Source organism: Microbispora bryophytorum, assembly GCF_043197435.1.
Classification (GTDB): domain Bacteria; phylum Actinomycetota; class Actinomycetes; order Streptosporangiales; family Streptosporangiaceae; genus Microbispora; species Microbispora bryophytorum.
Genome location: NZ_JBICTF010000004.1, coordinates 222,488 through 449,389 on the forward strand (window position 1 = coordinate 222,488; position 226,902 = coordinate 449,389).

At 71.5% G+C, this 226,902-nt stretch carries 207 protein-coding genes and 1 pseudogene (2 of these 208 only partly in view); 137 read left to right on the top strand and 71 right to left on the bottom strand.

Translation table 11 applies throughout. The features are described 5' to 3' along the window. The 39 genes from rplL to rpsD form a co-directional block, all read left to right on the top strand. Window positions 1-312, top strand: partial view of a 50S ribosomal protein L7/L12 gene (gene rplL, locus ACGFIB_RS14590; protein ID WP_142574489.1) — the 3' portion only. It extends 84 nt beyond the left edge of the window; only the last 312 of its 396 coding nucleotides appear in the window; its start codon lies beyond the left edge, outside the window; it ends in the stop codon at window positions 310-312. A gap of 350 nt (window positions 313-662) precedes the next feature. Then, a complete protein-coding gene (locus tag ACGFIB_RS14595; RefSeq protein WP_393371885.1) occupies window positions 663-1,151 on the top strand; it encodes a hypothetical protein in 489 nt (162 codons plus the stop codon). Further along, window positions 1,148-1,654 carry a hypothetical protein gene (locus ACGFIB_RS14600; RefSeq protein WP_393371888.1) on the top strand — a complete coding sequence of 169 codons (507 nt, stop codon included), beginning with the start codon at window positions 1,148-1,150 and terminating at the stop codon, window positions 1,652-1,654. Before ACGFIB_RS14595 ends, ACGFIB_RS14600 begins: the two co-directional genes overlap by 4 nt. Before the next feature lie 420 nt (window positions 1,655-2,074). Then, window positions 2,075-5,548, top strand: coding sequence for a DNA-directed RNA polymerase subunit beta (rpoB, locus tag ACGFIB_RS14605; RefSeq protein ID WP_189104892.1), 3,474 nt, complete (start codon window positions 2,075-2,077; stop codon window positions 5,546-5,548). A gap of 19 nt (window positions 5,549-5,567) precedes the next feature. After that, complete coding sequence (locus ACGFIB_RS14610; protein ID WP_142568993.1) at window positions 5,568-9,443, top strand: DNA-directed RNA polymerase subunit beta'; 3,876 nt, start codon at window positions 5,568-5,570, stop codon at window positions 9,441-9,443. 560 nt (window positions 9,444-10,003) lie between these two features. After that, window positions 10,004-10,378: a 30S ribosomal protein S12 gene (rpsL, locus tag ACGFIB_RS14615; RefSeq protein ID WP_030508316.1), complete on the top strand. Its 375-nt coding sequence runs from the start codon at window positions 10,004-10,006 to the stop codon at window positions 10,376-10,378. Window position 10,379: 1 nt separating this feature from the next. Next, window positions 10,380-10,850, top strand: coding sequence for a 30S ribosomal protein S7 (rpsG, locus tag ACGFIB_RS14620; protein ID WP_079319871.1), 471 nt, complete (start codon window positions 10,380-10,382; stop codon window positions 10,848-10,850). Window positions 10,851-10,934: 84 nt separating this feature from the next. Further along, entirely contained in the window at window positions 10,935-12,983 is a 2,049-nt protein-coding gene (fusA, locus tag ACGFIB_RS14625) for an elongation factor G (protein WP_378755110.1), read from the top strand. Between the two features lie 160 nt (window positions 12,984-13,143). Continuing rightward, the gene (gene tuf, locus ACGFIB_RS14630; RefSeq protein ID WP_142568996.1) at window positions 13,144-14,337 is read left to right on the top strand and encodes an elongation factor Tu; all 1,194 of its coding nucleotides are present in this window, start codon (window positions 13,144-13,146) and stop codon (window positions 14,335-14,337) included. A gap of 244 nt (window positions 14,338-14,581) precedes the next feature. Then, window positions 14,582-14,890, top strand: a complete 309-nt coding sequence (gene rpsJ / locus ACGFIB_RS14635; RefSeq protein ID WP_012887830.1) for a 30S ribosomal protein S10 — start codon at window positions 14,582-14,584, stop codon at window positions 14,888-14,890. Window positions 14,891-14,903: 13 nt separating this feature from the next. Further along, window positions 14,904-15,560 carry a 50S ribosomal protein L3 gene (gene rplC, locus ACGFIB_RS14640; RefSeq protein ID WP_142568998.1) on the top strand — a complete coding sequence of 219 codons (657 nt, stop codon included), beginning with the start codon at window positions 14,904-14,906 and terminating at the stop codon, window positions 15,558-15,560. Then, window positions 15,557-16,207 (top strand): 50S ribosomal protein L4, encoded by a 651-nt coding sequence (gene rplD / locus ACGFIB_RS14645; protein ID WP_142569000.1) that lies wholly within the window; start codon window positions 15,557-15,559, stop codon window positions 16,205-16,207. Before rplC ends, rplD begins: the two co-directional genes overlap by 4 nt. Then, on the top strand, window positions 16,207-16,509 hold the full coding sequence (gene rplW, locus ACGFIB_RS14650; protein WP_030508322.1) for a 50S ribosomal protein L23: 303 nt from the start codon (window positions 16,207-16,209) through the stop codon (window positions 16,507-16,509). Before rplD ends, rplW begins: the two co-directional genes overlap by 1 nt. Before the next feature lie 130 nt (window positions 16,510-16,639). Then, window positions 16,640-17,476 (top strand): 50S ribosomal protein L2, encoded by an 837-nt coding sequence (gene rplB, locus ACGFIB_RS14655; RefSeq protein ID WP_142563128.1) that lies wholly within the window; start codon window positions 16,640-16,642, stop codon window positions 17,474-17,476. Between the two features lie 11 nt (window positions 17,477-17,487). Next, window positions 17,488-17,766 carry a 30S ribosomal protein S19 gene (rpsS, locus tag ACGFIB_RS14660; protein ID WP_142569002.1) on the top strand — a complete coding sequence of 93 codons (279 nt, stop codon included), beginning with the start codon at window positions 17,488-17,490 and terminating at the stop codon, window positions 17,764-17,766. A gap of 33 nt (window positions 17,767-17,799) precedes the next feature. Further along, on the top strand, window positions 17,800-18,153 hold the full coding sequence (rplV, locus tag ACGFIB_RS14665) for a 50S ribosomal protein L22 (RefSeq protein WP_030508325.1): 354 nt from the start codon (window positions 17,800-17,802) through the stop codon (window positions 18,151-18,153). Then, window positions 18,153-19,004 (top strand): 30S ribosomal protein S3, encoded by an 852-nt coding sequence (gene rpsC / locus ACGFIB_RS14670; protein ID WP_142569004.1) that lies wholly within the window; start codon window positions 18,153-18,155, stop codon window positions 19,002-19,004. Before rplV ends, rpsC begins: the two co-directional genes overlap by 1 nt. A gap of 2 nt (window positions 19,005-19,006) precedes the next feature. Next, entirely contained in the window at window positions 19,007-19,426 is a 420-nt protein-coding gene (gene rplP, locus ACGFIB_RS14675; protein ID WP_030508327.1) for a 50S ribosomal protein L16, read from the top strand. Next, window positions 19,426-19,662: a 50S ribosomal protein L29 gene (rpmC, locus tag ACGFIB_RS14680; RefSeq protein ID WP_142569006.1), complete on the top strand. Its 237-nt coding sequence runs from the start codon at window positions 19,426-19,428 to the stop codon at window positions 19,660-19,662. The genes rplP and rpmC overlap by 1 nt, the downstream gene beginning before the upstream one ends. After that, window positions 19,655-19,954, top strand: coding sequence for a 30S ribosomal protein S17 (gene rpsQ / locus ACGFIB_RS14685; RefSeq protein WP_142569008.1), 300 nt, complete (start codon window positions 19,655-19,657; stop codon window positions 19,952-19,954). The genes rpmC and rpsQ overlap by 8 nt, the downstream gene beginning before the upstream one ends. Window positions 19,955-20,142: 188 nt before the next feature. Then, window positions 20,143-20,511: a 50S ribosomal protein L14 gene (rplN, locus tag ACGFIB_RS14690; protein WP_030508330.1), complete on the top strand. Its 369-nt coding sequence runs from the start codon at window positions 20,143-20,145 to the stop codon at window positions 20,509-20,511. 8 nt (window positions 20,512-20,519) lie between these two features. Beyond that, a complete protein-coding gene (gene rplX / locus ACGFIB_RS14695) occupies window positions 20,520-20,825 on the top strand; it encodes a 50S ribosomal protein L24 (protein WP_167748187.1) in 306 nt (101 codons plus the stop codon). Next, entirely contained in the window at window positions 20,825-21,409 is a 585-nt protein-coding gene (rplE, locus tag ACGFIB_RS14700; protein WP_191051499.1) for a 50S ribosomal protein L5, read from the top strand. The genes rplX and rplE overlap by 1 nt, the downstream gene beginning before the upstream one ends. A gap of 2 nt (window positions 21,410-21,411) precedes the next feature. Continuing rightward, the gene (locus ACGFIB_RS14705) at window positions 21,412-21,597 is read left to right on the top strand and encodes a type Z 30S ribosomal protein S14 (protein WP_030451489.1); all 186 of its coding nucleotides are present in this window, start codon (window positions 21,412-21,414) and stop codon (window positions 21,595-21,597) included. A 111-nt stretch (window positions 21,598-21,708) separates the two neighbouring features. Then, window positions 21,709-22,107, top strand: a complete 399-nt coding sequence (gene rpsH / locus ACGFIB_RS14710; RefSeq protein WP_030508333.1) for a 30S ribosomal protein S8 — start codon at window positions 21,709-21,711, stop codon at window positions 22,105-22,107. An 18-nt stretch (window positions 22,108-22,125) separates the two neighbouring features. Beyond that, window positions 22,126-22,668, top strand: coding sequence for a 50S ribosomal protein L6 (gene rplF, locus ACGFIB_RS14715; RefSeq protein WP_142569014.1), 543 nt, complete (start codon window positions 22,126-22,128; stop codon window positions 22,666-22,668). Window positions 22,669-22,670: 2 nt separating this feature from the next. Continuing rightward, window positions 22,671-23,054 (top strand): 50S ribosomal protein L18, encoded by a 384-nt coding sequence (gene rplR, locus ACGFIB_RS14720; RefSeq protein ID WP_142569016.1) that lies wholly within the window; start codon window positions 22,671-22,673, stop codon window positions 23,052-23,054. A gap of 64 nt (window positions 23,055-23,118) precedes the next feature. After that, window positions 23,119-23,751, top strand: a complete 633-nt coding sequence (gene rpsE / locus ACGFIB_RS14725; RefSeq protein ID WP_142569018.1) for a 30S ribosomal protein S5 — start codon at window positions 23,119-23,121, stop codon at window positions 23,749-23,751. A 2-nt stretch (window positions 23,752-23,753) separates the two neighbouring features. After that, on the top strand, window positions 23,754-23,936 hold the full coding sequence (rpmD, locus tag ACGFIB_RS14730; protein ID WP_142569020.1) for a 50S ribosomal protein L30: 183 nt from the start codon (window positions 23,754-23,756) through the stop codon (window positions 23,934-23,936). A 2-nt stretch (window positions 23,937-23,938) separates the two neighbouring features. After that, window positions 23,939-24,394 carry a 50S ribosomal protein L15 gene (rplO, locus tag ACGFIB_RS14735; RefSeq protein WP_142569022.1) on the top strand — a complete coding sequence of 152 codons (456 nt, stop codon included), beginning with the start codon at window positions 23,939-23,941 and terminating at the stop codon, window positions 24,392-24,394. 181 nt (window positions 24,395-24,575) lie between these two features. After that, window positions 24,576-25,883 (top strand): preprotein translocase subunit SecY, encoded by a 1,308-nt coding sequence (gene secY / locus ACGFIB_RS14740; RefSeq protein ID WP_142569023.1) that lies wholly within the window; start codon window positions 24,576-24,578, stop codon window positions 25,881-25,883. Beyond that, window positions 25,883-26,536 carry an adenylate kinase gene (locus ACGFIB_RS14745; RefSeq protein WP_142569025.1) on the top strand — a complete coding sequence of 218 codons (654 nt, stop codon included), beginning with the start codon at window positions 25,883-25,885 and terminating at the stop codon, window positions 26,534-26,536. The genes secY and ACGFIB_RS14745 overlap by 1 nt, the downstream gene beginning before the upstream one ends. A gap of 86 nt (window positions 26,537-26,622) precedes the next feature. Then, window positions 26,623-27,453 (top strand): type I methionyl aminopeptidase, encoded by an 831-nt coding sequence (map, locus tag ACGFIB_RS14750; protein WP_357238798.1) that lies wholly within the window; start codon window positions 26,623-26,625, stop codon window positions 27,451-27,453. Between the two features lie 68 nt (window positions 27,454-27,521). Next, window positions 27,522-27,971 carry a DUF1707 SHOCT-like domain-containing protein gene (locus tag ACGFIB_RS14755; RefSeq protein ID WP_357238799.1) on the top strand — a complete coding sequence of 150 codons (450 nt, stop codon included), beginning with the start codon at window positions 27,522-27,524 and terminating at the stop codon, window positions 27,969-27,971. 419 nt (window positions 27,972-28,390) lie between these two features. Further along, a complete protein-coding gene (infA, locus tag ACGFIB_RS14760; RefSeq protein WP_030508344.1) occupies window positions 28,391-28,612 on the top strand; it encodes a translation initiation factor IF-1 in 222 nt (73 codons plus the stop codon). Between the two features lie 45 nt (window positions 28,613-28,657). Continuing rightward, the gene (gene rpmJ / locus ACGFIB_RS14765) at window positions 28,658-28,771 is read left to right on the top strand and encodes a 50S ribosomal protein L36 (protein ID WP_003956441.1); all 114 of its coding nucleotides are present in this window, start codon (window positions 28,658-28,660) and stop codon (window positions 28,769-28,771) included. Between the two features lie 232 nt (window positions 28,772-29,003). Beyond that, window positions 29,004-29,384, top strand: a complete 381-nt coding sequence (rpsM, locus tag ACGFIB_RS14770; protein WP_142569032.1) for a 30S ribosomal protein S13 — start codon at window positions 29,004-29,006, stop codon at window positions 29,382-29,384. Between the two features lie 36 nt (window positions 29,385-29,420). After that, window positions 29,421-29,825, top strand: coding sequence for a 30S ribosomal protein S11 (rpsK, locus tag ACGFIB_RS14775; protein ID WP_020542285.1), 405 nt, complete (start codon window positions 29,421-29,423; stop codon window positions 29,823-29,825). A gap of 20 nt (window positions 29,826-29,845) precedes the next feature. Next, window positions 29,846-30,472 (top strand): 30S ribosomal protein S4, encoded by a 627-nt coding sequence (gene rpsD / locus ACGFIB_RS14780; RefSeq protein WP_142569034.1) that lies wholly within the window; start codon window positions 29,846-29,848, stop codon window positions 30,470-30,472. 16 nt (window positions 30,473-30,488) lie between these two features. On the opposite strand, the gene ACGFIB_RS14785 is transcribed toward rpsD, so the two are convergent. Continuing rightward, window positions 30,489-30,635: a hypothetical protein gene (locus tag ACGFIB_RS14785; protein ID WP_357238801.1), complete on the bottom strand. Its 147-nt coding sequence runs from the start codon at window positions 30,633-30,635 to the stop codon at window positions 30,489-30,491. Between ACGFIB_RS14785 and ACGFIB_RS14790 the strand changes: the two genes are divergently transcribed. The 3 genes from ACGFIB_RS14790 to truA all read left to right on the top strand — a co-directional run bounded on the left by ACGFIB_RS14790 (window position 30,628) and on the right by truA (window position 33,320). Then, window positions 30,628-31,644, top strand: coding sequence for a DNA-directed RNA polymerase subunit alpha (locus tag ACGFIB_RS14790; RefSeq protein WP_030508347.1), 1,017 nt, complete (start codon window positions 30,628-30,630; stop codon window positions 31,642-31,644). The two genes, ACGFIB_RS14785 and ACGFIB_RS14790, sit on opposite strands and share 8 nt — an antisense overlap. A 148-nt stretch (window positions 31,645-31,792) precedes the next feature. After that, on the top strand, window positions 31,793-32,335 hold the full coding sequence (gene rplQ / locus ACGFIB_RS14795; RefSeq protein ID WP_142569036.1) for a 50S ribosomal protein L17: 543 nt from the start codon (window positions 31,793-31,795) through the stop codon (window positions 32,333-32,335). Window positions 32,336-32,429: 94 nt separating this feature from the next. Next, window positions 32,430-33,320 carry a tRNA pseudouridine(38-40) synthase TruA gene (gene truA / locus ACGFIB_RS14800; RefSeq protein ID WP_393371899.1) on the top strand — a complete coding sequence of 297 codons (891 nt, stop codon included), beginning with the start codon at window positions 32,430-32,432 and terminating at the stop codon, window positions 33,318-33,320. 54 nt (window positions 33,321-33,374) lie between these two features. On the opposite strand, the gene ACGFIB_RS14805 is transcribed toward truA, so the two are convergent. Then, window positions 33,375-35,729 carry a hypothetical protein gene (locus tag ACGFIB_RS14805; RefSeq protein ID WP_393371902.1) on the bottom strand — a complete coding sequence of 785 codons (2,355 nt, stop codon included), beginning with the start codon at window positions 35,727-35,729 and terminating at the stop codon, window positions 33,375-33,377. A 267-nt stretch (window positions 35,730-35,996) separates the two neighbouring features. On the opposite strand from ACGFIB_RS14805, the gene ACGFIB_RS14810 reads away from it, so the two are divergent. Then, the gene (locus tag ACGFIB_RS14810) at window positions 35,997-36,740 is read left to right on the top strand and encodes a hypothetical protein (protein WP_393371905.1); all 744 of its coding nucleotides are present in this window, start codon (window positions 35,997-35,999) and stop codon (window positions 36,738-36,740) included. A 439-nt stretch (window positions 36,741-37,179) separates the two neighbouring features. On the opposite strand, the gene ACGFIB_RS14815 is transcribed toward ACGFIB_RS14810, so the two are convergent. Then, on the bottom strand, window positions 37,180-38,394 hold the full coding sequence (locus ACGFIB_RS14815) for a hypothetical protein (protein WP_393371907.1): 1,215 nt from the start codon (window positions 38,392-38,394) through the stop codon (window positions 37,180-37,182). Between the two features lie 41 nt (window positions 38,395-38,435). Beyond that, window positions 38,436-39,158, bottom strand: a complete 723-nt coding sequence (locus tag ACGFIB_RS14820; RefSeq protein ID WP_357259013.1) for a CAP domain-containing protein — start codon at window positions 39,156-39,158, stop codon at window positions 38,436-38,438. Between the two features lie 337 nt (window positions 39,159-39,495). On the opposite strand from ACGFIB_RS14820, the gene rplM reads away from it, so the two are divergent. The 5 genes from rplM to ACGFIB_RS14845 all read left to right on the top strand — a co-directional run bounded on the left by rplM (window position 39,496) and on the right by ACGFIB_RS14845 (window position 45,946). Further along, window positions 39,496-39,939, top strand: a complete 444-nt coding sequence (rplM, locus tag ACGFIB_RS14825; protein ID WP_142569048.1) for a 50S ribosomal protein L13 — start codon at window positions 39,496-39,498, stop codon at window positions 39,937-39,939. Window positions 39,940-39,969: 30 nt separating this feature from the next. After that, on the top strand, window positions 39,970-40,491 hold the full coding sequence (rpsI, locus tag ACGFIB_RS14830; RefSeq protein WP_142569050.1) for a 30S ribosomal protein S9: 522 nt from the start codon (window positions 39,970-39,972) through the stop codon (window positions 40,489-40,491). After that, window positions 40,491-41,876: a phosphoglucosamine mutase gene (gene glmM / locus ACGFIB_RS14835; RefSeq protein WP_357238815.1), complete on the top strand. Its 1,386-nt coding sequence runs from the start codon at window positions 40,491-40,493 to the stop codon at window positions 41,874-41,876. The genes rpsI and glmM overlap by 1 nt, the downstream gene beginning before the upstream one ends. Window positions 41,877-41,979: 103 nt before the next feature. Then, window positions 41,980-44,847, top strand: coding sequence for an AAA family ATPase (locus ACGFIB_RS14840; RefSeq protein ID WP_393371913.1), 2,868 nt, complete (start codon window positions 41,980-41,982; stop codon window positions 44,845-44,847). Window positions 44,848-45,100: 253 nt separating this feature from the next. Beyond that, on the top strand, window positions 45,101-45,946 hold the full coding sequence (locus ACGFIB_RS14845; RefSeq protein ID WP_357238819.1) for an alpha/beta hydrolase family protein: 846 nt from the start codon (window positions 45,101-45,103) through the stop codon (window positions 45,944-45,946). A 124-nt stretch (window positions 45,947-46,070) separates the two neighbouring features. Here ACGFIB_RS14845 and ACGFIB_RS14850 read toward each other — a convergent pair whose 3' ends face one another. Next, window positions 46,071-46,976, bottom strand: coding sequence for an AraC family transcriptional regulator (locus tag ACGFIB_RS14850; RefSeq protein ID WP_393371917.1), 906 nt, complete (start codon window positions 46,974-46,976; stop codon window positions 46,071-46,073). Between the two features lie 143 nt (window positions 46,977-47,119). Between ACGFIB_RS14850 and ACGFIB_RS14855 the strand changes: the two genes are divergently transcribed. Then, window positions 47,120-47,437 carry a putative quinol monooxygenase gene (locus tag ACGFIB_RS14855; protein ID WP_357238823.1) on the top strand — a complete coding sequence of 106 codons (318 nt, stop codon included), beginning with the start codon at window positions 47,120-47,122 and terminating at the stop codon, window positions 47,435-47,437. A 49-nt stretch (window positions 47,438-47,486) separates the two neighbouring features. After that, window positions 47,487-48,503: an alpha/beta hydrolase gene (locus tag ACGFIB_RS14860; protein WP_393371921.1), complete on the top strand. Its 1,017-nt coding sequence runs from the start codon at window positions 47,487-47,489 to the stop codon at window positions 48,501-48,503. On the opposite strand, the gene ACGFIB_RS14865 is transcribed toward ACGFIB_RS14860, so the two are convergent. The 6 genes from ACGFIB_RS14865 to coaA are packed head-to-tail and all read right to left on the bottom strand — an operon-like array spanning window position 48,500 to window position 53,957. Continuing rightward, window positions 48,500-49,216 carry an ABC transporter permease gene (locus tag ACGFIB_RS14865; RefSeq protein WP_393371924.1) on the bottom strand — a complete coding sequence of 239 codons (717 nt, stop codon included), beginning with the start codon at window positions 49,214-49,216 and terminating at the stop codon, window positions 48,500-48,502. The two genes, ACGFIB_RS14860 and ACGFIB_RS14865, sit on opposite strands and share 4 nt — an antisense overlap. Further along, a complete protein-coding gene (locus tag ACGFIB_RS14870; RefSeq protein ID WP_393371927.1) occupies window positions 49,213-50,166 on the bottom strand; it encodes an ABC transporter ATP-binding protein in 954 nt (317 codons plus the stop codon). The genes ACGFIB_RS14865 and ACGFIB_RS14870 overlap by 4 nt, the downstream gene beginning before the upstream one ends. Next, on the bottom strand, window positions 50,163-51,026 hold the full coding sequence (locus ACGFIB_RS14875) for an ABC transporter permease (protein ID WP_357238831.1): 864 nt from the start codon (window positions 51,024-51,026) through the stop codon (window positions 50,163-50,165). The genes ACGFIB_RS14870 and ACGFIB_RS14875 overlap by 4 nt, the downstream gene beginning before the upstream one ends. Beyond that, the gene (locus ACGFIB_RS14880; RefSeq protein WP_393371930.1) at window positions 51,023-51,949 is read right to left on the bottom strand and encodes an ABC transporter ATP-binding protein; all 927 of its coding nucleotides are present in this window, start codon (window positions 51,947-51,949) and stop codon (window positions 51,023-51,025) included. The genes ACGFIB_RS14875 and ACGFIB_RS14880 overlap by 4 nt, the downstream gene beginning before the upstream one ends. Before the next feature lie 58 nt (window positions 51,950-52,007). Beyond that, window positions 52,008-52,958: a DUF389 domain-containing protein gene (locus ACGFIB_RS14885; RefSeq protein ID WP_142569068.1), complete on the bottom strand. Its 951-nt coding sequence runs from the start codon at window positions 52,956-52,958 to the stop codon at window positions 52,008-52,010. 57 nt (window positions 52,959-53,015) lie between these two features. After that, window positions 53,016-53,957 carry a type I pantothenate kinase gene (gene coaA, locus ACGFIB_RS14890; RefSeq protein ID WP_357238836.1) on the bottom strand — a complete coding sequence of 314 codons (942 nt, stop codon included), beginning with the start codon at window positions 53,955-53,957 and terminating at the stop codon, window positions 53,016-53,018. 349 nt (window positions 53,958-54,306) lie between these two features. Between coaA and ACGFIB_RS14895 the strand changes: the two genes are divergently transcribed. Next, window positions 54,307-54,657, top strand: a complete 351-nt coding sequence (locus ACGFIB_RS14895) for a holo-ACP synthase (RefSeq protein ID WP_357259038.1) — start codon at window positions 54,307-54,309, stop codon at window positions 54,655-54,657. A gap of 56 nt (window positions 54,658-54,713) precedes the next feature. Here the strand turns inward: ACGFIB_RS14895 and ACGFIB_RS14900 are convergent, their stop codons facing one another. Further along, a complete protein-coding gene (locus ACGFIB_RS14900) occupies window positions 54,714-55,211 on the bottom strand; it encodes a MarR family winged helix-turn-helix transcriptional regulator (RefSeq protein ID WP_357259040.1) in 498 nt (165 codons plus the stop codon). Window positions 55,212-55,302: 91 nt separating this feature from the next. Here ACGFIB_RS14900 and ACGFIB_RS14905 point away from each other — a divergent pair, with 91 nt between their 5' ends. The 10 genes from ACGFIB_RS14905 (at window position 55,303) to tsaD (ending at window position 64,641) form a co-directional block, all read left to right on the top strand. Continuing rightward, window positions 55,303-56,157, top strand: a complete 855-nt coding sequence (locus tag ACGFIB_RS14905; protein WP_393371935.1) for a haloalkane dehalogenase — start codon at window positions 55,303-55,305, stop codon at window positions 56,155-56,157. Between the two features lie 198 nt (window positions 56,158-56,355). Continuing rightward, window positions 56,356-57,858 carry an NAD(P)H-hydrate dehydratase gene (locus tag ACGFIB_RS14910; RefSeq protein ID WP_393371938.1) on the top strand — a complete coding sequence of 501 codons (1,503 nt, stop codon included), beginning with the start codon at window positions 56,356-56,358 and terminating at the stop codon, window positions 57,856-57,858. Between the two features lie 90 nt (window positions 57,859-57,948). Then, window positions 57,949-59,094 carry an alanine racemase gene (gene alr, locus ACGFIB_RS14915; RefSeq protein ID WP_393371941.1) on the top strand — a complete coding sequence of 382 codons (1,146 nt, stop codon included), beginning with the start codon at window positions 57,949-57,951 and terminating at the stop codon, window positions 59,092-59,094. A 24-nt stretch (window positions 59,095-59,118) separates the two neighbouring features. Continuing rightward, a complete protein-coding gene (locus ACGFIB_RS14920; RefSeq protein WP_142569082.1) occupies window positions 59,119-60,171 on the top strand; it encodes an alpha/beta fold hydrolase in 1,053 nt (350 codons plus the stop codon). A 2-nt stretch (window positions 60,172-60,173) separates the two neighbouring features. Next, window positions 60,174-60,629, top strand: coding sequence for a tRNA (adenosine(37)-N6)-threonylcarbamoyltransferase complex ATPase subunit type 1 TsaE (tsaE, locus tag ACGFIB_RS14925; protein ID WP_357259665.1), 456 nt, complete (start codon window positions 60,174-60,176; stop codon window positions 60,627-60,629). A 308-nt stretch (window positions 60,630-60,937) separates the two neighbouring features. Next, the gene (locus ACGFIB_RS14930; protein ID WP_357238848.1) at window positions 60,938-61,576 is read left to right on the top strand and encodes a hypothetical protein; all 639 of its coding nucleotides are present in this window, start codon (window positions 60,938-60,940) and stop codon (window positions 61,574-61,576) included. A 2-nt stretch (window positions 61,577-61,578) separates the two neighbouring features. Then, window positions 61,579-62,133 (top strand): class F sortase, encoded by a 555-nt coding sequence (locus ACGFIB_RS14935; protein ID WP_393371945.1) that lies wholly within the window; start codon window positions 61,579-61,581, stop codon window positions 62,131-62,133. A gap of 145 nt (window positions 62,134-62,278) precedes the next feature. After that, window positions 62,279-63,001, top strand: a complete 723-nt coding sequence (gene tsaB / locus ACGFIB_RS14940) for a tRNA (adenosine(37)-N6)-threonylcarbamoyltransferase complex dimerization subunit type 1 TsaB (protein ID WP_142569088.1) — start codon at window positions 62,279-62,281, stop codon at window positions 62,999-63,001. Between the two features lie 49 nt (window positions 63,002-63,050). Further along, window positions 63,051-63,509 (top strand): ribosomal protein S18-alanine N-acetyltransferase, encoded by a 459-nt coding sequence (gene rimI, locus ACGFIB_RS14945; protein WP_357259668.1) that lies wholly within the window; start codon window positions 63,051-63,053, stop codon window positions 63,507-63,509. 94 nt (window positions 63,510-63,603) lie between these two features. Beyond that, entirely contained in the window at window positions 63,604-64,641 is a 1,038-nt protein-coding gene (gene tsaD, locus ACGFIB_RS14950) for a tRNA (adenosine(37)-N6)-threonylcarbamoyltransferase complex transferase subunit TsaD (RefSeq protein ID WP_142569090.1), read from the top strand. A gap of 25 nt (window positions 64,642-64,666) precedes the next feature. Here tsaD and ACGFIB_RS14955 read toward each other — a convergent pair whose 3' ends face one another. The 3 genes from ACGFIB_RS14955 to ACGFIB_RS14965 form a co-directional block, all read right to left on the bottom strand. Beyond that, on the bottom strand, window positions 64,667-65,515 hold the full coding sequence (locus ACGFIB_RS14955) for a hypothetical protein (protein WP_142569092.1): 849 nt from the start codon (window positions 65,513-65,515) through the stop codon (window positions 64,667-64,669). Between the two features lie 155 nt (window positions 65,516-65,670). Next, window positions 65,671-66,909 carry a class I SAM-dependent methyltransferase gene (locus tag ACGFIB_RS14960; RefSeq protein ID WP_393371949.1) on the bottom strand — a complete coding sequence of 413 codons (1,239 nt, stop codon included), beginning with the start codon at window positions 66,907-66,909 and terminating at the stop codon, window positions 65,671-65,673. Window positions 66,910-66,937: 28 nt separating this feature from the next. Beyond that, the gene (locus ACGFIB_RS14965; protein WP_393371952.1) at window positions 66,938-67,618 is read right to left on the bottom strand and encodes a MarR family winged helix-turn-helix transcriptional regulator; all 681 of its coding nucleotides are present in this window, start codon (window positions 67,616-67,618) and stop codon (window positions 66,938-66,940) included. 340 nt (window positions 67,619-67,958) lie between these two features. Between ACGFIB_RS14965 and groES the strand changes: the two genes are divergently transcribed. The 4 genes from groES to ACGFIB_RS14985 all read left to right on the top strand — a co-directional run bounded on the left by groES (window position 67,959) and on the right by ACGFIB_RS14985 (window position 71,118). Next, window positions 67,959-68,270 (top strand): co-chaperone GroES, encoded by a 312-nt coding sequence (groES, locus tag ACGFIB_RS14970; RefSeq protein ID WP_030508383.1) that lies wholly within the window; start codon window positions 67,959-67,961, stop codon window positions 68,268-68,270. 69 nt (window positions 68,271-68,339) lie between these two features. Continuing rightward, window positions 68,340-69,965 (top strand): chaperonin GroEL, encoded by a 1,626-nt coding sequence (gene groL, locus ACGFIB_RS14975; RefSeq protein WP_357017979.1) that lies wholly within the window; start codon window positions 68,340-68,342, stop codon window positions 69,963-69,965. A 314-nt stretch (window positions 69,966-70,279) separates the two neighbouring features. Next, window positions 70,280-70,906 carry a sigma-70 family RNA polymerase sigma factor gene (locus ACGFIB_RS14980; RefSeq protein WP_142569100.1) on the top strand — a complete coding sequence of 209 codons (627 nt, stop codon included), beginning with the start codon at window positions 70,280-70,282 and terminating at the stop codon, window positions 70,904-70,906. Further along, window positions 70,903-71,118 (top strand): anti-sigma-D factor RsdA, encoded by a 216-nt coding sequence (locus tag ACGFIB_RS14985; RefSeq protein WP_142569102.1) that lies wholly within the window; start codon window positions 70,903-70,905, stop codon window positions 71,116-71,118. Before ACGFIB_RS14980 ends, ACGFIB_RS14985 begins: the two co-directional genes overlap by 4 nt. Here the strand turns inward: ACGFIB_RS14985 and ACGFIB_RS14990 are convergent. Both ACGFIB_RS14990 and ACGFIB_RS14995 read right to left on the bottom strand, forming a co-directional pair. Next, window positions 71,079-71,456: a DUF5319 domain-containing protein gene (locus ACGFIB_RS14990; RefSeq protein ID WP_139573618.1), complete on the bottom strand. Its 378-nt coding sequence runs from the start codon at window positions 71,454-71,456 to the stop codon at window positions 71,079-71,081. The genes ACGFIB_RS14985 and ACGFIB_RS14990 overlap by 40 nt on opposite strands. A gap of 84 nt (window positions 71,457-71,540) precedes the next feature. Next, a complete protein-coding gene (locus ACGFIB_RS14995; RefSeq protein WP_393371957.1) occupies window positions 71,541-72,548 on the bottom strand; it encodes a helix-turn-helix transcriptional regulator in 1,008 nt (335 codons plus the stop codon). 600 nt (window positions 72,549-73,148) lie between these two features. On the opposite strand from ACGFIB_RS14995, the gene guaB reads away from it, so the two are divergent. Together guaB and ACGFIB_RS15005 are read left to right on the top strand one after the other, a co-directional pair. Beyond that, on the top strand, window positions 73,149-74,630 hold the full coding sequence (gene guaB / locus ACGFIB_RS15000; RefSeq protein ID WP_393371960.1) for an IMP dehydrogenase: 1,482 nt from the start codon (window positions 73,149-73,151) through the stop codon (window positions 74,628-74,630). A gap of 33 nt (window positions 74,631-74,663) precedes the next feature. After that, on the top strand, window positions 74,664-75,782 hold the full coding sequence (locus ACGFIB_RS15005) for a GuaB3 family IMP dehydrogenase-related protein (protein ID WP_357259065.1): 1,119 nt from the start codon (window positions 74,664-74,666) through the stop codon (window positions 75,780-75,782). A gap of 61 nt (window positions 75,783-75,843) precedes the next feature. Here the strand turns inward: ACGFIB_RS15005 and ACGFIB_RS15010 are convergent, their stop codons facing one another. Together ACGFIB_RS15010 and ACGFIB_RS15015 are read right to left on the bottom strand one after the other, a co-directional pair. Continuing rightward, on the bottom strand, window positions 75,844-76,506 hold the full coding sequence (locus tag ACGFIB_RS15010) for a response regulator (RefSeq protein ID WP_142569106.1): 663 nt from the start codon (window positions 76,504-76,506) through the stop codon (window positions 75,844-75,846). Further along, window positions 76,503-77,618 carry a sensor histidine kinase gene (locus ACGFIB_RS15015; RefSeq protein WP_393371965.1) on the bottom strand — a complete coding sequence of 372 codons (1,116 nt, stop codon included), beginning with the start codon at window positions 77,616-77,618 and terminating at the stop codon, window positions 76,503-76,505. The genes ACGFIB_RS15010 and ACGFIB_RS15015 overlap by 4 nt, the downstream gene beginning before the upstream one ends. 218 nt (window positions 77,619-77,836) lie before the next feature. On the opposite strand from ACGFIB_RS15015, the gene ACGFIB_RS15020 reads away from it, so the two are divergent. Continuing rightward, complete coding sequence (locus tag ACGFIB_RS15020) at window positions 77,837-78,064, top strand: DUF6223 family protein (RefSeq protein ID WP_393371967.1); 228 nt, start codon at window positions 77,837-77,839, stop codon at window positions 78,062-78,064. 47 nt (window positions 78,065-78,111) lie between these two features. Here the strand turns inward: ACGFIB_RS15020 and nagA are convergent, their stop codons facing one another. Then, on the bottom strand, window positions 78,112-79,257 hold the full coding sequence (gene nagA / locus ACGFIB_RS15025) for an N-acetylglucosamine-6-phosphate deacetylase (RefSeq protein WP_393371970.1): 1,146 nt from the start codon (window positions 79,255-79,257) through the stop codon (window positions 78,112-78,114). A 310-nt stretch (window positions 79,258-79,567) separates the two neighbouring features. On the opposite strand from nagA, the gene ACGFIB_RS15030 reads away from it, so the two are divergent. Beyond that, window positions 79,568-80,296, top strand: a complete 729-nt coding sequence (locus ACGFIB_RS15030; protein ID WP_393371972.1) for a class I SAM-dependent methyltransferase — start codon at window positions 79,568-79,570, stop codon at window positions 80,294-80,296. A gap of 271 nt (window positions 80,297-80,567) precedes the next feature. Continuing rightward, window positions 80,568-82,328 carry a glycerol-3-phosphate dehydrogenase/oxidase gene (locus tag ACGFIB_RS15035; protein ID WP_357238870.1) on the top strand — a complete coding sequence of 587 codons (1,761 nt, stop codon included), beginning with the start codon at window positions 80,568-80,570 and terminating at the stop codon, window positions 82,326-82,328. Here the strand turns inward: ACGFIB_RS15035 and ACGFIB_RS15040 are convergent. Beyond that, a complete protein-coding gene (locus ACGFIB_RS15040) occupies window positions 82,321-85,482 on the bottom strand; it encodes an aldo/keto reductase (RefSeq protein WP_393372787.1) in 3,162 nt (1,053 codons plus the stop codon). The two genes, ACGFIB_RS15035 and ACGFIB_RS15040, sit on opposite strands and share 8 nt — an antisense overlap. A gap of 11 nt (window positions 85,483-85,493) precedes the next feature. Here ACGFIB_RS15040 and ACGFIB_RS15045 point away from each other — a divergent pair, with 11 nt between their 5' ends. Both ACGFIB_RS15045 and ACGFIB_RS15050 read left to right on the top strand, forming a co-directional pair. After that, entirely contained in the window at window positions 85,494-87,050 is a 1,557-nt protein-coding gene (locus ACGFIB_RS15045; protein WP_393371976.1) for a succinic semialdehyde dehydrogenase, read from the top strand. A gap of 2 nt (window positions 87,051-87,052) precedes the next feature. Then, complete coding sequence (locus ACGFIB_RS15050) at window positions 87,053-88,807, top strand: GMC oxidoreductase (protein ID WP_393372790.1); 1,755 nt, start codon at window positions 87,053-87,055, stop codon at window positions 88,805-88,807. On the opposite strand, the gene ACGFIB_RS15055 is transcribed toward ACGFIB_RS15050, so the two are convergent. Then, window positions 88,731-90,764, bottom strand: a complete 2,034-nt coding sequence (locus tag ACGFIB_RS15055) for a HelD family protein (protein WP_393371979.1) — start codon at window positions 90,762-90,764, stop codon at window positions 88,731-88,733. The two genes, ACGFIB_RS15050 and ACGFIB_RS15055, sit on opposite strands and share 77 nt — an antisense overlap. Before the next feature lie 102 nt (window positions 90,765-90,866). Here ACGFIB_RS15055 and ACGFIB_RS15060 point away from each other — a divergent pair, with 102 nt between their 5' ends. The 4 genes from ACGFIB_RS15060 to ACGFIB_RS15075 all read left to right on the top strand — a co-directional run bounded on the left by ACGFIB_RS15060 (window position 90,867) and on the right by ACGFIB_RS15075 (window position 95,538). Continuing rightward, window positions 90,867-91,559, top strand: coding sequence for a TetR/AcrR family transcriptional regulator (locus ACGFIB_RS15060; protein WP_393371982.1), 693 nt, complete (start codon window positions 90,867-90,869; stop codon window positions 91,557-91,559). Between the two features lie 39 nt (window positions 91,560-91,598). Next, window positions 91,599-92,456, top strand: a complete 858-nt coding sequence (locus ACGFIB_RS15065; protein ID WP_393371985.1) for a class I SAM-dependent methyltransferase — start codon at window positions 91,599-91,601, stop codon at window positions 92,454-92,456. Window positions 92,457-92,615: 159 nt separating this feature from the next. After that, window positions 92,616-94,187 (top strand): glutamine-hydrolyzing GMP synthase, encoded by a 1,572-nt coding sequence (gene guaA, locus ACGFIB_RS15070; RefSeq protein WP_223867429.1) that lies wholly within the window; start codon window positions 92,616-92,618, stop codon window positions 94,185-94,187. A 130-nt stretch (window positions 94,188-94,317) separates the two neighbouring features. Beyond that, window positions 94,318-95,538, top strand: a complete 1,221-nt coding sequence (locus ACGFIB_RS15075; RefSeq protein WP_393371988.1) for an acyltransferase family protein — start codon at window positions 94,318-94,320, stop codon at window positions 95,536-95,538. Here ACGFIB_RS15075 and ACGFIB_RS15080 read toward each other — a convergent pair. Then, window positions 95,477-96,214 carry a polysaccharide deacetylase family protein gene (locus ACGFIB_RS15080; RefSeq protein ID WP_142569133.1) on the bottom strand — a complete coding sequence of 246 codons (738 nt, stop codon included), beginning with the start codon at window positions 96,212-96,214 and terminating at the stop codon, window positions 95,477-95,479. The genes ACGFIB_RS15075 and ACGFIB_RS15080 overlap by 62 nt on opposite strands. Window positions 96,215-96,433: 219 nt before the next feature. Here ACGFIB_RS15080 and ACGFIB_RS15085 point away from each other — a divergent pair, with 219 nt between their 5' ends. Genes ACGFIB_RS15085 through ACGFIB_RS15095 form a run of 3 tightly spaced genes read left to right on the top strand, consistent with a single transcriptional unit; the run spans window position 96,434 to window position 103,798 of the window. Then, window positions 96,434-98,479, top strand: a complete 2,046-nt coding sequence (locus tag ACGFIB_RS15085) for a glycosyltransferase (protein WP_393371991.1) — start codon at window positions 96,434-96,436, stop codon at window positions 98,477-98,479. Then, a complete protein-coding gene (locus ACGFIB_RS15090; RefSeq protein ID WP_393371994.1) occupies window positions 98,476-100,284 on the top strand; it encodes a glycosyltransferase in 1,809 nt (602 codons plus the stop codon). The genes ACGFIB_RS15085 and ACGFIB_RS15090 overlap by 4 nt, the downstream gene beginning before the upstream one ends. A gap of 46 nt (window positions 100,285-100,330) precedes the next feature. Next, window positions 100,331-103,798, top strand: coding sequence for a bifunctional glycosyltransferase/CDP-glycerol:glycerophosphate glycerophosphotransferase (locus ACGFIB_RS15095; protein ID WP_393371997.1), 3,468 nt, complete (start codon window positions 100,331-100,333; stop codon window positions 103,796-103,798). Window positions 103,799-103,818: 20 nt separating this feature from the next. Here the strand turns inward: ACGFIB_RS15095 and ACGFIB_RS15100 are convergent, their stop codons facing one another. After that, window positions 103,819-108,003: an NACHT and WD repeat domain-containing protein gene (locus ACGFIB_RS15100; RefSeq protein ID WP_393372000.1), complete on the bottom strand. Its 4,185-nt coding sequence runs from the start codon at window positions 108,001-108,003 to the stop codon at window positions 103,819-103,821. 75 nt (window positions 108,004-108,078) lie between these two features. Beyond that, window positions 108,079-108,522: a DUF397 domain-containing protein gene (locus ACGFIB_RS15105; RefSeq protein WP_393372003.1), complete on the bottom strand. Its 444-nt coding sequence runs from the start codon at window positions 108,520-108,522 to the stop codon at window positions 108,079-108,081. Between the two features lie 150 nt (window positions 108,523-108,672). Here ACGFIB_RS15105 and ACGFIB_RS15110 point away from each other — a divergent pair, with 150 nt between their 5' ends. Continuing rightward, a complete protein-coding gene (locus ACGFIB_RS15110) occupies window positions 108,673-111,720 on the top strand; it encodes a CDP-glycerol glycerophosphotransferase family protein (protein ID WP_393372005.1) in 3,048 nt (1,015 codons plus the stop codon). 104 nt (window positions 111,721-111,824) lie between these two features. Beyond that, window positions 111,825-113,474, top strand: a complete 1,650-nt coding sequence (locus ACGFIB_RS15115; RefSeq protein WP_393372008.1) for a hypothetical protein — start codon at window positions 111,825-111,827, stop codon at window positions 113,472-113,474. Here the strand turns inward: ACGFIB_RS15115 and ACGFIB_RS15120 are convergent. Further along, window positions 113,441-115,021, bottom strand: coding sequence for a stealth family protein (locus ACGFIB_RS15120; RefSeq protein WP_191051561.1), 1,581 nt, complete (start codon window positions 115,019-115,021; stop codon window positions 113,441-113,443). The genes ACGFIB_RS15115 and ACGFIB_RS15120 overlap by 34 nt on opposite strands. A 154-nt stretch (window positions 115,022-115,175) precedes the next feature. On the opposite strand from ACGFIB_RS15120, the gene ACGFIB_RS15125 reads away from it, so the two are divergent. Together ACGFIB_RS15125 and ACGFIB_RS15130 are read left to right on the top strand one after the other, a co-directional pair. Beyond that, window positions 115,176-116,066: a CDP-alcohol phosphatidyltransferase family protein gene (locus ACGFIB_RS15125; RefSeq protein ID WP_359876764.1), complete on the top strand. Its 891-nt coding sequence runs from the start codon at window positions 115,176-115,178 to the stop codon at window positions 116,064-116,066. Between the two features lie 122 nt (window positions 116,067-116,188). Further along, the gene (locus tag ACGFIB_RS15130) at window positions 116,189-117,229 is read left to right on the top strand and encodes a sulfotransferase family protein (RefSeq protein ID WP_142569148.1); all 1,041 of its coding nucleotides are present in this window, start codon (window positions 116,189-116,191) and stop codon (window positions 117,227-117,229) included. A gap of 52 nt (window positions 117,230-117,281) precedes the next feature. Here ACGFIB_RS15130 and ACGFIB_RS15135 read toward each other — a convergent pair whose 3' ends face one another. The 8 genes from ACGFIB_RS15135 to ACGFIB_RS15170 form a co-directional block, all read right to left on the bottom strand. After that, window positions 117,282-119,876, bottom strand: coding sequence for an FtsX-like permease family protein (locus ACGFIB_RS15135; protein WP_393372012.1), 2,595 nt, complete (start codon window positions 119,874-119,876; stop codon window positions 117,282-117,284). Next, window positions 119,873-120,556 carry an ABC transporter ATP-binding protein gene (locus ACGFIB_RS15140; protein WP_393372794.1) on the bottom strand — a complete coding sequence of 228 codons (684 nt, stop codon included), beginning with the start codon at window positions 120,554-120,556 and terminating at the stop codon, window positions 119,873-119,875. Before ACGFIB_RS15140 ends, ACGFIB_RS15135 begins: the two co-directional genes overlap by 4 nt. Window positions 120,557-120,612: 56 nt before the next feature. Beyond that, window positions 120,613-121,149 (bottom strand): PadR family transcriptional regulator, encoded by a 537-nt coding sequence (locus ACGFIB_RS15145; protein WP_393372015.1) that lies wholly within the window; start codon window positions 121,147-121,149, stop codon window positions 120,613-120,615. 85 nt (window positions 121,150-121,234) lie between these two features. Then, window positions 121,235-122,116, bottom strand: coding sequence for a pyridoxamine 5'-phosphate oxidase family protein (locus ACGFIB_RS15150; protein ID WP_393372018.1), 882 nt, complete (start codon window positions 122,114-122,116; stop codon window positions 121,235-121,237). 1 nt (window position 122,117) lies between these two features. After that, window positions 122,118-122,585 carry a VOC family protein gene (locus tag ACGFIB_RS15155; protein WP_357259131.1) on the bottom strand — a complete coding sequence of 156 codons (468 nt, stop codon included), beginning with the start codon at window positions 122,583-122,585 and terminating at the stop codon, window positions 122,118-122,120. Between the two features lie 231 nt (window positions 122,586-122,816). After that, the gene (locus tag ACGFIB_RS15160) at window positions 122,817-123,404 is read right to left on the bottom strand and encodes a CGNR zinc finger domain-containing protein (protein WP_393372022.1); all 588 of its coding nucleotides are present in this window, start codon (window positions 123,402-123,404) and stop codon (window positions 122,817-122,819) included. A gap of 57 nt (window positions 123,405-123,461) precedes the next feature. Beyond that, window positions 123,462-123,668 (bottom strand): hypothetical protein, encoded by a 207-nt coding sequence (locus tag ACGFIB_RS15165; protein WP_357018109.1) that lies wholly within the window; start codon window positions 123,666-123,668, stop codon window positions 123,462-123,464. Beyond that, window positions 123,658-125,631 carry a PspC domain-containing protein gene (locus ACGFIB_RS15170; RefSeq protein WP_393372025.1) on the bottom strand — a complete coding sequence of 658 codons (1,974 nt, stop codon included), beginning with the start codon at window positions 125,629-125,631 and terminating at the stop codon, window positions 123,658-123,660. The genes ACGFIB_RS15165 and ACGFIB_RS15170 overlap by 11 nt, the downstream gene beginning before the upstream one ends. 143 nt (window positions 125,632-125,774) lie before the next feature. Between ACGFIB_RS15170 and ACGFIB_RS15175 the strand changes: the two genes are divergently transcribed. The 4 genes from ACGFIB_RS15175 (at window position 125,775) to ACGFIB_RS15190 (ending at window position 130,047) form a co-directional block, all read left to right on the top strand. Then, a complete protein-coding gene (locus tag ACGFIB_RS15175; RefSeq protein WP_373292475.1) occupies window positions 125,775-126,953 on the top strand; it encodes an ATP-binding protein in 1,179 nt (392 codons plus the stop codon). Continuing rightward, window positions 126,950-127,588 (top strand): response regulator, encoded by a 639-nt coding sequence (locus tag ACGFIB_RS15180; protein WP_139573562.1) that lies wholly within the window; start codon window positions 126,950-126,952, stop codon window positions 127,586-127,588. Before ACGFIB_RS15175 ends, ACGFIB_RS15180 begins: the two co-directional genes overlap by 4 nt. A 56-nt stretch (window positions 127,589-127,644) precedes the next feature. Further along, window positions 127,645-129,105, top strand: coding sequence for a glutamate-cysteine ligase family protein (locus ACGFIB_RS15185; protein ID WP_142569169.1), 1,461 nt, complete (start codon window positions 127,645-127,647; stop codon window positions 129,103-129,105). Between the two features lie 105 nt (window positions 129,106-129,210). Further along, window positions 129,211-130,047, top strand: a complete 837-nt coding sequence (locus ACGFIB_RS15190) for a CPBP family intramembrane glutamic endopeptidase (protein WP_393372030.1) — start codon at window positions 129,211-129,213, stop codon at window positions 130,045-130,047. Here the strand turns inward: ACGFIB_RS15190 and ACGFIB_RS15195 are convergent. From ACGFIB_RS15195 to ACGFIB_RS15210, 4 genes are all read right to left on the bottom strand, one after another. Further along, window positions 130,011-130,922 (bottom strand): response regulator, encoded by a 912-nt coding sequence (locus tag ACGFIB_RS15195; protein WP_393372033.1) that lies wholly within the window; start codon window positions 130,920-130,922, stop codon window positions 130,011-130,013. The genes ACGFIB_RS15190 and ACGFIB_RS15195 overlap by 37 nt on opposite strands. Further along, a complete protein-coding gene (locus tag ACGFIB_RS15200) occupies window positions 130,919-132,076 on the bottom strand; it encodes a sensor histidine kinase (protein ID WP_393372036.1) in 1,158 nt (385 codons plus the stop codon). Before ACGFIB_RS15200 ends, ACGFIB_RS15195 begins: the two co-directional genes overlap by 4 nt. 9 nt (window positions 132,077-132,085) lie before the next feature. Next, window positions 132,086-132,574 (bottom strand): hypothetical protein, encoded by a 489-nt coding sequence (locus ACGFIB_RS15205; protein WP_357238920.1) that lies wholly within the window; start codon window positions 132,572-132,574, stop codon window positions 132,086-132,088. 99 nt (window positions 132,575-132,673) lie between these two features. Beyond that, entirely contained in the window at window positions 132,674-133,393 is a 720-nt protein-coding gene (locus tag ACGFIB_RS15210; RefSeq protein WP_357259680.1) for a PIG-L deacetylase family protein, read from the bottom strand. A 66-nt stretch (window positions 133,394-133,459) separates the two neighbouring features. Here ACGFIB_RS15210 and pcrA point away from each other — a divergent pair, with 66 nt between their 5' ends. Continuing rightward, on the top strand, window positions 133,460-135,733 hold the full coding sequence (gene pcrA / locus ACGFIB_RS15215; RefSeq protein WP_142569179.1) for a DNA helicase PcrA: 2,274 nt from the start codon (window positions 133,460-133,462) through the stop codon (window positions 135,731-135,733). Between the two features lie 201 nt (window positions 135,734-135,934). Here the strand turns inward: pcrA and ACGFIB_RS15220 are convergent, their stop codons facing one another. Further along, window positions 135,935-136,822 (bottom strand): hypothetical protein, encoded by an 888-nt coding sequence (locus ACGFIB_RS15220; RefSeq protein WP_357259151.1) that lies wholly within the window; start codon window positions 136,820-136,822, stop codon window positions 135,935-135,937. Between the two features lie 305 nt (window positions 136,823-137,127). On the opposite strand from ACGFIB_RS15220, the gene ACGFIB_RS15225 reads away from it, so the two are divergent. From ACGFIB_RS15225 to ACGFIB_RS15240, 4 genes are all read left to right on the top strand, one after another. Continuing rightward, window positions 137,128-137,529: a cobalamin B12-binding domain-containing protein gene (locus ACGFIB_RS15225; protein WP_142569183.1), complete on the top strand. Its 402-nt coding sequence runs from the start codon at window positions 137,128-137,130 to the stop codon at window positions 137,527-137,529. 157 nt (window positions 137,530-137,686) lie between these two features. After that, window positions 137,687-138,868 (top strand): ADP-forming succinate--CoA ligase subunit beta, encoded by a 1,182-nt coding sequence (gene sucC / locus ACGFIB_RS15230; protein WP_393372041.1) that lies wholly within the window; start codon window positions 137,687-137,689, stop codon window positions 138,866-138,868. Beyond that, entirely contained in the window at window positions 138,868-139,740 is an 873-nt protein-coding gene (gene sucD / locus ACGFIB_RS15235) for a succinate--CoA ligase subunit alpha (RefSeq protein ID WP_142569186.1), read from the top strand. Before sucC ends, sucD begins: the two co-directional genes overlap by 1 nt. 309 nt (window positions 139,741-140,049) lie before the next feature. Further along, on the top strand, window positions 140,050-141,711 hold the full coding sequence (locus tag ACGFIB_RS15240; RefSeq protein WP_393372043.1) for a cell division protein PerM: 1,662 nt from the start codon (window positions 140,050-140,052) through the stop codon (window positions 141,709-141,711). On the opposite strand, the gene ACGFIB_RS15245 is transcribed toward ACGFIB_RS15240, so the two are convergent. From ACGFIB_RS15245 to ACGFIB_RS15255, 3 genes are all read right to left on the bottom strand, one after another. Beyond that, window positions 141,690-142,112, bottom strand: coding sequence for a MerR family transcriptional regulator (locus ACGFIB_RS15245; RefSeq protein ID WP_357259154.1), 423 nt, complete (start codon window positions 142,110-142,112; stop codon window positions 141,690-141,692). The two genes, ACGFIB_RS15240 and ACGFIB_RS15245, sit on opposite strands and share 22 nt — an antisense overlap. A gap of 19 nt (window positions 142,113-142,131) precedes the next feature. After that, window positions 142,132-143,163 (bottom strand): MDR family NADP-dependent oxidoreductase, encoded by a 1,032-nt coding sequence (locus ACGFIB_RS15250; RefSeq protein ID WP_393372048.1) that lies wholly within the window; start codon window positions 143,161-143,163, stop codon window positions 142,132-142,134. A 187-nt stretch (window positions 143,164-143,350) separates the two neighbouring features. Continuing rightward, the gene (locus ACGFIB_RS15255; RefSeq protein ID WP_142569194.1) at window positions 143,351-143,755 is read right to left on the bottom strand and encodes a hypothetical protein; all 405 of its coding nucleotides are present in this window, start codon (window positions 143,753-143,755) and stop codon (window positions 143,351-143,353) included. A 167-nt stretch (window positions 143,756-143,922) separates the two neighbouring features. On the opposite strand from ACGFIB_RS15255, the gene purN reads away from it, so the two are divergent. From purN to ACGFIB_RS15275, 4 genes are all read left to right on the top strand, one after another. After that, window positions 143,923-144,579 carry a phosphoribosylglycinamide formyltransferase gene (gene purN, locus ACGFIB_RS15260; protein ID WP_142569195.1) on the top strand — a complete coding sequence of 219 codons (657 nt, stop codon included), beginning with the start codon at window positions 143,923-143,925 and terminating at the stop codon, window positions 144,577-144,579. Next, complete coding sequence (purH, locus tag ACGFIB_RS15265) at window positions 144,576-146,117, top strand: bifunctional phosphoribosylaminoimidazolecarboxamide formyltransferase/IMP cyclohydrolase (RefSeq protein WP_357238931.1); 1,542 nt, start codon at window positions 144,576-144,578, stop codon at window positions 146,115-146,117. Before purN ends, purH begins: the two co-directional genes overlap by 4 nt. Window positions 146,118-146,243: 126 nt before the next feature. Beyond that, on the top strand, window positions 146,244-146,411 hold the full coding sequence (locus ACGFIB_RS15270; protein ID WP_357238933.1) for a hypothetical protein: 168 nt from the start codon (window positions 146,244-146,246) through the stop codon (window positions 146,409-146,411). Between the two features lie 38 nt (window positions 146,412-146,449). Beyond that, window positions 146,450-147,295, top strand: a complete 846-nt coding sequence (locus ACGFIB_RS15275) for a bifunctional methylenetetrahydrofolate dehydrogenase/methenyltetrahydrofolate cyclohydrolase (protein WP_357238935.1) — start codon at window positions 146,450-146,452, stop codon at window positions 147,293-147,295. Window positions 147,296-147,654: 359 nt separating this feature from the next. Here the strand turns inward: ACGFIB_RS15275 and ACGFIB_RS15280 are convergent. Then, window positions 147,655-148,260: pseudogene (locus ACGFIB_RS15280) on the bottom strand (alpha/beta hydrolase); the annotation flags it as partial. 377 nt (window positions 148,261-148,637) lie between these two features. Here ACGFIB_RS15280 and ACGFIB_RS15285 point away from each other — a divergent pair. Then, window positions 148,638-150,470, top strand: a complete 1,833-nt coding sequence (locus ACGFIB_RS15285) for a phosphatidylglycerol lysyltransferase domain-containing protein (RefSeq protein WP_393372053.1) — start codon at window positions 148,638-148,640, stop codon at window positions 150,468-150,470. Here the strand turns inward: ACGFIB_RS15285 and ACGFIB_RS15290 are convergent. Then, window positions 150,409-151,095, bottom strand: coding sequence for a hypothetical protein (locus ACGFIB_RS15290; protein WP_393372056.1), 687 nt, complete (start codon window positions 151,093-151,095; stop codon window positions 150,409-150,411). The two genes, ACGFIB_RS15285 and ACGFIB_RS15290, sit on opposite strands and share 62 nt — an antisense overlap. 87 nt (window positions 151,096-151,182) lie before the next feature. Beyond that, the gene (locus ACGFIB_RS15295; protein ID WP_357018162.1) at window positions 151,183-151,437 is read right to left on the bottom strand and encodes a hypothetical protein; all 255 of its coding nucleotides are present in this window, start codon (window positions 151,435-151,437) and stop codon (window positions 151,183-151,185) included. 57 nt (window positions 151,438-151,494) lie between these two features. Between ACGFIB_RS15295 and ACGFIB_RS15300 the strand changes: the two genes are divergently transcribed. From ACGFIB_RS15300 to ACGFIB_RS15320, 5 genes are all read left to right on the top strand, one after another. Then, entirely contained in the window at window positions 151,495-152,865 is a 1,371-nt protein-coding gene (locus ACGFIB_RS15300; protein ID WP_393372059.1) for a hypothetical protein, read from the top strand. A gap of 119 nt (window positions 152,866-152,984) precedes the next feature. Further along, a complete protein-coding gene (locus ACGFIB_RS15305) occupies window positions 152,985-153,713 on the top strand; it encodes a hypothetical protein (protein ID WP_357259167.1) in 729 nt (242 codons plus the stop codon). Between the two features lie 6 nt (window positions 153,714-153,719). Further along, entirely contained in the window at window positions 153,720-154,289 is a 570-nt protein-coding gene (locus ACGFIB_RS15310; protein WP_393372063.1) for a hypothetical protein, read from the top strand. A gap of 136 nt (window positions 154,290-154,425) precedes the next feature. Further along, the gene (locus tag ACGFIB_RS15315) at window positions 154,426-154,860 is read left to right on the top strand and encodes a hypothetical protein (RefSeq protein WP_393372066.1); all 435 of its coding nucleotides are present in this window, start codon (window positions 154,426-154,428) and stop codon (window positions 154,858-154,860) included. Continuing rightward, window positions 154,857-155,000 (top strand): hypothetical protein, encoded by a 144-nt coding sequence (locus ACGFIB_RS15320; RefSeq protein ID WP_393372069.1) that lies wholly within the window; start codon window positions 154,857-154,859, stop codon window positions 154,998-155,000. The genes ACGFIB_RS15315 and ACGFIB_RS15320 overlap by 4 nt, the downstream gene beginning before the upstream one ends. Window positions 155,001-155,200: 200 nt before the next feature. Here ACGFIB_RS15320 and ACGFIB_RS15325 read toward each other — a convergent pair whose 3' ends face one another. After that, on the bottom strand, window positions 155,201-155,857 hold the full coding sequence (locus ACGFIB_RS15325; protein ID WP_142569215.1) for an FHA domain-containing protein: 657 nt from the start codon (window positions 155,855-155,857) through the stop codon (window positions 155,201-155,203). A 181-nt stretch (window positions 155,858-156,038) separates the two neighbouring features. Here ACGFIB_RS15325 and ACGFIB_RS15330 point away from each other — a divergent pair, with 181 nt between their 5' ends. The 4 genes from ACGFIB_RS15330 (at window position 156,039) to ACGFIB_RS15345 (ending at window position 161,171) form a co-directional block, all read left to right on the top strand. Then, the gene (locus ACGFIB_RS15330) at window positions 156,039-157,160 is read left to right on the top strand and encodes a citrate/2-methylcitrate synthase (RefSeq protein WP_191051590.1); all 1,122 of its coding nucleotides are present in this window, start codon (window positions 156,039-156,041) and stop codon (window positions 157,158-157,160) included. A gap of 46 nt (window positions 157,161-157,206) precedes the next feature. Further along, entirely contained in the window at window positions 157,207-157,491 is a 285-nt protein-coding gene (locus ACGFIB_RS15335; RefSeq protein WP_142569220.1) for a DUF3017 domain-containing protein, read from the top strand. 106 nt (window positions 157,492-157,597) lie between these two features. Then, a complete protein-coding gene (locus ACGFIB_RS15340; RefSeq protein WP_142569222.1) occupies window positions 157,598-158,815 on the top strand; it encodes an NADP-dependent isocitrate dehydrogenase in 1,218 nt (405 codons plus the stop codon). Window positions 158,816-159,011: 196 nt separating this feature from the next. Then, the gene (locus tag ACGFIB_RS15345) at window positions 159,012-161,171 is read left to right on the top strand and encodes a serine/threonine-protein kinase (RefSeq protein WP_393372072.1); all 2,160 of its coding nucleotides are present in this window, start codon (window positions 159,012-159,014) and stop codon (window positions 161,169-161,171) included. Window positions 161,172-161,192: 21 nt separating this feature from the next. On the opposite strand, the gene ACGFIB_RS15350 is transcribed toward ACGFIB_RS15345, so the two are convergent. Beyond that, window positions 161,193-161,729, bottom strand: a complete 537-nt coding sequence (locus ACGFIB_RS15350) for a PadR family transcriptional regulator (RefSeq protein ID WP_142569225.1) — start codon at window positions 161,727-161,729, stop codon at window positions 161,193-161,195. A 56-nt stretch (window positions 161,730-161,785) separates the two neighbouring features. Here ACGFIB_RS15350 and ACGFIB_RS15355 point away from each other — a divergent pair, with 56 nt between their 5' ends. Next, entirely contained in the window at window positions 161,786-163,213 is a 1,428-nt protein-coding gene (locus ACGFIB_RS15355) for an MDR family MFS transporter (RefSeq protein ID WP_393372076.1), read from the top strand. Window positions 163,214-163,442: 229 nt separating this feature from the next. Continuing rightward, on the top strand, window positions 163,443-164,207 hold the full coding sequence (locus ACGFIB_RS15360; protein WP_167748157.1) for a CARDB domain-containing protein: 765 nt from the start codon (window positions 163,443-163,445) through the stop codon (window positions 164,205-164,207). A gap of 101 nt (window positions 164,208-164,308) precedes the next feature. Here ACGFIB_RS15360 and galE read toward each other — a convergent pair whose 3' ends face one another. Continuing rightward, entirely contained in the window at window positions 164,309-165,262 is a 954-nt protein-coding gene (galE, locus tag ACGFIB_RS15365; protein ID WP_393372079.1) for a UDP-glucose 4-epimerase GalE, read from the bottom strand. 158 nt (window positions 165,263-165,420) lie between these two features. Here galE and ACGFIB_RS15370 point away from each other — a divergent pair, with 158 nt between their 5' ends. The 3 genes from ACGFIB_RS15370 to ACGFIB_RS15380 all read left to right on the top strand — a co-directional run bounded on the left by ACGFIB_RS15370 (window position 165,421) and on the right by ACGFIB_RS15380 (window position 168,872). Next, window positions 165,421-166,740 carry a hemolysin family protein gene (locus ACGFIB_RS15370; protein ID WP_357161392.1) on the top strand — a complete coding sequence of 440 codons (1,320 nt, stop codon included), beginning with the start codon at window positions 165,421-165,423 and terminating at the stop codon, window positions 166,738-166,740. A 72-nt stretch (window positions 166,741-166,812) separates the two neighbouring features. Continuing rightward, complete coding sequence (trpS, locus tag ACGFIB_RS15375) at window positions 166,813-167,829, top strand: tryptophan--tRNA ligase (protein WP_142569233.1); 1,017 nt, start codon at window positions 166,813-166,815, stop codon at window positions 167,827-167,829. An 80-nt stretch (window positions 167,830-167,909) separates the two neighbouring features. Then, entirely contained in the window at window positions 167,910-168,872 is a 963-nt protein-coding gene (locus ACGFIB_RS15380; protein WP_393372083.1) for a YihY/virulence factor BrkB family protein, read from the top strand. Between the two features lie 46 nt (window positions 168,873-168,918). Here ACGFIB_RS15380 and ACGFIB_RS15385 read toward each other — a convergent pair whose 3' ends face one another. After that, window positions 168,919-170,208: a D-alanyl-D-alanine carboxypeptidase family protein gene (locus tag ACGFIB_RS15385; RefSeq protein ID WP_393372086.1), complete on the bottom strand. Its 1,290-nt coding sequence runs from the start codon at window positions 170,206-170,208 to the stop codon at window positions 168,919-168,921. A 94-nt stretch (window positions 170,209-170,302) separates the two neighbouring features. On the opposite strand from ACGFIB_RS15385, the gene ACGFIB_RS15390 reads away from it, so the two are divergent. From ACGFIB_RS15390 to ACGFIB_RS15435, 10 genes are all read left to right on the top strand, one after another. Beyond that, window positions 170,303-170,503 (top strand): SCO4848 family membrane protein, encoded by a 201-nt coding sequence (locus ACGFIB_RS15390; RefSeq protein ID WP_079316017.1) that lies wholly within the window; start codon window positions 170,303-170,305, stop codon window positions 170,501-170,503. A 66-nt stretch (window positions 170,504-170,569) separates the two neighbouring features. Beyond that, the gene (locus ACGFIB_RS15395) at window positions 170,570-171,742 is read left to right on the top strand and encodes a glutamate--cysteine ligase (protein WP_142569237.1); all 1,173 of its coding nucleotides are present in this window, start codon (window positions 170,570-170,572) and stop codon (window positions 171,740-171,742) included. Between the two features lie 239 nt (window positions 171,743-171,981). Beyond that, window positions 171,982-173,223 carry an amidohydrolase gene (locus tag ACGFIB_RS15400; protein ID WP_189104895.1) on the top strand — a complete coding sequence of 414 codons (1,242 nt, stop codon included), beginning with the start codon at window positions 171,982-171,984 and terminating at the stop codon, window positions 173,221-173,223. A gap of 296 nt (window positions 173,224-173,519) precedes the next feature. Beyond that, on the top strand, window positions 173,520-174,560 hold the full coding sequence (locus tag ACGFIB_RS15405; protein ID WP_393372090.1) for a BMP family lipoprotein: 1,041 nt from the start codon (window positions 173,520-173,522) through the stop codon (window positions 174,558-174,560). Window positions 174,561-174,785: 225 nt separating this feature from the next. After that, a complete protein-coding gene (locus tag ACGFIB_RS15410; protein WP_142569906.1) occupies window positions 174,786-175,796 on the top strand; it encodes a BMP family lipoprotein in 1,011 nt (336 codons plus the stop codon). 101 nt (window positions 175,797-175,897) lie between these two features. Continuing rightward, window positions 175,898-177,433, top strand: a complete 1,536-nt coding sequence (locus ACGFIB_RS15415) for an ABC transporter ATP-binding protein (RefSeq protein WP_142569908.1) — start codon at window positions 175,898-175,900, stop codon at window positions 177,431-177,433. Then, window positions 177,430-178,560 carry an ABC transporter permease gene (locus tag ACGFIB_RS15420; protein WP_357238968.1) on the top strand — a complete coding sequence of 377 codons (1,131 nt, stop codon included), beginning with the start codon at window positions 177,430-177,432 and terminating at the stop codon, window positions 178,558-178,560. Before ACGFIB_RS15415 ends, ACGFIB_RS15420 begins: the two co-directional genes overlap by 4 nt. A 58-nt stretch (window positions 178,561-178,618) precedes the next feature. Then, the gene (locus ACGFIB_RS15425; protein ID WP_357238970.1) at window positions 178,619-179,890 is read left to right on the top strand and encodes an ABC transporter permease; all 1,272 of its coding nucleotides are present in this window, start codon (window positions 178,619-178,621) and stop codon (window positions 179,888-179,890) included. Beyond that, a complete protein-coding gene (locus tag ACGFIB_RS15430; protein ID WP_142569244.1) occupies window positions 179,887-180,276 on the top strand; it encodes a cytidine deaminase in 390 nt (129 codons plus the stop codon). Before ACGFIB_RS15425 ends, ACGFIB_RS15430 begins: the two co-directional genes overlap by 4 nt. Window positions 180,277-180,286: 10 nt before the next feature. Continuing rightward, a complete protein-coding gene (locus ACGFIB_RS15435) occupies window positions 180,287-181,573 on the top strand; it encodes a thymidine phosphorylase (protein WP_357238972.1) in 1,287 nt (428 codons plus the stop codon). 136 nt (window positions 181,574-181,709) lie between these two features. On the opposite strand, the gene ACGFIB_RS15440 is transcribed toward ACGFIB_RS15435, so the two are convergent. From ACGFIB_RS15440 to ACGFIB_RS15450, 3 genes are all read right to left on the bottom strand, one after another. Next, the gene (locus ACGFIB_RS15440) at window positions 181,710-182,342 is read right to left on the bottom strand and encodes a LysE family transporter (RefSeq protein ID WP_357238974.1); all 633 of its coding nucleotides are present in this window, start codon (window positions 182,340-182,342) and stop codon (window positions 181,710-181,712) included. Between the two features lie 144 nt (window positions 182,343-182,486). Further along, window positions 182,487-183,032, bottom strand: coding sequence for a helix-turn-helix domain-containing protein (locus ACGFIB_RS15445; RefSeq protein WP_357238976.1), 546 nt, complete (start codon window positions 183,030-183,032; stop codon window positions 182,487-182,489). A gap of 30 nt (window positions 183,033-183,062) precedes the next feature. Further along, on the bottom strand, window positions 183,063-184,103 hold the full coding sequence (locus tag ACGFIB_RS15450) for an ArsR/SmtB family transcription factor (protein WP_357238978.1): 1,041 nt from the start codon (window positions 184,101-184,103) through the stop codon (window positions 183,063-183,065). Here ACGFIB_RS15450 and ACGFIB_RS15455 point away from each other — a divergent pair. Together ACGFIB_RS15455 and ACGFIB_RS15460 are read left to right on the top strand one after the other, a co-directional pair. Next, a complete protein-coding gene (locus ACGFIB_RS15455; RefSeq protein WP_393372097.1) occupies window positions 184,102-185,304 on the top strand; it encodes an MFS transporter in 1,203 nt (400 codons plus the stop codon). The two genes, ACGFIB_RS15450 and ACGFIB_RS15455, sit on opposite strands and share 2 nt — an antisense overlap. Before the next feature lie 72 nt (window positions 185,305-185,376). Continuing rightward, entirely contained in the window at window positions 185,377-186,195 is an 819-nt protein-coding gene (locus ACGFIB_RS15460; protein WP_393372100.1) for a VOC family protein, read from the top strand. Between the two features lie 105 nt (window positions 186,196-186,300). Here the strand turns inward: ACGFIB_RS15460 and ACGFIB_RS15465 are convergent, their stop codons facing one another. Next, complete coding sequence (locus ACGFIB_RS15465) at window positions 186,301-186,759, bottom strand: MarR family winged helix-turn-helix transcriptional regulator (protein WP_393372103.1); 459 nt, start codon at window positions 186,757-186,759, stop codon at window positions 186,301-186,303. A gap of 103 nt (window positions 186,760-186,862) precedes the next feature. Between ACGFIB_RS15465 and ACGFIB_RS15470 the strand changes: the two genes are divergently transcribed. Beyond that, a complete protein-coding gene (locus ACGFIB_RS15470) occupies window positions 186,863-188,317 on the top strand; it encodes an MFS transporter (RefSeq protein ID WP_393372106.1) in 1,455 nt (484 codons plus the stop codon). A 140-nt stretch (window positions 188,318-188,457) separates the two neighbouring features. On the opposite strand, the gene ACGFIB_RS15475 is transcribed toward ACGFIB_RS15470, so the two are convergent. Beyond that, on the bottom strand, window positions 188,458-189,333 hold the full coding sequence (locus tag ACGFIB_RS15475; RefSeq protein ID WP_393372109.1) for a GNAT family N-acetyltransferase: 876 nt from the start codon (window positions 189,331-189,333) through the stop codon (window positions 188,458-188,460). Window positions 189,334-189,465: 132 nt separating this feature from the next. Between ACGFIB_RS15475 and ACGFIB_RS15480 the strand changes: the two genes are divergently transcribed. The 4 genes from ACGFIB_RS15480 to ACGFIB_RS15495 all read left to right on the top strand — a co-directional run bounded on the left by ACGFIB_RS15480 (window position 189,466) and on the right by ACGFIB_RS15495 (window position 193,783). Then, entirely contained in the window at window positions 189,466-189,819 is a 354-nt protein-coding gene (locus ACGFIB_RS15480) for a cupin domain-containing protein (protein ID WP_142569260.1), read from the top strand. Window positions 189,820-189,870: 51 nt separating this feature from the next. Then, a complete protein-coding gene (locus tag ACGFIB_RS15485; protein ID WP_357238990.1) occupies window positions 189,871-190,959 on the top strand; it encodes an adenosine deaminase in 1,089 nt (362 codons plus the stop codon). Then, window positions 190,956-191,537: a PH domain-containing protein gene (locus tag ACGFIB_RS15490; RefSeq protein ID WP_191051615.1), complete on the top strand. Its 582-nt coding sequence runs from the start codon at window positions 190,956-190,958 to the stop codon at window positions 191,535-191,537. Before ACGFIB_RS15485 ends, ACGFIB_RS15490 begins: the two co-directional genes overlap by 4 nt. Window positions 191,538-191,605: 68 nt before the next feature. After that, entirely contained in the window at window positions 191,606-193,783 is a 2,178-nt protein-coding gene (locus tag ACGFIB_RS15495; protein ID WP_393372114.1) for a sensor histidine kinase, read from the top strand. A 41-nt stretch (window positions 193,784-193,824) separates the two neighbouring features. On the opposite strand, the gene ACGFIB_RS15500 is transcribed toward ACGFIB_RS15495, so the two are convergent. Then, window positions 193,825-194,433, bottom strand: a complete 609-nt coding sequence (locus ACGFIB_RS15500) for a response regulator transcription factor (RefSeq protein WP_208762121.1) — start codon at window positions 194,431-194,433, stop codon at window positions 193,825-193,827. Window positions 194,434-194,531: 98 nt separating this feature from the next. On the opposite strand from ACGFIB_RS15500, the gene ACGFIB_RS15505 reads away from it, so the two are divergent. From ACGFIB_RS15505 to ACGFIB_RS15515, 3 genes are read left to right on the top strand one after another with little or no spacing between them, the layout of a single operon-like run. Then, a complete protein-coding gene (locus ACGFIB_RS15505) occupies window positions 194,532-195,266 on the top strand; it encodes an ABC transporter ATP-binding protein (protein WP_357259228.1) in 735 nt (244 codons plus the stop codon). Continuing rightward, on the top strand, window positions 195,263-197,671 hold the full coding sequence (locus ACGFIB_RS15510; RefSeq protein WP_393372118.1) for an ABC transporter permease: 2,409 nt from the start codon (window positions 195,263-195,265) through the stop codon (window positions 197,669-197,671). The genes ACGFIB_RS15505 and ACGFIB_RS15510 overlap by 4 nt, the downstream gene beginning before the upstream one ends. 43 nt (window positions 197,672-197,714) lie before the next feature. Continuing rightward, a complete protein-coding gene (locus ACGFIB_RS15515; RefSeq protein ID WP_393372121.1) occupies window positions 197,715-199,190 on the top strand; it encodes an alpha/beta hydrolase in 1,476 nt (491 codons plus the stop codon). A gap of 6 nt (window positions 199,191-199,196) precedes the next feature. On the opposite strand, the gene ACGFIB_RS15520 is transcribed toward ACGFIB_RS15515, so the two are convergent. The 3 genes from ACGFIB_RS15520 to ACGFIB_RS15530 are packed head-to-tail and all read right to left on the bottom strand — an operon-like array spanning window position 199,197 to window position 202,176. Continuing rightward, entirely contained in the window at window positions 199,197-200,849 is a 1,653-nt protein-coding gene (locus ACGFIB_RS15520; protein ID WP_393372799.1) for a phospho-sugar mutase, read from the bottom strand. 23 nt (window positions 200,850-200,872) lie between these two features. Further along, window positions 200,873-201,670 (bottom strand): purine-nucleoside phosphorylase, encoded by a 798-nt coding sequence (locus ACGFIB_RS15525; protein ID WP_373292463.1) that lies wholly within the window; start codon window positions 201,668-201,670, stop codon window positions 200,873-200,875. A gap of 53 nt (window positions 201,671-201,723) precedes the next feature. Further along, window positions 201,724-202,176, bottom strand: coding sequence for a gamma-glutamylcyclotransferase (locus ACGFIB_RS15530; protein WP_142569276.1), 453 nt, complete (start codon window positions 202,174-202,176; stop codon window positions 201,724-201,726). A 140-nt stretch (window positions 202,177-202,316) separates the two neighbouring features. On the opposite strand from ACGFIB_RS15530, the gene ACGFIB_RS15535 reads away from it, so the two are divergent. Then, a complete protein-coding gene (locus ACGFIB_RS15535) occupies window positions 202,317-203,711 on the top strand; it encodes an NAD(P)H-quinone dehydrogenase (RefSeq protein ID WP_357239004.1) in 1,395 nt (464 codons plus the stop codon). A 22-nt stretch (window positions 203,712-203,733) separates the two neighbouring features. Here ACGFIB_RS15535 and ACGFIB_RS15540 read toward each other — a convergent pair whose 3' ends face one another. Then, the gene (locus ACGFIB_RS15540; protein WP_393372125.1) at window positions 203,734-204,906 is read right to left on the bottom strand and encodes an MFS transporter; all 1,173 of its coding nucleotides are present in this window, start codon (window positions 204,904-204,906) and stop codon (window positions 203,734-203,736) included. Window positions 204,907-204,952: 46 nt separating this feature from the next. Here ACGFIB_RS15540 and ACGFIB_RS15545 point away from each other — a divergent pair, with 46 nt between their 5' ends. After that, a complete protein-coding gene (locus ACGFIB_RS15545; RefSeq protein WP_357239010.1) occupies window positions 204,953-205,981 on the top strand; it encodes an ROK family transcriptional regulator in 1,029 nt (342 codons plus the stop codon). Window positions 205,982-206,043: 62 nt separating this feature from the next. Here ACGFIB_RS15545 and ACGFIB_RS15550 read toward each other — a convergent pair whose 3' ends face one another. From ACGFIB_RS15550 to ACGFIB_RS15560, 3 genes are all read right to left on the bottom strand, one after another. Then, entirely contained in the window at window positions 206,044-207,321 is a 1,278-nt protein-coding gene (locus ACGFIB_RS15550; protein WP_393372128.1) for a pentapeptide repeat-containing protein, read from the bottom strand. 282 nt (window positions 207,322-207,603) lie between these two features. Then, the gene (locus tag ACGFIB_RS15555; protein ID WP_357259685.1) at window positions 207,604-208,986 is read right to left on the bottom strand and encodes a hypothetical protein; all 1,383 of its coding nucleotides are present in this window, start codon (window positions 208,984-208,986) and stop codon (window positions 207,604-207,606) included. Window positions 208,987-209,142: 156 nt separating this feature from the next. Then, window positions 209,143-210,906, bottom strand: coding sequence for an acetyl/propionyl/methylcrotonyl-CoA carboxylase subunit alpha (locus ACGFIB_RS15560; protein WP_357259238.1), 1,764 nt, complete (start codon window positions 210,904-210,906; stop codon window positions 209,143-209,145). A gap of 210 nt (window positions 210,907-211,116) precedes the next feature. On the opposite strand from ACGFIB_RS15560, the gene mycP reads away from it, so the two are divergent. Together mycP and ACGFIB_RS15570 are read left to right on the top strand one after the other, a co-directional pair. Next, on the top strand, window positions 211,117-212,271 hold the full coding sequence (gene mycP / locus ACGFIB_RS15565) for a type VII secretion-associated serine protease mycosin (protein ID WP_357259241.1): 1,155 nt from the start codon (window positions 211,117-211,119) through the stop codon (window positions 212,269-212,271). Between the two features lie 116 nt (window positions 212,272-212,387). Then, window positions 212,388-214,661, top strand: coding sequence for a serine/threonine protein kinase (locus ACGFIB_RS15570; RefSeq protein WP_393372132.1), 2,274 nt, complete (start codon window positions 212,388-212,390; stop codon window positions 214,659-214,661). Between the two features lie 224 nt (window positions 214,662-214,885). Here ACGFIB_RS15570 and ACGFIB_RS15575 read toward each other — a convergent pair whose 3' ends face one another. The 3 genes from ACGFIB_RS15575 to eccCa are packed head-to-tail and all read right to left on the bottom strand — an operon-like array spanning window position 214,886 to window position 220,334. Beyond that, window positions 214,886-216,031 (bottom strand): WXG100 family type VII secretion target, encoded by a 1,146-nt coding sequence (locus ACGFIB_RS15575; RefSeq protein WP_393372135.1) that lies wholly within the window; start codon window positions 216,029-216,031, stop codon window positions 214,886-214,888. Continuing rightward, a complete protein-coding gene (locus ACGFIB_RS15580; RefSeq protein ID WP_393372138.1) occupies window positions 216,028-216,333 on the bottom strand; it encodes a hypothetical protein in 306 nt (101 codons plus the stop codon). Before ACGFIB_RS15580 ends, ACGFIB_RS15575 begins: the two co-directional genes overlap by 4 nt. A 20-nt stretch (window positions 216,334-216,353) precedes the next feature. Then, entirely contained in the window at window positions 216,354-220,334 is a 3,981-nt protein-coding gene (eccCa, locus tag ACGFIB_RS15585) for a type VII secretion protein EccCa (RefSeq protein ID WP_393372141.1), read from the bottom strand. A gap of 73 nt (window positions 220,335-220,407) precedes the next feature. Here eccCa and eccD point away from each other — a divergent pair, with 73 nt between their 5' ends. Beyond that, window positions 220,408-221,901 carry a type VII secretion integral membrane protein EccD gene (eccD, locus tag ACGFIB_RS15590; RefSeq protein ID WP_357239029.1) on the top strand — a complete coding sequence of 498 codons (1,494 nt, stop codon included), beginning with the start codon at window positions 220,408-220,410 and terminating at the stop codon, window positions 221,899-221,901. A gap of 44 nt (window positions 221,902-221,945) precedes the next feature. Here eccD and ACGFIB_RS15595 read toward each other — a convergent pair whose 3' ends face one another. The 5 genes from ACGFIB_RS15595 to ACGFIB_RS15615 form a co-directional block, all read right to left on the bottom strand. Next, entirely contained in the window at window positions 221,946-222,803 is an 858-nt protein-coding gene (locus ACGFIB_RS15595) for an SDR family oxidoreductase (RefSeq protein ID WP_357239032.1), read from the bottom strand. A 181-nt stretch (window positions 222,804-222,984) separates the two neighbouring features. After that, the gene (locus ACGFIB_RS15600) at window positions 222,985-223,362 is read right to left on the bottom strand and encodes a YbaB/EbfC family nucleoid-associated protein (protein ID WP_393372803.1); all 378 of its coding nucleotides are present in this window, start codon (window positions 223,360-223,362) and stop codon (window positions 222,985-222,987) included. Between the two features lie 11 nt (window positions 223,363-223,373). After that, window positions 223,374-223,799: a YbaB/EbfC family nucleoid-associated protein gene (locus ACGFIB_RS15605; RefSeq protein WP_393372145.1), complete on the bottom strand. Its 426-nt coding sequence runs from the start codon at window positions 223,797-223,799 to the stop codon at window positions 223,374-223,376. Next, window positions 223,796-224,728: a hypothetical protein gene (locus tag ACGFIB_RS15610; RefSeq protein ID WP_393372148.1), complete on the bottom strand. Its 933-nt coding sequence runs from the start codon at window positions 224,726-224,728 to the stop codon at window positions 223,796-223,798. Before ACGFIB_RS15610 ends, ACGFIB_RS15605 begins: the two co-directional genes overlap by 4 nt. Window positions 224,729-224,738: 10 nt before the next feature. Next, on the bottom strand, window positions 224,739-225,149 hold the full coding sequence (locus ACGFIB_RS15615; RefSeq protein WP_393372150.1) for a hypothetical protein: 411 nt from the start codon (window positions 225,147-225,149) through the stop codon (window positions 224,739-224,741). A gap of 345 nt (window positions 225,150-225,494) precedes the next feature. Here ACGFIB_RS15615 and ACGFIB_RS15620 point away from each other — a divergent pair, with 345 nt between their 5' ends. Beyond that, complete coding sequence (locus ACGFIB_RS15620; RefSeq protein ID WP_357239044.1) at window positions 225,495-225,935, top strand: YbaB/EbfC family nucleoid-associated protein; 441 nt, start codon at window positions 225,495-225,497, stop codon at window positions 225,933-225,935. 48 nt (window positions 225,936-225,983) lie between these two features. Here the strand turns inward: ACGFIB_RS15620 and ACGFIB_RS15625 are convergent, their stop codons facing one another. Further along, window positions 225,984-226,902 carry the 3' portion of a WXG100 family type VII secretion target gene (locus tag ACGFIB_RS15625; protein WP_393372154.1) on the bottom strand. Its footprint extends 548 nt past the window's final position, so 919 of the gene's 1,467 nt are visible here — the last part of the coding sequence; its start codon lies off the right edge, out of view; its stop codon occupies window positions 225,984-225,986.

A 226,902-nucleotide genomic window follows, 5' to 3' on the forward strand; every position in this document is an offset into this window, starting at 1 on the left:
GAGGAGACCTTCGACGTCAAGGCCGCCGCCCCGGTCGCCGTCGCCGCCGCCCCGGCCGCCGGTGGCGCTGGTGGCGCCGCCGAGGAGGCCGAGGAGCAGGACGAGTTCGACGTCATCCTCGAGGCCGCCGGCGACAAGAAGATCCAGGTCATCAAGGAGATCCGCGCCCTGACGAGCCTGGGCCTCAAGGAGGCCAAGGACCTCGTGGACGGCGCTCCGAAGCCGGTCTTCGACGGCAAGGTCAACAAGGAGCAGGCCGAGAAGGCGAAGGCTGCCCTCGAGGGCGCCGGCGCCACGGTCTCCGTCAAGTAAGACGGCCTCGTAACACGCTTCACCGAAGGGGCGGGTCCATCCAGGTGCCGGATGGGACCGCCCCTTTCGCATGCCCGGACGCCGTACGGACTCCAGACCCTATGGGCAGGGCGGGCCCGTTGATCTATCGTGCGGAATGGGGAGTGTCCGGCAGAGGCTGTCCGCCGCGAGCGTGGAACCAGGTGGATGCGTCGAAAGGCGGCGGAGGAGCTCGTGGCCGCGGGAGGCCGCAGGCGACGGCAACACGGCGGGGCGCCGCCACGCGCAGCAGGACATGGTTCGTCGGACACGACCGCGGATCCGCGCGACGTGAACGGGCCGAGACGACCGGGTGCTCAGGAGGTGCGGGAATGCGGCGCGCGCTGACCGGCGGGCTCGTCCTCCTCGTGGCCGCCTTGTCCCTGGCGGTCTACTGGATCGCCCGGGCGCGTACGGATGCCCTCACGGCGGCGCAGGACCGCGAGATGGCCGTGCAGGCCGCCGCGGCGCACGCCGTGAGCCTCATGTCGATCGACCACCGCCGCATCGACGACGACCTCAAACGCGCCCTGGCGACCTCCACGGGCCCACAGCGGGCGCAGTACGCCGCCGGGCAGGCGGCCCTCAGGGCCGCCACGCTGAAGAACAAGGCCGTCCAGACGGGAGTCCTGCGGGCGTCCGCGCTCGCCAGCATCGACGGCGGCCGGCGCACGGCACAGGTGCTGATCGTCGGCGACGCGGTGATCCATTGGGAGGACGGCAGGAAGGCCCCTCCTGAGGAGCGCTTCTTCCGCTGGCGCATGGACGTCACGAAGGCCTCGGGCCTGTGGCTGGTCTCGCGGGCGGAGCTGGTGCAGTGAGGCGTCTGCTACGGGCGTCGGCGGCCCTCGTGGCGGCCGGGCTGGCCGTCGCCGCCTTGTGGCTGCTGCTCGATCTGCGCCGCGTCCAGGCCGCCGAGAGAGCCTCCCGGGAGGCCCTCTCGGCTGCCCGGTCCTACGCTCCGGACATGTTGTCGTACGACTACCGTACGATCGAGCGGGACATGCTGAGGGCGGGCGCACACGCCACAGGGCAACTGGCGGAGCATTACCGGACGCTCGCGAAGACGCTCGGGCCGCAGGCGCGGGAGCGGCGGACGGTGCAACACGCGGTGGTGGCCGCCGCCGGCGTGGAGTCGGCGACGCCGACCGAGGTCCGGGTGCTGCTGTTCGTGAACATGGTCACGACGCGGTCGGGCCCGGGTCAGGAGGAGCCGAAGCAGCAGGTCAGCCAGGGAAGGGCGCGCCTTGTCATGGTGACGCAGGGCGACGGCTGGCGGGCCTCCCGGCTGTCCACGCTCCTGGGTGACACGCCCGTTCCCTGAGCACGTAGCTAAATTGTTAGTAAAGACGACGTTTAGACCGTGCCGGTGGATGGGTATCCACGGCACGGTGGCGTCGATCGACGGTCAGCGTTGGGTCGTTCGCGTGACTGAGCGTTACCCGTCTCCGGTCCCGGGTAGGGACTGGATCCCCGGCGGTCGCTTGGTCCCGAGGGCGGGAAAACCCAGCGTGACGCCTGTCGGTTAGGCGAAATGTCGGCTCCCGGGCTTGACGTTTCGGCGCTGACGGGTGATGCTGCCACCAACGTGGAGCGCAGAGCGATAGCGGAGTGGACAGGTGTATGCCGATCGGCTACACTGCCCCTTTGCGCTGCCCTTTGACGACCGTCTCTCTGAGTAACTCTTAGTCCTGGTCGTCTGGCGTGCGTGTAGTCAGTCCGCGAGCCCTCGGAAGGACATCTGTTGGCAGCCTCGCGCAACGCCTCCGCCGTACCCGCCGGTCCCCGAACCGTGTCGTTCGCACGCATCGAGGAGCCGCTCGAAGTACCCGACCTTCTCGCCCTGCAGACCGAGTCCTTTGATTGGCTGCTCGGAAACGAGAAATGGAAGGGCCGGGTTGAGGCGGCTCGCCAGGCCGGGCGCAAGGACGTCCCGGCCCAGTCGGGTCTTGAAGAGATCTTCGAGGAGATCAGTCCCATCGAGGACTTCTCCGGAACCATGTCCCTGTCGTTCCGGGACCACAGGTTCGAGCCGCCCAAGTACTCAGTCGATGAGTGCAAAGACAAGGACATGACCTACTCCGCCCCGATGTTCGTCACGGCGGAGTTCATCAATAACACCACAGGTGAGATCAAGAGCCAGACGGTGTTCATGGGCGACTTCCCGCTCATGACGTCGAAGGGCACCTTCATCATCAACGGCACCGAGCGTGTCGTGGTCTCCCAGCTCGTCCGGTCGCCCGGTGTCTACTTCGACCGCAGCGTCGACAAGACCTCCGACAAGGACCTGTTCGGCTGCCGGGTGATCCCGTCGCGCGGCGCCTGGCTCGAGTTCGAGATCGACAAGCGTGACAGTGTCGGCGTGCGCATCGACCGTAAGCGCAAGCAGCCCGTGACGGTGCTGCTGAAGGCGCTCGGCTGGACCAGCGACCAGATTCTGGAGCGTTTCGGTCAGTACGAGTCGATGCGGGCGACTCTGGAGAAGGACCACACCTCTGGTCAGGACGACGCGCTGCTGGACATCTACCGCAAGCTGCGTCCGGGCGAGCCGCCGACCAAGGAGTCGGCGCAGGCGCTGCTGGAGAACCTGTACTTCAACCCGAAGCGCTACGACCTCGCCAAGGTCGGCCGTTACAAGATCAACAAGAAGCTGGGCGTCCAGGCCGACATCACCCAGGGCACGCTGACCGACGAGGACATCGTGTCCACCATCGAGTACATCGTCCGGCTGCACGCCGGTGAGGACTCGATGGGCCCGGAGGGCTCGGTGGTCGTCGAGACCGACGACATCGACCACTTCGGCAACCGCCGTCTGCGCAGCGTGGGCGAGCTGATCCAGAACCAGGTCCGGCTGGGCCTGGCCCGCATGGAGCGTGTCGTGCGCGAGCGCATGACGACGCAGGACGTCGAGGCGATCACGCCGCAGACCCTGATCAACATCCGCCCGGTCGTGGCGTCGATCAAGGAGTTCTTCGGCACCTCGCAGCTGTCGCAGTTCATGGACCAGACCAACCCGCTGGCCGGCCTGACGCACAAGCGGCGTCTGTCCGCCCTCGGCCCGGGTGGTCTGTCGCGTGAGCGGGCCGGCTTCGAGGTCCGCGACGTGCACCCGTCCCACTACGGCCGGATGTGCCCGATCGAGACGCCGGAAGGCCCGAACATCGGCCTGATCGGCTCGCTGTCCTCCTATGGGCGGGTCAACTCGTTCGGCTTCGTCGAGACGCCCTACCGCAGGGTCGTCGACGGCCGGGTCACCGAGCAGATCGACTACCTGACCGCGGACGAGGAAGACCGGCACGTCGTGGCGCAGGCCAACACCGGCCTGAACGCCGACGGCACCTTCGCCGAGACCCGCGTGCTCGCCCGCCGGAAGGGCGGCGAGTTCGAGGCGGTCCACCCGTCCGAGGTCGACTACATGGACGTGTCGCCGCGTCAGATGGTGTCGGTGGCGACGGCGATGATTCCGTTCCTGGAGCACGACGACGCCAACCGGGCGTTGATGGGTTCGAACATGCAGCGTCAGTCGGTGCCTTTGCTGAAGAGCGAGGCTCCGCTGGTGGGTACGGGGATGGAGTATCGCGCGGCGACCGATGCCGGTGATGTGATCACGGCGGAGAAGGCCGGTGTGGTGGAGGAGGTCTCGGCCGACTACATCACGGTGATGAACGACGACGGTACGCGGACGACGTATCGGGTGGCGAAGTTCAAGCGGTCGAACCAGGGCACCTGTTTCAACCAGAAGCCGATCGTGGCCGAGGGGGATCGGGTCGAGCGGGGTCAGGTCGTCGCCGACGGTCCGTGCACGGACAACGGTGAGATGGCGCTGGGCAAGAACCTGCTGGTGGCGTTCATGCCGTGGGAGGGTCACAACTACGAGGACGCGATCATCCTGTCCCAGCGTCTGGTGCAGGACGACGTGCTGTCGTCGATTCACATCGAGGAGCACGAGGTCGACGCCCGCGACACCAAGCTGGGCCCCGAGGAGATCACCCGGGACATCCCGAACGCCTCCGAGGACGCGCTGGCCGACCTGGACGAGCGGGGCATCATCCGGATCGGCGCCGAGGTCGTCACGGGCGACATCCTGGTGGGCAAGGTCACTCCCAAGGGGGAGACGGAGCTGACGCCCGAGGAGCGGCTGCTGCGTGCGATCTTCGGTGAGAAGGCGCGTGAGGTTCGTGACACCTCGCTGAAGGTGCCGCACGGTGAGTCGGGCAAGGTCATCGGGGTGCGGGTGTTCAGCCGTGAGGAGGGTGACGAGCTTCCTCCGGGTGTCAACGAGCTGGTCCGGGTGTATGTGGCGCAGAAGCGCAAGATCACCGATGGGGACAAGCTGGCCGGTCGTCACGGCAACAAGGGCGTCATCTCCAAGATCCTGCCGGTGGAGGACATGCCGTTCCTTGAGGACGGCACGCCGGTCGACATCGTCCTCAACCCGCTGGGCGTGCCCGGCCGTATGAACGTCGGTCAGGTGCTGGAGACCCACCTCGGGTGGATCGCCGCACGTGGCTGGGACGTCTCCGGGGTCGAGGAGGCCTGGGCCGAGCGCCTGCGCGACAAGGACCTGGACAGGGTCGAGCCCTGGACCAAGGTCGCCACGCCGGTGTTCGACGGCGCCAATGAGGAGGAGATCGTCGGCCTGCTCGACAGCACCCTGCTCAACCGGGACGGCTCCCGCATGGTGGGGGAGAACGGCAAGGCGCGGCTGTTCGACGGCCGCTCCGGCGAGCCGTTCCCGCACCCGATCTCGGTGGGCTACATCTACATCCTGAAGCTGCTGCACCTGGTCGACGACAAGATCCACGCTCGCTCGACCGGCCCGTACTCGATGATCACCCAGCAGCCGCTGGGTGGTAAGGCGCAGTTCGGCGGCCAGCGTTTCGGCGAGATGGAGGTGTGGGCGCTGGAGGCCTACGGCGCGGCATACGCGCTGCAGGAGCTGCTGACGATCAAGTCCGACGACGTACTGGGCCGAGTGAAGGTCTACGAGGCCATCGTCAAGGGCGAGAACATCCCCGAGGCGGGCATTCCCGAGTCCTTCAAGGTCCTCATCAAGGAGATGCAGTCGCTCTGTCTCAACGTCGAGGTCCTCTCCAGCGACGGTATGTCGATCGAGATGAGGGACACCGACGAGGACGTCTTCCGCGCGGCGGAGGAGCTCGGCATCGACCTGTCCCGGCGTCCCCACGAGGGCGCGATGACCGTCGACGAGGTCTGATTCAAAAGGGGATTATCTAGTGCTCGACGTCAACTTCTTCGACGAGCTGCGCATCGGCCTCGCGACCGCCGACGACATCAGGCAGTGGTCGCACGGCGAGGTGAAGAAGCCGGAGACCATCAACTACCGGACCCTCAAGCCGGAAAAGGACGGGCTCTTCTGCGAGAAGATCTTCGGTCCGACCCGGGACTGGGAGTGCTACTGCGGCAAGTACAAGCGCGTCCGCTTCAAGGGCATCATCTGTGAGCGCTGTGGCGTCGAAGTCACGCGCGCCAAGGTGCGCCGCGAGCGGATGGGCCACATCGAGCTGGCCGCTCCGGTCACCCACATCTGGTACTTCAAGGGCGTCCCGTCGCGCCTCGGCTACCTGCTCGACCTGGCCCCGAAGGACCTGGAGAAGGTCATCTACTTCGCGGCGTACATGATCACGCATGTCGACATCGAGATGCGTGACCGCGACCTGCCGTCGCTGGAGGCGAAGATCTCCGTCGAGCGGCAGCACATCGAGCAGCGCCGCGACGCCGACATCGAGGCTCGCCAGAAGAAGCTCGAGGCGGACCTGGCCGAGCTGGAGGCCGCCGGCGCCAAGGGCGACGTCCGCCGCAAGGTGCGCGAGGGCGCCGACCGCGAGATGCGCCAGCTCCGCGACCGGGCCCAGCGCGAGCTGGACCGGCTCGAGGAGGTCTGGAGCCGCTTCAAGAACCTCAAGGTCCAGGACCTGGAGGGCGACGAGCTGCTCTACCGCGAGATGCGCGACCGGTTCGGCCGCTACTTCCGCGGCGGCATGGGCGCCCAGGCCATCCAGGAGCGGCTGACCGGCTTCGACCTGGAGGCCGAGGCGGAGAACCTGCGGGAGACCATCCGCAGCGGCAAGGGCCAGAAGAAGGCCCGCGCGCTCAAGCGGCTCAAGGTCGTCGCGGCGTTCCTCAACACCCGCAACTCGCCGAGCGGCATGGTCCTCGACTGCATCCCGGTGATCCCGCCGGACCTGCGGCCGATGGTCCAGCTCGACGGTGGCCGCTTCGCCACCTCGGACCTGAACGATCTCTACCGCCGGGTCATCAACCGGAACAACCGCCTCAAGCGTCTGCTCGACCTCGGCGCGCCCGAGATCATCGTGAACAACGAGAAGCGGATGCTGCAGGAGGCCGTCGACGCCCTGTTCGACAACGGCCGCCGCGGCCGCCCGGTCACGGGCCCCGGCAACCGTCCGCTGAAGTCCCTCAGCGACATGCTGAAGGGCAAGCAGGGTCGTTTCCGGCAGAACCTGCTCGGCAAGCGCGTCGACTACTCCGGCCGTTCGGTCATCGTCGTCGGCCCGCAGCTCAAGCTCCACCAGTGCGGCCTGCCCAAGCAGATGGCGCTGGAGCTGTTCAAGCCGTTCGTGATGAAGCGCCTGGTCGATCTCAACCACGCGCAGAACATCAAGTCCGCCAAGCGGATGGTCGAGCGGTCCAAGCCGGTCGTGTGGGACGTGCTCGAAGAGGTCATCACCGAGCACCCGGTGCTGCTCAACCGCGCGCCCACTCTGCACCGTCTGGGCATCCAGGCCTTCGAGCCGCAGCTTGTCGAGGGCAAGGCCATCCAGATCCACCCGCTCGTCTGCACCGCGTTCAACGCGGACTTCGACGGCGACCAGATGGCGGTGCACCTGCCGCTGTCGGCCGAGGCCCAGGCCGAGGCCCGGATCCTGATGCTGTCCACCAACAACATCCTCAAGCCGGCGGACGGCAAGCCGGTGACGATGCCCACCCAGGACATGGTCATCGGTCTGTACTGGCTGACCACCCACAAGGAGGGTGGCGTCGGCGAGGGCCGGGTGTTCGCCACGGTGTCGGAGGCGCTCATGGCCTTCGACCGCCACGAGCTGGACATCCAGGCCAAGGTCCACGTGCGGCTCAAGGACGTCCCGCCGCCGCGTGGCTGGGAGGCCCCCGAGGGCTGGGAGACCGGCGACCCGATCCGGCTGGAGACCACGCTGGGCCGGTGCCTGTTCAACCAGACGCTGCCCGACAACTACCCCTTCGTGAACTACCAGGTCGGCAAGAAGCAGCTCTCGGCGATCGTCAACGAGCTGGCCGAGCGGTACCCGAAGGTGGATGTGGCCAACGCGCTCGACTCGCTGAAGGACGCCGGCTTCTACTGGGCGACCCGCGCCGGTGTCACGATCTCCATCGAGGACGTCGTGGCGCCGCCGAACAAGGCCGAGATCATGGAGTCGTACGAGAGGCGGGCCGACAAGGTCCAGCGCGAGTACGACCGCGGTCTGATCACCGACGAGGAGCGCCGTCAGGAGCTCATCGAGATCTGGACCCATGCGACGGCGGACGTCGAGACCGACATGGTCAACGCGTTCCCGGCGACCAACCCGGTCTGGATGATGGTCAACTCCGGCGCCCGCGGTAACCGCATGCAGGTCCGGCAGATCGCCGGCATCCGCGGCCTGGTGTCCAACACCAAGGGTGAGACGATCCCGCGGCCGATCAAGTCCTCCTTCCGCGAGGGCCTGTCGGTGCTGGAGTACTTCATCTCGACCCACGGCCAGCGGAAGGGTCTGGCGGACACCGCCCTGCGGACCGCCGACTCCGGTTACCTGACCCGTCGTCTGGTCGACGTCGCGCAGGACGTCATCGTGCGCGAGATCGACTGCGGCACCGACCGGGCCGTCCCGCTGCACGTCGGCGAGCGCGACCCCCAGGGCAACCTGGTCAAGGCCGAGAACGCCGAGAGCAACGTGCACGGCCGCATCCTGGCCGAGGACGTCGAGGTGGACGGCAAGCTCATCGCGTCCGCGGGCGTCGACATCAACGACGACGTGGTGACGGCGCTGGTGAACGTCGGCATCGAGACGGTCAGGACCCGCAGCACGCTCGTCTGCGAGGCCAAGATCGGTGTCTGCGCGACCTGCTACGGCCGTTCGCTGGCCACCGGCAAGCTCGTGGACGTCGGCGAGGCCGTCGGCATCATCGCGGCCCAGTCGATCGGTGAGCCCGGCACCCAGCTGACCATGCGTACCTTCCACACCGGTGGTGTGGCGGGCGCGGACATCACCCACGGTCTGCCGCGTGTCCAGGAGCTGTTCGAGGCCCGCATCCCCAAGGGTGTGGCTCCGATCAGCGAGGTCGCCGGCCGGGTCAGGATCGACGAGACCGACAAAACCCGCAAGATCGTCATCACTCCGGACGACGGCTCGGACGAGATCGCCTACCCGGTGTCGATGCGGTCGCGGCTGCTGGTCTCCGAGGGGCAGCACGTGGACGTCGGTCAGCTCCTGATCGCCGGTGCGCGTAACCCGAACGAGGTCCTTCGCATCCTCGGCCCGCGTGCCGTCCAGCTCCACCTGGTGGACGAGGTGCAGCAGGTCTACCGCTCGCAGGGTGTGTCGATCCACGATAAGCACATCGAGGTCATCGTCCGGCAGATGCTCAAGCGCGTGAACGTGCTGGAGTCCGGCGACACCGAGCTGCTGCCCGGCGAGCTGGTCGAGCGGCCGCGCTTCGAGGCGCTCAACCGGCAGACCGTGGCGGAGGGCGGCCAGCCGGCCGCCGGCCGTCCGGTCCTGATGGGCATCACCAAGGCCTCGCTGGCCACCGAGTCGTGGCTGTCGGCGGCGTCCTTCCAGGAGACGACGCGAGTCCTCACCGACGCGGCGATCCACGCCAAGTCGGACTCGCTGCTCGGCCTCAAGGAGAACGTCATCATCGGTAAGCTCATCCCGGCCGGTACGGGCATGCCCCAGTACCGCAACATCCGGGTGGAGCCGACCGAGGAGGCCAAGGCCGCGATGTACACGGTCGGCGGCTACGACGGCTCGGCCGCGGACTACACCTTCGGTTCCGGCAGCGGCGAGGCCGTCCCGCTGGAGGAGTACGACTTCGGACAGTACGGCCGTTGACAGGTCGCCGCGGTGAGCGATCGCCGCGGCGGGGACGTACGGAAGCGGCCCGGGACACCCCGTCCCGGGCCGCTTTCCGTTGTCCGCACTCCCGCGCACGCCCGCGGCGCAGGGTGGCCCGGCGTGGAAACCGTGAGAAGTCCCTCGTGGGGACGGTATGATGAGGCGCCGGGTCCTTCGGCGGTCCTGCTTGGGCCGTCGGCACAGCGACACGTCCAGACAGCGGGGCACGTCCCTCCGGGGCGTCCTCCTCTGTTTTGACGTGTTGTACCGGGGCGGGTAGGCTTAACCTCCGTGCCCGTCTGTGGGCTCGCACGCGTGCGCTTGAATGCCACTTCTCGACGAGAGGGGTGTGCGGGAGCGCCGCGAGACTCCTCCGGATCGACCGGGTCTGCTCGGGTGTGATGCGACAAGAGCGCGACACGCCCGACCGCGGGGGTCGAAGAGGATGGAAAACCAGCAGGTCATGACACCGGCAGTACCTGCAAGCCTGTGAGAGGCGGCATCGCCACCTCGATCGGGTTCCACGTATCACCGGCTAGGCACGAAACGGAGACGCGGTGCCCACCATTCAGCAGTTGGTCCGAAAGGGCCGGCAGGACAAGGTCAGCAAGACCAAGACTCCTGCCCTCAAGGGGAGCCCGCAGCGGCGCGGCGTTTGCACCCGCGTTTACACGACGACCCCCAAGAAGCCCAACTCGGCGCTGCGCAAGGTGGCCCGTGTTCGGCTCACCAACGGCATCGAGGTCACGGCTTACATCCCCGGGGTGGGCCACAACCTCCAGGAGCACTCGATGGTGCTCGTGCGTGGTGGTCGTGTGAAGGACCTGCCGGGTGTTCGCTACAAGATCATCCGTGGTTCGCTGGACACCCAGGCCGTCCGCAACCGCAAGCAGGCCCGCAGCCGTTACGGCGCTAAGAAGGAGAAGAGCTGACATGCCGCGCAAGGGTTCCCCTGGCCGCCGCCAGCTGGTCGCTGACCCGGTGCACAACTCGCCGCTGGTCACCGCGCTCATCAACAAGGTTCTCCTGGACGGCAAGCGCTCCCTCGCGCAGTCGATCGTCTACGGCGCCCTCGAGGGCTGCAAGGACAAGACCGGCAACGACCCGGTCGTCACCCTCAAGCGCGCCCTCGACAACGTCCGCCCGACGCTCGAGGTGAAGAGCCGCCGCGTCGGTGGCGCCACCTACCAGGTGCCGGTCGAGGTCAAGGCCTCGCGCAGCACCACGCTGGCGCTGCGGTGGATCGTCCAGTACTCCCGCGCGCGGCGTGAGAAGACCATGACCGAGCGGCTCATGAACGAGCTGCTCGACGCGAGCAACGGCCTCGGCGCCAGCGTCAAGCGGCGCGAGGACACGCACAAGATGGCCGAGTCCAACAAGGCCTTCGCCCACTACCGCTGGTAGTGAGCACCGACGACGAGTTAAGGACGCGAAGAAGTGGCCACCACGACCGCTCTTGACCTGGCCAAGGTCCGCAACATCGGGATCATGGCCCATATCGACGCGGGCAAGACCACGACGACTGAGCGCATCCTGTTCTACACCGGCATCAACTACAAGATCGGTGAAGTCCATGAGGGCGCTGCCACCATGGACTGGATGGAGCAGGAGCAGGAGCGCGGCATCACCATCACCTCCGCCGCGACCACCTGCAGCTGGCTTGATCACACGATCAACATCATCGACACGCCCGGACACGTGGACTTCACCATCGAGGTCGAGCGGTCGCTGCGTGTTCTCGACGGCGCGGTCGCGGTGTTCGATGGCGTCGCCGGCGTGGAGCCTCAGTCGGAGACGGTCTGGCGCCAGGCCGACCGGTACGGCGTGCCCCGCATCTGCTTCGTGAACAAGATGGACCGGGTCGGCGCGGAGTTCCACCGCTGTGTCGACATGATGATCAACCGGCTGGGCTCCACGCCGGCGGTCATCCAGCTTCCCTGGGGCGTCGAGGCCGACTTCAAGGGCGTCATCGACCTGGTGAAGATGAAGGGCCTGCTCTGGAGCGCCGAGGCGGCCAAGGGCGAGATGTACGACACCGTCGACATCCCGGCCGACCACGCCGACGCCGCTCGTGAGTGGCGCGACAAGCTCGTCGAGACGGTCGCCGAGAACGACGACGAGCTCATGGAGCTCTTCCTGGAGGGCGTCGAGCCCACCGAGGAGCAGCTCGTCGCGGCCATCCGCCGGGCGACCATCACCAGCTCGATCAACCCGGTCCTGTGCGGCACCGCCTTCAAGAACAAGGGCGTGCAGCCCCTGCTCGACGCGATCGTCGCCTACCTCCCCGCTCCCACCGACATTCCGGCCTTCAAGGGCCACGCGGTGGGCAACGAGGAGGAGGCCATCGAGCGCCACGCGGACCCGAACGAGCCCTTCGCGGCGCTGGCTTTCAAGATCATGAGCGACCCGCACCTGGGCAAGCTCACCTACATCCGCGTCTACTCCGGAACGCTCGAGACCGGCACCACTGTGGTGAACTCGGTCAAGGGCAAGAAGGAGCGGATCGGCAAGATCTACCAGATGCACGCGAACAAGCGCGAGGAGCGCCCGACCGCGATCGCTGGTCAGATCGTGGCCGTCATGGGCCTGAAGGACACCACCACCGGCGACACTCTGTCGGACCCGGTCAAGCAGGTCGTCCTCGAGTCGATGACGTTCCCCGCGCCGGTCATCAACGTCGCGATCGAGCCCAAGACCAAGGGCGACCAGGAGAAGCTGGGCACCGCGATCCAGCGGCTGGCCGAGGAGGACCCGTCCTTCCAGGTCCGCCGGGACGAGGAGACCGGACAGACGGTCATCTGGGGCATGGGTGAGCTCCACCTGGAGATCCTCGTCGACCGGATGCGCCGCGAGTTCAAGGTCGAGGCCAACGTCGGACGCCCGCAGGTCGCCTACCGCGAGACCATCCGCCGCAAGGTGGAGAAGGTCGAGTACACGCACAAGAAGCAGACCGGTGGTTCCGGCCAGTTCGCGCGCGTGATCATCAGCCTCGAGCCGCTGGGCGAGGGCAACGACGGTTACGAGTTCGAGAACAAGGTCACCGGCGGCCGCATCCCGCGGGAGTACATCCCGTCGGTGGACGCGGGCGCGCAGGAGGCCGCCGAGTTCGGTGTGCTCGCCGGCTACCCGATGGTCGGCGTCAAGGTCACGCTTCAGGACGGTGCCTTCCACGAGGTCGACTCGTCGGAAATGGCCTTCAAGATTGCCGGCTCGATGGCCTTCAAGGAGGCCGCGCGCAGGGCAGACGCCGTACTCCTCGAGCCGATGATGGCCGTCGAGGTCACCACGCCCGAGGACTACATGGGAGACGTCATCGGCGACCTGAACGGTCGTCGCGGACAGATCCAGGCAATGGACGAACGGTCCGGCGCCCGTGTGATCAAGGCGCTCGTTCCGCTCTCCGAGATGTTCGGCTACGTGGGCGACCTGCGCAGCCGCACTCAGGGGCGGGCGAGCTACAGCATGCAGTTCGACTCCTACTCGGAGGTGCCCCCGGGCATCGCCAAGGAGATCGTCGCGAAGGCTCGGGGCGAATAGTTCCGCACCACTGTGGCGGGGCGCCGATGTGATCGTCGCCCCGCTGCCGGAGGGGCTCGGGACGACTCGTTCCGCTCGGTGTACGGCGGGGGCACCTCCGCCGTGCACAGCCTGAGGTAGAAGACGCAAGTCAAGTCAGAATCTCTAAGGAGACAGACCAGTGGCCAAGGCCAAGTTCGAGCGGAACAAGCCGCACGTGAACATCGGCACCATTGGGCACATCGACCACGGCAAGACCACTCTGACCGCGGCGATCACCAAGGTGCTTCACGACCGTTTCCCGCACCTCAACGAGGCGACCCCGTTCGACAAGATCGACAAGGCGCCCGAGGAGAAGGCCCGCGGAATCACCATCTCGATCGCGCACGTCGAGTACCAGACCGAGAAGCGCCACTACGCTCACGTGGACTGCCCCGGTCACGCCGACTACGTGAAGAACATGATCACCGGTGCCGCCCAGATGGACGGCGCGATCCTGGTGGTCGCGGCGACCGACGGTCCGATGCCCCAGACGAAGGAGCACGTCCTCCTGGCCCGCCAGGTCGGCGTTCCCTACATCGTCGTGGCCCTCAACAAGGCCGACATGGTCGACGACGAGGAGATCCTGGAGCTCGTCGAGCTCGAGGTCCGCGAGCTGCTGTCCGCCCAGGAGTTCCCGGGCGACGACCTGCCGGTCGTGCGCGTGTCCGCTCTCAAGGCGCTCGAGGGCGACGAGAAGTGGGGCGACTCCATCGTCGAGCTCATGAACGCCGTGGACGAGAACGTCCCCGAGCCCGTTCGTGACACCGACAAGCCGTTCCTCATGCCGATCGAGGACGTGTTCTCGATCACCGGTCGCGGCACCGTCGTCACCGGTCGTATCGAGCGCGGTGTCGTCAAGGTCAACGAGACCGTCGACATCATCGGCATCAAGGAGAAGAGCACCACGACCACCGTCACCGGTGTCGAGATGTTCCGCAAGCTCCTCGACGAGGGCCAGGCCGGTGACAACGTCGGTCTGCTCCTGCGCGGCATCAAGCGCGAGGACGTCGAGCGCGGCCAGTGTGTCATCAAGCCGGGCACGACGACCCCGCACACCGAGTTCGAGGCGCAGGTCTACATCCTGTCCAAGGACGAGGGCGGCCGCCACACGCCGTTCTTCAACAACTACCGTCCTCAGTTCTACTTCCGTACGACTGACGTGACGGGCGTTGTGAACCTGCCCGAGGGCACCGAGATGGTCATGCCCGGTGACAACACCGAGATGACCGTCCAGCTCATCCAGCCGATCGCGATGGAGGAAGGCCTCAAGTTCGCGATCCGCGAGGGCGGCCGCACCGTCGGCGCCGGCCGTGTGACGAAGATCATCAAGTAGTACACCGCTGGGCGGCGGTCGGGCTCGTGAGGGCCTGACCGCCGCACCACGGAGGGGCCGGAAACGGTCCCCCACGGACGACGAGACCGTGATCTCGCAGTGCTTTCGGCCGCACTTCGACCGAAACCACTGCCAGATCACGGAACACCGGACGGGATCCGGAACGTCGGTCGCGTGGAAACGACCTGCGGCACCAGGCCGCGTGAAGCTTTATAGGACGACAGCGAAGGACACCGAGGCCATTATGGCGGGACAGAAGATCCGCATCCGGCTCAAGGCGTATGACCACGAGGTCATCGACAGCTCGGCCAAGAAGATCGTCGAGACGGTGACGCGGACCGGCGCCAAGGTCGCTGGCCCGGTGCCGCTGCCGACCGAGAAGAACGTGTACTGCGTCATCCGGTCGCCGCACAAGTACAAGGACAGCCGCGAGCACTTTGAGATGCGTACGCACAAGCGGCTGATTGACATCATCGACCCGACGCCGAAGACGGTCGACTCGCTCATGCGTCTCGACCTTCCCGCCGGTGTCGACATCTCGATCAAGCTCTAAGGAACGCACTGACATGGCTAAGCAGATCAAGGGCGTCCTGGGCAAGAAGCTCGGCATGACCCAGGTCTTCGATGAGGCGAACCGGGTGATCCCGGTCACCGTCGTCGAGGCCGGTCCGTGCGTGGTGACCCGGGTACGCACTCCGGAGAAGGACGGCTACTCCGCCGTCCAGCTCGGCTACGGGCAGATTGACCCTCGTAAGGTCAACAAGCCCCTGGGCGACTACCTCCGCAAGCACGACATCACGCCGCGCCGTTACTTCGCCGAGGTCCGCACCGAGGACGCCTCCGAATACTCGCTCGGCCAGGAGATCCTCGCCGACGCCTTCGAGGCCGGGCAGTACATCGACGTCACCGGCAAGAGCAAGGGCAAGGGCTTCGCCGGTGTCATGAAGCGCCACAACTTCCGTGGTCTGGGCGCCTCGCACGGTACGCAGCGCAAGCACCGCTCCCCGGGCTCCATCGGTGGCTGCGCCACCCCGGGCCGCGTCTTCAAGGGCGTGCGCATGGCCGGCCGGATGGGCAACGTCCGCACGACGGTCCAGAGCCTCAAGGTGCACGCCGTGGACGCCGAGAAGGGCCTCATCCTGATCAAGGGTGCGATCCCCGGCGCCAACGGCAGCCTGGTTCTTCTCCGCACCGCCGCCAAGAAGGGGGTTGCTGCCAAGTGACCACGACCATCGACGTCCTCGACGCCAGCGGCGCCAAGGCGGGGACCGTCGACCTCCCCGAGGAGGTCTTCGGCGCCAAGGTCAACGTCCCGCTGATCCACCAGGTGGTCGTCGCCCAGCTCGCCGCGCGCCGGCAGGGCACCCACGCCACCAAGACCCGGGGCAACGTGTCCGGCGGCGGCAAGAAGCCGTACCGGCAGAAGGGCACCGGCCGCGCGCGCCAGGGCTCGACCCGCGCACCGCAGTTCGCCGGTGGTGGCGTCGTCCACGGCCCGCAGCCGCGCTCGTACGAGCAGCGGACGCCCAAGAAGATGAAGACGGCCGCCCTGAAGGGCGCGCTGTCCGACCGCGCCGGCGGCGGCCGCGTCCACGTGGTGAGCGGCCTGGTCACGGGTGACACGCCCGGAACCCGCGCCGCCCTGGAGGCGCTGCGGAAGATCACGCAGGCCCGCAGCGTGCTCGTCGTGGTCGACGAGAACGACGAGCTCACCTGGCTCAGCCTGCGCAACGCGCCCGAGGTCCACCTGCTGGACGCGGGGCAGCTCAACACCTACGACGTGCTGTGCCACGACGACCTGGTCTTCACCCGTGAGGCCTACGACCAGGTCATCGCGCGGCTGGCGAACAGCGGGAAGGAAGAGGCCTGATGCAGAAGATCGCCGACCCGCGTGACATCATCCTCAAGCCGATCGTCTCCGAGAAGAGCTACGGCCTGATCGATGAGCACAACAAGTACACGTTCCTGGTGCGCAAGGGTGCCAACAAGACGCAGGTGAAGATCGCCGTCGAGCAGATCTTCGGCGTCAAGGTGACCGGCGTTAACACGATCAACCGCCAGGGCAAGCGCAAGCGGACCAAGCTCGGTTACGGGCAGCGCCCGACCACCAAGCGGGCGATCGTGAGCCTGGCCGAGGGCGAGCGGATCGACATCTTCGGTCAGATCGGCTAGCACCTGCCGCAGCGGGGAGAGGGGCCCCTCGCCATCGTGCGAGGGACCGGCCCCGAGGAAGAGAGCACCGGGGGGACCGCCGTGAGGCGGACCCCGACCGGTACGAACCGACGAAGGATGAACGAAAAAGATGGGCATCCGTAAGTACAAGCCGACGACTCCGGGTCGGCGCGGCGCGAGCGTCTCGGACTTCGCCGAGATCACGCGCAGCACCCCGGAGAAGTCGCTGCTTGCCCCACTGCACAGCAAGGGCGGCCGTAACGTCCATGGGCGGGTGACCGCCCGGCACCAGGGAGGCGGGCACAAGCGCGCCTACCGGATCATCGACTTCCGCCGCCACGACAAGGACGGGATCCCGGCCAAGGTCGCTCACATCGAGTACGACCCGAACCGGACCTCCCGCATCGCACTGCTGCACTACGCCGACGGTGAGAAGCGCTACATCCTCGCCCCGGCCGGCCTCAAGCAGGGGGACCAGGTCGAGAACGGCCCCACGGCCGACATCAAGCCGGGCAACTGCCTGCCGCTGCGCAACATTCCGACCGGTACCTTCATCCACGCGGTGGAGCTGCGCCCCGGTGGCGGCGCCAAGCTCGGCCGCAGCGCCGGTGCGCAGATCCAGCTGCTCGCCAAGGAGGGCATGTACGCCACGCTGCGTATGCCGTCCGGAGAAATGCGCCAGGTCGACGTGCGGTGCCGGGCCTCGGTGGGCCAGGTGGGCAACGCCGAGCAGGCCAACATCAACATCGGCAAGGCCGGCCGCAACCGCTGGAAGGGCAAGCGCCCCACGGTCCGCGGTGTCGCCATGAACCCGGTCGACCACCCGCACGGTGGTGGTGAGGGCAAGACCTCCGGTGGTCGCCACCCGGTGAACCCGAAGGGCAAGCCCGAGGGCCGCACGCGGCAGCCGAACAAGCCGAGCGACCGGCTGATCATCCGTCGTCGGAGCAAGAGGAAGAAGCGGTAGGAGCAGCCGATATGCCACGTAGTCTTAAGAAGGGTCCCTTCGTGGACGACCACCTGCAGAAGAAGGTGGACGTTCAGAATGAGAAGGGCACCAAGAACGTCATCAAGACGTGGTCGCGGCGCTCCATGATCGTGCCCGACATGATCGGCCACACGATCGCCGTGCACGACGGCCGCAAGCACGTTCCGGTGTTCGTCACCGAATCGATGATCGGTCACAAGCTCGGTGAGTTCGCCCCCACGCGGACGTTCCGCAGCCACGTCAAGGAAGACCGCCGCAGCCGGCGGTAAGCGCCTTCAAGCCAGCAGTTAGAGGAGAAAGCGATGGAAGCCAGGGCACAGGCGCGGTACGCGCGCCACACGCCCCGGAAGGCCCGCCGTGTGGTGGACCTCATTCGCGGGCTGCCCGCTTCGGAGGCGCAGGCCGTGCTGCAGTTCGCTCCCCAGTCGGCGAGCGAGACCGTCTACAAGGTGCTCTCGAGCGCGATCGCGAACGCTGAGCACAATTTCAAGCTCGACCGGGAGACGCTCTTCGTGAGCCGCGCATGGGTAGACGAGGGTCCGACCCTCAAGCGTTTTCGCCCGCGCGCCCAGGGTCGTGCCTATCGGATCAACAAGCGGACCAGCCACATCACCGTGATCGTGGAGTCCCGCGAGCCGAAGGGAAGGACCCGCTAGTGGGCCAGAAGGTTAACCCGCACGGGTTCCGCCTCGGCATCACGACCGACTTCAAGAGCCGGTGGTACGCCGACAAGCTGTACAAGTCGTACGTCGCCGAGGACGTGTCGATCCGCCGCATGCTGCAGAAGGGCATGGAGCGGGCCGGTATCTCCAAGGTCGAGATCGAGCGCACGACCGACCGCGTCCAGGTCGACATCCACACCGCCCGGCCGGGCATCGTCATCGGCCGTCGCGGCGCGGAGGCCGACCGCATCCGCGGCGACCTGGAGAAGCTGACCAAGAAGCAGGTCCAGCTGAACATCCTCGAGGTGAAGAACCCCGAGATCGACGCGCAGCTCGTCGCGCAGGGCGTGGCCGAGCAGCTGTCCAGCCGCGTCTCGTTCCGCCGGGCCATGCGTAAGGCCATGCAGTCCGCCATGAAGAGCGGGGCCAAGGGCATCCGTGTCCAGTGCTCCGGCCGTCTGGGCGGCGCCGAGATGTCGCGCTCGGAGTTCTACCGCGAGGGCCGCGTGCCCCTGCACACGCTCCGCGCGGACGTCGACTACGGCTTCTACGAGGCCCGCACCACCTTCGGCCGCATCGGCGTGAAGGTGTGGATCTACAAGGGCGAGGCTCCGACCAGCCGTTCCGAGCGGGAGGCGGCCGCGGCCGGCGCCCGTGCGGGCCAGCGTCGTGAGCGTGACGACCGTCGTGGTGGCGGCGCGGGCGACCGTCCCCGTCGCGGCGGCGGCGACCGTCCCCGTCGTGGCGGCGCCGGCCGCGGCGACCGTGCACCCAGGACCGAGGCGGCCGCGCAGGCCGCCCCCGAGACCGGCCCGGCGGAGCAGCCGGGTGCTGAAGGGAGCTGACCATGCTGATCCCGCGCAGGGTCAAGCACCGCAAGCAGCACCGGCCCGACCGCAGCGGCGCCGCCAAGGGTGGCACCAGGGTCGTCTTCGGCGAGTTCGGCATTCAGGCGCTTGAGCACTCCTACGTGACCAACCGCCAGATCGAGGCCGCGCGTATCGCCATGACCCGGCACATCCGCCGTGGCGGCAAGGTGTGGATCAACATCTTCCCGGACCGCCCGCTGACGAAGAAGCCGGCCGAGACCCGCATGGGTTCCGGTAAGGGTTCTCCGGAGTGGTGGATCGCCAATGTCAAGCCCGGCCGTGTCATGTTCGAGCTGTCCGGTGTCGCCGAGCCCGTGGCCCGTGAGGCCATGCGCCGCGCGATGCACAAGCTCCCCATGAAGTGCCGTTTCGTCAAGCGTGAAGTGGGTGAGGCGTGATGGCTAAGGGTCTGACCGCCGCGGAGCTGCGTGTCGAGGACCAGGAGGTGCTGGTCCAGAAGCTGAAGGAAGCCAAGGAGGAGCTGTTCAACCTCCGCTTCCAGTCGGCGACGGGTCAGCTGGAAAGTTACGGGAGGCTGCGCGCCGTCCGCCACGAGATCGCCCGCATCTACACCGTGATGCGCGAGCGCGAGCTCGGGATCGTCACGGTCGAGAAGGAGCCGAGCGATGTCTGAAGCAACCGAGACCACGACCACTGAGACGGCCGCTGAGACGCAGCGGAACTACCGCAAGACCCGTGAGGGCCTGGTCGTCAGCGACAAGATGGACAAGACCGTCGTCGTCGCCGTCGAGGACCGCGTCAAGCACCCGCTGTACGGCAAGGTCATCCGCCGTACGACCAAGTACAAGGCTCACGACGAGCAGAACGCCTGCGGCGTCGGCGACCGTGTCCTCCTGATGGAGACCCGGCCGCTGTCGGCCACCAAGCGGTGGCGGGTCGTCGAGATCCTCGAGAAGGCCAAGTAACACCACAGACGCGCCTCGTGGGGGGTGGGAGACCGCCCCCCATGATGGTGTCCAAGGGGCGGGGCCGACCATCGGTCCCGTCCGCCCGCGGCGGCGGTCGTACGGCTGTCGCCGAGGGAAAAAGACCACATCAGGTTCGGCCAGGCTCACCGCGAGGGTGAGAACCGGCACGACACACAGGAGTAGACGTGATCCAGCAGGAGTCGCGGCTCAAGGTCGCCGACAACACGGGTGCCAAGGAAATCCTTTGCATCCGCGTGCTCGGCGGCTCGGGTCGGCGCTACGCGGGAATCGGCGACATCATCGTGGGCACGGTGAAGGACGCCATTCCCGGCGGGGGCGTTAAGAAAGGCGACGTTGTCAAGGCTGTCGTGGTGCGCACCGTGAAGGAGCGCCGCCGCCCCGACGGCTCCTACATCCGCTTCGACGAGAACGCCGCGGTCATCATCAAGGACAGCGGTGACCCGCGGGGCACCCGCATCTTCGGCCCGGTGGGCCGTGAACTGCGCGACAAGAAGTTCATGCGCATCATCTCGCTCGCGCCGGAGGTGCTGTGATGGCGAAGCTGCACGTGAAGAAGGGTGACCTCGTCCAGGTCATCGCCGGCAAGAACAAGGGCGCCAAGGGCCGGATCATCGCCGCCTACCCGAGCGACGAGCGCGTCGTGGTCGAGGGCGTCAACATGATCAAGAAGCACTCCAAGGTCACCAACCAGGGCCCGCGTGGCGCCCAGGAAGGCGGCGTGCAGACCATGGAGGCTCCCATCCACGTGAGCAACGTCAAGAAGCTCAAGGATGACGAGAAGAAGCCCGAGAAGAAGGCCGCCGGCAAGGGCGACGCCGAGGCGACGGGTGAGGGTGAGGACAGCTGATGACCACCACCACTACTGAGTCTACTGAGACCGGGCGAGTCGCTCCGCGCCTCAAGCAGCGCTACCGCGAGGAAATCATCGCGAAGCTGCGCGAGGAGTTCGGCATCGAGAACATCATGCAGGTGCCCACGGTCACCAAGATCAAGGTGAACATGGGTGTCGGCGAGGCCGCCCGCGACTCGAAGCTCATCGAGGGCGCCGTGCGCGACCTGACCGCCATCACGGGCCAGAAGCCGGCCGTCGCCCGCGCCCGCAAGTCCATCGCGCAGTTCAAGCTCCGCGAGGGCATGCCGATCGGCGCGCACGTGACGCTGCGCGGCGACCGCATGTGGGAGTTCCTCGACCGGCTGCTGTCGCTGGCGCTGCCGCGTATCCGGGACTTCCGCGGCCTGTCGCCGAAGCAGTTCGACGGCAACGGCAACTACACCTTCGGCCTCACCGAGCAGGTCATGTTCCACGAGGTCGACCAGGACAGGGTGGACCGGCAGCGGGGCATGGACATCACGGTCGTGACCACCGCGAAGAACGACGAGCAGGGCCGGGCGCTGCTGAAGCTCCTCGGTTTCCCCTTCAAGGAGGCCTGATCATGGCGAAGACGTCGCTGAAGGTCAAGGCAGCGCGCAAGCAGAAGTTCGAGGTCCGGGCGTACACTCGGTGCTCCCGCTGCGGCCGTCCCCGCGCTGTCTACCGCAAGTTCGGCCTGTGCCGCGTGTGCTTCCGCGAGATGGCGCACCGGGGCGAGCTGCCCGGCATCACGAAGTCGAGCTGGTAAGCCCGCCGCGGGCCAGCCGCACAGAAGTCATATCAACCGGGCGCTGATCGCAGCGCCCACGACCGCACCGAAGGTCCCATCGGGAAACCGCGGTGAGGAAGGCCACCGGCCATGACGATGACCGACCCGATCGCAGACATGCTGACGCGTCTGCGTAACGCGAACTCGGCCTATCACGACACCGTGAGCATGCCTTACTCCAAGATCAAGGCACACATCGCGGAGATCCTCCAGCAGGAGGGCTACATCCAGGGCTGGAGCGTCGAGGACGCGAAGGTTGGCAAGAACCTCGTGATGGAGCTGAAGTTCGGCCCCAGCCGCGAGCGCGCCATCGCAGGACTGCGCCGGGTGTCGAAGCCCGGTCTGCGGGTTTATGCAAAGAAGGACAACCTGCCCCGCGTTCTTGGCGGTCTGGGCGTCGCGATCATCTCGACGTCCGGCGGCCTCATGACCGACCGGCAGGCGAGCAAGCGTGGAGTGGGCGGGGAAGTCCTCGCCTACGTCTGGTAACGAGGGGAGGCACTCAGCATGTCGCGTATCGGACGGCTGCCCATCCCCGTACCCGCGGGTGTCGACATCACGATCGACGGCCGGGAAGTCCAGGTCAAGGGGCCCAAGGGCACGCTCACTCACACGGTCGCCGAGCCCATCGAGGTCTCGCGCGGCGAGGACGGCACCATCGCCGTCACCCGCCCGAACGACGAGAACAAGGTTCGTGCGCTGCACGGCCTGTCTCGCACGCTCATCGCCAACATGGTGGCGGGCGTAACGCAGGGCTACACGAAGACGCTCGAGATCGTCGGCGTCGGTTACCGCGTCCAGGCCAAGGGCCCGACGGAGCTGGAGTTCTCGCTGGGCTTCAGTCACCCGGTGATCGTCAAGGCTCCCGAGGGTGTCAGCTTCCGCGTCGAGAGGCCGACGCTGTTCCACGTGGACGGTGTCGACAAGCAGAGGGTCGGCGAGGTCGCCGCCAACATCAGGAAGCTGCGCAAGCCGGACCCGTATAAGGGCAAGGGCGTGCGCTACCAGGGCGAGGTTGTCCGCCGCAAGGTCGGAAAGGCTGGTAAGTAGGCATGGCTGGAAAGACTGCGTTCGGCAAGCACACGGCCGCCCGCACGGTCTCCCGGGCCCGCCGGCACCGCCGAGTCCGCAAGAACGTCTTCGGCACGTCCGAGCGTCCGCGCCTGGTCGTCAACCGGTCCACGCGTCACCTGTTCGTGCAGATCGTCGACGACACTCAGGGCCACACGCTGGTGAGCGCGTCCACGATGGACGTCTCGCTGCGTGGCGGCGAGGGTGACAAGACCGAGAAGGCGAAGAAGGTCGGCGAGCTTCTCGCTCAGCGGGCCAAGACCGCCGGGATCACCGCTGTCGTGTTCGACCGCGGTGGCAACCGCTACGCGGGGCGCATCGCCGCTCTCGCGGACAGCGCCCGTGAAGGCGGGCTGGAGTTCTGATGGCTCCGGTCCATGGGTCGCGACCGGCGACCCGTCCCAAGAGCAACGAGAAGAGGAACCACTGATGGCTGCAGCTCCGCGTCGCGGTGCCGGCGGCGGTGGCGAGCGGCGTGACCGTCGTGATGACCGCCGCGGTGGCGCCGCAGACAAGGGCGTCTCGTATATCGAGCGCGTCGTAAAGATCAACCGAGTGGCCAAGGTCGTTCAGGGTGGTCGGCGCTTCAGCTTCACCGCGCTGGTCATCGTCGGCGACGGCAACGGTCTCGTCGGGGTCGGCTACGGCAAGGCCAAGGAGGTGCCCGCGGCGATCGCCAAGGGCGTCGAGGAGGCCAAGAAGCACTTCTTCAAGGTCCCGCGGATCCAGGGCACCATCCCGCACCCGGTGCAGGGCGAGGAAGCCGCCGGCGTCGTCCTCCTGCGTCCGGCCTCGCCCGGTACGGGCGTCATCGCGGGTGGCCCGGTTCGCGCGGTCCTGGAGTGCGCCGGGATCCATGACGTGCTGTCCAAGTCGCTCGGCTCGGACAACCCGATCAACATCGTGCACGCCACTGTGGCGGCTCTGAAGGGCCTCAGCCGCCCCGAGGAGATCGCCGCCCGCCGTGGCCTGCCGATCGAGGATGTCGCGCCCAAGGCGATGCTCAAGGCTCGCGCCGAGGGTCTGGCCGAGGCCGCGGCGGCCGCGAAGGCGGTGAGCTGACGGTGGCTCGGCTGAAGATCACGCAGACCCGGTCCAAGATCGGTGGGCAGCAGAACCAGCGTGACTCGCTGCGCTCGCTGGGTCTGAAGCGAATCGGCGACGTCGTCGTCAAGGAGGACCGCCCGGAGATCCGGGGCATGGTCGCCAAGGTGTCGCACCTCGTCGATGTTGAGGAGGTCGACTAGTCATGACCGAGAACGCTCCGCTCAAGATCCATGACCTCCGTCCGGCTCCCGGCGCCAACAAGGCCAAGACCCGCAAGGGCCGCGGCGAGGGCTCCAAGGGCAAGTCGGCCGGTCGTGGCACCAAGGGCACCCGGGCCCGTACGTCGGTGATGCCGGGCTTCGAGGGTGGCCAGGTCCCGCTCCAGCGGCGGCTGCCGAAGCTGAAGGGCTTCTCCAACGCCCTGTTCAAGACGACCTACCAGGTCGTCAACCTGGACAGGCTCGGGGAGCTGTTCCCCCAGGGCGGCGACGTCACGCTCGACGACCTGGTGGCCAAGGGTGCGGTCCGCAAGAACCAGCCCGTCAAGGTGCTGGGCACCGGCGAGATCTCCGTGGCGCTGAACGTGCAGGCGCACGCCTTCTCCGCCAGCGCGAAGGAGAAGATCGCCGCGGCCGGTGGCTCGGTTTCCGAGCTGTAGGCATGACGCTGCACGAGGCGCGGAGGTTCGTTATGAGCCTCCGCGCCCGTAGTGCGTTAGAGTTCGCCTGGCACGGGACTCCACCCGTGTTCGACCAAGCACTCTGGCAGAAAGACATGTCGATGGACGCCTTGCGGACCATCGCCGACCGTTACCGCGTCACTGGCGCGCAGGAGGGACCGTGCTGACCGCGTTTACCCGGGCGTTCCGAACGCCTGACCTGCGCAATAAGCTGCTCTTCACACTGGCCATCATTGTGCTGTTCCGTCTTGGTTCGGTGCTTCCCACTCCGGGAGTCAACGCCAAGAACGTGGCCCTGTGTCTGGAGCAGGCCCAGGCGGGAGACGCTGCCAACATCTACGGGATGGTGCAGCTCTTCAGCGGCGGCGCCCTGTTGAAACTTTCAGTGTTCGCGCTCGGCATCATGCCGTACATCACCGCGAGCATCATCCTGCAGCTGCTGACGGTGGTGATTCCCCGGCTCGAGGCCCTCAAGAAGGAGGGCCAGGCGGGGACGGCGAAGATCACGCAGTACACCCGTTACCTGACCATCGGGCTGGCGGTGCTGCAGTCCACCGCGTTCGTCGCGCTGGCCCGCAGCGGGCAGCTCTTCCAGAACTGTAACCAGGAGATCCTGCTCAGCCAGGACGTCTTCCCACTGATCACCATGGTCATCACGATGACCGCCGGAACCGCCGTGATCATGTGGCTGGGTGAGCTGGTGACCGACCGCGGCGTCGGCAACGGCATGTCGATCCTGATCTTCACTCAGGTCATCGCGGTGTTCCCGTCGGAGCTCGTGAACATCTACCGGCAGAGCCCGTTCAAGTTCGTCGTCGTGATGGTGGTCGGCGTCGTGATGATCGGCGTCGTGGTGTTCATCGAGCAGGCGCAGCGCCGCATCCCGGTGCAGTACGCCAAGCGGATGGTCGGCCGCCGGATGTACGGCGGCACCTCGACCTACATCCCGCTCAAGGTCAACCAGGCCGGCATCATCCCGGTCATCTTCGCCTCGTCGCTGCTGTACCTGCCGCAGCTTCTGGTCACGCTGTTCGGCAACAGCCAGAAGCCCAACGTGGTCGTCGAGTGGCTGGCGCAGAACATGATCAGGGGTGACCACCCGATCTACATGGCCACGTTCTTCCTGCTGATCGTCTTCTTCACGTACTTCTACGTGTCCATCACTTTCAACCCCCCTGAAGTGGCTGACAACATGAAGAAGTACGGTGGGTTCATCCCGGGCATCCGTCCGGGCCGGCCGACCGCTGAGTATCTGAGCTTCGTGCTCAACAGGCTCACGGCCGCGGGCGCTCCGTATCTGGGTGTGATCTCGCTCATCCCGATCATCGCGCTGGCGGTGGCCGGAGCGAGCCAGAACTTCCCGTTCGGAGGGACCAGCATTCTGATCATGGTTGGTGTTGGTCTGGACACGGTCAAGCAGATCGAGAGCCAGCTTCAGCAGCGCAACTACGAGGGCTTCCTGAGATAGTGCGCGTCGTCCTGGTAGGGCCCCCCGGAGCGGGTAAGGGGACGCAGGCCCAGTTCATCGCTTCGCACCTGTCGATCCCGAAAATCTCGACAGGCGACATCTTCCGTGCCAACGTCTCTGGCGGCACGGAGCTCGGCAAGCTCGCCAAGGAGTACATGGATCGCGGTGACCTCGTTCCCGACGAGGTGACCGTGGCCATGGTCCGCGACCGGCTGTCGGAGGACGACGCGCAGGAGGGCTTCCTCCTGGACGGCTTCCCCCGCAACGTGCCGCAGGCCGAGGTCCTCAAGAAGATGCTGGCCGAGTTCGGCACGGGGCTCGACGTGGTGCTCAATCTGGTCGTCGAGGACGACGAGGTCGTGCGCCGCCTGGCGGGCCGCCGTACGTGCCGTTCCTGCGGCAAGGTGTGGCATGTCGTGTTCGATCCGCCCACCGTGGAGGGCGTCTGCGACGCCTGCGGCGGGGAGCTCTTCCAGCGGGACGACGACCGTGAGGAGACCATCAGGCGGCGCCTGGAGGTCTATCAGGAGCAGACGGCGCCGCTGATCTCGTTCTACGCCGACGAGGGAATCCTGCAGGGGGTCGACGCGACCGGGCCGGTCGAGGAGATCACCCAGCGGTCGATGTCGGCGCTGCGGCGGTTCGCCGACTGATTCATTACCGCAGCCGGGAACGCCACTCCAGTCCATGGGGTGGCGTTCACGCTTATATGGGACAATTTCGGGAGGGGGTGCGTTACGTGTTCAAGAAGAATCGGCACGGAATCCAGATCAAGAGCGCCGAGCAGTTGGAGAAGATGCGTGCGGCCGGCCTGGTCGTCGCCCGCACACTGGAACTGCTCCGGACGTCGGTCCGGGCCGGGATGACGCCGCTCGACCTCGACGCCATCGCCGAAGAGGCCATCCGGGGCGAGGGCGCGATCCCGTCGTTCAAGGGCTACCAGGGCTTCCCCGCCACGATCTGCGCCTCCGTGAACGACGAGGTCGTCCACGGCATCCCCACCGACAGCCGCCCGCTCCGCGAGGGCGACATCATCTCGATCGACTGCGGCGCGATCCTCGACGGGTGGCACGGCGACTCGGCGATCACCGTCGGGATCGGCGAGGTCGACCCGGCGCTGACCGAGCTCATGCGGGTGACCGAGGAGGCCATGTGGCGGGGCATCGGCGCCCTGCGGGTGGGCGGGCACCTGTCCGACATTGGCCACCAGGTCGAGCAGTACGTGCGTTCCCAGGGCCGTTACGGCATCCCCCAGGAGTACGGCGGCCACGGCATCGGCACCGAGATGCACATGGATCCGTGGGTGGCCAACCACGGCCGGCCGGGGCGCGGCCCCCGCTTCGAGGCCGGCATGTGCCTGGCGATCGAGCCGATGGTGAACCTCGGCACGGACCGGACCAAGGTGCTGGCCGACGACTGGACGGTCGTGACGGTCGACGGCCGCGCCTCCGCCCATTTCGAGCACAGCGTCGCGGTGACGGAGAACGGCCCCCTCGTTCTCACGGCGCTCGACGGCGGAGCCTCCCGTTTCCCCGGTGTGGGCGCGGGCCAGGGGGAGAGCGTCTCCTGAACCTGACGCCCGTTCCGGCGGCGCGTGAACAATAATGGTCGTATCGCTCAAATGACCGGGAGATGGTGATGGCGGCAGCGCCGGAGATGCGGGCCTCCGACGGCGATCGTGACCGGGTCGCCGCGGCACTGCGCGAGCACGTGGCCGAGGGCAGGCTCACCATCGACGAGTTCAATGAGCGGCTTGAGCAGGTGTACCAGAGCCGTACGTACGGGGAACTCGCCACGCTCACCTCCGACCTGCCCGCGATCGACCTGCACCGGCTGCCGGCTGCCGTCGAGCCCGTGGGGCGGCCGGGCCCCGCCCGGCGTGACGGGAAGGCGCAGGGCAGCGTCAAGAGCGCATGGTCCGCCTGGGCGGCCGCCAGCGCCGTGAGCTGGATGATCTGGTTCCTGTCCATGGTCGCCTCGGACCATCCCATTCCTCCGTGGCCGATGTGGGTCATGGGCCCCTGGGGCGTCATCCTCCTCATCAAGACGGTCTCCGACAGGGGCGGACAGTCCCGGCGCGACACCTGAGCGTTCTTTGCCGTAGGGCCGCCGTCGCGGGAGCCGCGGGCGGGTAGACGACCGGTGTCGCGATGTGCGGTCCCTCTCGGGCCGCGTCCCCGCGGTGATCGGGCCGCACCCACCCGCGCCGGCATTTCGGCGGTGCCGGGCGGGCGGGTGCGGCGGCGTCCCCGCGACGCCCCGAAGGAACGGGCCGGCGCCGAATTGGCGGGCGGCCCCCTCCGGGGGTACTCTGTGATCTGGTTGTGTCGGGACCCCTGCCGTTGTTTCGCAATTCGGCCCGGGTTGCCGTACACTCCTTTGTCGGTTCACTATGACCTTTGCGCCTAGGCGGCCTGGCTGGTCGCTGCTCTCTGGAAGCGCCCGAAGGTCGCGGCTGCTTAGTGTTCCGAAGCCTCAGACGATCCGATCACTGAAACGCGAGGGCCATGGCCAAGAAAGACGGCGCCATCGAGATTGAGGGCACTGTTATTGAGTCGCTCCCGAACGCCATGTTCAGGGTGCAGCTCGACAACGGTCACAAGGTCCTGGCCCACATCAGCGGGCGGATGCGGATGCATTACATCAGGATCCTGCCCGACGACCGGGTTGTCGTGGAGTTGAGCCCCTACGACTTGAGTCGTGGGCGGATCGTCTACCGGTACAAGTAGCCCCCCCGTCAGCGGGACGGGCCGTATGCGGAACGAATAAGGACTATGAAGGTCAAGCCGAGCGTCAAGAAGATCTGCGACAAGTGCAAGGTGATTCGCCGGCACGGTCGCGTCATGGTGATCTGCGACAACCTGCGCCACAAGCAGCGTCAGGGCTGAGCACAGCTCTCAGTACGTCGCCACCGGGCCCCGGCTGAGTCCGCCCCTGCGGCGGGCTCGGCCAGCGAACGGGCCGGAACAACGAAATCGCGCCACACACCCGCGCAGGCGGTCTCCGCGAGGAGTCCGTACCACGCGGGAGACCCCCGGTCGGAGGCCGGGGCCCTCGCCCGGGCATGGGAGGGGAAGTGTGGCGTTAGACCTCCGCCACACTGAAGGAGAATGCCCGACCATGGCCCGCCTGGTTGGCGTCGACCTCCCCCGCGACAAGCGGCTGGAGATCGCTCTCACCTACATTTTCGGAATCGGCCGCACCCGCGCCAAGGAAATCCTTGACGCGACCGGCATCAGCCCCGACATGCGCGTCCACCAGCTCACGGACGCCGAGCTCGTTCCGATGCGTGACTACATCGAGGCGAACTACAAGATCGAGGGTGACCTGCGCCGCGAGGTTCAGGCCGACATCCGACGCAAGATCGAAATCGGCTGCTACCAGGGCATCCGGCACCGCAAGGGGCTGCCTGTCCACGGTCAGCGGACGCAGACGAACGCGCGCACCCGCAAGGGTAAGAAGAAGACCGTCGCCGGTAAGAAGAAGCCGGGCAAGAAGTAGTCCTTAGCAGCCACATTTCCAGGAGTTAGCGCTTCAATGCCGCCGAAGAGCCGCCAGGGCGCACCGAAGAAGGTGCGCCGCAAGGAAAAGAAGAACGTCGCTCACGGGCACGCCCACATCAAGAGCACGTTCAACAACACCATCGTTTCGATCACCGACCCGAACGGGAACGTGATCTCCTGGGCCAGCGCCGGCCACGTCGGGTTCAAGGGCTCTCGTAAGTCCACCCCGTTCGCCGCACAGATGGCTGCCGAGAACGCCGCTCGCCGTGCCATGGAGCACGGCATGCGCAAGGTCGATGTCTTCGTCAAGGGCCCCGGCTCCGGCCGTGAGACCGCGATCCGTTCGCTTCAGGCGACCGGTCTCGAGGTCGGGTCCATCCAGGACGTGACCCCGGTCCCGCACAACGGCTGCCGTCCGCCCAAGCGCCGTCGCGTCTGAGCTCAGGAGAGTAGAAAGAAATGGCTCGTTACACGGGTCCGGACTGCAAGCTCTGCCGCCGTGAGAAGACCAAGCTCTTCCTCAAGGGTAAGAAGTGCGAGTCCGCCAAGTGCCCCATCGAGATCCGCCCGTACCCGCCGGGTGAGCACGGCCGTGGCCGTCCGAAGGAGTCGGAGTACCAGCTCCAGCTTCGTGAGAAGCAGAAGACCCGTCGGATCTACGGCGTCCTCGAGAAGCAGTTCCACAACTACTACGAGGAAGCCAACCGCAAGGGTGGCAAGACGGGTGAGAACCTCCTCCAGATCCTGGAGAGCCGTCTCGACAACGTGGTCTACCGCGCCGGCTTCGCCGAGTCGCGTGACGCGGCCCGCCAGCAGGTGCGCCACGGCCACTTCATCGTGAACGGCAAGAAGGTCGACATCCCGTCGTACCGCGTGCGCGAGCACGACATCATCGAGGTCCGCGAGAAGTCGCGCAACCTGCTCCCGTACGAGGTGGCCCGCGCGAGCGCCGGCGACAAGACCGTCCCGGCCTGGCTGGGCTCCTCGACCGAGAACATGCGGATCCTCGTGCACCAGCTCCCGGTCCGCCAGCAGATCGACACGCTGGTCCAGGAGCAGCTGATCGTCGAGCTCTACTCCAAGTAGTAGGGCCCCGGCAGTTTCATGACGCCGTACGGCCGGTACACTCCGGCCGTACGGCATCATGGTTGTAGGCGAGCGGCGTCAAATAGCGGGCGTCGCCGTAACCCAGGGGCTCCTCGTCCACCGTGACGGGGCCGTCCCGGATCCAGGAGATCCAGATGCTCATCGCACAGCGCCCGAGCCTCCAGGAGGAGTCGCTCGAGGAGCACCGGTCCAGGTTCATCATCGAGCCGCTCGAGCCGGGCTTCGGTTACACCATCGGCAACTCGCTGCGGCGGACGCTGCTGTCCTCCATCCCGGGGGCGGCGGTCACCAGCATCCGCATCGAGGGCGTGCTCCACGAGTTCTCGACCGTGCCCGGGGTCAAGGAAGACGTCACCGACATCATCCTGAACCTCAAGTCGCTGGTCGTCTCCTCCGAGCACGACGAGCCCGTGGTGATGTACCTGCGCAAGCAGGGCCCGGGTGAGGTCACCGCGGCCGACATCGCGCCTCCCGCGGGTGTCGAGGTGCACAACCCCGACCTGCACATCGCCACGCTGAACGGCAAGGCGAAGCTGGAGATGGAGCTGACCGTCGAGCGCGGTCGCGGCTATGTCTCCGCCGCTCAGAACAAGCAGCCGGGTCAGGAGATCGGCCGGATTCCGATCGACTCGATCTACTCTCCGGTGCTCAAGGTCACCTACAAGGTCGAGGCCACCCGTGTCGAGCAGCGCACGGACTTCGACCGCCTGATCCTCGACGTCGAGACCAAACCGTCCATGAAGCCCCGCGACGCGGTGGCCTCGGCCGGCAAGACCCTGGTCGAGCTGTTCGGCCTGGCCCGCGAGCTCAACGTCGAGGCCGAGGGCATCGACATCGGCCCGTCGCCGACGGACGCGGCTCTCGCGGCCGACCTGGCGCTGCCGATCGAGGAGCTCAACCTCACCGTCCGTTCGTACAACTGCCTCAAGCGCGAGGGCATCCACACCGTGGGTGAGCTCGTCGCCCGCAGCGAGCAGGACCTGCTGGACATCCGCAACTTCGGCGCCAAGTCGATCGAAGAGGTCAAGCAGAAGCTGCACGAGATGGGTCTGGCTCTCAAGGACTCCCCGCCCGGGTTCGACCCCTCCGCCGTCGCCGGTGGCGGGTACGACGACGAGGACGGCGGGTTCATCGAGACCGAGCAGTACTGATCGCCGGTCTTTCAGCAGCGGCACCACCGGCTCGTGCCGCCCGTCGAGGGCGGCATGAGCCGGCGATGACAAGTCACGACCGGTACGCCGGTCGGCCCGACCCCGGTACCTGGCACGGCCGGAGCGGGTTAGCCATGAGGAGCATGAAATGCCCAAGCCCACCAAGGGCGCCCGCCTCGGCGGCAGCCCGGCCCACGAGCGGCTGATCCTGGCGAACCTCGCCACCTCGCTGTTCCAGAACGGCCGGATCACCACCACCGAGGCCAAGGCCAGGCGTCTCCGCCCGCTCGCGGAGAAGCTGATCACCAAGGCGAAGAAGGGCGACATGCACAACCGTCGCCAGGTGCTGACGGTCGTCCGCGACAAGGGCATCGTTCACCACCTCTTCACCGAGATCGCCCCGACGTTCGCCGAGCGTCCCGGTGGCTACACCCGGATCACCAAGCTCGGCCCGCGCAAGGGCGACGCCGCTCCGATGGCGGTCATCGAGCTGGTCACCGAGCAGCTGAACCCGGTCAGGGTCTCCCGTACGGCTCCGGCCGCGTCCGCCGCCGAGGCCGCTCCGGCCGAGGTCGAGGAGACGCCGGCCGCGCAGGACGAGGCCGCCGAGGGCGCCGCCGCCGAGACGGCGGAGGCTCCCGAGGCCGCCGAGTCTGAGTCGGCACAGGGTGACAAGAAGGACGAGGCCTGATCCCAGGCTCTGTGAGCGGGCTCAGTTTCCCTTCCGGGGATGCTGGGCCCGCTCTTCGTTTGTGCACCGTACGAGGCACCGTACGAGGGATGGCGTGGAGCGAGAACTGCGGCTGAGGCTGGACCTGGGGTACGACGGCACGGACTTCTCGGGCTGGGCGCGTCAGCCGGGGCGGCGCACCGTGCAGGGGGAGATCGAGGACGCGCTGGGCCGTGTCCTTCGTCTGGAGGCCCCGCCGTCGCTCACCGTCGCGGGCCGCACCGACGCCGGCGTCCACGCGAGGGGGCAGGTGGCGCACGTCGACCTCCCGCTCGCCGCGCTGGCCGCCGTCTCGTCCGTGCGTGCCCCCGTCCCCGAGGATCCGGAACGGGCGTGGGGAGAGCGCGGCGCTGAGTGGCTCGCTGCGCTGACGAGGCGGCTGGCCGGGGTGCTTCCCCTCGACGTGCGGGTGCACAGCGTCAGCGTGGCTCCGGAGGGCTTCGACGCCCGGTTCTCCGCGCTGTCGCGCCGCTACGGCTATCGCGTCGGCGACGTCCCCGGCGGGGTGGACCCGCTCCGGCGGCGTGAGGTGCTGTGGTACGCCCGGCCGCTGGACGTGGACCTGCTGAACGCGGCGGCCGCCCGCCTGCTGGGCGAGCGCGACTTCGCCGCCTTCTGCCGCAGGCGCGAGGGCGCGACCACGATCCGCGAGCTGCAGCGGCTCGACTGGGTCAGGGGCGAGGACGGGATCCTCCTCGCGACCGTGGTCGCCGACGCCTTCTGCCATTCGATGGTCCGGGCGCTGGTCGGCTCGCTGCTGACCGTGGGGGAGGGCAGGCGGCCCGTCGAGTGGCCCGCCGAGGTGCTGGCGAGAGCCGTACGAGACTCGGGTGTGCACGTCGCTCCCGCGCACGGTCTCACCCTTGAGGAGGTGCGCTACCCCGCGCCTGAGGAGTTGGCACGGCGGGCCGCCGCGACCCGCCGCGTGCGCACGCTGAGCTCCTGACGGCGCGGCCGCGCGGCGCGTGGCCCCCGTGGGGGAGACCACGCGCCGGGATCGTCAGCGCGAGGCGCGCTTCTCGATCACCTTCGCCATGTTGTCCCGGAAGGCGCCGCTGATCGGCGCGAGGCTCTTGTCGTTCGCGTCCGGGGTGTGGCCGTCGGCGTAGGTGGCGTAGCTGAACACGATGTAGCGTCCCCACACCATGCCGGCGGCGTAGCCGCCGGAGATCGACACCTTGTCGGCCCGGTTCTTCTGGTCGCCGTCGAGGCCGCGGAACCAGACGTTCGCGCCGAGATCCTTGGCCTGGTCCACGGCGAGGGCCTCGGTCTTGCCGGGCAGCACGGCGATGCCCGTGGTCACGGCGTACTGGCGCTTGCCGTCCACGTAGGTGGCCCTGAGCACCCTGCGGCACTGCTGCTCGGTGAGGGCCTGCGCGAACGCGCCCGCCGCCGCCTTCTCGCAGTCGTCGGTCACGTCGGCCTTGACCCGGCGGTACGTGATGCCCGCCAGCGTCACCTTCTCGTCCGGGAACGCCTCTCCCGGCTTGAGGGTCTTGGGGTCGGTCTGCTCCGAGTCGAGGATGGCGGAGGAGACCGAGGCGGTCGGCTGCGGCTCGTCCGAGGGGGGCGTGGTGGTGGTCGCCGGCGGGCGGGCGGCCTGGTCGCCGTCCGGCTCACCCGAGTAGGCGAAGTAGGCCGCGGTGCCGATCGCCGCCACGACGACCACCGCACCGGCGGCCATCAGGATCCGCTTGACCTTGCCGCCGGAGGAGGAAGGGCTGGTGGAGCCCAGCGTCGCCGGGAGGTTGCTCCCAGAGGAGGGAGCGGAGGGGTTCGGCCCGAATCCGCCTGGAGGCGCCGGCTTGCCCGCCTTGGCAGGTGTCACCGGCGTGAACGCGAACGGGGTCTCACCCGTCGACTGCGAGGGCGAACCGTTCGTGGGAGAGGTTGTCGCCATCTGTCCTGAATTGGGGTCGGGGAAGTCCGCTCCGGAGGCGCCGTCGCTCGCGGACGGGCCGGGGGGCGGCGGGTCGGATGGCGCCGCACCCGAGGGCGCGGCGGATGGCGGGACATCGGAGGGGGACGTCGCGGACGGCGACTGGGATGGTGACTGAGACGCCATGTGACCCTGCGTCTCGTCCTGTCTCCCCAGTGGTGTCCCGGACGGTGCGTTGTACTGCGCCTGACCAGGCGCGATCGATGTCTGCGTGGGCGCTTGGAACGGCTCCTCCGGCTGCGGGGGGAGCAGCGGCTGCGTCGTCCTGTCGTGGGCCTGGTGCTGCGGTTCGCTGTGCGGAGTGCCCTGCTGTCCGGGGTGCGGGAGAGCATGGCCGGGTTCGTACGGTGCGCCGGGCGCCGGGAACCCCTCGATCGGGGTCACCGCATGGCCGATCTCGGTCCCGAAGCTGCCGGGGGGCCCGGCGTGACCCGGCCCAGCGTGATCCGGCCCAGTGTGATCCGGCCCAGTGTGATCCGGCGCCGGCGGATACGGGGCCGGCGCGTCCGGTGGGGGGATGCTCCCCGCGGGGGAGTCCTGCCCGGGATCGCCCGGCGTTGGCGTGCCCGTCTGTCCCGGTCCTTCGGTGGGCAGGCCCGCGGGCGCGCCGGCCTGGCCGGGCGCGGTGGTGTCGTAGGGCCCGGTGGTGTGGGGTCCCGTGGTCTGGTGGGGTCCGGTGCTGTGCTCCGGTGCGGTGGTGTGGTGCGCCGCGGTGGTGTCGTAGGGCCCGGTGGTGTCGTGGGGCCCGGTGGTCTGGTCGGGCGCGGTGCTGTGGTCGGGCGTGCCGCCTGGCTCGTCAGGGCCCGGACGCTCGCCGGACATGCCCTCGGGGGCCTGAGCCGAGCCAGGCTCGCCCTGGTAGGCGTTCGTCGGGGGCCAGGAGGTGCCCGCGGGCATCTCCCCCTGCGGGTACGGCTCACCGGGCAGCCGTGGCGGCCACACGGGCACGTCGCCGGGCTCCCCGGGGTGGACCGCATCCGGGGACATGGCTCCCTGGGCGTACATCTCCGGCTGCCCGGCCGGGAAATCCGGACCGGGCTGCGGCATGTACTGGGGGTCGTACTGCGGCGGGAGGGCGGGTGGGTACCCCTGGTGGGGCGCCGGTGCCGGGGCCGGTGCCTGCGGCCAGGCCTCCCCGCCGGGCGGCTGCCCCCCGTCGGGGGCGGGCCCCCACTCGGAGAACGTCGGCACGCCGGGCGCCGTCTCGCCGGGCTGGGCGGCCCAGGGAGCCCCGGCGTTCTGCTGATCCGGCCCGTAGGAGGCCGGCGCCGGGGGCGGGCCGCCGGGCTGCGACCAGGAAGGGGGCCCGGCCGGGCCCTGCCACCCCCCGCCGTGAGATCCATCGCCGTACGGCGAGGGGGACGCGCCGAAGGCGCCGGGCCGGGCGCCGGGATCGGCGACGGGGGCCGGCCACATGTGCGGGGCTCCCGCTCCCGGAGGCGGCGGCTCCTGCTGCCACGGCTGCGGAGCCGAGCCCGGGGGCGGTTGCTCCCAGGCCGGCGTTCCGGGGCCATACGGAGACCACGGCTGCGCTCCCGCGCCGGCCGGCGACTGCCACCCCGGGTTGGGTCCGTCCGCGGGCGGCGACTGCCACCCCGGGTTGGGCTGCCATCCCGGGTTTGGCCCGTCCGTGGGCGGCTGCTGCCACCCCGGGTTGGGTCCGTCCGTGGGCGGCTGCCAGGCGTGGGGTCCGGGGCCGTACGGGGGCTGCTGTGGGCCGGGCTGGTGTGGGCCGGGCGGCGGGCCAGGGTGCTGTGGGCCGGGCTGCTGTGGGCCGGGCGGCGGGGGAGTCTGGGGGTAGGCGGGCCCGCCCGCGCCCTGCGGGGGCTGCCAGGGCGGCTGTGCGGGCTGCCAGGACGGCGCTTCCGGGCCCGGCGGGTGCTGTTCCCAACGCACGGCGTTCGGGTCGGCAGGAGGCTGCCACGAGGAGACCGCCTGGCCGTCGGGCTGCCACGGGGCAACTGGCTGGCCGTCGGGCTGCCACGAGGGTGCGGCCGGGTCCGGAACCGGCGGCCGCTGATCGGCGTGCTCCGCCGGAGGCCGCCACGGAGGGGTGGCCGGAGCCGGGGGCTGCCATGCGGGCGGGCCGTATCCGGGATGACCATGTGCGCCGTGACCCGGCTGCTGCTGGTCTTCGTGTCCGGCCGGCTGCCACGAGTGGATGCCCTGGCTTTCCGGCTGCTGCCAGGAAGGCGTTCCCGGGCCGTACGCGGCCTGCGGCGGCACGGCGCTGTGACCCGGGCCGGTTCCGGGGCCGGAACCGGCTCCGGGATACGGCTCACCGGACGCGGGCAGGCCGAGGGCCTCGTCGCCGGGGCGGCGCGGCGCGGGAAGGTCCCCGGCGTCCCCCGATACTCCGGCGTTCCCGGGCACGCCCGCGTTCCCGGGCACGTCGGCATTCCCGGGCATACCGGCGTTTTCCGGTAGGCCGGGGTCGGCCGGTGGAGGGCCGTACGCCGGAACGGCCCTGAACCTGTTCGTGCTCTCCGGGTCGTCGTCCGCCGGTTCCGGTGCCCCGAGACCGCCAGGAGGGCCGTACCTCGTCGGGTGGGACACGGCCGGAAGCCGGTCCGCCGCACCGGCGGCGTCCGGGGCCCAGGCCGTGCCGTCGTCCGCCGGTGGCTGCCCGGATCCGGGCAGCGGTGTCTGGCCGAAGCTCGGAGGTGGCGTCGGAGGTGTCGCCGAGCCCTCGGCGTCCGCCTCGCGGCGGGCCCACGCCGTTTCGTGTTCGTGCTCGGAAGCGGAATCCTTGCCACGCATAGCCGGAAGCGTAATGGCGTGGGCGCGATCGGCGTGCCCCTATGGGCGTTTCGGTCCGAGCCGCCCCGGCTCGCCCACCGGCGTTCACCTCAGTGAACGCCTGGCCTCAGATGGGACCACCCTTCAGCGAACGGGTGTCGAGGGCAGGGAAAACAGTCGCATCGGTGACGTCCACCGCGGTCTGGTAGAGCCGTTTGAGCTCGTTCTTGGCCGGTTTATGGCCGTCCTTGAACTGGAACCAGAGCAGCACCGCGTAGTGGCCGTGGGTCCAGCCGCCCGCGTACGCCTCGCCGGCGCCGAGGTGCTTGGTGGCCTCGTCCTTGCCCGGCAGCGGCTTGAGGTAGTCCTTGCGCTCGCCGCCGCCTCCGGCGGAGGCGACCTTCTTCGCCGTGGCGGAGGTTTTGAGGTTGGCGACGCCCACGGTGCCGATGACCGTGCCCTTGGAGTCAGCGAAGCTGGCCCGCAGCAGTTGCGTGCATCCGCCCGCCTTGAGCGCCTTGGTTATTTTGTCGCCGGTGACGCCGTCCGCGCACTTTTTCTCCTTACGGAACGTCGTGCGAACGTACGACCGCTTGTTCTTGACGAATTTGCCCTTGGCGAACAGCTCTCGCAGCGACAGCGGACTTTTGTCGGTCGTCCGTGACGCGGTGTAGCCGAACTTGCCGAGAGGGCCTTCGGAGACGAGCGGTGGTCTGGGGCGGGCGGTGGGCGTCGGGGCGGCGACCGGCGGCTTCTCGTTGCGCGCGGCGTACCACAGGCCGGTGAACAGCGCCCCGATCAGGAGCAGCAGGGCGAGGCCGAGAGCCCAGGGGCGACGCCACCAGGGTCCCTTCGCGTCCGGATCCCACACGGGCTCCGGCGGCGGAGGCACCCGCGGCGCCGTCGGCTGCCGCCGCACGTCCCAGTCGCCGCCCGGCTTTCCGCCCGGCTTTCCGCCCGTCTGGCCGCCGGGTGGGGACGCGTACGGACCCGACGCGAGCTCCTCCGCACGGCGGGGGCTCTCCTGCTCGTACGGCCCGCGCCCGCCGTACGGCGGCTGCTCGGGCTGCTGCGGATAGGGCTGCTGTTGATGGGGCTGCTGTGGGTAGGGCTGGTAGGGCGCCTGCTCACGTTCGTACGGCGACTGCTCACGCTCGTACGGCGATTGCTCGCGGGCGTACGGCGACTGCTCGCGCTGGTACGGCGGCTGGCCGTAGGGCGGCGCGTCGCGACGTCCGGCGAGGGGAGGGTCGTCCCCGCCGGAGTACGGCGGCAGGTCCCGCCTGCGGGGATCCGGGGGATGATGCGGCGGAGGTGGTTGCTGGTCGCCGGGATAACCCATGGCGCTGAGATTAGTCGGCTATTCGGACACATGAGGAAGCGTCAGGAATACCCGAAGTCCTCGGTCCACCACAGGCCGCCCTCGCCCGCGCTCACGCCGACCCCGGTCGCGACCAGGCGGCAGTCGAGCAGCGTGGCGCGGTCGCTCCGCCCGGCCATCCAGCCGCTGACGACCGCCTCGGCGTTCTGGTAGCCCCTGGCGATCGTCTCGGCGCCCCCGTCGGAGTAGCCCGCCGCGCCCATGCGGTCCCAGGGAGAGGCGCCTCCCGGGGAGCTGTGCCGGAACAGCTGGCTCGACGCCATCTCGGCCGAGTGCGCGCGGGCGGACTCCACCAGGCGGGGGTCCACGCGCAGGGACCGGCAGCCGTGCCTGCGGCGCTCGGCGTTGACCAGGCGCACGACCTCCGCCTCCATCGAGGCGGAGCGCATCGAGTCGGCGTCGTACGCGTCGCCGCCGTCCGTCCCGGGCGTGAGAACGGTGTGCCGCGAGCCGTTTTCGGAGCCGTCGATGAGTGTGGAGGACGGCCTTTCCTTCCGGGGCCGGCGCTGCGGCACCTGCCGGGGAGCGACCGGAGCCACGGTGTGCAGCACGTGGTCGAGGGTGGGCCGCTCACGCGGCACCGCGCCCGCCGCGCTCACGCTCGGCGACGGGGACGGCTCCGACTTGCGCAGATAGACGTCGTCGACCTCGCCCGACCTGGTGCTCATCCTGCCGATCACGACACCGGTGAGCAGGATGGCGACGGCGCATGCCAGCAAACCCATCTGAGTCCCCCGTAAGGGGACACGGAAGGTGTGATTTTTGTGAGGGGTCTGCGACATACCGCAGTCAAATATAGAGATCTGCGCCATGAGGAAGAAGAGGCGAATGGGTATGGATTTGATGAACGTTCAAATGAGTCGTTCCAATGCCCCGTACCGCTCGCTGTTTTGACCAGGTGGCATCGGGTCGGTAGGCTGCTAGTTCGTTGTGTGTGGATCGGTCTGTCCGCAGACCGGTGCACGGCGCGTCCGGCGTCTTCTCCCGTACATGTGGAGACGGAGGTTGTCGCCGTGCCTGCGCAACCTACCGAGAGTTCACATTCCGACAGAAGGCACTGCCGTGCGCACGTTCTCACCGAAGCCCAACGACGTCGAACGTCAGTGGTACGTCATCGACGCGACCGACGTCGTGCTCGGCCGGCTGGCCAGCCAGGTGGCGACCCTGCTCCGCGGGAAGCACAAGCCGATCTTCGCTCCGCATGTCGACACGGGTGACTTCGTCATCGTCATCAACGCCGGCAAGATCGCCCTGAGCGGCAACAAGCTCGAGCAGAAGAAGGCTTACCGCCACTCGGGCTACCCCGGCGGTCTGCGCTCCGTCAGCTACGGCGAGCTCATGGCGAAGCGTCCGGACCAGGCCGTGGAGAAGGCCGTCCGCGGCATGCTCCCCAAGAACGCCCTGGGTCGCAAGATGGCCAAGAAGCTCAAGGTCTACGCCGGCGCCGAGCACCCGCACCAGGCCCAGCAGCCGGTGTCCTTCCAGATCACCCAGATCGCCCAGTAATCGCGAGCCAGGAAAGTTAAGAGGAGAACCGTGGCCGAGCCCACCGGTATCGAGACGCTCGTCGAGGGCGAGCCGGAAGAGTACACCGCGGAGGAGTTCCCCTCCGAATACACCACCGAGTCGGCCGCCGCCGGCGAGGGCGCCGTGCGCAAGCCCGTCACCACGGGCAACTCGTACGGCACCGGCCGCCGCAAGGAGGCCATCGCCCGTGTCCGCATCGTGCCGGGCACCGGCAAGTGGACGATCAACGGCCGCTCGCTGGAGAGCTACTTCCCGAACAAGGTCCACCAGCAGCTGATCAACGAGCCGTTCGTCGTGCTGGGCGCCGAGGACGCGTTCGACGTCATCGCCCGCATCGACGGCGGCGGCGTGACCGGCCAGGCCGGCGCGCTGCGCATGGGCCTGTCCCGCGCGCTCGCCGTTCTGGACGCCGAGGTCAACCGCCCGCCGCTGAAGAAGGCCGGCTTCCTCACCCGTGACGCCCGCGCCACGGAGCGGAAGAAGTACGGCCTCAAGAAGGCCCGCAAGGCTCCTCAGTACAGCAAGCGTTAATGTCGCAGGAGCCCGTAGGCGCCCCCTCCCGGGGGCGCCTCTTCGGCACCGACGGGGTACGAGGGGTCGCCGGGCGCGACCTCACCGCGGAGCTGGCCATGGACCTGTCCGTGGCCGCCGCGCACGTGCTCGGCGACGCCGGGGCGTTCCACGCCAGTGTCGGGCGGCGCGGCCGCCCGATCGCCGTCGTAGGCCGGGACCCGCGGGCTTCAGGAGAGTTCCTGGAGGCCGCCGTGGTCGCCGGCCTCGCGTCGTCCGGTGTGGACGTCCTGCGGCTCGGCGTGCTGCCCACCCCGGCGGTCGCGTACCTGACCAACGCGCTGGGGGCCGACCTCGGCGTCATGCTCTCCGCGTCGCACAACCCCGCGCCGGACAACGGCATCAAGTTCTTCACCCGCGGCGGCTACAAGCTGCCCGACGCGGTGGAGAACGAGATCGAGCAACGGCTCGGGGAGAAGTGGGAGCGTCCGGTCGGATCGTCGGTCGGCCGGGTCCGCGAGGCGTACGGCGAGGCCGATCGATACGTCTCCCACCTGCTGACCACGCTGCCCCACCGGCTCGACGGCCTGCGGGTCGTCGTCGACTGCGCGCACGGCGCGGCGCACATGGTCGCTCCGGAGGCGCTGCTGCGCGCCGGCGCGACCGTGGAGACCATCGGCGCCGCCCCGGACGGGTTGAACATCAACGACGGCGTGGGCTCGACCCACCTGGCCGCGCTGCGTAAGGCCGTCGTCGACGGCGGTGCCGACCTGGGCATCGCCTATGACGGCGACGCCGACCGCTGCCTCGCCGTCACGGGTGCGGGCGAGGAGATCGACGGCGACCAGATCATGGCGATCCTGGCCCTGTCGATGTATGCCGACGGCCGCCTCGCCAAGGACACGGTCGTCGCGACGGTCATGTCCAACCTGGGGTTCAAGCTCGCCCTGCGGGAGGCCGGCCTGTCCGTGGTGGAGACCGCGGTCGGCGACCGCTACGTCCTGGAGGCGATGCAGGACGGCGGCTACACCCTGGGCGGCGAGCAGTCCGGTCACGTGATCATGCTGGATCACGCCACGACCGGGGACGGCCTGCTCACCTCGCTGCACCTGATGGCCGAGGTGGCCCGCCAGGGCCGCTCCCTCGCCGACCTCGCCTCGGCGATGACGAAGCTGCCGCAGGTGCTCGTCAACGTCCGGGACGTGGCGAAGTCGAAGGCGTCCGCCCCCGAACTGCGGGCGGCCGTGGCCGAGGCCGAGGCGGAACTCGGTGACTCCGGCCGGGTGCTGATCCGGCCGAGCGGCACCGAGCCCATGATCCGGATCATGGTCGAGGCCTCGTCGCACGACCAGGCCAAGGCCGTGGCGGACCGCCTCGCGGAGGTCGTTCGTACGGTCTGCGTCTGACGCCGCACGCGTCGCGATTCCTGAGGACCCCGCCGGGCGCGCCCGGCGGGGTTCCTTATTGGAAACCCTTCTCAATTGCGTAATGTGCGCGTAACACTGATTTATGTCTTGTTTGACCGGTGTTCGGTCGAATTCGGTAAGAGGCCGGGAAAAGGAATCGGACGCGCTGCGCGCACTGGTGGACCGGGCCAGAGCCGGCGCGGGCGGATGCCTGCTCCTCCTCGGCGGACCGGGTGCGGGAAAGACCGCGCTGCTCGACCTCGCCGCCGCGCACGCGGCCACCGGCGCCCCCGGCGAGCCGGGGTTCCTCGTGCTCCGCACCCAGGGCGTCGCGGGTGAGACCCACCTGCCGTACGCCGGGCTGCACGCCCTGCTCGGCCCGATCGCCGACCGGCTGGACACGTCGGCGGCCGATACGCGGGTGCTCGCCGAGGCGCTGCGAACCGGAGCCGACGCCGGCGGCCTGGCGCTGCCGGCCGCGTTGCTGCGGCTCCTGCGGGCCACTGGTCGTCCGGTGCTGGTGTGCGCCGACGACATCCAGCGGCTCGACGCCCCCAGCCGGGAGGCGATCTGCTTCGTGGCCCGCCGGGTGGGGACGATCCCCGTCGCCGTGCTGCTGGCCTGCGCGGAGCCCGGCACCGCCCCCGACGGCCTGCCCCCGCTGCCGCTCGCCCCGCTCGACGAGAGGGCGTCGCGGCAGGTGCTCGACGACCTCGTCCCCGACGGCCTGCCGGGAGACCTGCGCACGGCGCTGGTCCGGGCGGCCCGAGGCAACCCGCTCGCACTGGCGGAACTCGCCGGCGCGCTGACCGACGAGCACCGCGAGGGCACGGCGCCGCCGCCGCAGACGCCGCCGCGCGGCGGCCGGCTGTGGCGGGCGTACGCCGACCGGCTCCGCGGCCTGCCGGCCGACACGGCCGACCTCGTCACGCTGATCGCGGCCGATCCCGGCATCGACGCGGTCACGCTGACGCGCGCGGCGGAGGCGCGGTCCGGGCTGGCGGCGCTGGAGGCGGCGGAGGCCGCTGGCGTCGTCGTCGAGTTGCCGGACGGCGGCTTCGATTTCGCCGACCCGCTCCTGCGCCACGTGGCCTACGCCGAGGCGTCCCTCGCCCGGAGGCGGGCCGCTCACCGGCTGCTCGCGGGCCTTCTCGGCGATGTCTCCGGCGATGTTTCCGGCGATGTTTCCGGTGAGGGTGCCGGTGAGGGTGCCGGTGAGGGTGCCGCCGACGCCTCCGGCGATGACTCCGGAGGGGAGCGCCGGCGGCTGCGGCGGGCGTGGCATCGCGCCGCCGCCCTCGACGGTCCCGCGGGTGAGCTCGCCGAGGACCTCGTGCGGGCACTGGCGGAGATGCCGAAGGCGACGACGGCGGCCTTCCCGGAACCGTTCCGCGTCCTCGAACGGGCGGCCGAGCTCACCGGGCACGGCGAGACCAAGGCCGCACGGCTCGCGGCCGCCGCCCAGCACGCCTGGCGGGCGGGGCAGCCGCAGCGGGCGCGGTCGCTGCTGGCCAGGATCGACACGCTCGCGGCCGGCGCCGAGGTGCGCGGCCGGGCCGAGCTGCTCAGGGGCAGCCTGGAGCTGCGGGCGGGAAAGACCGACAGCGCCTGCGACACGCTGCTCGCCGCCGCGGAGCGGCTGCTGCGCACCGACCGCGAGCAGGCCGTACGCGCGCTGGTCCGAGCGGGTGAGGCGAGCTACCTGGCGGGGGACAACCGGCGGTTCCTGACGATCGCCCGGCGGGCCGAGACGCTGCGGCGGCCCGACGACGCCCACCTCACGCGCATGGCGCTGGAGTATCTCGGGGGCATGGCCGCGACGTTCCGCGGCAGGCACAGGGAGGCGACCGCGTCCCTGCGCCGCGTCGCCACCGGGGTGATGGCGCCGTCCTCGGCCGGCAGTCCCTCGGCGCTCGTGTGGGGCGGGGTGGCGAACCTCCTGCTCGGCAACGGCGCCGCCGCGCTCACCCTGACCTCCCGGGCGGTCGAGGTCGCGCGTGCCCACGGCGCGGTCGCCAGCATGCCGCAGATGCTGGAGATCCTCATCCAGGCCCAGCAGTGGATGGGCCGTTACGACGCGGTGGCGGCCAACGCGATGGACGGTCTGCGCCTGGCGCAGGAGACGGGCCGTGCCGTCAGCGGCGCGCAGCACCTGGCCTGGCTCGCCTTCACCGCCGCCGTCGAGGGCGACGAGGAGACGTGCGCCCTGCGGGCGGCGCGCGCCGTCGAGCTGGCCGCCGCCCACGGCGTCAGCGTGGCCGAGGCGCTCGGCACGCTCGCGCTGGCCCATCTGGACGTCGCGGCCAACCGCCACGCCGACGCGGTCAACCGCCTGCGCGTGGTGGCCCGCACGGGAGACCCCCTCGTCGTACGGGTGATGGCGACGCCGCTGCTCGTCGAGAGCACCGTGCGGACGGGGGAGGTCGCGCAGGCGCGGGACGCGCTGGTCGTGCTGGAACGCTGGGCGGACAGCACCCGCGACCCCGACCGGCTGGCGCTGGCGGCCCGATGCCACGCGCTGCTGGCGTCCCCGGACGAGGCCGGGGAGCGTTTCGCCCAGGCGCTGGAACTGCACCGGCAGGGGTCGTGCGCGTTCGAGACCGCGCGCACGCGACTGTTGTACGGCGGCATGCTGCGGCGGTCGCGTCGCCCGGGCGCCGCCCGCGAGCACCTGCACGGCGCGCTGGAGACGTTCGAGCGGTACGGCGCCCGTTTGTGGAGCGCGCACGCCCGCGCGGAGCTGCGGGCGGCGGGGGAGTCGGTGCGGCCCTCGGGCTCCCGTTCCGAGGCCGGCCGGCTGCTCACGGCGCAGCAGTTCATGATCGCCACCCTGGTGGCGGAGGGCGCGACGAACCGGGAGGTGGCGGCCCGGCTGTTCATCAGCCCGCGCACGGTGGAGCACCACCTGAGGAACATCTTCGCCAGGCTCGGCGTGCGCTCCCGGGTCGAACTGGCCCGCCTGCTGCCGTGAGGGCCGGCAGACGGGTGACGATCAGATCATCTCTGGAACCGGCCGCGGGGCCGGTGGTTCGCCGGGGCCCCGCCCGTGGCCGGCGGGGACCGGTGATTTCACCGATGCGCGTACGGGCTGACGGCGCGACAGTGACGACGGTCAGACCGTTCGCGGGAACCGGCCCGTGGGGCCGTTCCCACTCCTATCCCCCAAGGAGTGCACCGACGTGCCGACACACCCCCCAACCCCATTCCTCCACCGGACGTCCTCCATGGTCACGAGGCTGGCGCTCGTCGTGCTGCTCGCGCTGGCCGGCGGTCTCCTCACCGCTCCCGCCGCCCACGCCGCCGTACACGGCCCGGACCCGACGGACGCGCTCCTCGAGTCGTCGCGCGGGCCGTACGCGACCGCGCAGACCGACGTGTCGTCGTTGTCCGTGAGCGGCTTCGGCGGCGGAACCATCTACTACCCGACCACCACGTCCGAGGGGACGTTCGGCGGTGTGGCCATCGCACCCGGCTACACGGCCGACAAGTCCAGCCTCGCCTGGCTGGCCGCCCGGCTCGCCTCGCACGGTTTCGTGGTGTTCAACATCGACACGCTGACGCGGCTCGACCAGCCCGACAGCCGGGGCCGGCAGTTGCTGGCCGCGCTCGACTACCTGACCCAGCGCAGCTCGGTCCGCGGCCGGGTGGACGCGACCAGGCTCGGCGTCATGGGCCACTCGATGGGCGGCGGCGGCACACTTGAGGCCGTCGACGACCGGCCGTCCCTGCGGGCCGCGGTTCCGCTGACCCCGTGGAACCTCGACAAGACCTGGTCGGGCGTCCGGACGCCCACGCTGATCATCGGTGCGGACAACGACACGGTCGCGCCGGTCGCCTCGCACGCGGTGCCCTTCTACACCAGCCTGTCCTCGTCCCTCGACAAGGCGTACCTGGAGCTGAACGGCGCCACCCACTTCGCGCCGAACACGACCAACACCACCATCGGCAAGTACGCCGTGGCCTGGATGAAGCGGTTCGTCGACGACGACACCCGCTACGACCAGTTCCTGTGCCCCGGCCCCGGCAGAAGCCTGACCGTCGAGGAATACCGCAGCACCTGCCCGTTCTGACCTACCAGGAGTGTGGACGGCCCGCCGATCGCGGCGGGCCGTCCACACGGCGCTGCCCGGCGCGTCCCTCGATGACCCCCCGTCGAGCCGCCTTCCAGGAGAACCAGCCCTCGTGAGCCCGGGCTCAGGGGAGGACGCCTGCGGGGTCGCGGGCGCTTTGACGCAGGCGGGCGGCGTCCTGGCTGGGGGGCGCCCCGAACTGTCTGCGGTATTCCCGGCTGAACTGTGACGCGTTGTCGTAGCCGACGCGGTGGCCGACTCCGGTGACGTCGCCCGGATGGGTGGCGAGCAGCAGCCGGGCCGCCTGCAGCCGGATCTGCTTCTGGAACCGGATGGGGCTCATCGCGGTCACCGCGTGGAAGTTGCGGTAGAAGGCGGACACGCTCATGCCGGACAGCCGCGCCAGGTCCTCGACCCGGAAGGGCTGCGCGTAGTGCTCGCGGATCCAGCGCACGGCCCGGGAGATGTGGCTGAGGCCGCTGTCGGCGAGGCCGAGCTGGCGAACCGTCGCGCCCTGCTCGCCGGTGATCAGGCGCCACAGGATCTCGCGCTTGACCAGCGGGGCCAGCACGGCCCGGTCGCGGGGCTCGTCGAGCAGGCGCAGCAGCCGGACGGCCGCGTCGAGCAGAGCGGGCGGAGCGTCGCTGACGACGATGCCCGGCGCCGCGCCCGCACCGGAGGGGGGAGTGTCTCCGGGCGCGGCCTGCAGCAGCAACTCGGCGACGGCGGGCGGTTCCAGGAGGAGACCGAAGCCCAGCGCCGGCCGCTCGGGGTCCGCCTGGGTGAACTGCCCGGTGACCGGCAGGTCGACCGAGGCGACCAGATACTGCCCGGCGCCGTACTCGAAGATCCGGTCACCGAGCGCGAGCCGTTTGGCGCCCTGGGCGATGACCGCCAGCACGGTGCCGGACATCGAGGGCGCCGGCGGATCCGACCGGTCGACCTTCGAGATGAGGAGGCCGTCGACGGGGGTGGTCCCGTCGGGCCGGGCATGCCGGGCCAGCAGAGTGCGGAGCTCGTCGAGGCACATGCGGCCATTGCAGCATGATTTCGCGCCGTGCTCCCACAGGCGAGAGGATCGTGCAAGTACGAGCGAGCATCGTTCTAACATTTCCGCAGGTCATGGCGGTTCAATGGGATCACCTCATTCCACCGATGAAGAAGAGGGAATCCATGACCGTCAATTACGGCTTCGCCGCCACCCTGACCGCACGGCCCGGAATGGGCGATCGCCTGGTCGACGCGCTGCTGACCGGCCTGGACGAGGGCAGCCCCGGCGCGAGCGAGCACTGCGTCGTCTACCTGGTCTCCCGTTCCGCGTCCGATCCCGACGTCGTCCACGTCATCGAGGGCTGGACCAGCGAGGAGGACCACCACCGGATCTTCGCCGGCCAGGCCGCGCAGGACATCGTGGCGCGGATCGGCGGGCTGCTGGCCAAGGAGTCCGAGTACGCCGACCACGTCCCGGTGCGCGGCAAGGCCGCCTTCTGACCCCGCCGATCACCCAACGGCCCTCCATCCCCTGTGAAAGGCAGTGACCATGACCCCCGCACGACCCGGCCTGGACCCCGAACTGCGTGAACTGCTGGCCGACATGCCCCTCATGTCCCAGCTCGACCAGGAAATGCTCGCGCAACTGCGCCGGCTCCCGTCCACACCCGTCGAACCCCTCCTCGCCCACCGGCAGGTCGATCGGCGCGAGGTCACCGTGCCCGCCCTGGACGGCGCCCCCATCCCCATGTCGATCTTCAAACCCGTGGGCGCCGTCGCCGCGCCCTGCGTCTACTGGATGCACGGCGGCGGAATGGTCATGGGCGACCGCTTCTCGCAGATCGACATCCCGCTGGAGTGGCTCGACCGGTTCGGCGCGGTCGTGGTCTCCGTGGAGTATCGGCTCGCGCCGGAGGCCACCGGCACCGCCCTGGTCGACGACTGCTACCAGGGTCTGCTCTGGATCGCCGAGCACGCCGCCGAGCTGGGCATCGACCCAGCCAGGATCGTCGTCGCGGGCGCCAGCGCGGGCGGCGGCCTCGCCGCCGGCGTCACCCTGCTGGCCCGCGACCGCGGCGCCTCGCGGATCGACCCGCCGATCGCCGCGCAGATGCTGATCTGCCCCATGCTCGACCACCGCAACACCAGCACGTCGAGCCGCCAGTTCTCCGGCGAACCCGGCGTCTGGACCCGCGAGATGAACGAGTTCGGGTGGCGCTGCGTCCTCGGCGACCTCACGGGCGACCTCACGGGCGACCTCACCGGCGACCTCACCGGCGACGAGGTGTCCCCGTACGTCTCGCCCGCGCTGGCGGACGACCTGTCGGGGCTGCCGGCCACTTACATCGACACCGGCTCCGCCGAGGTCTTCCGCGACGAGGACGCCGACTACGCCACCCGCATCTGGGCGGCCGGCGGCCAGGCGGAGCTGCACGTCTGGGCGGGCGGCTTCCACGGATTCGACGCCCTGTATCCGCAGGCGCGGATCTCGGCCACGGCCCGCCGGACGCGCACCGACTGGCTCGCCCGGGTCCTGCGAGCGGACTGTCCGGTAGAGGAGAGTTAGTCGTCGCCGGTGAGGGACAGGGAGCGCAGGCGCTGGCCGGTCCAGACGACCGCGCCGATCGTGACGATGACCATCGCCGGTACGGCGAAGCCGAGCGTCACCTCGGTGGAGAAGAAGGGCGAGGAGGAGACCTGGTCGGCGAGTGACTGGGCCCACTGCTGGATGGAGAACTTCCGCGCGCCGGGCACGTAGCCGCCGACCACGCCCTCCCACACGAGGGCGTAGATCACCCCGACCGCGACCGCGTGGCGGGTGAGCACGCCCAGCAGCAGGAACACCGCGGCGTACGCGATGCCGCCGAACAGCGCGCCGAGGGTGAAGCCGGTCGCGACGCCCGACTCCGAGCCGGCCAGGAGGTAGGCGGCGGCGTAGGTCGAGACGGCCCCGAGCACCGCGACGAGGGAGGCCGCGACCACGAACTTCGTCACCGCGATCACCGGTCGCGAGATCGGCTTGGCCAGCAGGTGGATGATCGTGCCGTCCTCGATCTCCGGCGCGATCACCCCGGTTCCGGCGATCAGCCCGAGCAGCGGCAGCATCGTGCCGATCGCGAAGCTCTTCATCAGGAGGACGGCCGTCTGCTCGTCCTGGCCGTCGACCAGCCTGAGCAGCGCGGCGAGCGCGACCAGCGCCACCGGCAGCAGAATCAGCAGCCAGATCCGCTTGCGCCCGAGCATGGCCCGGTAGGTGATGTCGGCCACCACCGTGTTCATCGCGTGCTCCCGGAGATGAGGTAGGAGAAGACGCTTTCCAGGTCCTCGTCGGTGGGGGAGACCTGCCACAGGTGTACGGCGAGGTCGCGCGCCATCCGCGGCAGCAGCGCGGTGAAACGCGCGTGGTCGGTCACCTGGACCTCGATTCCCTGCTCGGTCAGTGAGACGGCGTTGGAGGAAAGGTCGCCGATGAGCGCGGCGGCCAGACGCCGGTCGTCGCTCGACCTGACCCGGAACAGATGCGGCCGGTCGGCCATGCGGCGCCGGATCTCGCGGTAGTCGCCCGACGCGGCGTGCCGCCCGGCGACCAGGACCTCGATGTGGTGGGCGACCCGCTCGACCTCTTCGAGGATGTGCGAGCTGAACAGGATCGTCCGGCCCTCCTCGCCCATGCGGCGCACGAGGTCCATGAGGTGGAGCCGCTGCCGGGGGTCCATGCCGTTGAACGGCTCGTCCAAGAGCAGCACCTGGGGGTCGTGGACGAGGGCCGCCGCGACCTTGACCCGCTGCCGCATGCCCTTGGAGTAGGTCTCGACGCGGCGGCCGGATGCGTCGGTCATCTCCACCAGGTCGAGGGCCCGCTTGGCCGCTTCGGCGGGCGAGGGCAGGCCGTGCAGCCGGGCGGACGACAGCACGAACTGCCATCCGGTGAGGAAGCCGTACACGGCCTCCTTCTCGGGGACCAGGCCGATCTGCCGGTAGATGTCGTGGTTGTGCCAGATCTGCCGGCCGTCGAGGGTCGCCGTGCCGCTGGACGGCGCGAGGAACCCGGCCATCATGTGCAGCAGCGTCGACTTGCCCGCGCCGTTCGGCCCGAGCAGGCCGGTGACGCCGGGCCCGATCGTCATCGTGACGTCGTTGACCGCCACGACGTTGCCGTACCAGCGAGAGACCTGGGCGAGCTCCAGCACGCCCTGGCGGGTGGTCACGGGGGAGCTCGTGGTGGTCACGACGCCGCCTTCCGGTAGCGCAGGAGGACGCCCGTCACGGCCAGGGCGATCACGGCCAGCAGGATCAGGCACGAGGCGACGCCCGGGGGATACCCCTCGTCGTTCGTCGGCACGGTGCCGAACACCGCCGACTGGACGGCGTCGACGAGGAAGAACGGGTTGAGGATCAGGGCCCAGGGGGCCACGTCGTCTCGGCCGGTCGTGGACAGCACGGCATAGAAGAGCGTGGAGACGGCGGCGGTGAACATGTAGAACGCGATCACCACCGCGACGCCGAGCCCGCGGCGCGGGGTGAACGACGCGAGGGCGATGCCCACGGAGGACAGCAGCACCGCGTAGAGGACCGCGCCGCCCAGCGCGCCGAGGTATTCGGCGGTGTGCGGCGGTCCCGGCAGGTCCACCAGCAGCTCGCCGACGAACTGGATCGTGATCGGCACGGCCAGCAGGCCGAACAGCGCGACCGCGAGCGCGGCCAGCTTCGCCACGACGTAGTCGGTGACGGCGAGCGGCCGGGACAGGTAGAGCGGCAGCACGCGGAAGCGCAGATCCGGCGCGACCAGGTACGGCGACTGGGCGGCCAGGAAGACCGCGACCACCGCCTGCATGAAGACGGCGTATCCCGGATAGGGCATGATGAACTGCTTCGCGAGCGCCATCACGCCGATCGACACGACGGTCGGCATCAGCATGATCGCTATCAGCAGCAGCGGCATGATCTTCGCGCGGGCCGTGCGGCCGAACCCGAAGACGCCGCGCAGGCTCTGCACCCCGAGGGCGAGCGTCGCCCTGCCGCGCCCCAGCCGTACGCCGTCGTAGTGGCGGTATCCGATGTCGTGGATGACCGCGGTCGGCTCTGTCATGCCACCGGCTCCTTGAAGACGTCTTCGATGCGGCCCCGGCGCTGCTCCAGCCGCAGGAGGCTCAGGCCGAGGTCGCAGACCGCGTCGCGTACGGCGTCGTACGTGCGGCCGGGGTCGTCTGGGGACACCTGGACCGTCAGCAGCCTGCCCTGCGCGGCGACCGTCTCGCCGCCCGCGATCAGACGCTCGGCGAGCCGCTGCTGCCCTTCCTCGACCTCCACCGCGACGGTCTGCTCGGCCCGGGTGAACTCCCGGATGGCCGACGAGCGCAGCAGCCGTCCGCCGTCGATGACGATGACGTGGTCGCACACCCGCTCGAGCTCGCCGAGCAGGTGGGAGGTGACCAGCACGTTGATGCCGAACTCGGTGCCGACGCGCCGGATCAGCGCGAGCATGTCGTCGCGGCCCTGCGGGTCGAGCCCGTTGGTCGGCTCGTCGAGGAAGACCAGCTGCGGGTCGTGGACGAGCGCCTGGGCGAGCTTGACCCGCTGCCGCATGCCCGTGGAGTAGCCGCCCATCGGGCGGTAGCGCTCCTCATCCAGCCCGACGTGGCGCAGGGTGTCGGCGGCGCGTTCCCGGGCGGCCGTACGCGGCAGCCCGGACATCTGGGCCATGTGCACCACGAACTCGGTCGCGGACATGTCCGGGGGCAGGCAGTCGTGTTCGGGCATGTAGCCAACCACGCGCCGGATCTCCAGGCCCTGGGTCGCCGTGTCCAAGCCGAGCACCGAGGCACGCCCGGAGGTCGGGGGGAGCAGGCCGAGCAGGATCTTGATCAGCGTCGACTTGCCCGCGCCGTTGGCGCCCACGAGGCCGGTCACGCCGGTTCCGGCGGCGACCGTGAGGTCGTCGAGCGCCGTGACGCGGGGGAAGCGCTTGGTCAGCCCCTCGGTCGCGAAGCATGGGGTCGCGCTCGCTGTCATGATCCGACCCTACTGGGCGGGACGTTCGCCGGGCCTCCGCCTGATGGAGGAACCCCGCCTACGCCTCAGGTATGCCTCGTCGTGCCCGGCCGCCACCGTAGCGCGACCACAGCGCGCGCTGGAGGAGCAGCGTCAGCGTGCCGGCGACGACCATCCCGGCGATGTTGACGAGAAGCTGCAGCGCCGAGCCGCCGACCTCGTCCCAGCGCCCCAGCGCCAGGGCCAGGGCCATGTAGCCGGCCGCGGGGACGGTGGTGACGGAGATGAAGACGCCCACCAGCGCCGAGGACTTGCCCGCCGTGATCGACAGCACCCCGGCCGCGCCGGCGAGCAGCGCCACGATGAACGACCACCGGTCGGGCGTCACGATGAAGCGCACCTCGTCGTGGTGCCGCAGGCTGTCGGGGGAGATCCAGCCGAGGCCGCGTGACACGAGGGCACAGGCCAGGGTGACGGCGATCGCGGCCGCGAAGCCCAGGGTGAGCGTGCGGGCCGCGGCGCCGACGAGCCGCCACCGGCGGCGCAGCAGGCCGAACGAGACGGCCGCCACCGCGCCGAACTCCGGCCCGAGGACCATCGCGCCGACGATCAGGATCTGCGAGGGGATGAGGACGCCGATCGCGGCGATCTGCGTGGCGATGGCGAGGAACGCCAGGAACGCCCACGTGATGCGGCTGTCGAGGGCCACACGCTGCTCGAACTGGTCCCACACGACCGCGTCGTCGCCCTCGCCGGGCGCCCGCTCCTCCGCCTCGGCCGCGCCCCGGGAGATCGACAGCTCGATGTCCTCGGCGGTGATCGAGCCGTCCCGCTCCAGGCCGAGCGCCTTGAGCCGGCCGATGACCGTGTCGGCGGCCTCCCTGGCGACGTCGGCGAGCACGACGTCGCCCTCCGGCCTCCTGGCCGCCTTGGCCAGGAACACGACGTTCGTGACTCCCGGCGTACGGTCGAGCACCTCGACGACCTGGCCGGTCAGCCGGAACGGGGAGATGATCCGCAGATGCAGCACAGCCGCATCCTAGGAGCGTCTGGCAACTGCGGCAGGGCTCGGTTTGCTGGAGACGACTCAGGTTCTGCGCAGCCGCACCCGTCTGACGGAGTGGCCGGAGCCCTTGTGCAGGATCAGCCCGGCCCGGTGGCGGGTGGGGGCGATGTTCTCCACCAGGTTGCGTTCGTTGATCTCCCGCCAGACGTTCTCGGCGAACGCCGTCGCCTCCTCGTGCGACAGCGCCGCGATGTGGCGGAAGTAGGACTTCGGGTCGGAGAAGGCGGTGCGGCGCAGCTTGTGGAAGCGCTCCACGTACCAGGTGCGGATGTCCTCCATCCGGGCGTCCACGTAGATGGAGAAGTCGAAGTAGTCATAGACCGCCAGGGCGTCCGGCGGCGCGGGCTGCAGGACGTTGAGCCCCTCGACGATGAGGATGTCCGGCCGGTCCACCGTCTGCGCGGCGCCGGGCACGATGTCGTACTCCAGGTGGCTGTAGACCGGCGCCTCCACCGAGGGACGGCCCGCCTTGACGTCGGCCACGAAGCCCACCAGGGCCCGCCGGTCATAGCTCTCCGGGAAGCCCTTGCGGTGCATGATCCCGCGCTCTTCGAGCACCTTGTTGGGGTAGAGGAAGCTGTCGGTGGTGACCAGGTCGACCCGGGGGTGCTCGGGCCAGCGGGCGAGCAGCGTGTGCAGCAGCCGCGCGGTGGTCGACTTGCCGACCGCGACGCTGCCCGCGATGCCCAGCACGTACGGCGGGGGCGCGTCCTGCTCGCCGAGGAAGGCGCCGACGGCCGCGCCGCGCTGCCGCGAACCGGTGAAGTGCAGGTTCAGCAGCCGGGTGAGCGGCAGGTAGATGTCGGTGACTTCGGACAGGTCGATCGGGTCGTGGACGCCGCGCAGTTCCTCCAGCTCCGCCTCGGTGAGGGTGAGCGGTGTGTTCTTGCGCAGGTCACGCCACTGCTCCCGGCTCAGCTCGACGTACCCGTCCCGATCTGCCACGACGGCAAGCGTAGCCATGGCGTTTCCGCGCCCCCACCCGGGGTCGTGCACAGCCTGTGGACAAAAATCGATGGATTACCGCGGCGCCCGACGGGGAAGAACGTTCGCTTCGCGGCGTTCCTCGTTCCTCGGTCCGCCACTGCGCTCACTGCGTCGGGTTCGCTCCTGTCATTGGTCGCTCACCGCTCCTCGTTCGCTTCGCGGCGTTCCTCGTTCCTCGGCCCGCCACTCCACTCACTGCGTCGGGTTCGCTCCTGTCATTGGTCGCTCACCGCTCCTCGTTCGCTTCGCGGCGTTCCTCGTTCCTCGGCCCGCCACTCCACTCACTGCGTCGGGTTCGCTCCCTGCCGCGCCGTACGCTGGCGCTGTGATCGTGGGCATCGGGGTGGACGTGGTCGAGGTGGCGCGCCTGGGCGCGGCCCTGGAGCGCACGCCCGCGCTGCGGAGGCGGCTGTTCACCGATGCCGAGGGCGCGCTGCCGCTGGAGTCGCTGGCCGCGCGGTTCGCCGCGAAGGAGGCGGTGGCCAAGGCCCTCGGGGCGCCGCCGGGCCTGCGGCACCTGGACGCGGAGGTCGTGCGCGGCGGACACGGCCGGCCCGAGCTGAGGATCACGGGCCGGGCGGCCGAGGTGGCCCGCGACCTCGGCGTGCGCAGATGGCACCTCTCCCTGTCGCACGACGGCGGCATGGCGGTCGCCTACGTCCTCGCCGAGTCCTGAGCGGGAACGCCGATCGGGAACGCCGACCGGGAACGCCGAGCGGGGATCGCGGGCAGTCAGCCGTCCCGGCGCGCGTGGTGGTCCACGAGGCGGGTGAGCAGCCGGCCGAGCTGCTCGCGCTCGGCCGGGCCGAGTGGCGCGAGCACCTCGTCCTCCAGCTCGGTGATCAGAGTGTCGAGCCGGGCGAAGCGGGCGCGCCCCAGCTCGGTCATCGTGATGACGTTGCGCCGCCGGTCCGCAGGATCCGGCGCGCGCTCCACCAGGCCCCGATCGGTCAGCTCGTTGATGACGGAGACCAGGTCGCTGCGGTAGATGCCGGTGCGGCGGCTCAGCTCCGCCTGGCTGGCCGGGCCCGACTCCTCCAGCGTCGCGAGCACCGCGTAGTGCCATTTGCGGGCGTCGGCGGCGGCGAGCCCTTCGTTGACGAGGCGGTCGGAGTGCGTCGCCGCCAGTGACAGAAGCCGGGTCGGCAGGCCCCGCAACCGGGCCGGTCCGGTCCTCCCGTCCATGCGGGGGGCCGCGGGAGGGGCCGTGCCCGGCTCGCTGCTGCTCATGCCGCCATCCTACCGATTGCGTTAGTCCGACTAACGGCCTAATCTGTTCGTGTTACTAACGTTAGTCAGACGAACGAATGTGAGAACCCCCATGCCTTCGATCGACGTGCTCGACTCGGCGATGTACCACGAGGAGACCGGCAGCGGTGCTCCCTTCGTCTTCCTGCACGGCAACCCCGCCTCGTCCCATCTGTGGCGCAAGGTCCTGCCCGGGATCCGCGCCGACGCCCGCCTGCTCGCCCCCGACCTCATCGGCATGGGCCGCTCGGGCAAGCCCGATGTGCCGTACCGGTTCGCCGATCACGCCCGTTACCTCGACGCCTGGTTCGACCGGCTGGGGCTGGAGGACGTGGTGCTCGTCGGACACGACTGGGGCGGGTCGCTCGCCTTCGACTGGGCGGCCCGCCATCCCGGTCGCGTCCGCGGCGTCGCGTTCTTCGAGACGATCGTCCGCACGATGTCGTGGAGCGAGCTGGGCGAGGCGCCGCGCGCCCGCGCGGAGGCCATCCGAAGCCCCGAGGGCGAACCGCTCGTGCTCGACCGGAACTTCATGGTGGAGACCGCCTTCACCGGAGGGGTGCTCACGCCGCTCGGCGAGGAGGACATGCGGCCCTATCTGGAGCCGTACCCGACGCGCGACAGCCGCCGCCCGCTGTTGGAGTGGGCGCGTTCGATGCCGCTCGACGGCGAGCCCGCCGACGTCGCCGAGCGCGTCGGCGCGTACGGCGGGTGGCTCGCGAGCAGCCACGACGTTCCCAAGCTGCTGCTCACCTTCGACTCCTCGCCGACCCTGTCCATCGGGCCGGAGATGGCCGCCTGGTGCGCGGCGAACATCGCGGGGCTGGAGGTGGAGCACTGCGGACCGGCGGGCCACCACGCGCCGGAGGACCGGCCGGAGGCCATCGCCGCGGCGATCGACGCGTGGGCGGAGCGGCACGGGCTGTAGACCCGCCGTCATGGCCGCGCGTCATGGCCGCGCGTCATGGCCGCGCGTCATGGCCCGCCGGCATGGCCGGGCGCCATGGCCGGCCGGCATGGCCGGCCCGTGGGAGCGACCGCCGTTCGCGCCGCGGGGGGCATCTCCTTGCCGATGCCCGGCGTACGGTGATCGCCATCGCCGACCCGGCAGGCTACCGTCGGACGCATGCGGACCGCCTACACCTCCGACCAGATCCGCTCCGCCGAGCTCGCGCTGATGGCGAGGCTCCCCGAGGGGACGCTGATGGACCGGGCCGCCGCCGGGCTCGCCGCGGTCTGCGCGCACCTGCTCGCCGGCTCCCGCGGCCGGGTGTACGGCTCCCGCACCGTGCTGCTGATCGGCAGCGGCGACAACGGCGGGGACGCCCTGTACGCCGGAGCCCGGCTGGCCCGCAGGGGAGCGCGGGTGGAGGCGGTCCTCGCCGGCTCGCGCACCCACGAGGGCGGCCTGGCCGCGTTGCGAAAGGCGGGCGGCCGGGCGCATCCGTACGACGCCGCGCGGGCGCGCGAGCTGCTGGCCGACGCCGACCTCGTCATGGACGGCCTCGTCGGCATCGGCGGCAGCGGGCCGCTGCGGGAGCCGTACGGCACGCTCGCGGAGCTGACCGCGGAGGCCGGGGGCCTGGTCGTCGCGGTCGACGTGCCGAGCGGGGTGGACGCGAGCAGCGGACGGGTCGAGGGACCGGCGGTCCGCGCGCACCTGACGGTGACGTTCGGCGCGTACAAGGCCGGTCTGCTGGTCGATCCCGGCGCCACCCACGCGGGCGCGGTCGAGCTGGTGGACATCGGCCTGGGACCCTTCCTGCCGGACCCCGAGGTGGCCGCGCTGACCGCCGACGACGTGGCCGACCTGCTGCCCCGCCCGGGCGAGGAGAGCGACAAGTACCGGCGGGGCGTCGTCGGGATCGCCGCGGGCAGCGACAGGTACACCGGGGCCGCCGTGCTCTCGGTCGGCGGCGCGGTGCGCGCCGGCGCGGGGATGGTCCGCTTCGCGAGTTCCGCCGAGCCGGTGCGGCTGGTCAGGGCCCGCTGGCCGGAGGCCATCACGACCGTGCTCGATCCGTCGCTGGTGCTGAAGAGCTCGCTGGACGAGGTCGGGCGGGTGCAGGCATGGGTGCTCGGCCCCGGGCTCGGGACGGGCCCGGAGGCGCACGCGGTGGCCCGCGCGGTGCTGTCCACCGGGGTGCCCGTGCTGGTGGACGCCGACGGGCTGACGCTGGTCGCCAAGGACCGCACGCTGCTGCGCCGGGCCGCCCCCACCGTGCTCACGCCGCACGCGGGGGAGCTGTCGCGGCTGCTCGGCGTGCCGCGCGAGCGCATCGAGGCCGGGCGGCTCGACCACGTGCGCAGGGCCGCCGCGGAGCTGGGGGCGACGGTGCTGCTCAAGGGCTCGACCACGCTCGTCGCGGAGGAGCACAGGCCGGTGCGGGTCAACACCACGGGCACGCCGTGGCTGGCGACGGGCGGCACGGGCGACGTCCTGTCGGGCATCGCGGGCGCCCTGCTCGCCGCCGGGCTGACGGGCTACGACGCGGCCTCGTGCGCGGCGTACGTCCACGGGCTGGCGGCGCGGACGGCCGCCGGAGGCGGGGCCGCGGGACGCGGGCAGGCGCCGATCGCCGCCCTCGACGTCGCCCAGGCGCTGCCCGAGGCCCTGCGTACGCTCTGACGTGTGCTCTCATGTGCGCGCTGACGTGCGCTCTGACGTGCGCCGTCAGGGTGGGCGCATCCACCCGGGTCCACCTGACACACTGGAAAAATGAGCTTCTCAGCGGTGCGCTCCGCGACCCCGGCCGAGGCACGCGTGGACCTGTCCGCCATCGCGCACAACGTGCGGCTGCTCGCCGAGTCGGCCGCCGGCGCCGAGATGATGGCCGTCGTCAAGGCGGACGCGTACGGTCACGGCGCGGCGCAGGTGGCGAGGGCGTGCCTGGAGGCGGGCGCGAGCCGGCTCGGCACGGCACTCGTCCGCGAGGCGCTGGCGCTGCGCGAGGCGGGTGTCACCGCACCGGTCATGTCGTGGCTCATCACCCCCGGCGAGCCGCTGGACGCCGCGCTGCTCGCGGACGTCGAGTTGTCGGCCGGGTCGACGTGGGTCGTGGACGACATCGTCGAGGCCGCCCGGCGCACGGGGCGCACCGCCCGGGTGCATCTGAAGGCCGACACCGGCAACTCCCGCGGCGGCGCGACGTCCGCGGACTGGCCGTCCCTGGTCGAGCACGCGCTCGCCGCGCGGGCGAGCGGGGCCGTCGAGATCGCCGGGCTGTGGTCGCACTTCGCCTGCGCGGACATCCCGGGCCATCCCTCGATCGACAGCCAGCTCGCGACGTTCGAGGAGGCGCTCGCCGTCGCCGACAAGGCGGGCGTGCCGAGCGACGCGATCCGTCACTTCGCGAACTCGGCCGCGACCGTCACGCTGCCACGGGCGAGGTACGACATGGTCCGCACGGGCATCGCGGTCTACGGCCTGAGCCCGATTCCCGAGCTGGGCGACTTCGGGCTGCGCCCCGCCATGACGCTGACGGCCAAGCTCGCGCAGGTCAAGAGGGCCGCCCCGGGCTCGGGGGTGTCGTACGGGCACCTGTATGTCACGGAGCGTGAGACCACGCTTGGCCTCGTTCCTCTCGGGTATGCGGACGGCATCTTGCGAAACGCGACGAACCGGGCGGAGGTGCTGGCGGCGGGCCGGCGGCGGCGGATCGCCGGGCGGGTGTGCATGGACCAGTTCGTCATCGACCTCGGTGACGACCCGGCGGAATCGGGGGACGAGGTGATCGTTTTCGGTCCCGGAGACAACGGCGAGCCGACTTGTCAGGAATGGGCGGATTCCCTGGGCACGATCACCCATGAGATCGTGACGAGGATCGGATCCCGCGTGCCTCGTGTCCATACGGATGGACGCTGAGCCGCGGCTGCGAGGAGGGCAGGCATGAGCACACGTCGCAAGGTCGGGATCGCCGGAGCGGTCTTCGGCGCGGCGTCGGCGGGAGTGGCGGCGGCCACGCTCGCGAAGAGGTACGCCGTGGGCCGCATCCGCCTGCGGCCGGACCTGGAGGCGAGTGAGCCCTTCGGCGAGTTGCACGGACGTTCGGTGACGCTCACGACCTCCGACGGCGTGAAGATCCACGCCGAGGTCGACGGCGTGGAGGACGCGCCGCTGACCGTGGTGCTGTGCCACGGCTACTGCCTGTCCTCGGGGTCCTGGCACTACCAGCGACGCGACCTGCGCGACTCCTATCGGCTGGTGCTGTGGGACCAGCGCTGCCACGGCCAGTCCGCCCGCGGACCGGCCAACGACTGCACGATCGAGCGCCTCGGCGAGGACCTCGCGCTGGTGCTGGAGGAGCTCGTCCCGGGGCCGTGCGTGGTGGTGGGCCACTCCATGGGCGGCATGACGATCATGGCGCTGGCGGAGCGGCGGCCCGAGCTGTTCGGCGACAAGATCCGGGGTGTGTCGCTGATCGCGACGTCGGCGGGCAAGCTCGCCGAGATCACCCTCGGCCTGCCCGCCCTGGTCTCCAAGCTCGTCAACCTCGCGGTGCCGTCGGCCGTCACGATCATGCGCAGGAGCGGCGCGCTGGTCGACCGGGGGCGCGAGGCCGGCACCGACCTGTCGTTCCTGGCGCTGCGTCACCTCGGGTTCGGCGACTCCAGGAACGTCAGCCCCACCGTCGTGGACTTCGTCGAGTCGATGATCAGGGCGACCCCGTCCGAGGTGATCGCCGACTTCTATCCGGCGCTGATGACGCACGACAAGCTCACCGCGCTCGACGTGCTCAACAAGGTGCCCACCGCGATAATCGTGGGCGAACGCGACTGGCTGACGCCGCTCGACCACAGCAGGGCGATCGCGGCGGCCGCGCCGACCGCGCAGCTCACGACGGTGCCGGAGACGGCGCATCTCGTGCAGCTCGAACGCCCCGACGTCGTGAACGAGGCGCTGCGCGAGCTGCTGAAGCGAGCCGAGAGGGAGAACCAGTGACCATGGCCGGGCTCCGGGCGACGACCGCCGAGGAGACGCGGGCGCTGGGAGCGCGGCTGGCCGCGCTGCTCGCTCCCGGAGACCTGGTCGTGCTGAGCGGGCCGCTGGGCGCGGGGAAGACGACGATGGTGCAGGGCATCGCGGAGGGTCTGAAGGTGCGCGGGCCGATCACGTCCCCCACGTTCGTGATCGCGCGGGTCCACCCGTCCCTGTCCGGCGGGCCCGCGCTCGTGCACGTGGACGCCTATCGGCTGGGCGGCACGCTGGAGGTGGACGACCTCGATCTCGACGCTTCGCTGGAGGAGTCGGTGACCGTGGTCGAGTGGGGCGAGGGCCTGGTCGAGGGCCTGTCCGAGGAGCGCCTGGAAATCCACGTCGAGCGGGGAGCCGAGGACGAGGAGCGCCGCGTACGGGTGACGGGTGTGGGCCCGCGCTGGTCGGGGCTGTCCCTGACCTGAGCGCCGGCCATCCGGAGTCACCCGGAGCCGGAGCCCGTAGAAGCCCGAGCACCGGTCACCCGGAGTCGGATGGAAGCGTGAGCAATGGCCACCCCGGAGCCGCACAAAAGACTGCAACCCGGACTCTGAAGTGCGAGAAGGACCTGCGGGGATAAGCCGGGCACCGTCCGCGCGCGATCCAGACCGGTCCGCCGAACAGTCCTTGACGCCTGTCCGCCTTCCTGAGGATCATCGGGGCAAGGAAGATCCTTGGTCATGAGTCGGTAAGGATTTTCTGGGTAAGGGACCGGCGTGGAAGAGGTGTGCCGTTGAGCAGAATCACGCAGGTCGCCGTCGGGGGAGCCTTACTGTTCGGCGCGCTGGGCTGCACCGCGTCGGCCAAGACGGTCTCCGCCGACCCCACGATGACGCTGACCCCGGCTCTGCCGACGCCGCTCGTCTCGGTCTCGCGGCAGGACGTGCGGGTCGAGGTCGACCCGAAGCGGATCGTCGGCGGGTCGACCAAGAGCATCCACATCACCGCCAGGTGCCCGCTGCCCCAGGGCGGCACGGAATATCGGGCGACCGCCCGCTCCGACGCCTTCACCGGCCTCGTCACGCTGGTGGCGCCCCCTCCACCGTCGGCAAGCCCGGCCGCGACCGTGCCGATGGTGCGCGGCAGCGCGACCATCAGGGCCGGGGCCAAGGCGGGCGGCTACCGCGTGCAGGTGCGCTGCGAGGCCACCAACGACATCGGCAGCGCGTCGTTCAGGATCGTCGCGCCGGAGCCCGACCACACCGAGGACCACACGAGGATTCCCACCCGGGCACCGCACGCGGGCGGCGGCGGCACGGCGGCCGGTGGCCCCGAAGACGAGTCCGGCCTGCCGACGGGCGTGACCGTCGTCGTGCTGCTGGCCGCGCTCGGCGTCGGCGTCGCCGTGGCCCGCAGGCGCTCCGGAGCCTGACCTTGGCGCTGTCCACCCGGGGGGTGATCATCGCCGGGGTGGTCACCGGGCTCGTGTTCGCCGCGGTCGCCGGCGGCAAGGGGACGACGGACGAGCCCGCCGCCAGGTCCTCCGTCGTCCCCAGGCGGATCGACATCCCGGCGCTGCACCTCAAGGCCCCCCTGATGAAGCTCGGCCTGTCCGACGAGGGTGACGTCGAACTGCCGCCGTTCGACAAGCCGACCACCGCGGGCTGGTACACGGGAAGCGTCGTGCCGGGCGACCCCGGCGCTTCCGTGATCATCGGTCACGTGGACACCAAGACCGCTCCCGCCGTCTTCTACCGGCTGCGCGACCTGCGTCAGGGAGAGGTCGTGAAGGTGGCGCGCAGCGACGGCAAGACCGCCTCCTACCGGGTCGACTCGGTGGAGCGCGTGCCGAAGGACGACTTCCCGGCCGAGCGCGTCTACACCGAGGACGGCCTGCGCCTGATCACCTGCGGCGGGAACTTCGACTGGTCGCGGCACGAGTACCGCGACAACATCATCGTCTACGCCTCCCTGATCCGCGCCGCCTGACGCCGGCTACGCCTCCCTGATCCGCGCCGCCTGACGCCGTCGGCGACCCCGTGGGCCGAGGCCGCCGCGGCGCCGGGGACCGGGCGGCCGGAGCCGGTCCCGGGCGTGGCGGTCCGCCTCCGCACAGCGACTACGCTTGACCTTCGTGCTTGTCTTGGCCTTCGACACCGCCACTCCCGCCGTCACCGCCGCGCTGTACGACGGCGAACGCGTGGTGGCGGAGTCGACGACGATCGACGCGCGGCGGCACGGAGAGCTCCTCGCCCCCGCCGTCGAGCATGTCCTGCGCGAGTCCGGCGCGACGCTCAAGGACGTCACCGCGATCGTCGCCGGGACCGGCCCCGGGCCGTACACCGGTCTGCGGGTCGGCCTGATGACGGCGGAGGCGCTGGCCATGACCGCCGGTGTGCCGGCGTTCGGGGTGTGCACGCTCGACGCCCTCGCGTACTCCGCGCGGGAGAGCGGGCCGTTCCTCGTCGCGACCGACGCGCGCCGCAAGGAGGTCTTCTGGGCGCGGTACGGCGACCCGCGCACGCGGCTCGACGGGCCGCGCGTGGACCGGCCGCACGACCTGCCCGGGGAACTGCCCGTGATCGGTGCGGGCGGCGCCATGTACGCCGACGTCGTCGGCGCCGACCGGGTGCGCGGTCCCGAGCATCCCTCGGCCGGAGCGCTCGCGGCCCTGGCGGCCGAGCTCCTCGCGCCGCTGAGCGAGCAGGAGGCGGCGCGGCTCGCCCGGGTGCCCGAGGGACGTGTGGATTCGGTCGAGAAGGCGCGGGAGCTGGCCGTGCTCGGCCCGCCGCGGCCCATCTACCTGCGGCGTCCCGACGCGCAGGTGCCCGGGGCGCCCAAGCGGGTGACGGCGTGAGCCGCCGCGGGGGCACGTCGTGAGGCAGGCCGGGGTCGCGCTGCGCCAGATGACCCACGAGGACCTGCCCGTCGTGATGGACATCGAGCGGACCACGTTCCCCGTGGACGCCTGGACCGAGGCCATGCTGCGCGGCGAGCTGGCCGACCAGCCGCGCACCCGGCACTACGTCGTCGCCCAGGTGGGCGACCGCGTCGTGGGGTACGCCGGGCTGGCGGCGGCGGGCGACCAGGCCGACGTCCAGACGATCGCGGTCCTCGCCGACCACCGGCGCGCCGGCGTCGGGACCGCGCTGATGGACGCGCTGCTCGCCGAGGCCGTACGACGCGGTGCGGTCTCGGTGTTCCTGGAGGTGCGCGCCGACAACCCGCCCGCACAGGCGATGTACGAGCGGTTCGGCTTCCGGCGGCTGGGGCTGCGACGGCGCTACTACGACGACGGCACCGACGCCATCACCATGGTGAAGGACCTCGGGCCACGAGACGGAGACCTGGGGGGCGGGGCATGAACGAGCGAATACGTGGACACCGGGCGATTCGCGGCTGGGTCGTCTGCGCGCCTCCGGCACGACGAGACCCCGAGCGGCGAGGCGAGGAGGCGGCATGAGCAGGCATGACGAGCCGATCGTGCTGGGCATCGAGACATCCTGCGACGAGACGGGCGTGGGCATCGTCCGCGGCCACACGCTGCTGGCCAACACCATCGCCTCCAGCATGGACGAGCACGCCCGCTTCGGCGGCGTGGTGCCGGAGGTGGCCTCGCGGGCCCATCTGGAGGCGATGGCGCCCACGGTCGAAGGCGCGCTGGCCGCCGCCGGGCTGCGCCTGTCAGACATCGACGCGGTCGCCGTCACCGCGGGCCCCGGTCTCGCGGGTGCGCTGCTCGTCGGCGTGGCCGCCGCCAAGGCGTACGCGCTGGGGCTCGGCGTTCCGCTCTACGGGGTCAACCACCTCGCCGCGCACGTCGCGGTGGACCAACTGGAGCACGGCCCGCTGCCCAAGCCCTCGATCGCGCTGCTGGTGTCGGGAGGGCACTCCTCGCTGCTCCTGGTGCCCGACGTGGCGCGGGACGTCATCTCGCTCGGGTCGACGGTGGACGACGCGGCCGGGGAGGCGTTCGACAAGGTGGCCCGTGTGCTGGGGTTGCCGTTCCCCGGCGGGCCGCACATCGACCGGGCCGCCCGCGAGGGCTCGGGCACGGCGGTGACGTTCCCCCGGGGCAAGTTCGACGACGGCACCCTCGACTTCTCCTTCTCCGGCCTGAAGACGGCCGTGGCGCGGTGGGTGGAGGCCCGCGAGGCGGCGGGCGAGACGGTGCCCGTGGCCGATGTCGCGGCGTCGTTCCAGGAGGCGGTCGTGGACGTGCTCACCCGCAAGGCCCTGCAGGCGTGTGCCCGCTACGACGTGAAGGATCTGCTGATCGGGGGCGGCGTGGCCGCCAACTCCCGGCTGCGGGCCCTGGCCCAGGAGCGCTGCGACGCGGCAGGGGTGCGCCTACGGGTGCCGCGGCCCGGCCTGTGCACCGACAACGGCGCGATGGTGGCGGCGCTCGGCGCGGACCTGGTGGCGGCGGGCGTGCACCCCTCCACCTTGGAGATCCCGGCCGACTCATCGCTTCCGATCACCGTCGTCAACGTCTGATCGCCGCCGGGCGGCGGAGCGGTCGTCAGTCGGCGTGGCCGCGGGCGGGGCGCAGGAGAACCTCGGCGAGCGCCAGCATGGTCTCCTCCAGTGCGGCGAGCCGCCGGGCCACGTCGCCCCGGGCCGGCTCCATGGCGCGGGTGACCGCGTCCGAGACGGTCTCGGCGATCTGCTCACGGTCCGGCCTGCTGCGCACCGCGTCCACGAGGGGCACGACGGCCCCCGCCGCCACCGTGAGGTCGGCGTTCATGCCCGCGATGGTGGTGCTCATCTCGTCCACTCCGGCGGCGACGTCGCCGACGCCGGCGCCCAGCGCGGTCACCCTGGCGTCCATGCCCTCGACCCCGCTCTCCACCGCCTCGATCCGGCCGCCGACCGAGTCCAGCCGTTCGACGACGACGGCCTCCAGCCGCTCGGTGCGCTCGGTGATCGCGGCGAGAGTCTTGTCGATCCGGGTGAACCGCCCGGCGGCGGCCTCCATGCTCCCCTGGAACTTGCCGAGCCGGTGCGCGACGTCCGCCATCCGTTCGGCGAGGCCCTGGGCGCGCCCGCCGACCTCGTCCACGTGGTCGCGCAGCAGCTCCATGTGCTGGGCCAGCCCCTCCGCCCAGGCGGGCGGCCTGACCGTCATGTCGTCGAGCCGCTGCGTGATCACCTCGATTGCCACGCCGAGGCCGCCCAGCTCGCGCTCGCGCACCTCGCGCAGGAGCCACTCCATGCCCTCCAGCCGCTGGCGGATCTCGTCGAGCACGGCACCCTGCGTTCGCTGCTCGTAGACATGGTCCTGGGCCGCCCGGGCGAGCAGTTCGCGCATCCGATCGGAGATGGCGGTCTGGCTGCCCGCCTGGAGGAGGTTGTGGCTGGAATGCTCCACCGAGAATGCTCCTTCACTCGCCGAAACATCGGTTCGGCCCGGTCTCGCGCAGATGAACGAACAGGCGGACGCCCGACGGCCAACTTTAGGCCCTGACCCGCGGCCATCAGGCGGGGAATGAGAAAGGCGGTAATTGCCGGTGAATTATTCCGATTTCATCCGTTTGCGCTGGTCACGGGCTGGCAGAGCAGGGCGAACGGACGCTCCTCGATGCGGGTGAGCACGATCACGGCGGAATTGCCGCCGGAAAGCCGCAGGTCCTTGCGCAGCCGCTCGACGTCGACGGCGGACCCGCGTTTCTTGATGGTGACCACGCCGACGCGCCGTTCGCGCAGCACCGCTCTCAGCCGTTTCAGCGAGAACGGCATGACGTCGGTCACCTCGTAGCAGGAGGCCCACTCCGTGCGTACGAGACGGTCGCTTGTGATGTAGGCGATCCGCGGATCGACGAGGCGGCCCGACACGAGGGCGGCGACCTCGGCGACCAGGTGGGCCCGCACCGCGGCGCCGTCGGGCTCATAGAGGTAGCGGCTCACCGGCCCGGTCTCCGCCTCCGCGCCGGACGCCGTGAGCGTGGCCCCGGACGGCAGCAGGGTGGCACGCCGTCCGCCCGGCCCCATCCCGGTCCAGATGGCCGCCTCCTTCACCTCGCCGCGGTACGACACCCACTCGGCCTCGGCGCCCTCCGGGATGAACTCGTACGGGATGCCGGGGGCCACCTTCAGGCAGGCCGCCGGGGCGCGGGCCACCAGGTCGAGCACGACCGGCCAGGTGGGGGAGTAGGCCATCGGGTCGAAGGTCCGTCCCCTCGCCCCCCTTCTGGCGGGGTCGGCGAACAGCAGGCCGTATCCGCCGGGGTCGGTCAGCGCGGCGTCGCCCGTGCGGACGTGGGCCAGACCGGACAGTCCGAGCGCGGCCGCGTTGGCGCGGGCGATCTCCACGGTCAGCGGGTCGAGGTCCACGGCGTCGACCGGGCAGCCCGCCCTCGTCAGCGCGAGCAGGTCCCCGCCGATCCCGCAGCAGACGTCCAGCACGGCAGGACCGCCCTCCGGCCCCCCGTGAGCCGGGGTTCCGTCGGCCCGGATTCCGTCGGCTGGGAGTCCTGCGGCGCGGATTCTGGCCGCGCGGTGTGCGGCGACCTCGGGGCGCGTGGCCTGCTCCAGCCCGTGGGGGGTGAAGTACATGACGGCGGCGTCGGGGCCGAACTTGGCCTCGGCCCGCCGTCGCAGCGACGCCTGCGTGAGCGCCGCCGCCGTCAGGTCCGCCGGGTGGCTGCGGCGCATCGCGCTCGCGGCGGCCACCGGGTCGGCGCCGTCGGCGAGTATCTTCACGGCCTCGTCCAGGGCCCCGAGCCCGGCGGGCGTGAGCAGCGTGCGGAAGGCGTCCAGGTCCACGCCCGCGACGCTACCGCCTGCCCGGCGGTCAGCAGGAGCCGACGTCGCCGAGCGAGGTGAGCAGCTTGCGCAGCAGGCCGGACAGTTGCTCCCGGTCCTCGCCGGTGAGGCCGGCCAGCAGTCGCTCCTCGTTGGCCACGTGACCCGCGAGCAGGGCGTCGGCCACCGCCCGGCCCTCGCCGGTGAGGGTGATCAGGACCATGCGGCGGTTGGACGGCGAGACCTCCCGGTGCACCAGGCCCTTGACGACGAGGCGGTCCACCCGGTTGGTGAGCGCCGCGGAGCTGACCATCGCGGCCGTGGCGAGATCGCTCATGCAGAGCCGGTGATCGGGGGTGGACCGGAGGAGAGTCGCGAGCACGTCGAACTCCCACGGTTCGAGGTCGTGCCCGGTGAAGTACTCCTTGATGCCCTTTTCGAGCAGGCGGGAGGCGCGGGAGATCCGCCCGGCGACTCCCATCGCCGAGCAGTCCACATCCGGGCGCACCCGGGCCCACTGGCCGAGGATCCGGTCGACGGCGTCCTCGCCGGGAGCGCGGTCGGCGGCGGTGTGGTCGTCGGCGGTGTCTTCGGTGACGGTGTCTTCGGTGACGGTGTGGTCGGTGAGGGTGTCGTCCGCGGCGGTGTGCGTCGCGAGGGTGGTGTTCGCGAGGGTGGTGTTCGTGAGAGTGGTGTCCGTGAGGGTGGTGTCCGTGAGGGTGTCGTTCATGGCGCGCGCGGTCTGGGTCCTCCTCGCCGCTCCTCCTCCGCGGCCATCGTATCCAACACTTCGACATTGAAATGTGAGCCGTGGATGCGATGTTCCGGCCGGACGGTGACGCGGGCGCGGCGGACGGCTGAACGGGCGGGCTCTGGCGTGTTGCCGCCAGGTGCGTCTGACCTGCGATGCCGGTTCGTGTTGACTGTCACGCGCCACTTGCATACTGTTTCGTGTTGGCACTCTCCCAGTGAGAGTGCCAATAGCGACGAGACAGGTCTGACACCCGCGACGGCAGGCCGCTGGTCGCCTCTTCAGCTCATTCATCGCAATCTGAAGGGGAGGTCCGATCGTGACGACCGCCACCAAGGTTCCCGTTAAGCCGCTTGGCGACCGCATCGTGGTCCAGCCGCTTGAGGCTGAGCAGACCACCGCCTCCGGCCTGGTTATCCCGGACACCGCCAAGGAGAAGCCGCAGGAGGGCCGTGTCCTCGCTGTGGGCCCGGGCAACTGGGACGAGGACGGCGAGAAGCGCATCCCGCTGGACGTCAAGGAGGGCGACGTCGTCCTCTACAGCAAGTACGGCGGCACCGAGGTCAAGTACGGCGGCGAGGAGTACCTGGTGCTCTCGGCCCGCGACGTGCTCGCCATCATCGAGAAGTAGTAGGCCGCGCCGGCCTGTGGAGCCCCGGGCCATGCGCCCGGGGCTCCGCGCGCTCTTAAGGAGACCTGAATGCCGAAGATCCTGGAGTTCGAAGAGGACGCGCGGCGCGCTCTCGAGCGTGGTGTCAACGCTCTCGCCGACGCCGTCAAGGTGACGCTCGGCCCCCGTGGCCGCAACGTCGTCATCGACAAGAAGTTCGGTGCCCCGACGATCACGAACGACGGTGTGACCATCGCTCGTGAGGTCGAGCTGGACAAGCCGTACGAGAACCTTGGCGCCCAGCTCGCCAAGGAAGTGGCGACCAAGACCAACGACGTCGCGGGTGACGGCACCACCACTGCGACCGTCCTGGCCCAGGCCATGGTCCGCGAGGGCCTGCGCAACGTGGCCGCCGGCGCGCAGCCGCTCGGGCTCAAGCGCGGCATCGACAAGGCCGCGCAGGCCGTCAGCGAGCGGCTGCTCGGCAGCGCCCGCCACGTCGAGGACAAGAAGGAGATCGCCAACGTCGCGACGATCTCCGCCCAGGACGCGAAGATCGGCGGGCTGATCGCCGAGGCGTTCGACAGGGTGGGCAAGGACGGTGTCATCACCGTCGAGGAGTCCAACGCGATGGGCCTGGAGCTGGAGTTCACGGAGGGCCTCCAGTTCGACAAGGGCTACCTGTCGCACTACATGGTGACCGACTCCGAGCGCATGGAGGCGGTCCTGGAGGACCCCTACATCCTCATCACCCAGGGCAAGATCTCCTCCATCGCGGACTTCCTGCCGCTGCTGGAGAAGATCGCGCAGACCAAGCGCCAGCTGCTGGTCATCGCCGAGGACGTCGAGGGTGAGGCCCTGGCCGTCCTGGTGACCAACAAGATCCGCGGCACCTTCACCTCCGTCGCCGTCAAGGCCCCCGGCTTCGGCGACCGCCGCAAGGCCATGCTGCAGGACATCGCCATCCTCACCGGCGGCCAGGTCGTCAGCGAGGAGATCGGCCTCAAGCTGGAGCACGTCGGCCTCGATGTGCTCGGCACGGCCCGCCGCGTCGTGGTCAACAAGGACACCACCACGGTCGTGGACGGCGCCGGCGACGCCCAGGCGATCGAGGACCGCGTCCGCGAGATCAAGGTCGCGATCGAGCAGTCCGACTCCGACTGGGACCGCGAGAAGCTCCAGGAGCGTCTCGCGAAGCTGGCCGGCGGCGTGTGCGTGCTGCGCGTCGGCGCCGCCACCGAGGTGGAGCTGAAGGAGAAGAAGCACCGCCTCGAGGACGCGATCTCCGCGACCCGCGCCGCGATCGAGGAGGGCATCGTCTCCGGCGGTGGCTCCGCGCTCGTGCACGTGTCCAAGGAGCTCGACGACCTGGGCCTGACCGGCGACGAGGCCACCGGTGTCTCGATCGTCCGCAAGGCGCTGGTCGAGCCCGCCCGCTGGATCGCCGAGAACGCGGGCATGGAGGGCTACGTCGTCACCGCCAAGATCGCCGAGATGAAGGCCGGTGAGGGCCTCAACGCCGCCACCGGCGAGTACGGCGACCTGGTGGCCCAGGGCGTCATCGACCCCGTCAAGGTGACCCGCTCGGCCGTGCAGAACGCCGCGTCCATCGCCGGCATGCTGCTCACCACCGAGGCCCTCGTCGTGGACAAGCCCGAGGAGGAGGCTCCGGCCGCCAACGGCGGTCACGGTCACGGCCACGGTCACGGCCACTGATCCCGCGCCTTCCGCGCCCCGCGCCCCGCGCCGCCCGTAAGGGCGGACCGCGGGGCGCACTGCTTTCCGCCCCTTGTCCGCTCCGCCGGTGAGACGGGCCGTCGGGAGGCGAAGCGGGCTCGCGGGCAATGCGAACGACCCGCATGTTTCTTTTTCCCTGTCAAGTCGTCAGCCGTATATTCGTCATTTTCGACATTACGGTTGGAATGTTCCAACGGCAGAGTGATCAGTCGATTACGGAGTGTTATCGACGCGCCAATGTGACCAATCCGTAGCCGTTAACCATGACGACATGAACGATCGTGACGGGCATCATGCCTAACGTGACCGAGGGATGCGTCGCCGACGCCGTAACTGGGGTAAGGCTTGCGACGAGATCGGATGAGCCCGACCTCAGGGAACTGACCAGCCTTGCCGTACAGGGAGATCGCACCGCGATCGAATCACTGCTGAGACACCTGCGCCCGATGGTGGTCCGCTACTGCAGAGCTCGACTGGGCAGGGTGTCCGGTCAGTATCACATCGCCGACGACGTGGCCCAGGAGGTGTGCATCGCGGTGCTGTCGGCGCTGCCGCGCTACCGCGACATGGGCCGCCCGTTCGCCTCGTTCGTCTTCGGAATCGCCTCCCACAAGGTGGCCGACGCCCTCCGCAGTTCGGTTCGCTCGGCCGTGCCCACGCAGGACCTGCCGGACGGGCCCGACGAGGGTCCCGGGCCGGAGGAGACGGTGGTGCGCTACATCGAGGCCCAGCACGCCCGCGACCTGCTCGCCCGGCTTCCGGACACCCAGCGCGAGCTCCTCATCCTGCGGGTGGTCTCGGGCCTGTCCGCCGAGGAGACGGGTAATGTACTCGGCATGTCACCAGGTGCCGTCCGGGTCGCGCAGCATCGTGCGCTCGCCAGGCTCCGGCAACTGGCCGAGCTGGAGTCGATTGCGTGACCACGAAACGTCGTCGTACGGCTCGCCACCTCGGGTCGTACGGCGATGCCGACGTGGAGGGCGAAGTAATGCGGACGGACGCCGTCCTTGACGCGCTCGCCCGCCGCGAGCCGGTCGGCGGCACGGACGCCGCCATCCGGCTGCTCGGCGCGCTCGTCGTCGACGTGGACGGTCAGTGGCTCTCCTCCGTGTCGATCACGCCGTCCACGTAGCCCCGGGCGTACTCCCAGCTGACGTAGTCGGCCGGATCGGGCTGGTAGGCCGGCTCATGGACCTGAGGCCGGCCGTTGTCGATCATCTGGCGCAGGTTGCCGCGCAGCAGGTCCCAGTCGAAGTAGTGCTGTTCGCCGCACTCCGGGCAGTCGAGGACCAGGCCGAGCACACCCTGGGGTTCGAGCAGGGAACGGAAGACCTCCACGTCGGCGAGATCGGTCAGCGCCTCGTCGCGTTCCGCGAGCGTCAGCGGCTCCACGTCGTCGGGCGCTCCAAGCTCCGACGCGGGGTCGTTGGGGTCATCCGCGAACGGGTCGCGGGGGACGTCTTCCAGCACGCAACCCACCTTATGACCACGGCCCCCTCCACGAGGATAAGTGCGCCCCATCCGCTCGGCGGGCCGCGCCCCGCGGCGCGGGCGTCACAGCCAGCCGCGTCGGGCCGCCTCCACTCCGGCGTGGAAGCGGGACTGAGCCCCCAGCTCCGACATCGCCTCGGCGAACCTGGCCCGCACCGTGCGTACGGAGACCCCGAGGTGGCGGGCGACGGCGTCGTCGGACAGGCCGTGCGCGGCCAGCCGCAGCACCTGCTGCGCGTTGGTGCGCGAGGAGATCGGCGCGGCCTGGGCCCACAGCGCATCGAACAGCGCCCGCAGCGCCCCCACCACCACCGGGGCGTGGACCAGGAAGCAGTTGCAGGAGTGCTCGTGCGGCGGGACGCCCCACTCGGCGGGCAGCCCGGCGGTGCCGTCGCCGAGGGCGAAGAACCAGCTCGGCACCGCGTCGAGGGCCCGCAGCCCCGCGCCCGCCGCCGAGAACCGCGCGCATACCTCCCGCATGGCGGGTGCGGACACGGCGTCGAGCGCGACGACCATCCGCAGGCGCAGGATGCCGTCCGCGGTGGCCTGGATCCACTGGGCGCCGTACCCGTCCGCCAGCCTGGCCATGGTGCGGCGGTCCGGCACGGCCATGACCAGCTCGGCGGGGGGCGCCTGCAGCGCGAGGCCGATCACGCTCTCGCAGAGCTCGTCCGCGCCGCTCACCGCCTCGACCGAGAACCGCCCGCTGCGCCAGTCGAGGCCCGCGTCGTAGTGGTGGGTCAGGCGCCCCGCCGCCGCGAGCACCTCGTCGATCTGGCGCGTCTCGCGGGCCATGCGGTCCAGCCGCTCGGCCACCAGCCGCCCGATCGTCGCGACCGGGTGGCGGGCGATGAGCTCCTCCCGCCGCCGGTTCACCGCACCGAGCCGTACGAGCCCGTCCAGGGCGTCGAGCACGTCCTCGGCGGACCGGCCGACCGCCTCGGCGAGCTCGGTCAGCGTGGTGCGGTGCAGCCGCAGCATGGCCGTGTAGAGGGCCGTCTGGTCGGGGGAGAGGCCGAGGCTTCCGAACGGGTCGTCGGCCGGGGAGGGGGCGTTGCGCGTCGTACTCATGCTCGCTCCGTCGGTGGTCACACTGGTCGCGCGGCGCCGATGGCCCCGCACCGGTCGCGCCGCGCCGGTCGCATCGGCGCACTGATCCAATGGCCCGCCGGCCCCTGGGGGAAAACGTTTCCCGGCGTCCCGCGTGCCGGCTTCCGCCCATCCCCGCCTCGCTTCGGATCGCGAGAATAGCTCGGATTTTCCGCGCTGTCCGTCGCGTTCACACATTTGGCCGGGGTGAGCATGGCGGCTTTTGTATGGATGTGATCGTTCGGCATTTGTTTCGGGCGTAGTTTCGAGAGACAGGAAATGCATCTTTGTGCAGTTGCACGTTACGCCATTGCGCATGGACACTACGTGACGCATTCTTGACCCAGCGTTAGCCGGGAACGCCCCGTCTGCCGGGCGCGGAGGGGGGCTCGACGGGCGTGGCGGGCGCGACGCGGGGAAGTGGGGGGACCGGAAGCCGGTCCCCCCACTTTTTATGCCCTCCCTCTTGACAGGTCGGCCGGATGCGGTTTGGGGCGGCCACTAGACTGACCTCGGGTCTGGCGAGGACCCGCGCGCGAAGACCCGCGCACGGGGACCCACAGCGCAGGAGGGGTGCAGCAGATGGCCAAGTTCACCGAACCGGGACTCACGTTCGACGACGTGCTCCTGGTTCCCGCCTATTCGGACCTGCAGCCGGGGGACGCCGACACGACGACCCGGCTGTCCCGCACCATCACGCTGCGTATCCCGCTGGTGTCGGCCGCGATGGACACGGTCACCGAGGCGCGCATGGCGGTCGCCATGGCCCGGCAGGGCGGCATCGGCATCCTGCACCGCAACCTCTCGATCGAGGAGCAGGCGCAGCAGGTCGACCTGGTGAAGCGGTCGGAGGCGGGGATGGTGACCAACCCCGTCACCTGCTCTCCGGAGGACACCCTGGCCGACGTCGAGCGGCTGTGCGCGACGTACCGGATCTCCGGCGTCCCGGTCACCGACCGGGACGGCGTGCTCGTGGGCATCGTCACCAACCGCGACATGCGGTTCGAGAGCGACCAGAGCAGGCAGGTGCGCGACGTCATGACCCCGATGCCGCTGGTGACGGCGCCGGTGGGGGTCGAGCGCGACGAGGCGTTCCGGCTGCTGCGGCAGAACAAGGTCGAAAAGCTTCCGCTCGTGGACGAGGCCGGCCGCCTGCAGGGCCTCATCACGGTCAAGGACTTCACCAAGAGCGAGCAGTACCCGAGCGCGACCAAGGACGCCGACGGCCGCCTGATGGTCGGCGCGGCGGTGGGCGTCGCGGGCGACGCCGAGGAGCGCGCCATGACGCTGATCGAGGCGGGCGTGGACGTCATCATCGTCGACACCGCCCACGGGCACTCGCGCGGCGTGTGCGACATGATCGCCAAGATCAAGGCCAACGGACGGGTGGACGTCATCGGCGGCAACGTCGCCACCCGCGCGGGTGCGCAGGCGCTGGTCGACGCGGGCGCCGACGCGGTCAAGGTGGGTGTCGGGCCCGGCTCGATCTGCACCACCCGGGTCGTCGCGGGCGTGGGCGCCCCGCAGCTCACCGCCATCTACGAGGCCGCGCTGGCGTGCGGCCCGGCCGGCGTCCCGGTCATCGGCGACGGCGGCCTGCAGTACTCGGGCGACATCGCCAAGGCGCTGGCCGCCGGGGCCGACACGGTCATGCTCGGCTCGCTGCTGGCCGGCTGCGAGGAGTCGCCCGGCGAGCTGATCTTCATCAACGGCAAGCAGTTCAAGTCCTACCGGGGCATGGGGTCGCTGGGCGCGGTCCGCAACCGTGAGCGCGGCGGCACGTCGTTCAGCAAGGACAGGTACGCGCAGGCCGAGGTGTCCGGGGAGGACAAGTACATCCCCGAGGGCATCGAGGGCCAGGTGCCCTACCGTGGCCCGGCGGCGGCGGTGGCCCACCAGCTGGTCGGCGGCCTGCGGCAGGGCATGTGGTACACCGGCTCCCGGACGATCGAGGAGCTGCACGAGAAGGCGCAGCTCATGCCGATCACCACGGCCGGGCTCAAGGAGAGCCACCCGCATGACATCCAGATGACGGTCGAGGCTCCGAACTACCACGGGCGATAATTTGTACCGCAAGAGACGGAAAGAACGGGCGATATGACACAGGTGGAGATCGGGCGCGGCAAGAGCGGGCGGCGTGCCTACGCGCTGGACGAGATCGGCATCGTGCCCTCCCGGCGCACCCGCGACCCGGAGGAGGTGTCGATCTCCTGGCAGATCGACGCCTACCGGTTCGACTCTCCGCTCGTGGCGAGCCCGATGGACAGCGTCGTGTCGCCGCAGACGGCCATCGAGATCGGGCGCCTGGGCGGCCTCGGCGTGCTCGACCTCGAAGGGCTGTGGACCCGCTACGAGGACCCGGCGCCGCTCCTGGAGGAGGTCGCCACCCTCGACCGGGCCGCCGCGACCGCGCGGCTGCAGGAGATCTACACCGCGCCGATCAAGGACGAGCTGATCGGCCGGCGCATCGAGGAGATCCGCGCGGCCGGTGTCACGACCGCCGTACGGCTGTCGCCGCAGCGCACCGTGCAGCACCACAAGGCCGTGATCGACGCGGGCGTGGACATCTTCGTGATCCGCGGCACGACGGTCTCCGCCGAGCACGTCTCCGGGCGGGCCGAGCCGCTCAACCTCAAGCAGTTCATCTACGAGCTCGACGTCCCGGTGATCGTGGGCGGCTGCGCGACGTACACCGCGGCGCTGCACCTCATGCGGACCGGCGCGGCCGGCGTGCTGGTCGGCTTCGGCGGCGGCGCCTCGCACACCACCCGTACCGTGCTGGGCGTGGTCGTGCCGATGGCCACCGCGATCTCCGACGTGGCCGCGGCCCGCCGCGACTACATGGACGAGTCGGGCGGCCGGTACGTCCACGTCATCGCCGACGGCAGCATGGGCGGCTCCGGCGACATCGCCAAGGCGATCGCCTGCGGCGCCGACGCCATCATGGTGGGCTCGCCGCTCGCGCGGGCCAGCGAGGCCCCCGGCCGCGGGTTCCACTGGGGATCGGAGGCCCACCACCCCGAGCTGCCGCGCGGCAAGCGGGTCGAGTTCGGCACGATCGGCACACTGCGGGAGATCCTGCACGGCCCGTCGTCGCTGGCCGACGGCTCGATGAACCTGCTCGGCGCGCTGCGCCGCACGATGGCCACCGCCGGTTACTCCGACCTCAAGGAGTTCCAGCGCGTCGAGGTGGTCGTCGCCCCGCCGCAGCCCTGAGCCGCTGTCGAGCAGGCCGGGCCCGCCGGGCCCGGCCCCCCTTCACGCATCCGGCCCCGCGTCAGCGGCCGCGCGGGGTCACCAGGCCGGACTCGTAGGCGAAGACCACCAGCTGCGCGCGGTCACGGGCGTGCAGCTTGGCCATGGCCCGGTTGACATGGGTTTTGGCGGTCATCGGGCTGATCATCATGCGGCCGGCGACTTGGTCGTTGGACAGCCCCTGGGCGACCAGTGCGACGGCCTCGCGTTCGCGGTTGGTCAGTTCTTCCAGCTCCACCTCGGCGCCCGTGTGGAGCGGCTGCGTGACGAACCGGTCGATCAGCCTGCGGGTGACCGACGGTGCGAGCAGGGCGTCGCCGCGCGCGGCGACGCGTACGGCGTGCAGGAAGTCTTCCGGCACGATGTCCTTGACGAGGAAGCCGGCGGCGCCGGCGCGCAGCGCGTCGAAGACGTACTCGTCCAGCCCGTAATTGGTGAGGATGACGACGTGCACCCCGGCCAGGGCCGGGTCCGCGGCGATACGCCGGGTCGCCTCGATGCCGTCGACGACCGGCATCTGGATGTCGATGAGAGCGATGTCGGGCAGGTGCTCTCTGACCAGCGCCAGGCCCTCCACCCCGTCGCCGGCCTCGGCGACCACCTCGATGTCGTCTTCGAGGTCGAGAAGCGCGCGGAACCCGCTGCGCAGGAGCGGCTGGTCGTCGACCAGCACGACCCGGATCACGGCGTCCGCTCCACCGGGAGTTCGGCGTGGACGGTGAAGCCGCCCTCGCCGCGTGGCTCCGCGCGCAGGCGACCGCCGAGGGCGGTCACCCGTTCGCGCATCCCGAGCAGTCCGACACCGGGCACGGGCGCGGCGCCTGGAGTGGCCTTTCCGTCGTCGTCCACCCGTATGACCAGGGCGTCGGGACGGTGGTCGATCCAGACGGCCGCAGTGGTGGCGCAGGCATGCCGGGCGATGTTGGTCAGCGACTCCTGGACGATCCGGTACGCGGTCCGGTCCACCGCGGCCGGCACGTCGTCCCGGTGTCCCTCGACCGTCAGCGTCGCGTCCAGGCCGGTCGTCCGGGCCCTTCGCACCAGGTCCGGGACGTGGTCGAGCCCACGCATCGGGTTCTCGCCGTCGTCGCGCAGCACCTCCAGAGTCGCCCGCAGTTCGCGGGCCGCCTCACGGCCGGCCTCCCGGATCGCCAGCAGGGCCTCCGGCACCTGTTCGCCCCGCCTGCGGGCCACGTGGACGGCGACCTCGGCCTGCACCTTGATCACTGAGATCTGGTGGGTCAGTGAATCGTGCAGTTCCCGCGCGATGTGCAGCCGCTCCTCGTCCGCGCGGCGGCGCGCGGTCTCCTCACGGGTGCGCTCGGCCTCGTCCGCCCGGCGCTCCGCCTGCCGCAGCGCCTCACCCGCCGCGCCGGCCGCGATCAGCCAGGCCAGCTCCAGGGCGCCGCGGGCCTGGGCGAGCGCCGCGCCCGTGTCGTGCAGGCCCGCGGCCATGGCCGCGAGGGGGAGAGCGGCCAGCATCGTCACACTCGCCGCCACCGTGATGACGCGGTGTCCGGCCCGCATCGCGGCGTACACCGCGAACAGGTACGCGACGGCGGGCACATCGAAGCCGGCCGCCTGGTAAGCCACCGCGCACAGCCCGGTGACGGCCAGGACGGGGACCGGCGCCCTGCGGCCCGCGGCCAGTGCCAGGCCGCCGGCCACCAGCAGCGTGTAGCCGACCGGATCGAGGTTCGTCGCGGGGTGCTGCTTGGACAGCCCGGTGACCAGCAGCGCCGCCGCCACGCAGACGGCAATCGCCCGGTCTCCGGCACCGGACCGGACTGTCCTCATGCGCGCACCCTAGCCGGATGCGCGCATGGGCGGCTCCTCCGCGCGGATGATCGGCGGCCTACCGCGCCCGCGGTACTTCCACGGCTCCTGCCGCGTCCGCGGCAGCCGGACGCGGCACCGGCGGCAGCGCCGATCGCCCGCTCACGGCGGACGACCGGCGGCGGGTCCGGCGGACATGCTCGGGCGACGTCCAGTCGTTCGAGGAGAAGGAGCCCCTCATGTCCGTCAGTCACCTGCTTGCCGCCGCCCCGACCGCCCCGGCCGCCCTGCTCGGATATGCCGGGCATGCCACGCCGTCGGCGGCGCATCTCCTGGTTCATCCGGCCGGCGTCGGCGCCTATGCCCTGACCGCCGGACGTCTGTGGGCCTTGGCGGCCATGATGCTGGGGCTGGCCGGCGTGGTCGTCGGCGGGCTGGCGCTGACCCGCTCCCGCCGTACCGGCTGATCGGCCAGGGGGCCCGCCGGGCCCAACTTCGGCTTGGCGGGGAACGGTCAGGGGTGGCGGACCCAGGCGCCGCGCTTCATCACGCCGCCGACGCGCAGGTCGTCGTCGAGCACCACGAGATCGGCGTACTTGCCGACCGTGATCGAGCCGATCTCGCCGTCCAGCCCGAGGACGCGGGCGGGGGTGAGCGAGGCCATCAGCGCGGCGTCCACCGGTGAGCGCCCGGCCTCCCGCACGGTGCGGCGGAAGGCCACGTCCATCGTGAGCGTGCTGCCGGCGATCGGGCCGCCTCCGGGCGCGTCGGAGGCGAGCCGGGCCACCCCGTCCACGACGTCGACGGTCATCGGGCCGAGCGGGTAGCGCCCGTCGCCCATGCCCGTCGCCGCCATCGCGTCGGTGACCAGGGCCGTACGGCCCGCGCCCGCGGCGTGCATGGCCAGGCGCAGCATCGCGGGGTGGACGTGGACGCCGTCGTTGATCAGCTCCACGGTCACCCGCTCGTCCTGGAGCAGGGCGGCGATCGGTCCGGGCGCGCGGTGGCCGAGCGGCGGCATCGCGTTGTAGAGGTGGGTGGCCACCGTCGCCCCGGCGTCGATCCCCTCGATCGTCTGCTCGTAGGTCGCGTCGCTGTGGCCGAGCGCGGCGGCGACGCCCTCGGTGGCGGCGTCCCTGATCACGTCGAGCGCGTTCGGCAGCTCGGGCGCGATCGTCAGCATCCGGACGTGGCCCCGCCCGGCCTTCACCAGCGCCCGGAACTCCGCCACGTCGGGCTCGCGCAGCAGCGTGGGCTCGTGCGCGCCGCAGCGCGACCTGGCGATGTAGGGCCCTTCGAAGTGGATGCCGGCGAGCAGGCCCTGCTCGCACAGGTCGGCGAGCGCCGAGGCGGCCCGCGTGAGCGTGTCGGGCGCGGCGGTGACCAGGCTGGCCATCAGGGTGGTCGAGCCCCGGCTCAGATGAAGGGCCGCGGCCGTGGCGGCGGTCTCCGGGTCGCCGTCGGGGAAGCTTCCGCCGGCGCCGCCGTGGGTGTGGATGTCGACGAAGCCGGGGACGACGGTGCGCCCGCCCAGGCCGAGCCCGTCGCGCGGGGCCTGCCCGCGCCCGATGTGGGTGATCCTGCCGTCCTCGATGGTGAGCCAGCCGTCGTGGACGCCGTCGGGAGTGACGACACGGGCATCGGAGAGAGTCACGCTCATGCCGCCATCCTCCCGCGTGCCGCGCGTGCCCGCCGCTCGGGGTCCGGCGGCTCCCGCCGTACGCGGGGGCACGCCGACAGGACGGTCACCACTCCAGAAAGTGCCCATTAGAGCGATAAGTCCACAATGGGCGTGAATAGCGGTTGAAGCTCTATAACGCCATGAAGGGCCGGAAGGGGCACGTCAGGCACCCCGGGAGACGGCATGTCGGGGCACGTCTGCGCACGTCAGGGGGCATTGATCGGGAAACCCGGATCATTCACCCGAGAAACCCTGTACATGACAGGTAAGTCACAGGTAAGAACTAACGATGGTAAATCCGCGTGCGAACTACGGTGTGGACGCCCCCGGCGTACTGGCCGGACTGACCCAGGGCGGGATCGCCGAGTTGGCACTCGCCGCCGTGTTCTTCGGGATCGGCCGGCCGATCCCGGCCGCCGTGCTCCTCGTGGGCGGGATCGTGCTGGTCGTGGGCGGGGCGCTGTTCGCCCACACCACCCTCCGCGGCAAGTTCGAGGTCTGGGACGCCGAACTCGACCGGCTCGGGTTGACGGGGAACGAACAGGTTCTCGACCTGGGCTGCGGCCGCGGCCTGGTGCTGCTCAAGGCCGCGGCGCGGCTGTCGTCCGGGAGGGCCACCGGCATCGACCTGTGGTCGACCAGGGACCAGTCGGGCAACAATCAGGACGCCACCTCGGCCAACGCGCGCGCGGAGGGGGTCGGCGACCGGGTCGACCTGGTCACCGGCGACATGCGCGACCTCCCGTTCGACGACGCCACGTTCGACCTGGTCGTCTCCAGCCTCGCGATCCACAACATCCCGCAGGAGGAGGGCCGCGCGGAGGCGGTGCGCGAGGCCTTCCGCGTGCTCAAGCCGGGCGGGCTGCTGCGGATCGCCGACTTCCGCAACGCCCGCCGGTACGCCGAGGTGCTCACGGAGTGCGGCGCCGCCGATGTCGAGGTCTACGACCTCGGCTGGAGGTTCTGGTACGGCGGGCCGCACGCCCGTACGTCGATGGTCGCCTGCAGACGTCCCTGAGATCAGGGGCCGGTGGGGACGGTCCGCCGCTCACGTCACGGCGATGACCACCTGCCAGGCCCGTCTGATTTGATCACGCAGCGTCCCGGAGTGGGCGCGTGCCGTGTGTGGTGACCGTGATGCGCCTCGCCGCGGGACGGCGAGGGGTGCGCCGAAGTGTTCACCGACTATTAGGAGATCCCTGGAAAAGCGGACGGAAAAGATGGATTGGCGGGTAAATACTCACGGGTAGATTGCTCGGAAGCGGCGAAAGCGGTACAGAAGGAGCCATATGACGGCGAGGATGGGGACGGCGAGGCTCGGCCCGGCGGAACGCACCGCTGCCCTGGCGCGGATGGAGGCGCAGGAACTCGACGTGGTCGTGATCGGCGGCGGCGTCGTGGGCGCCGGTGTCGCGCTCGACGCGGCGACGCGCGGGCTCTCGGTGGGCCTGGTCGAGGCGCGCGACTTCGCCTCCGGCACGTCGTCCCGGTCGTCCAAGCTGATCCACGGCGGGCTGCGTTATCTGGAGCAGTTCAACTTCGACCTCGTCAGGGAGGCCCTGCGGGAGCGGTCGCTGCTGCTCAAGCGGATCGCGCCGCACCTGGTGAGACCGGTGCCGTTCCTGTTCCCGCTCACGCACGCGGGCTGGGAGCGGCCGTACGTCGGGGCGGGGCTCGCGCTCTACGACACGCTCGGGCTGTCCTTCGGCCTCACCCGGGGTGTGCCGGGGCACCGCCACCTGACCCGCCGCCAGGCGCTGCGGGTCGCCCCCTCGTTGCGCAGGTCGGCCTTCACCGGCGCCGTGCAGTACTGGGACGCCCAGGTGGACGACGCCCGCTTCGTGATGACCACGTTGCGCACCGCCGCGACGTACGGCGCGCACGTCGCCTCGCGGGCGCAGGCGGTCGGCTTCCTGCGCGAGGGGGAGCGGGTCACCGGGGTGCGCGTGTGCGACCTGGAGACCGGCGCCGAGCTGGACGTGCGGGCCCGCCAGGTCGTCAACGCGACCGGCGTGTGGACCGACGACATCCAGCACCTCGTCGGCGGCCGGGGGCAGATCCACGTGCGGGCGTCCAAGGGCATCCACCTCGTGGTGCCGCGCGACCGCATCCACTCGCTCAGCGGGCTCATCATGCGCACCGAGAAGTCGGTGCTGTTCGTCATCCCCTGGGGCCGGCACTGGATCATCGGGACCACCGACACCCGCTGGAACCTCGACAAGGCTCACCCGGCGGCCTCGCGGGCCGACATCGACTACCTGCTCGACCGGGTCAACGCGTTGCTCTCGGTGCCGCTGACCAGGGACGACGTCGAGGGCGTGTACGCCGGCCTGCGGCCGTTGCTGGCCGGGGAGTCCGAGGAGACCTCCAAGCTGTCGCGCGAGCACGTCGTCACCCACCCGGTGCCGGGGCTGGTCATGGTGGCCGGCGGGAAGTTCACGACGTATCGGGTCATGGCGGCCGACGCCGTGGACGCGGTCGCGCACGGCCTCGACCAGCGCGTGCCACCGTCCTGCACCGATCAGGTGCCGCTCGCCGGCGCGGAGGGCTACCAGGCCCTGTGGAACTCCCGCCACCGCATGGCGCGCTCCTCCGGGCTGCACGTGGCGAGGATCGAGCACCTGCTGGAGCGGTACGGCTCGCTGATCGACGAGGTGCTGGCGATCATCGAGCGCGACCCCGCGCTCGGCCGGCCCCTCGACGGCGCGGACGACCACCTGCGCGCGGAGATCGTGTACGCGGCGACGCACGAGGGCGCCCGGCACCTCAACGACACGCTGACGCGGCGCACCCGCATCTCGATCGAGACCTTCCACCGGGGGACCGCGGTCGCTCAGGAGGCCGCCGAGCTCATGGCCGGCCCGCTCGGCTGGGACGCCGATCAGGTCAAGCGCGAGGTCGAGTACTACACCAAGCGGATCGAGGCGGAGCGGGCCTCCCAGGAGCAGGACACCGACCAGGAGGCCGACGCCATCCGCCTCGGTGCGCCGGAGATCGTGCCCGTCGCACCCCCGCGCGATCTCGCGAAGGCGCCGGGGACCATCAGATGAAAGGGATCCACGCGCGCTCGGCCAGCGTGGCGGCGTCGCTGACCTTGAGACCGCTGCCGGACACGGTCCACAGGTCGGCGCCTATGACGAGGGAACGGCGGATGCCCTGGTCGGCGGGGGCGAAGCCGCTCCTGGCCGGCGGCCGCGGGTGGGTCACGACGCCCAGCTCGGTGATCTCGCGGTCGCCGACGCGCAGTGCGAGCGCCGCGCTGCCGGCCATCCCGCCGACGGCCCGGTTCCGGAGCGGGAGCACGGCCAGCCCGGTGGCGGGCCAGTAGAGGAAGGCGTGCGGGTCCCACTCGGCCTCCGAGCCGGACCCCTCCCGGTGGAACCGCGACAGCACCGCGGGCGCGGCCGGGTCGGAGACGTCGAACAGCGAGATCTGCGTGCCGAGCACGCGGCCCGCCTCGCTCGCCTCCTGGCCGATGCCGACGAGCCGCCCCTCGCCCGCCGGGTGGAGATAGGCGGAGAATCCGGTGATCTTCAGCTCGCCGGTGACCTTCGGCGCGGCCGGATCCCGCAGGTCCAGCGCGTACAGGGGGTCGGTCTGGCGGAACGTCACCACGTAGCCGAGGCCGTCCGCGAACCGCACCGAGTAGATCCGCTCGCCCTTGCCGAGGCCCGTGACCGAGCCCGTCCGGGCGAGCGTGCCGGCGTCGAGCACGTACACGCCGCTCTCGCCGGTGCCCGGGCTCGCGCCGAGCACCTCGTCGCCGCTGGTCGTCGCCACCCGCAGATGACCGTCGTACTCCGACAGGGAGTACTGGTTCAGCAGCCGTCCCGGCACCGATCCCGACGTGACGTAGCGCGGGGCGCCGGAGGTGGAGACGTCGAAGCGATGCACCTCCGTGCGCTCGGGTGGCACCCCCGGGGTGGCCGTGGGCGCGGCGGCCGACGAGCCGGGCGCGGGCGCCACGTCGATCGGGTGAGCCCCCCACCAGCGGGGATTGCTGGTGACGTAGAGGCTGCCCGCCGTTCCGTACACGGTGTCGCCGTCGGCCGCGACCGCGATCGGCGCAGGGGAGCCGAACGGCGTGGCGGCGGCCAGGTCGATCGTGTGGATGGTCAGCATCGAGGTGCCGGTGAACCGGCCGGGGTGGCTGACCCGGTCGCAGCCGACCCGCTCGGTGCGCCTCGCGTCACCCGACTCGACGTCGTACGACGGCAGCCACGCGTCGGCGGGGGCGGACAGCACGGCCTCACGGTTGCCTTCGAGCAGTTCCCGCTCCGACGCGTTCTCCTTCGGCGGCGGGAAGGCGATCTCCGGCTGGGACCGGACGACGAGCCGCACGGTGGAGCTGGCCTGCCGGGCGTCGACGTGCTGCCCGTGCACGGTCATCGCGCCGAGGACGCGCGGCTCGCCGGACAGGTCCACGAGCACGTACCTCGGGCCGCCGGGGGCGACCCGGGCCGTGGCCGTCGCTCCGAAGGGGATGATCCCGCCCCCCTCGAACAGCACGAGCGCGCGGTCGCCGTGGATCAGCAGGCCGGCCTGGACCCACGATTGGTCCACCGCCTGATCCTGGGCGACGAGCCGCAGCGTCCCGGTGACCTTCCGGGTCCTCGCGTCCACGACGCGCAGCACGCCCCCGGTGACCGTGATCACCCGGTCGCCGTCGGTCTTGACCAGGTCGGGCTCGTCCACGCCCGCCTCGTGCGTGTTCGTGGTCGAGTGCGACTGCTGCTCGGGCATCGCCTGCTTGGCGGTGGCGGCGACGTCGGAGCGGGCCGCGTAGAACATGGAGTCCCCGAAGCCCCAGGGGGTCACGTTCCGCGCGGCCGCCCGCCGCAGCCCCTCCGTCATCTCGTCGCAGTCGGCGTACGCGACGAGCCGCACGTTATTGACCAAATCGGTGCCGGCCGGATCGGTACTGGTCACGTCCGCGGGAGGCGGCGGGAAGTCCTGCGTCGTACGGCCACCCGCGCAGCCCGTGGCTCCCAGGGCCAGCAGCGCGGCGAGAACGCCCGCCGTACGGATCGATGTCCTCATGCCCCCAAGACGGATCACCCTCCGTCCCGGTTCGACGGCCGCCGCCGATCCGGTCGGTGCGCCTCGTACGGCCCGCGCGAGCCCGTCGTCATCCGGGCTGGCAGGTTCCTGCATGGGGTCACCGGAGGAAGGCGTGCAACCGCCGTTCCCCGCCGAGAGCGCTCGGTCCTCCGTGGCCCGGAAGCAGGCGTGTGGCGTCGTCCAGCGGCCGGCAGATGCCACCGAACCGGGAGCGTGCCCGGCGACATGATGGGCCTGGATGGTCAGGCCCGCCGCCTCGACGACCGGAGAGCCGGGCGCTCCGCAGGGGCGCATGTCTGAGGGCTCCGCATCGGGGTGGCCGGCGAGCAGTTCCCGGGGGAAGCTCTCCGGCAGCCCCCGGGCGGGCGCGGCGACCATGAACCGGTCATCGGGATGGACGTACACCGGCACGCCGTAGCGCTCGCTGAGCGGCAGCACGTCCCAGGTATGGTCCAAGTGCACGGTGACTCCCAACCGTTCCGCGAGCTCACGGGCCGGGGCGACGACGGCCTGGTTGGCCGCGAGGGCCTCGGGCTGGAAGCGGGGTGTGCGGTGCCGGCCGTCGACCTGCGGCAGGTCGGAGGAACCGAAGATCCGCCCGGAGAGGAAGCCCCGGCCGAGCGGTGAGTAGGCGATGAACGTGATCCCCCGCTCGCGGCAGTGGTCGAGCACCCCGTCGAGGAGTGGCTCACGGCTCCACAGCGAAAGCTCGGTCTGCACGCTCGCCACCGGGTGGACGGCGTGCGCACGCTCGATCTGCTCGACGGAGACCTCGGACAGGCCGAGCGCCCTGGCCTTGCCTTCGGCCACGAACTCCGCCATCGTCCCCCAGGTCTCCTCGATCGGCACGGCGGGATCGACCCAGTGGAGCTGGTAGAGATCCACGTGATCCGTCCGCAGCCGGCGCAGGCTGTCATGGAAGGCCTTGCGGATGTGCTCCGGGCGTCCGTCGCGGTGGCCGGCGAAGGTCCGCGGATCATCCACCACCAGGCCGCCCTTGGTCGCCAGCACCAACGGGCTCCCCTGACCCTCCCATCGCTTTCCCGTCCCGCGACCGGAGGTCAGGCGGTTCGGACGGGCACGGGCCGGGGGTGCGGCGACCGAGGCATTACTTACCGGTAGCCACGAGCGAGGCTCCGGAATATTCTTCCGGCATGGGTGCCATGAATCGGACGCTCGACGCGGCCATGGTCGACCGGATCCTCACGCACGTCTCCTCCGAGGGCAAGACGCGCGAGATCGTCGCGCCGTTCACCGGCGAGGTCCTGGCCGAGGTCCCGATCTCCACCCCCGAGGACGTCCGCGCGGCGTACGCCAGGGCGGGGGCGGCGCAGGAGGCCTGGGCGGCGCTGCCGGTCCGGGAGCGGATCGCGCCCTTCCTGCGGCTCCACGACGCGCTGCTCGACCGCCGCCAGGAGCTGCTCGACATCGTGCAGTGGGAGACCGGCAAGGCGCGGCGCCACGCGTACGAGGAAGTGGTCGACGTGGCGGGCTGCACGCTCCACTACGCGCGGCGGGCGCCCGGGCTGCTGGAGCCGCAGCGCAGGCAGGGCATCTTCCCGATCGCCACCCGCACGGCCGAGCTGCGCCACCCCAAGGGCGTGGTCGCGGTGATCAGCCCGTGGAACTACCCGCTGGCCCTCGGCGTCTCCGACGTGGTCCCCGCGCTGATCGCGGGCAACGCGGTCGTGCACAAGCCCGACACCCAGACCCCGCTGTCCACGCTGTGGACGATCGACCTGCTGGCCGAGCTGGGCATGCCGCGCGACATCTGGCAGGTCGTGCTCGGCGATCCGGAGGACGTCGGCGACCCGCTGATCGACGGCGCCGGCTATGTCGCGTTCACCGGCTCGACGCGCGGCGGGCGCAAGATCGCCGAGGAGGCGGCCAAGCGGCTCATCGGCTGCTCCCTTGAGCTCGGCGGCAAGAACCCGATGATCGTGCTCGACGACGCCGATCTCGACGTGGCCGCCCAGGGCGCGATCCGGGCCTGCTTCACCAGCGCGGGCCAGCTGTGCATCTCCATCGAGCGTCTCTACGTGCACGAGGCGATCGCCGACGCCTTCCGCGACAAGTTCGTCCGGGCGGTGCGGAACATGAGGATCGGCCCCGGTCTCGACTGGGACGTGCAGATGGGCTCGCTCACCTCCAAGCGGCAGCTCGACGGGGTGTCGGCGCATGTCGAGGACGCCGTCGCCAAGGGCGCCACGGTGCTGACGGGCGGCAGGCCGCGCCCCGACCTCGGCCCGTTCTTCTACGAGCCGACCGTCCTCGACGGCGTTGGCGAGGACATGGCCGTCTGCAGGGACGAGACGTTCGGGCCGGTCGTGTCGCTCTACCGCTTCAGGAACGAGGACGAGGCGGTGCACGCGGCCAACGACACCGCGTACGGGCTGAACGCCTCGATCTGGACCAGGGACGTCGCGCGGGGCCGCCGCCTCGCCGCCCTGATCAAGGCGGGCACCGTCAACGTCAACGAGGGGTACGGCTCGGCGTACGCCTCCTACGACGCGCCGATGGGCGGGATGAAGGCGTCCGGGCTCGGCCGCCGCCACGGCACCGAGGGCCTGCTGAAGTACACGGAGGTCCAGACGGTGGCCAGCCAGGCCACGTGGCTGGGCTTCGAGCCGATCCTCGGCATGACCTACGACAAGTACGCCGACACGCTCGCGGGGCTGCTCAAGACGATGAAGCGGCTGCACCTCAAGTGAAGATGGAAGGCGGGGCGTTGGACTACGACGTCGCGGTGATCGGGTCGGGGTTCGGCGGGAGCGTGACCGCCCTGCGGCTGACCGAGAAGGGCTATTCGGTCGGCGTCCTGGAGGCCGGCCGGCGCTTCGACGAGACGACCCTGCCGAAGACCTCCTGGCGGGCCAGGGACTTCGTGTTCGCGCCCGCGCTCGGCTTGAAGGGCATCCAACGCTTCCACGTCCTGCGCGGCTCCAACGGGGTGATGGTGCTGGCCGGCGCGGGGGTGGGCGGCGGGTCGCTGGTCTACGCCAACACCCTCTACGAGCCGCTCGACCCGTTCTTCGACGACCCGCAGTGGCGCCACATCACCGACTGGAAGGCCGAGCTCGCGCCGTACTACGATCAGGCCAGGCGGATGCTGGGCGTGGTGGAGAACCCGACGGTGACCGCCGCAGACGAGGTGATGAAGAAGGTCGCCGAGCGGATGGGCGTCGGCCACACCTTCCATCTCGCCCCGGTCGGGGTGTTCTTCGGCGAGCCCGGCGCCGAGGTGGACGACCCCTACTTCGGCGGCGCGGGCCCGCGCCGCCGCGGCTGCACCGAGTGCGGTGAGTGCATGACCGGCTGCCGCCACGGTGCCAAGAACATGCTGATCAAGAACTACCTCTACCTGGCCGAGAAGGCCGGGGCGAAGGTTCACCCGGAGACCACCGTGACCGGTGTGCGGCCCGTCGAGGGCGGCTACGAGATCACGGTGAAGCGAACGGGACCGTTCGGGCCCACCCGCACGCTGACCGCCGGGCAGGTGGTCTTCGCCGCCGGGACGTACGGCACCCAGCACCTGCTCCACCGGCTCAGGGCGACCGCGCTGCCCCGGATCTCGCCCCGGCTCGGCGTGCTGACCAGGACGAACTCCGAGGCTTTGCTCGGCTTCGAACGCCTCACCGCGAAGGGCGCCAAACTCAACCGGGGCGTGGCGATCACCTCCTCGATCCATCCCGACCCCGAGACGCACATCGAGCCCGTGCGGTACGGCGACGGCTCCAACGCCATGGCCGCGCTGCGCACGCTGCTGGTCGACGGGGGCGGCCGGGCTCCGCGCTGGCTGAAGTTCCTCGGCGCGGCCCTGCGGCGGCCCCACCTGCTGCCCCGGCTGTTCAACCACCGCCGCTGGTCGGAGCGCGCCGTCATCGCCCTGGTGATGCAGGCCAAGGACAACTCGATCACGCTCTCGCTGAAGGGCGGGAAACTGCGGACGGGCCCGGGCCACGGCGAGCCGAACCCCACCTGGATCCCCGCCGGGCACGAGGCCGTCCGCCTGGCAGCCGAAGAAATCGGCGGAATGCCGGGCGGTTCCTGGCTCGACCTGTTCGACATCCCGGCGACGGCGCACTTCCTCGGCGGCTGCGCGATCGGCGACTCGCCCGAGACCGGCGTGATCGACCCCTACCACCGGGTCTACGGCTACGAGGGCCTGCACATCGTGGACGGCTCGGCCGTGTCGGCCAACCTCGGCGTGAACCCCTCGCTCACGATCACGGCGCAGGCCGAGCGGGCGATGGCGCTGTGGCCCAACAAGGGCGAGCCGGACCCGCGCCCCGCCCTCGGCTCCGCGTACGTGCGGCTCGGGCCGGTCGCGCCCGTGCGGCCGGTGGTCCCCGCGTCGGCGCCGGCCGCGCTGCGCCTGCCGATCGTGGGCATCACGTCAGGGGGGACGTCAGGGGGGACGGCAGCGGACGGCGGTGCACCACGTCGAGACGGGACACCGCGCGGGTGAGCGCCACGTAGAGCCTGCCCAGCCCGCGCTCCTCGGCCGCGACGATCTCGGCGGGCTCGGCCAGCACGACGTGGTCGTACTCCAGGCCCTTGCACAGGGTGGCGGGCACCACGGAGATCCGTACGGACGGGTCGGGCGCGGGGCCGTCGGCGACGGCCAGCCCGGCGCCGGTGAGCGTGGCGCGCAGGCGGCCGGCCGACGCGTCGGCGGCGATGACGCCGATCGAGCCCTCGTGGCCGAGCGCCTCGAACACCGCCGTCACGACCGCCGGGTCGTGCCCGCGGAGCACGCGCAACCGGCCGTCGCGCCGGAAGGACCGGGACGGCGGCACGTCCACCGCGAGCTCGGACAGCAGGCGGTTGGCGAGCTCGACGACGACGGCGGGCGTGCGGAAACCGGTGGTGAGCGCCATGACCGCGGTGTCCGGCTTGCCCAGGTGCGCCATCTGCTCGCCCCAGTTGCGTGCGGCCCACGGGGTCGTGCCCTGGGCCAGGTCGCCGAGCACGGTGAGCGAGCCGTGCTCGCTGCGCCGGGCGACGGCCCTGCACTGCATCGGCGACAGGTCCTGCGCCTCGTCGACGATCACATGGCCGTATCCCCGCGGGCGCTCGATCAGGCCGGCGAGCTCGTCGAGCAGGATCAGGTCGGCGGCCGTCCAGGCGGCGCTCCGGTGGGTGCGCGGTGGTCTCGCCCAGGTGATCGCCGCCCGCTCGACCGCCGTGAGCACGCCCTCGGCGGCCTCCGAGCAATCCGTGAGCACCTCGAACAGCACCTCCTCGGGGCGTACGGCCGGCCAGAAGGCGTCCACGGAGGAGGCGACGGCCCGGGTCGTCCGGCGCGTCCACGCCGTGTCGATCGTCCGGCCGCGAGCCTCCGCACGGCTCCGCACGAGTGACGCCACGCGGGCGACGACGCGCTCGCGGCCCACGGCGTACGGCATCGCCTCGCGCCGGGCCTCCTCGGCCACGTGGCGCAGTTCGCTGCGCGAGACGCGCCAGCGGGAGGAGCCGTCGGCCACGGCGAGCGGCTCCGCGGGCTCGCGGACGCGCCGGTGCAGCGCCCTGCGCAGCACTTCGGCCATGCGCACGTCGTGCTTGACCACGGCGGCGTCCGTGCCGTCGATCCCCCTGGCCGGGACCCGGGCGAGGAGCGCGTCCAGCGTCGTCTGCTCGACGTCGACCTCGCCCAGGGCCGGCAGCACCGCGGAGATGTAGCCGAGGAAGGCCCGGTTGGGGCCGAGCACGAGCACGCCGCCGCGCGACAGCCGCTTGCGGTGGGCGTAGAGCAGGTAGGCGGCGCGGTGCAGGCCGACGGCGGTCTTGCCGGTGCCCGGTCCGCCCTGGACGCACAGGGACTCCTCCAGGCCGGCGCGGACCAGATCGTCCTGCTCCGGCTGGATGGTGGCGACGATGTCGCGCATCGGCCCGACCCTGGGGCGTTCGATCTCGGCCGTCAGGATGCGCCCCGCGCCGTCGAGGTCCGCCCCGTGGTCCACCCCGCGATCCATGCCGTGGTCCGGGCCGCGGTCGAGGTGTTCGTCCTCGAACCCGGTCAGTTCCCCGCCGGCCCAGCCGAAGCGCCGCCGTACGGCCACGCCCCGCGGATCCCGGGCCGACGCCTGGTAGAACGTCCGCGAGATCGGCGCCCTCCAGTCGATCACCAGGGGCGGGCCGCCGCCGTCGGCGGAGACGTGGCGGCGGCCGATGTGGTAGCTCCGTCCGGCGTGCTCGCTCACGGCCGGGCCGAAGTCGAGGCGGCCGAAGAACGGCGGCCCTCCGTCGTCCTCGCCGAGCTCCTTGGCCAGGCTCTTCAGATGGCGGCCCAGCCGTTCGGCGCTGTAGCGGTCGCCCGCCACGGTCTCCCCGACGACCACGTTGTGCCGGGCGCCGTCCAGCATCCGGCGCAGGCCCTCCCTGCAGCGTTCGACGTACGCCTGCTCCTCCTCCAGCGGGGTCATCCGCCGTCTCCTTCCCCCGGTCTCCGTAGGGGCATGGAACAGCAACTCGGTTAAACATGCAACCCGGTTAACTTTTCTCGGCGCTGCTGCTAGCCTGTGCGCATGGTCGAGGGGCTGCGCACGCGGAAGAAGGAGCGGACCCGCCAAGCCATCTCCGAGGCCGCGATCGCGATGTTCCTGGAACACGGCTTCGACCGGGTGGGCGTGGCCGAGATCGCGGCGGCGGCGGAGGTCTCCAAGCCCACACTGTTCCGGTATTTCCCCTCCAAGGAGGATCTGGTCCTGCACCGGATCGCCGACCACCGGGGAGAGGCGGCGGCCGTGGTGCGCGCCCGCCCGGCCGGGCGGACCCCGCTGGACGCGTTGCACGACGCCTTCATGGCCGGGCTGGACGCCCGTGAGCCGACCACCGGCCTGTGCGACCACCCGGCGGTGATGGCCTACCACCGCCTCGTGTTCGACACCCCCAGCCTGGCCTCCCGCGTGGCCGAGTACGCCGTGGCGGACACGGAGGCGCTGGCGCAGGCGTTGCGCGAGGCGGCAGGCCCCGACTCCGATCCCGTGCCGCACCCGACGTCGCGCCTGACGTCGCGCCTGACATCGCGGCTGACATCGCGGCTGACATCGCGGCTGGTGGCCGCGCAGTACGTCGCCGTCCGGCAGATCCTGGCCAGGGACAACTACGCGGCGCTGGCGTCCGGCCGGACGGCCGGTGAGGTGTACGGCGAGGCCGTCGCCGCCGCCGGCACCGCCTTCGAACTGCTACGGCACGGCGCGCGGGCACACGGCCTGTGACCCATCGCCAAGATCGCTGAGGCGGTCTACGCTCGACGGGTGCAGACCGAGGGGCCCAGCACGACCGCGCTCCACGCGGCGGCGGCGCGCGCCGCGCACCTGATCGTCGACGGGGAGCCGGTCGTCTTCCGCGACCCGTTCGCGTACGCCCTGCTGGGCGAGTGGGCCGACGACTGCCTGCGGCCGCACCGCGAGATGCCGGACCACCCCGTCGTCGCCGGGCTGCGTGCGGCCGTGGTCACCCGAGGCCGCTACACCGAGGACCGCCTGGCCGGCGCCGTACGGCGGGGCGTCCGCCAGTACGTGATCCTCGGCGCGGGGCTGGACACCTACGCCTGGAGGCCGGCCTCCGGGCCGGTGGAGGTCTTCGAGGTGGACCACCCGGGTACGCAGCGCTGGAAGCGGGAGGCGACCGCACGCGCGGGCCTCCCGGCGCCGCGCCGCCTCACGTACGTCCCTGCGGACATGGAGGCCGGGGAGTGTCCCGTCGACCGGCTCGTCGCGCACGGGTTCGACCCCGACCGGCCGGCGTTCGTGAGCTGGCTCGGCGTGACCGTCTACCTCACCCGCGAGGCCGTCGCGCGCACGCTGGCCGGGCTCGGCCGCCTCGCCCCCGGCAGTGAGATCGTCGTGGACCACCTGCTGCCCGAGGCGCTGCGCGGCCCGCGGGCCCGGGCGTACGCCGAGGCCCTGATGCCGCTGGTGGCGAAGGGCGGTGAACCCTGGCTGACGTTCCTGAGCCCGCGAGAGGCGGCGGACCTGCTGGAGGAGCACGGCTTCGAGGTGGCCGAGCAGGTGCCGGAGTGCGACGCCGCCGGCCCCGCCCTCCGGGAGCATGCGGACGCCCTGGCGTGCAGCGGGATCTCGGTGATCACCCACGCCCGCCGGAGGGCCTGACGGAGCCGGTCCACCGGGTGCGCGCACGGCATCCCGCACGGCATCCCGCACGGCATCCCGTATGGCATCGAGCAGGGGCATCGAGCAGGGGTATCGGGCGGGCGGTGGACGCCCGGGCGGGCAGCGTCACCGCGCCGATAGACTGGCGTCACCGCCTCGCTGCCTTCTTGGGGGTCCTTTCCAGTGTCTGAGTTCGACACGGTCCTCGTCGTGGACTTCGGCGCGCAGTACGCGCAGCTGATCGCACGACGGGTACGTGAGTGCCACGTCTACTCCGAGATCGTCCCATCGTCGATGCCGGTGTCGGAGATGCTGGCCAGGAAGCCCAAGGCGATCATCCTGTCCGGCGGCCCTTCCTCGGTGTACGCCGAGGGCGCCCCGCCGGTGCCCGACGGCCTGTTCGAGACCGGCGTGCCGACCTTCGGCATCTGCTACGGCTTCCAGGCCATGGCCCTGGCGCTCGGGGGCGAGGTCGCCAGGACCGGCTCCGCCGAGTTCGGCGGGACCGAGCTCAAGGTCCTTCAGGAAGGCCTGCTGTTCGCCGGCCTGCCCGTCGCCCAGACCGTCTGGATGTCGCACGGCGACTCCGTGGTCGGCGCCCCCGCGGGGTTCGCCGTCACCGCCGCCACCGACGCCACCCCGGTCGCCGCGATGGAGGACCCCTCGCGCGGTCTGTACGGCGTGCAGTTCCACCCCGAGGTGCTCCACTCCGAGCACGGGCAGCGGGTGCTCAAGCACTTCCTGGAGGCGGCCGGCTGCCGCCCCTCGTGGACCATGCTCAACATCGTCGAGGACGCCGTGGAGGCCGTGCGCGCCCAGGTGGGCGACGGCCGGGCCATCTGCGCGCTGTCGGGCGGCGTCGACTCCGCCGTCGCCGCCGCGATCGTCCAGCGGGCCATCGGCGACCGGCTGACCTGTGTCTTCGTCGACCACGGGCTGCTGCGCAAGGGTGAGGCCGAGCAGGTCGAGCGTGACTTCGTCGAGGTGACCGGCGTCAAGCTGCGCGTCGTGGACGCCGCCGAGCGCTTCCTCAAGGCGCTGTCTGGCGTCACCGACCCGGAGGAGAAGCGCAAGATCATCGGCCGGGAGTTCATCCGGGTCTTCGAGGACGAGCAGCGCGCGATCCTCGCCGACGGGCCGGTGGACTTCCTCGTGCAGGGCACGCTCTACCCCGACGTGGTCGAGTCCGGCGGCGGCACCGGCACCGCGAACATCAAGTCGCACCACAACGTGGGCGGCCTGCCCGACGACCTCAAGTTCGATCTGGTCGAGCCGCTGCGCACGCTGTTCAAGGACGAGGTGCGGCGGGCCGGCGAGGAGCTGGGCCTGCCCGCGGCGATGGTGTGGCGCCAGCCGTTCCCCGGGCCCGGCCTCGGCATCCGGATCATCGGCGAGGTCACCCGTGAGCGTCTCGACCTGCTGCGCGAGGCCGACGCCATCGCCCGCGAGGAGCTCACCCGGGCCGGTCTCGACCGGGACATCTGGCAGTGCCCGGTCGTGCTGCTCGCCGACGTCCGCTCGGTCGGCGTGCAGGGCGACGGCCGCACCTACGGCCACCCCGTGGTCCTGCGGCCGGTGACCTCCGAGGACGCCATGACCGCCGACTGGGCGCGCGTGCCGTACGACGTGCTGTCGCGCATCTCGACCCGGATCACCAACGAGGTCCGCGAGGTCAACCGGGTGGTCCTCGACGTGACGAGCAAGCCGCCGGGCACCATCGAGTGGGAGTGATCCCGGCTCGTCGCGCCCGGCCGAGCCCGGTGTGTCGAGCCCGGCTCGTCGAGCGCGGATGAACGGACGCGGGGCAATGAGCCGGGATCAATCGGTGTGATCCCGGCCGTGCCGGATAGAGTGGCGCGGTGTGATTGCCACTCCCCAAGCCACCGATCGGTCGGGCACCAAGGTCGCCAGGCTCGCGTGGCTCGACGCCCTGCGGGGGATCGGCGCGATGGCGGTGGTCGCCGAGCACGCGCTGCCCTGGCTCATGCCGTCGCTGCGCCCCTACTGGTTCAGCCTCGGCATGTACGGCGTGCTGGTCTTCTTCCTGGTTAGCGGATACATCATCCCCGCCTCCCTGGAGAACAGGGGTGACGTCGGAGCGTTCTGGACCAGCCGGGTGTTCCGGCTGTACCCGCTCTACCTGCTGGTGATCGCCGCCGTGCTCGTCATGGCGTTCTGGGTTCCCGTGCGCCCGCAGGTGCCCCGGGATCTGTCGGCCGTGGCCGCGCACATGAGCATGCTGCTCGACGTCGTCCACACCGGCGCCCTGGCCGACCCGATGTGGACGCTCTCCTACGAGATGGTGTTCTACCTGCTGGTGACCGCGCTGTTCGCGGGCGGGGTGCACCGGCGCAGCGGCACGCTGGCGATCGCCTTCGGCGTCGTGGCGGTCGCCGCCGGGCTGGTGCTGTCGGCGCCGCTGCTGCCGGGGCCGTGGCCCGCCGTCGCCGCCTGCGTGCTGTTCCTCGCCGGCCTGGCCTGCCTGATCACCGGCCGGTTCCGCACGGTCGCGGCGTACGCGCTGGGCCTGATGGCGCTCGTGCTGCTCGTGTTCGGCAGCTTCGTGCCGTGGTTCGGTGCGGCCATCCTCGCGGTGATGTTCACAGGAACGGCCCTGTACCGGTGGGAACGGGGCACGGGCGGGCTCGGCCCGGTCGTGGCCGCGGCGGCCCGGGTGGCCGCCGCGCCGGTGTGGTCGATCCAGGCGGGCTGGTGGTGGGTGCAGCCCGACGTGTGGATCACCACGATCGTCCTCGCCGGCGGGACGTTCGCGCTCGGCATGGTGCTGCGCGGGCGGCGCGTCCCCGGCGTGCTGACCTGGCTCGGCCTGATCAGTTACTCGGTCTACCTGGTGCACCACCCACTGCTCAAGTATCTGAACGCGCTCGCCGGCGACCTGCGGTCGCTTACGCCGACCGGCCGGGCCGTCGCCGCGCTCGGCTACCTCGTAGTGCTGCTCACGCTGAGCTGGCTCACCTACCGCTTCGTGGAGGCGCCGGCCCAGGCGCTGGGCCGCAGGATCAGTCGACGGCGGTCGTCGTCTCCACCCCCGGCTGGTCGGGATATACCTGTCCCGGGGTGAGCTCCTGGCCTTCGAGCAGGGTGGACACCGTGACGAAGCTGTAGCCCTCCGCGGTCAGCATCTGGAGCACCTCGGGCATCGACTCCACGGTCTCCTTCACGGTCTCGTGCATCAGCACGACCTCGCCCTCCCCGGCCACGTCCAGGGCCCGGTTGGTGAGAAAGTCCACATGCCGGTAGTCCTTGATGTAGTCCTTCGTGGCGGTCGTGCCGGGCACCTGGAGGAGCCCGAACTTGGCGGTGATCTCCTCCACGCCGCCGTTGCGCAGCCCGCCGGGCGCGCGGAAGAGCTTCGGCGCCTTGCCCGTCGTCTTCTGGATCAGCCGCTGGGTGTCGCCGATCTTCTTGTTGATCTCGGCGTACTTGAGTGAGGTCAGGTAGGTGCCGTCCCACGAGTGGTTGCCGATCTCGTGGCCCGACTTGGCGATCAGCTGAGTGAGCTTCGGGTGCTTCTTCACCTCCGAGCCGATGACGAAGAACGTCGCCTTCGCCTTGTATTCGGAAAGGGTCTTCAGCAGCGTCTGCACGTACGGCCCCGGACCGTCGTCAAAGGTCAGGGCGATGCATTTGTGGGTCGCGCAGTACGGCTCATCGGTCCCGCGAGCCTGCGCAGGGGTGGCGGTGGCCGCGGCGAGAGCGCACGCGACAGCCAGAGGGATCAGACGACGTACAGCCATGGGGTACTCCTCGGGGGGATCTATAACGCGGCATCGTAACGCGCTTCGGGTTGCTTCCTCCTCTTCAGTCCGATTTCGTACGGCCCGGAAACCTTCGTCCACCTGGGACGGGAGCGATTAAACCTTCGACCAAGGAAGGGGCTAAGCCTGCCCCCGCACGAGTGGGGTTCGCGATGCTGGGCCGGTCGGAAGAGGAACCGGGCAGCGTGAGGAGGGCGGGTGACGCGAACCGCCACCCGGTCGGCGTGGGGGACGTGGATCGGGTTCGAGTCCTGTCCCATGCTGCTCGGCCGCCTGGTCGAGGGCTTCGCCGGTCCCTGGACCCCGCTGGACGACGTCCCCGTCCCCGGCCTTGCGGCAGCTCCGGTGGGCGACGCGGGCGATAGCCGGGACGAGAGCCGGGACGAGAGCCGGGACAAGAACCGGGACGAGAGCCGGGACGCGGCACAGGGCGAGACACGGGACGCGGAGCCGGGCGCGACCGGCGCGATCGGATGCGTCGTGCTCGCCGCGCGGTCCCCGGCCGACCTGCGCAGGGCGGTGCCGCTGCGCGGTCTGCTGCCCGCCACGACGCGGGTGCGGATCGCCGTCGCCGACGTGCCGCCCTGGGCGGCCCAGCCGCTGCCGGTCGCCGCGCCGGGCGCCTGCTGGCGACACCTGACCGAGATGCGGGTCTCCCGCCGCGGGCGCGGCTGGCACCTGGACGCCGCCTTCACCGAGCCGGTGCCGGCCGGTGACGTCGTGGCCCACGTCGCGAACGGCCTGTTCGGCGGATGCGAGGCGGTCACCCCGGTCGCGGGGCTGGAGGGCGGTGTCACCGCCGACTGGCGGCCCGGCGACCCCAACGTGACGCTGACGCCACCCGGCGGGCCGGTGCCGGACCGCCGCGACGCCCCCGGCTGCGACCTGCCGCTGCGCCGGGCTGAGGCAGACGGTTGTGTGCTTGCAGGTCCTGTGGTTACGGGTCCTGTGGGTGCCGGTCCGGTGGCTGCGGGCTCTGTGGTTGCGGGTCCGATGGCTGCGTCTGTGGGTGCCGGTCCCGTGGTCGACCGCCCGGTCGCCGCCGGCCTGCCGCCGTTGGACGAGGCCGTGGTCAACCCCATCGGATTCCGCCGGCATCCCTCGCAGGAGACGGCGGCGCTCGCCGCGCACCGGGACGGGTTCGTCGTCACCCTCGGCGGCAACAGGCTCGTGCGGCTGCCGGCCAGTGGGCGGGTCACGGACGTGGACGTCGCCCGCCTGCGGGACGTGCGCGGCATCGAGGTGCCCGCGCTCGACGCGCAGGCGGGGCAGGGGCGGGCGAGCGCGGTCGCCCGCGTCGTGGCCGCCCTCTCGGCCGCCGGGATCCCGGTGCTCGCCGCGCCGGACCCGGCCCGCGACCGGGCGCTGGGCCCCGCGCTCGCCGCCGCGCTCGCCGCCGTGACCGGCGAGGCGCTCGCGTCCGACCTGCGCCGCGAGGAGCTGAGCATCCGGTTGCGCAGGGCCGCGCTGCGCGAGCACGGGGCCGCGGCCCGCTGGCGGCGTCTGGCCCTGGCGGCCGGCCTGCCGGTGCCGCCGGATCCGAAGGTCTCGATCCTGCTGTGCACGCGACGCCCGGAGATGGTGCCGTTCGCGGTCGAGCAGATGGAGCGCCAGCGCGGCGTGAGTGCCGAGCTGATCGTGGGGCTCCACGGCTTCACCGCGCGGGAGGCGGCGATCCCCCGCACGAGGCTGCCGGTAACCGTGATCGAGGCCCCCGCCGCGACGCCGTTCGGGGAGGTTCTGAACCGGATGGCGGCCGTCGCCTCCGGGTCGTACCTCGCGAAGGTGGACGACGACGACTGGTATGGGCCCGACCACCTCGCCGACCTCCTGCTCGCCCGGCGCTACAGCGGCGCCCACCTCGTCGGCTCGGCCGCGGAGTTCGTCTACCTGGAGTCGCTCGACGTGACGATCAGGAGGTGCATCGGCACGGAGCGGTTCGCGCCGCTGGTGGCCGGGGGCACGATGCTGGTCACCCGGGCGGCGTTCGAGGCGGCCGGCGGCTTCCGGCCGCTGGCGAGGACCGTGGACGGTCAGCTGCTGCAGGCGGTGGAGGCCGTCGGCGGCCGGATCTACCGCACCCACGGCCTCGGCTACGTGCTGCGCCGCCGCAGCGCGTACGGCCACACCTGGCGCCAGCCCGTGCAGTCGTTCCTCGCGTCCTACCAGGAGCAGTGGCGCGGGCTGGTCTTCAACGAACTGATGGAGGACGGTGCCCGATGGCGGGCGGAGGTGAGGACGTGACGGGGGCTGCGCGCATCCCGCTCAACGACTACGGGGTGCTCGGAGAGCCACCCGCGCCGGGGGAATGGACTCCCACACTCACGGTGAGCGTGGTGATCCCCGCATACCGCGCGGAGCGCACGCTGCCGCTGACGCTGGCCAGCCTGGCCCGGCAGACCTACCCGGCCCACCTCATGGAGGTCGTGGTGGTGGACGACGGCGAGCGGCTCATGGAGCCGCCGCCGGAGTCATCGCCCGAGTCGGCGGCCGGGCCGCTGCCGGAGCGGCTGCGGGTGGTCCGCCCGCGCGGCGGGGCATGGGGGAGGGCGAGCGCGTGCGCGGCGGGGGCGGAGGCGGCCCAGGGCGAGGTGATCCTCTACCTGGACGCCGACCTCGTGCTGTTTCCCGAGCACGTGGAGGCCCAGATGCGCTGGCACCATCTGGCCGACTACCTGGTCGTGCTCGGGCACCTGCGGTTCGTGCCCGGCCTCGACGAGGTCCCGGCGAGCGAGGTGCTCGCGGCCGTCGAGGCGGGAGCGGTGCCCAAGCTCTTCGCCGAGCAGGACGCCACGCCGCAGTGGACCGAACGGCGCTGGGACCAGACCGACGACCTGCGGACGGCCGGTTTCGGCGCCTTCTCCGTCATGGTCGGGGCCACCGCGTCGCTGCCCGCCCGCCTGCTGCGCGCCGCCGGAGGGCTGGACGCCTCGCTCGTCCTCGGCGAGGACACCGAACTCGGCTACCGGCTGGCCCAGGCGGGGGCCGTGTTCGTGCCCGACCGGCTCAGCCGGTGCTGGCACCTCGGCCGGTCCACCGTCATGCGCCGGGAGCCCGACGTGAAGCGGCACAACTGGCCCCACCTCGCCGAGCGCGTCCCGAGCTTCCGCTGGCTGCGCAGGCACCCCCAGCGCACCTACCTCGTGCCGTACGTCGAGGTCGTGGTCGAGGTGGGGGACGCGTCGTTCGAGGAGGTCAGGGCGACCGTCGACGCCGTGCTCGCCGGGCGGCTGCCCGACGTGCGGGTGACGGTCGTCGGGCCGTGGGGACGGCTCGGCGGCGGGCGGCGGGATCCGCTCGGCGACCCCTCGCTCGACCTTCGGCTGGTGCTCGCGTGCTACCAGGGCGAGCCGCGCGTCCGGTTCCGCGAGGCAGTGCCGGACGACTGCTTCCCCGTGCCGTTCCGCTTCCACTGCCCGCCCGGCTGGGTGCCGTCGCGCGGCGCCATCGGCTCGGTGGTCAAGCACGCCGACCGGCAGCGGCTCGGGATCGTCTCGCTCGCGCTGGACGAGCGCGAGGACGGCCGTGTCGTGCACGCCCGGCTTGAGCGGACCGCCGCGATACGCCGCGCCCGCCACTGCGCAGGGCCGGGGGACGACCTCGGCGACCTGGTCCACGAGATGCACGGCACGGTGTGGGACGCGGGCGACAAATGGGGGTTCCTGCCCGCCGCGCTCACCGCGACGACCGCCCCGACGGCGCCCGGCCGCGCCTGGACCGACGCTCTCGGTGAGACGGGCGCTCGTGGTGAGACGGGCGCTCGTGGTGAGACGGGCCGTCGCGGTAAGGCGGGCCCTCGCGGTGAGGGGGGCGCTCGCGGTGACGCTGGTGCTACCGGCGAGGCGGGCGCTCGCGGAGTGGCCGGGGCCGCGAGGGCGCTCCGCAGTCGCAGTCCCCGCCGCCGGGACGGGCTGAGCCTCTCCGGGCCCAGGCCGCTGCACCGCACCGCCCGGCTGCACCGCACCGCCCGGCTGCGCCACACCGCCCGGTTGCGCCGCACCGCCCGGCGGCTCCGCAGGCGCCTGCGCGCGCTCGTGCGCCCGGCCTGAGCCGCGCGTTTTCCGCCCGCCGCTTCGCCGACCCTAAGGACCGCCCGTGCCCCGCCTCAGCGTGATCATCCCGATCTACGACGTGGAACCGTACCTCGCCGGTTGCCTGGCCTCGGTCGCCGCGCAGACCTGGCAGGACATCGAGGTCGTCATGGTCGACGACGGCTCGCCCGACGGCAGCGCCGGGATCGCCGCCGGCTTCGCGGCGCACGACGGCAGGTTCCGGCTGGTCCGCCAGACCAACGCGGGGCTCGGCGCGGCGCGCAACACGGGCATTCGGCACGCGACCGGGGAGCACCTGATGTTCCTCGACGGCGACGACCTGCTGCCGGCGCACGCCCTCGAATGCCTCCTGGCATCCCTGGAACAGACGGGATCGGACCTCGCCGCGGGCAACGTGCTGCGCCTCGACGGGCGCGGCGCCCGCCAGTCGGCCATGCACCGGGCCGTCTTCGCCGACGCCGCCGCGGCCACGCACATCACCCGGGCGCACGCGCTCCTGCGCGACCGGCTGGTCACCAACAAGCTGTGGCGCCGCTCGTTCTGGGACGCCCACGGGTTCGCCTTTCCCGAAGGCGTGCTCTACGAGGACATCGCGGTGGCCCTGCGCGCCCACTTCCTGGCACGGGCCGTGGACGTGCTGCCCACGCCGGTCTACCTGTGGCGGCGACGCGAGGGCGGCGGCCGCTCGATCACCCAGGACAAGACGCGGGCCGCGCATCTGGAGGACCGGTTCGCGGCCGTCACCGAGGTCCGCCGCTTCCTCAGCGAGCACAACTTCACCGCGCACATCCACGCCTGGGACCACGCCGTGCTCGACGGCGACCTCACGAACTTCCTCGACGTGCTCGACCAGGCCTCCCCGGCGTTCCGGGAGCGCTTCCTCGACCTCGCCGGCCTGTACCTGGAGGACGTGGCGCCGCCCGTGCTCGACGGATTGCCCGCGCTGCGGCGGCTGCAGTGGCATCTGGTGCGGCTGCGCCGCCCGGACGACCTGCTGGAGGTCCTGGCCTGGGACCGGGAGACGACACCGGACCGGCGGCTCGTCCGCAGGATGGGCGGCCACCATCTGAACGTGCCCTTCGCCCGCACCGCCGACCGCGAGATCCCCGCCGCCGTGACCCGGGCCAGGGACGAACTCGTCCCGCGGCACCGCATCGACGCGGTCCGCTGGGAGAACGGCGTGCTCGTGGTGGAGGGACGCGCGGCCTCGCCGTTCCTGCGCCCCACCCGGCGGGTCCACCAGCAGGTCTTCGCCGCCCTCGTCCACGAGCGCACGGGGAAGCGCGTCCGGGTGCCGGCCTCCGTCATCAGGACCCGGGTGTCCACGAAGTCGAAGGAGCGCGACTGGGGCGGCTTCCGGCTCGCCATCGACCCCGCCGCGCTGGCCAGGCCCGGCCGGCTCGGGCGGTGGCACGTCGAGCTGCGCGTGCTCCACCGGGGCGTCCTGCGGCGCGGACGGCTGACCGACCCGCGCGCCGACGCCTCGGCCGTCGAGCAGGCGGGCTATCGCACCGTGGGCCCCGACCACTACGTCGCGCCGCTGCTCGGGGAGACCGGCGTCCTCGTGCTGCGGGCCGAGCGGGAGACCGCCCGCGTCGTCACGCGGGAGGTGCGCGACGACCGCCTGCGCCTGGTGGGTCATGTCGTCAACGACCTCGGCCCGAGCCCGGTGCTCCAGGTCACCCGGCGCCCCGGAGGCGTTCCCCGCGTCTATCCCGTGCACGTCGACCGGCGTACGTTCGAGGCCGTCGTCGACCTGCGGGACCTGCTGCCCGCGTCTCCGGCCCCGTGGATCGCCGTGCCGGCGGAGGTCGCCGCGCCCGAGGCGTGGTGGGAGGTCGAGGTGCGGGCCGCCGACGGCACCGTGACGCCCGTGACCGTCGCCGAGGACGTGCCCACCGGCCGGTACGGCCTGGCCGGTCGCGAGGTCGTCGTGACCCGCGACCGCACCGGCGGCCTGGTGCTGCGGGACCAGCCCGTCGCCGCGTACGCCGACCTCGCCGAATGGCTGCCCGCGCACCGGGGAGGCGGCGGCGAGTTGCTCATCGAGGGCGGCCTCGCGGTGCCGCACGAGATGTCGGCGCTGGTGGTGGCCGCCCTCGGCTCCAGCGCCCCGGGGCGGGCGGAGCGGCTGCTGCCGATCGAGGGAGCGGGCACCCGCTTCCGGGCGCGGCTGACACCCGAGCAGGCCGGCTCGCCCGCCGGGCCGCTGCCGCTGCCGCGCGGCCGGTACGCCCTGGCGGTCCGGGCACGCGCCGCCGGGGGAGAGTGGACGGACCTGCCGCTGGAGTTCGACACGGACGTGCCGGCGGCCCACCAGACGGCCCGCCGCACGTTCGGGATCGTCATGTCGGGTCCGGGCCGGGCCGTGCTGACCGTGAGCGGCGACCTGACCGGCGACGAGCGTGGCAGGAAGGCTCAGCGGGCGTTGCGCACGAGGACCTATCCCGAGATGAGGGACAGGCCGCTGCGGGACGCCGTCCTGTTCGACGGCGGCGCGGGCACCCGCTTCGGCGGCAGTCCGAGGGCGGTCTGCGAGGAACTGCGCCGCCGGGAACCCGACCTGCCCCTGCTGTGGAACGTGCGGGACGGCCAGGTCGCCCTGCCCGGCGACGTCGAACCGGTGCGCACGTCGGGACGGGAGCACTACGAGGCACTCGCCCGGTGCCGCTACATCGTCACCGACGCGCCGCTGCCGCCGTGGTTCGAGCGCAGGCCCGGTCAGGTGGTCGTGCAGACCTGGCAGCAGCCCGTGCACGCGGCCGGCGCCTCGGTGCACGGTTCTTCCTGCGATCGCCCCGCCGCCGGTTCTGCCGGCGGTTCCGCGCCCGGTGCGGCGGACGGCTTCCGCGCGGGTCAGTGGACCCATCTCGTCTCCGCGGGCCCGTGGTGGACGCCGCTGCTGCGGCGCACGTTCGGCTTCGAGGGAGAGGTGCTGGAGACCGGCCTGCCCTGCGACGACCTGCTGACCGGAGCCGGCGCCCGGGAGCGCGCCGACGAGGTGCGGCGCCGCCTCGGCCTGCCGGGCCGCGCCCGCGTCCTGCTGTACGTCGCGGGGGAGCACGACACGCTCGACGCCGGACGCCTGGCGGCGCGACTCACCGGCGACGATGTCCTGCTGGTCCGTCACCCGGCGGGGACCGGGACGGACGGCGTCCGCCTGCGGGACGTGAGCGGCCATCCCGACCCGCACGAGCTTTACCTCGCCGCCGACGTCCTGATCGCCGGGGACGTGGCGGCGGTGTTCGACTTCGCCGTGACGGGACGCCCGGTGCTCCTGCACGCCGGCCGGCCGCGGGACCTGTGGCTGCTGCCCGAGGCGCCGGGGCCGGTGCTGCACGGTAACGCCTGGGGTGGTGCCGGGGGAGAAGGCGAGGTGCTCGACGCGCTCGCGCACCTCGGCGAGGTCGCGGCCAAGCACCGGGACGCGTACGCCGCGTTCCTGGCGAGGTATCGCCCGATGGCCGACGGGCAGGCCGCCCGCCGGGTGGCGGACGCCCTGTTCGGCTGACCGCCGCACGCCGGCCCCCCTCAGTTCGAACCGCAGCCCATATCCTCGGGGGCCGGCGTTCCTGGCAGGTAGCGCTGCCACTCCTCCTTGGTCAGGGAACGGCCTGCGACCGCGCAGACGGCCCTTCTCGGATCCGCGGGAAGGTCGGTCGCCCACAGGCGTACGGTCCCGTCGTCGCCCGCACTGGCGAGGATCTTCCCATCCGGGCTGAACACCACGGACGTGACGGCTCCCGGATGAGCTTTGATCGGGTTGCCGACAGCGCGCCGGGTGGACACGTCCCACAGCCGGATCTCCCCGTCACGGCCTCCGGTGGCTAGGACCCGCCCGTCGATGCTGAACGCGGCGGCGCCGGCGCCGCCGGCGTGCGCCGGCCACGGTGTGCCGACGTGTTTTCGGGTGGCCAGGTCCCACAATCCGATCTCGCCGAAGCTCTCGTCCGTGGGATCGAGTGAGAGCGTCACCGCGTACCGGCCGTCGCTGTCGATTCTCACGGCTTCGACATATGCGTTCTCTCGGGTGGAGCGGCCGGTCGCCACGTCCCAGAAGCGCAGCACTCCGTCCACTCCGGCGGAGACCAGGGTCGTGCGGTCGGGGCTGAAGGCCATGTCGACGATGCCGTCGATCGGCCCGGTGACGACCGTGCCGTCCGGGTCGTATCCCGAATAACCTTCACCATGCCCGGTCATGACCGGGCTGAGCGGGTGTCCGGTGGCCGGATCCCAGACCTGGATGTCGTTCTTGCTGGAGATCGCGACCGCGCGCCAGTCCGGGCTGAAGGCGATCAGCCGCATCGCCGCGTCCGGCAGCGGCAACGAGGCTCCCGTGCGGCGGCCTGAGTCCCTGTCCTCGAGCACGAGCCTCCCGGCTTCCTCGACGGCGACGGTTCGGCCGTCGGGGGAGACGGCGAACGTGCCTGCCGGCAGAGCCGGCGCCCGCTCGGCGCGTGTCGTCCACTGCTGGAGTTCGTCCCCCACGGCCACCGTAAGCAGATGGCCCTCGGGACTGAAGGACAGGACCCGGGAGTCGCGCTCGAAGGGGGTCTCGGCTGTGCTCAGTGCGATGGGATCGCCGACCTCGGCCAGGAGTCGGGTGTTCCAGAGCCGCCCGGTGTCGTCGCCGGCCAATGTCCACAAACGGGTTCCGTCGGTGGTGAAGCCCAAGGAGGTGATGGTATCCCTGTGGCCGGTCACGGTGGTGCCCGTGAGGCGGTGGGTCCTGATATCCCAGTATTGGACGCTTCGATCGGTGGCCGTGGCGAGCGTTGAGCCGTCGAGGCTGACGGCGAGCATGTCGATCTTTCCCGAGCGGATGGGAGCACCAAGAGGGCGGAGCGAGGTGGACCGCCAGAGAAGGATCTCGCCGCCGTGATACGTCGCCAGGACGCCGCCGCCCAGGGCCGGCAGGTCCGCCTTGACGGGGACGGCCCGCGACCGCCGGCCCGTGACCCGGTCCCACAGGGATACGGTTGCACCCTCCCTGACGATGACGGTGCGGCCGTTGGGACCGAATGCCGTCATCCGCGCGTCGGAAGATACGCTCAGCGGCCTGCCCACGGGCCTGCCCGTCGCGACCTCGTAGAACCGGATCCGGTAATCCAAGGTGGCTACGGCGATGAGGGTGCCGTCCGGGCTGAAGCCGACGGTGTCGACACGGCCGTCCGCGTCGGACACGTCGGGGACCGGCATGATGGGCGCGGCGATCGGCTTGCGAGAGGAGACGTCCCACAGGCGCACCTTGTGATCCTGCCCCACGCTGGCGAGGACCTTGCCGTCCGGGCTGAACAGCGTGTGGTAAACCGCCCCGGTGTGCGCGTCCGGCAGGGTGCCGAGCATCCTGCGCGTCCGCACGTCCCACACCTCGATCGTGTCGCCGGCGCCGGTTGTGACGAGGGTGTCGCCGTCGGGGCTGAACGCCGCCGCGGACGAGGCGGGCATCACGGCGTGCGCCGTGGTGGCCAGGAAGTCGAGCATGCCCTGCCTGGCTTCGTCGCTGTGCCGGATCTGCCAGGACGCCGCGGCCAGCAGACCCGATACGAGGGGGTCGCTCTGCCGTACGGCGTGGCTCCGGTTGATGATTGTCTCAGCCAGGCTGTGGGCTTCGGACGCGGCCCGCACGTCGTTGAGCCTCACCCAGGCGGCGCCCGCGATCACGGGAACCGTCACCGCCACGACGAGCCCCGTGACGCCGGTCCTGCGCACTTTCCGGTACGAGGCGGTGAGGAACGCTTCTGATGCCGGTTCGAGCCGCGGGTAGCGGTCGCGGTCGTCCGCGTTCCAGCGGGCCAGGACCTTCTTGACCCTCCTGAGCCGGCGGAAACCGTAGAGCGAGTCGCGGTCGCGCGCGTTCCGCTTCCAGCGTTGCGCGTCCTGGTTCAGCTCGGCGACGAGCAGCCGGCCTTGCTCGTCACCCTTCAGCCACTCCCTCAGGCGCGGCCAGGCCCTCAGCAACACGTCGTGGGAGATCTCGGCCTCGTCCCTGCGCAGCACGACCAGCCGCATCGCGGCGAACTTCTCCAGAACAGCCCGGGACTTCGCGTCGTCCACCCGGATGGCTCGCCGGACGTGGCCGTCGTACGTGAGCTCGGTCAGGCGTTGGAAGAGCCGGGGGACCAGGTTCTGCTGGTGACTGGGCAGGGACCGGTAGACCTCTTCGGCGGCGGAGAACACCGCCTTCTCGACACCGCCCGTGGCGGCGTAACCGTGGCGGGTGAGCCGGTTGCCCTCCCGCTGCCGCCAGGTCATCAGCATCGCCTGGGACAGCAGCGGCAGCGCGCCTTCGTTGTTGGGGCGAGACCGGAGATCGTCCATGATCATATCGGTCAGGCCGGCCTCCAGCTCCAGGCCCGCCTCCTCGGCCGGCCCCGTGATGGCCCTGAGCCGTTGGTCGTCCTCCATGGGGCCGAGCGTGAACGACTGGGAGTTCTGGGCCCTGTTCAGAACCTTGTGCCTCGTACAGTGGCCCCAGAAGTCGTCACGCAGGCCGAGCACGACCACGGCCGGTGGGTGGTCTTCCGGGCCGACGGGCTTCTCTGTGATGGAGCGCAGGATCTCCAGGAGGGTGGTGACCTGGCCGGGCGATCGGATGGCGGCGATCGTGAAGATCTCCTCGAACTGGTCGATGATCAGGATCAGCCGTCCCGCCCGTCCTCCTTCCGCGTGCTGGAGGAGGAGCGGGTAGATGAGCTCGTGTGCACGGTGAGGCTCGTCGGCGAGTCTTTCGAGAGATGCGGCGGCTCCGGCACCGAACACCGCGGTGAGGTGGGCGATCAGTTCGGACAGCGGGGAGGCGGTCGGAGTGAGCGTCGCGCTCGGCCATCGCGCGGCCTCGGGCAGCGCGTCGTGCCCGCGCGCCAGGCAGGCGGCGAGCCCGGCACGCAGCAGGGACGTCTTGCCCGAGCCCGACGCCCCTGCCAGCAGGAGCAGACTGGGGCCGGCCGGCTTGGCGGCCATCGCCTTGATCAGGTCATCGGTCACCTTCTCGCGGCCGTGGAACAGGGGGAAGTCATCCTCGTCGTACGGCTCCAGCCCTTTGTAGGGGCATCCGGGCGGCATGCGGGCGGTGCTGATGGGGGTGAGTGCCGTGGTCGCCAGCTGCGTCTCACGGATCTGTTCAAGACGGACGTTCACGTCGTGGAGGACGTCGCCGTGCCTTCCCAGGGTGCGTTCGATCCTGGACAGCGCCTCGCCGATGAACGCGAATTCGGAGAACTGCGCGCTCAGCAATCTGAGCGCCTCCGCCGCCCCCGTGAGCTCACCGTCGACGGCCGCCTTCTGGACGACCGCCTGCGCGTCCGTCACGCGTAACAGGTGGGCGAGCTCACTCCGCAATTCGATCGCGTCGTCGTTGTCCGCTTCCAGGACCGCGCGGATTGCCTGCAGCAGGTCGGCCTCGACTTCCTCGGCGCTGGGCTTCCTGGTGCGCGCCTTGGCGGCGACTTCGCCGATCAGATCGCTGAGGATGTTGGTGCCCACGTTGGTAAGGGTCTGGAACACCTCAGAGCCGATGCCCCCTGACGCGACGGCGAGGAAGATCGGAGCCAGGGCGGAGGCGGCGAGCGTGCCGAGCACCGCGTTCGCGGTCCAGCGTTTCGCTCTCCCCCGGGCGGGTTTCTCGCCGCGGGTGCGGGTGATCCAGCGGCGAACGCCCTGGTGAACCTCTTCGCGTACGGTCTCGGGAAGCTCGTTATCGCCCTGCCTGCCCATGTGTCCGGCCTTCGCCTCCTTCGAGGAAGGGTGGTGACGAAGCGGCAACGTACCGTGCTCTTTCGAGGTTCCTGATCATTTGGCCGGGCGACGCCGGCGCCCAGCGGGCGGGAGGCGAACTCTTGGTGGTGCCGCGCGGCTTCGGGCGGGCGAGGGTGACCGGACCGGTGGTCGTCTTGATTGTGGTGGGGCGGCGCCGTTGCGGTGGCCGGGCGGCGCTCGGCGAAACAGGGTGTCGATCTCGGCGCGGATGGCCTGAACGCGCGGTGGTGTGCGTGCCGCGCGCGTAGGCTGGATCCAATAGCAGGATGGGCCCTCCTGGTTCTTTCTGTCGCGCACGTTGACTGCGCCGCCCGGCGAGACGGCCACTTCAACGCAGGCGCAGTCGTTGGTACTCCGGCTGCACTTGCGGAGGAAGCGCCAGGCGGTGTGAAGCAGGGGCGACCGCGTATGCCTGGCATGCCGCTTCGACAAGCTCAGCCGGTACACTCCGGACCCGCTCTGTGGCCCCTGCCTCACCTCACCTCGGCCCGGCCTGGACCGGCGTCATCCCCCCACCTGGGTCTGGGACCGCGGTTCCCATCTCGTGGGTCAAGACGCGGCCAAGGGAGGGTAAGGCAATGGGGATGGACCGGGTGGCGTGCCGTCCCGTGTCGGCATCCTGACGGCGTGACGGTGCCTGCCAGGCTCTCGGTGGTCGTCCCCCTGCACGGCGGGGAGGAACACGCCGAGGAGTGCCTAGAATCCCTGCGCGACCAGACCTTGGACGACATCGAGGTGATCCTCGTCGGCCGTCCACGGGGCCTTCGCCCGCCCGACCACAGGTTCACACTCCTCACTCTCGGCGACGGCGGCGACGACCCGGGCACGGCGCGCAACGCGGGCGCGTCCTTCGCCACCGGGCGCTACCTGGCCTTCGCCGACCCCGGCTCGGTCGTCCCCGCGGACGCCTACCGCGCGCTGGTCGGCGCCCTCGAGTACACCGGCTCCGACCTCGCCTGCGGCCGGATCCGCGCCTGGACGCCGTACGCGCCGGACCACACGTCCACGCCGGCGGATGTCCTGGATCAGAAGGGCGATCCGAAGGGCAGGGCGCGGTTGCGCACGCACATCACCCGGCATCCGAAGCTGCTGGACGACCCGCGGGCGGGCGGCACGGTCTTCCGCCGGGAGTTCTGGAACCGGCACGGGTTCGCCTTCCTCGCGGGCCTGGGCGAGGACTTCCCGGTGACGATCCCCGCGCACGTGCTGTCCACCTCGGCCGACGTGCTCGGCGACGTGGTCTGCCTCACGCGCGGGTCCCGGCCGCCGGCCGATCCGCTGCGCCGCCTGGAGGCGATGCTGGAGGTGTCGGACCTGCTCGGACGGCATGCACCGCAGTTGCGCATGGCCTACGACCTGCGCCTCGCGGAGGGCCCCGACCTCGACGCCGTGCTGGAGTCCGTACGCGAGCCGGTTCCCGACGCGCCCGCCGAGATCCTGGGCCGCCTGGGCCGCCTGGACCCCGAAGCGGTGGAACGGCTGCCGGTCCTCAGGCGGCTGCAGATCCACCTCGCCGCCTGCGGCATGACCGGCGAGCTGGCGGAGCTGCGGACGTTCGCCGCGTCGGAGATCAGGCACCGGGGCGTGCTCCGGCGGGGGCTGCGGCCCCGCCGCTGGTATCTCGACTACCCGTTGCGTCGCGATCCCCGGCTCCCGCGCTCCCTGTTCGACGCCACCCACGACCTGCGGCTCGTCGCCTGCGTGGACGACGTACGGCACGCGGACGACCGGCTGGCCCTGGCCGGCCACGCGTACATCGCCCACCTGGACAGCGGGCGCAGCCGGATCGAGCTGTGGCTCCAGCGGGGGGAGGAGCGGATCGCTCTGCCGGTGCGGCGGACCCGCAGGCCCGACGTGACCGCCGACTCCCGCCAGTCGGTCGCCTGCCACGACGACTCCGGCTTCGAGACCGTGATCGCCCTTGACGCCTTGCCCGCCGGCCGGTGGGCGTTGCACGCGCGGGTCCGGGCGCGGGGCGTGACCCGGACGGGCCGGGCGGCCGGAGCCCCGGGCGAGCGCGTCTTCGACGCCGGGAACACGCGCGTCTCCCTCACCCGTGACCGCGGGCTGACGCTCGGCCCCCGCACCGGCGGCGGCCCGCGTCCCGATCCGGGCGGCGAAATGGCCACGGCCCGGCGGACGGAGTCCGGCGGCGAAATAAGCACGATCCGGTGGACGGAGTCCGGCGAGCTGGTCCTGGAGGGGACGGGCCGGTGCCCTGCCGGCCGGATCGTGCTGGAGCGCGAGGCGGAGCGGCAATCCTGGCCGGTCCGCCAGGACGAGGAGACGTGGACGGCCGCCGTCGGCAGGACGGCCGAGGGACTCCCGCTCCGCAGCGGGACCTGGCGGGTGCTCGCCCCGTCGCCGGGGGGCACCCTGTCGCCGGAGGGCACCGTGTCACCGGAGGGCACCGTGTCACCGGAGGGCATGGACACGCGCGTGCGCCTGAGCGCGGCCCTGATCGCCGACCCGCCGCGGCCGCGCGTCACCGGGTTCCACGAGATCTCCGTCCGCACCTCACGCGACGGCGACCTGAGCCTCGCGGTGCGCCCCGCGCTCGGCCCGCACGAGCGTGGGCCGTACGCGACGCGCAGGCGGCGGGCGGTGGCGCCGCGCCGCACGACCCTGCGGGACGCGGCGGTGTTCGACAGTTACGGCGGCGGGCAGTACTCCTGCAATCCCCGGGCCGTCTCGGAGGAGCTGGCGCGCCGCCACCCGGGCATGGAGATCGTCTGGGTCACCCGGGACGGGCAGTTCGCGGTGCCGCCGGGGGTGCGCCTGGTCCTGTACGGCTCGCGCGAGCACGAGGAGGCGCTGCGCACCAGCCGCTTCGTGGTGGCGAACCGGCGTACGCAGCCGGGGTGGTATCGCAAGCCGCGTGGGCAGACGGTCGTGCAGACCTGGCACGGCACGCCGCTCAAACGCCTGGGGCTTGACCTGGAGGGCATGCCGTACGCGCAGCGGGTGCCGCGCGACGAGCTGGCGCGGCAGGTGGCGACCTGGGATCTGCTGCTGTCGCCGAGCCCGTTCGCCACCTCCGCGCTGCGCGGCGCGTTCGGCTACGAGGGGGAGATCCTGGAGTCGGGCTACCCGCGCAACGACGTGCTGTTCGATCCCGCCCGCGCCCGCGCGGCCCGGCGGCGGCTTGGCCTGACCGGCGACCGGCGGATCATCCTGTACGCGCCGACGTGGCGGGACGACGACACCGGCGGACGGCTCGCGCTCGACCCGGTCAGGGTGGCGGGGGCGCTGGGCGACGACGACCTGCTGCTCGTGCGGGCGCACTACCTGGTGGCGCGGGACATGACGATCCCGAACGGCGATCGCATCCGCGATGTCTCCAGATTTCCCGACATGGCGGATCTCTTGGCCGCCGCGGACGTGCTGGTCACCGACTACTCGTCGGCGATGTTCGACTTCGCGTGCACCGGCAGACCCATGGTGTTCTTCACGCACGACCTGGAGCACTACCGCGACGAGGTGCGCGGCTTCTACTTCGACTTCGAGGCCGAGGCCCCCGGTCCCGTCCTCGGGACCGCCGACGACGTGCTCGACGTGCTGCGGTACGGCGACCTCGGGCAGTTCGCGGCGCGCTACGAGGGGTTCGCCCGCAGATACTGCCCGTGGGACGACGGGCACGCCTCGGCGCGCGTGGTCGCGCGCATGCGGCCATGACCCGCCTGTCCCGGCACGCCGCCGGCCGTTCGCCCCGCCGTACGGCCGAAGCGCCGTCGCGAGGCACCGCGCCCACGGTGCCCACAGCCCCCACGGCAGCTGCGGTGCCCACAGCCCCTACGGCGCGCCCGGCGGAGGCGACCGAGCGGGCCGCCCGGCTGGACCGGCTGTCCGTCGTGATCGTCGTGCCTGCCGTGCTCGCGCTGGCCGCCGGGTTGTGGGACCTCGGCGGGCCGCCGCCGTGGCGGGACGAGGCGGCCACCGTCAGCGCGGTCGGCCGCACCCTTCCCCAGCTGGCGCACCTGCTGTGGTCGGTCGACGCGGTGCACGGCCTCTACTACGCGCTGATGCACATGGTCGCGGGGCTGTCCGGCACCGCCGAGGTGGCGCTGCGGGTCCCGTCCGTCGTCGCGGGCGCGCTGGCCGCGGCCGGGACCGGCGCGATCGGCCGCGCGCTCGGCGCCCCCCGGGCGGGTCTGTACGGCGGCGTGCTGCTGGCCCTAATGCCCATCTTCTCCAGGTATGTCCAGGAGGCCCGGCCGTACGCGCTGACGGCGGCGGCGGCCGTCGGCGTGACCCTGCTGTTCCTGCGCGTGCTGCGATCGCCGACGTCGGCGGTCCTGGCCGCGTACGCGGCGGCGCTGACCGTGCTGGCCTATCTCAACCTGTTCTCGTTACTGATCGTGGGGGCGCACGGCATCGCGCTGATCCTGTCGAGGGGACCGCTGCTCCAGTGGGCGTGCGCGGCGACGCCGGCACTGGCCGCCGTGGCGCCGCTGGCCTGGCTCGGCTCCCGGCAGAGCGCGCAGGTGGGGTGGATCCCCCGGCCGGCGGCGGACGACGTGGGCAGGCTGGCCGTTCAGCTGTTCGGCGACCTCGGCGGGGCGACGGGCCCCGGGGTGGCCCCGCCGACCTGGGCGCTCGCGTTCTTCGGCCTCGCGTACGCCGCGGTCGTGGGCGTCCGCCGGGCCCGCGCGGCCCGTCGCATGGAAGAGCACACGCCAGAGCACGCGCCAGAGCCCGGGGAAGAGCACACGCCAGAGCCCGCGGCAGGACGTGCCGACGGGCCCGGCGCGCGTGCGGAGACGCCCGGTCACGAGCGTGCCGGGACGCCCGCCGCGCTCGTGCGGCTGACGCTGCCGTGGCTGCTCGTTCCGGCGCTGGTGCTGCTCGCGGCCTCGTGGACGGTCCATCCCGTGTACGTGTTCCGTTACGTCTTCTGCTGCGTCCCCGCGGCGGCGCTGCTCGCCGGGGCGGGCCTGGCCGCGCTGCCCCCCGGCCTCGCCGCCGCCGTGCTGACCGCCTGGCTCGGCCTGTCGGTTCCCGGGCAGCTCGCCACGCGGGGGCCGGACGGCAGGCAGGACGACCCCCGGCCGGTCATGGCGCTGCTCGCGGCCGAGGCGCAGCCGGGCGACGGGGTGCTGTTCGTTCCCGCCAAGGTCAGGAAGTACGAGACGGTCTACCCGTCGGTCTTCGGCAGGCTCCGCGACGTGGCGCTGGCCCGGTCACCCGAGCAGGACGGCAGCTTCCCCGGCCGCGAGGTGGGCGCCCGGGTGCTCGCCGCCCGGCTTGACGGGCTGCGCACGCTCTGGGTCGTCGGCCACACGGGCAAGAACGTGCTGCCCGCGCGGCGGCGCGCCCTGGTCACCCGTGCCTTCGCCCCGGCCGGCCGCTGGACGTTCCGCGGCCTGTTCGTGGACCGGTACGTCCTGCGGCACGCTCACCGCTCGAACGGCGCCGGGGTGGGGAAGTAGGCGTCCAGGAACCGTGCCAGCAGCGCGTCCTGGTCGGGGGTCGTGGGGGCGGTGTCGTTGAGACAGAACACGTCGTGCCTGCGCCGGGCCAGCATGCGGCGCAGCTTGGCCGGCGTCTTCGGCAGCGACAGGTCCACGTAGGTGTAGTCGACCGTGCCCGGGACCGCCCGCCCGCTCAGGTAGCCGTAGTAGTGCGCCAGCGATGACACCACCGAGATGTCCCGCGACGTGCGGAACCTGCTGCGGGCGGTCGCCGAGAACTCCGCCGGGAAACGCCCCTCCAGCTCGTACATGAGCGACCGGCGCAGCGCGTACGGCACGTGCTTGAGCTTCTGCGTGATCGTGCGGCCGGTCAGGTTCTCCAGGATGCGCCGGTTGTTCATGCCCGCGGCGTGGACCGGGGACTCCTCGGTCTCCGGCACGCCGAAGGGCACGTGGACGGTGCTGGGGAAGAAGCGGGTGATCCCGTTGCCCTCGAAGAACGTCCGGGGAGGCAGCGGCCGCCCCAGGAAGAAGTCGTCGTTGAAATACAGGAAGTGCTCGCTGAGCCCGTCGATGTGGTGAAGCTGCGTCTCGATGGCGTGCGAGTTGAACACCGGCAGCATCGACGGGTCGGTGAAGATCTCCTTGTGGTCGACCACCGCGACCAGGGGGTGGGTGGTGTCGAGCCACGACGGCGTCTGGCCGTCGGTGACGATCCACACCCGGTTGATCCAGGGGGCGTACATCAGCAGGGAGCGCAGCGAGTAACGCAGCTCGTCCCTGCTGGTGAAACGGGCCTCCGTGGTCGCCATCTCGCTCAGCGGCGCGCCGGTGCGCAGCGCCATGTCGCGCTCGGCCCGGACGCGGCGCGCCCGCCAGGCCGGGTCGCCGCCGTCGACCCACGTGTAGACGGCGTCGATCGGGAAGTCGATGTCGTCCAGCAGCCGCCGGACGAACTCCGGGCGGGTGCGGTAGGCGCGGGCGCGGCGGGCGGCGCACGCCAGCGGCGTGAACAGCTCCTCGCCGCCGTCCACGGCGGGGCCGTCGGCGGGCACGCGGTCGCAGGCGGGGTTCGGCCTCGGGGCGACCAGCTCGTCGCCCTCCCGGGACCAGAACTCCAGGTCGCACCCGTTCTCGGGACCGAGCATCAGCGTGCGCGACGGGCTGGCGAAATACATGGCCAGCCGCACGACCTTGGCGTCGCCGAGCAGCGCCGCCGCCCGCCGCACCGGGCGCATCCGGCCCGCGTCCGTCTGGCGCGTCCGTGCCCCCTGCCTGCCGTACGGCTGCCGCGCCGCGAACAGCGGCTGACTGCCGGCCACGAGCGCGGCGAACGCGCGCGTGCGGTCGTCCTCGGGTACGGCGATCACCGGCGGCCGGTTGGGCAGTGGGCGCACACAGAAGTACGGCACCTTCGCCTCGGCCAGCAGGGCGCAGACCACGTCCAGCGTCTCGCGCTGGGCCTGGAGCGGACCGGCGTCCGCCCGGATGAGCGCGGTCCGCGGTGCGGGCTCCCGCGACGGCAGCCGCCCCTGCAGCCGCCGGTACAACGTGACAACGGGCATGGTTCCCCCTCGAACACGGACTGTAACCGATCGGCGACCGGATTGGCGCAGGGTTTACGTACACGAGGGGAACGGTCAAGAACCGGCAATGAGATTCCCTGCCTGTTACCGAAGAGCAGGCCAACGGCTACCCGTTGTAGTCATTCTTGCCTGCATGGGAGGCTTCACGCTGGACGACATACTCGCGACGCGCAAGCCGAGAGACTCGTGGTGGACCGTCTTCATGGTCGATCCGCTCGCCTGCCGGCTCGCGCTGCTCGTGGCCAATCACACATCGATCACGCCGAACGGGCTGACCCGGCTGTCCATGCTGATCGGCTTCGCCTCGGCGGCCGCCTTCACGGAGGGCATGCTCGTCGCCGGGGCGGTTCTGTTCTATCTGAGTTTCACGGTCGACTGCATGGACGGCAAGATCGCCAGGCTCAAGGGCACGGGGACGCCCTTCGGTCTGTGGCTCGACTATGTCGGCGACCGGGTGCGGGTGGTCTGCTGCGCCTTCGGATGGGGGTTCGGGGAATACACCCGCACGGGGGACACCGACGTGGTGCTCGCCGCCGTCGGCGTCGTCGTGCTCGACCTGTTCCGCTATATCAACGGCCCGCAGCTGAAGCGGGTCAAGGACGCCACCCGCGCACTGCTCTACGCGCGGCTGGACGGGCAGTACGTCCTCGCAGAGAGCGTCCTGCGCTCCAGGCCGCGCAGCGAGTTGGAGCAGGCCGCCGCGGAGTTCGGCGAGGTCGCCACCGACGAGGGCGCGACGGTGGTCGACCTGCAGAAGGCGTTCCACGCCCGCTTCCCCTGGTACGACCGGTTCCGCGTCTTCCTGGTGCGGCACCGGGTGCGCACCCACGTGGTGAGCGGCATCGAGTTCCACGCCGCGGTCTTCGTCGTGGGCCCGCTGTTCGGTCCCAGGGCCATGGTGCCGGTCTCGGTCGTGGCCGGCGCGCTGCTGCTGGCGTTCGAGATGAGCCTCGTCTACCGCGTATGGCTGGCCGCGAGGCAGGTGCCCAGCACCGCCGCCGAGAAACAGAAGATCCTTGTCTGACCGGCCGTTCCGGCCGATTCCGCACGCACGTTACGGCGTGACGCCGTAGGACCCGCGTCACAAGCCGCACTCGGGGGAGAGCGGCCTGACGTCTGGCAATTTCACCACGGGGGATAGAACTTATGCATTCGGACAGACCTGTCTTCGTCGTCGGCTGCCCGCGCTCCGGCACCACAATGCTGCAGCTCATGCTGCACTCGCACCCGCGCATCGCGGTCCCGCCCGAGACGCGGTTCCTCGTTCCGGCCTACTTCTCCCGCCGGACGTACGGCGACATGCGGCTGGCCGACAACAGGCGCAGGCTGGCGACCTGGATCGCCGAGGGCCGGACCACGAAGTTCCACGAGCTCGGGCTGAGCCGTCCCGACTTCGTCCAGGCGGCCATGCTCGGCCCGGGCAGCTTCGGCTCGGTCGTCGGCATGGTCTTCAAGAGCTACGCCGAGCGCTTCGGCAAGCCGCGCTGGGGCGACAAGCGGCCCAGCTACTACCGGCACGTCGAGATGCTGATGCGGATGTTCCCCGACGCGCAGTTCGTCCACCTCGTCAGGGACGGTCGCGACTGCGTGGCCTCGCTCAAGCAAATGCCCTGGTACAAGGCGGACGCGGTGCACGCCATGGCCAACTGGGCCGAGGCCGTCGACTTCGGCCGCAAGCACGCGCGCAAGCTGCCGGCCGACAGCTTCTACGAGCTGCGGTACGAGGACCTCACCGCCGACCCGGAGACCGAGCTGAAGAAGCTGTGCGGTTTCATCGGCGAGGAGTACGACCCGGCGATGTGCGATCCGCGCCACATCGCCGAGCTGGCCGTGCCCAAGCACAAGGTGTGGCACAGCAACACGCACGAGGAGGTGACCACCGCCCACTCGGGCAAGTGGGCCTCCCGGCTGGAGCCCTGGGAGATCTCGCTGTGCGAGGAGGTGCTCGGCGAGCGGCTCGCCGCCTACGGTTACGAGCTGAGCGGCGCGCGCAAGCCCGACCGCGAGCACGTCGCCGCGTTCAAGGCGGCGGGGGCCAAGCGGCGCGCGGCGCGGCTGCGCAAGTACAACCGCGACCGGCTCACCCGGCTGCGCGAGCCCGGCCCGATCGCCGCGCTGCTGACGGAGGGCCAGCGGCGGCTCGCCGGGCTGCCCCAGCAGCGCTCGTACGAGCTGCTCCCCCGCTGACATCCCCTGTCGCGCCAGGCGGCCGGCGGGGGGCGACCACATGGCCCCACCGTCAGGTCGCCCTCCGCCGGGGGAGCGGCAGGCGCGACCGCGTGAACGCGGCGCCGCCGAGCGCGGCCAGCAGGGGAAGGGCCACGACGAGCAGGCCGACGAGCGCCCAGGGGATCGCGATCACCCCGTCGGCGCGCAGGAACACCGCCGGGTGGGGTTGGGGATATCGGGCCGCGGCGATGCCCGGCGCGAAACCGGCGAGCACGCCCGCGACCGAGCCCAGCAGCGCGATCACCAGGGCCTGCCCGGCGACGATCGCCCGCTTCACACGCGGCGCCGCGCCCACGGCGGACATGGTCTCCAGGTCCGGGCGCGCCTCGGCGGCGGCCAGCATGGTGGCGACGAACGTCATCCCCAGCACGAGCACGGCCGCGGCGATGCCCAGCACGACCAGGAGCAGCGTGTCGTCCGAAGGCTCCGGCACTTCGAGCCGCACGGTGGCCTTGCCGGTGATCCCCTCCACCTTCGCGGTGATCCGGTCCGCCGTCGCCCTCGGGACGCGGAAGTCCGCGGGATCCACCACGAGCATGGCGGTCATGGTGCCGTATCCGTGCTCCGCGGCCACCTCGGGCGCGATGACCGCGCGGGCCCAGCCCTCCCCGGTGGCCTGCGTGCCGGCGGCGGGCAGCGTGAGCGGCGCCGGGTCGCCCGGCCCGGCGGCGGGTGACACATTGATGCTCACCTGCTCCTGCCGGATCACCGCGGGGTTGAGCACGACGGCCTTCCCCTCGTGCAGCGCCGCCGCCGCGCGGGGGTCGTCGCGCCGCAGCACGTAGCGGAGCAGGTCGTCGTTCCCGACCAGAAGGCCTCCGGACCGGCTCGCGTCCGGCCCTTCCACCCTGCTCGTTCCCGAGGCGTCGTCCGGCACGGCGGCGTACACCGGGGCCCCGGCGCTCGTCGCGAGCATCCGCGCCTCGACCAGGGGCACGCCGGCGGGCAGCTCCTCGCGTACGGCGGAGCGGACGCGATCCCAGAGCCCGGGAGTGAGGTCCGGCCCGGCGATCCACAGCGCCCCTGTCGGCGCCTGGGGGTAGTCCTGCGCGTACGCCGGTCTCTGCGCCAGCCGGCTCTGCCACGTCACCCCCACCGCCGTGAGCGCCACGACCGCGGTCATCACCGCGGCGACGGCGGGCGCCGTGCGGCCCCTGTTGCGCACGGCGTCCCTGGCGGCGAACCGGAGCGGCAGGGGGAGCCGGGCGGCGAGCCTGGCGACCGCCGCGACGAGCACCGGCGTCAGGGCCACCAGGCCGAGCTGGGTGACCAGAGCCGAGGTCGCGATCAGGCCGAGCTCGTGGCCCGCGCTCGCGATGGTCGCCGCCGTGCCCGCCACGACGAGCACGATCCCGAGCAGTGGCCGGCCCGCGCGCTCGCGGCCTCGCTCGCGCCTGCCCGACAGCACGGCGACGGGGTCCGTACGGCTCGCCGAGACGGCGGGGGCGAGGGCGGCCAGCAGTCCCGCGACGACGCCCAGCGCCGCGGCCGTCGCGACCGCCGCCCAGGGGACGGCCAACGGGGGGAGCAGGTAGCCCGCCCGCCGTTCCAGCAGCGGTCGCGCGAGCCAGGCCGCGCCGACGCCGAGCGCCGCGCCGGACACCGAGGCGGCGACGCCGAACAGCAGGCCGTCGGCGAGCGCGATCGTCCGCAGGTGGGCGGGGGAGCCGCCCTGGACGGCGACGAGCGCGAACTCGCGCGCCCTTCGCAGCCGTCCCACGGCGAAGGCCGGCCCGGCCAGGAGGACGACCTCCAGCAGCATGATCGCGACCCACGGCGCGGTCTGCGCGATGGAGGACACGCGCACACGCGACGGCGCTTCGTCCGGCGGCGCCGCGTCGACGACGGCGCGGCTGACGACCACGAGGCCGCGTGCGTTGAGTCGTCGCACGTCCGCCCACGTCACGGGGCGCGTTGAGTCCACCAGCCAGCCGCGCGACATCAGCCCGGAATCGACCGGCCCGAAGGCGGCGTCGGGCAGGCTGCCGGGGAAGGTCGCGAACGCGGGCTCGATCCCCGCCAGGTCGAACAGGGCGACGCCGACGATCCGGAGCGGCCGGCGTTCCTCGCCCACGTAGAGCGTGACCCCCGGAGCCGCGTCCTCGGCCGAATCCAGCCGCGCGGCGGACACGACGGCCTCGCCGGGAGCGGTGGGGAGCCTGCCCTCGATCAGCCGGAAGGTGCCACGGGACATCGGATCGTTCAGATCGACCTGACGGATCTCCCCGCTGCCATACCCCTGCGGCGTGAGGTATCGGACGTACGCCTGAGCGAAGGGGACGATCCGGTTGCCGGGCCCGACAAGCGCGGCGATCTCGGCTGGGGTGAACGGCGTCTGATCGCGCCCGGGCTGCCGGGAGTCGCTGTTTCCCCACGCGTCCTGGGTGAGGCCCGCCCACTCGTGGGCGCCGGTCACCAGCGCGTCGGCCTGTCCGAGGGGGTAGTGCCCGTGGTCGGGAAGCGGCCCCGGGCCGAAGAGGGCGCTCAGCACGAAGGAGGCGAGGGCGACCGGAAGCCCGATCATGGCGAGGATCAGCGCGCTGCGCCGCTTCGACTGCCGGGCGTTGCGGCGGGAGATCCGCAACGCGGCCCTGACACCCTTCATCGGGCGGTCTCCGTCCCGGCGGCCGCCGAGTCGGTGACCTGCCCGTCCTTCAGGAAGACGACGCGGTCGGCCCAGGCGGCGTAGCGCGGCTCGTGCGTGACCAGCAGCACGGCGGCCCCGGCGTCGGCCCGCTGCCGGAGCACCTGGATGATCTCGTCACCCGCCCGCGTGTCGAGGGCGCCGGTCGGCTCGTCCGCCAGGAGCAGCCGCCGCTCCCCGACCAGCGCGCGGGCGATCGCGGCCCGCTGGCGCTGGCCGCCCGACAGGTCGTCGGGGAACCGGTCGCCCAGGTCGGCGAGCCCGACCTCCTTCAACACCGCCAGGGCCTCCCGCCTGGCCTTCGCCGTACGGACGCCGTCCAGCTCGCGCGGCAGCGCGACGTTCTCCGCGACGGTCAGCGACGGGACGAGGTTGAGGTCCTGGAAGACGTAACCGGCGCTCCTGCGGCGCAGCTCCGCCAGTTGCTCCGGCGACAGATCCCGCAGCTCGCGGCCTTCGAGCCGCACCGATCCCTCCGTCGGGCGGTCCAGCCCGCCCGCGAGGTTGAGCAGGGTGGACTTGCCGGACCCGGACGGGCCCATGACCGCGACCAGCTCCCCGGCGGCGACGTCCAGGCTGACGCCCCGCAGCGCGTGGACGGCCCCCGTCCCCTCGCCGTGGACGCGTACGACGCCGGTCATGCGGACGACCGGCTCGCCGTCCGGCGCGGGCAACCGGTCCGCGGATCGGGGTTCGGTCACGGATTCTCCTCGGAGGGACGGGCGAGGACGGCCTCGCAGTGGTCGAGCCAGCGCTGCTCGGCCTCGGCATGGAAGATCGTCGAGTCGACGACCAGGCGCTGTGCGGCTTCGGTGGACACGTCGAGGGTCCGCAGGGCGCGGGTGAGCTCCTGCAGGCCCCGCATCGTCGCGGACCGCTGGGCCCGGATGACCGCCGCCACGTCCACGCCGGGCGTGGTGACGGCCATCGCGAGCTTGATGACAAGCTCGTCGCGGGGCCGGTCGGCCCGGGAGACGGGTCTGGCGAACCATCGGTCGAGCTCGTCGCGGCCGTCGGGGGTGATGGCGTAGCGGACCCGGCCCTGCTCGTCCCGGTCGCCCTGCTCGTCGCGGGACACCAGGCCGTCGCGTTCGAGGCGGGACAGCGTCGTGTAGACCTGACCGATGTTCAGTGGCCAGGTCGTCGCCGTGGACGCCTCGAACTCGGCCCTGAGCTGATAGCCGTAGCGCGGGCCCCGGCGCAGGAGGGCGAGCAGGCCGTGTCGTACCGACATGAATACTCAGTATGCATACTGAGTATGCTCCTGGCGACTCGGGCGTCCTCGCCTCCTTCGTGCCGGCGCCCTCTCCGGGCCGCCCTCACGCGCCCCTGACGGGCGGGTTGAAGCGCGAGTATTCCTCGAACGCCCAGCGCAGCGGGCTCGCGCCGCCGGCTTCCAGCACATGCTCGACGTCGAACTCCACGAGCCGCTGGGCTCCCGGCACCTCACGGGGCTCCCAGTCGACCCGCGCTCTGCCGGTCAGGTGCAGCGCGTCGCCGGTGGCCCAGTCGAGGAAGAGCAGGCCCGCGGTGGGGTTCAGCTCCAGGTTGCCGAGAGTCATGTACATCAGGTTGCCCGCGTAGTCGGGCCAGACGAGGCGCCGGTCGTCCACCACCTCGACGAACCCGGGGTTGCCGCCGCGGTGCGAGACGTCCGAGCCGAGTCCGGGCGCGTGCGTCGCGACGAAGAAGGTGTCGGCGGCCGTGATCCACTCCCGCTGGGCCTCTGATAGGCGGTCCCCGGACCGCGACGTCCGCTCACCGGGCTCCAGGTCCTCGACGATCGTACGTTTCTGGAGGTATTTGGGGCAGTTGGAGTACACCTGCTCGGTCCGTACGATCAGGTGGTCGCCGTCCCGCCGGGCGCGCCCGTTGACCCGCATCCGGCGCCGGGTCCACGGCTCGACGGCCAGCATGCCGATGTCGTGCTCGTCGTCGAACACCCCCGCGAGCGGCGCGACGGGCACCGCGTCCACGAGGATCGTGCGGTCGCCGGACGGTGCGACGAACCCTGGCCGGCCGGTGAGCGGCGCGGCCCACACCCGGCCCTCACGGTCCTCCGCGCCGATCACGACCATGCGCTGGGACTCCAGGAACCGCGCGGCGACCTCGGGGATCTCGGCCCGTACGCGGGCCGATCCGTGCCCGGCCAGCCGGACACCCGTGCGGCGCTGGACCGCGATCTCTCCCGCGTGCCGCATCTCAGAAGAAGCCGCAGGTCGGAGCGTCGGAGCGGGGGGCGGGGCGCTCGTCGGCGCCGCTCGGCGCGTAGATCTCCAGCCGGATCCCGTCGGGGTCCTCGAAGAACAGGCCGCCCGAGGAGCCGCCCTCGCGGTGCGGCACGATGCCGCCGTGGTGGATCGTCGCCCCGGTCTCCCGGACGACGGCCTCCGCCCTGCGTACGGCGTCGATGTCCGGCACTTCGAAGGACAGGTGGTGCAGCCCCGGCAGGCCGGCGGCGAACGTGCCTTCGCTCTGCTGCCAGAGCGTCAGCACCAGGGTGCCGTTCTGCGCGAGGAACGCGTACCGGCGCGTCTCCTCGCCCGACTCTCCGCCCGACTCCCCGCCCGACTCTGCGGCCACCTCGAAGCCGAAGACCTTCCGGTAGAAGCCGACGGACCTGTCGAGGTCGGAGACGTTCAGGCCGATGTGCCCCGTGGTGAAGCTCACAGCCGCTCCCTTCGTGGTGATTTCTAATGGTTAATCCCATTAGAAGATGGAGGGAAGACTAATGGATATCACCGTTGCAGTCCATTAGAAGCCGGGTCGCTCTCGCCTGACGAGCGGCACCGGTGACCAGGCGAGACGGCGCGAGCGCGGCCGACGGGAGAGTCGGCGGCGGGGGATCGGCCGACGGGAGAGCGGGCGACGGCCCGACCGAAGGGGCGAACGGCCCGCGGTTCAGGCGTTCTTGTGCCGGCGGTAGTGGCGGTCCGCTCGGGCGCGGTTCCCGCAGGCCGCCGAGCACCACTCCTGGCGCGGATGTTCCTTGACGAAATACAGCACGCACCGGGGTGCCGGGCAGGCGCGGAGCTGAGTCCGGTACGGCCCGGCCAGCAGGTCGATCGCGGCGGACGCGAGGGTCGCGCGCAGGCGGGCGGAATCGCCGGCGGCGCGCGCGGGCAGGGTCCGGGCGCGGGGCGCCTCGTCCTGCGGCCATTCGAGCCGTGGGGTGACCGGCACCGACGCCGCGGTGGCGTTCACGAGATCGAGGGAGGACTCGAAGGCCGGTAGCACGGTCGCGTCCGCGCCGCTCGCCCGCCCGGGGGACACGGCCCGGGCGAACAGCGCGCGGATGGCCTGCCGCAGCGCCACGACATCCTCGTGCATCTCGGGAGTGGCGACGAACGTGGCGGGGTCGACGCCGAGATCGGGCGCGTGGTCCGCGACCCAGGCGGTCAGCCCGCCGGCGTCCTCCAGCGCGTCCACAGGGCCGGACCGATTGGCGCGTACGGTGCTCACGAATTCCAGGACCAGCGACGAGGACACCGGATCAGTCTAACGCGATCGTCCGGCGGTCCCCGTGAGAGAAAGCGGGCGAGAGCTTCAGCGGCGGACGGCCTTGGCGAGGATGGCGACGAAGGCCGCGAAGCCCAGCCCCCCGACGAGGACGGGCGCCATGATGACGGCGTCGGGATCGGGCCCGGTCAGGTAGCGGATACCCATGCCGATGAACAGCAGGCCGCACAGCAGGGACATCCAGTTCGTACGGTGCGTCCGGCGCGGGCGCTCGGGCTGCGACTCAGGCCCCACGGCGCACCTCCACGTCGCCGACCCCGGCCTTGACGTACAGCTCGATCGTCGGCACGTCGCCCTCCACGGGCGTCTCCGGATCGAGGACACGGTCGAACCGCACGTCGCCGCCGTCCTCGACCCTGTGGTCGATCCTCACCTCGCCCAGCTTGGCCGAGCCGTGCACCTCCACGCGGGCGGTCGACGGGACGATCACCGTGAGCTGTCCGATCGACACCGAGGCGTCGAACCTGACGCGGCCGCCCGGCGCGAGCGTCACGTCGCTCAGGTCGAGCTTCCCTTCGCCGATGCCCAGTTCGTAGGCGCCGGGCGATTGGACGGTGCCGACGGGGTGCCAGACGAAGCTGCCGACCTTGCGGGGTATGCCGTTCACCGTCGAGCTTCCTACGAGTATGAGGGCCACGATCGTTCCCGCGGCGATCAGTGCCGCGCCCCGGCCGAACCACGCCGCGACCAGCAGGCCGGCCCCGATCGTGACGAGGACCGCCCCGCCGACGACCGGCAGGCCGACCGAGCCGGAGCCGGTCCGCTGCATGGTGACCATGATCCCTCCAACGATCAGGGCGAGGCAGATGGTGAGGCCGCCGACGAACGACCTGGGCCGCTTGGGCCTCGCCGGCCGCGCGGGCGGCGGCGTGGGCGAGGCGTAGGGGCTCGGCGGGGGGTAGGGCGACCCGTAGGGCTGGTACGGCTCCCGCCTCGTGTAGGGGCCGTGGGGGGCGAAGGGTTCTCCGGCTCCGTAGCCGTGCCCTCCGGCTCCGGGCCTCCCCATGCCGTGCAGGTGGTCCTGGGAGCCGCGGTCACCGTACGCGCCTGCCCGTGCCTCGCGGGCGAGGTCGGACAGCCGCCGGTAGCCGCTGCCGGCCGCAGGCGCGGAGACGGAGGGCCCCGGCGCTCCGGGAGCCCAGCCGGCCGGCGCCCCGGGGACGTCCGGTCCCGTGGTGCGCGGGTCCGGGGCGGTCGGGTCTGGGGCGGTCTGGTCTGGGGTGTACGACGTGCTGCCGGGGGCGGGCTCCGCGGCCAGCCGGGCGAGGGGTTCGAAGGGCCGGGTCGGCGGATCGCCGTCGGCCCGCCCCGCCGGCGCCGCAGCCTCTCCCGCGTCCTCCGCGACGGTCTCCTGGACGAGCGTGTCGTCCACGGCCTTCGGGGGTGCCGCCGGAGCCTGGGCGATCGTGTCGTGGATCGCGGTGTCGTGAATCGCGGTGTCGTCCACGGCCGCGGCCTGGACCGCCATGTCGTGAAGCGCCGTGTCGTGGAGCGCCGTGTCGTGGGCCGTCGTGCCGTGGAGCGTGGTGTCGTCCACGGCGCTGTCTGTGGGTCTGCCCGCCGACGGGCCGGGGACCGCTGCGCCCGCCGCGGGCGCCTGCGGCGGTGTCCCCGCCGTCGGAGCTCCCGCCCCGGGGGCGCCGGCCGCTCCGTACGGCTCCCCGGCGGGCGGCGGGGTGAAGGGCGAGAACGGCGCGAAGTTCGGAGTGGCCCGGGTCATGCCGCGCCGTCCGGTCGCTCGGTCGGGCATCGACTTGGCCATCGTCAGCAGGTCGACGCCGCGCGCGCGGGCGGCCATCAGCACGATGGCCAGCAGCGTGCCGACCACGATCGTGCCGCGGTTGATCCCCCCGGAGGCGACGTTGATGATCAGGCCGAACGCGAAGACCGCGGCCAGCAGCGCGAGCACGGTCTCGGCGTCGAACAGCCGCCGGGTCCACTGCTCCATGTGGCCGGGGCCGCCGTCCGGCTGGCGCATCAGCAGGAACGCCGCGACGTACAGCAGGACGCCGATGCCGGAGGCGAGGACCAGCACCGCGAAACCGACCCGGAAGAGCACGGGGTCCATGCCCGTGAACCTGCCGAGTCCCGCGCAGACGCCCGTGATCATGCGGCCGTCCCGGGAACGGCTCAGCACCTTCTCGGGTTCGGGCGCGCCGGCGGAGTCGGGAGCAGGGGTCGGTGGTGCCTCGGTCATGGTCCCATCCTGGCCTCGCCCGCCGTATCCCTGCCATCGGGGGAACCCCTGACTCGTCCCCGACCCCTCAGGGGCGGGGTCAGGGCATGCCCTGATGCGCGCAGGGTTTGTGACGTGTGACGATGCTTCCTGAGATGTCTGAGATGCCTAACGCCCCCGTGGCGTACCCCCGGATGGTCCGGCCCGCCTCGGGCCGGGTGGTCGCGGGCGTCGCGCAGGGCGCCGCCGCCCAGCTGCGGCTCGACCCCGTCGTGCTGCGCCTGGCGTTCGTGCTGCTCACCGTCGTCGACGGGCTGGGCGTCGTGGCGTACGCCGCGCTGTGGATGTTCACCCCCAAGGAGGAGGCGGAGGGCCGCCGGCCGGCCCGCGAGTGGGGCCAGCTCGCCGCGTACGGCGTGCTGTGGCTGGCGCTGGCGGGCTTCGCCTGGATGACGGGCGCCTCCAGCGGCGGGTTCGGCACGTGGCCGATCGCGGTCGGCGGCATCGGCGCGCTGATCCTGTGGCAGCAGGCCGATCCGGGACGGCGGCAGCGGTGGATGTCGGGCGCGGTCAAACAGGTCAGCACGACCTGGGTGCGCACCGGCATCGGGGCGCTGCTCGTCGTCGTGGGCGCGATCGGCTTCCTGGCCGCGAGCGGCGAGCTGGCCAAGGCCGGGACCGGGCTCGTGTTCACCGCGGTCGTCGTCGGCGGCATGCTGATGATCGCCGCGCCCTGGCTGGCCTCGCTCGTGAAGGAGCTCCAGCGGGAGCGCACCGAGCGCATCAGGCAGGAGGAGCGGGCCGAGGTGGCCGCCCACGTCCACGACTCGGTGCTGCACACGCTTACTCTCATCCAGCGCAACGCCCACGACGCGCGGGAGGTCGCCCGGCTCGCCCGGTCGCAGGAGCGGGAGTTGCGCAACTGGCTCTACCAGCCCAAGCAGGACGCCGACGCCAGCCTCGCCGCCGCCGTACGGCGGGTCGCCGCCGAGGAGGAGGACGCCCACGGCGTGCAGATCGAGGTGGTCTGCGTGGGCGACTGCGAGCTGAACGAGGGCCTGGTGGCCTTGCTGCAGGCCGCCCGGCAGGCGATGGTCAACGCGTGCAAATACAGTGGTGCTCCGGTCGTCTCCGTCTACGCCGAGGTCGAGGCCGACGAGGTGACGGTGTTCGTCCGGGACCGGGGCAAGGGCTTCGTGCTCGACGACGTCGCCAGTGACCGGATGGGCATCCGCCAGTCGATCATCGGCAGGATGGAGCGCAACGGGGGAAGCGCCCGGGTCAGGACCGAGCCGGGCGACGGAACCGAGGTCATGCTGACCATGAAGAGGGAGCAGCAATGAAGACCGTACGCGTGCTGATCGTCGACGACCACCGGCTGTTCCGGTCCGGCGTACGGGCCGAGCTCGGACCGTCGATCCAGGTGATCGGCGAGGCCGAGGACGTGGAGTCGGCGGTGACGGCGATCGGCGAGTTGCAGCCCGACGTGGTGCTGCTCGACGTGCACATGCCGGGCGGCGGCGGCCAGGAGGTGCTGCGGCGCGTGCTCGGCTCCGGCTCCCAGGTGCGTTTCCTCGCGCTGTCGGTGTCGGACGCGGCCGAGGACGTGATCGGAGTCATCCGGGGCGGCGCCCGGGGCTACGTGACCAAGACGATCAGTGGCGCCGAGCTGACCGACGCGATCAACCGGGTGTCCGAGGGCGACGCGGTGTTCTCGCCGCGGCTGGCCGGGTTCGTCCTCGACGCGTTCGCCTCGACGGAGGCCCCGCCCATCGACCCGGAGCTCGACTCGCTCACCCAGCGGGAGCGCGAGGTGCTGCGGCTGATCGCCCGGGGGTACGCCTACAAGGAGATCGCCAAGGAGCTGTTCATCTCGGTGAAGACCGTCGAGACGCACGTGTCGAGCGTGCTGCGCAAGCTGCAGCTGTCCAACCGGCACGAGCTGTCGCGCTGGGCCACCGCCAGGCGTCTGGTCTGAACCGTTCGCACGGATCCGTCTGGTGCGATCGCCCCTCGGCATGCGACGCTCAGTGAATGGGCCGTGACGTACCCTCCGTCTCCTTCAGCCGGGAGGACCGCCGCCGCTACCGGGACAAGGTGAAGCTGTCGCTGGACGTTCTGGCGGGGATGCTGCGGGAGTCGCGGTTCGAGTGCGACCGGCCCCGGATGGGCATGGAGATCGAGCTGAACCTGGTCGACTCCCGGGGCGAGCCGGCGATGAAGAACGCCGAGGTCCTGGCCGCCATCGCGGAGCCCGACTGGGCGACGGAGCTGGGCCAGTTCAACGTCGAGATCAACGTCCCGCCGCAGGTGCTGTCCGGCGAGGGCAGCCGCCTGCTGGAGGAGTCCGTACGGCTGCGCCTCAACCGGGCGCGGGAGCGGGCGGCGCGCGTCGGCGGGCAGCTCATGCTGGTCGGCATCCTGCCGACGCTGCGCGAGAGCGACGTCAGCGAGGCGACCCTGTCGGCCAACCCCCGCTACAAGCTGCTGAACGAGCAGATCTTCGCCGCCCGTGGCGAGGACCTGCACCTCATGATCGAGGGAGTGGAGCGGCTCGACACCTACGCCGACAGCATCACCCCCGAGGCGGCGTGCACGAGCGTGCAGCTCCATCTGCAGGTGAGTCCCGAGACGTTCGCCGACCACTGGAACGCGGCCCAGGTCATCGCCGGTCCGCAGGTCGCGGTCGCGGCCAACTCGCCGTTCCTGTTCGGCAAGGAGCTGTGGCGCGAGACCAGGATCAGCCTGTTCGAGCAGGCCACCGACACCCGGCCGGAGGAGCTGAAGGCCCAGGGCGTGCGGCCGCGCGTCTGGTTCGGGGAGCGGTGGATCACGTCGGTCTTCGACCTGTTCGAGGAGAACGTCCGCTACTTCCCCGCGCTGCTGCCCCTGTGCGACGAGGAGGACCCGAGGCGGGTGCTCGACGAGGGCGGGGTGCCCGAGCTGCACGAGCTGCGCCTGCACAACGGCACCGTCTATCGCTGGAACCGGCCCGTCTACGACGTCTCCGAGGGCATCCCCCACCTGCGGGTGGAGAACCGCGTGCTGCCCGCCGGACCGACGGTGGCCGACATCGCGGCCAACGCCGCGTTCTACTACGGGCTCATGCGCGTGCTCCCGGCGGCCGGGCGGCCGGTGTGGACGCGCATGTCCTTCGCCGCCGCCGAGGACAACCTCCGCAACGCCGCGCGGTACGGCCTCGACGCCCGTCTCTACTGGCCGGGCCTGGGGGAGGTGCCCGCCGCCGAGCTGATCCTGCGCAGGCTGCTGCCCATGGCCTACCACGGGCTCGACCTGTGGGAGGTCGACCCGGTCCAGCGCGACCGGCTGCTCGGCATCATCGAACGGCGCTGCGTGACCGGCCGTACGGGGGCGGACTGGCAGGTCAGGGCGGCCCGCGCGTTCGGCGGGGACCACGAGGCGCTGCGCCGGATGACGCTCCGCTACCTGCAGCACATGCACACCAACGAGCCCGTCCACACCTGGGGAATCTAAAAGCTCGCGTTCGGCGACAGATGCAGATCTTGCCGCCTGAATGGGTATGAGGCGGCGGTCGCCGGGAGCCTCGTGCGCGCCGGTGGCGATGGGAGCATGGCGGGCGTGACGACGAACCGGACCAGGCGGGCGGGTGTGGTGGGCGGCGCTCTCGGCGTGCTCACGGCCGCGAACGTGCTCAACAACCGGGTCGCCCGGCGGTGGGCGCCGCTGACCTCGGCGGTCGCGACCGGCACGCTGCTGCTGATCGCCCGCGGCGAGGGGATCACCTGGCGGGAGCTGGGCGTGCGCCGCGCCCGCGCCGGGGCCGTGACCGGGGGCGCGCTCGCCGCCGGCGTCGCGGCCGTCTACGCGGCGGGCGTCGCCCACCCCCGCATCCGCGCGCTGTTCCACGACGAGCGCGCGCTGGCCCTGTCGCGCCGCCGGGTGCTGGAGGAGGCACTGGTCCAGGTGCCCTTCGGGACCGTGCTGCTGGAGGAGGTGGGCTTCCGCGGCGTGCTGCCCGCTCTGCTCGGCCGCTCGCTCCCGCCGCGTACGGCCGTCGCCGTCTCGGCCGCGCTGTTCGGGCTGTGGCACGTGTTGCCCGCGATGGACATGGCCGTGGCCAACCCCGCTCTCGGCCGGCTGACCGCCGGGGAGGCCCCGGACGAGGCCGCCGGCCCCATGAGGACGGCACGACCGGAGACGGTGAGAACGGCGGGACCGGAGACGGCGGGACCGGAGGCGGCGAGGACGGCGCGGTTGGAGACGGCGCGGCTGGTGGCGGGGACGGTGGCGTCCACCGCGGTGGCCGGGCTCGTGTTCCACGGGCTGCGCCACCGCGCCGGGCTGCTCGCGCCCGCGCTGCTCCACCTGGCGACGAACTCCCTCGGCTATGCCGCCGCCCGGGTGGCGCGCCGCCTCGATCAGCCCTCGCGGGGGTCGGCCAGGCCGGTCCGGTAGGCGTACGCGACCGCCTGGGCCCGGTCGCGCACCCGGACCTTCGCGAAGAGGTTGTTGATGTGCGTCTTGACCGTGGCCTCGCTGATGAAAAGGGTGCCGGCGATCTCGGCGTTCGACAGGCCGCGCGCGATGAGCCGCAGGACCTCCGCCTCGCGCGGCGTCAGCCCGTCGGGCGGCGTACCGGCGCTGGACGACGGCCCGATGCTGGAGATCGGCCCCGTGCTGGACATTGGCCCCGTGCTGGAGATTGGCCCTGTGCTGGACGACGGTCCGGCGCCTGGTGACGGCCCGGCGCTTCGCGCCGCCCCGGCATCCGGGGGCGTCCCCGCTCCCGGCCTCCGGTCCGCTCGGGGTGTCTCGCGGGCGTGGCGCGTCGAGAACCGCGACCGGTGCGGCGGCGCGGCGTCCGGGCCGGGCGTCCCGCCGGGTGGTGCGGCGCCGGTGTCGCCTACCGTGCCGGTGACGGTGTTCAGAAGGCGGCGCTGCACGCCGGGGTCGAGCTGCGCGTCGCCGTTCATCACCGTGGTCACGGCACGGGCGATCTCCTCGGCGTCGGCGCTCTTGGTGAGGAAGCCGCGCGCCCCGGCCCGCAGCGCGGCGAAGACCGACTCGTCGTCGGTGTACGTCGTGAGCACGACGACCTGGGTGTCCGGGAACTCGGCGCGGATCCGCCGGGTCGCCTCGACCCCGTCCATCCGGGGCATGCGCAGGTCCATGAGCACCACGTCGGGCCGTTCGCCCGCGACCAGGCGGAGCGCGGCCTCGCCGTCGGACGCCGACCCCACCACCTCCATGTCCGGCAGCAGGCCGAGCAGCAGGACGAGCCCGTCGCGCACCACGGCCTGGTCGTCGACCACGAGCACGCGGGCGGTCATGCCGGCACCCGCAGCCGGACCCGGAAACCGTGCTCGGTCTCGCCTGCCTCCAGCGTGCCGCCCAGGAGTTCGGCGCGTTCGCGCATGCCCACGAGACCGTATCCTCCTCCCGGCGTCCCCGGCGCGTCACTCGGGGGGTTGACGACCTCCAGCTCGCACGCCCGGTCGCCGAATCTCAGCCGTACGGTGGCGGGGGAGCCCGGAGCGTGCCGCCGCACGTTGGTGACGGCCTCCTGGGCGGTGCGGATCATCGCCAGCTCGGTTTCGGGCGGCAGCCGGCGTTCGTGACCGGAGACGACGACGGCGCACTCCCTGCCGGTCGCGTCGCGGAACTCCCCGGCGAGCGCGTCCAGTGCGGCGGGCAGCGGCTGGGCGTCGTCGCGGAGCGCGGCGACGGCTCTGCGTGCCTCGTCGAGGCCCTGCTTGGCCAGCTCACGGGCGCGTTCGACCCGGTCGAGGGCCTCCTGCGACCGGTCGGCGCGCAGCAGCAGCCGGGCGCCCTCCAGATGCACGATCTGCGCCGACAGGGAGTGCGCGAGGATGTCGTGGATCTCCCTGGCGATCCGGGCGCGCTCGGCCAGCACGGCCTCGCCCGCCTGGGCGGCGGTGGCGGCCCTGCGCTGCTTGATGGCGTAGGCGACCGCGAAGACCACGCAGATCGAGACGCACAGGCTGAGGTCGCGCTGCTGCGCCTCGGGGGAGACCGGCGGTAGCAGTCCCATGGCGCTCGATCCCAGGCCCGCCAGGGCCAGCAGCAGGAGCGGCAGCGACCATCTCAGCGGATGCCGTACGGCCGCGGCCCCAACGGCGAACATGAGCACGGCGACGGCCGGGCTGCTGTCGGAGACCATTTCGAGGGCGATGGCCGCCACGATGGTGAGCCCGATGAGGACGGCCTCCGCCGGTCCGTCGTTCCAGCGTCCCGGCAGGATCGGCCGCAGCCGGATGACGACCATGAGGGAGAGCGTCACGGCGATCGCGGCGGTCAGCGCGGTGACGGTGAGCCGGTCGCCGGTCAGGCCGAACCCCGGCGGGCCGGTCGCCTGCCCGCCGATCAGCAGGGCGATCACGGCCAGCCGCAGGAACGCGCCGGCGATCGCGTTCCTGCGGCTGGACTCTCGGCCGGCCTGGACATATCCGTCACGACTGGGCACGTCCCGACGTTAGCGGGCCGTCTGGATACCCGCTGCGGGGCCGGTGGGCAGGGCGTTCGCCCGGCGGGCGACGACGAGGAACTGCACACCGAGGGTCACCCCGACGAACAGGAGCACGGAGCTCTGCGACGAGGCGAGGCCGAGGAAGGAGGTCAGGGCCATCATCGCGACCCGGACGGCGATGGATCCCACCCAGGCGATGAGGGTCGGGACGCCACCCTGCGCCCACGCCACGCCGCGCTGGTCACGCCACACGCGCGTCGTCATGGCCCGCAGCACGCCGAGACCGACGGCCATGAGGAGTTCCGCGACGAGCACCGCGATGCTCAGGGACGCGTGACCGGCGTCGACGAGCCCGCCGCCGCCGAGGCCGGCCAGGATCATCACTGCGGCGATGATCAACACCACGGGCCTGGCGACGGGCCTCGGCCTCATCTGCCGGTAGATCACGACGGCGACGACGACGAGGGTGAGGGCGATGATCTGCGTGGTTTCCATGCGCTCGACGGTAGGAATATCGGGCGCGCACCGGATCGGCGCGAGGGTGGAGATCGGACGAGCTCCACCCGGGGGTGGAGGCCGGGTCCGCCCCCAGGCTCAGGCGGTGATCACCCGCTGGAACGCCTCCGCGTACGAGCCCTCGGGGAGGCCTGCGGCGGCGGCGTGACCGGAGAGCATGCCCCTGATCATGCCGTCCAGGTCGGGGATGTGCGAGGTCTGGCTCTCGTGCGCGCGCAGCGCGGCGATCTTGCGGTCCACGGTCGAGGTGACGTCGACGTAGTGGTCGGGGGTCATGCCGCCGGTGAGCCACACCTCGCGGACGGTCCAGGCCTCCAGGCCCTCGTCGGCGAGCAGCTCGGGGAAGGCGTAGGGGTTGCGGGCGTCGGGGTAGACGGCGTCGAGGGTGGCGCCGCCGACCGCCCGGTGGTCGGGGTGGCTCGGACTGATCCGCGCGTAGTTGCGCTCGGGGGTCGAGGTGATGACCAGGTCCGGCCGCACCTGGCGGATCACCCGGGCGATGTCCCGCCGCAGGCCGAGCGTCTGCTCGACCGCGCCGTCCTGGTAGCCGAGGAAGCGCAGGTCGCTCACGCCCACGCACTTGGCCGCGGCCGTCTGCTCGGTCCGGCGCAGCGCCGCCATGCCGCCGTTGTCCACCGCACGGTCGAACCCGCCCGCGTCGCCATCCGTGACCAGGCAGTACGCCACCTCGGCCCCCGCCTCGGTCAACCGGGCGACCGTCCCCGCCGCGCCGAAGTCGATGTCGTCGGGGTGTGCGACGACCATCAGCACCTTCTTGAATTCCGCCTCGTCCAGCACGAGCAGCCCCTCCTCATGGTTCGGCACATCACCTTAAACGTGACTTGCCGGGCGAGTGGGCTCCGGATGTCGGCGCGCGGTCATAACCTAAGGAGAGTGTCCACCCGAGCCGCCACTCATCCGTTGCTCGACGGCCTCAACCCGCAACAGCGGGACGCCGTCATCCACCAGGGCAGTCCGCTCCTGATCGTCGCCGGGGCCGGCTCCGGGAAGACCAGGGTGCTGACGCACCGCATCGCCTACCTGCTGGCGGAGCGCGACGTCCAGCCGGGGGAGATCCTCGCGATCACCTTCACCAACAAGGCCGCCCGGGAGATGAAGGAGCGGGTCGACAAGCTCATCGGGCCGCGGTCCAGGGCCATGTGGGTCATGACGTTCCACAGCGCCTGCGTGCGGATCCTGCGGCGCGAGGCGAAGCGGCTTGGTTTCTCCTCCAGCTTCTCGATCTACGACCAGGCCGACTCCCAGCGGCTCATGGCGATGGTCTGCCGTGAGCTCGATCTCGATCCCAAGCGCTACCCGCCACGGTCCTTCTCGGCCCAGGTCAGCAACTTCAAGAACGAGCTGATCGACTACGAGACGGCGGCCGACCGGGCCTCGACCCATCTGGAGCGGACGCTCGCCGAGGCGTACCGCACCTACCAGCGGCGGCTCACCGAGGCCGGCGCGATGGACTTCGACGACCTGATCATGCTGACGGTCACGCTGCTCCAGCTCTTCCCCGACGTGGCCGAGCACTACCGGCGGCGGTTCCGGCACGTGATGGTCGACGAGTACCAGGACACCAACCACGCGCAGTACACGCTGATCCGCGAGCTGGTCGGGCGGCCCGAGGTGCGCACCGTCGACGGCGACGTGGTGCGGGAGGGCGTCGAGCCCTCCGAGCTGGTGGTGGTCGGCGACGCCGACCAGTCGATCTACGCCTTCCGCGGCGCGACGATCCGCAACATCCTGGAGTTCGAGCGCGACTATCCGGACGCGCGGACGATCCTGCTGGAGCAGAACTACCGCTCCACCCAGACGATCCTGAACGCCGCCAACTCGGTCATCTCTCGCAACGAGGGCCGCAAGCCGAAGAACCTGTGGTCCGACCAGGGCGCGGGCGCAAAGATCATCGGCTATGCGGCCGACAACGAGCACGACGAGGCCATGTTCGTCGCGCAGGAGGTCGACCGGCTCGGCGACGACCACGGCGTCGCCCCCGGCCAGGTAGCGATCTTCTACCGCACGAACGCCGCCTCCCGCGTGTTCGAGGAGATCTTCATCCGCACGGGCCTGCCGTACAAGGTCGTGGGCGGGGTGCGGTTCTACGAGCGCAAGGAGGTCAAGGACCTGCTCGCCTACCTGCGGGTCCTGGCCAACCCGAGCGACACGGTGTCACTGCGGCGCATCCTCAACGTGCCCAAGCGCGGCATCGGCGACCGCGCCGAGGCGATGGTCGAGGCGTTCGCCAACCGGGAGCGCATCGCCTTCTGGGATGCGCTGCGCCGGGCCGACGAGGCGCCGGGGGTGGCCACCCGATCGCTGAACGCGATCCGCGACTTCGTCGCGTTACTCGACGAGCTGCGCGCCAAGGAGCTTCCGCTGTCCGACCTGGCGGAGGAGGTGCTGAGCTCCACCGGCTACCGGACGGAGCTGGAGACCTCGGGCGACCCGCAGGACGAGAGCCGGCTGGAGAACCTCAACGAGCTGATCTCGGTGGCCGCCGAGTTCGAGGAGGCGAACCCGGAGGGCACGCTCGTCGACTTCCTGGAGCAGGTCTCGCTGGTCGCCGACGCCGACCAGATCCCCGAGGGCGACGACAGCGGCGGCGTGGTCACGCTGATGACCCTGCACACCGCCAAGGGCCTGGAGTTCCCCGTGGTCTTCCTCACGGGCATGGAGGACGGCGTCTTCCCGCACATGCGCTCGCTGAGCGACCCGAAGGAGCTGGAGGAGGAGCGCAGGCTGGCGTACGTCGGCATCACCCGGGCCAAGGAACGGCTCTACCTGTCCAGGTCGGCGGTCCGCTCGGCGTGGGGCGCGCCGTCGTTCAACCCCGCCTCGCGCTTCCTGTCCGAGGTGCCGGGCGACCTGGTCGAGTGGCGCGGCGACCCGGGCAAGACCGCCTGGTCCGCCGCGACCTCCCGCCCGGCGGCCCGTACGGCTCCCGCGCAGAAGACGGGTGGCCGGCAGGTCCCGAACCTGTCGCCGGGCGACCGGGTCACCCACGACACGTTCGGGCTCGGCACCGTGGTGGCCGTGGACGGTCAGGCCGAGAAGACGCGCGTGAAGATCGACTTCGGCAGTGAGGGCGAGAAGACCCTGCTGCTCGCCTACGCCCCGATCGACAAGCTCTGAGCCGCTGCTGCCCGGCGCCCGTGCTCCTGGGGCGTACGAGGCGGCGGCGATTGGTTGGGCGGCCGGGCGGGAAACCCGCTCCGGCCGCCACCTGTGCCCGGCCCCCGGGTGGCGGTCACCCTGGGACCGGCCGCCTCTGCCTCACACCTCGCGGGGGGCTCGGCAGCGCGGTGTCACCCGTGCGCGGGTGGCCGACGCGACTCAGTCGCCCAGATTGATGGTGTCCGGCATGTCGGGCACGCTGCCGAGAAGGTCGGCCAAGGTCGCGACCTGGCTCTTCGGCGGCGCCTTGACCGTGACCCTCGAACCCCAGCCGACGAACGAGACGGCGCTGCTCGCGTCGACCTCCATGGTCATCTTCTTGTACTTGAGTTTCAGCGTCAGGGTTGTCTGGACCTTCCGTATGAGCTGGTCGCCGCCCACCCACATCTTCCAGGCGACCACGGTCTTGGCCTCGGAGGCGGTCAGGCCCTTCTTCAGGCTCGGCTCAACCGCGGCGAGCTGCTTCAGCGTGATCGCGCCCCGGTAGAGCGTGGTCCTCGCGCCGTTGACGACGCCGCCCGCGCCCTTGGCCTTCGTGGTCGCGAGCACCGCCTTCAGGGTGCGCGCGTCCAGCGGGTTGACGGGCACGCCGTTGCTCCCCAGCACGTCGGCCGGGTTTTTCCCGGGCGTGCGCAGCCACTTCTTGCCTGCGGGGAACAGGCTGGAGAAGACGCCGCCGGTGACGTAGGCCGTACGGCCGACGGTGATGGTCCGGGTGGGCTTGTCGGCGCCCTCGAGATCCTCGTCGAGCAGGGCGCCGTAATTGATTCTCCCCGTCACGTCGGATCCGGTGACACCGGAGCGGCCGAACGCGAGGCGGCCCTTGGCGCTGGACTTGACCGTGGCAACGCCACCGACGTCGATCGTCTCCGAGGACGTGAACCGGACGCCACGGCCGGGGACGAATGCCTTTTTGAGCGCGGCCGTGGGGTCCAGGGGCCGGGCCTGGCTGTCGGTGGTGGTGTGAGCCTGCGCGGGGGCGGCGACGGCGGGCGCCACGAGCGCGGCCGTCGCGGCGCACGCCAGCGCCATGAGTGCTCGCTTCAAGGTGATTCCTCCCGTAAGTGCCCTCGTGATCATGAGGGCAGCCGGGAAATCTTCTCCAAAAATGATCACAAGGGTGTCACGAAAATCCACATTTCCTGTGAGTTTTCATTTTGTAATCCGATATGCGGGCTGATTGTCATTCGCTGCGAAAGTTCGGATGCGTTCCGCTCGAACGTGGGCACGGTGATCCGTCAGGAGAGGCGGGGCTCGTGAACGGCCGGCGGGCGGCCGATGCGGGGCCGTTCCGCGGTCCGGACCCGGGCGGCGGTTACGCTTCGGGCAGCGGGCACCGTAAGGAGGTCTTCATGGCAGGCAGGATTCGGGTCGTCGTCGCGAAGCCGGGGCTCGACGGGCACGACCGCGGGGTCAAGGTGGTGGCGCGGGCGCTGCGCGACGCGGGCATGGAGGTCATCTACACCGGCCTGCACCAGACGCCGGAGCAGATCGTCCGTACGGCGATCCAGGAGGACGCGGCGGCGATCGGGCTGTCCATCCTGTCCGGCGCCCACATGACGCTGTTCGCCCGGCTCTTCGAAGTGCTGCGTGAGGAGGGTGCTGAGGACATCGTCGTGTTCGGCGGTGGCATCATCCCCGAGGCCGACATTCCCGAACTGGCCACGATGGGGGTCGCGAGGATTTTCACGCCCGGATCCACGACACAGGAGATCGTGGAATGGGTCCGTTCGGCGGTTCCCGCCATCGTTTAGGCAATTTGCCCAACACTGCCGTACTCCTGGATTGTTGGCAAGGCTCCAGCGGGACCCGGCGACGCGCGCACGCTCGTACGGGGACTAGGCTTCATGCGCGGAAACGCCGGGCGGGACGACGGCGCCCGGCCTCGGACATCAAAAGGGACGGACCCTCGTGGACCTGTTCGAACATCAGGCGAAGGAGCTCTTCGCGGAGTACGGCATCCCGGTGCCGCGCGGAATCGTCGCGCACACCGTGGAGGAGGCGCGGGCGGCTGCGGAGCAGCTCACCGGACGCGTTGTCGTCAAGGCCCAGGTCAAGACCGGCGGGCGCGGCAAGGCCGGCGGCGTGAAGGTGGCCGACGACGTCGCCGACGCGCAGGCGAAGGCGACGCAGATCCTCGGCATGGACATCAAGGGCCACACGGTCCACAAGGTCCTGATCGAGGAGGCCAGCCAGATCGCGGAGGAGTACTACTTCTCCTTCCTCCTCGACCGTGCCAACCGCACCTTCCTCGCCATCTGCTCCGCCTCCGGCGGCGTGGACATCGAGGAGGTCGCGCACACCGCGCCGGAGAAGGTGGCGAAGGTGCCGGTCAGCCCGCTGACGGGCGTCGACCGCGCCAGGGCCCGCGAGATCGCGGTGGCGGGCGGCCTGCCGCAGCAGGCGCTGGACGGCGCCGCCGAGCTGATCGAGAAGCTCTGGGCCGTCTTCGTCGACGAGGACGCCTCGCTCGTCGAGGTCAACCCGATGATCCTGTCGGCCGACGGTCAGGTGAAGGCGCTCGACGGCAAGGTCACCCTCGACGAGAACGCGGACTTCCGCCAGGCGGAGCACGCCGCGTACGTCGACAAGGCCGCGGAGGACCCGCTGGAGGCCCGGGCCAAGGAGAAGCACCTCAACTACGTCAAGCTGGACGGCAACGTCGGCATCATCGGCAACGGCGCGGGCCTGGTCATGTCCACGCTCGACGTCGTGGCGTACGCGGGGGAGGAGTTCCCCGGCCAGCCCAAGCCGGCCAACTTCCTCGACATCGGCGGCGGCGCCTCGGCCGAGGTCATGGCGAACGGCCTGGAGATCATCCTGTCCGACCCGTCGGTGAAGTCGGTCTTCGTGAACGTCTTCGGCGGCATCACCGCCTGCGACGCGGTCGCCAACGGTATCGTCTCGGCCTTCCAGCTTCTGCAGGGCCGGGGCGAGGAAGTGACCCACCCGCTGGTCGTCCGCCTGGACGGCAACAACGCCGCCCTGGGGCGGCAGATTCTGGCCGACGCCGCGCTCCCGCGGGTCGAGCTTGTCGACACCATGGACGAAGCGGCCAAGCGCGCCGCCGAGCTCGCCGCGGTAGGTGCGTAATGGCTATCTGGCTCACCGAGAACAGCAAGATCATCGTGCAGGGCATGACCGGCGGTGAGGGCACCAAGCACACCCGCCGCATGCTCGCCGCCGGTGTCAAGGTCGTGGGCGGCGTGAACGCCCGCAAGGCCGGCATCACGCACGAGGGCCTGCCGGTCTTCGGCACGGTCAAGGAGGCCATGGAGCAGACGGGCGCCGACGTGTCCGTCGTCTTCGTGCCCCCGGCCGCCACCAAGGCCGCCGTCCGCGAGGCCATCGACGCCGAGATCCCGCTGTGCGTGGTCATCACCGAGGGCGTGCCGGTCCACGACACGACCGAGTTCTGGGCGTACGCCGTCTCCAAGGGCAACAAGACCCGCATCATCGGCCCGAACTGCCCCGGCATCGCCTCGCCGGGCGCCTCCAACGCGGGCATCATCCCGGCCGACATCACCACCAAGGGCCGCGTCGGCCTAGTGTCGAAGTCCGGCACGCTGACCTACCAGCTCATGTACGAGCTGCGTGACATCGGCTTCTCCACCTGCGTCGGCATCGGCGGCGACCCGGTCATCGGCACGACGCACATCGACGCCCTCCAGGCGTTCCAGGAGGACCCGGAGACCGACGCGATCGTGATGATCGGCGAGATCGGCGGCGACGCCGAGGAGCGCGCCGCGGCCTACATCGACGAGCACGTGACCAAGCCGGTCGTCGCCTACGTCGCCGGGTTCACCGCGCCCGAGGGCAAGACCATGGGCCACGCCGGCGCGATCGTGTCCGGCTCCGCCGGCACCGCCCAGGCCAAGAAGGAGGCCTTGGAGAAGGTCGGCGTCCGCGTGGGCCGCACGCCCAGCGAGACCGCCCGCCTGATGCGCGACATCATGTCCTCGTGATCTTGTAGTTTGTCGCAGGCGGCCCTTTGGCCTGCGCCACCATCGTTGGTGATCATGCAGTCGCCGGGCGATCGGCGCTCCTGCCAGCGGTTTCGCCATTCGTGACCTTGCACTTTCCGATGAAGTGCAAGGTCACGATGCGTATGAGCCCAGGTCGCAGAGGTGTCCGCGATTTTTCTGCAAGATCACGGATGCTCCGTGTCCAGCTCGGGCGGCTGATGTGCAACAAACTACAAGATCACGGCGATTTTGGGGGTGGGCGGCGTGGCGACGTGGAAGGAGACCGCGGGGCTGGGATGATGCGGTAGCGTGACGGGCCTTCTCGATCAATTCAGGACCGCTCCCCGCGCCGTGCTCGGCCGCATGGGCGGCGGCGACGACGAGGAGACCCGCCGGCCGCTTCCCGTCTCCGGCATGCTGGCCGCGGTCGGGACGCTCGGCGTCGGCCTCGCCGTGCTCACCACGCTCACGCTCATCGGCTGGATGGCCGCGCCTCGCGGGCCGTTCGGCGAGGGCCTGCCCGGCGTCTTCCGCACGGCCTGCCAGCTCTGGCTCGCGGCCCACCACGCCGGTTTCGCGATCCCCGGCGGCCGGGTGGGCCTGCTGCCCATCGGCCTGATGATCCTGCCGGGGGTGCTGCTCTACCGGGCGGGCCTGTGGATGGCGCGGGACGCCGACCTGCGGGTGCGGATGCCGGCCCGGCTGCCCAAGGGCACGCCGCGCGACCTTGAGAACGCCCGGCGCCGCGCCCAGCTCGTGCTCATCGCCCAAGCCGGCATCTCACTGGCCGCGCCGTACGCGCTGCTCGCCGGGGTGATCGCCCTCGTCTCCGGCAACGAGATCATGCAGCCGTTCCTGGGGGAGGCGCTGGTCAGCCACCTGCTGCTGGCCTTCGTCACCGGCTCGGTGGCCACCGCCCGCACGATCGGGCCGTGGCGGTCGATGCTGCGCCTGCTGCCGGAGCGGCCGCGGTCGCTCGTGGTCGGCACGGCCGTCGCGACCTCGCTGATGCTCGTGGCCGGGGCCGTACTGGTCCTCGGGGCGGTGGTGGTCGACTTCGCCCGGATCCAGCAGATGTCGGAGGTCCTCAGCCCCGGAGTTGTCGGCGGACTGCTGCTCCTGCTCCTGGAGGTCCTCTACTTCTTCAACGCCGTCATCTGGGGCATGGCCTACATCTCGGGGCCCGGTTTCGCCGTGGGCGTCGGGACGCTGGTCGCGCCCACCGGGGTCAAGCTGAGCGCGGTGCCCATGCTGCCGCTGCTGGGCGCCCTGCCGTCGCCCGGCGCCGCGCCCACCTGGGCCATGGGCGTGATCGCGGTGCCGTTCGCGGCCGGGGCGGTCGCCGGCGTGGTGACGGCCCGCGTCGCGCCGACTCCGTCGATCGAGGCCGCGCCGCTGTGGGGGTTCGTCTGCGGGATCACCTCCGGCCTCGTCGCGGGAACGCTCGCCGCGCTGTCGGGCGGCCCGCTCGGCGGGGCGGGCCTGGCCGCTGTGGGGCCCTCTCCCTGGGAGGTGGCGCTGTCGGTCACGCTCGAGGTCGGCGTGGCCGCCGGCATCTCGGCCGGCATCGCCAACTGGTGGCTGATCTCCCGGCGGCCCGCCACCCCGCCCGAGCCGGTGCGGAAGGCCGGCGCCGCGATCGCCAAGGCGGCCGGGCGGGTACGGCCCGCCCGCGGCGCCCACCTGCCCGGCCACTGGCTGGACGCCACCGAGGCCGACACCCAGCCGATCCCGGTCATCAGGGACGACTGGACCGACGAGCACGCCGCGGCGGCGGCGGAGACCTTCGACGACATGGGCGCGCGGCAGGCCGGCGCCGCTCCTCCGGCAGCCGGCATCCCGCGCGGACCGGCCGCGAAGCGTCGTGCCCCGAGCCCCCCGCCGAAGCCGCGCAAGGACATCGTCGACGAGAGCGACGACCGCGGGGGTCACGTCATCTACGTCGATCCCTACGTCTGGGACCGCGACTGAGCCCGCGAAGGAGGCTCGGCGACGGCCGAGGCGAGGCGGTCGCGCAGGTCCGTCAGGCGGGCGATCTCGGCGTCCAGGACGGCGATCCGGCGTTGCACGATGCCGCTTCCACCGCCGCTTTCGCCTCCGGCGCTTCCGCCGGAGCAGCCGGGGCTGCCGTACGGCGGGAGCGTGTCGCCCTCCAGCAGGTCCAGGCGGTCGGCGCAGCGGGCGACGTCCTCGATGGTCAGGCCGAGGGCGAGCAACTGGCGCACCAGGCGGATGCGGGCGATGTCCCGCGGACCGTACTCCCGCTGGCCCGACGAGGTACGCGGAGGCGGCAGGAGCAACCCACGCTGCTCGTACAGGCGCAACGCGCGTGGCGTGGTCCCGGCCGCCGCCGCGGCGTCGCCGATCCGCATGAGCCCTCCTGTGCCGTCCTCAGACTTCTACGACGACCGTTCCCATGTGCCGCCCCTCGAACAACTCACGTAACGCCCGCGGCGCCTGTTCGATGCCCGTGATCCGCGTGTGCGGGAAGACGACGGCGCCCGAGCGGAGCCAGGCGCCGAAACGCTCCGTCCACTCCGCGTGGATCTCGTCGCCGACGCCGGTGAGGCCGCGGAGGGTGATGTTCCTGGCGATGAGCTGGAAGGCGTCCAGCTCCACCGGGGCCGTCGTGCCGCCGGACGCGGCCGACAGCTGCGTGGCCAGGGTGCCGACCACGACGATGCGGGCACCGGGCCGCGCCGCGGCCACCGCCGCCTGAAGCTGCTCGCCGCCGACCGTGTCGACGACCACGTCGACGCCGCCGGGCGCCGCCTCGGCGAGCCGCCCGCCGATCGGGCTCCCGTCGCGGAGCACCACCGCGTCGTAGCCGAGCTCGGCGGTCATCCGCGCGGCCTTCGCCGGGGAGCCGGTGGTGCCGATGACGCGTGCCGCGCCCAGCAGCCGGGCGATCTGGCCGGTGAGCGACCCGACGCCTCCGGCGCCCCCGGTGACGAGCACCGTCTCGCCCGCGCGCAGGCGGGCGATCCGGGTCAGGGCGGCGTACGCGGTGGCGCCCGACGCCAGATGCGCGGCCGGATCGGCCAGGGCGTCCCCCAGCGGCGCGGACACGGGGACCACGGCGTACTCACGCCACCCCTGGAAGTGCGCGACCAGGTCGCCCGGCCGCAGCCCGCCGTCATCCGTGCCCTTGACGAAGGGGGCCGTGACGACCTCGCCGACGGCCGGGCCGAACAGCGTGTCTCCGGGACGAAGCGGCGGGAAGGGCGTGCCCGGCACGCCACCGGCGATCAGCGTGCGCAGCGAGGGGAAGACCTGGAACCAGCGGTTGCGCACCAGGGCCTCACCGGCTCCCGGCACGGGCAGCGGGACCTCGGCCACGGTCAGGTGCTCGGGGCCGGGAAGGCCGGACGGAACCTCGGCGAGCCGGATCTCCCGTGCGGTGCGCGGCAGGGGTCGGGGCATGGTTCGGGGCATGGGGAACTCCCACGGTGTCAAGGGGAACAGTGTCGGAGGGGAACGGTGCCGGAGGGGAACCGTTCGTGCGGCGCAGCCGCACGGCCCCGCGACGCTAACCCCTGACCCGTGCGTCAGAGGCAAGACCGTGGGAGCCGTCCGCGACGGCGCGGACGGCTCCCATGCGGTCGTGCGTTCAGGCGGGGGCCGGGACGCCCTGGGGCCAGGCCACGCCCATCTTCTGCTCGAACGCCCGCATCAGCTGCTCGGAGCAGTCCTGCTGGGCCGCCACCGTGCCCGCGCCCTTGCGGCACTCGTTGTACGCGGTGAGCTCGTCGGAGAAGTAGAGCTGGAACCCGGTGGTCACGATCCCCAGCACGAAGGCGAGCGACGAGAGCACGACGGCCCCGGTCGCCATCCCGATCCCGCGTCGTTCGCGGTTGAGCAGGCGCAGGTCACGGATCGCGATGACGACCGCGAACAGCGACAGCGCCAGCCCGGCCGCCGGCAGCATCAGTGTGAAGACGAGCGCCATGAGGGCGAGCACGAGGGCCCTGCGCCCTCCGGTCGCAGGGGTCGGCGTCTGTAGGGGTGGTGTCACGGTCTTCTCGCCTCGCGTTCCGCATAACCCGTCGTAAGTCGTGATGGCCGGCGCCCGATACGCTTTAGCTGCGTTGAGGGACGGCCCTCCACGCTCGACCACTCTCTAAGGAACCATCTCCCGGCAATCACCTGCAAAACGAAGGCAGCTTACGAAGGAGTTCCGCTCTGTCCGTCCGGCTCGTCGTCCTCGTCTCGGGTTCGGGGACCAACCTACAAGCGCTGCTGGACGCGGCGGCAGACGACGCGTTCGGCGCGTCCGTCGTGGCCGTCGGGGCCGACCGTACCGGCATCGAGGGCCTTGCCCGGGCCGAGCGCGCCGGCGTCCCCACGTTCGTCGAGAGCGTGGGCGACCATCCCACCCGGGAAGAGTGGGACGAGAGGCTGGCCGGGCGCGTCGCCGAGCACAAGCCCGATCTGGTGGTCTCCGCCGGGTTCATGAAGATCCTCGGCCCTCGCATGCTGAGCGCGTTCCCCGTCGTCAACACCCATCCGGCGCTGCTGCCCGCCTTCCCCGGCGCGCACGCCGTGCGCGACGCCCTCGCGTACGGCGTCCGCGTCACCGGTTGCACGGTCCACCTCGTCGACGCCGGCGTGGACACGGGCCCGGTGATCGCCCAGGAGGCGGTGCCCGTACGGGAGGGGGACGACGAGGAGTCGCTGCACGAGCGAATCAAGACGGTCGAGCGGCGTCTCCTCGTCGAGACCGTGGGCCGCATGGCCCGCGAGGGCTGGACCCTGACCGGGCGGACTGTGCGCCTGGGGACGGGACGAGTCGCAGGACAGGCCGCAGAAGGCCGGACACCAGGAAGGATCACGAAGTGACCCGCATCGCCATCCGCCGTGCGCTGATCACCGTTTACGACAAGACGGGTCTCGAAGACCTGGCGCGGGGGCTCGAAGCCGCGGGCGTGGAGATCGTGTCGACCGGCGGCACCGCCGCCGCGATCGCCTCCTACGGCGTGCCGGTCACGAAGGTGGAGTCGCTCACCGGATTCCCCGAGTGCCTGGACGGACGGGTGAAGACCCTCCACCCGCGCGTCCACGCCGGGCTGCTCGCCGACGGCGCCAACTCCTCCCACGTCAAGCAGCTGGAGGAGCTGGAGATCGAGCCGTTCCAGCTCGCGGTGGTGAACCTTTATCCGTTCGCCGCCACGGTCGCCTCCGGCGCCTCCGACGCCGAGTGCGTCGAGCAGATCGACATCGGCGGGCCCGCGATGATCCGCGCCGCCGCCAAGAACCACGGCACGGTGGCCGTGGTCGTCGACCCTTCGGCGTACGGCGAGGTGCTCGCCGCGGTCGCCGAGGGCGGCTTCTCGCTGACCGAGCGCAGGAGGCTGGCCGCCACGGCGTACGCGCACACCGCCTCCTACGACGTCGCGGTCGCGTCCTGGTTCGCGAACGTGTACGCGCCCGAGGGCGACTGGCCGTCCTTCATGGGCGCGGCGTGGAAGCGCAAGACCGCCCTGCGGTACGGCGAGAACCCGCACCAGGGAGCGGCCCTCTACACCGGCGGCGAGGACGGCCTGGCCAACGCCGAGCAGCTCCACGGCAAGGAGATGTCCTACAACAACTACGTGGACGCCGACGCCGCCTGGCGCGCCGCCTGGGACTTCGCCGAGCCGTGCGTGGCCATCATCAAGCACGCCAACCCCTGCGGGATCGCGGTGGGCGCCGACGTGGTCGAGGCGCACCGCAAGGCGCACGAGTGCGACCCGGTCTCCGCGTACGGCGGGGTGATCGCGGTCAACCGCGAGGTGACCCGCGAGCTGGCCGAGCAGATCGCACCGATCTTCACGGAGGTGGTGGTCGCGCCGTCGTTCGCGGCGGACGCCCTCGACGTGCTCCGGGAGAAGAAGAACATCCGCCTGCTCGCCTGCCCGCAGGGACCGTCGAACGCCGCGGAGTTCCGCCGCGTCGACGGCGGCCTGCTCGTGCAGACGGTGGACCGGGCGGACGCGCCGGGCGACGACCCGTCCACGTGGGAGCTCAAGGCCGGAGAGGCGGCCTCGCCCGAGGTGCTGGCCGACCTGGCCTTCGCCTGGCGGGCCTGCCGCTCGGTGAAGTCCAACGCGATCCTGCTCGCCTCCGGCGGCGCGACCGTCGGCGTCGGCATGGGCCAGGTCAACCGGGTGGACTCGGCCCGGCTGGCGGTCTCCCGGGCCGGCGAGCGCGCGACCGGGTCGGTCGGCGCCTCCGACGCGTACTTCCCGTTCCCCGACGGCCTGCAGGTGCTGGCGGAGGCCGGGGTGAAGGCGATCGTCGAGCCGGGCGGCTCGATCCGCGACGAACTGGTCGTCGAGGCGGCGAAGGAAGCGGGCATCACGCTCTACTTCACCGGCACCCGGCACTTCTTCCACTGATCGAGAAGTCCGACGTACCGCCATGGAGGGGCGGCTGTCGGGATGGATGGGATGAAAAAGGCACGATCACCCCTAGGGGGCGGTTAGCCTGAAGCGCCCACCCCATCCTCCCCACGGAGTCCCTCCATGCCCCTTGACATGATCATGAGCTCTTTCGCGACGATGAACGGCGTGTGGAACAGCCCCATCGCGCTGCTGCCCGTCGTCGCGCTGGCCGCCTACTTCGGTTGGCGCATCGTGGAGTTCATTCCCTTCACCCGCCGGATCATCGAGCGGCGCGAGGGGGGACGGTAAAGCACTCGGAATGACCACCCGGAAGGACAGGGAGAGCCATGACCGCGCGGCTTCTGGACGGCAAGGCAACCGCCGCCAAGATCAAGAGTGAGCTGGCGGAGAGGGTGAAGACCCTGGCCGGCCGGGGTGTCACCCCCGGCCTGGGCACGATCCTCGTCGGTGAGGATCCGGGCAGCCAGATCTACGTCGCGGGCAAGCACCGCGACTGTGCGGAGGTCGGCATCACCTCCATCCGCAAGGACCTTCCGGACAGCGCCACCCAGGCGGACGTGGAGGCCGCGATCGACGAGCTGAACGCCGACCCGGCCTGCACGGGCTACATCGTCCAGTTGCCGCTGCCGCGTCACCTGGACACTCAGGCGCTCATCGAGCGCATGGACCCGGCCAAGGACGCGGACGGCCTCCACCCGGTCAACCTGGGCAGGCTCGTCCACATGGTCGACGCCCCGCTGCCGTGCACCCCGCGCGGCATCGTGGTCCTCCTCCAGGAGTACGGCGTGCCGCTCAAGGGCGCCGAGGTCGTCGTGGTCGGCCGGGGCATCACCGTGGGCCGGCCGCTGGGCCTGCTGCTCACCCGCCGCGCGGAGAACGCCACCGTCACGCTCTGCCACACCGGCACCCAGGACCTGGCGTCCCATGTGCGCCGGGCGGACATCGTGGTCGCCGCGGCCGGGGTGCCCCACCTCGTGACCGCCGACATGGTCAAGCCCGGCGCGGCCGTGCTCGACGTGGGCGTCTCCAGGGTCGACGGGAAGCTCACCGGTGACGTGGCCCCCGACGTACGCGAGGTCGCGGGCTTCGTCGCCCCCAACCCCGGCGGGGTGGGGCCGATGACCCGGGCCATGCTGCTGGCCAACGTCGTCGAGGCCGCCGAGCGGGGCTGATCCGGCGACCGGGCCTGATCCGCCGACCGGCGGGATCTCCCGGCGTTCTCCCCGCGCATGGGGACGCCCCCGTGCCGGGACGGCGCCTGCGCGGGCGCGTGCAGTTGCTGGGCGAGCCAGGGCAGGGCCTGGGGGAGCTCCCTGTTCCAGGTGGCGAAGTTGTGGCCCCCGCTCGGCAGGATCAGCGAGGACACCCGCATGGGCGCCCTGACCGCCGCCGTGAACTCCGTCGTCGCCCGGTAGCCGGACTCGCCCTGACGGCTGCTCGCCACCAGGACGGACACCGGCGGGGCCGGCAGGTTGGCCAGCCGCCACATCAGGTCGTTCTCGTCCTGGAGTCGCCGGTTCCCGCCGAACAGGTCGCCCGTGGTCACATCCACCAGAGCGTGGAAATATCCGGACAGGGACACCGCGGCCGAGAACGTGTCGGGGTGCCGCATGGTCAGCTTGAGTGCGCAGTAACCTCCGGTCGAGTCGCCGAGAACGCCCCAGTTGGCGGCTCCGGTGCCGACCCGGAACGCCGCTGTCACCGCCCGCGGCACGTCCGCCGTGAAGTACGTCTCGACCTGCGGCCCACCCGGCACGTCCACGCACTCGGTGTCCCGGGGCGGCGCGATCGTGGGGCGCATGAGCACCAGGACGGTCGGGCGGATCTCGTGGGTGAGGATCGAGGTCGCCGCGCGTGTGGGCAGGTCGAGCCGGCTGACCAGGTTCTCCTCGTCGCCCGGATAGCCGGTCAGGCCGAGGATCACGGGGAAGCGCCGCCCGGCGTACTTCGGGTCGAAATACTGCGGCGGCAGGTACACGTACGCCGGCGAGCTCAGTCCTGTCCTCGCCCCGGCGATCGTCACCTGCTCCAGGCGCCCCGCGGGCAGGCCGGCCTTCGGCCTGGTGACCCGCACCGGCCTGCTGTCGAGCACCCGGACGAGGCCACCGCCGGCCGCCGTACCCGCCGGGTCCGCCATGATCGCCGGCGCGTCGGTCGCGTTCGTCCCCAGCAGGTCGCCCCACGAGCCGAAGAACCCGAAGTACGCGTTGACCACGACGGCGATCGCGAGCACCAGCAGGGCCTGGTCCGCGACCAGCACGCCTGCCCGCACGGCGATGGAGCGCCAGGACGGCCCGCTCAGCCGGGGCCACAGCCAGACCGTCGCGACCAGCCCGCCGACGGCGAGCGCGACGAACAGGACCTGCACGTGCGCCGTTGTGAGCCCCAAATCCGGCCTCTCCTAAAGTCCCCCGTAGTGCCGGTTCATGCAAAGGTACCCGCCAGGCGTAAGAGAGCGGTTAAGGATCGCGATCCGTGTCCGCGGAGCGAACATCGCCACCTAATGTCTCGTCCGTGAGCCGTCGGACACACATCTCCCGCAACGGGATAGCGCGTCCATGGGTGCCCGCAGCGGCAGCGTACGCCGCGCTGATCATCGGCATCCTGGACATCGTCAAGGCCGTGTTCCCGCGCCTGCGCGGAAGCAGGATCAGCGAGATCGCGAGCGTCCTGCCGGGCAGCGTCACCACGCTCGCCGAGACGGCGTCGCTGCTGGTCGGGATCTTGCTGATCATGCTTGCCCACGCTCTCAGGCGGCGGAAGGCGCGGGCGTGGCGCGCGGTCGTCGTGCTGCTGACGGTGAGCGTCGTGCTCGAGGCGCTGCACCGGCGCCCGGTCGCCGCGTCGGTGTCGCTGCTCCTGTGCGTGGTGCTGCTGGTCAACAGACGGGAGTTCTACGCACTGTCCGACCCGCGCTCGCGCTGGCGGGCGCTGTGGAACCTGCTGGTGCTCGGCGCGTTCGACGTCGTGATCGGGTGGATCCTCATCGCCGCGTACCATCAGACGATCGCCGACCACCCCGGCTTCGGCGACCAGTTGTGGCACGTCGTGCTCGGTCTGGTCGGCCTGGAGGGGCCGGTCGCGTTCACGTCCGAGCGCGCCGGCGACCTGGTCTACTTCTCACTCGCCGGGCTCGGCGCGCTCACCGGCGTCACCACGATCTACCTGGCCCTCCGGCCGGAACGGCCGGTCGCGGCGCTCACCGAGGACGACGAGCGGCGTCTGCGGGCCCTGCTCGAACGGTACGGCCGGCAGGACTCGCTCGGATACTTCGCGCTCCGCCGGGACAAGAGCGTGATCTTCTCGCCCAGTGGCAAGGCCGCCGTGGCCTACCGGGTCGTCGCCGGGGTGATGCTGGCCAGCGGCGACCCGATCGGCGATCCGGAGGCGTGGCCCGGCGCGATCAGGCGGTTCCTGGAGGAGGCCAGGCGGCACGCGTGGGTCCCCGCCGTCATCGGGTGCGGCGAGACCGGCGGCGAGGTGTGGACCAGAGAGGGCGGCCTCGACGCGCTGGAGATCGGGGACGAGGCCGTCGTGGAGGTGGCCGGTTTCACACTGGAAGGCCGGGCCATGCGCAACGTGCGCCAGATGGTCAAGCGGGTGGAGCGGCTCGGCTACACCTGCCGGGTGCGGCGGACGGGCGACCTGAGCGAGGCGGACCGCGAGCGTATCCGCAACGCGGCCGACTTCTGGAGAGGCACCGAGACCGAGCGGGGCTTCTCGATGGCGCTCGGCCGGTTCGGCGACCCCGCCGACGCCGGCTGCCTGGTGGTCACCGCCCACCGGGCCGCGCCCGAGGGCGAGGAGCCGCCGGGCGGGGACATCCGGGCCGTCCTGCATTTCGTGCCCTGGGGAGCCGACGGGATCTCCCTCGACCTCATGCGGCGCGACCGCGACGCCGACCCCGGGCTCAACGAACTGCTGATCGTCCGGGCTCTGCAGGCCGCGCCGGAGTTCGGCGTGGCCAGGGTGTCGCTGAATTTCGCGATGTTCCGCTCCGCGCTGGCGCGGGGGGAGCGGCTGGGGGCGGGGCCGGTGCTGCGTGCCTGGCGCGGCGTCCTCGTCTTCCTGTCCCGCTGGTTCCAGATCGAGTCGTTGTACCGCTTCAACGCCAAGTTCAGCCCGCTGTGGGTGCCGAGGTTCCTGGTCTACCCGACCGCGCGCGACCTGCCGCGCATCGGCGTCTCCGCGCTCCGGGCGGAGGCGTTCCTCACGCTGCCGGGCCTGGGCCGGGGGAACGGCCCGTTCCAGCGGTGGCGCCGCCCGCAGGCCGTCCCCGACGCGGTCACCGGCGGCAGACGCCGGGGAGGTCGCAGAGCTTGGCGGCCATCGTCCGGGCGTCCGTGATCAGCGGGCGGAACTGGGAGACCGGAAGGCTCTTGGTCACCAGGCCGGTCCTGACGTAGACCGCCACCGCGCTCCCCTCGCGGACGATGACGGTGCGGGAGCGGTTCTCGAAGAAGAAGCCGCCGACCCGGAGGGCCTCGTCGCCCACGTCGGTGCTCTTCCACCTGTACGAGTGACGGTTCGCGCCGCGGCCTCTCGCGGCGCACTCGGCCAGGTCGGCGCGTGTGGACCGCATCGCCGCCTTCGCGGCCCGCTCCGACGGGTAGAGCACGACCTGCTCGCCGCGGTAGACGGTCTCCGCCACATAGGTGAACGTACGGCTCGCGCTGCGGCCGTCGCGGGCGGTCCTGCGTCCGCACGGGTTCACCTCAAGGGGCCTCTTCCGGCTGTCGGTGAGCTTCAGGTGCTCCCATGGCCGGTGCGGGCCGTTCACCTTGGCCTCGTTCAGCAGGAACCCCTTGGGCAGCCCGGCCGGAGCGGACGCCTGGCTCGCGTCCGCCGCCGTGGCCGTCACGCGCGTCACCGGCGCCGCTTTCGCCTGACTCGCGCCCGTCACCGTAGCCATCACTGTAGCCATCACCGTCGCCACGGCGACCGCCGCCACGGAGGTCAGAACCCTGCGCATCGCATGCTCCCTTGCCGATCGGTCGACGTCCCGTTCGACGGGGCCTTCGCGGATTTTGTTCTGCACGTTGTCTGGCATGTCGCGCCGTCAGCGCCTGTTCGCCAGGTCGCGAGCCTCGCGTTGCAGCCGATCGGCCTCGTCGAGAAGCCGAGCCGCCACCGTGCCGCAGCGCGTTCTCCAGGTTCCGATCTCACCGCGTACCCGGTCGGTCAACGGGCCCGACCACTCCATAGTGGCGGCCATACCGTTCACGCTGTCGACCAGTTTTTCCACGTCGTCGGCTAATTCCCGAAGTTTGGCGGCCCTGTTCTCGAGTTCCTGCACCTCGGGCGGAGACGACACCTTTTCTCCTCTCGGAGCGCTTTATCAGAGGATAAGTTACAGGTAGGCTCCCGCCGCATGGGGGAAGGCGTGACGCGGAGCTTCAGGCCAGAAGAGCTTGAACGTCTGGCCGGCCTTATGGACGACCTGAACAGGTCGGCAGATGAGGTTTTTAAGCGTGCCTGGCCCCTGCAGGCGTCCCAATTCGTCACACCGCTGGGGGAAATGCCCGGCTGGGGGAGTGACACGGCCAAGGAGTTGAGGCGGCGGGCGGCGATTGGACGACTGCAGACCGGCGACCCGTTCGCCGGGCTCGCGTGGGCCGGCTTTCCACCGCTGGAAATCGTTGCGAATGGCAACAAGATCGACCCGGCGACTCTCATCTCCGTCAACTCGGTCGCGGACTGGGCGAACAAGACCGGAAATTCGGATTTCCAGCGCAAGCCCGGTGAGTCGCTGGACGACTACCTCACGCGGTTGCAGGCCGCCGCCGTCGCGCACGCCATCCCGGCCCTCGAACCTCACGAGGCGACGGTCGCCAACATCCTCAAAATCGTGGGCGATGTCCGCGGAGTCACCACGGCGGCCCCAATCGTCACCACCCAAGCCGTGTCCCTCAGCCGCGTGCTGCTTAACAATCAAGTCCTGAAACCGGCGCTCAAGACACTGATCGACACAGCCGTGCAGGGCAAAGCGAACGCCCTGGCGAAAAAGCTGATACCGCGCACCAGATCTGTCGCTGCTCCGGGCACCGGTCTCGCCGGTCTCACTCGGCAGCTCTTCATGAAGAGCAAGCTCTACCGCGACTATGTGTCCCTGCTTCCTCATCAGCTGGAGATGGACGGCGCCGCCAAGGCGGTTACAACGGGCAGAGCGCTCGCCGGGACCCGGGTGAACAACTTTCTCAATCTCGCCTTCGGCGACAACCAGCTTGCCAAGCTGCTGGCCGGCAAAACACGTGCCGGTGTGAAGGTGCAAGTTTCCGGAGAGGCGAACCTGCTCAAGGCCTGGTCGGCCACCGCGGACCCGAAGAAGATGGAGGCCGCCGCCGCAATCTTGAAGGTCGAGCCCACTGCTCTCACCCGGCTTGGAGTGGTGGCCCGGACCGCCGGCGCCGTCCGGTCGCTGGGCATCGTGGGTGGGGTCGCCTCCACCGGCTACAGCGTGGCCAACGTCATCTCACAGGGTGATCCCAGAGAGGCCTTCAAACGCAATGGCGCCGGTTATATCGCGGATGTTGCCGAGATGGGTTTCAACGCTTCACTTACCGTCGCGATGGTCTGCCCCAATCCCTTCGCCATTGGCGCTACCGTCGTCACGGGCGCTGTTTACGTCGGTGCGAAGGTCGTCGAACACTGGGACGACATCGAGGCCGGTGCGAAGAAGGCGGGCAAGGCGATCGGCGAGGGGGCCAGAAAGGTCTTCAGCAGCCTCAATCCGTTCGACTAGCGCAGGGAGATTGAGTGATGCCGTCCTTCGACACGGCGCGTGGCCGGTTCCGGCTCGGCCCGGCCCATTTGGGGGTCCTGGGTTGTCTCTATGAGGGGAGGGCGGTTACGGCTGACCTGATGACTGCCCGGAATGAGTTGCGGGCCGCCGGATTGATAAGTGACGACGACGCCGTCGTTCCCGAACTCGCCGATCTGGCGGACGCCCTCGCCGAGCCGGTTGTGTTCGTCGGAATCGAGATGACCGGAGGCCAGGGCGTGACGAACCACGGCGCGGTCGTCGGCAACGACGCCTGTTATGCGTACGAAGGGTGGCCGGGCGAACCGGAGTCGGAGTATGTCCGCACCGACCTCAGCACTCTCGTGTGGTCACTCGCGCGGGCGGTGGGGCTGCGTGACAGGGGCGCCAAGCCTCCGGCGGCGACGACCATCACCACGACGGTCGGTGTCATGGACGCGGGATTCGTGGCGCTTGCCGCAGCGAACACCGACGACGTGGAGGAGACCACCGAGCGGTTGCGTGCGGCGCTCGCCGCCGAGGGTGGCCTCGCCGACCCCGAACTGATGGTCTTCACCCACTTGCTGCTTCAGCTCAACGGCAACTGGCGAATGACCGCGGCGTGGAACAACCGCGAGGGCAGGGGCACCGACATCCGAGGGATCACCGTGCTCGACTGCGGCCCCCTGGGCTACTGGCTGCGGGAACGTCCCGCCGAGCCGATCATGCCGGGGGCGGTGACGCCCGGCAGCGAGCTCCGGCTGGTGTTCAGCGAGACTCTGCGCGTTTGGGAGCTGATCACCGAGCTCCTCCCCAGCCTCGATCAACTTCCTGCCCCTGCGGGACGGTGATGTGCCGTGTCGGGTTTCACCTTCGAGCTTGTGCCGCAGAAGCCTTCTCGATCTGAACGGAAGATCACCTTCCTGCTTCTGACCGGCACGGCGGGGCCGTATGGGGAGGTGTCTTTGAAAATCACCACCTATCCCGAAGAAGCCACGCTCCTCGCGGAGGGGCTGCCGGACGGCTCCATCTCTCATCCTGACAATCCCGCGGAAGGGCTCATCGCCGTCGATGTCCGGACGAGACTGGCTGTCGGGGGAGTGACTGCCACTGTCACTCAGAATCGGCGCGCCTTGCGTAAGGAAGGACGTGGGCTTGGCATCAGCCTGGGTGATCGCCGATACACCTACCTTCGCCTGGACTCTGGAGAGGAGGAACTGCGGGACAGCGAACGAGGTGTGGTCACGCGGCGGCGCGGCCCCTCTCGCGAATCGAGGACCGTCATGGTCGTCCTGCCGCCAGCCGATGGCACCGACCTGGCCCTGGCCATGCTTTTGCTGGCTGCCGACACCACGCAGCTGACCGTGCCGGGAATGATCGTTTCTGGCATTATGTCGGTATTCAACAACGGGCAAGGCAACATGTAGCGCCGTTGCGAGGTTGGCACTGTTAGCAGTTGCCGGAGAAGTCGCAGCGCTTATCGGCCATCGAGATGCCGCGCGTTTGGGAGCTGATCACCGAGATCCTCCCCAGCCTCGATCAACTGGCCGCTTCGACGAAACGGTGAACGACGTGCACGGGTTCGATTTCGATCTCGTACGGCGGATGCCCTACCGCTCCGCCGAGCGGCAGAGCACATACCTCTCCCTGACCGGTACGGCCGGGCAATATGGAGAGGTGACCGTCACAGTGAGGACGGTTACCCGGCAGGCCACGCTCGCCGGACCAGGGCTGCCCGAGGCGTCGGTCTCTCATCCGGACGATCTGAAGCAGGGTCTCATCCTCATCGATGAACGCACAGGGCTGAGCGTGGACGGGCGCCAGGCGACCCTCACGTGGAATCGGCGCTCTCTCGGCAAGAAGGGCCGCGGCATCCGCATAGGGCTGGGAGACCGTGACTCCTTCGGATCGGCACGGGAGAGGAGGAACTGCGTGACGCCAAACGCGGCCCGCTCGTCCGTCAGCGCAATCGCTTCGGCAGATCTACGGTCGGAGTGACCGTACTGTCGGCCGCCGATTCCATCGACCTCGCACTGGCCCTTGTCCTGCAAGGCACAGACAGGACCAGGCTGACCATCACGCAGACGGCAGTCTTCGGCGTCCTGCCGTACCTGTACCCAGGGCACGGCGATGTCTGATGTCGAGCTCGTCCGTGCGGAACGGCCTGGGCAGCCGAAGCTGTGGCTCGGCATGCCCTGGGCGCTGTGCGCCCGCTCATCGCGCTGCGCGCCGTGCTCCTCGCGTCAAGGGGGGACGCCGACCGTGGACCGTTCGGAACGCTCCACCGGCCGCCGGGGGTGGAACGGCTTGCGCCCCCGGCGGCCGGTGTGCCGCTGGTTCAGGACGCCCGGCGGCCCGCGCTGGTGCGAGGCTGCGGTTCCGGCTCGGCCGGCCCGGTTCCCCGCTGTGGCGGCACGACCGGCGTGGGCCGCACCAGGCCGAGGGCGACGACCTCGTTGGCGAGCCGGGTGCGCCGGTTGGTGCCTTCCGGGATGCGGAACTTCTGGTAAAGCCGCAGCAGATGCTGCTTGACGGCCGCCTCGGTCACGACGAGGTCGTCGGCGATCTCCCGGGCCGTCGCGGGCGCCACGAACGCCTCGTCGGACAGCGCGGGACGGCACAGCGAGGTGAGGACGTCGACCTCCCGGCGGGTGAGCTCCGGCGCGGCGGCCCGGCGCAGCTCGACCTCGGGGGCGAGGTCCTCCCGCGGGATCCCGCCCACCCGGGCCCGCGCGGCTCCGAAGGAGACGACGTCGCCGTCGTCCAGCACCCTCCTGGCGATCGGCCTGCCGTTCACCCGGGTGCCGTTGCGGGACAGGCCCAGGTCCACGACGTACAGGTAGGGCCCGCGACGGACGAATTCGGCGTGCAGCCGTGACACGCTCGGATCCGTCAGCCGGATGTCCACGCCTCGGCCGCGGCCGATCGTGGTGACGTCGGGGCGCAGCGGCACCACCTCGCCGCTGTCCTCGATCCGTATGAACGGCCCCTCCACGGCAGTTCCTCCCCAGGTAGCCCGCCGTTACTTTCCCTATAGCTGCGGCTTACCCACCCGTGGCGAGGGGGAATCGCCTTTGCCGTGAGCAGAATCAATCGTGAAATTGGTCTGGACCTTTGAGGGGCGCTTTACCTGCTCACGGGTAGACTTCGGGCGGAGATAAGCGGAGGAAACACTTATGGCGGACAAGCCCACCAAAGGCCTCGCCGATGTCGTCGCCGCGTCCACAGCGCTCAGCGACATCGACGGCACGGCCGGCCGTCTCTCCTACCGGGGATACGACATCCACGAGCTGGCCGGCCACGCCACCTTCGAGGAGGTGGCCCACCTGCTCCAGCGCGGCACGCTGCCGACCCGCCGGCAACTCGCCGACTACGGCGCGGAGCTGGCCGAAGGCCGCACCCTGGGCGCGCTCGTGGAGAGCGACATCTCCGAGCTCGCCGGGAAGCAGGGGCCCATGGAGGCGCTGCGCACCCTGGTCTCACTGGCCGGGGCCGACGACCCGGACAAGGACTCCAACGCCGCCGACGCCAACCGCCGCAAGGCCGCCAGGCTCACGGCGCAGCAGCCGGTCCTGGTCGCCCGCTATCACGCGGCCAGGACGGGAGCGGACATCCCGGCGCCCGATCCCGAGCTGAGCACCGCCGCGAACTTCCTGCTGCAGATCACCGGCCGCCGCCCCGAGCGGCGCGAGGTCGAGATCTTCGACACCTGCCTGGTGCTGCACGCCGACCACACGATGAACGCGTCCACCTTCGCCGCCCGCGTGTGCGCCGCGACGCTGTCCGACATGCACTCGGCGATCGTCGCCGCCGTCGGCACGCTCAAGGGCCCCCTCCACGGTGGGGCGAACGAGCAGGTCATGCGTACGCTGGAAGCGCTGGACCCACGCGGGGTCGCGCAGGCCGTACGGGACAAGCTGGCGGCGGGCGAGAAGATCATGGGATTCGGGCACCGCGTCTACAAGACCGAGGACCCCCGTGCGACGCATCTGCGTCGGATGTCGCAGGAGCTGGCCGAGGCCTCGGGCGACGACACCTACTACCGGATGTCGCGGGAGATGGAGGAGGTCGTCTTCGCGGACAAGCATCTGTATCCGAACGTCGACTTCTACGCGGCGACCGTCTACCACTACCTCGGCATCCCGACGGACCTGTTCACGCCCGTGTTCTCGGTCAGCCGGATGTCCGGATGGACCGCCCACGTGATCGAGCAGCACGCCGACAACCGGCTGATCCGGCCGGACAGCGAGTACATCGGCGAGCGTGACCAGAAGTGGGTGCCCATCGACGAGCGGTGAGAGCGAGGAACGCGCCGAGGACCGCAGTGGCAGGCATGGGAGAGATGTGAGAACGAGCGAGAGCACGGCCTGGGGGCCGTACCTGCTGGTGGTGGCGGCTGCGGCCGCCGGGCTGGGTGTGATCGGCCTGGGTGCGCCGGTGTCCGCGGGCGGTGCGATCATGGGATTCGGCTTTCTCGCCGGATCCCTGGTCCGGGTGACGGTCTCCGAACGGCGGGCGGGCGCGCTCGCGGTGCGCAGCAGACGGATGGACGCGCTCACGCTGGCGGCGTTCGGCGCGGCGCTCGTCATCGGCTCGCTGCTCATGCTGCTGCGGCTGCACGACTCGTAGGAACACGACCTCGTCGCGGACTTACCACACCCGTCCGATAGCCTCAACGGCCAGTGAGCCTCAAAAAGGACGTGCTGGCCAGTTAATCAGAAGGGGAACCCCACGCATGCCCAAGATCAAGGTAGCGGGCCCGGTCGTCGAGCTCGACGGCGACGAGATGACCCGGATCATCTGGCAGTTCATCAAGGACCAGCTGATCCTTCCCTACCTCGACGTCGACCTGAAGTACTACGACCTCGGCATTGAGCACCGCGACGCCACCGACGACCAGGTCACGATCGACGCCGCCAACGCCATCAAGCAGTACGGCGTGGGCGTGAAGTGCGCGACGATCACGCCGGACGAGGCCCGCGTCGAGGAGTTCGGCCTGAAGAAGATGTGGAAGTCCCCGAACGGGACGATCCGCAACATCCTCGGCGGTGTCATCTTCCGCGAGCCGATCATCATGTCGAACATCCCGCGGCTCGTGCCCGGCTGGACCAAGCCGATCGTCGTCGGCCGTCACGCCTTCGGCGACCAGTACCGCGCCACCGACCTGAAGATCCCCGGCGAGGGCACGCTGACGCTGACGTTCACGCCGAAGGACGGCAGCGAGCCGATCGAGCTCAACGTCTTCGACTTCCCCGGCTCCGGCGTGGCCCTGGCGATGTACAACCTGGACGAGTCGATCCGCGACTTCGCCCGCGCCTCCATGCGGTACGGCCTCAACCGCGGCTACCCGGTCTACCTGTCGACCAAGAACACGATCCTCAAGGCGTACGACGGCCGGTTCAAGGACATCTTCGCCGAGGTCTACGAGACCGAGTTCAAGGCCGACTTCGAGGCCGCCGGGATCATCTACGAGCACCGCCTGATCGACGACATGGTGGCCGCCTCCCTGAAGTGGGAGGGCGGATACGTCTGGGCCTGCAAGAACTACGACGGCGACGTCCAGTCGGACACGGTGGCGCAGGGCTTCGGCTCGCTCGGCCTCATGACCAGCGTGCTCATGACCCCTGACGGCCGCACCGTCGAGGCCGAGGCGGCGCACGGCACGGTGACGCGCCACTTCCGCCAGCACCAGCAGGGCAAGCCGACCTCCACCAACCCGATCGCCTCGATCTTCGCCTGGACGCGCGGCCTGCAGCACCGCGGCAAGCTCGACAACCAGCCCGAGGTCATCGACTTCGCCGAGAAGCTGGAGCAGGTCTGCGTCGAGACCGTCGAGGGCGGTCAGATGACCAAGGACCTCGCGCTTCTGGTCGGCGGCGACGCCGAGTGGCTGACCACGCAGGACTTCCTCGCGGCGCTCGACGAGAACCTCAAGAAGAAGATGGCGCTGTAACACCGCTTCACCGGAACACCGCTTCACCGGCAGGGGGCCGCCCGGACGTTTCCGGACGGCCCCTTTCCCGTGACTCAGGGGTAGGGGCCGCTCGCTCCTTTGTCACGGTTTCCTGACGTCACGGCGCGGTATCGGGCCGCGGAACCGTCGCACCGGGGCCGTAAAGTTCTGGGTGGCCGGATACTTTTGCCGAATCGTGGGGAACGGGATGCCGCAGATCGCGCCGTTGCAACCGGGGGATCCGACCAGGCTCGGTCCCTTCGTGCTGTCCGGCCGTCTCGGCGAGGGCGGGCAGGGCGTGGTCTACCTCGGCCAGGGCCAGGCCGGCGAGCAGGCCGCGGTCAAGCTGCTGCACGTCAAGTTCTCCGGCGACGCGATCGCCAGGTCCCGCTTCGCGCGGGAGTTGCGCGCCGCCCAGCGCGTGGCGAGCTTCTGCACCGCGCGGGTCCTGGCGGCCGACCTGGAGGGCGACACGCCGTACATCGCGAGCGAGTTCATCGACGGGCGGTCGCTGAGCGAGGCCGTCGAGGAGAACGGGCCGCTGACCGGCTCGGTCCTGGAGCGGCTCGCGGTCGGCACGGCCACCGCGCTCACCGCGATCCACCAGGCGGGCATCGTGCACCGCGACTTCAAGCCCGACAACGTGCTGCTGGCCGTGGACGGCCCCCGGGTGGTGGACTTCGGCATCGCCCGCCTCCTCGACTCGACCGCCACGATCACCAGCCGGGCGATCGGCACGCCCGCCTACATGGCGCCCGAGCAGATCTCCGGCGGCGACGTCGGGCCCCCGGCCGACGTGTTCTCCTGGGCCTCCACGATCGCGTACGCCGCGACCGGCGACGTCGTGTTCGGCGGCAACTCGATCGCGGTCGTGCTCAACCGCATCCTCAACCACGACATCGACACCGGGATGCTGCCCGAGCCGCTCGGCGGAGTGGTCCGAGCGTGCCTGCGCAAGTCGCCGGACGAGCGGCCGACGGCCGACCAGATCCTGCTGCGCCTGCTGGGCCGCGCGGTGTCGGGCGACGCGTCGGCGGTCGTGCTGTCCGAGGGGGCCGCGCAGGCGGCCGACCCCGACGTCACGCGCCTCGCGCGTACGAGTCCGGGCCGCGTCCTGGCGACAGGCGCGGGCCCCTCGCCGGCGGACGGAGCGCGGACGGTAGACGGCGCGTGGACGGGGGACGGAGCGCGGACGGGGCACGGCGCGTGGACGGGGGACGGAGCGCGGACGGGGCACGGCACGGGGACGGGGGACGGAGCGCGGACGGGGGACGGCACGGGGATATTCGGCGTGACGGGGCCCGCGCCGACCGGCGCCGGGTCTGTCGGGGCCGCGCCGACCGGGCCCGGGCCTGCCGGGCACGGGCCTGCCGGGACCGGGTCTGCCGGGACCGGGCCTGGCGGGATCATGCCGGCCGGTACTGGGCCGGCAGGGACCGGCCCGGCGCGGCGCCGCCGGAACGGCCTCGTCGGCGCGCTCGCGGCGGTGCTCGCCGTCGTGGCCGCCATGGCCGCGATCATCGCTGCCAAGACCGGCTTCGCGTTCGGCAGCGCGCCCGGTGACGGCACCGCGGACGCCGCGGTCACGCCGCGGCCGAGCCCGGCGTACGCCTCCGTCTACGAGAAGGCGCAGCGGACGGGACGGCTGACGATCGGCGTGCGGGGGGACGTGCCCGGGGTCGGCCTGGAGCAGGCGAACGGGTTCAGCGGGTTCGACGTCGACGTCGCGACGTCCATCGCCAGGAGCCTCAAGGTGCCCGCGAACGGGATCACCTTCCGCAGGCTCGGCGCCAACGACCGGGTGCGCGCGCTGACCGACCACGATGTGGACATGGTCGTCGCGACCTACTCCTACGACGACAACCGCGACGACGCGGTGACCTTCGCGGGGCCGTACTACACGGCCCACGCCGACCTGCTGGTGCTCGGCGGCTCGCGGATCGAGAAGTTGGAGGACTTGGCCGGGCGCCGGATGTGCGCGCCCGCCGGCAGCACCACCGCCCGGCTCGTCGCCGCCAAGGTGAAAGTCGAGCAGGTCCGGGCGGGCAACTACGCGGAGTGCATGGATCTGCTGACCTCCGGCAAGGTCGACGCCATACCGGGGGACGACCTCATCATCGCCGGCTTCGCCGACCGCGTGGCGGGCCTGAAGCTGTCGGTGCTCGGTCTGCGGCTGACCGACCAGCACTACGCCGTGGGCCTGCCCAGGAAGGATGTGCGCACCTGCCGGGCCGTGCAGGACGCGATCATCCGCATGTACGGCGACGGCACGATGCGTGACCTGCTGCGCAAGCACTTCGGCAACGTCGACTTCGATCCCGAACGGGACGCGCCGTCCGAGCTCGCCTGCGGGTGAGGCCTCCGCCGGGCGGGTGGGTCAGGCCCGGCGTTCGAGCTGGGCCATGGCGTCGTTCACCCACTGCAGCGTGGTGCGGGTGTGCCGGATGCCGAGGTCCAGGGCGAGATCGCCGAACCTGACCCCGGACGTCCCCTCCGGGACGGGGGAGGCGTGTTTGGCCGCCCAGAGGGCCTCCAGCTCGGCCAGCTTCCGTTCCGCGTATGTCTTCAGCCGTTCCAGCACGGCCAGCGCCTCGCCGGGGTCGAGCAGCGGGAGCAGGAACGCCTGCAACGCGATCTCGCTGCGGGCCGGACCCGTGGGGTCGTGCCCGATCAGCCAGGCGCGCAGCTCCGCGCGGCCCTCCGGCGTGATCGAGTAGATCTTGCGCCCCCGCGCTCCCTCCGCCTCCACCGTGACCAGCCCGTCGGCGGTCATCTTCGCCAGCTCGGGATAGATCTGGCTGTGCCCCGCCTGCCAGGCGTGGGCCACGGACCGCTCGAACCCTTTGGTCAGGTCGTAGCCGCTCGCCGAGCCGTAGGCCGACAGCACACCGAGAAGAGCCATGCGCAGGGACATGCCCCCAACTATACCTCCGGATTGACATGTCAGAACTTACATGTCACCTTCGACACATGCGATCCAGAAACGGACTCCTCCTGTTCGCCGTGCTCGGCGGCATGTTCCTGGCGATGCTCGACCAGACGATCGTCGGCACCGCGCTGCCGAGGATCACCACCGAGCTGGGCGGCACCGGCCTCTACACCTGGGTGGTGACCGCCTATCTCCTCACCTCGACCGTCACGGTCCCGCTCTACGGCCGGCTCTCCGACGCGTACGGGCGAAAGCCGCTCCTGCTGGTCGGGGTGGTCCTGTTCCTGCTGGGCTCGATCCTGTCCGGGGCGGCGCAGAGCATGGGGCAGCTCATCGCCTTCCGCGGCGTGCAGGGGCTCGGCGCGGGCGCGCTGCTGCCGCTGTCGCTGGCGCTGGTGATCGATCTGTTCCCGCCGGAGCGCGGCGGGAAGGTGCAGGGCGCCCTCGGCGGCGTCATGGCGCTGAGCTACATCGCCGGGCCGTTCCTCGGCGGCCTGTTCACCGACCACGCGAGCTGGCGCTGGGCCTTCTACGTGAACGTCCCGATCGGCGCCGTCCTCGTGGCCATCATCGTGTGGCGGCTGCCGCACCGGCCGGGGCACGGAGGGGCGCGGCCCGACTATCCCGGCATCGCCGTGTTCAGCGCCGCGATCAGCGCCCTGCTCGTCGGCCTGACCGAGAAGGGGATCGACGGCCACACCTGGACGAGCGGGCCGGTGGCCGGGCCGCTCGGCGCGGCGCTCGCGCTGCTCGTGGTGTTCGTCCTCGTCGAGCGGCGGGCCGCCGAGCCGATCGTGCCGCTCCACCTGTTCTCGAACGGCACGTACTCGCTGGTCAACGTCGCGTCGTTCTTCACGGCGTTCTGCATGTACGCCGGGGTGGTCTTCCTGCCCCGCTACTTCCAGGAGGCGCACGGCCTGAGCGCGACCTCCTCGGGGCTGCACATCTACCCGCTGATGCTGGCGATGGTCGTGGGCAGCGCGGTCACCGGCGCCCTCATCTCGCGTACGCGCCGCTACAAGCCGTGGCTGGTGATCGCGCCGGTCTTCCTCGTCGCAGGCACGGCGCTGTGCGCGAACCTCGAGGTCGGCACCTCGACCCCGCTGCTCGCCGCATGGATGGCGCTGATCGGGCTCGGCATGGGGCCCATGCTGTCCGGCCTCACCGTGGCGATCCAGACATCCGTCCCGCCCCGGTACATCGGCACGGCCAGCGCGAACCTGACGTTCTTCCGGCAGATCGGCGGCTCGGTCGCGCTGGCCGTCGCCGGCACGGCGTACACGTCGGTGGTGACGCGGGAGGCGCCCGTGCACGGCATGCCCGCGGCTCACGCCGCCGCCACCGCGACCGTCATCCCCTGGCTGGGGGTCGTGGGCGCGGTCGTCGCCCTCCTCGCGCTCGCCCTGCTGCCGCGGGGCGGTGCGCGGCTCGGCGGGCCCGCACCGCAGCGGGACCTCGTGACCGCGTGAGACGGGCGCGAGACGGGCGTGAAGCGGTGCGTCAGCGGCGCTGCGAGCGGCGTGTCGGACGGTGCGCGGGGCCCGTCCGACACGATTGAATTGATCTCAAGCGTTCGGGGGAGCGGCAGTGGGTCGTAGGGTCGTCACGGGTTTGGTCTGTGTGTTCGTCGCCGGAGCGCCGCAACCGGCGCTCGCCGCCTCCGGGGGGCCTCCCCGGCCGGCGCCGGTGAAGGAGCCGTTGGAAAATCAATGGGGCACGGCCGACCTGAAGGTCGGCATCACCGCCTCGCCGAAGGTGGCGCAACCGGGGCAGCCGTTGACCTACCACGTCACCGTGCACAACAAGGGCCCGGGGGACGCCGTGCTGCCGACGCTGCGGGTCGCGCTGCCGAAGGACTTTCAGATCGTCAACGTGGGCGTGGCGGAGTGCGAGCCCGGCCGGGCGCGCAACCGGGTCGTCTGCCACTCGTCCGACGACGTCCTGCCCGGCGGCTCAGGCGACATGACGATCACGGGAGTGATCGCGCCGGGCGCGCACGGTCCGCTGCGGGCGCGCGCCGACCTGTCCTCCGAGGTGCTCGACCAGGACGAGACCGACAACACGGCCGAGGCGGTGAACAAGGTCGACGAGGGGGCCGACCTGGCGATGCGGTTCCGCTCCTCGACCAAGTTCATCCGCCCGGGCCACTGGTTCTCCGTGCGGGCGGAGGTGCGCAACCGGGGGCCGCGCGTCGTGCGGGACGCCTACGTGTTCTTCCAGCCGCGCCAGGCCAGGCTGGAGTCCGCCCGGGGCGGGCGCTGCCGGGGGAACCGCCAGTTCGTGGGGTGCTCGCTGCCGCCGATCAGGTCGGGGTCGCGCGGGCTGCTCGAACTCGTGTTCCGGGTGCCGTCACGGGCCTCGCACGCCGTGGCGACGATGGCCACCGTCTACTCGCGCCGCTACGGCGACCGCCGCCCGGCCAACAACAAGGCGAGCGTACGGGTGGCTCTGCGCCGGGCCTGACCCGGCGGCGCGCCGTCGGCCGGGCCGCCGGGTCACACATGCGTCGGGAGTCCGGCCGGGCATCGGGAGTCCGGCCGGGGGAGTCCGCGGGGGAGCTGGGTTCAGGCGGGCTTCGCGGAGGCGGTCCAGGCGTCGGCGACCATGTCCCGCAGCGTCGCGTGAGCCGGCTTCCAGCCCAGCTCGCGCTGGATCTTCTCCGACGACGCCACCAGCACGGCCGGATCGCCGGGACGGCGCGCCGCGACGGTGGTCGGGATGGGGTGCCCGGTCACCTCGCGGCAGACGTCCACGACCTCCTTGACCGAGAAGCCCGCGCCGCTGCCGAGGTTGTAGATCCGGTGCTCGCCGGGCGTGCAGGCGTCGAGGGCGAGCAGGTGCGCGCGGGCGAGGTCGGCGACGTGGACGTAGTCGCGGACGCAGGTGCCGTCCGGAGTGGGGTAGTCGGTGCCGAAGACGCTGACCGACTCGCGCTCGCCCAGAGCCACCTTCAGGACGTTGGGGATCAGATGGGTCTCGACCGTGTGCCGCTCGCGGAACGCGCCGTACGCCCCGGCCACGTTGAAGTAGCGCAGGCTGACCGCGCCGAGGCCGTACAGCCCGGCGAAGGCGGTGAGCGCGGTGTCCACGGCGAGTTTGGACGCGCCGTAGGGGTTGCCCGGGCGGGTCGGGTCGGTCTCCAGGATGGGAGTGCGCTCCGGCTCGCCGTAGGTGGCGGCGGTGGAGGAGAACACGATCCGGTTCACCCCGGTCCGACGCATGGCGTCGAGCAGTGCGAGCGAGCCGCCGAGATTGTGCGACCAGTACAGCCCCGGCTTCTCGACCGACTCGCCCACCAGCGACTTGGCCGCGAAGTGCAGCACGGCGTCATAGCCGTCGGCGAGCACGCCCTCGGCCTCGGTGATCGACGCCTGCACGAACGAGGCCCCGGGCGGCACCGCGTCGGCGTGCCCGGTCGACAGGTCGTCGAGCACCGTGACCTCGTGCCCCTCCTCCAGGAGTTGCGCCGCCACGACGCTGCCGATGTACCCGGCTCCACCAGTAACCAGCAGCTTCACTGTTTACTCCTGTTCAAATCTGTTGGATTATGTACGTCCAGGGCCTAGCTTACGCGGTTCCCAGGAGGAGCGGGTTAAATGCCACCAGTACCGCAATCTCAGCAAGCCGCGGGAGATTGCGACGACCGGCCTGGCCTGCCTGACACCCGAACGGACTGATGACGTTGAGCAACGTCGCGGTGACCATCGCCCTGGTCCTGATATTCATCCTGATCGGCGGTTTCTTCGCCGCGGCCGAGATGGCGATGGTCTCGCTGCGGGAGAGCCAGATCCGCCGCCTGAGCCGCGACGAGGGACGCCGCGGCGCGCGGGTGCAGAAGCTCGCCCGCGACCCCAACCGTTTCCTGTCGGCCATCCAGGTCGGGGTGACCGTGGCGACCGTGCTGTCGGCCGCGCTCGGCGCCGACGCGCTGGGCCCGCGGTTCGCCCCGGTCCTTGAGCAGTGGGGCCTGCGGCCGAGCGTGGCCGCGTCCGTCGCGTTCGTGGCCGTCACGCTGGCCATCTCGTACGTGACCCTGGTGCTCGGCGAGCTGGCGCCCAAGCGGCTCGGCCGGCAGCGGGCGGAGAACCTCTCGCTCGCGACCGCCCCGCTGCTCGACCGGATCGCGACGCTGTCGAGGCCGGTGATCTGGCTGCTGTCCAAGTCGACCAACGGCGTCGTCCGCCTGCTCGGCGGCAACCCGTCCGCGGACAGGGCGGCCATGACCACCGAGGAGCTGCGCGACATGGTCGTGGGCCACACGGACCTCACGCAGGACGAGCGCGACGTGATCGCCGAGGTGTTCGCGGCGGGCAAGCGGCAGCTCAGGGAGGTCATGCTGCCCCGCACGGAGGTCGAGTTCATGGCGGTGGACACCCCGCTCGCCGAGGCAGCCGTGCTCGCCGCGGCCATGCCGCACTCCCGGTTCCCCGTCTACCGCGACACCTACGACGACGTCATCGGGTTCGTCCACGTGCGGGACCTGCTCGACCCGGTGCGCACCGGACGGCTGGAACCGATCAGCGAGGTCGTGCCGATCCGTCCGGTCAAGCTCGTGCCGGCGAGCAAGCGGGTCCTGGCCACGCTCGCGGAGATGCGCGACGAGGGCCACCACCTCGCCATCGTGGTGGACGAGTACGGCGGCACCGACGGCATCGTGACGCTGGAGGACCTGGTCGAGGAGCTCGTGGGCGACATCCGCGACGAATACGACGAGAGCGGCGACGCCGTACGCGTGATCGCCGGAGACATGGAGGTCGAGGGGCTGGTCAACCTCGACGAGTTCCACACGCAGACGGGCGTGCGGCTGCCCAGCGGGCCGTACGAGACCCTGGGCGGATACGTCATGGCATCCCTCGGCCACCTGCCCCAGAGCGGCGAGGTCGCCGAGGCGCCGGGCGTGAAGCTGACCGTGACCGAGATGGACGGACGCCGCGTCTCCCGTGTCCGCGTCACCCGCAATCCCCCCGAAGACACGGCGCCCGTGACCGCCGGCTGAGCGGCGGGCGGCTGTGCTCACCCCTGGCCGTGTCTGTCGCGGGCAGCCCGCGACTGCTGACAGAATTGCCGTATGGCTCTTGCTCGCGTCCTGTCCGGTATCCAGCCCACCGCCGACTCGTTCCACCTGGGCAACTATCTCGGCGCGATCCGTCAGTACGTGGCACTGCAGGACACCCATGAGGCCTTCTTCTTCATCGCCGACCTGCACGCGCTGACCGTGGCGCCCAAGCCCGAGGAGCTGCGCCGGCGCACCAGGATCGCCGCCGCCCAGCTGTTCGGCGCGGGGCTCGACCCGGAGCGGGCCGCGGTCTTCGCACAGAGCCAGGTGCGTGAGCACAGCGAGCTCGCCTGGTATCTGATCTGCCAGACCGGCATGGGCGAGGCCGGGCGGATGACCCAGTTCAAGGACAAGTCCGCGCGGTACGGCGAGAGTTCGGCCAGCGTCGGCCTGTTCACCTACCCGATCCTCCAGGCGGCCGACATCCTGATCTACCAGGCCGACCAGGTGCCGGTCGGGGTGGACCAGAAGCAGCACCTGGAGCTCAGCCGCGACCTCGCGCAGCGCTTCAACAGCCGCTACGGCCAGACGTTCAAGGTGCCGAGCCCGTACATCCTCAAGGAGGTCGAGAAGATCACCGACCTCCAGGACCCGACCGCGAAGATGTCCAAGTCGTCGTCGAGCCCGCAGGGCATCCTCGACGTGCTGGAAGAGCCGAACGTCCTGCGCAAGAAGATCATGCGAGCGGTGACCGACACCGGTAGCGACGTCGTCGCCGACGAGGAGAACAAGCCGGGCGTCACCAACCTGCTGAGGATCCTGTCCGCGCTGACCGGCACGCCGATCCCCGAGCTGGAGACCCGGTTCGCCGGGCAGGGGTACGGCACCTTCAAGAAGGAGGTCGCCGAGGCCGTCATCGAGACGTTCTCCCCGATCCGGGAGCGTACGGAGAAGCTGCTGGCCGACGAGGCCGAGCTCGACCGGATGCTGGTCGCGGGCGCCGCACGGGCCCGCAAGGTGGCCCGCGAGACGATGGAGCAGGTCCGCGAGCGCCTCGGCCTGCTGCCCACGCCGCCGACCTCCGCGTGACCCACGCCTGAGACCGCGGCCCCGCCCCGAGCCGTGGTCCCCGCGCGCATCGAGACGCCTTCTCCGGGTACACCATGCCGATGGGGATGGCGATGGTCGACCGGGTCACGCGGCGCGTCGACGAAGTCAAGGCGTGGGGCCGGATGTGGATAGAGCGCGACCGGATCCGCTTTCCCTGGCTCGACCACCTCATCAGGACCGTCCAGCGCTACCAGGTGCAGTCGGGGGACCGGCTGGCGGGCGCCATCACCTATTTCGCGTTCCTGTCGTTCTTCCCGCTGATCGCGCTGGCGTTCGCCCTGTTCGGATATGTCGTGACGATCCGCCCGGACGCGCTCGCCACGCTCACCGAGGCGATCAACAGCCAGCTTCCCGGGCTCGCCGGGCAGCTCCACATCGACCAGCTCGCCGGGGCCCGGGCCCGGGCAGGGCTGATCGGCCTGCTCGGCCTGCTGTACGCCGGGCTGGGCGCGATGGACGCCCTGCGCGGGGCGCTGCGCACGGTCTGGATGACCTGCGAGCCGCCGCTCAACTACTTCGTCGGCAAGCTCCGCGACCTCGTCGCGCTCGTGCTGATGGGCCTGGCCATGCTGGCCTCGGTGATCGCGAGCGGGTTCGCCACGGGGGCCACGAGCACGGTCGCCGGATGGCTCGGCCTGGGCTCCTCGCCGCTGGCCGGCTTCGGGGTCTGGCTCGCCGGGATCGGCGCGAGCCTCGTCGCCGACCTGCTGCTCTTCCTGGTCATCCTCGGCTGGCTGGCCAAGCCGCCCCAGCCGTTCTTCGTCGTGCTCAAGGGCGCGCTGCTGGGCGCGGTCGGCTTCGGCGTGCTGAAGCAGCTCGCGGCGCTGATCCTCTACAGCACCCTGCGCAACCCGGTGTACGGCACGTTCGCGGTGGTCGTGGGGCTGCTGCTGTGGATCAACCTGTCGTCCCGGGTGATCCTCTACGCCGCCGCGTGGACGGCGACGGCCACGCTGGGCCCGCCGCCCGAGCCCACCCCGCTGCCGTCGCCCGCGACCACGCCCACCACCGGCCCCGCCTGACCGAGCACGCCATCCCCGCCCCGCCTGCCCGCTAGCCGCCTGCCCGCTAGCCGTCGGCGTCGCCGGGCGTCCTGCGGCGCCGGCGCAGGCCGTACGCGCCGAGGGCGAGGAGCACGAGGACGCCGCCGCCGATCAGCAGCGGGGTGGTCGCGCCCGCACCATTGGAGGCCGGGTCCTCTCCGCGCGCCTTGGCCGCGCCCGCGTCGGCCGCACCCGGCGTCGGAGAGGGCCGTACGGCCAGGGGGGAGGAGGAGGGCTTGGGGTCGGGCGCCGGGCCGACCAGCTGGCCCACGGGGGCCACCTTGCCCCTCGCGGCGAAGCCCCAGTCGAGCAGCTTGGCGACCTCCTCCCAGAAACCGCCGGGGTGATGCATGATCACGACAAGGATGGTGTGGCCGTCCCGCCGGGCCGCGCCCACGAAGCTGCCCAGAGCCTTGGACGTCCAGCCGTTCTTGACGCCGAGCATGCCCTTGTAACTTCCGAGCAGCCGGTTGTGGTTGGCCATCTCGTAGTAGGCGGGCGCGGGAGACTCACTGGCCTCGGAGTCGTCATCGCGCTTCTTCTTCTTTTTCTTCTTCTTGGGGTCGTCCTTGGGCGCGGGGAACTTCGCGACCTTCGTGCTGATGTATTCGCGGAAGTCCGGGAGCGCCAGCCCGGCCCGCGCGATCAGGGCGAGGTCGTAGGCGGAGCTGCGCTGGCCCGGGGCGTCCAGGCCGTTCGGCGTCTTGGCCACCGTGTCGTACGCCTGGAGCTTGTGCGCCTCCTTGTTCATGTCGGCGAGCGTCTTCTTCACGCCGCCGTTCGCCTCGGCGAGCGCGACCGCCGCGTCGTTGCCGGAGACCATGAGCAGCGCCCGCATGAGGTCGTCGATCTTGTAGATCGGCTCGGGGACGATGCCGACGGCGCTGCCCTCCACGTTGGAGGCTTCCTCGCTCGGCTTGACCTTGCGGTTCTTGTCGAGCTTGGGGATCAGCGTGACGGCCGTCAGCGTCTTGAGCGTGCTCGCGGGCAGGTAGTGCCCGTGGGGGTCCTTGGCCGCGAGCACCGCGCCGGTGTCGGCGTCGGCCACGACGTACGCGCTGGCCTCGGTCTTGGGCGGGGGTTTGATCCCGGCGGGCCGGATGATCCCGTGACCGGCGAGCAGGTCTCCGCCCACGGTGCCGTTGCCCTTGCCGATTCCGGCCACCGCGGTGCCGGCCACGGCCGTGCCGGTCTGCCACGGTGTCAGGTCCGGTACGGTCCCCGCGCCCGCGGCGGGAGGGGCGCCGAACAGCGCCGTCGTCAGCACTCCCGCCGCCGTCACGTACGCGGCGAGAGCCCGCAGGTTCGTCCCCATAGGTCGCTCAGCCTAGCCTTGACTGCCTTCGCATGAAGCGACATATGCCCCATATGCCACAGGGCCACGCAGGCGGCCGCCCGATACTGTCAACATGACGAGACGTGTATCGATCTTTCTCGTGGCACTCGCCGCTTTCATGATCTTCGAATGGATCAACCTCGGCTTCAACCTCGCCGACGGGCACGAGACTTCCTTCTACGTCGTCCACGGCGTACTCATCGCGGTGAACATCCTCCTGGCACTGGCGCTCGGGGCGGTCGGCGTGCGGGGATGGATGAAGGGTAGGGCCTGATCCTGGAACGACCTTGTCCGCTGTGACCTGAGTGTCGACAGGGACCGAACGTGATGGAGGCAAGCTTTGGCGATCGACTTCAATCCCTCGCGCGGCGCGACCCTCGGCGTGGAGTGGGAGCTTCAGCTCGTCGACCGGCTTACGCGTCATCTCCGCCAGGACGCGAAGGATGTGCTCGGCGCGGTTCCCGATCTCAGCGAGGGGCCGCGGCCCAAGGCCATGCACGAGCTCATGCAGTCGCAGGTCGAGATCATCACCGACGTCTGCCACACGGTGGCCGAGGCGGTGCAGGACCTGAAGAAGAGCATCGACCGGCTGACCGAGGCCGTCGAGCCGCGCGGCATCGCGCTCGCCTGCACGGGGACCCACGCGATCAGCGACTGGCGTGACGCGGTCTACGCGCCGAGCCAGCGCTACGTGGAGCTGGTCGAGGACCTGCAGTGGCTCGCCCGGCGGATCCAGACGTTCGGCGTGCACGTCCACGTGGGCGTCAAGGACCGGGACAAGGTCATTCCGATCGTCAACGCCCTCGCGGCGTACCTGCCGCACTTCCTCGCGCTCACCGCCTCCAGCCCCTACTGGGGAGGGCAGGACACCGGGCTGGCGTCGAGCCGGGCCATCGTCTTCGGCTCGCTGCCCACGGCCGGGCCGCCGCACCTGCTGGCCGACTGGGCCGAGTTCGAGGAGTACATGGACACACTGCTGCGGGCGGGCACGATCCGCAGCATCAAGGAGGTGTGGTGGGACATCCGGCCGCATCCCGACTTCGGCACGATCGAGGTGCGGATGTTCGACGGCATCCCGACGCCGCGCGAGGTGGGCATGGTGGCCGCGCTGACCCAGTGCCTCGTGCAGCAGTTCGATCAGCAGCTCGACCGGGGGTACACGCTGCCGCATCCGGCGGCGTGGGTGGTGCGCGACAACAAGTGGCGCGCCACGCGCTACGGCCTCGACGCGGACGTCATCACCGACGACCATGGCTCCACGGCGCCGATGCGAGACGTATTGTATGAACTTCAGCGTGAACTCGAACCCGTCGCCGAGCGGCTCGGCTGTGCCGACGAACTGGCGGTCGTGACCGAGGTGCTGGAGCAGGGGAGCTCATCCGAGCGCCAGCGAGCGATCCTCGCCGACGGAGGGACCCTCCAGGACGTGGTCGACGCCACGGTCATCGAGCTCGCCGAGGACAGGTTCGTCACCTCGAACCCCAACCACGAGATCGGACAATCAGCCACCTGACGGGGTAGGCCTGATATATCCGGCAACAGTGCCTCAGTTCTGACAACGTGCGGAGGCCGGTGTAAATACTGGGCAATCCGCCGTATCGAAGGGTCGCGGCATGGAAGGATTGTGATTGAAGGGTCGGTGGAGGCGAGACTCGCCCGCTTGACCCTTTTAGGCTTTTCTGTGACCTTTTGTGATCATATGGACGATCCGGCGATCCGTGGCGGGACGGCGCGCCGGAGAAGGGAAGACCCGTGGCCACCTCATCGAAGCTCGCTACGCCGGACGCGGCCGTGCCGGGAAGTAACGACCTGGCCGGACAGCTGGCGGAATTCCTTCGCGGGCACAACGATGAGCTGATCGAGTTCCGGCGCGACGTACACGCGCACCCGGAGATCGCCTTCAGCGAGCATCGCACGACCGAGAAGATCGCTGAGCGGCTGACGGACGCCGGGCTCACCCCGCGCCCGCTGTCGCGCGGCACCGGACTGTGGGTGGACTTCGGCCGGGACGAGGGCCCAACGGTCGCCCTGCGTGCCGACATCGACGCGCTGCCGATGGAGGACGAGAAAGACGTCCCCTACCGCTCCACGAACCCGAACGCGTGCCACGCCTGCGGCCACGACGTGCACGCGTCGATCGTCCTCGGCGCTGGGCTGTTCCTGGCGTCGCAGGCCGACGCGGGCGCGCTCCCCGGCCGGGTCCGGCTGATCTTCCAGCCCGCCGAGGAGGTCGCGGGCGGCGCGCTTGAGGTCATGCGCGACGGCGGCCTCAACGAGGTCGACCGCATCTTCGCGGTGCACTGTGACCCGCGCCTCGACGTCGGGCACGTCGGCCTGCGCACCGGCCCGATCACCGGGTCCTGCGACAGCCTGCGCATCAGCGTCGCGGGCCCGGGCGGGCACACCGCCCGGCCGCACCTGACCGTCGACCTCGTCTATGCGCTCAGCAAGATCGTCACCGAGTTGCCGGCCGCGCTGTCGCGCCGGGTGGACCCTCGCTCCAGCCTCAGCCTCGTGTGGGGCCAGATCGCCGCGGGCTCGGTGGCCAACGCGATCCCGGACGTCGGGGTCGCCCAGGGCACGGTCAGGTCGCTCGACGAGGATGCCTGGCACCAGGCTCCCGACCTGGTCAAGGCCCTGCTCGACTCGGTCGCCGGCGCGTACGGCGTGGACGCCGAGATCGACTACCGGCGCGGCACGCCGCCCACGGTGAACGAGGCCACCAGCATCCAGATGCTGCACGACGCGGTCACCCAGATCATCGGCGAGGGGGCGGCCGTGCCCACGCCGCAGAGCCTCGGCGGCGAGGACTTCTCCTGGTATCTCGAATCGGTGCCCGGCGCGCTCGCCCGGCTGGGGACCCGGCCGCCGGGGGTCGTGGACGAGGTCGACATCCACCGGCCGCTGTTCGACGTGGACGAGCGGGCGATCGGGATCGGCGTCAAGGTTCTCGCCGCCACCGCGCTGACCGCGCTGTGGGGCGGCGCCCGCTGAACAGCCGAACAGACGGCGCCGAACAGGTCACGTTGACCAGACGGCGCTGAGCAGACTGCGCTGAACAAACGGCGCGGAACCCGCGTTGAACAGGCGGCGCCACTGAACAACGCCGCGCCGCTGAACGGCGCTGAACCGTACACCGCCCTGCCCGACGTCTCTCCCCCGCGTCCGGAAGATCCGTATCCCTTACTCGCCCATATTGACTCAAAACTGATAAATCGGTCAGGGTCTTTGTCCGGCGTGTTCTCCCACGCGCCCAGCGGGTATCGCGGATCGGGGACCACCATTCCGGGTTGGAGGTCCGATTGCGGGCGTTCCGGGCGGTGATGGCGGGTGCCGTCGCCGCCGCCGTGACCGTCGCCGCGGGATGCGGCGGCGGTGCGGAGACGACGACGCCGCGCTCCCGCCCGCTGCAGGTCGGGCTCGTGTACGACATCGGCGGACGGGGCGACCGGTCGTACAACGACGCCGCGGCCGCCGGAGTGGACGAGGCCAAGCGCAACCTGACCGGCCTGCGGGTGCGGGAGGTCGAGGCCGCGCAGGGCGAGCCCGCCGGCCGCAAGGTGGAGCGGGTGCGGGCGCTCGCCGAGGCCGGCTACGACCCGATCATCGCCGTCGGCTACTCGTACGCGCCGGCGCTGGCGAGCATCGCCCCCAGGTTTCCCCGGACCCGGTTCGCGATCGTGGACGAGCCGACGGTGTCCGGCCCCAACATCACCAACCTGCTGTTCGCCTCGGAACAGGGCTCGTTCCTGATGGGCGCGGCGGCGGCGATGAGGTCGCGCACCGGCGACGTCGGCTTCGTCGGGGGCAACCGGTCGCCGCTGGTCAGGAAGTTCGAAGTCGGCTACGTCCAGGGCGTGAAGCACGTGAAGCCGCGGGCGCGGATCAGGATCGCCTACCTCGCGGACCCGCTCGACCTGAGCGGCTTCGACCGGCCGGACAAGGCGTGCACGACCGCGCGGCGCATGTACCGGGCCGGGGCCGACGTGGTCTACCAGGTGGCCGGGGCCTCGGGGGCCGGGGTGTTCCGCGCCGCCGATCAGGCCGATGCGTGGGCCATCGGCGTCGACTACGACCAGGCCAAGAGCGCCGACCCCGCCGTACGCCACGTGATCCTGACCTCGATGATCAAAAGGATCGACGTCGCGGTCTACGACTACCTCGCCGGCGTCGCCGATCACACCGTCACCAGCGGCCGGATCGTGTACGACCTGAAGCGCGGCGGCGTCGACTACAGCCTGACCGGTGGCCACATCGCCGACCTCCATCCGCGCCTGGAGCGGCTCAAGCAGGAGATCATCCACGGCAGGCTCAAGGTTTCCCCAGGCTGACGCCCCGGTCACGGTGCGGCGTGGGGTGAATAACGGACATGTTGCGGACTGGTGTGCGGGTTTGGTCTATGCAGGTCAAACAACTATCTTCCGTGCAGGGTTGCCGTGCGTTCCTGCGTGCGTGCGACGGGAGTCAGACGGGCGGGGAACGGAAGGGGAGTCACGACCTTGCTCCACAATCGAGTTAGCAAACTGGCCGCTGCCACTGTGGGCGGGGCCTTGCTCATGGCCGCCGCCGCGTGTGGGGGCGGCGACGACACCACCACGACCGGAGCTTCGGCCGGCGCGTCCTCCGCGCCCGCCGCCGCGCAGGTCAAGGTGGGTCTGGCGTACGACATCGGTGGCCGCGGCGACGGTTCCTTCAACGACGCGGCCGCGGCCGGCCTGGACAAGGCCGAGTCGGAGCTCAAGGTCGAGAAGAAGGAACTGGAGGCCACCCAGGGCGAGACCGACGCCCAGAAGGAGGAGCGGCTGCGCCTGCTCGCCTCCGGGGGTTACAACCCGGTCGTCGCGGTGGGCTTCGCCTACTCCGGCTCCGTGGCGAAGGTCGCCAAGGAGTTCCCCGACGTCAAGTTCGCCATCGTGGACGACGACGCGGCCAAGGGCGACAACATCACGAACCTGATGTTCGCCGAGGAGCAGGGGTCGTTCCTCGTGGGGGTCGCGGCGGCGCTGAAGTCCGAGAAGGGCAACATCGGCTTCGTGGGCGGCGTCGACGTGCCGCTGATCCACAAGTTCGAGGCGGGCTACGAGGCCGGCGCCAAGGCCGTCAAGCCGGACATCAAGATCCAGAGCAAGTACCTCACCCAGCCTCCGGACTTCGGCGGCTTCGGCGACCCGGCCAAGGGCAAGACGGCCGCGCAGGGCATGTACGACGCCGGTGCGGACGTGGTCTACCAGGCGGCCGGCGGTTCGGGTGCGGGCGTCTTCGAGGCGGCCAAGGCCGCGAACGCGATGGCGATCGGCGTCGACTCCGACCAGGCGGCGCTCCCGGCGTACGCCGACTTCAAGGACGTGATCATCACCTCGATGACCAAGAAGGTCGACGTCGCGGTCTTCGACTTCCTGAAGAACTTCACCACCGGCGCGGTCAAGTCGGGCCCGTCGGTCTACGACCTCAAGGCGGGCGGCGTGGACTACTCCACGACCGGCGGCAAGATCGACGACATCAAGTCGCAGATCGACGAGTACAAGCAGAAGATCATCAGCGGCGAGATCACGGTCCCGACGTCCTGACCTGCGTAATCGAGGGGCCCGGGGGTACCCGCCCCGGGCCCTTTGCTCTACTCTCACTACCACTTGACCGTCACCGGGCACTCCGCGAGGAGGAGGCCGACATTACCGCCGCGACCGTTACGGAACCCGCAGTAGAGCTCGCCGGGATCACCAAGAGGTTCCCGGGAGTCGTCGCCAACAGCGACATTCACCTCCGCGTCGCCAAAGGGCACATCCACGCCATCGTCGGCGAGAACGGCGCGGGGAAGTCCACGCTGATGAAGATCCTGTACGGGATGCAGCGCCCCGACGAGGGCGAGATCCGCGTCAACGGGTCGCCCGTGGGCTTCCACACCCCCGCCGACGCCATCTCCGCGGGCATCGGCATGGTCCACCAGCACTTCATGCTGGCCGACAACCTGACCGTGCTGGAGAACGTGGTCCTGGGCAGCGAGCCGCGCCGCGGCGGCCTCGCCCTCGACTTCGCCGCCGCGCGTAAGAAGATCAAGGAGATCTCCGACGCGTACGGCCTGGGCGTACGGCCGGACGCGCAGGTCGAGGACCTGGGGGTCGGCGACCGGCAGCGGGTGGAGATCCTGAAGGTGCTCTATCGGGGCGCCCGCATCCTGATCCTGGACGAGCCGACCGCCGTGCTCGTGCCCCACGAGGTGGACGAGCTGTTCGACAACCTGCGCGGCCTGGTCCGCGAGGGGCTGACGATCCTGTTCATCTCCCACAAGCTGGACGAGGTCCTGCGAGTCGCCGACGAGATCACCGTCATCCGGCGGGGGACCACCGTGGCGACCGTGAACCCGAAGGACGTGACCTCCCGCAAGCTCGCCGAGCTCATGGTCGGCAGCGAGCTGCCCAGCCCCGAGACCCGTGAGTCGACCGTCACCGACGTCGTCGCCCTGTCCGTACGCGACCTGACCGTGCGCACCGGCGACGGGCGGCCGGTGGTCGAGAACGTGAGCTTCGACATCCACAGGGGCGAGGTGCTCGGCATCGCGGGTGTCGAGGGCAACGGCCAGGCGGAACTCGTCGAGGCGATCATGGGCATGCGCCCCTGCGAGGCGGGCGCGCTCACGCTCGGCGGGGCCGACATCTCCCAGTGGTCGACGCTCAGGCGGCGCGCCGGCGGTATCGGCTACATCCCCGAGGACCGCCACCGGCACGGCCTGCTGCTGGAGTCGCCGCTCTGGGAGAACCGCATCCTCGGTCACCAGACCCGCCGGCCCAACGTCAGGGGCCCGTGGATCGACCGCGCCGGCGCGCGGGCCGACACCCGCCGCATCGTCGAGGAGTACGACGTGCGCACCCCCGGCATCGACGTGGACGCGGCCACGCTGTCCGGCGGCAACCAGCAGAAGCTGATCGTGGGACGGGAGATGAGCGGCGACCCCGTGCTGCTCATCGCCAGCCACCCCACCCGCGGCGTGGACATCGGCGCGCAGGCGGCCATCTGGGACCACCTGCGCACCGCGCGCGCCGCCGGGCTGGCCGTACTGCTGATCTCCGCGGACCTCGACGAGCTGATCGGGCTGTCCGACACGCTCAAGGTGATCCTGCGCGGCAGGATCGTCGCCGACGTCGATCCCGCGAACGTGACCCCCGAGCAACTGGGCTCGGCGATGACCGGCGCCGGGGAGGGCGTATGAACGGGTTCGTCGACCGGCTGCTCGGCCGGGTGCGCCTCGGCGGCTGGCTCGCCGTCGCCGCGCCGGTCATCGCGGTCGCCTTCGCGGTGCTGATCACCTCGGTGGTCCTGCTCATCGCGGGCAGCGATCCGGTCGAGGCGTTCACCACCCTCGCGGACTACGGCACCCAGCCGCGGTCGATGGCCATGATCCTCAACACGGGGGTCATGTACTACATCTCCGCGCTCGCGGTGGCCGTCGGCTTCCGGATGAACCTCTTCAACATCGGCGTGGACGGTCAGTACCGGCTCGCGGCCGTGGTCGCCGCCGGGCTCGGCGGCGCCGCCGTGGTGCCCGGCGTGCTCAACATCGTCCTCGTGGTCGTCGTCGCGGTGATCGTCGGCGCCCTGTGGGCCGCGATCGCCGGTCTGCTCCGGGTGTACCGGGGTGTGAGCGAGGTCATCTCGACCATCATGCTGAACGCGATCGCCACGGGCCTCGGGTCGTGGCTGGTCAGCGAGCACTTCGGCGTGCTGACCGGCAACGACCTCGGCACCAGGCCGATCCCCGACGACGCGCACATGCCGGGCATCCCGCTCATCGCCGGAACGCCGGTGCTGGTCAACGGCTTCATCGTGGTCGCGGTCGTGCTCGGCGTCGCGTACTGGGTCGTGCTCAACCGCACCCGGTTCGGCTTCGAGCTGCGGGCGACCGGCAAGTCCGAGTCGGCCGCGGTGGCCAGCGGCGTCAGCGTGAAGAAGATGATCGTCGTCACGATGGTCATGTCGGGCGCGGTCGCCGGTCTGATCGGCATGCCGGAACTGCTCGGCGCCTCCTACAAGTACAGCAACAACTTCCCGGCCGGTCTCGGCTTCACGGGCATCGCGATCGCCCTGCTCGGCCGCAACAACCCGGTCGGCATGGCGGTCGGCGCGTTGCTGTGGAGCTTCCTGGACAACTCGTCCAACCAGCTTCAGCTGCTCGACATCTCCAAGGAGATCGTCCAGATCATGCAGGGCGTCGTCGTGCTCTCCGTGATCATCGCGTACGAGCTGGTCCACCGCTACCGGATCGTCGCGGAGCAGCGCAGGGTCAGCCGAGAGCTCGCCGCGCCGCAGGAGGCGCCGAAGGCGGAGGCGGCGGCATGAGCGAGCGAAGCGAGCGAGACGGCGGACGCGGCGGGCCGGACGGAATCGAGGAGACGGCATGACGGCGACGGACCTCCCGGTCGACCGCCCGGTCGAGACACCCCCGGCGCGGCGCCTGCGGCTGTCGGCGCCGGTGCTCCTGCTCGGCCTGGCCGGGCTCGTGGTGCTGCTGTCGGTCGCGCGGCTGGTGACCGGGGCGAACGACATCACCTCGGCGGGCACGGTCAGCGCCGCGCTCGGCCTCGCCGTGCCGATCGGGCTCGCCGGTCTCGGCGGCCTCTGGTCGGAGCGGGCCGGGGTGGTCAACATCGGCCTCGAAGGCATGATGGTGCTCGGCACCTGGTTCGCCGCCTGGGGCGCCCTCCAGTTCCACAGCCCCTGGGCGGGCGTGGTCGCGGGCGCCGTCGGCGGGGCGCTGGGCGCGGCGATCCACGCCGTCGCGACCGTGACCTTCGGCGTCGACCACATCATCTCCGGCGTGGCGATCAACATCGTCGGCGTCGGCTTCACCCAGTACCTGTCCCAGCTCGTCTTCGACGGCATGCCGGGCGGCGGGACGAAGAACTCGCCGCCGCTGCCCAAGATGGGCACGGTGAGCCTGAGTTTCCTCGACGACCCGCTGCGGACGGTCGAGGCCGGGCACTGGTTCGTGGTGTCGGACTTCGCGGGCGTGCTGCGGGGCATCACCCAGGGCGTGTCCTGGTTCACGATCCTGGCGATCCTGCTGGTCCCGCTGTCGTTCTACCTCCTGTGGCGCACGCCGTTCGGCCTGCGCCTGCGGGCGTGCGGCGAGCGGCCGGTCGCGGCGGAGTCGCTGGGCGTCAACGTCTACCTGTACAAGTGGGCCGCCGTGCTCGTCTCCGGTGTGCTCGCCGGGCTCGGCGGCGCGTTCCTGTCGCTGGTGGCCGCGGGCATCTACCGCGACGGGCAGACGGGCGGACGCGGCTACATCGGCCTCGCCGCCATGATCTTCGGCAACTGGCGTCCCGGCGGGCTCGCCGGCGGCGCGGCGCTGTTCGGCTACACCGACGCGCTCCAGCTCCGGCAGGGCGGCATCTCGGTGCACGCGCTGCTGCTCGTCGTCGCGCTGCTGCTCGCCGCCGTGGCGGTCTACCAGCTCGTACGGCAGCGGCGCGGGGGCGCGGCACTGATCACCGCGGTCGTGGCGATCGCGGTGTTCGTGGTGTTCGCCGTTACGGATACCGTGCCGGAGCAGTTCACCTCGTTCACCCCCCATCTGACCACGCTGCTGGTGCTGTCGCTGGCCTCACAACGCCTGCGCATGCCGGCGGCCGACGGCGTCCCGTATCGAAGGGGGCAGGCGAAATGAGCATCGACTGGGAGGCGCTGCAGGTCGCGGCCCGCGAGGCCATGACCCACGCGTACGCGCCGTATTCGAAGTTTCCCGTGGGGGCGGCGGCGCTCGTCGACGACGGCCGGGTCGTGACCGGCTGCAACGTGGAGAACGCGTCGTACGGCGTGGGGTTGTGCGCCGAGTGCGGGCTGGTCTCGGCGCTGTACGCGAGCGGCGGCGGCAGGCTCGTGGCCTTCACCTGTGTGGACGGCCACGGCGAGCTGCTGATGCCGTGCGGCCGCTGCCGCCAGCTGCTGTTCGAGCACGGCGGGCGGGACCTGCTGGTGGAGACGCCCGACGGGCCGATGCGGATGGCCGACTTCCTGCCGTTCGCCTTCGGGCCCGACGATCTGTCGCGATAGAGGGGGAAGCGTGGGGTTCGACGCGATCGAGGTCATCACCGTCAAGCGCGACCGGGGTGAGCTGCCGACCGCCCAGATCGACTGGGTGATCGACGCGTATACCCGGGGCGAGGTGGCCGACGAGCAGATGTCGGCGCTGCTGATGGCGATCCTGCTCAACGGCATGAACCGCAGGGAGATCGCGGACTGGACCCAGGCCATGATCAGGTCGGGGGAGCGGATGGACTGGTCCTCCCTCGACCGGCCCACGGCCGACAAGCACTCCACCGGCGGGGTGGGCGACAAGATCACCTTGCCGCTGGCTCCGCTGGTCGCCGCCTGCGGCGCGTACGTGCCGCAGCTGTCCGGGCGGGGTCTCGGGCACACCGGCGGCACGCTGGACAAGCTGGAGTCGATCCCCGGCTGGCGGGCGTCGCTGTCGAACGACGAGATGCTCGCCGTGATCCGCTCGGCCGGGGCGGTCGTCTGCGCGGCGGGCGCGGGCCTCGCGCCCGCCGACAAGAAGCTCTACGCGCTGCGCGACGTCACCGGCACGGTCGAGTCGATCCCGCTGATCGCCTCCTCGATCATGTCCAAGAAGATCGCCGAGGGCACGGGATCGCTCGTGCTCGACGTGAAGGCCGGCTCCGGCGCGTTCATGAAGAACGTGGACGACGCGCGGGAGCTGGCGCGGACGATGGTCGAGCTCGGCACCGACGCCGGGGTGCGCACGGTCGCCCTGCTCACCGCGATGGACCGGCCGCTGGGCCTGAAGGTGGGCAACGCGCTGGAGGTCGAGGAGTCCGTCGAGGTGCTCGCCGGTGGCGGCCCCGCCGACGTGGTCGAACTCACCGTACGGCTGGCCAGGGAGATGCTGGAGGCCGCCGCAGTCCCGGGCGCCAGGGACCCGGAGGAGGCGCTGAAGGACGGCTCGGCCATGGACGCCTGGCGGCGCATGATCGCCGCCCAGGGCGGCGACCCGGACGCGCCGCTGCCGACGGCCGCCGAGTCGGCCGTGGTCACCGCCCCCGCCTCGGGCACGCTGCGCACGCTCGACGCGCTCAAGGTCGGGGTGGCCGCCTGGCGGCTCGGGGCCGGCCGCGCCCGCAAGGAGGACCCGGTGTCGGCCGGCGCGGGCATCGTCCTGCACGCCAAGCCCGGCGAGACGGTGCGCGCCGGAGCCCCGCTGATGACCCTGCACGCCGACGAGGCCGCCAGGTTCGACCGGGCCCTCCAGGCTCTGGAGGGCGCGTACGAGATCGGCGACGGGGACGGCGCCGAGCTGCTCCCCCTGGTGATCGACCGCCTCACCGCCTGACCGGCCCGGGGTGCGGCTGGTTGTCTGCGAACCCGTGGACGGCCGGGACGTCATCTCCTCGAATGGCTGACGCACCTCACCGATGTGCTCGGCCACCGAGAGGTCACCGAGAGGTCACCGAGAGGCCAGCGGGTGATCAGCGCGTGATCAGCAGTGCGCCCATGCCGACGAACAGGCCGCCGGTGACCATGTCGAGCCTCTTCCGCAGCCGCCGGTAGCCCCTGGTGATCCACGGGCTGCCGGCCAGGAACGCGACGGCCGAGAACCAGGCGAACGCCACGGCCAGCATCGCGCCGAGCGTGACCGCCCGCATGGCGAGGTCCGTACGGTGCGGGAGCAGGCTGGCGAACAGGGCGCCGAAGAAGACGAGGGCCTTGGGGTTGGCGAGGTTGGTCAGCAGCCCGGCGCGCCACTCGCGCAGCCTGCCCGGACCGTGCATGGCGACGGCCGGCGCCGCGTCGTCGCCGGCCGGGGACGACCGCCTGCGAGCGGCGCGGATGGTCGCCACGCCGAACGCGATGAGGAACAGGGCCCCGGCGACGCGGGCGGCGAGGTAGAGCCACTCGAACCGCTGGACGAGCACGGTGACGCCGAACAGACCGGCGACGGCCCAGACGCCGAGGCCGGTGACGACGCCCGCGGCCGCGCGCACGCCGCTGCGCCGCGACCCGCCGGCCGAGTGCCTGAGCACGATGAGGAAGTCGGGGCCCGGGCTCATCACCACCAGGATCCAGACGCCGAGCAGGGGAAACAACGGCAGCCACGACATGGCGGGTCCTTCCTGGCCGGGCTCGGCCGGCCGACGGACGGTTCGGGGCAGGAAAGTCAGAGGGCTGAGGGCTGAGGGTTGGGGGCTGAGGGCCGGGGGCGGGGGCTGGGATAGGAAGGCAGGGATGGGGAGACGGCGGCGGGCTCAGCCGGCCACGGGCGAGGCGATGACGACGGTGACGTCCGCCGGGGCGTCGCCGGTGCGATAGCGGTGCGGGCGGTCGCCCGCGAAGGCCAGCAGGTCACCCGGCCCGAGGAGGCGCGGGTCGTCGTCCGGCCCGGCCGTGATCTCGCCCGCGGCGACAAGCAGGTGCTCGACCGTGCCGGGCGCGTGCGGGACGCCGTCGAGGTCGGTGTGCGGGGGCACGCGCAGCCGCCACAGCTCCAGGCTGTGCCCGCTGCCGATCCGGCGCAGCAGTTCGCGTGTCGGCCCGTCTGCGGCGGCGGGCGTCGAGGGCAGGTGGACGGGACCGGCGTCGGTGTCCCTGGTCAGCAGGTCGGTCAGGGGGATGTGCAGCGCCAGGGCGACGGCCTCCAGCGTCTCGATCGTCGGATTGCCGGTGCCCGCCTCCAGGCTGGACAGCGTCGCCTTGCCGAGACCGGCCCGGCGGGCGAGCTCGGCCGCGCTCATCCCGCGCTGCGTCCGGCGCAGCCGGATCTGGGCGCCGATCGCCGCCGCCGTCCCACTCATGGCGGCATCTTCAACGGAACCATACGTTCACTATAACGAACGATGGTCCGCGTCGCTCGCCGCGAGGGCGTCGCCGAGGGGCGTGCGGTAGTACAGGACCGACCGCCCCGCCCGGCGGCGCCGTACGAGACCGGCGTCGAGGAGCACCTTGAGATGCCGGCCCACCGATCCCAGCCCCTGGCCGGTCAGCGCCATGAGATGGGTCGTGCTCTTCGGAGCGGCGAGCAGCATGAGCACCCGCGCCCGCGCCGGGCCGAGCAGCCTGCCGAGGGCCTCGGGCACCGGCGCCCGGTCCGGCTCGGCCAGCGTTCCCGAGCAGGGGTAGATCAGTGCGTAGTGCCGGCCCGCCGTCCAGGCGGCCCACACCTGGCGGGGGGTGACCGGGACGAACATCAGCCTCGCCCCGCCGATCCGCCTCGGCGGGTAGTCATAGGTGTTGATCTGCAGCCGATCGCCGCCGAGCCAGCGCATCCCCTTGCGCATGTCGTTCAGCGCGGCGGCCCAGCCGCCCTGGCTGACCTGGCCCACGCGGGCGACGATGTCGGCCTCCATGATCCGCCGGCGGCGCGGCCAGTCGGGCAGCACGGTCCGCGTCCACACCCATTCCAACAGGCCGGCCGCGCGCTCGGACAGGTCGGGGCGGCGCAGCCGCTCCGGCAGCGGGCCGCGCAGCGCCACCTCGATGTCGGCGTACGCGGTCTCGGGCGGGGTCGCGCGGACGACGGCCAGTTCCTCCTCGAAGGTGGGCTCGCCCTCGCCGGTCGGAGCGGGCGTGAGGAAGTCGGCGGTCCAATTGCGTCCCCGCGCGGCCCTCAGCAGCAACGCCGTGATCGGGTCGGCGGCCAGGAGGGCCCGGAAGGCGGGCAGGTGGGCGTCGAGCCATGCCCGCTCGCCCGGGTGCGCGGCCGACGCCCTCTCCAGGGTGTAGAGGCAGGCGGTCGCCTCGGCCAGCGGAGAGATCACGAACCGGCTCTCCGCGAGAGTGTCGGCGTCGACCAGCCACCAGCCCATGTTTCGCCTCCCCGCGAAACAATAACGGCGCAGCGCGGCGGTGATCGAGGCTCCCGCCATGCGCACCTATCGGGAACTGTTCCGCACCCCTGAATACACGCCCTTGTTCACCCTCGCGTCCGCGCAGGTGGCGGCCTCGACAGTGAGCGGCCTGGCGCTCGGCACGCTCGTGTACGGGGCGACGGGGTCGCCGCTGCTGTCGGCGCTGAGCATGTTCGGCTCGTCCTTCGCGCAGGTGGTCGGGGCGACGGTGCTGCTGTCGGCCGCCGACCGGCTGCCTCCGCGCGCCGCGATGACGGCGCTGGCGCTGGTCCACTGCGCCGGCACCGCCGCGCTCGCCGTGCCCGGGCTGCCGCTGTGGGCGGTGTTCGCCGTCGTCCTCGGCATGGGGCTCGCCGCCTCCCTCGGCGGCGGCGTCCGGTTCGGGCTGCTCAACGAGATTCTGCCCAGGGACGGCTACCTGCTCGGCCGCTCGGTGCTCAGCATGTCGGTCGGCGTGCAGCAGATCATCGGCTTCGTCACCGGAGGAGTGCTCATGACCGCGCTGTCCCCGCGCGGCACCCTGCTCGCAGGGGCGGGGTTGTACCTCGCCGCCGCGGCCGTCGCCCGGTGGGGGCTCACCGACCGTCCGCCCCGCGCGCAGGGACGGCCCTCGCCCGCGGAGACGTGGCGGATCAACCGCGCGCTCTGGTCGTCAGGGCTGCGCCGCCGCCTCTACCTGGCTCTGTGGGTGCCGAACGGCCTGATCGTGGGCTGCGAGTCGTTGTACGTCGCTTACGACTCGCGGCACGCCGGGCCGCTGTTCGCCTGCGCCGCCGTCGGGATGCTCACCGGTGACACGCTGATGGGGCGGTTCGTCCCCAAGCGGTGGCGCGAGCGGTTGGGCGCTCCGCTGCGGCTGCTGCTCGCCGTGCCGTACCTGGTCTTCCTCCTCCACCCGTCCCTGCCGGTCGCGGTCGCCGCCGTCGTGCTCGCCTCGGCCGGATACTCGGCCAGCCTGCTGCTCCAGGAACGCCTCATGGCCGTCACGCCGGAGGAGATGAGCGGGCAGGCGCTCGGGCTGCAGTCGTCCGGCATGCTCACCATGCAGGGGGCCGGCGCGGCGGTCGCGGGGGCGGTGGCCCAGTTCACCTCGGCCGCGACCGCGATGGGCGTGATGGCGGTGGCCTCCGTCGTGGTCACCCTCGCGCTGGCGCCCGGTCTGAGGGCCGGCGTGACGGGGGAGGCCCGCTCCTCCGCGCCTGCCGGGAGGGCGGTGTGATCGGCCGTACGAGACGGTGTGCCAGGGTGGTCCTGCCGCGCCGGACCGGCCGGACGCGCAGAGGGGAGAGCCATGTCCGATCAGCGGGGCATCCGGCATGTCGAGATCGGCGTCGCCGACCTGGCCCGCTCGCTCGGCTTCTACCGCGACCTGCTCGATCTCGCCCCGGCGCAGGGGCCGGTGGGAGGCCCGGGCGTCGCCTGGCTGGCGGCGGGGTCCGTGCTGCTCAAACTGGTCGAGACGGGCGACGGCGATCTCGGCGGCTGGGTGAACGACGACCTCCAGCGCGGCATCCGGCACATCGGCTTCAAGGTCGGCGACGTCGATCTGCGGGCCGAGCGCGTCCGCGACGCCGGGGTGCCCTTCACGCTGCCGCCGCTCGACGCGGTCGGCGGCGTGCGCATCGCGTTCTTCCAGGACCCGGACGGCACCCATCTGGAGATCACGGACAACTATCTGCGGTATCACCGGGTCGCCTCACCGGAACTGGCCGAGCGGGAGCGCCTCGCCGCCCTGAGCAGGCCGCGTACGGCCCCGCCGGTCTTCGACCACGTGGCGGTCACGTCCGCCGGCCTCGACGTCGCGCTGGCCTTCTACCGCGACACGCTCGGCTACGAGGTCGTCGGCCAGATAACCCAGGACCAGGACCCGCGAGGCTTCCTGATCACGTACCTGCTGGCCGGGGACGCGGTCCTGGAGGTGTTCACGTTCGCCGCCCCCACGACCGCGAGCCCGTGGACCCCCGACCCGTGCCGGAGGGGGTTCCGGCGCGTCGCCCTCGCCGTCGAGGACCCGGAGGAGGCGGCCCAGCGGCTGACTGAGGCGGGCGCGAGGGTGGCACCCGACGATGTGCTGGTGGACGCGGACGGCGTGCCCCTCATGCTCGTCTGACTGCGCTGGTCTGACTGTGCTCATCCGACCCTGCTCGTCCGACCCCGCCGCCTTGGCGGGAGCCGGCGCGTCCGGCCTGCTCGCGCGCCGGTGGGAGGCTCACGATCAGACGGGGCGAGGCGCCTCATCCGAGACGGGCGGGGCGTAGCCGGCGTTCACCAGGTGGGGGAACAGGTGCGCGGACAGGACGGCCCGGTGGGTGGGGATCGCCTCCGCGTGCCGTCGCCGGCCCTCCTCGGTGACGTGCACGAACACCCCGCGCCGGTCCGCCTCGCACAGCGCGCGGGTGACGAGTCCCTCGCGTTCCAGGCGGGCGATGAGGCGTGACAGGGCGCTCTGGCTGAGGTGGACCTGGTGGGCGAGCTCCTGCACGCGGAACTTGACCGTCCCCGGCTCGGCATGGAGGGACTGGCCCTCCACGAGGCGCTCCAGCACCTCGAACTCGCTCAGGCCGAGCCCGTGCTTGTCGCTCAGCTCCCGCTCAAGCACGCACGACACCTCCGCGTGCCGGGCGAGCAGTTCGCGCCAGGCCATGACCACGAAGCCGGTGTCGATGTCGTTCATGCGAGACCGCCTTTCTCGTCGCGACCATACCATGCGCGCACATTAGATGCAGCCACATTATTTGCTTGTGCATTGAATGCATGTGCATGTAAGTTTCCGTGCCATGACTTCTTCCACTCAGGACGAGCGCTGGGGGGCCCGCCTGTGGGGTGTCCTCACCGTCCTTTGCGCCGTCGTGTTCCTCGATGCCCTTGACGTGTCGATGGTCGGGGTGGCGCTCCCCTCCATCCAGGCCGATCTCGGAATGTCCACCTCATCCCTGCAGTGGGTGGTGAGCGGCTACGTGCTGGGATACGGCGGTCTGCTGCTGCTCGGGGGCCGGACCGCCGACCTGCTCGGCCGCCGCCGGGTCTTCCTGATCGCCCTGGCCGTCTTCGCGGTCGCCTCGCTGCTCGGCGGGCTGATGAGCGACGGGACGCTGCTGATCGCGGCCCGTTTCGTGAAGGGCGTCAGCGCCGCGTTCACCGCGCCCGCCGCGTTGTCCATCATCACCACGACCTTCGCCGAGGGCCCCGCCCGCAACCGGGCCCTGAGCATCTTCACCGCCTGCGGCGCCAGCGGGTTCTCGCTCGGGCTGGTCCTGTCCGGCGTGCTCACCGAGATCGGATGGCGCTGGACGTTCTTCATGCCGGTGCCCGTCGCGATCATCGCTCTCGTGGCCGGGACGCGGCTGCTCCAGCGGAGCGAGGAGCGCGGCGAGGGCGGCCACGACCTCCTCGGCGCCGCGACCATCACCGCGGCCATGCTGCTCCTGGTCTTCGCCGTCGTGGAGGCGCCCAAGGTGAGCGTGGTGCGCACCGTGCTGTCGCTCGCCGGGGCCGCCGCCCTGATCGGCCTGTTCGTCTGGCTGGAGCGCCGGGTGCGGCACCCGCTGGTCCGGCTCGGCATCCTGCGCTCCGCGCCGCTCGCCCGGGCCAACTTCGGTCTGGTCATCCTGTTCGGCTCGTACGTCGGTTTCCAGTTCGTGGCGATGCAGTACTTCCAGAACCTGCTGGGCTGGAGCGCCCTGGAGACCGCCCTCGCGTTCCTGCCGTCCGGGCTGCTGGTCGCGATCAGTTCGACCAAGATGGGCGGGTTCGCCGACCGCTTCGGCACCGCGCGGCTGATCGTGGTGGGCTCGGTGGCGCTGCTCGCGGGGTACGCGGTGTTCCTGCGGGTGGACCTCCACCCCAGCCTGCTCACGATGGTGCTGCCGGGAATGGTCCTGCTGGGCATCGCGTTCGCGCTGTCGTTCCCCTCGCTCAACATCCAGGCGACCGCGGGGGTGAGCGACGAGGAGCAGGGGCTCGCCTCGGGCCTGCTGAACACCTCCGGCCAGGTCGGCGGAGCCGTGGTGCTGGCGATCGTCACCGCCGTCCTGACCTCGGGGGCGGGCGGCGGTGACCCGATCGTCCGCTTCCGCGCCGCGATAGTGGTCTCGGCCGGGTTCGCCCTCGTCGGCCTGGCCGTCGCCCTCACCGGGCTCCGGCCAGGGCGGCGATCCGGGCGGCGGTCCGCGCGGCGATCCGGGCGGCGGCCGGTCGAGGCACAGGAGGAAACGGTGCTGGAGGTGGTCTGACCCTTCCGCGGTTCACCGCCGTCCTCGAATCAGGGGGCGTCCCGGTCGCCGGGGCGCCCCCTGACGCCGTCCGCATCGTTGCCGGAGCCGGCGCGGCGCGGTGCGCCGGACTCCGCGAGGCCGCGCCCGCCCCTGTCCGCTCAGCCGAGCGCCGACATGAACGAGGCGACGAGACGGGACCGGTCGCCGGGGAGCGCCCGCCCCCCGTGGACCATGAACGACGTCGTGGAGGTCTGCGGCACGCCGTGCCCGGCCAGCCACGAGGTCAGCTCCCGGCGGTGGTGGCCGAGGTCGATCCTGATCCGGATGTCGGCGTCCCGGGCCAGATCCGTGATGAGGGCGCGGGCGGTCTCGTCGTCCTCCGCGACGACCGGCCCGACGAACAGCCGGTCACCGCTCCGCCAGGCCGCCCCGTAGCCGGTGAGCGCGCCGTCCCGCTCGGCGACCCTGACCTGCTCGGCGAAGGCGAACAGGCGGGCCAGCAGGCGCGACCGGTCCGCCCCGAAGACCTCGACGTCGAGGGCGCACAGCGCGGCCAGGTCCCGCCCGGGCTCGGCCGGCCGCGAGGAGCTCCGGCCGGGACCCGGCCCGTACGGCTCGTCGCCGGCGTCGAAGCGGCCGGTCCGGGCCTCGATCAGGCCGACCGTCTCGAAGCCCAGCTTCTCGTACAAGGGCCGGCCGTACTCCGTCGCGCACAGGAACAGGGTCGCGTCGCCGGCCTCCGCCAGGACGTGGCCCAGGAGACGGCGCCCCAGCCCTTGCCCGCCGTAACGGGAGGCCACCAGCATCATGCCGACCGCGGCCGCCGTCCTGCCGTAGCGGGTGAGCACGACAGTTCCCACGAGTCCGCCGCCGTCCGGGGCGTCGATGCCGAAACCTTCGCCGCTTTCCAGCAGGAGCCGCCACTTGCGCTCCTCCCTCGGCCAGGAGCGGTCCTGTGCCAGGTCCAGGCAGTGGGGCAGGTCTGCGAGGCCGAGGCGGCGGACGGGCAGGGCGGACGGGTCTGCTGGCTTCATGGGCACCTTTCCCTCGACGGCCCTCCGACGGTAGCGCCCCCGGGTGCCCCGGCCTGTGACGGAACGCCGCCGAAGCGGCGTGCGGATATGCGCATATGACGTGATTCCGGATCAACTGACACACTGGGCGGCATGGTCAGGAGGATTGAGGGCCCCACCCGTATCCCGGTGCCGGGTGGCAAGGTCATCGAGGAGTACGTCGGCCGCGTCAACAGCGGCGACGAGCAGGTCTCCATCGCGCGCATGGTGGCCCCGCCCGGCTGGGAGGAGCCCGCGCAGACCCCGGAGTTCGCCGAGTACACGCTCGTGCTCAAGGGGTCGGTCGTCGTGGAGCACGCGGGCGGCACGACCGTGGTGGAGGCGGGCCAGGCGTTCGTCAGCGAGCCCGGCGAGAAGATCCGTTACAGCTCCGGGCCGTCCGGCGCGGAGTACGTGGCCGTCTGCCTGCCCGCGTTCTCCCCGGACACCGCCAACCGCGAGGACTGAGGACGGCCAGGCTTAGGATTGCCGGAACAACGACGGCGGCGAGGAGGGCGCATGACCAGGCTGCCCATGCTGGAGGAGATTCGCAGGGCGCCCAAGGTGCTCCTGCACGACCATCTCGACGGCGGGCTTCGGCCCGGCACGATCGTCGACCTCGCCCGCGAATGCGGCCACACGCTGCCGACGTACGACCCCGATGAGCTGGCGACCTGGTTCAGGCAGTCCGCGGACTCCGGCTCGCTGGAGCGCTACCTGGAGACGTTCTCGCACACCGTCGGGGTGATGCAGACCCGCGAGGCGCTGGTCAGGGTGGCCGCGGAGTGCGCCGAGGACCTGGCGGACGACGGCGTGATGTACGCCGAGGTCCGGTACGCACCGGAGCAGCACACCTCCCGTGGCCTGTCGCTCGACCAGGTCGTGGAGGCCGTGCTCGAAGGCTTCCGGCTCGGCTCGGCCGGGCCCGACGGCAGGCCGCGGATCCGGGTGGGCACCCTGCTCACGGCCATGCGCCACCAGGCCCGCTCGATGGAGATCGCCGAGCTCGCCGTACGCTACCGGGACCTCGGCGTGGTCGGGTTCGACATCGCCGGAGCCGAGGCCGGCTACCCGCCCACCCGGCACCTGGACGCGTTCGAGTACCTCCAGCGGGAGAACGCCCACTTCACGATCCACGCGGGGGAGGGATTCGGGCTGCCGTCGATCTGGCAGGCCATCCAGTGGTGCGGCGCCGACCGGCTCGGCCACGGCGTGCGGATCATCGACGACATCACGGTGCCGGACGACGGCGAGGCCAAGCTCGGCAGGCTGGCGGCGTACGTCCGCGACAAGCGGATCCCGCTGGAGATGTGCCCGACCTCGAACCTGCAGACCGGGGCGGCCCCGTCGATCGCCGAGCATCCGATCGGCCTGCTGCGCCGCCTGTACTTCCGGGTGACGGTCAACACCGACAACCGGCTGATGAGCGGGACGAGCGTCTCGCAGGAGTTCGCCACGCTGGTCGACGCCTTCGGCTACGACTGGGACGACCTGCAGTGGTTCACGGTCAACGCGATGAAGTCGGCCTTCATCCCGTTCGACGAACGGCTCGCGCTGATCAACGGCGTGATCAAACCCGGCTACGCGCAGATGAAGTGGGGCGCATGAAGCCGCAGGTCTTCCGGTCGAAGGTGGCCTGGCTCCTCGGCTGGGCCTGGATGCTGTTCGCCGCCTGGAACGTGTGGGACCTGACGGCCCACGGCCGTCTGCCCAGCGCGCTGATCGCGGGCGCGGTGCTCGGCGTCATCACGGCGCTGGTCTTCGTGATGGCGCTGCGGCCCGCCGTCGTCGCCGAGGAGGGCGGCGTCCGGGTGCGCAACGTGTTCAGGAACGCCTACATCCCCTGGAACGGCGTGGACGACGTGTCCGTGACCAACGCCATCATGATCGAGTCCGGGGACACCACCGTGCGCTGCTGGGCGCCCCAGGCGACGGCCCGTGAGCGGGTCAGGGCCGCCGGGCGGGCCGCGAAGGCGGCCAGGTCGGCGAACAAGGCCGAGCGGGCGGCGGCCGAGGCCGTCGGCGCCCGCACCCATGCCGACTGGGTGGCCGACCAGCTCACGGAGATGAGCCGGTCCCGCCGGGAGAGCTCCTCCGGCGAGACCGGCGTCACCTGGTCGCCGTCCGCCCTGGCGGCCGTCGCCGCCGCGCTCGCCCTGGTCGTGGCCGCCTTCGCCCTCTCCTGACCACGGAGAGAGGCCTTGTGCGGCGCTGTGCGGCGCCGAACCCGTAATCGTTTGCCGAGGGGATTCGAGTGCGTCTGGCGCGAGTGATCGTCGTCGTTGTGCTCGCCGCGCTCGCGAGCGTCTACGTGGTCGCGGGTGCGCCGATCGCGCTGGCGGTGTTCGGCGTGCAGGTTCTCTACCTGCTCACGCTCAGGACGTGGTGGTTGCTCGCCACGCAGGCCGTCCTCGTCTACACGGCGAGCGTCGCCGGCGGCGTCTCCACCGGGATCCTGGGATTCCTGGCCGGTTCGCTGCTGCTGACCCCTGCCCATCGTGATATCGCGCGCGTGCTCGCGCCGTTCGTGGTGGCGAGCGCGGCGCTGATCGACGCCGCCCGCGGCGGGGCGACGGCCGACGCGACGATCACCGTGATACTGGTCTCGCTTGTCGTCTTCGGCCTCACCCGGCTCGTGGAGCGCGCGGGCGAGATGCACGCCGCCAGGCTCTCGCTGGCCGCCGCGGCCGTGGCCGCTGAGCGGCTGCGCCTGGCGGCCGAGCTGAACGACGGCCTCGGACGGAGCCTGGAGGTCATCGTCGAAGGCGGCCACCGCGCGCTCGCGGAGCCGGACGGCGCGGCCGAGGTGCTGGCCTCGGTGACCGCGACCGCGCGTGCGGCACTGGCCGACGCCCGCGCCGCCTCCGCGAACTACCGCGCGACCTCCCTCGCTCCCGAGCTGGTCACGGCGCGGGCGATGCTCGACGCCGCGGGAATCGCCGTCGAGGTGCGCGGCGGCCACACCGAGCCGCTCGGCCCCGGCGGGGCGCTGCTGGCGAACGTGCTGCGGGAGGCCGTCACCGACGTCGTGCGGCGGGGCACCCCCCGGCTGTGCGTCATCGAGACGAGCGAGCAGGGAGACGAGCGGGGAAACACCGTGCGGTTGCGGGTCGTCGACGACGGCCACCGCACCGCCGAGGGCCCCGACTTCGACGGGCTCCGGCTGGAGGAGGCGGGCGGCACCCTGACCACCGGTCTGTCCCCCTCCGGACGCTTCGTGGTGGAGGCGACGCTTCCTCGCGGCCCTGCCACCGAGGCGGCCCCCAGTCAGGCGGGCGCTGGTGAGGCGGGCGCTGGTGGGATGGGCGCCGGCGACGCTCACGCTCCGGAATTCCCGGCGGGCCGAAGGCGGCGATGGCCCCTGCCGACGCTCACACACGACGCGTCGTACGCGATGTCGGTCGCGGTGCTCGCGGCCGTCCTCGTGGGCTTCAGCGCCAAGACGCTGCTCCAGCTCGACGGCCCCCTCGCGATCCCGGCCGCGGCGTGCCTCGCCGTGATCGTCGTCATGCAGCTCCGCTCCGTCAACGGGCGTCACATGGTGGCGCTCACCGTGATGGCGGTGCTCACGTACGCGCCCATCCCGGTCTTCGGACCCGTCTGGCTCGGAGCGGCGGGCTTCCTCGCCGGGCCGGTCCTCCTCGCGTTTCCATGGCGGGCCGCGTGGCCGACGACGGTGGCGATCGTGGCGAGCGTCGCCGCGGCCGGAATGCTGTTCGGCCTGCCGGCCCCCGTCCTCGCCAACAGCACGCTCAGCGCGCTCGTCACCGGGCTGGTGGTCTACGCCCTGCTCCGCCTGGCCCAGATCGTGAAGGAGCTCCAGGCCGCGAGGGAGAGCCTGGCGCGCGCCGCGATCGTCGAGGAACGCCTGCGCGCCGCCCGCGACCTGCACGACCTGCTCGGACACTCGCTGGCCGCGATCCTTCTCACCTGTGAGCTGGCCCGCCGCCTGAAGTGCCCGCAGGAGCGGATCGAGGAGATCGTCGCAATGGCGGAGGGCGCGCGGGCGGACCTGCGCTCGGTGTCGGGCGAGCAACGGGAGCTGTCCCTGGCGGCCGAGGTGGAGTCGGCGCGCACGGTGCTGTCGGCCGCCGGGATCCGGGTGACCGTGGAGCCGGTCGAGCTGAGCCTGCCCGCCGAGGTCGAGACCGTGCTGGGCACCGTGCTCAGGGAGGCCGTGACGAACGTGCTCAGGCACAGCGAGGCCCGGCACTGCGCGATCACGATGCGCGCCGACGAGCGTGGGCTGCGGCTGCGGGTGCGCAACGACGGGGTGAGTGCGGGGAAGACGCGGCGGGGGTCGTCCGGCATCGGCAACCTGACCACCCGCCTCGCCGCTCTGGACGGCCGGTTGGCCTCGCACGTTGACGGCGACCGGTTCACGCTGGACGCCTGCGTGCCGCACCGCGCGCCGGTGCCCGCCCAGATGTAGCCGGCCTCCAGGTCCAGTCGGCCTCCAGATCCAGCCGGCCCTCAGATCCAGCCGGCCTCGGTGGCGATGCGCACGGCGTCGGTCCGGTTGCGGGCGTTGAGCTTGGTGACGATCACGGTGAGGTAGTTGCGCACGGTGCCCGCGGCCAGGTGGAGTCGCGCGGCGATGTCCGTGGCGTCCGCGCCGGCGGCGGCCAGGCGGAGCACGTCGGCCTCGCGCGGGGTGAGCGGGTTGTCCGCCAGGTCCCAGGCGGTGACCGCGAGCGAGGGGTCGAGCACCCGTTCCCCGGCCGCGACCTTGCGGATGGCGGTCACCAGTTCGTCCGGCGGCGCCGTCTTGAGCACGTATCCGGCGACACCCGAGCCGAGAGCGCGGCGCAGGTGCCCCGGCTTGCCGTACGCCGTCAGCATCAGAGCGCGGCAGGCGGGCAGGCGCGTGCGGAGCTCGGCGGCGGCCGCCAGGCCGTCCAGCCTCCCGGGCATGTCGATGTCGAGGACGGCGACGTCGGGGCGGTGGACCAGCGCGGCGGCCAGGGCGGCCTCTCCGGACTCCACGGTCGCGACGACCTCCAGGTCCTCCTCCAGCCCGAGCAGGGCGGCGAGGGCGCTCCTGATGACGTGCTGGTCCTCGGCAAGGAGTACGCGAATCACGCCCATATGTCTACCAGTGTCCGGATCATGAGGACGTCATGGGCAGGAGGTGAGGCGGTCTCTGGGCCGCATGTCCGTTGATCGCCAGGCTTGAGCACATGACAGAGGTGCTTCGGCTTGACGCGGTGAGCAAGGTGTATGGGAAGGGACAGGGCGCGGTGGCCGCCCTGCGCGAGGTCTCGGTGAACATCCCCGGCGGGAGCTTCACCGCCGTGATGGGACCGTCGGGCTCGGGCAAGAGCACGTTCCTGCACTGCGCGGCGGGGCTGGACACGCCCTCCTCCGGCTCGGTGCGGCTGGGCGGCACGGAGCTGTCCGGCATGGACGAGACCCGGTTGACGGAGCTGCGCAGGCAGCGGATCGGCTTCGTGTTCCAGGCGTTCAACCTGGTCTCGTCCCTGACCGTGCTGGAGAACATCACGCTGCCGATGCGGCTGGCCGGGGCGCGGGTCGACCGGGCGTGGCTTGAGGAGATCGTCGGGCGGGTGGGGCTGGCGGGCCGCGTCGGACACCGCCCCGCCCAGCTGTCCGGCGGGCAGCAGCAGCGCGTGGCCATCGCCAGGGCGCTGGTGACCCGGCCGCAGGTGGTCTTCGGCGACGAGCCGACCGGCGCGCTCGACACGATGACGGCCCGGGACGTGCTCCGGCTGCTGCGGGAGGTGGTCGACGGCCTCGGCCAGACCGTGGTGATGGTCACCCACGACCCGGTGGCCGCCTCCTACGCCGACACCGTCCTGTTCCTCGCCGACGGCCGGATCGTGGACGCGATGGCCGCGCCGAGCTCCGAGAAGGTCGCCGAGCGCATGACGAGGCTGGGGGCGTACGCGGCATGATCACGGGACTCGCTCTGAAGACCCTGCGGCACCGCAGGGCGGCGTTCGCGGGGGCGTTCGTGGCGCTGGTGTGCGCCGCCGCGCTGGTCTGCGCGTGCCTGATGCTGCTGGAGACCGGCCTGCGGGGCGGGGTCGCGCCGGAACGCTACGCGGCGGCGCCGCTGATCGTCGCCGGCGACCAGAACGTGCACGAGACCGTGACCAAGTCCTCCGGGAAGGTCAAGACGAAGGCCAAGCCGCTCTCGGCGCGGGTCTGGATCCCCGAGGCGGCGGCCGCGAGGCTGCGCGGCCTGCCGGGCGTCTCGACGGTGCTGACCGAGGTGACGTTCCCCGTGAACGGGCACGCTCTCGGGCACGGGTGGGAGTCGGCGGGGCTCACGCCGTTCACCGTCGCGCAGGGACGTCCGCCGCGGGAGGACCGCGAGGTGGTCGTGGACGCCCGCGCCGGCCTGTCCGTGGGCGCGACCCTGCACGTGCGGGGCGAGGCGTACCAGGTCGTGGGGGTCACCGCGCAGGCCCTGCCGAGCCAGGACACGGTGTTCTTCTCGACGCCCGAGGCCCGCCGGCTGGCGGGACGCCCGGGGCTGGTGACCGCGATCGGCGTGTTCCCCAGGGCAGGGATGCGGGTGGATGTGTCCGCGGTGCTTGCCACAGGAGAGCGTCTCGTGGCCTCCACCGGGGACGGGCGCGGCACGGTGGAGTTCCTCGACGCGGAGCAGGCGCGGGTGCGGCTGATCAGCCTCGGTGGCGCGCTGGGCGGCACGTCCCTGCTGGTGGCGATCCTCGTCGTGACCGGCACCTCCGCCCTCGCGGTCCAGCAGCGACGGCGCGAGATCGCCCTCCTCCGTGCGGTCGCGGCGACGCCCGGGCAGGTGCGCAGGCTGCTGGGCGGCGAGTCGCTGCTGGTCGGCCTCGCGGCCGGCGTCATCGGATCGGCGGCCGGCATCGCCCTCGGGTTCTGGCTGCGCGGCCGGTTCGTCGAGCTGGGCGCCATGCCGGAGAACCTGCGCCTGGTGGTCAGCCCGTTCCCGGCGGCGGCCGCCCTGCTGGCCGCCGTGGCGGCGGCCTGGGCCGCGACCCGCCTCTCGGTCCGCCGCACCGCGCGCATCCGTCCTGTCGAGGCGCTGGGCGAGGCCGCCATGGGCGGGGGCGGCCTGCCCCTCGGCCGGTCGATCGCGGGCGTCCTCTGCGTCGCCGGCGGGATCGTGCTGACGCTGGTGCTGTCGGGACTCGAGACCGAGGCGGCGTCGAGTCCGGTGACGATGCTGACCGCGCTCGTCTGGACGGTCGCCGTCACCCTGCTCGGGCCGGTGCTCGCCCGCGTCGCGACCGTCCTGCTCGGCGTCGCGCTGCGCGCCTCCAGCGCCGGATACCTGGCGGCCCGCAACCTGCGGACGGGCCCGGGACGGATGGCCTCCGTGATGGCGCCGCTGACCCTTCTGGTCGCCATGACCTGCACCATCCTGTTCACCCAGACCACGATGGGACACGCGTCGGCCGCGCAGGCCGCCGCCGGCACCCACGCCGACTACGTGGTGAGCGGAGCGACGGCGGACGCGGTGCGCCGCGTGCCGGGCGTGAAGGCCGTCACCTCGGTGGTGCGCACCTCAGTGCGCGTCGGGCTGGACAAGTACGCCGCGCAGGGCGTCGACGGCGGCGAGCGGCCGCTCCGGCAGGCCGTGGACCTCGGAGTCGTGTCCGGCTCGCTCGACGGGTTCGGCGCCCGGTCGGCCGCGCTGAGCGAGTCGGCGGCATCCGGGCTCGGGCTGTCGGTCGGCGAGGTGCTCAAGCTCACCCTGGGCGACGGCACCCCTGCGGAGCTGAAGGTCGTGGCCGTCTACTCCCGCGGCCTCGGGTTCGGCGACCTGACCCTGCCGTACGCGCTGGTCGCAGATCATGTCGACGATCCCTCGGGCACCCTGCTGGTCGAGGCCCCCTCGGTCCGGCGTGAGGCCGTGGCCGCCGTGGCACCCGTGGTGTCGCCGACGGAAGGGATCGGGACGCGGACGCCGAACGCCGAGGTCAACTACGTGGCCATGGGCCTGATCATCGCTTTCAGCGCGATCGCCGTCGTCAACACGCTGGCCATGTCCACCACGGATCGGTCGCGGGAGCTGGCCCTGCTCCGCCTGGTCGGCGCGACCCGGCGGCAGGTGCTGCGCATGCTCCGCCTGGAGACCCTGACCGCGCTGACCGTCTCCGTGCTCGCCGGGACCGGCATCGCGCTGATCACGCTGTCGGCCTTCAGCAGGGGGATGACCGGGTCGGCCCTGCCGTACGTCCCACCGGTGGGCTACGCGCTGGTGATCGCCGCCGTGGCCGCGCTCGCCCTGATCGCCACGAGCCTCCCCGCGCGTCTCGCCCTGCGCGCCCGCCCGGCGGAGACCATCGGCGCCCGCCAGTAGCCGGGCCGCCGCCGACCCCCACACGAAACGAAAGCCGAGAACCATGAACCGCATCGCCTCCATCGGCGCAGCCGCCCTGATCTCCCTGTCCGCCACCCCGGTCGCGGCTCACGCCGCCCCGGTCGCGGCTCACGCCGCCACGGCCTGGACCTCCTGCGGCGCCACCGGCGGGCTGGACCCCCGCCAGGAGTGCACGACGCTCCAGGTCCCTCTCACGTACGGCAAGCCGGGCGGCGGCACGATCTCCCTGGCCGTCTCCCGGATCCGTACGGCGCGGCCGGGACTGCGCAGGGGCGTGCTGCTGCTCATCCCCGGAGGACCGGGCAGCCCGGGCCTGAGCAGGCCGAGCACGATGGTGAAGCGCCTGCCGAGCGCCGTGCTCGACCGTTACGACCTGATCGGCTTCGACCCGCGGGGCGTCGGCCAGAGCTCGCCCGTCTCCTGTGGCCTCGCGCACGAGGATCTGGCGCCCTCCCGGCTCAAGCCCTACCCCTCGGCCGGCGGCGACATCAGCGAGAACGTCGCGTACGCCCGCAGGTTCAGCGAGGCCTGCGCCCGCAACGGCGGCCCCGTGCTGCGCAGCATCAGCACGCGCAACGAGGCCAGGGACATCGACGTCATCCGCCGGGCCCTCGGGGAGGACCGCCTGTCCTACTGGGGCGTCTCCTACGGCACGTACGCCGGAGCCGTCTACGCCACGATGTTCCCCGGCCGGACCGACAGGGTGATCCTCGACAGCAACGACGATCCCGACCCTGGCCAGGTCGCCCGGGTCTGGCTGGCCAACTACTCGCTGGGCGTCGAAGACCGCTTCCCCGACTTCGCCGCCTGGGCCGCCGCCCGTGACGACGAGTACGGCCTGGGGACGGACGCCGGCGCGGTCCGCCGCACCTTCCTGGACCTCGCCGAGCGCCTGGACCACGCCCCGATCGCATGGCCTGGCGCGAACCCGCCGCGGCTCGACGGCGCGGCCCTGCGGGAGACCATGCTGAACGCGCTGTATTCCGATACCGGGTTCCCCGGCCTGGCCGGGCTCATGCGGGCGGCGCTCGGCTCGGGTCCCCTTCCCGAGCCCTCCAGCGCGCCGGACGCGGCGCTGCAGAACGGCGCGGCCTCGGTGGCCGCGACCATCTGCAACGACGTCGAGTGGCCGAGCTCGGCCGGCCTGCACCGGCGGCTGGTGGCCCGCGACCGGGCGGCCCACCCGCTCACCGGCGGCATGCCGGTGAACATCGGTCCCTGCGCCTACTGGCCCTACCGGCCGGCGGAGGCGCCGGTGCGGGTCACGTCGCAGGGACCGTCCAACGTCTTGCTCGTGCAGAACCTGCGCGACCCGGCGACGCCGTACAGCGGCGCCCTGCGGATGCGCGAGGCCTTCGGGAGCCGGGCCCGCATGGTCGCCGTCGACTCGGGCGGGCACGGGTCCTACCTGGTCAACGGCAACGCCTGTGGCGACGACACCGTCACCACGTTCCTGGTCACCGGCAGGCGGCCGGCCCGGGACACGATCTGCAGGTAGACGCGCTCAAAGGCCGAGGGCGACGGAGAGGTCCTTCTTCAGGTCCTCCAGGTCCTGCGTGGCCCGGGCCCGGGCGGGCGCGACGTCGTCGCCCTCGACCGGTACGACGACCTCCAGGTAGCACTTGAGCTTGGGCTCGGTGCCGCTGGGCCGGACGATGATCCGGGCGCCGCCGGACAGGCGGTAGCGCAGGCCCTCGGTCGGCGGCAGCCCCGCCACCCCCTGGGACAGGTCCTCGGCCGACTCCACCGTCCGGCCCGCCAGCTCCACGGGCGGGTGCGTGCGCAGGCGCTCGATGGCCTTGGCGATCAGCGACAGGTCCTCGACCCGGACGGAGAGCTGGGTGGTCGCGTGCAGGCCGTAGCGGCGGGCCTGGTCGTCCAGCAGGTCGAGCAGCGACCTGCCGTCCCGCTTGGCCGCGGCGGCCATCCCGGCCACGGTGAGGGCGGCCCCCACGCCGTCCTTGTCGTGGACCGGCAGCCCGGCGTCCGATCCCACGCTGTAGCCCAGCGCCTCCTCGTAGCCGAAGACCAGCCCCGGGCCCGTCTTCATGATCCACTTGAAGCCGGTCAGCGTCTCCGCGTGCCGCACGCCGTGCCCGGCGGCGATCTTGGCGAGCAGCGACGACGACACGATCGAGGTGGCGACCAGCCGGTCGCCGCCCGAGGTGTGCCGCAGCACGTGCTCGGCCAGCAGGCCGCCCACCTCGTCGCCGGTCAGCATGCGGTAGCCGCCGCCCGGCAGCGGGGCGCCCACCGCGCAGCGGTCCGCGTCCGGGTCGTTGGCGATCACCAGGTCGGCGCGGGTCGCGGCGGCGAGTTCGAGCGCGAGGTCCATGGCGCCCGGTTCCTCCGGGTTGGGGAATGCCACGGTGGGGAAGTCCGGGTCGGGCATCGCCTGCCGGCTCACCGTGACCGGCACCTCGAAGCCCGCCACGCGGAACGCCTCGGACACGGTCGCGCCGCCCACGCCGTGCAGGGGTGTGTACGCGACCGCGATCTCGCGGGCGTCGCCGATGGGGAGCGCGGCCAGAGCCCGCAGGTACGGCACGACGATGTCGTCGTGGCCGAGGGTCTGCCAGTCCTCGCCCAGCGGGAGGGCGTCCACCCGGCCGACCGCGTCGATGGCGGCGGAGATCTCCTGGTCGATCGGCGGCACGATCTGCGCGCCGTCGCCCCAGTAGACCTTGTAGCCGTTGTCCTGGGGAGGGTTGTGCGAGGCGGTCACCATGACGCCCGCGTCCGCGCCGAGGTGGCGCACAGCGAAGGCCAGGACGGGGGTGGGCCACCTGCCGCCCATGACCGAGGCGCGCAGGCCCGCCCCGGTCAGCACGCGGGCCGTGTCGGCGGCGAAGACGTCGGACTTGTGCCGGCCGTCGTAGCCGATCACCACGTGGCGTCCCGGCCCGAGGACGCGGGCCAGCCCGGCGGCCGCCCGCATCACCGTGACCCGGTTCATCCGGTTCGGGCCGGCTCCCAGCGCGCCGCGCAGGCCCGCCGTGCCGAACTCCAGCTTCGCGCCGAAACGGTCCTCCAGGGCGGCCGGATCGGCATGCCCGTGCGACCCGCCGCGCTCCAGGAGCGCGTCGAGCTCCGCCCGCGTCTCGGGGTCGGGGTCCTGGTCGCGCCACTCTTCGGCGAGCCGTACGAGGTCGGTCATTGCGTCGGTCACGTATGGGCTCCCTACAGCTTGTCGACGACCTGGGCGAGCAGGACGCCCATGCGGGCGGCCGTGGCCCGGCCGACCTGCAGGACCTCCTCGTGGTTGAGCGGCTCGCCCACCAGGCCCGCGCCGGGGTTGGTGACCAGGGAGATCCCGAGCACCTCTGCCCCGGCCTCCCGGGCGGCGACCGCCTCCAGCACGGTGGACATGCCCACGAGGTCGCCGCCGAGCGTGCGCAGCATGCGGATCTCCGCGGGCGTCTCGTACGTCGGGCCGCGGAAGGCGACGTAGACGCCCTCGGCCAGCGAGGGGTCCACCGCACGGGCGAGGTCGCGCAGGCGCTTGGAATACACCTCGGTGAGGTCGATGAACGTCGCGCCCGTGATCGGGTTGTCACCGGTGAGGTTGATGTGGTCGCTGATCAGGACCGGGTCGCCGACCTTCTGGGTCTCCGGCCGTAGCCCGCCCGCCGCGTTGGTCAGCACCACCGTGCGCACCCCGGCCGCGACTGCCGTGCGCACCCCGTGGACCACCGGCTCGACCCCGCGGCCCTCGTACAGATGCGTACGGCCAAGGAAGATCAGGGCGTTGAGCCCGGAGCCCGTGCGCACCGCGCGCACCGTGCCCGCGTGACCGGCGACCGCGGGAGGGGAGAACCCGGGCAGTTTCGTCACCGCGAGCTCGGCGACCGTCTCGCCGATGACGTCCGCGGCCGGGACCCAGCCCGAGCCCATGACGAGGGCGACGTCGAAGGAAGGGATGCCGGTGAGGTTCCTCAGCGTGGTCGCGGCCTCGGCCGCCAGGTCATATGGGGTCACTTTGCTGAGGGTACAGAAGAGCATGAACCCGGCGGATAAGAGCCGGGCCTGTGTCAGTCGCCGAGCTTCTTGCAGGGGCGGGTGCGAAGCCGTGCGACGTAGTCGTCGGGAGCGCCGGCCTTCTCGGCGGAGTCGGCGAGGATGCCGATGTATCGCGCCGACGGCAGCCCGCCCTCATAGGAGTTCAGCACGTACGACCAGGCGAGCACGTCGCCCTCCAGCGTCGCGACGCGGAGCCGGAGCTTGCGGTAGAGGCCGAGGTCGGTGCCGATCCAGCGGTCGAGGGACGCCTCGTCCCACTCCGGCACGTCGTACAGGACGACGAATACCTGCTCGTCGGCGTCCTCGACTATCGTGGCGAGAGCGCCCTCCCAGCTGACGTCCTCGCCGCCGAAGGTGAGCCGCCAGCCCGGGAGCCAGCCCGTTCCTCGCATGGGCGAGTGGGGCGCCCACTCCGCCATCTGCTTGGGGTCCATGTTGCTGCCGTAGGCCGCGTAAACAGGCACGGTACACAAGCCTAAACCAAGATCCCCAAAGTTGGACGGGTAGCGCGCGGACGGGGATGCGGCGACACAAATCCGCGTAGTTAATCCGTTACGCGCACCTCGCCGGGAATACGAAGCCAGGATGCGGGACAATGGAGCATGTGACAAGGATCGTGATCATCGGTGGGGGCCCCGGCGGATACGAGGCGGCCCTGGTCGCCGCGCAACTGGGTGCCCAGGTCACCGTCGTGGAGGAGGAAGGACCTGGCGGGGCGTGCGTGCTCACCGACTGCGTGCCGTCCAAGACGCTGATCGCCTCCTCCGTGCGCAAGCAGGCGCTTCTCGACGCGTCGACGCTGGGGGTCCGCTTCGACGGCGGCCTTGACCACGACGCCGGCAGCGTCTCCGTGGACATGATCGACGTGAACAAGCGCGTCAAGGAGCTCGCGCTGGCGCAGTCGAACGACATCGCCGCCCGGCTGGCCGCCGAGGGCGTCGAGGTCATCCGCGCCCGGGGCCGTCTGGTCGATCCCCAGGTGGTGCGCGCCGGCGACCGTACGGTCCGGGCCGACGTGGTCATCGTGGCGACCGGCGCCCACCCCCGCGTGCTGCCGGGGGCCGAGCCCGACGGCGAGCGCATCCTCAGCTGGCGACAGCTGTACGACCTGGAGGAGCTTCCCGAGCACCTGATCGTGGTCGGCTCCGGCGTCACCGGAGCCGAGTTCGCCGGCGCCTACCGGTCGCTCGGGTCGGAGGTCACGCTGGTCTCATCGCGCGACCGGATGATGCCCAACGAGGACGCCGACGGCGCCGAGGTGCTGGAGGAGGTCTACCGGCGCCGCGGAATGAACGTCATGGGCCGCTCGCGCGCCGCCTCGGTCAAGCGCACCGAGCACGGCGTCGTCGTGACCCTGGAGGACGGCCGCACCGCCGAGGGCAGCCACTGCCTGATGACCGTCGGCATGGTCCCCAACACCTCCGGGCTCGGGCTGGAGGACAACGGCGTGCGGCTCGACCGCAACGGCTTCATCGAGGTCGACAAGGTGTCGAGGACCTCCGCGCCCGGCGTGTACGCCGCGGGGGACTGCACGGGCGTCCTGATGCTCGCCTCGGTCGCCGCCATGCAGGGCAGGATCGCGGTCTGGCACGCGCTCGGCGAGGCCGTGCAGCCGATCCGGCTGGCCACCGTCGCCGCCAACATCTTCACCGATCCGGAGATCGCCGCCGTGGGCGTGTCGCAGCGGCAGATCGAGGCGGGCGAGATCGAGGCGAACGTCGTCAAGCTGCCGCTCGCGACCAACGCCCGGGCCAAGATGCAGGGCTTCAACGACGGTTTCGTGAAGCTGTTCTGCCGTCCGAACACCGGCATCGTGCTCGGCGGTGTCGTGGTCGCCCCGCGCGCGTCGGAGCTGATCCTGGCCCTGTCGGTGGCCGTGCAGCATCGCCTGACCGTGGACCAGCTCGCCCACACCTTCGCGGTCTACCCGTCGCTGTCGGGCTCGGTCACCGAGGCCGCCCGCCGTCTCATGTCCCCGCTGACCGCCGGGGGCATCTGACCCGTCTCCTGCCACGGCCGGATCAGTCCGCGCACGCCGCGCCCACGGGGACGCGGGCGCCGGGCGCCGGGCGTGGGCGCAGGGCGCGCGCCGGCCAGATCATCGCCCCGACCATGCACGTCACCAGGGCGAACGCGAACGGGAAGGCGAACGCGCCGGCCAGCCAGCCGGTGACGGACGGAGCCACGAGACCCGACATCCAGGTGATCGTCGCGACCCCCGCGACCCCCTCGGCGGGCGTCCGGGCGATCTGGCCCGCCGCCGCGAACACCAACGGCACGACGACGGCGATGCCGGCGCCGAACAACGCGAACCCGGCGATCACCGGCGCGGGCGTGCGGAACGCGACCACGATCACGCCGCCGAGGACGGCGGCGGCGGCCCCGGCGCGCACGGTCGCGACCGGCCCGAGCCTGCGCACCACGAGATCCCCGCCGAGCCGCATCGCGACCATGCACGCGGTGAACACGGTGTAACCGGCTGCGGCGACGCCCGCTCCCGCCCCGGCGACGTTCGTGAGGTAGATCGCCGCCCACTGGCCGCTGGCCCGCTCCGCGAAGGTGGCGAAGAAGCCGATCAGGCCGATCAGCAGGACGGCCCTCGGCGGCAGCGCGAATCGCGGCGGCGGCTTCTCCTCCGGCGCGGGCCTGTCGTCGAGGAGCGCCCGGCTGCCCACGGCGCCCGCGGCGATCAGCGCAGCCGCCATGAGGGGGAGATGCGCCCGCGCGTCCAGGCCCGCCTGCGCCGCCGCGGCCCCGAGGCCCGCACCGACCAGGTTGCCGACGCTCCACATGCCGTGCAGGCCGGACATGACCGAGCGGCCCAGCCGCCGCTCGACGAGCACGCCCTGGGCGTTCATGGCAAGGTCGCACATGCCCGCGGCGGCGCCCGACAGGAGGAACACGGGGGCCAGCCAGAGGGGTCCCGGTGCCAGCACGGGCAGGGCCAGCGACACACTCCACAGGGCCAGCAGTGCCCGGGTCGTGGCCTTGGCCCCGAACCGGTAGGCCAGCCGGGCGGTCACCGGCATAGTGAGGAACGAGCCGACAGGAGGGCAGAGCAGGATGAGCCCGAGAGCGGTCGTGCTCAGGCCGAAGTGGTCCTGGAACCAGGGCATCCTGGTGGCGATGGTGCCCGCCACCGCTCCGTGGACGGCGAAGACGAGGGCGATGGCCCGCTGATGTCTGTCTCGCATGGGGATAAATTAACAGGCAGGCTCCCTGATAGAAAGTGGGAATGTCATGAAGACCGCGACGCCCCAGCTCGCGAGGGCCATCAACGACCGGCTCGCCCTCGATCTGCTCCTGGAGCGGGGCCCGCTGACCGCACCCCAGCTGCGCGCGCTCACGGGCCTGTCCCGCCCGACCGTGTCGGACCTGATCGAGCGCCTTCAGGTCGAGGGCCTGATCCGGGTCACGGGGGAGAGCGGCGGCGACCGGCGCGGCCCCAACGCCCGGCTCTACGGGATCGTCGCCGACCGGGCGTTCGTGGGCGGGGTTGACGTGCGGCGCGACGTGGTCGGCGTCACGGTCGCCGACATCACCGGCGCCACCGTGGGCGCGGTGACGCGGCCGCTCGGGGAAAACCTTCCCGCGCTGGTCGCGCAGGCGCTCACCGAGGCGGCCGGCTCACGTCCCCTGCACGCCGTCGTTATCGGCGCGCCCGGCATGGTCGACCCGCAGACCGGAGACCTCGCGGCCGGGAACGTGGAGCCCGCCTGGCGGCCCGGGCTCCTCCCGGCCCTGCGCACCCTGGTCGACGCGCCGGTCACCATGGAGAACGAGGTCAACCTGGCCGCCGTCGCCGAGCACACCACCGGGGCGGCCGCCGGGCGGGACGACTTCGTCCTGCTGTGGCTGGACGACGGCGTCGGCGCGGCCGTCGTGCTGGACGGCAGGCTCCGCCGGGGCGCCTCCGGCGGAGCCGGCGAGATCGGTTTCCTCGGCCGGCTCGACATCAGGGTGTGCGATGCGCTGGGCCCGGAGGCCGTACGCGGTCTGGACCTCCCGGCCCTGGCCGAGAGGGTCGTGACGGCCGCCTTCGCGCTCGTGGCCGTGCTCGACCCCGGCCTCGTCGTCCTCGGCGGCGCCACCAGCCTGGCGGGCGGCGACCCGCTGGCCGCCCTGGTCGCCGAGCGCCTGGCGGAGGTCTCGCCCGTGCCCGTGCACGTACGCGTGAGCGCCATCCCGGACAATCCCGTGCTGAGGGGCGCGGTCTCCACCGCCCTCTCGATCGCTCGTGACGCCGTCTTCGGCCAGGGCCGCCGGTGACCTCGCCGGGGTCACCCGCTTGAGCCAACCGCCGGGTCACCCGCCGGGGTCGCCCGCAGAGGTCAGCGGTGGCCGCCCGTGGCGGACAGCCGTGACCTGACCTCGTGCAGCGCGTACCGTCCCCGCGCGACCGCCGTGGCCGCCGCCCGCAGGTCGTAGGGGGTCTGGGCGACGTTCAGCGCCTGCTTGGCCGCCTCGTACGCGTCGAGCGCCGCGCGCCACTCATGCGTCGGGCCGCTGACCTGGTTGATCTTCATCTCGAAGTCGAGGGCGTCGATCTCCTCGCCGAAGCGGGTCACGTCCTCCTCGGCGGCGTGCCTGGCCACCGCCATCTCGGCCACGAAGCGCTCCTTGCGCCGGTGCGCCACGCCCCACAGGATCAGCGTCAGGCTCAGGCCGAGTCCGGACACGATGACGAGGATGAGCGCGGGCGACAGGCCCTTCGGGCGGACGGCGTTCCCGGGCACGTCCCGCTCCCAGGTGGTGGTGGTCGTCCTGTCCGCGGCCGGTTCGTCTCCGGCGGCGCCGCCGGGCGCGACGGCGTCGTCGGGGAGGTTGACCGGCGTGCCCCGGGCCCCGGTGAGGTCCACGTCGTCGGCCTGGATGAAAGAGGCCTTGTCGACGTTCGCCCCGTGGAAGTCGGCGCCGTCGAGTTCGGCCTGCGTGAACTCCGCCTCGGACAGGTCGGCGTCCTTCAGCGTGGCGTGCTCCAGGTGAGCCTGGCCGAGCTTGGCCTCGTCGAGCTTGGCCCGGGTGAAGTCGGCCTTGCGGCCCTTGATCTGCCCGAGCGTGGCGTCCTTCAGGTCGGCGTCCACGAGTCTCGCGTCGGTGAGGTCGGCCTGGGTGAGCACCGCCCGGGTGAGGACCGCGCCGGTCAGGTCGGAGTGCGGGAACTCGGCCTGTACGGCGTCCGCGTCGGTGAGAATCGCCCCGCGCAGGTCCGCCTGCTTGGCCTGCAACTGACCGAGGTCGGCGTCGCTGAGGTCGGCGCCGCGCAGGTCGGCGTAGTCGAGATGGACCTGCCCCAGGTCGGCCTCCTTCAGAGACGCCTTGCTCAGGACGGCCCCGGTGAGGTCCTTGCCCGTGAGGTCCACCCCGTCCAGCTTCGCGCCGGTGAGGTCGGCGCACCGCATGACGGGAGGCAGCGCGGCGCCGGTGAGGTCCCTGCCGCTCAGGTCGACGCCGCTGCCCGGCTTGCAGGGCGCGGACGCCGCGTGACCGGGGGTCGCAGGAAGTGCCAGGAACGCGAGCGACAGGAACGCGAGCGACAGGAACGCGAGCGCCAGGAACGCGAGCGCCAGGAACGGGGCGGCGAGGAAACGGGGGGCGAAGCGACGCACGGGGGGCCTCCTGAAGGGAACGTCCCGAGTCTTCCACTCGATCTTGAATCGCACTTGCAATCCGCTGACCGCCCCGGGTCGCTGAACGCGTGGCCGCCGGCATCCCCGGAGTGGCGAACGCCGCCGGAACCCGTGGTCGCGGCACCCCGGACATGAGAAGGGGCGGACGGCCCCCGGACATGAGGGGCGGACGGCCCCGGACAGCGGACGGCCCCCGGACATGAGAAGGGGCGGACCGTCGGGCCCGCCCCCTCGTCGATGCCGTGCCGAAGCGCTCAGGCGTTACCAGTCGCCGCCGCCGAAGTCCCCTCCGCCGAAGTCGCCGCCGCCCCAGTCGCCGCCTCCGCCGCCGAAGTCGCCACCGCCGCCGCCCCAGTCGCCGCCACCGGCATCCACGCCCGCGGCATATCCGGAGTCGTAGCCGGCGCCGTATCCGCCGTGACCCCAGCCGCCGAACGCGCCGCCGAGCATGGTGCCGACGAGCATGCCGGTCAGCAGGTCGCCGCCGCCGAAGCCGCCGTAGTAGCCGTACGCGTAGGGCTGGTAGGCGGGACCGGCGTCCCAGTAGGGCCTGCGCTGGCCGTTCACCATGACCTCGCGCATCTGCGGGTCGAAGCCGCGCTCCACCGCCTCGGCGTCCGCCGCGCAGGCGGGGACGTCGCGCACCGCGCCGCCGGGGGGCGCCCACCGGACGTTGCGGGCCGACGGGCCGTGCTGCGGGTTGAAGAAGCACGGGGGCAGCCGCTCGGGCAGCGGCTGGTTGTTCACGCGCGCCTTGACGCAGGCCAGCGCGTAGCGGCCGTCCTCCAGCGTCGAGGTCACCGTGCGCAGGTCCTCGGGGCGCTTGATCGCGTCCAGTTCGACCTTGGCCCGCTCGTAGGAGTCGAGGGCGCGCTGCCAGTCGCCCGTCGTCTCGCTCTGCGGGAGCATCCGGGCGTCCACGTCGAGCTCGGTGATCTCCTCACCGAACTTCGTGACGTCCTCCTCGACCGTCTGCTTGACGGCGGCGAGCTCGGCGGCCTCGCGCTCCTCGCGCTTGCGCTTGCTGCGGCGTCCGATGATCCACAAACCGGCACCTCCCACGACCGCGATGCCCAGAATGCCGACGAGCACACCTGTGCCATTGCCGCCGCCGACCGTGCTGCCCTTGGCGCGGGCGCCGTCGACGTCGCCCTCGCGCACCAGGTTCACCCGGTTGACGAAGTCCTTCATGCCGGTGACCACGTCGCCGTTGGCGCTGGTGGCCAGCCGGGTCAGCACGCCCGGCGCGTTCCTGGGCAGCTCGGTCGACCCCGCGAACAGGCTGTTGCCGTCGAGGAGGGCCACGGTCGCGCTCGACCGGCCGGCCTTGTCGAGCTCGGACAGCAGTTGCGGGATGTAGGTGCTCACCTGGCTCGTGCTCACGGTGCCGTCGGGCATGGCGACCACGTAGATCTTGGACTTCGAGTCCTTCAGCGCCTGGCGGATCTCGTTCTGCTGGCTCGACGAGAGCGGAGACCCGCTCTGGACGAACAGCGGGTCCTGGGCGTTCTTCCAGGACGACAGGACCGTGGTCGGGTCCGGGGGAGCCGCCGCCACTGCGGACGGCGCGAGCGCGAGCACAGTGATGAGTCCGGCGAGCAGCGCCGCCAGGGCGGCCACCACCCGGCCGAGCGGTGTCTTCATGGTCACGGCTTCAAGCCTCCTTCGCCCTACTGGACGAATGGCAGGGCGCGATGGTTCCTCCACAAAAACCTATCGTTCCGCACCAGGGGGGCGGCATGCGTCCTTCCGCCGGTGAATGACGGTGGCGTCGCCTCCACGGCCAGTCAGCCGGGAGGCTCAGGCGTCCTTGATCTCGCAAAGGACGGCCCCGGCGGTGACCGTCTGGCCGACGGAGGCCGCGAGGCCGGTGATCGTGCCGCCCTTGTGGGCGGTCAGCGGCTGCTCCATCTTCATCGCTTCGAGGACGACGATCGTGTCGCCGGACTCGACGGTGTCGCCGTCGGCGACGACGACCTTCACGATCGTGCCCTGCATCGGGCTGACGAGGGAGTCGCCGCTCGCCGCGGCCTTCCCGGCGCCGCGCCCGCCGGATCGCCGGGGCGCCGCCTTCTTGGCCTGGGCGCCGCCGGCCGTCCCCGAACCCGACGAGCCCAGCCCGGCGGGCAGGACGACCTCCAGGCGCTTGCCGCCGACCTCGACCGTGATCCGCTCGCGCTCGGCCGGTTCGGCCGCTCCCACGGCCCCCTCGTACGGGGGGATCTCGTTCACGAACTCGGTCTCGATCCACCGGGTGTGCACAGAGAACGGCTCGCCGGCGAAGGCGGGATCGTCCACCACGGCCCGGTGGAACGGCAGCACGGTGGGCATGCCGCCGATCTCGTACTCCGCCAGGGCGCGGCGCGACCGCTCCAGCGCCTGCTCACGGGTCGCGCCGGTGACGATCAGTTTGGCCACGAGCGAGTCGAACGCCTGCGGCACGCTCATGCCGGTTTCGTAGCCGCCGTCCAGTCGCACGCCGGGGCCGGACGGGACGCGCATCGACGTGATCGTCCCCGGCGCGGGCAGGAAGCCCCGGCCCGCGTCCTCCGCGTTGATGCGGAACTCGATCGAGTGGCCGCGCAGCACGGGGTCGTCGTAGCCCAGCGGCTCGCCGTCGGCGACCCGGAACATCTCGCGGACCAGGTCGATGCCGGCGACCTCCTCGCTGACCGGGTGCTCGACCTGCAGCCGGGTGTTGACCTCCAGGAAGGAGATCGTGCCGTCCTGGCCGACGAGGAACTCGCACGTGCCGGCGCCGACGTAGCCCGCCTCGCGCAGGATCGCCTTGGACGACGAGTAGAGCAGCTCCATCTGCTCGCCGGTCAGGAACGGGGCCGGGGCCTCCTCCACCAGCTTCTGGTGGCGGCGCTGGAGTGAGCAGTCGCGGGTGGACACGACCACGACGTTGCCGTGGGCGTCGGCCAGGCACTGGGTCTCGACGTGACGCGGCCGGTCGAGGTAGCGCTCGACGAAACACTCTCCGCGCCCGAAGGCGGTGACGGCCTCGCGCACCGCGGACTCGTACAGGTCGCCGATCTCCTCCATGGTGCGGGCCACCTTGAGCCCGCGCCCGCCGCCGCCGAACGCCGCCTTGATCGCGATCGGCAGGCCGTGCTCCGCGGCGAAGGCGACGACCTCGTCCACTCCGGAGACCGGGTCGGAGGTTCCGGCCACGAGGGGGGCGCCCACGCGCTGCGCGATGTGCCGGGCCTGGACCTTGTCGCCCAGCGCGGTGATCGCCGAGGGCGGCGGGCCGATCCAGATCAGGCCGGCGTCGAGCACGGCCTGGGCGAAGCCCGCGTTCTCGGCGAGGAAGCCGTAGCCGGGGTGGACGGCGTCCGCGCCGGTCTTCTCCGCCACCGAGAGGATCTTGCCGATGTCGAGGTAGGTCTCGGCCGGGCTCTGCCCGCCGAGCGCGTGCGCCTCGTCGGCCACCCGCACGTGCAGCGCGTCGAGGTCCTGGTCGGCGTAGACCGCGACGCTGGACAGCCCGGCGTCCCTGCAGGCCCGCGCGATCCGTACGGCGATCTCGCCGCGATTGGCGATCAGGACCTTGTGCACCGCGTCCATCCTTCCGTCGGACCCCCGGTTACGGGCCTTGGTGGATTTTATGCACCTGCCGACGCCGGACGGCGTGCGCCCCCATACCAAGTGGGGCGGCCGGCGCGCCTCGTCCTCACCGCTTCCCCGGCCCTATAACCGGTATGCCCGGGTTTGAAGCGGCATGTTGTGAAGCGGCATCGCCGGTCGGGTTCGTTAGGCTGATCACTTATGCGGGGACCCGGCCTTCTGGCGACCGTGCTGGCGCTGCTTCTCGTGGCGCCGCCCGCGCCGCCCGCTCAGGCGCGTACGGCGCCGGTGCGGTGCGCGCCGCGCAAGGGCGGCATGGGGGTGGCCGAGCCGTGGGCGCAGCGCAGGCTCGACCCGAAGCGGGTGTGGCCGCTCACCACGGGCGAGGGGGTCACGGTCGCGGTCATCGACAGCGGGGTGGACCTGACCCACCCCCAGATCCGGGTGGCCAAGGAGGTCGACTACACCGGGACGGGCCACCGCGACTGCGTCGGCCACGGCACCGCCGTCGCCGGGATCATCGCCGCCCAGTACGTGAAGGGCGTCCCCTTCGTCGGCGTCGCGCCGGGAGTGCGGCTGATCTCGCTGAAGCAGACGAACGAGGAGAACGGCGACCCGGACGCGCTGGCCAGGGCCATCGCGGACGCGGCCGACTTCGGCGCCGACGTGATCAACGTGTCGATCGACGCCCACGACGAGCCGAAGCTCAGGCAGGCCGTGGCGTACGCGCTCGGCAAGGACGCGGTGATCGTGGCGGCGGCCGGCAACACGACCGCGGACGACGGCACCCCGGAGGCCTCCTACCCCGCCGCCTACCCGGGGGTGCTCGCCGTGGGCTCGGCCACCCCGGACGGCAGGCGTGCCGACTTCTCCAACACCATCACTCCCGTCTCCGTTCTCGGGCCCGGCCAGGACATCACCTCCACCTGGCCCGGACGGTCGTACATGAGCGGGCTCGAAGGCACCAGCTTCGCCGCGCCGTACGTCGCGGGGGTGGCGGCGCTGGTGCGCGCCCGCCATCCGGAGCTGGACCAGGAGCGGGTGCGGTGGCGCATCACCGCCACGGCGGACGGCGGCGTGGGAACGGGCACGGGCGCGGGGATGGTGAACCCGATGCTCGCCGTCACCGCGATCCTGCCGCTGGAGGCCGTCGACGCCCCCGTCATCGCGCCGCCGGCGCCGGCCCCGCTGCCGCGGAACGCGGTGAGAAGGGCGGCTCCGGTGGACCGGGAGGCGATCGACCTGGCGCTGACGATCGCGGCGGCGGCGCTGTGCGGTGTGGGACTGATCGTGGCCGTGCGGGTGTTCGTGCCGATGGGCAGGCGCAGAAGGTGGCGCCCCGGCCGCGAGCGTTGACTCGTCGGCTTTGAGTAATTGACGGTTAAATGTTTTGGCCTGCCGGAAACAGCTGCTTTGTGCCGGGTCCTCTTGGTTGAATGATCCTAATCAGGTCACTTCCAGAAAGGACTGAGATGCACCCTTTACGGCCGGGTGATCCCGAGCAGATAGGCGAGTACGCCATCCTGGGACGGCTGGACGAGGGGCCCCGCGGCGACGTCTATGTCGGCAAGGAGACCGGCGACGACGCCCCTGTGCGGGTGATCAAGCTCTTGGCCGCCGAGCCGGGTTCGGGGCAGACCGTCCTCGACCGGCTCACTGCCGCCACGAGAGTGTCCAGCTCATATGTGGCCCGCACGATCACGGCGGGCCTTTTCGGTGATCGACCGTACGTCGTCAGGGAACACGTCGAGGGGCGCAGCCTGGCCGCCGCCGTGGCGGCCGAGGGGCCGCTCTCGGGGGAGGCGCTCGAACGGGTCGCGGTGGGCGTGCTCACGGCGCTGACCGCCGTGCACCTCGCCGACCTCGCGCACGGCTCGCTCACCCCGCACAACGTCATCGTCGCGGACGACGGCGTCAAGCTGACCGATGTCGCCGCCGGGCCCCCGGCGGGCGAGCCGGCGTACCGCGCTCCGGAGCAGATCAGGGGCGAGCGGTACGACGCGTACGCGGACATGTTCGCCTGGGCCGCCACGGTGGTCTTCGCCGCGACCGGGCGTCCGCCGTTCCCGCAGGAGCCGCAGGCGGTGCTGAACGCGCAGCCCGACCTCGGCGGGCTTGAGGAGCGGCTGCGCCAGGTCGCGTTGCCCGCGCTGGCCAAGGAGCCCGGGCAGCGGCCGACCGCCTACGCCGCCATGCTGCAACTGCTCGGCGGCGCCGCCGCCGGGGCGCAACCGGCGGCGAGCCCCGGCACGGCGATGGTGCTGCCCGCGCAGCCGCAGCAGCCGCCGCAGCAGCCGATCGGGGGAGCCCCCGTTCCACCGGCTCCGCAGCAGACCTGGGGCCCGCCGCCCGTGCCCCAGCAGCCGCAGCAGTCGTCCACCACCGCCTGGCAGCCGCCCGCCATGCCGCAGGAGCAGATCCAGCAGCAGACGTGGGGGCCGCCGACCACCCAGGGCCAGGTCGAGACGGCCAGGCGCAGGCCGTTCCCCGTCGGCCTCGCGGCGGCGGTCGGCGCCGTGGTCCTGCTCTCCGGAGCGGGTCTGTGGGGCGCCGGCCACTACGCCGAGGTCCGGCTGTCGCCGGCCGCGGCGGAGCGCGCCGCAGGCGGGCACGGGACCGGTGGGCGCGTGATCGCGGACGCCGGTGACGCGGACGGCGGAAACGTGGGTGGTGGAAACGTCGGCGGCGGGACCACGGGAGGCGCGACCGGAGGCGGCGGGCAGGCGCCGACGGCGGCGCCGCAGGTGACGGTGCCGTGGGCGCTGTCATCCGAGGACCCGGACTCGCCGGTGCAGCCGCTGGTGCTGCCGAGCGAGTGGCCCACGGACACTCCGGCGACGCCGGAGCTCACCTCGGTCCCGACGCCGGGCCCGATCGTGCCGGTGCCGACCCAGCCGGTGGTCCCGCCGCCGGCGCAGCCGCCCGGTCAGCCGCCCGGTCAGACGAACGGGCGGACGACGCAGCCGACGGCCCGGGTGACGACCACCGCCACGGTGACCGCCATACCCAGCCCGGTGCCGACGGAGCCGACTCCCGAGCCCCCGCCCACACAGTCGCCGAGCCCGGCGCCCACGGACCGGCAGGAGCACGGACGGGGTCGGTGGCGCACCCAGCCCACCCAGAACCCGACCCAGAATCCGACCCAGGACCCCGCTCAGAGCCCTACTCAGAGCCCCGCTCAGGGCCCCACCCAGAAGCCCACCCAGAAGCCCACCCAGAACGCCACGGAGGTGCCCACCTGGGTGCCCACCAAGAGGCCCACCTGGAAACCCACCTGGAGGCCCACCAGGAGGCCTACCTGGAAGCCCACCGCGGCCCCGACGGCGCCCGCGCGGCCGAGCCCGTCCAACGCTCCGGTGCCGACCACCCCGGCGCCCAAGCCGACTACCCCGGCACCGAAGCCGACGACCGCGGCGCCGATCCGGAACCCCTTCGGTCCGGTCCAGGTCTGCGGTCCGGGCTTCTCCGTGCAGCGCAGCAGCCCCCTGGCGGGTGGCGTCGCCTACCAGCTGTACAACCCCGGCACGGGGGAGAACTGCGCCGTCACGATCAAGACGGCCGACGTCGGAAAGGAGACGCCGGTCTCCGCGACCCTGGAGGTCCAGGGCGGCGGGTCCAAGACCGACAGCGGTAACTACAAGTACTACGCCGGCCCCGCGAAGCTGCAGGCCAAGGGCAAGTGCGTCAGGTATTCCGGCAGCGTCGGCTCCGCCGGCGCCGGCGGCGATTGGGGCAACTGCGGCTGACCGGTTCACGGGAAGGCCGGATCGGCAGGTCCGGACACACGAAGGCCGGGCGGGAGCACCCGCCCGGCCTTTCGTCTGCGCGGCCCCGCCGCCTGCCCCCCGCCGCCTGGCCCCCCTGCCTGCCGTCCCCGCTGCCTGCCCCCGCTGCGTGCCCTACCTGCCGGAGCCCTACTGCCGGAGCCCTGTGCCGGAGCCCGCCACCGGGTTTCGCGCCGGCTGAACGATCAGTATCCGCGGTAGCCGGTGCCGGTCTTCATGCCCACCACACCGGGAACGGCCGAGACCGAGCCGTAGCGCTCGATGGCATAGCGGACGCCCGCGACGATGTTGTCCACCGGGTTCCAGATGTCCTTGTGCCCCGGCAGGGACCAGCGGTTGAACGTGGGGTCGATGGTCTGCATCAGCCCCTTGGAGGGGGTTCCCGCGGCCGCGTTCGAGTCCCAGTTGTTGATCGCATGCGGGTTCCCGCCCGACTCGTGCCGGATGATCATCCAGATGTCGTCCCGGTTCATCTTCCCGGCGGGGTAGCCCTGGGCCGTGAGGATCTCGATGGCCTGCTCGATCCACTCCTTGACCTGGCCGGTGGGCGCGGGTCCGCCGCCGGCCGGCGGCGGACCGCTCGGGCCGTAGCCGCCGCTCCCGCCCGAGCCGCCGTAACCGCTCACGCCGCTCACGCCGCTCAGGCTCGTCCCGCCGTACGAGGCGTACGTCGGGTGCGCCTTGTCACCGGGGGCTCCCGTGTAGCCGGGGGTGCGCTGCCAGTCGACGGTGTGCCCCTGCCGGGGCACGAAGTCCTGTTTGCCCGGGTCCGGAATCTTGGCGAAGGTGAGCGCGCCGTCGCGGTAGTCGCCGCCCAGGTGGGAGCCCAGCGTCTTCGTGGCGTCGCCGACGGCCGTGTTCACCTGCTCCAGGTGCGGCCGGGCGTCCTCGATTCCCCGGGAGACGATGGCCCGCAGCCCGTTCTCCAGCTCCTTGTCCGCGGCATCCTGGTTCCGGCCGCGGTAGGCCGCCGCCTCGGCGACCACGTCGGCGCAGATGCCGTCGATCTTCGATTTGGCGCTCTCCAACGCCGTGGCGACCTTCTCCAGCGCGCCCGCGCACGCGACCAGAGCGTCGTGGAGGCCGTCGGCCGCCTTGCCGTACCTGTTCATGTACGTGACGAAGGCATCGGCCGAGCGGCCCTGCCACGCGGCGTCCACGGTGCGCACGGCCCGGCCCACGCCACCGGCGTAGTCCTGCGCGTCGCCGGCCGCGCCGCGCCACTTCCCGGCGATGTCGCGGATCCCGCCGGGATCGCCGTTCACCTTCTGCGCCATGGCGGCCAGCTCACCGCCACCCGGCAGGTCGGAGACCCCGCTTCGCTCGCTCATACCTGAAGTGAGGTGGACGTGGCCTTGTGGGCCGTCCGGACGTTGTCCTGCACGCTCTCCAGCGCCCGCTCCACGCCCTTCAGCTTGGTCCTCGCGTCGGCCACCTCCGCGGTCAGCGCGGCGTAGGCCGTGTCGACGGCCGCCGCCAGCGCCGCCGCGCCGTCCACGTGCCCGAAGGAGGCCGCCCGGGTGCCGGGCGTCTCGGGCAGGCCGCCGTGCAGGCTCTCGTACTGGCCCCAGGCCTTGCTCACCGCCGTACGGCAGCTTTCGAGCGCCTGGAAGTGGATGTCGAAACCGGCCACGGACCGCTCCTCTCCGCCTGTCACTCTTCCCCGGGAGGAGGCAGGAACGCGGTCTGGGCGAGCCGCGCGCCGAACCTCCTGTCGACGTGGTAGCCCCGGCCGGGCGGCAGCGGATGCGCCCGGACGTTGCCGAACAGGTAGCCCTCGTCCTTGTTGCCGGACAGGATGACGGCGGGGCTGGCCATGTCCTTCAGCTTCTGGACGACCGGGTCGTACATGGCCCGGCCGGCGCCGCCCATCTGGCGCGACAGGACCAGGTGCAGCCCGATGTCCCGCGCCTGCGGCAACAGGTCCACCAGAGGCAGCAGCGGGTTGGACGAGGTGGCGACCAGGTCGTAGTCGTCCACGACGATGTAGACGTCCGAACCCTGCCACCAGCTCCTGTCCCGCAACTGCTCGGGCGTGAGGTCCGCCGGGGGCAGCCGCTTGAGCAGGGCCCCGCGCACGTTGTTGATCAGCTCCTGGGCGGCGGTGCTCGACGCCGCGTAGCCGATGCGGTGGGCGGTCGCGGCCGAGTCGAGCAGCGACCTGCGGTAGTCGATGACGATCATCATCGCCTCGTGCGGCTGCCGCCTGGCCACCAGGCCCTCGGCGACCAGCCGCAGCAGGTTCGACTTGCCGCTCTCGGTGTCGCCCAGGACGACGAAGTGCGGGTCGGCGTCGAAGTCGAGCAGCACGGGCGAGAGCGTCGCCTCGTCGATGCCGATCGGGATCTTCGGTCCCGTCTCCTCGATGCCGGGCAGCGAGGCCGCGGGCAGCACCGGCGGCAGCAGCCGGATCGCCGGCGCCGGCGGCCCCTGCCAGGAGTCCCTGACCGCGTGCACCAGCCCGCGGACGCCCGCGCCGAGGTCCTCGGAGCTCTGCACGCCGTCGATCCGCGGCAGCGCGGACAGGAAGTGCAGCCCCTCCTTGGTGAGGCCGCGTCCCGGCGCGCCCTCGGGGACCGCCAGCGACGCCTTCCTGTTCACCTCGGACTCGTACGCGTCGCCGAGTTTGAGCTCGACCCTGGTGCCGAACAGGTCGCGGATGCTCGCCCGGAACTCCGACCACTTGTTGGTGGCCGCCACCACGTGGATGCCGTATCCGAGGCCCCGGGCGGCGATGTCGGTGACGACGGGTTCGAGCGACTCGAACTCCTGCCTGAGCGTCAGCCAGCCGTCCACCACCAGGAACACGTCGCCCCAGCCGTCGCCGTCGCGGCCGGACTCGGCCCGCATCCGGCGGTAGGCCGCGACCGACTCGATGCCGTGCTCGGCGAAGTCCGCCTCGCGCCGCTCGAGGATCGTGGAGATCTCGGCGACCGTACGGCGGACGCGGTCGGCGTCGAGGCGGCTCGCGACGCCGCCCACGTGCGGCAGCGCCTCCAGCGAGGCCAGGGAGCCGCCGCCGAAGTCCAGGCAGTAGAACTGCACCTCGCGCGGCGTGTGCATCAGGGCCATGCTCGTGATCAGCGTCCGCAGCACGGTGCTCTTGCCGCTCTGCGTGCCGCCCGCGACGCCAACGTGGCCCGCGCCTCCGGACAGGTCCAGCCAGTAGGGGTCGCGGCGCTGCTCGAACGGCCGGTCGACGATGCCGACGACCGCGTGGAGCAGCCCCCGGCCGCCCCAGCCCGCGGTGGTCAGACCGAGCTCGGGGGTGACGGACAGCGGCGGCAGCAGGTGGGCGAGCGTCGGCGACTCGGCCAGCGGGGGCAGCCAGATCGGGTGCGCCGGAGGGCCGTGGCCGGTGAGCCGGCCGACCACGACGTCGAGCAGGCTGTGCCGCGGGCCGCCGGGCTCTTCCGCGGGTGCCAGCTCCCTGGTCGTCTCGGTCACCTCGACGGGCGCGAAGGCGGTGCCGTACTCCACCACGTCGCGCACCGGCCGGCCGGCTCCGCCGGCCGCGGACCGCGCCGGGTCGGCGTGGTGGGGCCCGGACACGTAGGCGGCCTTGAACCGGGTCATCCCCGTGGTGTCGTACTTCAGGTAGCCGTTGCCCGGCGCGGGCGGCAGCTCGTAGGCGTCGGCGACGCCGAGCACGACCCGGCTCTCCATGGCCGAGAACGTGCGCAGGCCGATCCGGTAGGACAGGTGGGTGTCGAGACCGCGCAGCCGGCCCTCCTCCAGGCGCTGGGAGGCCAGCAGGAGGTGCACGCCGAGCGAGCGGCCGAGCCGCCCGATCATCACGAACAGGTCGACGAACTCCGGCTTGGCGGTGAGCAGCTCGCTGAACTCGTCGATCACGACGAACAGGGTCGGCATCGGCTTGAGGTCCGCGCCCTGCTCCCTGGCCCGCTCGTAGTCGCGCAGCGAGGCGTAGTTGCCCGCGGCGCGCAGCAGCTCCTGGCGGCGCACCATCTCGCCGTGCAGCGCGTCGTGCATGCGGTCGACGAGCGGCAGCTCGTCCTCCAGGTTGGTGATGACCGCCGACACGTGCGAGAGGGAGTCGAGGCCCAGGAACGTGGCGCCGCCCTTGAAGTCGACCAGCACGAAGTTGAGGATCTCCGAGGAGTGCGTGATGGCCAGGCCGAGCACCAGCGTGCGCAGCAGCTCGCTCTTGCCGGATCCGGTCGCCCCGATGACCAGGCCGTGCGGCCCCATGCCGCCCTGCGCCGACTCCTTGATGTCGAGCTCGACCACCCGCCCGTCCGCGCCCAGCCCGATCGGCACCCGCAGCCGGTTGCGACCGGCCCGGGGCTGCCAGATCACCGAGGGATCGAGATGGGCGGGGTCGCCCACGCCGAGCAGGTCGGTGAGCGAGGTGTTGAGGCCGAGCACGTCCTGCGCCTCGCCCTGGGCGCCGGCGGAGGCGCGCAGCGGCGCGAGCTGCCGGGCCAGCCCCTCCGCCTCGGAATAGCCGAGGCGGTCGGGGTCGCCGAGCCGGGTGCTCGACTGCCGTCCCGCGTGGTCGATCTTGACCATGTGGAAGCCCTCGGGCTGGACGTCCAGCCGGAGCGTGATCGCCTCGGGGACCGCTCCGGTCACGCCGGACAGATCGATCACGGTCACGCCCTGGATGGCGTCGGACCCGAGCTGGCTGTCGTGCGGCACGTGCCCGCCGTCCACGATCACCACGTGGTACGGCAACGCCTCGGTGGAGGCGCCGGGCCGGAACCTGGCCCGCTCCCTGAGCTCCTCCCCGACCAACGCGTCGAGGTGCCCGAGGTTCTCCGCCATGAGCCTGACCTGGCCCGCGGCGTCGGCCTGCTCGGGATGCAGGGCGTGCGGCAGCCACTTCACCCACTCCCACTGGGGCATCCACTCCTTGCTCGCGCAGATCATGATCCGCATGTCGTCGGGGGAGTGGAAGGCGACGAGCTGAGCGATCACGGCCCGGACCAGCTCGCGCACCGCGGTGGGGTCGCCGGTGAGGTGGATGCGGGCGAAGGAGTGCAGGGCGACCGCGACGGGCAGCTCCGACACCGTGGCGTGCGCCCGGACGAACCGGCGCAGCGCCCCCGCCGACAGGGCGTCGAGGTCCTCCACCGGCTTGGTGTCCGGCGGGACGAGCTGGATGGCGAGCTTCTGCACGCCGGTGCCGAGCCGCACGGTCGCGAAGTCGTCGTCGCGCGGCCTGCGCTCCCACAGACGCGGCCCCATCACGATCCACCACAGCGAGTCGGGCGGCGGCCCGCTCCACTCCAGCGCCTCCCGCTGCTGCACGGCGGCCCTGCGGACCTTCCTGCGGATCTGCGACAGGTAGCGGAAGTAGTCGCGGCGCAGCCCGTTGAGCCGGTTCCTGCGCTCACCGGCGTTGCGGCCGAGCTGGCCGACGCTCATGCCGACCATGGAGACGGCGAACAGCCCACTCGCCACGTACATGAGGGGGTTGCCGTTGCCCCCCGCCGTGAACATCAGCCCCATCGCGGCGCCGCCGGCCAGCATCGGCACGTACGTGAGCATGGACATCAGACCCTGCGGCTGAACCTCGGGAATCTCCGGCGGGGATTCCAGGAGGATCTCGCCACGGGGGGGCTTGGGGCCCGGGCGGCGCTCGGGACGCGAAACCACGACAATGCTCATCTGACTGACTTTTCTACCAGGTTTGCCGATATTTTCGGGCTGTCAGAGAGATCTCCGGGAGAGGATTCCCGCTGTGTCATCGCCGGCCCCCCTTCACATCCAGCAGGGTGTCGTCCAGCAGGGCATGGTCCAGCACGGCCCCGGTCATCAGGGAGCGGCCCAGCAGGGCGCGTTGCCACAGATGACCGCCCCGCTGCCGCCCCTGTGCCACATCACCGTGGTCGCCCCGCGCAGGAAGGCGGACCTCGCGCTGCCGTCGGACATCCCGTTGCCGCACGTCATGCCCGGACTGCTCCGGGCGGTCGGCGAGGCGGGAGGCGACGCGGCCGCGGCCCCCGGCTGGGTGCTCCAGCGTCTCGGCGGCCCGCCGCTCGACCTCGGTCAGAGCCTGGGCGCGCTGGGCGTCCTGGACGGTGAGGTCCTCTACCTGCGCCCGCGCGACGCGGTGCTGCCGCCCGCGGTGTACGACGACGTGGCCGACGTCGTCGCCACCGGGACCAAGGAAGGCGGCGGCAGGTGGGAGCCGCGGCACACGAGGCTGCTCGGCATGGGCGTGGCCGCCGGGCTGCTCGCGCTCGGCGCCGTCGTCCTCGCGCTGGCGGCGGCTCCGCCGCGGCTCACCGCCGGAGTGGCCGGAGCCGTCGCGGTGCTGCTTCTCGCCGCCGGGGCCGTGGTGTCGAGGGCCGTCGGCCGGCCCACCGCCGGCGCCCTCGTCGGCTACGCGGCCCTGCCGCACGGCTTCCTCGCCGGCCTGTTCACGCCCGGCGCGTCGGGCGCCGTGCTGGTCCTCGGGGCGCCGAACCTGCTGGCCGCGCTCGCGTACACGGCGCTGTTGGCGACCGTCGGCGGCGTGCTGATCGCCGACGGCGTGGCCGGCTTCCTCGGCGTCGCGGTCGCGTCCGTCGCCGGGGCGGTCGGAGCCGGATGCGTGATGGTGTTCGGGGGATCGGGCGCCGGTGCGGCGGCCGTGGTGGCGACGGCCCTGCTGGCGCTGAGCCCGCTCATCCCCACGCTGTCGTTCCGGATGGCCAGGGTGCCGCTGCCGCCGCTGCCCACCAGCGCCGAGGAGCTGCGCAGCGACAACCAGCGGATCGACGGCCCGATGGTGCTCCAGCGGACCGCGCAGGCCCACCGGTACGCCACCGGCATGGTCATCGCGATCGCGCTCACCGGCGTCGCGGGGGAGCTGCTGCTCGTCCAGCACGGCGGCTGGGTCGCCCGCGTGACGGCGGCGACGCTGGCGCTGGCGCTGGCCATGCGGGCGAGGGTCTTCGCCGGGGTGGCCCAGCGGCTGTGGATGGTCCTCACCGCCGCGGCCGGGGCCGCCGCCCTGGCGTTCGCACTGGGGACGGGCGCCGACGCGGTCGCCGAGGTGGCCGTGACGATCGGGGTGCTGTGGACGGCCCTGCTCGTGCTCGGCCTCGGTCTCTGGCTGCCCACGGGCCGGCCCTCGCCGTTCTGGGGACGGGCAGCCGACATCCTCGACGCGCTGCTGATCGTCGCACTGGTCCCGCTCACGCTGGGCGTGCTCGACCTGTACTCCTGGGTGCGCGGCCTGTCGGGCTGACGCGCCCCCGTCCGTCTCAGAAGTCTTGTCTCAGAAATCTTCTCTCAGAAATCTTGGGCGTGGTCGCGGGCCCACTGGGCGAACGTACGGGCGGGCCTGCCGGTGACCCTCTCGGAGGTGGGCATCGGCGCCACCGGGTCGAACTCCTCGGCCGGCGAGGAACCGGCCTCCTCGCCCGAGTAGGTCTCGAAGCCGGTGAGGAAGTCGGCATTGGCCGCCGCGAAGCCGCCCTGCGCCAGATACAGCTCACGGGCCTGCCACGGCGTCACCACGTCCAGGCGGATGTCCTGGCCGACGGCCTCGGCGATCGCACGCACCTGGTCGCGGCGGCTGATGAGCTCGGGGCCGTTCAGGGTGTAGGCGGCGCCCTCGTGCCCGTCCTCCAGCAGGGCCGCCGTGGTCACGTCGGCGATGTCACGCTCGTGGACGGGATACCAGGCGAGGTCGGGGAACGGCTCGCGAACCACCCGCTCGGCCCGGATCGAGGGCCCCCAGAGCCAGAGCTTGTTGAGCATGAACTCGCCGGGGCGCACATGCGTCCACTCCATGCCGGAGGCCTCCACCGCCTGTTCCACGGGCAGGTGGAAGGTCGTGTCGTGGCCGGTGGTCACCGCCCCGGAGGAGAGGGTGACGACCCGGCGGACGCCCGCCTCCTCGGCCAGGCGGACGACTTCCGGCGCGGTGGCGGCGAATGGAAACAGATACATCCGCTCCACACCCTTCAGCACGGGGCGCAGGGTCTCGGGCTCCGCCAGGTCGCCCCGCACGACCTCCGCCTCGCCGGGAAGGGATCCTTGTCCGGGGTTCCTGCTCAGGGCCCGCACGGCGACTCCCGCCCGGACAAGTCGCTCAACGACGAGCCTTCCCACATTCCCGGTCGCCCCGGTCACCAGAACTCGCATTTCACCGAAACTAACGGTAGTGAATCGCCTGCGCAAACGCGAACGTACTGTTCACATATTGCGTTTGACCTGCGCAAACGCTATTTCTCTGGCCCTTTGCACGGGTGAATTGATTTGTCTTCCGATCGCACTCTTGGCAGGAAGAGACAAGCGCCGGATGCGGCGAGATCCGGCGCTCTCGCTAGAGCCGGCCGGCGCCTTCGGGCGACGCCCGCTCGTCGAAGGCGCGGCGGGCGTCGCCGAGGAGGGCGGCCACGTGGGGCAGGCCCGCGGCCTCCAGCCCGCCGCGCAGCATCTCCTCCTTCGCCGCCTCCGCGGCCGCCTCGGCCCGCCGTACGGCCGTCAGGACTGCCTCGGCGAGCGCGCGGCTGTCGAGCCTGCGCATGCCGAGCGGGTGGATGTCGACGGCGCGGAGCGTGCCGACGGCGTCGACGGTCGCGGTGATCCGGCCCCCGTCGGCACTCCCGGCGTATTCGCGCGTGCTCCACTCGGCCGCTAGCTCGTCCATCCACGAGGCCGCCGCCGACAGCCGCTCCATGCGCGCCCGGAGCTCACGCATCTCGTCCACGCTCACTCCTCCCGCAGCAGGGCCCGGACGTACGGGGCGAGCGGATCGCCGGGCGGCGTATTCGCGCCGGCGTCCGCCGTGAGGTCCGGCGCGAGGTTGGGCGTGAGGCCCGGCGTGAGGCCCGCCATGGCCCGAGCCAGCCGCTCGCCCACCTCGCTCCGCGCGGCGCCGATCGCGCCCTGGATCGCGGCGGACATCGCGACGTGGTCGAGGTCGCGCATCGCCCGCGGGTCGACGGTCAGCCCGAGCAGGCGGCCCGCTCCGGAGACCCGGGCCACCACGGCGCCCGTGGCGTCGGACCCCTCGACCACCTCCTCGCTCAGCCCGTGGAGCAGGTCGGCGAGCGCGCCGACGCGGCCCTGGACCTCCCGCACCAGCCCGGCGACGTCGCCTTCCCTGCCCTCGTTGAACGCGGCCGTGTTCCTCACCGGGGCTCCTCGATCACGGGCTGCCAGTAGTCGTGGATGTGCGCGCGGTCCGCCACGGCGGGAGTGAGCGTGAGGTCGCGGCGGCCCCGCGCCGGGTCGCCCTCCTCGTAGAAGGCGGCCCGCAGGTCGTTGAGCTTCTGCTCCGCCTTGTTGAGGTCGCCCTCGCAGGCCATGTAGACGTCGGCGAACTGCTTGACGAGGTTGCCCAGCGCACTGGCGAACACGCCCACCTGCGAGATCAGCGCGACCCGCCCGGCCGGGTGCGCGCTCATCGCCGCGAGCGTGCGGAGGATCGGCGCCGTGGCGGCGTAGAGGCCGAACACTGACAGGTCGTACTCCAGGACCTCCTTGAACTGGTTGTGCATCGCGCCGCTCATCTCACCGGTGACCCCGTGGAGCTTCTCGTACAGGACCGTGGTGTTGAAGCGGACCCGCCGCCCGAGCAGGTCGGCCGCGTGGCCCTTCCAGTTCGGGCCGACGTCCTGGAAGTAGGAGAACCAGATGTCGGACCGGCCGCTGTCCAGCCGGCCCCCCATCTCCTTCCACAGCTCCCGCCGGTCGTAGAAGAGGAAGGGATTGCCGAGGTTCAGCGTGGCCGCCACGTCCAGGGCGAGGGCCGCGCCTCCCAGCCCGGACATGGCCATCGCCGTACGCGTCTGCTGCCGCAGCGGGTTCAGCCCTTTGACCAGGTTGCGGAAGAAACCCGGATCGGTGCGGGTGGCGGCGGAGGCGGCGGCCGTGCCGCCCGAGCCGCCCGAGCCGCCCGTGCCGGCCGTCTCGGCCGGTGCCACGGAAACGGCTCGCCGGACGTTGCCGCTCGCGTCCGTGACGTAAAGCTTCTTGGGGCCGGGGCCGGGGCCGGGGCCGGGGCCGGGGGCGGACCGGCCGGGGACGAACAACTCGCCGGGCTCGCCGGGTGAGGTCGTCATGCGGATCCTCTCAGATAGGGGTCTTCTGAATGGCCACCGCGCCGGCCTTCTCCGCGGCCACGTAGTTGTCGGCGGCCCTGACCAGCGTCTCGCCGTCCCTGCGCAGGGCGTCGCCGAGGATGCCGGCCGCGCCCGACCAGGTGTCGGAGACGGTGTTGAACCGGTGGACGAAGGCGAGCCCGACGATGGGGACCCCGGCGAGCGGAGCAAGGTTCCCGCCCTCGAAACGGGGCGTGGCGTCCTTCATCCGCCGCACGCCGTCCGCGGAGCCGTCCACTGTGCCGGCGAACTTCCTGATGAAGCTCGCGGCCACCTCGTAGCCGGGCAGGCCGGACGAGCCGCCGCCCGGCGCCGGGTCCCGCGCCGGGACCTGCGCCGGCGCCCGCACCGGGACCTGCTCCGGGGCCCGCACCGGGATCACGGCGGCCTCTCCCGGCCGCCGCCCGCGTATCGAGTCCGGCAGGCAGGGACCGGCCGGGCATGGAGGCGTGTGCGGGCAGGGGCTCACCATCGGGGAGACGGAGGAGGCCGGGAGGGAGGACGTCCCGGATGGCCCGCTGGAGGGAGATGCGCCGTACGACACTGATCTTGCCTATCACCGGGCTCCGCGCCCCCGCCATGCGCAGTGGTGACGTTTACGCAGGTGGACAGCGGAAATTCGGGGCCCGTTCACTGGCGTGTAACGGCGAGCTCGCAAACCCCCGTACGCCCGCCTTTGATGCGTTAGCGTGCCGATGTTCCGGAATAACGGCAAAAGGGGGCTCGAATGGCCGGCAGCGGATTCGACGACTTCGACGTGGAGCGGTTCGGCCGGCGCGCGGACGCCACGATCGCGGCCGTCGAACGGCTCCAGGAGACCCTGTCCTCGCTCGTCGGCCGGGCCCGGGACGAGGACGGCCTGGTCGAGGTGGAGTTCACCAGCCGGGGGCTGAGCGAGCTGAAGCTTCACCCCAAGGCGATGCGGCTGAGCTCGGGCGAACTGGCCGAGCGGATCAAGGAGACGGTGGGCGCCGCGTCCGACGACCTGTACCGGCAGATGAACCGGGCCATGGCCGAGGTCCTCGGGCAGGAGGGCGATCAGACGCGGTTCCTGAACGACCCCGAGGCCGTGCTCAAGCAGGTCAGGGAGGCGGAGTCCGCCTTCGACCGCACCACGGAGGACGTGCTGGGCGAGCTCGACCGGATCAGCCGCAGGCTGAACCTCTGACGGGCGGCGCGCCCGTCCGGTGGAGACCACGCGAACGGGCGCGACTTCCTAGCCGATGCGGTCGGGGCTGATCGTGCTCGTCACCCGCCAGACGTCCGGTTCGGGGTCGTAGATCTCCCGCTCGCGCTCGTCCTGGCCGCCCGTCCCGGCGCCGCCCGCCGCCGGAGCGTAGGGGAGGAAGGACGAGCCCGCACCGCCCTGGGCGGCCCGGTAGCCGCCCAGGAGGCCGCCGCCCTCCACGGCGGCTCCCGCCCCGTAGCCGGTGCGCGCCCCGCCGTACACGCCGATCACGCCGCCCGGCGGCAGCGTGCCGGTCGGCCCGGCGGTGGGCAGGGGGATCCGCGGGTCCGGGTAGCCGGTGAGCGCGTGGGGGGTGGTGCCCGCGGGGGCCGTGGCGCCGGGCAGGGGGTGGGTGGTCGCCAGCTCCGTCGAGCCGCCGCCGATCACGGCCGGAGCCGTGCCCGATCCGTCGCCGGAGCCGCCCGGCTGTCCCGTGCCGGGCTGTCCCGCACCCGGTGCGCCGCCCGCTCCGGGGTCGCCCGCTCCGGGGTCGCCCGTGCCGCCGGACCCGTCCGCGCCGCCGCCCCCGGAGCCCGTGCCACCGGAGCCCGAACCGCCGGAGCCCGTGCCACCGGAGCCCGAGCCGCCGGTGCCCGAACCGTCCGTGCCGCCGGAGCCGTCGCCCGACTGGCCGCCTCCGCCGGATCCCGAGCCGCCGGACTCGGACCCGGTCGAGCCCGAGCCGGTCGTGCCGTCGCCGTACGAGCCGCCGTGCCACACGCCGTCGGAGGTCGTGGTGGGCGCGCCGGTCCCGCCCACATGGATGCGCGGGGAGTTCGCGAGGTCGATGTGCAGCGGCTCGACGGCGGGAAGTTCGAAGGCCAGCCCCTCGGCGAAGGCGTTGTTGGCCTCCTGGATCTGCTGGTTGAGCTTGCGGAAGTGGGCCCTCGCCGCCTCGTCCCCGTCG

What these genes read in the sequence shown, in the direction of transcription:
- ACGFIB_RS14595 (WP_393371885.1), top strand. Translation starts at nt 663, where the DNA reads ATGCGGCGCGCGCTGACCGGCGGGCTCGTCCTCCTCGTGGCCGCCTTG.
- rpsG (WP_079319871.1), top strand. Translation starts at nt 10,380, where the DNA reads ATGCCGCGCAAGGGTTCCCCTGGCCGCCGCCAGCTGGTCGCTGACCCG.
- fusA (WP_378755110.1), top strand. Translation starts at nt 10,935, where the DNA reads ATGGCCCATATCGACGCGGGCAAGACCACGACGACTGAGCGCATCCTG.
- rpsJ (WP_012887830.1), top strand. Translation starts at nt 14,582, where the DNA reads ATGGCGGGACAGAAGATCCGCATCCGGCTCAAGGCGTATGACCACGAG.
- rplC (WP_142568998.1), top strand. Translation starts at nt 14,904, where the DNA reads ATGGCTAAGCAGATCAAGGGCGTCCTGGGCAAGAAGCTCGGCATGACC.
- rplW (WP_030508322.1), top strand. Translation starts at nt 16,207, where the DNA reads ATGCAGAAGATCGCCGACCCGCGTGACATCATCCTCAAGCCGATCGTC.
- rplB (WP_142563128.1), top strand. Translation starts at nt 16,640, where the DNA reads ATGGGCATCCGTAAGTACAAGCCGACGACTCCGGGTCGGCGCGGCGCG.
- rpsS (WP_142569002.1), top strand. Translation starts at nt 17,488, where the DNA reads ATGCCACGTAGTCTTAAGAAGGGTCCCTTCGTGGACGACCACCTGCAG.
- rplV (WP_030508325.1), top strand. Translation starts at nt 17,800, where the DNA reads ATGGAAGCCAGGGCACAGGCGCGGTACGCGCGCCACACGCCCCGGAAG.
- rplP (WP_030508327.1), top strand. Translation starts at nt 19,007, where the DNA reads ATGCTGATCCCGCGCAGGGTCAAGCACCGCAAGCAGCACCGGCCCGAC.
- rpmC (WP_142569006.1), top strand. Translation starts at nt 19,426, where the DNA reads ATGGCTAAGGGTCTGACCGCCGCGGAGCTGCGTGTCGAGGACCAGGAG.
- rpsQ (WP_142569008.1), top strand. Translation starts at nt 19,655, where the DNA reads ATGTCTGAAGCAACCGAGACCACGACCACTGAGACGGCCGCTGAGACG.
- rplE (WP_191051499.1), top strand. Translation starts at nt 20,825, where the DNA reads ATGACCACCACCACTACTGAGTCTACTGAGACCGGGCGAGTCGCTCCG.
- ACGFIB_RS14705 (WP_030451489.1), top strand. Translation starts at nt 21,412, where the DNA reads ATGGCGAAGACGTCGCTGAAGGTCAAGGCAGCGCGCAAGCAGAAGTTC.
- rpsH (WP_030508333.1), top strand. Translation starts at nt 21,709, where the DNA reads ATGACGATGACCGACCCGATCGCAGACATGCTGACGCGTCTGCGTAAC.
- rplF (WP_142569014.1), top strand. Translation starts at nt 22,126, where the DNA reads ATGTCGCGTATCGGACGGCTGCCCATCCCCGTACCCGCGGGTGTCGAC.
- rplR (WP_142569016.1), top strand. Translation starts at nt 22,671, where the DNA reads ATGGCTGGAAAGACTGCGTTCGGCAAGCACACGGCCGCCCGCACGGTC.
- rpsE (WP_142569018.1), top strand. Translation starts at nt 23,119, where the DNA reads ATGGCTGCAGCTCCGCGTCGCGGTGCCGGCGGCGGTGGCGAGCGGCGT.
- rplO (WP_142569022.1), top strand. Translation starts at nt 23,939, where the DNA reads ATGACCGAGAACGCTCCGCTCAAGATCCATGACCTCCGTCCGGCTCCC.
- ACGFIB_RS14755 (WP_357238799.1), top strand. Translation starts at nt 27,522, where the DNA reads ATGGCGGCAGCGCCGGAGATGCGGGCCTCCGACGGCGATCGTGACCGG.
- infA (WP_030508344.1), top strand. Translation starts at nt 28,391, where the DNA reads ATGGCCAAGAAAGACGGCGCCATCGAGATTGAGGGCACTGTTATTGAG.
- rpmJ (WP_003956441.1), top strand. Translation starts at nt 28,658, where the DNA reads ATGAAGGTCAAGCCGAGCGTCAAGAAGATCTGCGACAAGTGCAAGGTG.
- rpsM (WP_142569032.1), top strand. Translation starts at nt 29,004, where the DNA reads ATGGCCCGCCTGGTTGGCGTCGACCTCCCCCGCGACAAGCGGCTGGAG.
- rpsK (WP_020542285.1), top strand. Translation starts at nt 29,421, where the DNA reads ATGCCGCCGAAGAGCCGCCAGGGCGCACCGAAGAAGGTGCGCCGCAAG.
- rpsD (WP_142569034.1), top strand. Translation starts at nt 29,846, where the DNA reads ATGGCTCGTTACACGGGTCCGGACTGCAAGCTCTGCCGCCGTGAGAAG.
- ACGFIB_RS14790 (WP_030508347.1), top strand. Translation starts at nt 30,628, where the DNA reads ATGCTCATCGCACAGCGCCCGAGCCTCCAGGAGGAGTCGCTCGAGGAG.
- ACGFIB_RS14785 (WP_357238801.1), bottom strand. Translation starts at nt 30,635, where the DNA reads ATGAGCATCTGGATCTCCTGGATCCGGGACGGCCCCGTCACGGTGGAC.
- rplQ (WP_142569036.1), top strand. Translation starts at nt 31,793, where the DNA reads ATGCCCAAGCCCACCAAGGGCGCCCGCCTCGGCGGCAGCCCGGCCCAC.
- ACGFIB_RS14805 (WP_393371902.1), bottom strand. Translation starts at nt 35,729, where the DNA reads ATGTGGCCGGCCCCCGTCGCCGATCCCGGCGCCCGGCCCGGCGCCTTC.
- ACGFIB_RS14815 (WP_393371907.1), bottom strand. Translation starts at nt 38,394, where the DNA reads ATGGGTTATCCCGGCGACCAGCAACCACCTCCGCCGCATCATCCCCCG.
- ACGFIB_RS14820 (WP_357259013.1), bottom strand. Translation starts at nt 39,158, where the DNA reads ATGGGTTTGCTGGCATGCGCCGTCGCCATCCTGCTCACCGGTGTCGTG.
- glmM (WP_357238815.1), top strand. Translation starts at nt 40,491, where the DNA reads ATGTCGCAGGAGCCCGTAGGCGCCCCCTCCCGGGGGCGCCTCTTCGGC.
- ACGFIB_RS14840 (WP_393371913.1), top strand. Translation starts at nt 41,980, where the DNA reads ATGTCTTGTTTGACCGGTGTTCGGTCGAATTCGGTAAGAGGCCGGGAA.
- ACGFIB_RS14845 (WP_357238819.1), top strand. Translation starts at nt 45,101, where the DNA reads ATGGTCACGAGGCTGGCGCTCGTCGTGCTGCTCGCGCTGGCCGGCGGT.
- ACGFIB_RS14850 (WP_393371917.1), bottom strand. Translation starts at nt 46,976, where the DNA reads ATGTGCCTCGACGAGCTCCGCACTCTGCTGGCCCGGCATGCCCGGCCC.
- ACGFIB_RS14855 (WP_357238823.1), top strand. Translation starts at nt 47,120, where the DNA reads ATGACCGTCAATTACGGCTTCGCCGCCACCCTGACCGCACGGCCCGGA.
- ACGFIB_RS14860 (WP_393371921.1), top strand. Translation starts at nt 47,487, where the DNA reads ATGACCCCCGCACGACCCGGCCTGGACCCCGAACTGCGTGAACTGCTG.
- ACGFIB_RS14865 (WP_393371924.1), bottom strand. Translation starts at nt 49,216, where the DNA reads ATGAACACGGTGGTGGCCGACATCACCTACCGGGCCATGCTCGGGCGC.
- ACGFIB_RS14875 (WP_357238831.1), bottom strand. Translation starts at nt 51,026, where the DNA reads ATGACAGAGCCGACCGCGGTCATCCACGACATCGGATACCGCCACTAC.
- ACGFIB_RS14880 (WP_393371930.1), bottom strand. Translation starts at nt 51,949, where the DNA reads ATGACAGCGAGCGCGACCCCATGCTTCGCGACCGAGGGGCTGACCAAG.
- coaA (WP_357238836.1), bottom strand. Translation starts at nt 53,957, where the DNA reads ATGGCTACGCTTGCCGTCGTGGCAGATCGGGACGGGTACGTCGAGCTG.
- ACGFIB_RS14900 (WP_357259040.1), bottom strand. Translation starts at nt 55,211, where the DNA reads ATGAGCAGCAGCGAGCCGGGCACGGCCCCTCCCGCGGCCCCCCGCATG.
- ACGFIB_RS14905 (WP_393371935.1), top strand. Translation starts at nt 55,303, where the DNA reads ATGCCTTCGATCGACGTGCTCGACTCGGCGATGTACCACGAGGAGACC.
- ACGFIB_RS14910 (WP_393371938.1), top strand. Translation starts at nt 56,356, where the DNA reads ATGCGGACCGCCTACACCTCCGACCAGATCCGCTCCGCCGAGCTCGCG.
- alr (WP_393371941.1), top strand. Translation starts at nt 57,949, where the DNA reads ATGAGCTTCTCAGCGGTGCGCTCCGCGACCCCGGCCGAGGCACGCGTG.
- ACGFIB_RS14920 (WP_142569082.1), top strand. Translation starts at nt 59,119, where the DNA reads ATGAGCACACGTCGCAAGGTCGGGATCGCCGGAGCGGTCTTCGGCGCG.
- tsaE (WP_357259665.1), top strand. Translation starts at nt 60,174, where the DNA reads ATGGCCGGGCTCCGGGCGACGACCGCCGAGGAGACGCGGGCGCTGGGA.
- rimI (WP_357259668.1), top strand. Translation starts at nt 63,051, where the DNA reads ATGACCCACGAGGACCTGCCCGTCGTGATGGACATCGAGCGGACCACG.
- tsaD (WP_142569090.1), top strand. Translation starts at nt 63,604, where the DNA reads ATGAGCAGGCATGACGAGCCGATCGTGCTGGGCATCGAGACATCCTGC.
- ACGFIB_RS14965 (WP_393371952.1), bottom strand. Translation starts at nt 67,618, where the DNA reads ATGAACGACACCCTCACGGACACCACCCTCACGGACACCACTCTCACG.
- groL (WP_357017979.1), top strand. Translation starts at nt 68,340, where the DNA reads ATGCCGAAGATCCTGGAGTTCGAAGAGGACGCGCGGCGCGCTCTCGAG.
- ACGFIB_RS14980 (WP_142569100.1), top strand. Translation starts at nt 70,280, where the DNA reads ATGCCTAACGTGACCGAGGGATGCGTCGCCGACGCCGTAACTGGGGTA.
- ACGFIB_RS14995 (WP_393371957.1), bottom strand. Translation starts at nt 72,548, where the DNA reads ATGAGTACGACGCGCAACGCCCCCTCCCCGGCCGACGACCCGTTCGGA.
- guaB (WP_393371960.1), top strand. Translation starts at nt 73,149, where the DNA reads ATGGCCAAGTTCACCGAACCGGGACTCACGTTCGACGACGTGCTCCTG.
- ACGFIB_RS15005 (WP_357259065.1), top strand. Translation starts at nt 74,664, where the DNA reads ATGACACAGGTGGAGATCGGGCGCGGCAAGAGCGGGCGGCGTGCCTAC.
- ACGFIB_RS15015 (WP_393371965.1), bottom strand. Translation starts at nt 77,618, where the DNA reads ATGAGGACAGTCCGGTCCGGTGCCGGAGACCGGGCGATTGCCGTCTGC.
- ACGFIB_RS15020 (WP_393371967.1), top strand. Translation starts at nt 77,837, where the DNA reads ATGTCCGTCAGTCACCTGCTTGCCGCCGCCCCGACCGCCCCGGCCGCC.
- nagA (WP_393371970.1), bottom strand. Translation starts at nt 79,257, where the DNA reads ATGAGCGTGACTCTCTCCGATGCCCGTGTCGTCACTCCCGACGGCGTC.
- ACGFIB_RS15030 (WP_393371972.1), top strand. Translation starts at nt 79,568, where the DNA reads ATGGTAAATCCGCGTGCGAACTACGGTGTGGACGCCCCCGGCGTACTG.
- ACGFIB_RS15035 (WP_357238870.1), top strand. Translation starts at nt 80,568, where the DNA reads ATGACGGCGAGGATGGGGACGGCGAGGCTCGGCCCGGCGGAACGCACC.
- ACGFIB_RS15045 (WP_393371976.1), top strand. Translation starts at nt 85,494, where the DNA reads ATGGGTGCCATGAATCGGACGCTCGACGCGGCCATGGTCGACCGGATC.
- ACGFIB_RS15050 (WP_393372790.1), top strand. Translation starts at nt 87,053, where the DNA reads ATGGAAGGCGGGGCGTTGGACTACGACGTCGCGGTGATCGGGTCGGGG.
- ACGFIB_RS15055 (WP_393371979.1), bottom strand. Translation starts at nt 90,764, where the DNA reads ATGACCCCGCTGGAGGAGGAGCAGGCGTACGTCGAACGCTGCAGGGAG.
- ACGFIB_RS15060 (WP_393371982.1), top strand. Translation starts at nt 90,867, where the DNA reads ATGGTCGAGGGGCTGCGCACGCGGAAGAAGGAGCGGACCCGCCAAGCC.
- ACGFIB_RS15080 (WP_142569133.1), bottom strand. Translation starts at nt 96,214, where the DNA reads ATGGCTGTACGTCGTCTGATCCCTCTGGCTGTCGCGTGCGCTCTCGCC.
- ACGFIB_RS15100 (WP_393372000.1), bottom strand. Translation starts at nt 108,003, where the DNA reads ATGGGCAGGCAGGGCGATAACGAGCTTCCCGAGACCGTACGCGAAGAG.
- ACGFIB_RS15120 (WP_191051561.1), bottom strand. Translation starts at nt 115,021, where the DNA reads ATGCCCGTTGTCACGTTGTACCGGCGGCTGCAGGGGCGGCTGCCGTCG.
- ACGFIB_RS15125 (WP_359876764.1), top strand. Translation starts at nt 115,176, where the DNA reads ATGGGAGGCTTCACGCTGGACGACATACTCGCGACGCGCAAGCCGAGA.
- ACGFIB_RS15130 (WP_142569148.1), top strand. Translation starts at nt 116,189, where the DNA reads ATGCATTCGGACAGACCTGTCTTCGTCGTCGGCTGCCCGCGCTCCGGC.
- ACGFIB_RS15135 (WP_393372012.1), bottom strand. Translation starts at nt 119,876, where the DNA reads ATGAAGGGTGTCAGGGCCGCGTTGCGGATCTCCCGCCGCAACGCCCGG.
- ACGFIB_RS15140 (WP_393372794.1), bottom strand. Translation starts at nt 120,556, where the DNA reads ATGACCGGCGTCGTACGCGTCCACGGCGAGGGGACGGGGGCCGTCCAC.
- ACGFIB_RS15145 (WP_393372015.1), bottom strand. Translation starts at nt 121,149, where the DNA reads ATGTCGGTACGACACGGCCTGCTCGCCCTCCTGCGCCGGGGCCCGCGC.
- ACGFIB_RS15150 (WP_393372018.1), bottom strand. Translation starts at nt 122,116, where the DNA reads ATGCGGCACGCGGGAGAGATCGCGGTCCAGCGCCGCACGGGTGTCCGG.
- ACGFIB_RS15170 (WP_393372025.1), bottom strand. Translation starts at nt 125,631, where the DNA reads ATGACCGAGGCACCACCGACCCCTGCTCCCGACTCCGCCGGCGCGCCC.
- ACGFIB_RS15175 (WP_373292475.1), top strand. Translation starts at nt 125,775, where the DNA reads ATGCCTAACGCCCCCGTGGCGTACCCCCGGATGGTCCGGCCCGCCTCG.
- ACGFIB_RS15180 (WP_139573562.1), top strand. Translation starts at nt 126,950, where the DNA reads ATGAAGACCGTACGCGTGCTGATCGTCGACGACCACCGGCTGTTCCGG.
- ACGFIB_RS15185 (WP_142569169.1), top strand. Translation starts at nt 127,645, where the DNA reads ATGGGCCGTGACGTACCCTCCGTCTCCTTCAGCCGGGAGGACCGCCGC.
- ACGFIB_RS15195 (WP_393372033.1), bottom strand. Translation starts at nt 130,922, where the DNA reads ATGACCGCCCGCGTGCTCGTGGTCGACGACCAGGCCGTGGTGCGCGAC.
- ACGFIB_RS15205 (WP_357238920.1), bottom strand. Translation starts at nt 132,574, where the DNA reads ATGGAAACCACGCAGATCATCGCCCTCACCCTCGTCGTCGTCGCCGTC.
- pcrA (WP_142569179.1), top strand. Translation starts at nt 133,460, where the DNA reads ATGTCGGCGCGCGGTCATAACCTAAGGAGAGTGTCCACCCGAGCCGCC.
- ACGFIB_RS15225 (WP_142569183.1), top strand. Translation starts at nt 137,128, where the DNA reads ATGGCAGGCAGGATTCGGGTCGTCGTCGCGAAGCCGGGGCTCGACGGG.
- sucD (WP_142569186.1), top strand. Translation starts at nt 138,868, where the DNA reads ATGGCTATCTGGCTCACCGAGAACAGCAAGATCATCGTGCAGGGCATG.
- ACGFIB_RS15245 (WP_357259154.1), bottom strand. Translation starts at nt 142,112, where the DNA reads ATGCGGATCGGCGACGCCGCGGCGGCGGCCGGGACCACGCCACGCGCG.
- ACGFIB_RS15250 (WP_393372048.1), bottom strand. Translation starts at nt 143,163, where the DNA reads ATGCCCCGACCCCTGCCGCGCACCGCACGGGAGATCCGGCTCGCCGAG.
- ACGFIB_RS15270 (WP_357238933.1), top strand. Translation starts at nt 146,244, where the DNA reads ATGCCCCTTGACATGATCATGAGCTCTTTCGCGACGATGAACGGCGTG.
- ACGFIB_RS15275 (WP_357238935.1), top strand. Translation starts at nt 146,450, where the DNA reads ATGACCGCGCGGCTTCTGGACGGCAAGGCAACCGCCGCCAAGATCAAG.
- ACGFIB_RS15290 (WP_393372056.1), bottom strand. Translation starts at nt 151,095, where the DNA reads ATGCGCAGGGTTCTGACCTCCGTGGCGGCGGTCGCCGTGGCGACGGTG.
- ACGFIB_RS15300 (WP_393372059.1), top strand. Translation starts at nt 151,495, where the DNA reads ATGGGGGAAGGCGTGACGCGGAGCTTCAGGCCAGAAGAGCTTGAACGT.
- ACGFIB_RS15305 (WP_357259167.1), top strand. Translation starts at nt 152,985, where the DNA reads ATGACTGCCCGGAATGAGTTGCGGGCCGCCGGATTGATAAGTGACGAC.
- ACGFIB_RS15330 (WP_191051590.1), top strand. Translation starts at nt 156,039, where the DNA reads ATGGCGGACAAGCCCACCAAAGGCCTCGCCGATGTCGTCGCCGCGTCC.
- ACGFIB_RS15340 (WP_142569222.1), top strand. Translation starts at nt 157,598, where the DNA reads ATGCCCAAGATCAAGGTAGCGGGCCCGGTCGTCGAGCTCGACGGCGAC.
- ACGFIB_RS15350 (WP_142569225.1), bottom strand. Translation starts at nt 161,729, where the DNA reads ATGTCCCTGCGCATGGCTCTTCTCGGTGTGCTGTCGGCCTACGGCTCG.
- ACGFIB_RS15355 (WP_393372076.1), top strand. Translation starts at nt 161,786, where the DNA reads ATGCGATCCAGAAACGGACTCCTCCTGTTCGCCGTGCTCGGCGGCATG.
- ACGFIB_RS15370 (WP_357161392.1), top strand. Translation starts at nt 165,421, where the DNA reads ATGACGTTGAGCAACGTCGCGGTGACCATCGCCCTGGTCCTGATATTC.
- trpS (WP_142569233.1), top strand. Translation starts at nt 166,813, where the DNA reads ATGGCTCTTGCTCGCGTCCTGTCCGGTATCCAGCCCACCGCCGACTCG.
- ACGFIB_RS15380 (WP_393372083.1), top strand. Translation starts at nt 167,910, where the DNA reads ATGGGGATGGCGATGGTCGACCGGGTCACGCGGCGCGTCGACGAAGTC.
- ACGFIB_RS15385 (WP_393372086.1), bottom strand. Translation starts at nt 170,208, where the DNA reads ATGGGGACGAACCTGCGGGCTCTCGCCGCGTACGTGACGGCGGCGGGA.
- ACGFIB_RS15390 (WP_079316017.1), top strand. Translation starts at nt 170,303, where the DNA reads ATGACGAGACGTGTATCGATCTTTCTCGTGGCACTCGCCGCTTTCATG.
- ACGFIB_RS15410 (WP_142569906.1), top strand. Translation starts at nt 174,786, where the DNA reads ATGGCCGCCGCCGCGTGTGGGGGCGGCGACGACACCACCACGACCGGA.
- ACGFIB_RS15420 (WP_357238968.1), top strand. Translation starts at nt 177,430, where the DNA reads ATGAACGGGTTCGTCGACCGGCTGCTCGGCCGGGTGCGCCTCGGCGGC.
- ACGFIB_RS15425 (WP_357238970.1), top strand. Translation starts at nt 178,619, where the DNA reads ATGACGGCGACGGACCTCCCGGTCGACCGCCCGGTCGAGACACCCCCG.
- ACGFIB_RS15430 (WP_142569244.1), top strand. Translation starts at nt 179,887, where the DNA reads ATGAGCATCGACTGGGAGGCGCTGCAGGTCGCGGCCCGCGAGGCCATG.
- ACGFIB_RS15440 (WP_357238974.1), bottom strand. Translation starts at nt 182,342, where the DNA reads ATGTCGTGGCTGCCGTTGTTTCCCCTGCTCGGCGTCTGGATCCTGGTG.
- ACGFIB_RS15445 (WP_357238976.1), bottom strand. Translation starts at nt 183,032, where the DNA reads ATGAGTGGGACGGCGGCGGCGATCGGCGCCCAGATCCGGCTGCGCCGG.
- ACGFIB_RS15455 (WP_393372097.1), top strand. Translation starts at nt 184,102, where the DNA reads ATGCGCACCTATCGGGAACTGTTCCGCACCCCTGAATACACGCCCTTG.
- ACGFIB_RS15450 (WP_357238978.1), bottom strand. Translation starts at nt 184,103, where the DNA reads ATGGCGGGAGCCTCGATCACCGCCGCGCTGCGCCGTTATTGTTTCGCG.
- ACGFIB_RS15460 (WP_393372100.1), top strand. Translation starts at nt 185,377, where the DNA reads ATGTCCGATCAGCGGGGCATCCGGCATGTCGAGATCGGCGTCGCCGAC.
- ACGFIB_RS15465 (WP_393372103.1), bottom strand. Translation starts at nt 186,759, where the DNA reads ATGAACGACATCGACACCGGCTTCGTGGTCATGGCCTGGCGCGAACTG.
- ACGFIB_RS15470 (WP_393372106.1), top strand. Translation starts at nt 186,863, where the DNA reads ATGACTTCTTCCACTCAGGACGAGCGCTGGGGGGCCCGCCTGTGGGGT.
- ACGFIB_RS15475 (WP_393372109.1), bottom strand. Translation starts at nt 189,333, where the DNA reads ATGAAGCCAGCAGACCCGTCCGCCCTGCCCGTCCGCCGCCTCGGCCTC.
- ACGFIB_RS15480 (WP_142569260.1), top strand. Translation starts at nt 189,466, where the DNA reads ATGGTCAGGAGGATTGAGGGCCCCACCCGTATCCCGGTGCCGGGTGGC.
- ACGFIB_RS15485 (WP_357238990.1), top strand. Translation starts at nt 189,871, where the DNA reads ATGACCAGGCTGCCCATGCTGGAGGAGATTCGCAGGGCGCCCAAGGTG.
- ACGFIB_RS15490 (WP_191051615.1), top strand. Translation starts at nt 190,956, where the DNA reads ATGAAGCCGCAGGTCTTCCGGTCGAAGGTGGCCTGGCTCCTCGGCTGG.
- ACGFIB_RS15505 (WP_357259228.1), top strand. Translation starts at nt 194,532, where the DNA reads ATGACAGAGGTGCTTCGGCTTGACGCGGTGAGCAAGGTGTATGGGAAG.
- ACGFIB_RS15510 (WP_393372118.1), top strand. Translation starts at nt 195,263, where the DNA reads ATGATCACGGGACTCGCTCTGAAGACCCTGCGGCACCGCAGGGCGGCG.
- ACGFIB_RS15515 (WP_393372121.1), top strand. Translation starts at nt 197,715, where the DNA reads ATGAACCGCATCGCCTCCATCGGCGCAGCCGCCCTGATCTCCCTGTCC.
- ACGFIB_RS15520 (WP_393372799.1), bottom strand. Translation starts at nt 200,849, where the DNA reads ATGACCGACCTCGTACGGCTCGCCGAAGAGTGGCGCGACCAGGACCCC.
- ACGFIB_RS15540 (WP_393372125.1), bottom strand. Translation starts at nt 204,906, where the DNA reads ATGCGAGACAGACATCAGCGGGCCATCGCCCTCGTCTTCGCCGTCCAC.
- ACGFIB_RS15545 (WP_357239010.1), top strand. Translation starts at nt 204,953, where the DNA reads ATGAAGACCGCGACGCCCCAGCTCGCGAGGGCCATCAACGACCGGCTC.
- ACGFIB_RS15555 (WP_357259685.1), bottom strand. Translation starts at nt 208,986, where the DNA reads ATGAAGACACCGCTCGGCCGGGTGGTGGCCGCCCTGGCGGCGCTGCTC.
- mycP (WP_357259241.1), top strand. Translation starts at nt 211,117, where the DNA reads ATGCGGGGACCCGGCCTTCTGGCGACCGTGCTGGCGCTGCTTCTCGTG.
- ACGFIB_RS15570 (WP_393372132.1), top strand. Translation starts at nt 212,388, where the DNA reads ATGCACCCTTTACGGCCGGGTGATCCCGAGCAGATAGGCGAGTACGCC.
- ACGFIB_RS15575 (WP_393372135.1), bottom strand. Translation starts at nt 216,031, where the DNA reads ATGAGCGAGCGAAGCGGGGTCTCCGACCTGCCGGGTGGCGGTGAGCTG.
- eccCa (WP_393372141.1), bottom strand. Translation starts at nt 220,334, where the DNA reads ATGAGCATTGTCGTGGTTTCGCGTCCCGAGCGCCGCCCGGGCCCCAAG.
- ACGFIB_RS15595 (WP_357239032.1), bottom strand. Translation starts at nt 222,803, where the DNA reads ATGCGAGTTCTGGTGACCGGGGCGACCGGGAATGTGGGAAGGCTCGTC.
- ACGFIB_RS15600 (WP_393372803.1), bottom strand. Translation starts at nt 223,362, where the DNA reads ATGCGTGAGCTCCGGGCGCGCATGGAGCGGCTGTCGGCGGCGGCCTCG.
- ACGFIB_RS15610 (WP_393372148.1), bottom strand. Translation starts at nt 224,728, where the DNA reads ATGACGACCTCACCCGGCGAGCCCGGCGAGTTGTTCGTCCCCGGCCGG.
- ACGFIB_RS15620 (WP_357239044.1), top strand. Translation starts at nt 225,495, where the DNA reads ATGGCCGGCAGCGGATTCGACGACTTCGACGTGGAGCGGTTCGGCCGG.